The organism is Halorientalis sp. IM1011 (genome assembly GCF_001989615.1).
In the GTDB taxonomy this organism is placed as follows: Archaea; Halobacteriota; Halobacteria; order Halobacteriales; family Haloarculaceae; genus Halorientalis.
In genome coordinates this window covers 1,886,138-2,109,167 of record NZ_CP019067.1, presented here as the reverse complement: position 1 = coordinate 2,109,167, position 223,030 = coordinate 1,886,138, and the positions used below count along the sequence as shown (strand labels likewise).

Annotated in this window: 222 protein-coding genes, 4 tRNA genes, 3 rRNA genes and 1 other RNA gene (2 of these 230 cut by a window edge); 102 read left to right on the top strand and 128 right to left on the bottom strand. The window is 67.0% G+C overall.

Annotated features, from left to right (window positions below; genetic code table 11):
* The 3 genes in view from BV210_RS10680 to BV210_RS10670 are tightly spaced (at most 48 nt apart) and all read left to right on the top strand, a layout consistent with a single transcriptional unit that may run on beyond the window.
* On the top strand, window positions 1-956 hold the 3' portion of the coding sequence (locus BV210_RS10680) for an ABC transporter ATP-binding protein (RefSeq protein WP_077206653.1). 85 nt of this gene lie to the left of the window's left edge; only the last 956 of its 1,041 coding nucleotides appear in the window; the start codon falls outside the window, past its left edge; its stop codon occupies window positions 954-956.
* Window positions 953-1,855 (top strand): ABC transporter permease, encoded by a 903-nt coding sequence (locus BV210_RS10675; protein ID WP_077206652.1) that lies wholly within the window; start codon window positions 953-955, stop codon window positions 1,853-1,855. The genes BV210_RS10680 and BV210_RS10675 overlap by 4 nt, the downstream gene beginning before the upstream one ends.
* 48 nt (window positions 1,856-1,903) lie before the next feature.
* Window positions 1,904-2,923 carry a PrsW family intramembrane metalloprotease gene (locus tag BV210_RS10670; protein WP_077206651.1) on the top strand — a complete coding sequence of 340 codons (1,020 nt, stop codon included), beginning with the start codon at window positions 1,904-1,906 and terminating at the stop codon, window positions 2,921-2,923.
* Here the strand turns inward: BV210_RS10670 and BV210_RS10665 are convergent.
* Together BV210_RS10665 and BV210_RS10660 are read right to left on the bottom strand one after the other, a co-directional pair.
* A complete protein-coding gene (locus BV210_RS10665; RefSeq protein ID WP_077206650.1) occupies window positions 2,920-3,606 on the bottom strand; it encodes a riboflavin synthase in 687 nt (228 codons plus the stop codon). The two genes, BV210_RS10670 and BV210_RS10665, sit on opposite strands and share 4 nt — an antisense overlap.
* Before the next feature lie 34 nt (window positions 3,607-3,640).
* Window positions 3,641-4,024: a hypothetical protein gene (locus BV210_RS10660; protein ID WP_077206649.1), complete on the bottom strand. Its 384-nt coding sequence runs from the start codon at window positions 4,022-4,024 to the stop codon at window positions 3,641-3,643.
* Window positions 4,025-4,109: 85 nt separating this feature from the next.
* Between BV210_RS10660 and BV210_RS10655 the strand changes: the two genes are divergently transcribed.
* Entirely contained in the window at window positions 4,110-4,349 is a 240-nt protein-coding gene (locus tag BV210_RS10655) for a hypothetical protein (protein ID WP_077206648.1), read from the top strand.
* Window position 4,350: 1 nt separating this feature from the next.
* Here the strand turns inward: BV210_RS10655 and BV210_RS10650 are convergent, their stop codons facing one another.
* The 3 genes from BV210_RS10650 to BV210_RS10640 form a co-directional block, all read right to left on the bottom strand.
* Complete coding sequence (locus tag BV210_RS10650; RefSeq protein ID WP_077206647.1) at window positions 4,351-6,192, bottom strand: UvrD-helicase domain-containing protein; 1,842 nt, start codon at window positions 6,190-6,192, stop codon at window positions 4,351-4,353.
* Between the two features lie 84 nt (window positions 6,193-6,276).
* The gene (locus tag BV210_RS10645; protein ID WP_077206646.1) at window positions 6,277-6,579 is read right to left on the bottom strand and encodes a hypothetical protein; all 303 of its coding nucleotides are present in this window, start codon (window positions 6,577-6,579) and stop codon (window positions 6,277-6,279) included.
* An 83-nt stretch (window positions 6,580-6,662) separates the two neighbouring features.
* Window positions 6,663-7,016 carry a helix-turn-helix domain-containing protein gene (locus BV210_RS10640; RefSeq protein ID WP_077206645.1) on the bottom strand — a complete coding sequence of 118 codons (354 nt, stop codon included), beginning with the start codon at window positions 7,014-7,016 and terminating at the stop codon, window positions 6,663-6,665.
* 232 nt (window positions 7,017-7,248) lie between these two features.
* On the opposite strand from BV210_RS10640, the gene BV210_RS10635 reads away from it, so the two are divergent.
* Complete coding sequence (locus BV210_RS10635) at window positions 7,249-7,722, top strand: helix-turn-helix transcriptional regulator (protein WP_216640619.1); 474 nt, start codon at window positions 7,249-7,251, stop codon at window positions 7,720-7,722.
* 110 nt (window positions 7,723-7,832) lie between these two features.
* On the opposite strand, the gene BV210_RS10630 is transcribed toward BV210_RS10635, so the two are convergent.
* Window positions 7,833-8,012, bottom strand: coding sequence for an HVO_0416 family zinc finger protein (locus BV210_RS10630; RefSeq protein ID WP_077206643.1), 180 nt, complete (start codon window positions 8,010-8,012; stop codon window positions 7,833-7,835).
* Window positions 8,013-8,116: 104 nt separating this feature from the next.
* Between BV210_RS10630 and BV210_RS10625 the strand changes: the two genes are divergently transcribed.
* On the top strand, window positions 8,117-8,440 hold the full coding sequence (locus BV210_RS10625; RefSeq protein WP_077206642.1) for a rhodanese-like domain-containing protein: 324 nt from the start codon (window positions 8,117-8,119) through the stop codon (window positions 8,438-8,440).
* On the opposite strand, the gene BV210_RS10620 is transcribed toward BV210_RS10625, so the two are convergent.
* Window positions 8,437-8,733: a hypothetical protein gene (locus BV210_RS10620; RefSeq protein ID WP_077206641.1), complete on the bottom strand. Its 297-nt coding sequence runs from the start codon at window positions 8,731-8,733 to the stop codon at window positions 8,437-8,439. The genes BV210_RS10625 and BV210_RS10620 overlap by 4 nt on opposite strands.
* Window positions 8,734-8,784: 51 nt before the next feature.
* Complete coding sequence (locus BV210_RS10615) at window positions 8,785-9,120, bottom strand: hypothetical protein (protein ID WP_157525965.1); 336 nt, start codon at window positions 9,118-9,120, stop codon at window positions 8,785-8,787.
* A 266-nt stretch (window positions 9,121-9,386) separates the two neighbouring features.
* Here BV210_RS10615 and BV210_RS10610 point away from each other — a divergent pair, with 266 nt between their 5' ends.
* Window positions 9,387-10,307: an oxygenase MpaB family protein gene (locus tag BV210_RS10610; protein ID WP_077206639.1), complete on the top strand. Its 921-nt coding sequence runs from the start codon at window positions 9,387-9,389 to the stop codon at window positions 10,305-10,307.
* Between the two features lie 347 nt (window positions 10,308-10,654).
* Here BV210_RS10610 and BV210_RS10605 read toward each other — a convergent pair.
* The 3 genes from BV210_RS10605 to BV210_RS10595 form a co-directional block, all read right to left on the bottom strand.
* A tRNA-Arg gene (locus BV210_RS10605) sits at window positions 10,655-10,727 on the bottom strand.
* A gap of 51 nt (window positions 10,728-10,778) precedes the next feature.
* Window positions 10,779-11,357 (bottom strand): 2Fe-2S iron-sulfur cluster-binding protein, encoded by a 579-nt coding sequence (locus tag BV210_RS10600; RefSeq protein WP_077206638.1) that lies wholly within the window; start codon window positions 11,355-11,357, stop codon window positions 10,779-10,781.
* Window positions 11,358-11,661: 304 nt separating this feature from the next.
* Entirely contained in the window at window positions 11,662-12,573 is a 912-nt protein-coding gene (locus BV210_RS10595) for a decarboxylating 6-phosphogluconate dehydrogenase (protein ID WP_077206637.1), read from the bottom strand.
* 194 nt (window positions 12,574-12,767) lie between these two features.
* Between BV210_RS10595 and BV210_RS10590 the strand changes: the two genes are divergently transcribed.
* The 4 genes from BV210_RS10590 to BV210_RS10575 all read left to right on the top strand — a co-directional run bounded on the left by BV210_RS10590 (window position 12,768) and on the right by BV210_RS10575 (window position 17,922).
* Window positions 12,768-15,407 (top strand): valine--tRNA ligase, encoded by a 2,640-nt coding sequence (locus BV210_RS10590; protein ID WP_077206636.1) that lies wholly within the window; start codon window positions 12,768-12,770, stop codon window positions 15,405-15,407.
* A gap of 278 nt (window positions 15,408-15,685) precedes the next feature.
* Window positions 15,686-16,303 (top strand): carbonic anhydrase, encoded by a 618-nt coding sequence (locus BV210_RS10585; protein ID WP_077206635.1) that lies wholly within the window; start codon window positions 15,686-15,688, stop codon window positions 16,301-16,303.
* Between the two features lie 58 nt (window positions 16,304-16,361).
* Complete coding sequence (locus BV210_RS10580) at window positions 16,362-16,883, top strand: GNAT family N-acetyltransferase (RefSeq protein ID WP_077206634.1); 522 nt, start codon at window positions 16,362-16,364, stop codon at window positions 16,881-16,883.
* Window positions 16,884-16,944: 61 nt separating this feature from the next.
* Window positions 16,945-17,922, top strand: a complete 978-nt coding sequence (locus tag BV210_RS10575; RefSeq protein ID WP_077206633.1) for an asparaginase — start codon at window positions 16,945-16,947, stop codon at window positions 17,920-17,922.
* A gap of 15 nt (window positions 17,923-17,937) precedes the next feature.
* On the opposite strand, the gene BV210_RS10570 is transcribed toward BV210_RS10575, so the two are convergent.
* On the bottom strand, window positions 17,938-18,837 hold the full coding sequence (locus BV210_RS10570) for a polysaccharide deacetylase (protein ID WP_077206632.1): 900 nt from the start codon (window positions 18,835-18,837) through the stop codon (window positions 17,938-17,940).
* A 108-nt stretch (window positions 18,838-18,945) separates the two neighbouring features.
* Here BV210_RS10570 and BV210_RS10565 point away from each other — a divergent pair, with 108 nt between their 5' ends.
* Window positions 18,946-20,040, top strand: a complete 1,095-nt coding sequence (locus BV210_RS10565; protein WP_077206631.1) for an aminopeptidase — start codon at window positions 18,946-18,948, stop codon at window positions 20,038-20,040.
* A gap of 334 nt (window positions 20,041-20,374) precedes the next feature.
* On the top strand, window positions 20,375-20,929 hold the full coding sequence (locus tag BV210_RS10560; protein ID WP_077206630.1) for a HAMP domain-containing sensor histidine kinase: 555 nt from the start codon (window positions 20,375-20,377) through the stop codon (window positions 20,927-20,929).
* 15 nt (window positions 20,930-20,944) lie between these two features.
* Here the strand turns inward: BV210_RS10560 and BV210_RS10555 are convergent, their stop codons facing one another.
* Both BV210_RS10555 and rnpB read right to left on the bottom strand, forming a co-directional pair.
* On the bottom strand, window positions 20,945-21,937 hold the full coding sequence (locus tag BV210_RS10555; RefSeq protein ID WP_077206629.1) for a hypothetical protein: 993 nt from the start codon (window positions 21,935-21,937) through the stop codon (window positions 20,945-20,947).
* 72 nt (window positions 21,938-22,009) lie between these two features.
* Window positions 22,010-22,468, bottom strand: an RNA gene (rnpB, locus tag BV210_RS10550) — RNase P RNA component.
* A 123-nt stretch (window positions 22,469-22,591) separates the two neighbouring features.
* On the opposite strand from rnpB, the gene BV210_RS10545 reads away from it, so the two are divergent.
* Complete coding sequence (locus tag BV210_RS10545) at window positions 22,592-23,197, top strand: TIGR00296 family protein (protein ID WP_077206628.1); 606 nt, start codon at window positions 22,592-22,594, stop codon at window positions 23,195-23,197.
* A 6-nt stretch (window positions 23,198-23,203) separates the two neighbouring features.
* Here the strand turns inward: BV210_RS10545 and BV210_RS10540 are convergent, their stop codons facing one another.
* Genes BV210_RS10540 through BV210_RS10530 form a run of 3 tightly spaced genes read right to left on the bottom strand, consistent with a single transcriptional unit; the run spans window position 23,204 to window position 27,217 of the window.
* Window positions 23,204-24,352, bottom strand: coding sequence for a nicotinate phosphoribosyltransferase (locus BV210_RS10540; protein WP_077206627.1), 1,149 nt, complete (start codon window positions 24,350-24,352; stop codon window positions 23,204-23,206).
* Window positions 24,353-24,383: 31 nt separating this feature from the next.
* On the bottom strand, window positions 24,384-25,667 hold the full coding sequence (locus BV210_RS10535; RefSeq protein ID WP_077206626.1) for an Hvo_1808 family surface protein: 1,284 nt from the start codon (window positions 25,665-25,667) through the stop codon (window positions 24,384-24,386).
* A gap of 32 nt (window positions 25,668-25,699) precedes the next feature.
* Window positions 25,700-27,217 (bottom strand): Hvo_1808 family surface protein, encoded by a 1,518-nt coding sequence (locus tag BV210_RS10530; RefSeq protein ID WP_077206625.1) that lies wholly within the window; start codon window positions 27,215-27,217, stop codon window positions 25,700-25,702.
* Between the two features lie 92 nt (window positions 27,218-27,309).
* Here BV210_RS10530 and BV210_RS10525 point away from each other — a divergent pair, with 92 nt between their 5' ends.
* Window positions 27,310-27,882: a cysteine hydrolase family protein gene (locus tag BV210_RS10525; protein WP_077206624.1), complete on the top strand. Its 573-nt coding sequence runs from the start codon at window positions 27,310-27,312 to the stop codon at window positions 27,880-27,882.
* Here BV210_RS10525 and BV210_RS10520 read toward each other — a convergent pair.
* Window positions 27,879-28,322, bottom strand: coding sequence for a PaaI family thioesterase (locus tag BV210_RS10520; protein WP_077206623.1), 444 nt, complete (start codon window positions 28,320-28,322; stop codon window positions 27,879-27,881). The genes BV210_RS10525 and BV210_RS10520 overlap by 4 nt on opposite strands.
* A gap of 68 nt (window positions 28,323-28,390) precedes the next feature.
* Window positions 28,391-29,257, bottom strand: a complete 867-nt coding sequence (locus tag BV210_RS10515) for a hypothetical protein (RefSeq protein ID WP_077206622.1) — start codon at window positions 29,255-29,257, stop codon at window positions 28,391-28,393.
* An 82-nt stretch (window positions 29,258-29,339) separates the two neighbouring features.
* On the opposite strand from BV210_RS10515, the gene BV210_RS10510 reads away from it, so the two are divergent.
* Window positions 29,340-30,050 carry a lipoate--protein ligase family protein gene (locus tag BV210_RS10510; RefSeq protein WP_077206621.1) on the top strand — a complete coding sequence of 237 codons (711 nt, stop codon included), beginning with the start codon at window positions 29,340-29,342 and terminating at the stop codon, window positions 30,048-30,050.
* Between the two features lie 21 nt (window positions 30,051-30,071).
* On the opposite strand, the gene BV210_RS10505 is transcribed toward BV210_RS10510, so the two are convergent.
* Entirely contained in the window at window positions 30,072-30,953 is an 882-nt protein-coding gene (locus BV210_RS10505) for a CPBP family intramembrane glutamic endopeptidase (RefSeq protein WP_077206620.1), read from the bottom strand.
* A gap of 261 nt (window positions 30,954-31,214) precedes the next feature.
* Here BV210_RS10505 and BV210_RS10500 point away from each other — a divergent pair, with 261 nt between their 5' ends.
* The 3 genes from BV210_RS10500 to BV210_RS10490 all read left to right on the top strand — a co-directional run bounded on the left by BV210_RS10500 (window position 31,215) and on the right by BV210_RS10490 (window position 34,138).
* Entirely contained in the window at window positions 31,215-31,673 is a 459-nt protein-coding gene (locus BV210_RS10500) for a hypothetical protein (protein ID WP_157525963.1), read from the top strand.
* 69 nt (window positions 31,674-31,742) lie between these two features.
* Window positions 31,743-33,170 (top strand): dihydroorotase, encoded by a 1,428-nt coding sequence (locus tag BV210_RS10495; RefSeq protein ID WP_077206618.1) that lies wholly within the window; start codon window positions 31,743-31,745, stop codon window positions 33,168-33,170.
* Between the two features lie 71 nt (window positions 33,171-33,241).
* Window positions 33,242-34,138 carry an AAC(3) family N-acetyltransferase gene (locus BV210_RS10490; protein ID WP_077206617.1) on the top strand — a complete coding sequence of 299 codons (897 nt, stop codon included), beginning with the start codon at window positions 33,242-33,244 and terminating at the stop codon, window positions 34,136-34,138.
* 4 nt (window positions 34,139-34,142) lie between these two features.
* On the opposite strand, the gene BV210_RS10485 is transcribed toward BV210_RS10490, so the two are convergent.
* On the bottom strand, window positions 34,143-34,991 hold the full coding sequence (locus BV210_RS10485) for a DUF5806 family protein (RefSeq protein WP_253741502.1): 849 nt from the start codon (window positions 34,989-34,991) through the stop codon (window positions 34,143-34,145).
* A gap of 132 nt (window positions 34,992-35,123) precedes the next feature.
* On the opposite strand from BV210_RS10485, the gene BV210_RS10480 reads away from it, so the two are divergent.
* Together BV210_RS10480 and BV210_RS10475 are read left to right on the top strand one after the other, a co-directional pair.
* Window positions 35,124-35,492, top strand: a complete 369-nt coding sequence (locus BV210_RS10480) for a universal stress protein (protein WP_077206616.1) — start codon at window positions 35,124-35,126, stop codon at window positions 35,490-35,492.
* The gene (locus BV210_RS10475; RefSeq protein WP_077206615.1) at window positions 35,489-36,013 is read left to right on the top strand and encodes a GNAT family N-acetyltransferase; all 525 of its coding nucleotides are present in this window, start codon (window positions 35,489-35,491) and stop codon (window positions 36,011-36,013) included. Before BV210_RS10480 ends, BV210_RS10475 begins: the two co-directional genes overlap by 4 nt.
* Here the strand turns inward: BV210_RS10475 and BV210_RS10470 are convergent.
* From BV210_RS10470 to BV210_RS10455, 4 genes are all read right to left on the bottom strand, one after another.
* Window positions 36,005-39,310 (bottom strand): VirB4 family type IV secretion system protein, encoded by a 3,306-nt coding sequence (locus BV210_RS10470; RefSeq protein ID WP_077206614.1) that lies wholly within the window; start codon window positions 39,308-39,310, stop codon window positions 36,005-36,007. The genes BV210_RS10475 and BV210_RS10470 overlap by 9 nt on opposite strands.
* Window positions 39,311-39,316: 6 nt before the next feature.
* Complete coding sequence (locus tag BV210_RS10465; RefSeq protein WP_077206613.1) at window positions 39,317-40,729, bottom strand: hypothetical protein; 1,413 nt, start codon at window positions 40,727-40,729, stop codon at window positions 39,317-39,319.
* A gap of 137 nt (window positions 40,730-40,866) precedes the next feature.
* Entirely contained in the window at window positions 40,867-41,358 is a 492-nt protein-coding gene (locus BV210_RS10460) for a hypothetical protein (protein WP_157525961.1), read from the bottom strand.
* 393 nt (window positions 41,359-41,751) lie between these two features.
* Window positions 41,752-42,201 carry a universal stress protein gene (locus BV210_RS10455; protein WP_077206611.1) on the bottom strand — a complete coding sequence of 150 codons (450 nt, stop codon included), beginning with the start codon at window positions 42,199-42,201 and terminating at the stop codon, window positions 41,752-41,754.
* Between the two features lie 93 nt (window positions 42,202-42,294).
* On the opposite strand from BV210_RS10455, the gene BV210_RS10450 reads away from it, so the two are divergent.
* From BV210_RS10450 to BV210_RS10440, 3 genes are all read left to right on the top strand, one after another.
* Window positions 42,295-42,750, top strand: a complete 456-nt coding sequence (locus BV210_RS10450; RefSeq protein ID WP_077206610.1) for a universal stress protein — start codon at window positions 42,295-42,297, stop codon at window positions 42,748-42,750.
* Between the two features lie 45 nt (window positions 42,751-42,795).
* Entirely contained in the window at window positions 42,796-43,902 is a 1,107-nt protein-coding gene (locus BV210_RS10445; RefSeq protein WP_077206609.1) for a DHH family phosphoesterase, read from the top strand.
* A gap of 89 nt (window positions 43,903-43,991) precedes the next feature.
* Window positions 43,992-44,201, top strand: coding sequence for a hypothetical protein (locus tag BV210_RS10440; protein WP_077206608.1), 210 nt, complete (start codon window positions 43,992-43,994; stop codon window positions 44,199-44,201).
* Window position 44,202: 1 nt separating this feature from the next.
* Here BV210_RS10440 and BV210_RS10435 read toward each other — a convergent pair whose 3' ends face one another.
* From BV210_RS10435 to BV210_RS10350, 18 genes are all read right to left on the bottom strand, one after another.
* Window positions 44,203-44,631 carry a DUF5807 family protein gene (locus BV210_RS10435; RefSeq protein WP_077206607.1) on the bottom strand — a complete coding sequence of 143 codons (429 nt, stop codon included), beginning with the start codon at window positions 44,629-44,631 and terminating at the stop codon, window positions 44,203-44,205.
* Window positions 44,632-45,017: 386 nt separating this feature from the next.
* Window positions 45,018-46,772: an archaellar assembly protein FlaJ gene (gene flaJ / locus BV210_RS10430; RefSeq protein WP_077206606.1), complete on the bottom strand. Its 1,755-nt coding sequence runs from the start codon at window positions 46,770-46,772 to the stop codon at window positions 45,018-45,020.
* A gap of 2 nt (window positions 46,773-46,774) precedes the next feature.
* Window positions 46,775-48,445, bottom strand: coding sequence for a type II/IV secretion system ATPase subunit (locus BV210_RS10425; RefSeq protein ID WP_077206605.1), 1,671 nt, complete (start codon window positions 48,443-48,445; stop codon window positions 46,775-46,777).
* Between the two features lie 2 nt (window positions 48,446-48,447).
* The gene (locus tag BV210_RS10420) at window positions 48,448-49,212 is read right to left on the bottom strand and encodes an ATPase domain-containing protein (protein ID WP_077206604.1); all 765 of its coding nucleotides are present in this window, start codon (window positions 49,210-49,212) and stop codon (window positions 48,448-48,450) included.
* Window positions 49,209-49,670 carry a flagellar protein G gene (locus BV210_RS10415; RefSeq protein WP_077206603.1) on the bottom strand — a complete coding sequence of 154 codons (462 nt, stop codon included), beginning with the start codon at window positions 49,668-49,670 and terminating at the stop codon, window positions 49,209-49,211. The genes BV210_RS10420 and BV210_RS10415 overlap by 4 nt, the downstream gene beginning before the upstream one ends.
* A 16-nt stretch (window positions 49,671-49,686) precedes the next feature.
* Entirely contained in the window at window positions 49,687-50,142 is a 456-nt protein-coding gene (locus tag BV210_RS10410) for a hypothetical protein (protein ID WP_077206602.1), read from the bottom strand.
* 1 nt (window position 50,143) lies between these two features.
* The gene (locus BV210_RS10405; protein WP_077206601.1) at window positions 50,144-50,581 is read right to left on the bottom strand and encodes a hypothetical protein; all 438 of its coding nucleotides are present in this window, start codon (window positions 50,579-50,581) and stop codon (window positions 50,144-50,146) included.
* Window positions 50,565-52,241 (bottom strand): FlaD/FlaE family flagellar protein, encoded by a 1,677-nt coding sequence (locus BV210_RS10400; protein ID WP_077206600.1) that lies wholly within the window; start codon window positions 52,239-52,241, stop codon window positions 50,565-50,567. Before BV210_RS10400 ends, BV210_RS10405 begins: the two co-directional genes overlap by 17 nt.
* Before the next feature lie 208 nt (window positions 52,242-52,449).
* Window positions 52,450-52,968 carry a chemotaxis protein CheD gene (locus tag BV210_RS10395; protein WP_077206599.1) on the bottom strand — a complete coding sequence of 173 codons (519 nt, stop codon included), beginning with the start codon at window positions 52,966-52,968 and terminating at the stop codon, window positions 52,450-52,452.
* On the bottom strand, window positions 52,965-54,170 hold the full coding sequence (locus BV210_RS10390) for a chemotaxis protein CheC (RefSeq protein ID WP_077206598.1): 1,206 nt from the start codon (window positions 54,168-54,170) through the stop codon (window positions 52,965-52,967). Before BV210_RS10390 ends, BV210_RS10395 begins: the two co-directional genes overlap by 4 nt.
* Window positions 54,171-54,173: 3 nt before the next feature.
* Window positions 54,174-54,533, bottom strand: coding sequence for a chemotaxis protein CheY (gene cheY, locus BV210_RS10385; protein ID WP_077206597.1), 360 nt, complete (start codon window positions 54,531-54,533; stop codon window positions 54,174-54,176).
* A gap of 151 nt (window positions 54,534-54,684) precedes the next feature.
* The gene (locus tag BV210_RS10380; RefSeq protein WP_077206596.1) at window positions 54,685-55,194 is read right to left on the bottom strand and encodes a hypothetical protein; all 510 of its coding nucleotides are present in this window, start codon (window positions 55,192-55,194) and stop codon (window positions 54,685-54,687) included.
* A gap of 3 nt (window positions 55,195-55,197) precedes the next feature.
* Complete coding sequence (locus BV210_RS10375) at window positions 55,198-55,839, bottom strand: hypothetical protein (RefSeq protein ID WP_077206595.1); 642 nt, start codon at window positions 55,837-55,839, stop codon at window positions 55,198-55,200.
* A 112-nt stretch (window positions 55,840-55,951) separates the two neighbouring features.
* Window positions 55,952-56,617, bottom strand: a complete 666-nt coding sequence (locus BV210_RS10370; RefSeq protein WP_077206594.1) for an archaellin/type IV pilin N-terminal domain-containing protein — start codon at window positions 56,615-56,617, stop codon at window positions 55,952-55,954.
* 245 nt (window positions 56,618-56,862) lie between these two features.
* Window positions 56,863-57,141: a hypothetical protein gene (locus tag BV210_RS10365; protein WP_077206593.1), complete on the bottom strand. Its 279-nt coding sequence runs from the start codon at window positions 57,139-57,141 to the stop codon at window positions 56,863-56,865.
* 142 nt (window positions 57,142-57,283) lie between these two features.
* Window positions 57,284-57,619, bottom strand: a complete 336-nt coding sequence (locus BV210_RS10360) for a helix-turn-helix domain-containing protein (RefSeq protein WP_077206592.1) — start codon at window positions 57,617-57,619, stop codon at window positions 57,284-57,286.
* Between the two features lie 162 nt (window positions 57,620-57,781).
* Window positions 57,782-58,507 (bottom strand): ATPase domain-containing protein, encoded by a 726-nt coding sequence (locus BV210_RS10355; protein WP_077206591.1) that lies wholly within the window; start codon window positions 58,505-58,507, stop codon window positions 57,782-57,784.
* Window positions 58,508-58,643: 136 nt separating this feature from the next.
* Window positions 58,644-59,099 (bottom strand): chemotaxis protein CheW, encoded by a 456-nt coding sequence (locus tag BV210_RS10350; RefSeq protein WP_077206590.1) that lies wholly within the window; start codon window positions 59,097-59,099, stop codon window positions 58,644-58,646.
* A 142-nt stretch (window positions 59,100-59,241) separates the two neighbouring features.
* On the opposite strand from BV210_RS10350, the gene cheB reads away from it, so the two are divergent.
* From cheB to BV210_RS10325, 5 genes are all read left to right on the top strand, one after another.
* Window positions 59,242-60,363, top strand: coding sequence for a chemotaxis-specific protein-glutamate methyltransferase CheB (gene cheB / locus BV210_RS10345; RefSeq protein WP_077206589.1), 1,122 nt, complete (start codon window positions 59,242-59,244; stop codon window positions 60,361-60,363).
* A gap of 3 nt (window positions 60,364-60,366) precedes the next feature.
* Window positions 60,367-62,355, top strand: coding sequence for a chemotaxis protein CheA (gene cheA / locus BV210_RS10340; protein ID WP_077206588.1), 1,989 nt, complete (start codon window positions 60,367-60,369; stop codon window positions 62,353-62,355).
* Between the two features lies 1 nt (window position 62,356).
* Window positions 62,357-63,175, top strand: coding sequence for a protein-glutamate O-methyltransferase CheR (locus BV210_RS10335; RefSeq protein ID WP_077206587.1), 819 nt, complete (start codon window positions 62,357-62,359; stop codon window positions 63,173-63,175).
* The gene (locus BV210_RS10330) at window positions 63,175-64,422 is read left to right on the top strand and encodes a HEAT repeat domain-containing protein (protein WP_077206586.1); all 1,248 of its coding nucleotides are present in this window, start codon (window positions 63,175-63,177) and stop codon (window positions 64,420-64,422) included. The genes BV210_RS10335 and BV210_RS10330 overlap by 1 nt, the downstream gene beginning before the upstream one ends.
* A gap of 76 nt (window positions 64,423-64,498) precedes the next feature.
* On the top strand, window positions 64,499-65,365 hold the full coding sequence (locus BV210_RS10325) for a CheF family chemotaxis protein (protein ID WP_077206585.1): 867 nt from the start codon (window positions 64,499-64,501) through the stop codon (window positions 65,363-65,365).
* 27 nt (window positions 65,366-65,392) lie between these two features.
* Here the strand turns inward: BV210_RS10325 and BV210_RS10320 are convergent, their stop codons facing one another.
* The 3 genes from BV210_RS10320 to BV210_RS10310 all read right to left on the bottom strand — a co-directional run bounded on the left by BV210_RS10320 (window position 65,393) and on the right by BV210_RS10310 (window position 67,253).
* Window positions 65,393-66,262, bottom strand: a complete 870-nt coding sequence (locus BV210_RS10320) for a CheF family chemotaxis protein (RefSeq protein ID WP_077206584.1) — start codon at window positions 66,260-66,262, stop codon at window positions 65,393-65,395.
* Between the two features lie 159 nt (window positions 66,263-66,421).
* A complete protein-coding gene (locus BV210_RS10315) occupies window positions 66,422-66,856 on the bottom strand; it encodes a hypothetical protein (RefSeq protein WP_077206583.1) in 435 nt (144 codons plus the stop codon).
* Window position 66,857: 1 nt separating this feature from the next.
* Complete coding sequence (locus tag BV210_RS10310) at window positions 66,858-67,253, bottom strand: 30S ribosomal protein S6e (RefSeq protein ID WP_077206582.1); 396 nt, start codon at window positions 67,251-67,253, stop codon at window positions 66,858-66,860.
* Window positions 67,254-67,348: 95 nt separating this feature from the next.
* Between BV210_RS10310 and BV210_RS10305 the strand changes: the two genes are divergently transcribed.
* Entirely contained in the window at window positions 67,349-67,630 is a 282-nt protein-coding gene (locus tag BV210_RS10305) for a hypothetical protein (RefSeq protein ID WP_077206581.1), read from the top strand.
* 290 nt (window positions 67,631-67,920) lie between these two features.
* Entirely contained in the window at window positions 67,921-69,774 is a 1,854-nt protein-coding gene (locus tag BV210_RS10300) for an AarF/ABC1/UbiB kinase family protein (protein WP_084802693.1), read from the top strand.
* Window position 69,775: 1 nt separating this feature from the next.
* Here the strand turns inward: BV210_RS10300 and BV210_RS10295 are convergent, their stop codons facing one another.
* Window positions 69,776-71,008, bottom strand: a complete 1,233-nt coding sequence (locus tag BV210_RS10295) for an MBL fold metallo-hydrolase (RefSeq protein WP_077206580.1) — start codon at window positions 71,006-71,008, stop codon at window positions 69,776-69,778.
* 77 nt (window positions 71,009-71,085) lie between these two features.
* The gene (locus tag BV210_RS10290; RefSeq protein WP_077206579.1) at window positions 71,086-71,313 is read right to left on the bottom strand and encodes a hypothetical protein; all 228 of its coding nucleotides are present in this window, start codon (window positions 71,311-71,313) and stop codon (window positions 71,086-71,088) included.
* A gap of 150 nt (window positions 71,314-71,463) precedes the next feature.
* Between BV210_RS10290 and BV210_RS10285 the strand changes: the two genes are divergently transcribed.
* From BV210_RS10285 to BV210_RS10275, 3 genes are all read left to right on the top strand, one after another.
* Window positions 71,464-72,891: an FAD-dependent oxidoreductase gene (locus BV210_RS10285; RefSeq protein ID WP_077206578.1), complete on the top strand. Its 1,428-nt coding sequence runs from the start codon at window positions 71,464-71,466 to the stop codon at window positions 72,889-72,891.
* A gap of 26 nt (window positions 72,892-72,917) precedes the next feature.
* The gene (locus BV210_RS10280; RefSeq protein WP_077206577.1) at window positions 72,918-73,160 is read left to right on the top strand and encodes a glutaredoxin family protein; all 243 of its coding nucleotides are present in this window, start codon (window positions 72,918-72,920) and stop codon (window positions 73,158-73,160) included.
* 122 nt (window positions 73,161-73,282) lie between these two features.
* Entirely contained in the window at window positions 73,283-73,942 is a 660-nt protein-coding gene (locus tag BV210_RS10275) for a DUF302 domain-containing protein (RefSeq protein ID WP_077206576.1), read from the top strand.
* A gap of 47 nt (window positions 73,943-73,989) precedes the next feature.
* On the opposite strand, the gene BV210_RS10270 is transcribed toward BV210_RS10275, so the two are convergent.
* The 5 genes from BV210_RS10270 to BV210_RS10250 all read right to left on the bottom strand — a co-directional run bounded on the left by BV210_RS10270 (window position 73,990) and on the right by BV210_RS10250 (window position 77,895).
* The gene (locus BV210_RS10270; RefSeq protein ID WP_077206575.1) at window positions 73,990-74,946 is read right to left on the bottom strand and encodes an oxidoreductase; all 957 of its coding nucleotides are present in this window, start codon (window positions 74,944-74,946) and stop codon (window positions 73,990-73,992) included.
* A gap of 30 nt (window positions 74,947-74,976) precedes the next feature.
* Window positions 74,977-75,273 carry a CPCC family cysteine-rich protein gene (locus BV210_RS10265; protein ID WP_077206574.1) on the bottom strand — a complete coding sequence of 99 codons (297 nt, stop codon included), beginning with the start codon at window positions 75,271-75,273 and terminating at the stop codon, window positions 74,977-74,979.
* A gap of 69 nt (window positions 75,274-75,342) precedes the next feature.
* On the bottom strand, window positions 75,343-75,627 hold the full coding sequence (locus BV210_RS10260; protein WP_077206573.1) for a DUF6360 family protein: 285 nt from the start codon (window positions 75,625-75,627) through the stop codon (window positions 75,343-75,345).
* A 75-nt stretch (window positions 75,628-75,702) separates the two neighbouring features.
* A complete protein-coding gene (locus BV210_RS10255; RefSeq protein WP_077206572.1) occupies window positions 75,703-77,469 on the bottom strand; it encodes a nitrite/sulfite reductase in 1,767 nt (588 codons plus the stop codon).
* An 87-nt stretch (window positions 77,470-77,556) separates the two neighbouring features.
* On the bottom strand, window positions 77,557-77,895 hold the full coding sequence (locus BV210_RS10250; protein ID WP_077206571.1) for a hypothetical protein: 339 nt from the start codon (window positions 77,893-77,895) through the stop codon (window positions 77,557-77,559).
* A 332-nt stretch (window positions 77,896-78,227) separates the two neighbouring features.
* Between BV210_RS10250 and BV210_RS20280 the strand changes: the two genes are divergently transcribed.
* The 4 genes from BV210_RS20280 (at window position 78,228) to BV210_RS10235 (ending at window position 79,987) form a co-directional block, all read left to right on the top strand.
* Window positions 78,228-78,365 (top strand): hypothetical protein, encoded by a 138-nt coding sequence (locus tag BV210_RS20280; protein ID WP_172824891.1) that lies wholly within the window; start codon window positions 78,228-78,230, stop codon window positions 78,363-78,365.
* 56 nt (window positions 78,366-78,421) lie between these two features.
* The gene (locus BV210_RS10245) at window positions 78,422-79,090 is read left to right on the top strand and encodes a hypothetical protein (RefSeq protein ID WP_077206570.1); all 669 of its coding nucleotides are present in this window, start codon (window positions 78,422-78,424) and stop codon (window positions 79,088-79,090) included.
* Between the two features lie 46 nt (window positions 79,091-79,136).
* Window positions 79,137-79,248 (top strand) — tRNA-Lys (locus BV210_RS10240).
* Between the two features lie 532 nt (window positions 79,249-79,780).
* Window positions 79,781-79,987, top strand: a complete 207-nt coding sequence (locus tag BV210_RS10235; protein ID WP_077206569.1) for a hypothetical protein — start codon at window positions 79,781-79,783, stop codon at window positions 79,985-79,987.
* 85 nt (window positions 79,988-80,072) lie between these two features.
* On the opposite strand, the gene BV210_RS10230 is transcribed toward BV210_RS10235, so the two are convergent.
* The 7 genes from BV210_RS10230 to BV210_RS10200 all read right to left on the bottom strand — a co-directional run bounded on the left by BV210_RS10230 (window position 80,073) and on the right by BV210_RS10200 (window position 86,308).
* On the bottom strand, window positions 80,073-80,894 hold the full coding sequence (locus BV210_RS10230; protein WP_077206568.1) for a hypothetical protein: 822 nt from the start codon (window positions 80,892-80,894) through the stop codon (window positions 80,073-80,075).
* A gap of 72 nt (window positions 80,895-80,966) precedes the next feature.
* Window positions 80,967-81,206, bottom strand: a complete 240-nt coding sequence (locus tag BV210_RS10225) for a UPF0058 family protein (RefSeq protein WP_077206567.1) — start codon at window positions 81,204-81,206, stop codon at window positions 80,967-80,969.
* Window positions 81,207-81,304: 98 nt separating this feature from the next.
* Window positions 81,305-82,612, bottom strand: coding sequence for a Tat pathway signal protein (locus BV210_RS10220; protein WP_077206566.1), 1,308 nt, complete (start codon window positions 82,610-82,612; stop codon window positions 81,305-81,307).
* The gene (locus tag BV210_RS10215) at window positions 82,612-83,661 is read right to left on the bottom strand and encodes an iron transporter (protein ID WP_077206565.1); all 1,050 of its coding nucleotides are present in this window, start codon (window positions 83,659-83,661) and stop codon (window positions 82,612-82,614) included. Before BV210_RS10215 ends, BV210_RS10220 begins: the two co-directional genes overlap by 1 nt.
* Window positions 83,662-83,716: 55 nt before the next feature.
* Complete coding sequence (locus BV210_RS10210; protein WP_077206564.1) at window positions 83,717-84,643, bottom strand: hypothetical protein; 927 nt, start codon at window positions 84,641-84,643, stop codon at window positions 83,717-83,719.
* 1 nt (window position 84,644) lies between these two features.
* A complete protein-coding gene (locus tag BV210_RS10205) occupies window positions 84,645-85,715 on the bottom strand; it encodes a hypothetical protein (RefSeq protein WP_077206563.1) in 1,071 nt (356 codons plus the stop codon).
* A gap of 50 nt (window positions 85,716-85,765) precedes the next feature.
* Window positions 85,766-86,308, bottom strand: a complete 543-nt coding sequence (locus BV210_RS10200; RefSeq protein ID WP_077206562.1) for a DUF6789 family protein — start codon at window positions 86,306-86,308, stop codon at window positions 85,766-85,768.
* Window positions 86,309-86,551: 243 nt separating this feature from the next.
* Between BV210_RS10200 and BV210_RS10195 the strand changes: the two genes are divergently transcribed.
* Window positions 86,552-88,153, top strand: coding sequence for a hypothetical protein (locus BV210_RS10195; protein WP_077206561.1), 1,602 nt, complete (start codon window positions 86,552-86,554; stop codon window positions 88,151-88,153).
* A gap of 14 nt (window positions 88,154-88,167) precedes the next feature.
* Here the strand turns inward: BV210_RS10195 and BV210_RS10190 are convergent, their stop codons facing one another.
* From BV210_RS10190 to BV210_RS10150, 9 genes are all read right to left on the bottom strand, one after another.
* Window positions 88,168-88,779, bottom strand: a complete 612-nt coding sequence (locus tag BV210_RS10190; RefSeq protein ID WP_077206560.1) for a helix-turn-helix domain-containing protein — start codon at window positions 88,777-88,779, stop codon at window positions 88,168-88,170.
* 63 nt (window positions 88,780-88,842) lie between these two features.
* On the bottom strand, window positions 88,843-90,108 hold the full coding sequence (locus BV210_RS10185) for a S8 family serine peptidase (protein WP_077206559.1): 1,266 nt from the start codon (window positions 90,106-90,108) through the stop codon (window positions 88,843-88,845).
* A gap of 298 nt (window positions 90,109-90,406) precedes the next feature.
* A tRNA-Cys gene (locus tag BV210_RS10180) sits at window positions 90,407-90,482 on the bottom strand.
* Window positions 90,483-90,523: 41 nt separating this feature from the next.
* A complete protein-coding gene (locus BV210_RS10175; RefSeq protein WP_077206558.1) occupies window positions 90,524-91,726 on the bottom strand; it encodes an acyl-CoA dehydrogenase family protein in 1,203 nt (400 codons plus the stop codon).
* Between the two features lie 146 nt (window positions 91,727-91,872).
* Window positions 91,873-91,995, bottom strand: a 5S ribosomal RNA gene (gene rrf / locus BV210_RS10170).
* A gap of 111 nt (window positions 91,996-92,106) precedes the next feature.
* A 23S ribosomal RNA gene (locus BV210_RS10165) occupies window positions 92,107-95,026 on the bottom strand.
* 269 nt (window positions 95,027-95,295) lie between these two features.
* A tRNA-Ala gene (locus BV210_RS10160) sits at window positions 95,296-95,367 on the bottom strand.
* A gap of 111 nt (window positions 95,368-95,478) precedes the next feature.
* Window positions 95,479-96,951: ribosomal RNA gene (locus BV210_RS10155) — 16S ribosomal RNA — on the bottom strand.
* Together the 16S, 23S and 5S rRNA genes with 1 tRNA gene alongside form the textbook arrangement of a ribosomal RNA operon.
* Window positions 96,952-97,708: 757 nt before the next feature.
* Window positions 97,709-98,020 carry a non-histone chromosomal MC1 family protein gene (locus BV210_RS10150; RefSeq protein ID WP_077206557.1) on the bottom strand — a complete coding sequence of 104 codons (312 nt, stop codon included), beginning with the start codon at window positions 98,018-98,020 and terminating at the stop codon, window positions 97,709-97,711.
* 277 nt (window positions 98,021-98,297) lie between these two features.
* Between BV210_RS10150 and BV210_RS10145 the strand changes: the two genes are divergently transcribed.
* The 3 genes from BV210_RS10145 (at window position 98,298) to BV210_RS10135 (ending at window position 101,524) form a co-directional block, all read left to right on the top strand.
* Window positions 98,298-98,495, top strand: coding sequence for a hypothetical protein (locus BV210_RS10145; RefSeq protein ID WP_049995293.1), 198 nt, complete (start codon window positions 98,298-98,300; stop codon window positions 98,493-98,495).
* Window positions 98,496-98,540: 45 nt separating this feature from the next.
* Window positions 98,541-99,593, top strand: coding sequence for a quinone-dependent dihydroorotate dehydrogenase (locus tag BV210_RS10140; RefSeq protein WP_077206556.1), 1,053 nt, complete (start codon window positions 98,541-98,543; stop codon window positions 99,591-99,593).
* 80 nt (window positions 99,594-99,673) lie between these two features.
* Window positions 99,674-101,524 carry a histidine kinase N-terminal 7TM domain-containing protein gene (locus BV210_RS10135; protein ID WP_077206555.1) on the top strand — a complete coding sequence of 617 codons (1,851 nt, stop codon included), beginning with the start codon at window positions 99,674-99,676 and terminating at the stop codon, window positions 101,522-101,524.
* 14 nt (window positions 101,525-101,538) lie between these two features.
* On the opposite strand, the gene pheT is transcribed toward BV210_RS10135, so the two are convergent.
* Together pheT and BV210_RS10125 are read right to left on the bottom strand one after the other, a co-directional pair.
* The gene (pheT, locus tag BV210_RS10130; RefSeq protein WP_077206554.1) at window positions 101,539-103,284 is read right to left on the bottom strand and encodes a phenylalanine--tRNA ligase subunit beta; all 1,746 of its coding nucleotides are present in this window, start codon (window positions 103,282-103,284) and stop codon (window positions 101,539-101,541) included.
* On the bottom strand, window positions 103,284-104,795 hold the full coding sequence (locus BV210_RS10125; RefSeq protein WP_077206553.1) for a phenylalanine--tRNA ligase subunit alpha: 1,512 nt from the start codon (window positions 104,793-104,795) through the stop codon (window positions 103,284-103,286). The genes pheT and BV210_RS10125 overlap by 1 nt, the downstream gene beginning before the upstream one ends.
* A gap of 352 nt (window positions 104,796-105,147) precedes the next feature.
* Between BV210_RS10125 and BV210_RS10120 the strand changes: the two genes are divergently transcribed.
* On the top strand, window positions 105,148-105,573 hold the full coding sequence (locus BV210_RS10120; RefSeq protein ID WP_077206552.1) for a hypothetical protein: 426 nt from the start codon (window positions 105,148-105,150) through the stop codon (window positions 105,571-105,573).
* Here the strand turns inward: BV210_RS10120 and BV210_RS10115 are convergent.
* From BV210_RS10115 to BV210_RS10095, 5 genes are all read right to left on the bottom strand, one after another.
* The gene (locus BV210_RS10115; RefSeq protein ID WP_077206551.1) at window positions 105,570-107,162 is read right to left on the bottom strand and encodes a tryptophan--tRNA ligase; all 1,593 of its coding nucleotides are present in this window, start codon (window positions 107,160-107,162) and stop codon (window positions 105,570-105,572) included. The two genes, BV210_RS10120 and BV210_RS10115, sit on opposite strands and share 4 nt — an antisense overlap.
* Before the next feature lie 190 nt (window positions 107,163-107,352).
* Complete coding sequence (endA, locus tag BV210_RS10110; protein ID WP_077206550.1) at window positions 107,353-108,375, bottom strand: tRNA-intron lyase; 1,023 nt, start codon at window positions 108,373-108,375, stop codon at window positions 107,353-107,355.
* Window positions 108,376-108,426: 51 nt separating this feature from the next.
* On the bottom strand, window positions 108,427-109,170 hold the full coding sequence (locus tag BV210_RS10105) for a topoisomerase DNA-binding C4 zinc finger domain-containing protein (RefSeq protein WP_077206549.1): 744 nt from the start codon (window positions 109,168-109,170) through the stop codon (window positions 108,427-108,429).
* Between the two features lie 269 nt (window positions 109,171-109,439).
* Entirely contained in the window at window positions 109,440-109,682 is a 243-nt protein-coding gene (locus tag BV210_RS10100; RefSeq protein ID WP_077206548.1) for a hypothetical protein, read from the bottom strand.
* Between the two features lie 214 nt (window positions 109,683-109,896).
* Complete coding sequence (locus tag BV210_RS10095; protein WP_077208033.1) at window positions 109,897-112,257, bottom strand: DEAD/DEAH box helicase; 2,361 nt, start codon at window positions 112,255-112,257, stop codon at window positions 109,897-109,899.
* A 140-nt stretch (window positions 112,258-112,397) separates the two neighbouring features.
* On the opposite strand from BV210_RS10095, the gene lipA reads away from it, so the two are divergent.
* Window positions 112,398-113,375 carry a lipoyl synthase gene (lipA, locus tag BV210_RS10090; RefSeq protein ID WP_077206547.1) on the top strand — a complete coding sequence of 326 codons (978 nt, stop codon included), beginning with the start codon at window positions 112,398-112,400 and terminating at the stop codon, window positions 113,373-113,375.
* On the opposite strand, the gene BV210_RS10085 is transcribed toward lipA, so the two are convergent.
* Window positions 113,376-114,500, bottom strand: coding sequence for a hypothetical protein (locus BV210_RS10085; protein ID WP_077206546.1), 1,125 nt, complete (start codon window positions 114,498-114,500; stop codon window positions 113,376-113,378).
* 165 nt (window positions 114,501-114,665) lie between these two features.
* On the opposite strand from BV210_RS10085, the gene BV210_RS10080 reads away from it, so the two are divergent.
* Window positions 114,666-114,977 carry an AbrB/MazE/SpoVT family DNA-binding domain-containing protein gene (locus BV210_RS10080; protein WP_077206545.1) on the top strand — a complete coding sequence of 104 codons (312 nt, stop codon included), beginning with the start codon at window positions 114,666-114,668 and terminating at the stop codon, window positions 114,975-114,977.
* Window positions 114,974-115,396, top strand: a complete 423-nt coding sequence (locus BV210_RS10075) for a PIN domain-containing protein (protein WP_077206544.1) — start codon at window positions 114,974-114,976, stop codon at window positions 115,394-115,396. The genes BV210_RS10080 and BV210_RS10075 overlap by 4 nt, the downstream gene beginning before the upstream one ends.
* 29 nt (window positions 115,397-115,425) lie before the next feature.
* Here BV210_RS10075 and BV210_RS10070 read toward each other — a convergent pair whose 3' ends face one another.
* Window positions 115,426-116,592, bottom strand: a complete 1,167-nt coding sequence (locus BV210_RS10070; protein ID WP_077206543.1) for a hypothetical protein — start codon at window positions 116,590-116,592, stop codon at window positions 115,426-115,428.
* Between the two features lie 267 nt (window positions 116,593-116,859).
* Here BV210_RS10070 and pdhA point away from each other — a divergent pair, with 267 nt between their 5' ends.
* From pdhA to BV210_RS10050, 4 genes are read left to right on the top strand one after another with little or no spacing between them, the layout of a single operon-like run.
* Window positions 116,860-117,966 carry a pyruvate dehydrogenase (acetyl-transferring) E1 component subunit alpha gene (gene pdhA / locus BV210_RS10065; RefSeq protein ID WP_077208032.1) on the top strand — a complete coding sequence of 369 codons (1,107 nt, stop codon included), beginning with the start codon at window positions 116,860-116,862 and terminating at the stop codon, window positions 117,964-117,966.
* Window position 117,967: 1 nt separating this feature from the next.
* Window positions 117,968-118,975 (top strand): alpha-ketoacid dehydrogenase subunit beta, encoded by a 1,008-nt coding sequence (locus tag BV210_RS10060; protein ID WP_077206542.1) that lies wholly within the window; start codon window positions 117,968-117,970, stop codon window positions 118,973-118,975.
* Window position 118,976: 1 nt separating this feature from the next.
* A complete protein-coding gene (locus BV210_RS10055) occupies window positions 118,977-120,680 on the top strand; it encodes a dihydrolipoamide acetyltransferase family protein (RefSeq protein ID WP_077206541.1) in 1,704 nt (567 codons plus the stop codon).
* Between the two features lie 50 nt (window positions 120,681-120,730).
* Window positions 120,731-121,264, top strand: a complete 534-nt coding sequence (locus BV210_RS10050; RefSeq protein WP_077206540.1) for a hypothetical protein — start codon at window positions 120,731-120,733, stop codon at window positions 121,262-121,264.
* Here BV210_RS10050 and BV210_RS10045 read toward each other — a convergent pair.
* The gene (locus tag BV210_RS10045) at window positions 121,261-121,797 is read right to left on the bottom strand and encodes an HVO_2922 family protein (protein ID WP_077206539.1); all 537 of its coding nucleotides are present in this window, start codon (window positions 121,795-121,797) and stop codon (window positions 121,261-121,263) included. The genes BV210_RS10050 and BV210_RS10045 overlap by 4 nt on opposite strands.
* Before the next feature lie 72 nt (window positions 121,798-121,869).
* On the opposite strand from BV210_RS10045, the gene lpdA reads away from it, so the two are divergent.
* Window positions 121,870-123,294, top strand: a complete 1,425-nt coding sequence (gene lpdA / locus BV210_RS10040) for a dihydrolipoyl dehydrogenase (RefSeq protein ID WP_077206538.1) — start codon at window positions 121,870-121,872, stop codon at window positions 123,292-123,294.
* A 99-nt stretch (window positions 123,295-123,393) separates the two neighbouring features.
* Window positions 123,394-124,338, top strand: a complete 945-nt coding sequence (locus tag BV210_RS10035; protein WP_077206537.1) for a hypothetical protein — start codon at window positions 123,394-123,396, stop codon at window positions 124,336-124,338.
* Between the two features lie 113 nt (window positions 124,339-124,451).
* Here the strand turns inward: BV210_RS10035 and BV210_RS10030 are convergent, their stop codons facing one another.
* Window positions 124,452-125,708, bottom strand: a complete 1,257-nt coding sequence (locus BV210_RS10030; RefSeq protein ID WP_157525959.1) for an RNA-guided endonuclease TnpB family protein — start codon at window positions 125,706-125,708, stop codon at window positions 124,452-124,454.
* 260 nt (window positions 125,709-125,968) lie between these two features.
* On the opposite strand from BV210_RS10030, the gene pheA reads away from it, so the two are divergent.
* The 8 genes from pheA to BV210_RS09990 all read left to right on the top strand — a co-directional run bounded on the left by pheA (window position 125,969) and on the right by BV210_RS09990 (window position 134,681).
* On the top strand, window positions 125,969-126,781 hold the full coding sequence (pheA, locus tag BV210_RS10025) for a prephenate dehydratase (protein ID WP_077206536.1): 813 nt from the start codon (window positions 125,969-125,971) through the stop codon (window positions 126,779-126,781).
* 67 nt (window positions 126,782-126,848) lie between these two features.
* The gene (locus BV210_RS10020) at window positions 126,849-128,165 is read left to right on the top strand and encodes a methyl-accepting chemotaxis protein (protein WP_077206535.1); all 1,317 of its coding nucleotides are present in this window, start codon (window positions 126,849-126,851) and stop codon (window positions 128,163-128,165) included.
* Window positions 128,166-128,238: 73 nt separating this feature from the next.
* Window positions 128,239-128,667 carry an Hsp20/alpha crystallin family protein gene (locus BV210_RS10015; protein WP_077206534.1) on the top strand — a complete coding sequence of 143 codons (429 nt, stop codon included), beginning with the start codon at window positions 128,239-128,241 and terminating at the stop codon, window positions 128,665-128,667.
* Between the two features lie 37 nt (window positions 128,668-128,704).
* Window positions 128,705-129,160: a peroxiredoxin gene (locus BV210_RS10010; protein WP_077206533.1), complete on the top strand. Its 456-nt coding sequence runs from the start codon at window positions 128,705-128,707 to the stop codon at window positions 129,158-129,160.
* A 73-nt stretch (window positions 129,161-129,233) separates the two neighbouring features.
* Window positions 129,234-129,644 carry a hypothetical protein gene (locus BV210_RS10005; protein WP_077206532.1) on the top strand — a complete coding sequence of 137 codons (411 nt, stop codon included), beginning with the start codon at window positions 129,234-129,236 and terminating at the stop codon, window positions 129,642-129,644.
* A 48-nt stretch (window positions 129,645-129,692) separates the two neighbouring features.
* The gene (gene leuS / locus BV210_RS10000) at window positions 129,693-132,617 is read left to right on the top strand and encodes a leucine--tRNA ligase (RefSeq protein WP_077206531.1); all 2,925 of its coding nucleotides are present in this window, start codon (window positions 129,693-129,695) and stop codon (window positions 132,615-132,617) included.
* Window positions 132,618-132,886: 269 nt separating this feature from the next.
* On the top strand, window positions 132,887-134,371 hold the full coding sequence (locus tag BV210_RS09995; RefSeq protein ID WP_077206530.1) for a methyl-accepting chemotaxis protein: 1,485 nt from the start codon (window positions 132,887-132,889) through the stop codon (window positions 134,369-134,371).
* Window positions 134,372-134,471: 100 nt separating this feature from the next.
* A complete protein-coding gene (locus BV210_RS09990) occupies window positions 134,472-134,681 on the top strand; it encodes a hypothetical protein (RefSeq protein ID WP_077206529.1) in 210 nt (69 codons plus the stop codon).
* On the opposite strand, the gene BV210_RS09985 is transcribed toward BV210_RS09990, so the two are convergent.
* From BV210_RS09985 to thsA, 4 genes are all read right to left on the bottom strand, one after another.
* Complete coding sequence (locus BV210_RS09985) at window positions 134,678-135,670, bottom strand: ornithine cyclodeaminase family protein (RefSeq protein ID WP_077206528.1); 993 nt, start codon at window positions 135,668-135,670, stop codon at window positions 134,678-134,680. The two genes, BV210_RS09990 and BV210_RS09985, sit on opposite strands and share 4 nt — an antisense overlap.
* A 164-nt stretch (window positions 135,671-135,834) precedes the next feature.
* Window positions 135,835-137,115: a PQQ-binding-like beta-propeller repeat protein gene (locus BV210_RS09980; RefSeq protein WP_077206527.1), complete on the bottom strand. Its 1,281-nt coding sequence runs from the start codon at window positions 137,113-137,115 to the stop codon at window positions 135,835-135,837.
* Window positions 137,108-138,301 carry a PQQ-binding-like beta-propeller repeat protein gene (locus tag BV210_RS09975; protein ID WP_077206526.1) on the bottom strand — a complete coding sequence of 398 codons (1,194 nt, stop codon included), beginning with the start codon at window positions 138,299-138,301 and terminating at the stop codon, window positions 137,108-137,110. The genes BV210_RS09980 and BV210_RS09975 overlap by 8 nt, the downstream gene beginning before the upstream one ends.
* A gap of 292 nt (window positions 138,302-138,593) precedes the next feature.
* On the bottom strand, window positions 138,594-140,276 hold the full coding sequence (gene thsA, locus BV210_RS09970) for a thermosome subunit alpha (RefSeq protein ID WP_077206525.1): 1,683 nt from the start codon (window positions 140,274-140,276) through the stop codon (window positions 138,594-138,596).
* A gap of 209 nt (window positions 140,277-140,485) precedes the next feature.
* Here thsA and BV210_RS09965 point away from each other — a divergent pair, with 209 nt between their 5' ends.
* Together BV210_RS09965 and BV210_RS09960 are read left to right on the top strand one after the other, a co-directional pair.
* A complete protein-coding gene (locus BV210_RS09965; protein ID WP_077206524.1) occupies window positions 140,486-140,971 on the top strand; it encodes a hypothetical protein in 486 nt (161 codons plus the stop codon).
* A 51-nt stretch (window positions 140,972-141,022) separates the two neighbouring features.
* Window positions 141,023-142,576: a uracil-xanthine permease family protein gene (locus tag BV210_RS09960; RefSeq protein ID WP_077206523.1), complete on the top strand. Its 1,554-nt coding sequence runs from the start codon at window positions 141,023-141,025 to the stop codon at window positions 142,574-142,576.
* A gap of 6 nt (window positions 142,577-142,582) precedes the next feature.
* Here the strand turns inward: BV210_RS09960 and BV210_RS09955 are convergent, their stop codons facing one another.
* Window positions 142,583-143,131, bottom strand: coding sequence for a pre-rRNA-processing protein PNO1 (locus BV210_RS09955; protein WP_077206522.1), 549 nt, complete (start codon window positions 143,129-143,131; stop codon window positions 142,583-142,585).
* 193 nt (window positions 143,132-143,324) lie between these two features.
* On the opposite strand from BV210_RS09955, the gene BV210_RS09950 reads away from it, so the two are divergent.
* Entirely contained in the window at window positions 143,325-144,281 is a 957-nt protein-coding gene (locus tag BV210_RS09950) for a TIGR03557 family F420-dependent LLM class oxidoreductase (RefSeq protein ID WP_077206521.1), read from the top strand.
* A 9-nt stretch (window positions 144,282-144,290) separates the two neighbouring features.
* Here BV210_RS09950 and rio1 read toward each other — a convergent pair whose 3' ends face one another.
* Window positions 144,291-145,178: a serine/threonine-protein kinase Rio1 gene (rio1, locus tag BV210_RS09945; protein WP_077206520.1), complete on the bottom strand. Its 888-nt coding sequence runs from the start codon at window positions 145,176-145,178 to the stop codon at window positions 144,291-144,293.
* A gap of 186 nt (window positions 145,179-145,364) precedes the next feature.
* Window positions 145,365-145,652: a translation initiation factor eIF-1A gene (eif1A, locus tag BV210_RS09940; RefSeq protein ID WP_077206519.1), complete on the bottom strand. Its 288-nt coding sequence runs from the start codon at window positions 145,650-145,652 to the stop codon at window positions 145,365-145,367.
* A gap of 204 nt (window positions 145,653-145,856) precedes the next feature.
* On the opposite strand from eif1A, the gene BV210_RS09935 reads away from it, so the two are divergent.
* Together BV210_RS09935 and BV210_RS09930 are read left to right on the top strand one after the other, a co-directional pair.
* On the top strand, window positions 145,857-146,924 hold the full coding sequence (locus BV210_RS09935; RefSeq protein ID WP_077206518.1) for a zinc-dependent alcohol dehydrogenase family protein: 1,068 nt from the start codon (window positions 145,857-145,859) through the stop codon (window positions 146,922-146,924).
* A gap of 85 nt (window positions 146,925-147,009) precedes the next feature.
* Window positions 147,010-147,204, top strand: coding sequence for a hypothetical protein (locus BV210_RS09930; RefSeq protein ID WP_077206517.1), 195 nt, complete (start codon window positions 147,010-147,012; stop codon window positions 147,202-147,204).
* Here BV210_RS09930 and BV210_RS09925 read toward each other — a convergent pair.
* The 3 genes from BV210_RS09925 to rnz are packed head-to-tail and all read right to left on the bottom strand — an operon-like array spanning window position 147,201 to window position 150,613.
* The gene (locus BV210_RS09925; RefSeq protein ID WP_077206516.1) at window positions 147,201-149,177 is read right to left on the bottom strand and encodes a DUF460 domain-containing protein; all 1,977 of its coding nucleotides are present in this window, start codon (window positions 149,175-149,177) and stop codon (window positions 147,201-147,203) included. The genes BV210_RS09930 and BV210_RS09925 overlap by 4 nt on opposite strands.
* 46 nt (window positions 149,178-149,223) lie before the next feature.
* On the bottom strand, window positions 149,224-149,640 hold the full coding sequence (locus BV210_RS09920; RefSeq protein ID WP_077206515.1) for an HIT family protein: 417 nt from the start codon (window positions 149,638-149,640) through the stop codon (window positions 149,224-149,226).
* Between the two features lie 31 nt (window positions 149,641-149,671).
* A complete protein-coding gene (gene rnz / locus BV210_RS09915) occupies window positions 149,672-150,613 on the bottom strand; it encodes a ribonuclease Z (protein ID WP_077206514.1) in 942 nt (313 codons plus the stop codon).
* A 266-nt stretch (window positions 150,614-150,879) separates the two neighbouring features.
* Here rnz and BV210_RS09910 point away from each other — a divergent pair, with 266 nt between their 5' ends.
* From BV210_RS09910 to BV210_RS09900, 3 genes are all read left to right on the top strand, one after another.
* Window positions 150,880-153,264: a CARDB domain-containing protein gene (locus tag BV210_RS09910; protein WP_077206513.1), complete on the top strand. Its 2,385-nt coding sequence runs from the start codon at window positions 150,880-150,882 to the stop codon at window positions 153,262-153,264.
* Between the two features lie 273 nt (window positions 153,265-153,537).
* Window positions 153,538-154,731: a hypothetical protein gene (locus tag BV210_RS20460; RefSeq protein WP_216640618.1), complete on the top strand. Its 1,194-nt coding sequence runs from the start codon at window positions 153,538-153,540 to the stop codon at window positions 154,729-154,731.
* Window positions 154,732-154,813: 82 nt separating this feature from the next.
* Entirely contained in the window at window positions 154,814-155,824 is a 1,011-nt protein-coding gene (locus tag BV210_RS09900; RefSeq protein ID WP_077206511.1) for an AAA family ATPase, read from the top strand.
* Window positions 155,825-155,879: 55 nt separating this feature from the next.
* Here BV210_RS09900 and BV210_RS09895 read toward each other — a convergent pair whose 3' ends face one another.
* Window positions 155,880-156,887 carry a THUMP domain-containing protein gene (locus tag BV210_RS09895; RefSeq protein ID WP_077206510.1) on the bottom strand — a complete coding sequence of 336 codons (1,008 nt, stop codon included), beginning with the start codon at window positions 156,885-156,887 and terminating at the stop codon, window positions 155,880-155,882.
* 163 nt (window positions 156,888-157,050) lie between these two features.
* Between BV210_RS09895 and BV210_RS09890 the strand changes: the two genes are divergently transcribed.
* Together BV210_RS09890 and BV210_RS09885 are read left to right on the top strand one after the other, a co-directional pair.
* A complete protein-coding gene (locus BV210_RS09890) occupies window positions 157,051-157,614 on the top strand; it encodes a TATA-box-binding protein (RefSeq protein WP_077206509.1) in 564 nt (187 codons plus the stop codon).
* A 36-nt stretch (window positions 157,615-157,650) separates the two neighbouring features.
* A complete protein-coding gene (locus BV210_RS09885) occupies window positions 157,651-158,040 on the top strand; it encodes a hypothetical protein (RefSeq protein ID WP_077206508.1) in 390 nt (129 codons plus the stop codon).
* On the opposite strand, the gene hisG is transcribed toward BV210_RS09885, so the two are convergent.
* On the bottom strand, window positions 158,041-158,889 hold the full coding sequence (gene hisG, locus BV210_RS09880) for an ATP phosphoribosyltransferase (protein ID WP_077206507.1): 849 nt from the start codon (window positions 158,887-158,889) through the stop codon (window positions 158,041-158,043). It lies immediately after the preceding gene.
* Window positions 158,890-159,018: 129 nt separating this feature from the next.
* Between hisG and BV210_RS09875 the strand changes: the two genes are divergently transcribed.
* The 5 genes from BV210_RS09875 to BV210_RS09855 all read left to right on the top strand — a co-directional run bounded on the left by BV210_RS09875 (window position 159,019) and on the right by BV210_RS09855 (window position 164,934).
* On the top strand, window positions 159,019-160,602 hold the full coding sequence (locus tag BV210_RS09875; protein WP_077206506.1) for a methyl-accepting chemotaxis protein: 1,584 nt from the start codon (window positions 159,019-159,021) through the stop codon (window positions 160,600-160,602).
* A gap of 48 nt (window positions 160,603-160,650) precedes the next feature.
* Entirely contained in the window at window positions 160,651-161,955 is a 1,305-nt protein-coding gene (locus BV210_RS09870; protein ID WP_077206505.1) for an amidohydrolase, read from the top strand.
* Between the two features lie 132 nt (window positions 161,956-162,087).
* On the top strand, window positions 162,088-162,735 hold the full coding sequence (locus tag BV210_RS09865) for a hypothetical protein (protein WP_077206504.1): 648 nt from the start codon (window positions 162,088-162,090) through the stop codon (window positions 162,733-162,735).
* 90 nt (window positions 162,736-162,825) lie between these two features.
* A complete protein-coding gene (locus BV210_RS09860; protein ID WP_077206503.1) occupies window positions 162,826-164,103 on the top strand; it encodes an adenosylhomocysteinase in 1,278 nt (425 codons plus the stop codon).
* Window positions 164,104-164,145: 42 nt separating this feature from the next.
* The gene (locus tag BV210_RS09855) at window positions 164,146-164,934 is read left to right on the top strand and encodes a methyltransferase domain-containing protein (RefSeq protein ID WP_077206502.1); all 789 of its coding nucleotides are present in this window, start codon (window positions 164,146-164,148) and stop codon (window positions 164,932-164,934) included.
* Here BV210_RS09855 and BV210_RS09850 read toward each other — a convergent pair.
* Entirely contained in the window at window positions 164,926-165,282 is a 357-nt protein-coding gene (locus BV210_RS09850) for a DUF5658 family protein (protein ID WP_077206501.1), read from the bottom strand. The two genes, BV210_RS09855 and BV210_RS09850, sit on opposite strands and share 9 nt — an antisense overlap.
* An 84-nt stretch (window positions 165,283-165,366) precedes the next feature.
* Window positions 165,367-166,263 carry an EamA family transporter gene (locus BV210_RS09845; RefSeq protein WP_077206500.1) on the bottom strand — a complete coding sequence of 299 codons (897 nt, stop codon included), beginning with the start codon at window positions 166,261-166,263 and terminating at the stop codon, window positions 165,367-165,369.
* A 113-nt stretch (window positions 166,264-166,376) separates the two neighbouring features.
* Here BV210_RS09845 and hjc point away from each other — a divergent pair, with 113 nt between their 5' ends.
* Complete coding sequence (gene hjc, locus BV210_RS09840; protein ID WP_077206499.1) at window positions 166,377-166,913, top strand: Holliday junction resolvase Hjc; 537 nt, start codon at window positions 166,377-166,379, stop codon at window positions 166,911-166,913.
* A gap of 62 nt (window positions 166,914-166,975) precedes the next feature.
* On the opposite strand, the gene BV210_RS09835 is transcribed toward hjc, so the two are convergent.
* Window positions 166,976-167,578 (bottom strand): SWIM zinc finger family protein, encoded by a 603-nt coding sequence (locus BV210_RS09835; protein WP_077206498.1) that lies wholly within the window; start codon window positions 167,576-167,578, stop codon window positions 166,976-166,978.
* A 202-nt stretch (window positions 167,579-167,780) separates the two neighbouring features.
* Here BV210_RS09835 and BV210_RS09830 point away from each other — a divergent pair, with 202 nt between their 5' ends.
* Window positions 167,781-167,990 (top strand): hypothetical protein, encoded by a 210-nt coding sequence (locus BV210_RS09830; protein ID WP_077206497.1) that lies wholly within the window; start codon window positions 167,781-167,783, stop codon window positions 167,988-167,990.
* A gap of 78 nt (window positions 167,991-168,068) precedes the next feature.
* Here the strand turns inward: BV210_RS09830 and priL are convergent, their stop codons facing one another.
* The 4 genes from priL to BV210_RS09810 all read right to left on the bottom strand — a co-directional run bounded on the left by priL (window position 168,069) and on the right by BV210_RS09810 (window position 172,518).
* Window positions 168,069-169,160, bottom strand: coding sequence for a DNA primase regulatory subunit PriL (gene priL, locus BV210_RS09825; RefSeq protein WP_077206496.1), 1,092 nt, complete (start codon window positions 169,158-169,160; stop codon window positions 168,069-168,071).
* A 52-nt stretch (window positions 169,161-169,212) separates the two neighbouring features.
* Window positions 169,213-169,821 carry a hypothetical protein gene (locus BV210_RS09820; protein ID WP_077206495.1) on the bottom strand — a complete coding sequence of 203 codons (609 nt, stop codon included), beginning with the start codon at window positions 169,819-169,821 and terminating at the stop codon, window positions 169,213-169,215.
* Between the two features lie 58 nt (window positions 169,822-169,879).
* Entirely contained in the window at window positions 169,880-171,709 is a 1,830-nt protein-coding gene (locus tag BV210_RS09815; RefSeq protein ID WP_077206494.1) for a formate/nitrite transporter family protein, read from the bottom strand.
* A 65-nt stretch (window positions 171,710-171,774) separates the two neighbouring features.
* Entirely contained in the window at window positions 171,775-172,518 is a 744-nt protein-coding gene (locus BV210_RS09810; protein ID WP_077206493.1) for a DNA polymerase sliding clamp, read from the bottom strand.
* Window positions 172,519-172,724: 206 nt separating this feature from the next.
* Between BV210_RS09810 and BV210_RS09805 the strand changes: the two genes are divergently transcribed.
* Together BV210_RS09805 and BV210_RS09800 are read left to right on the top strand one after the other, a co-directional pair.
* Window positions 172,725-173,333, top strand: coding sequence for a hypothetical protein (locus BV210_RS09805; protein ID WP_077206492.1), 609 nt, complete (start codon window positions 172,725-172,727; stop codon window positions 173,331-173,333).
* Window positions 173,334-173,393: 60 nt separating this feature from the next.
* A complete protein-coding gene (locus BV210_RS09800) occupies window positions 173,394-174,152 on the top strand; it encodes a 23S rRNA (uridine(2552)-2'-O)-methyltransferase (RefSeq protein WP_077206491.1) in 759 nt (252 codons plus the stop codon).
* Here BV210_RS09800 and BV210_RS09795 read toward each other — a convergent pair whose 3' ends face one another.
* From BV210_RS09795 to BV210_RS09780, 4 genes are all read right to left on the bottom strand, one after another.
* Entirely contained in the window at window positions 174,153-174,872 is a 720-nt protein-coding gene (locus BV210_RS09795; RefSeq protein ID WP_077206490.1) for a queuosine precursor transporter, read from the bottom strand. It lies immediately after the preceding gene.
* On the bottom strand, window positions 174,865-175,038 hold the full coding sequence (locus BV210_RS09790) for a ribbon-helix-helix domain-containing protein (protein WP_077206489.1): 174 nt from the start codon (window positions 175,036-175,038) through the stop codon (window positions 174,865-174,867). The genes BV210_RS09795 and BV210_RS09790 overlap by 8 nt, the downstream gene beginning before the upstream one ends.
* A 57-nt stretch (window positions 175,039-175,095) precedes the next feature.
* Window positions 175,096-175,434: a HalOD1 output domain-containing protein gene (locus BV210_RS09785; protein WP_157525957.1), complete on the bottom strand. Its 339-nt coding sequence runs from the start codon at window positions 175,432-175,434 to the stop codon at window positions 175,096-175,098.
* Between the two features lie 86 nt (window positions 175,435-175,520).
* Entirely contained in the window at window positions 175,521-177,743 is a 2,223-nt protein-coding gene (locus BV210_RS09780; RefSeq protein ID WP_077206488.1) for a twin-arginine translocase subunit TatC, read from the bottom strand.
* A gap of 109 nt (window positions 177,744-177,852) precedes the next feature.
* Here BV210_RS09780 and BV210_RS20820 point away from each other — a divergent pair, with 109 nt between their 5' ends.
* The 3 genes from BV210_RS20820 (at window position 177,853) to BV210_RS09765 (ending at window position 180,205) form a co-directional block, all read left to right on the top strand.
* Window positions 177,853-179,181, top strand: coding sequence for a twin-arginine translocase subunit TatC (locus tag BV210_RS20820; RefSeq protein ID WP_077206487.1), 1,329 nt, complete (start codon window positions 177,853-177,855; stop codon window positions 179,179-179,181).
* 43 nt (window positions 179,182-179,224) lie between these two features.
* Window positions 179,225-179,863, top strand: coding sequence for a histidine phosphatase family protein (locus tag BV210_RS09770; RefSeq protein ID WP_077206486.1), 639 nt, complete (start codon window positions 179,225-179,227; stop codon window positions 179,861-179,863).
* A 96-nt stretch (window positions 179,864-179,959) separates the two neighbouring features.
* Window positions 179,960-180,205, top strand: coding sequence for a hypothetical protein (locus BV210_RS09765; RefSeq protein WP_077206485.1), 246 nt, complete (start codon window positions 179,960-179,962; stop codon window positions 180,203-180,205).
* Between the two features lie 56 nt (window positions 180,206-180,261).
* Here the strand turns inward: BV210_RS09765 and larE are convergent, their stop codons facing one another.
* A complete protein-coding gene (gene larE / locus BV210_RS09760; protein ID WP_077206484.1) occupies window positions 180,262-181,155 on the bottom strand; it encodes an ATP-dependent sacrificial sulfur transferase LarE in 894 nt (297 codons plus the stop codon).
* A 112-nt stretch (window positions 181,156-181,267) separates the two neighbouring features.
* Between larE and BV210_RS09755 the strand changes: the two genes are divergently transcribed.
* The gene (locus BV210_RS09755; protein WP_077206483.1) at window positions 181,268-183,298 is read left to right on the top strand and encodes a helix-hairpin-helix domain-containing protein; all 2,031 of its coding nucleotides are present in this window, start codon (window positions 181,268-181,270) and stop codon (window positions 183,296-183,298) included.
* A 295-nt stretch (window positions 183,299-183,593) separates the two neighbouring features.
* On the opposite strand, the gene BV210_RS09750 is transcribed toward BV210_RS09755, so the two are convergent.
* Entirely contained in the window at window positions 183,594-184,025 is a 432-nt protein-coding gene (locus tag BV210_RS09750; RefSeq protein WP_077206482.1) for a hypothetical protein, read from the bottom strand.
* Between the two features lie 107 nt (window positions 184,026-184,132).
* Between BV210_RS09750 and BV210_RS19850 the strand changes: the two genes are divergently transcribed.
* The 3 genes from BV210_RS19850 to BV210_RS09740 all read left to right on the top strand — a co-directional run bounded on the left by BV210_RS19850 (window position 184,133) and on the right by BV210_RS09740 (window position 187,084).
* Complete coding sequence (locus tag BV210_RS19850) at window positions 184,133-184,309, top strand: hypothetical protein (protein ID WP_157525955.1); 177 nt, start codon at window positions 184,133-184,135, stop codon at window positions 184,307-184,309.
* A gap of 166 nt (window positions 184,310-184,475) precedes the next feature.
* Window positions 184,476-185,903, top strand: coding sequence for a PAS domain-containing sensor histidine kinase (locus BV210_RS09745; RefSeq protein ID WP_077206481.1), 1,428 nt, complete (start codon window positions 184,476-184,478; stop codon window positions 185,901-185,903).
* Between the two features lie 44 nt (window positions 185,904-185,947).
* Window positions 185,948-187,084, top strand: coding sequence for an ORC1-type DNA replication protein (locus BV210_RS09740; protein WP_077208029.1), 1,137 nt, complete (start codon window positions 185,948-185,950; stop codon window positions 187,082-187,084).
* 19 nt (window positions 187,085-187,103) lie between these two features.
* Here the strand turns inward: BV210_RS09740 and BV210_RS09735 are convergent, their stop codons facing one another.
* Entirely contained in the window at window positions 187,104-188,318 is a 1,215-nt protein-coding gene (locus BV210_RS09735; protein WP_157525953.1) for a hypothetical protein, read from the bottom strand.
* Between the two features lie 211 nt (window positions 188,319-188,529).
* On the opposite strand from BV210_RS09735, the gene BV210_RS09730 reads away from it, so the two are divergent.
* Complete coding sequence (locus BV210_RS09730; protein ID WP_084802611.1) at window positions 188,530-190,149, top strand: hydroxymethylglutaryl-CoA reductase; 1,620 nt, start codon at window positions 188,530-188,532, stop codon at window positions 190,147-190,149.
* A gap of 3 nt (window positions 190,150-190,152) precedes the next feature.
* On the opposite strand, the gene BV210_RS09725 is transcribed toward BV210_RS09730, so the two are convergent.
* Window positions 190,153-190,851 (bottom strand): SDR family NAD(P)-dependent oxidoreductase, encoded by a 699-nt coding sequence (locus tag BV210_RS09725; protein ID WP_077206479.1) that lies wholly within the window; start codon window positions 190,849-190,851, stop codon window positions 190,153-190,155.
* Window positions 190,852-191,305: 454 nt separating this feature from the next.
* Entirely contained in the window at window positions 191,306-192,613 is a 1,308-nt protein-coding gene (gene glmM / locus BV210_RS09720) for a phosphoglucosamine mutase (protein ID WP_077206478.1), read from the bottom strand.
* Between the two features lie 92 nt (window positions 192,614-192,705).
* On the opposite strand from glmM, the gene rpiA reads away from it, so the two are divergent.
* Window positions 192,706-193,386, top strand: a complete 681-nt coding sequence (gene rpiA, locus BV210_RS09715) for a ribose-5-phosphate isomerase RpiA (protein ID WP_077206477.1) — start codon at window positions 192,706-192,708, stop codon at window positions 193,384-193,386.
* A 58-nt stretch (window positions 193,387-193,444) separates the two neighbouring features.
* On the opposite strand, the gene BV210_RS09710 is transcribed toward rpiA, so the two are convergent.
* On the bottom strand, window positions 193,445-193,612 hold the full coding sequence (locus BV210_RS09710; protein WP_011322117.1) for a DNA-binding protein: 168 nt from the start codon (window positions 193,610-193,612) through the stop codon (window positions 193,445-193,447).
* 284 nt (window positions 193,613-193,896) lie between these two features.
* Between BV210_RS09710 and larB the strand changes: the two genes are divergently transcribed.
* The 4 genes from larB (at window position 193,897) to BV210_RS09690 (ending at window position 197,811) form a co-directional block, all read left to right on the top strand.
* The gene (gene larB / locus BV210_RS09705; RefSeq protein WP_077206476.1) at window positions 193,897-194,658 is read left to right on the top strand and encodes a nickel pincer cofactor biosynthesis protein LarB; all 762 of its coding nucleotides are present in this window, start codon (window positions 193,897-193,899) and stop codon (window positions 194,656-194,658) included.
* A 409-nt stretch (window positions 194,659-195,067) separates the two neighbouring features.
* On the top strand, window positions 195,068-195,313 hold the full coding sequence (locus BV210_RS09700) for a GIY-YIG nuclease family protein (RefSeq protein ID WP_077206475.1): 246 nt from the start codon (window positions 195,068-195,070) through the stop codon (window positions 195,311-195,313).
* Between the two features lie 82 nt (window positions 195,314-195,395).
* A complete protein-coding gene (locus BV210_RS09695; RefSeq protein WP_077206474.1) occupies window positions 195,396-196,841 on the top strand; it encodes a phosphoglucomutase/phosphomannomutase family protein in 1,446 nt (481 codons plus the stop codon).
* A 97-nt stretch (window positions 196,842-196,938) separates the two neighbouring features.
* Entirely contained in the window at window positions 196,939-197,811 is an 873-nt protein-coding gene (locus tag BV210_RS09690) for a winged helix-turn-helix domain-containing protein (protein WP_077206473.1), read from the top strand.
* Between the two features lies 1 nt (window position 197,812).
* Here the strand turns inward: BV210_RS09690 and BV210_RS09685 are convergent, their stop codons facing one another.
* Window positions 197,813-198,178 carry a GNAT family N-acetyltransferase gene (locus BV210_RS09685; protein WP_077206472.1) on the bottom strand — a complete coding sequence of 122 codons (366 nt, stop codon included), beginning with the start codon at window positions 198,176-198,178 and terminating at the stop codon, window positions 197,813-197,815.
* Window positions 198,179-198,236: 58 nt separating this feature from the next.
* Window positions 198,237-198,443, bottom strand: coding sequence for a ubiquitin-like small modifier protein 2 (locus tag BV210_RS09680; RefSeq protein WP_077208027.1), 207 nt, complete (start codon window positions 198,441-198,443; stop codon window positions 198,237-198,239).
* Window positions 198,444-198,695: 252 nt separating this feature from the next.
* On the opposite strand from BV210_RS09680, the gene BV210_RS09675 reads away from it, so the two are divergent.
* On the top strand, window positions 198,696-199,673 hold the full coding sequence (locus BV210_RS09675; RefSeq protein ID WP_077206471.1) for a replication factor C small subunit: 978 nt from the start codon (window positions 198,696-198,698) through the stop codon (window positions 199,671-199,673).
* Between the two features lie 6 nt (window positions 199,674-199,679).
* Here the strand turns inward: BV210_RS09675 and BV210_RS09670 are convergent, their stop codons facing one another.
* Window positions 199,680-200,192 (bottom strand): TspO/MBR family protein, encoded by a 513-nt coding sequence (locus BV210_RS09670; protein ID WP_077206470.1) that lies wholly within the window; start codon window positions 200,190-200,192, stop codon window positions 199,680-199,682.
* 137 nt (window positions 200,193-200,329) lie between these two features.
* Here BV210_RS09670 and alaS point away from each other — a divergent pair, with 137 nt between their 5' ends.
* The 5 genes from alaS to BV210_RS09645 all read left to right on the top strand — a co-directional run bounded on the left by alaS (window position 200,330) and on the right by BV210_RS09645 (window position 206,270).
* Window positions 200,330-203,113 (top strand): alanine--tRNA ligase, encoded by a 2,784-nt coding sequence (alaS, locus tag BV210_RS09665; protein WP_077206469.1) that lies wholly within the window; start codon window positions 200,330-200,332, stop codon window positions 203,111-203,113.
* Between the two features lies 1 nt (window position 203,114).
* Complete coding sequence (locus BV210_RS09660) at window positions 203,115-203,903, top strand: alpha/beta fold hydrolase (protein WP_077206468.1); 789 nt, start codon at window positions 203,115-203,117, stop codon at window positions 203,901-203,903.
* Window positions 203,904-203,946: 43 nt separating this feature from the next.
* Complete coding sequence (locus BV210_RS09655; RefSeq protein WP_077206467.1) at window positions 203,947-204,126, top strand: hypothetical protein; 180 nt, start codon at window positions 203,947-203,949, stop codon at window positions 204,124-204,126.
* 84 nt (window positions 204,127-204,210) lie between these two features.
* A complete protein-coding gene (locus tag BV210_RS09650; protein WP_077206466.1) occupies window positions 204,211-204,936 on the top strand; it encodes a type 1 glutamine amidotransferase in 726 nt (241 codons plus the stop codon).
* A 170-nt stretch (window positions 204,937-205,106) separates the two neighbouring features.
* The gene (locus tag BV210_RS09645) at window positions 205,107-206,270 is read left to right on the top strand and encodes an acyl-CoA dehydrogenase family protein (protein ID WP_077206465.1); all 1,164 of its coding nucleotides are present in this window, start codon (window positions 205,107-205,109) and stop codon (window positions 206,268-206,270) included.
* A 96-nt stretch (window positions 206,271-206,366) separates the two neighbouring features.
* Here BV210_RS09645 and BV210_RS09640 read toward each other — a convergent pair whose 3' ends face one another.
* From BV210_RS09640 to BV210_RS09625, 5 genes are all read right to left on the bottom strand, one after another.
* The gene (locus BV210_RS09640) at window positions 206,367-207,689 is read right to left on the bottom strand and encodes a hypothetical protein (protein WP_077206464.1); all 1,323 of its coding nucleotides are present in this window, start codon (window positions 207,687-207,689) and stop codon (window positions 206,367-206,369) included.
* Window positions 207,686-208,354, bottom strand: a complete 669-nt coding sequence (locus tag BV210_RS09635) for a hypothetical protein (protein ID WP_077206463.1) — start codon at window positions 208,352-208,354, stop codon at window positions 207,686-207,688. The genes BV210_RS09640 and BV210_RS09635 overlap by 4 nt, the downstream gene beginning before the upstream one ends.
* Before the next feature lie 53 nt (window positions 208,355-208,407).
* On the bottom strand, window positions 208,408-208,875 hold the full coding sequence (locus tag BV210_RS09630) for a cupin domain-containing protein (protein ID WP_077206462.1): 468 nt from the start codon (window positions 208,873-208,875) through the stop codon (window positions 208,408-208,410).
* 72 nt (window positions 208,876-208,947) lie between these two features.
* On the bottom strand, window positions 208,948-209,112 hold the full coding sequence (locus tag BV210_RS20275) for a DUF6757 family protein (protein ID WP_172824890.1): 165 nt from the start codon (window positions 209,110-209,112) through the stop codon (window positions 208,948-208,950).
* Window positions 209,113-209,173: 61 nt separating this feature from the next.
* On the bottom strand, window positions 209,174-209,950 hold the full coding sequence (locus BV210_RS09625; RefSeq protein ID WP_077206461.1) for a PHP domain-containing protein: 777 nt from the start codon (window positions 209,948-209,950) through the stop codon (window positions 209,174-209,176).
* Between the two features lie 107 nt (window positions 209,951-210,057).
* On the opposite strand from BV210_RS09625, the gene BV210_RS09620 reads away from it, so the two are divergent.
* Both BV210_RS09620 and BV210_RS20270 read left to right on the top strand, forming a co-directional pair.
* Entirely contained in the window at window positions 210,058-210,345 is a 288-nt protein-coding gene (locus BV210_RS09620) for a DUF2795 domain-containing protein (protein WP_077206460.1), read from the top strand.
* 234 nt (window positions 210,346-210,579) lie between these two features.
* Complete coding sequence (locus BV210_RS20270; protein ID WP_172824889.1) at window positions 210,580-210,753, top strand: DUF5786 family protein; 174 nt, start codon at window positions 210,580-210,582, stop codon at window positions 210,751-210,753.
* Here the strand turns inward: BV210_RS20270 and BV210_RS09615 are convergent.
* The 3 genes from BV210_RS09615 to BV210_RS09605 all read right to left on the bottom strand — a co-directional run bounded on the left by BV210_RS09615 (window position 210,731) and on the right by BV210_RS09605 (window position 213,055).
* The gene (locus BV210_RS09615) at window positions 210,731-211,450 is read right to left on the bottom strand and encodes a hypothetical protein (protein ID WP_077206459.1); all 720 of its coding nucleotides are present in this window, start codon (window positions 211,448-211,450) and stop codon (window positions 210,731-210,733) included. The two genes, BV210_RS20270 and BV210_RS09615, sit on opposite strands and share 23 nt — an antisense overlap.
* On the bottom strand, window positions 211,450-212,379 hold the full coding sequence (locus BV210_RS09610; protein WP_077206458.1) for an NAD(P)H-binding protein: 930 nt from the start codon (window positions 212,377-212,379) through the stop codon (window positions 211,450-211,452). The genes BV210_RS09615 and BV210_RS09610 overlap by 1 nt, the downstream gene beginning before the upstream one ends.
* Before the next feature lie 169 nt (window positions 212,380-212,548).
* Window positions 212,549-213,055: a hypothetical protein gene (locus BV210_RS09605; protein WP_077206457.1), complete on the bottom strand. Its 507-nt coding sequence runs from the start codon at window positions 213,053-213,055 to the stop codon at window positions 212,549-212,551.
* A 195-nt stretch (window positions 213,056-213,250) separates the two neighbouring features.
* On the opposite strand from BV210_RS09605, the gene BV210_RS09600 reads away from it, so the two are divergent.
* A complete protein-coding gene (locus BV210_RS09600; RefSeq protein WP_077206456.1) occupies window positions 213,251-214,111 on the top strand; it encodes a transcription initiation factor IIB family protein in 861 nt (286 codons plus the stop codon).
* Window positions 214,112-214,120: 9 nt separating this feature from the next.
* Here BV210_RS09600 and BV210_RS09595 read toward each other — a convergent pair whose 3' ends face one another.
* The 8 genes from BV210_RS09595 to BV210_RS09560 all read right to left on the bottom strand — a co-directional run bounded on the left by BV210_RS09595 (window position 214,121) and on the right by BV210_RS09560 (window position 222,578).
* Entirely contained in the window at window positions 214,121-214,855 is a 735-nt protein-coding gene (locus BV210_RS09595) for a hypothetical protein (protein WP_077206455.1), read from the bottom strand.
* 27 nt (window positions 214,856-214,882) lie between these two features.
* Window positions 214,883-215,566: a P-loop NTPase gene (locus BV210_RS09590; protein ID WP_077206454.1), complete on the bottom strand. Its 684-nt coding sequence runs from the start codon at window positions 215,564-215,566 to the stop codon at window positions 214,883-214,885.
* Complete coding sequence (locus BV210_RS09585) at window positions 215,563-216,363, bottom strand: hypothetical protein (RefSeq protein ID WP_077206453.1); 801 nt, start codon at window positions 216,361-216,363, stop codon at window positions 215,563-215,565. Before BV210_RS09585 ends, BV210_RS09590 begins: the two co-directional genes overlap by 4 nt.
* A gap of 31 nt (window positions 216,364-216,394) precedes the next feature.
* Window positions 216,395-217,210 carry a hypothetical protein gene (locus tag BV210_RS09580; RefSeq protein WP_077206452.1) on the bottom strand — a complete coding sequence of 272 codons (816 nt, stop codon included), beginning with the start codon at window positions 217,208-217,210 and terminating at the stop codon, window positions 216,395-216,397.
* Window positions 217,207-217,545 carry a hypothetical protein gene (locus tag BV210_RS09575; RefSeq protein ID WP_077206451.1) on the bottom strand — a complete coding sequence of 113 codons (339 nt, stop codon included), beginning with the start codon at window positions 217,543-217,545 and terminating at the stop codon, window positions 217,207-217,209. The genes BV210_RS09580 and BV210_RS09575 overlap by 4 nt, the downstream gene beginning before the upstream one ends.
* A gap of 49 nt (window positions 217,546-217,594) precedes the next feature.
* The gene (locus BV210_RS09570; protein WP_077208026.1) at window positions 217,595-218,194 is read right to left on the bottom strand and encodes a hypothetical protein; all 600 of its coding nucleotides are present in this window, start codon (window positions 218,192-218,194) and stop codon (window positions 217,595-217,597) included.
* Between the two features lie 65 nt (window positions 218,195-218,259).
* Window positions 218,260-218,565: a hypothetical protein gene (locus BV210_RS09565; protein ID WP_077206450.1), complete on the bottom strand. Its 306-nt coding sequence runs from the start codon at window positions 218,563-218,565 to the stop codon at window positions 218,260-218,262.
* Complete coding sequence (locus BV210_RS09560) at window positions 218,565-222,578, bottom strand: LAGLIDADG family homing endonuclease (RefSeq protein WP_077206449.1); 4,014 nt, start codon at window positions 222,576-222,578, stop codon at window positions 218,565-218,567. The genes BV210_RS09565 and BV210_RS09560 overlap by 1 nt, the downstream gene beginning before the upstream one ends.
* A 159-nt stretch (window positions 222,579-222,737) precedes the next feature.
* Between BV210_RS09560 and BV210_RS09555 the strand changes: the two genes are divergently transcribed.
* A protein-coding gene (locus tag BV210_RS09555; protein ID WP_077206448.1) for a hypothetical protein crosses the window boundary here: on the top strand, window positions 222,738-223,030 show its 5' portion. It continues 838 nt past the right edge of the window; the window shows 293 of its 1,131 coding nt (coding positions 1-293); its start codon is at window positions 222,738-222,740; its stop codon lies off the right edge, out of view.

Genomic DNA, 223,030 nt, shown 5'->3' with positions numbered 1-223,030 from the left:
TCACCTACGCCGACGGCACCGAGGCCGTCCGCGGCGTCGACCTCGCGGTCGGTGCCGGGGAGTTCTTCGGCTTCCTCGGCCCGAACGGTGCCGGCAAAACGACCACGATCAAGACCCTCGTGACGCTGTTGCACCCGACACGGGGCTCGGTGCGGATCAACGGGTACGACACCACCGAGGAGCCACAGGCCGTCCGCGAGTCCATCGGCTACATGGCTCAGGAGACCAGCGTCGACGAGGAACTGACCGCCCGCGAGAACGTGCGGTACACCTGTGAGGTCTACGGCGTCCCGAAAGCCGAGCGGGACGAGCGAATCGCCGACCTGCTCGAACTCGTCGGGCTGGATGAGGTGGCCGACGAGCGTGCGGAGACGTTCTCCGGCGGGATGCAGAAACGGCTCGACGCCGCGACCGTCCTCGTCCACCGGCCGCCGGTCGTCTTCCTCGACGAACCGACGACTGGCCTCGACCCCGAAGCGCGGCTCCAGTTCTGGGAGTACCTGCAGTCGATTAACGACCGCGGGACGTCGGTGTTCCTGACGACCCAGTACCTCGAAGAGGTGGACCGACTCTGTGACCGACTGGCCTTGCTCCGGGACGGCGTGGTCGTCACCACCGACACACCGGCCGCCCTGAAGTCGGCCGTCGGTGGCGACGTATTCGACGTGACCCTCGTCGACGCCGCCGACAGGGATCGGGCGACACGAGCAGTGTACCGGTCGGGCGTCTTCGAGGACCCGACCGTCGAACCCACTGACGACGGGCTCACAATCACGGCCGAGAACGCCAGAGACGGGATCGGCGGGCTGTTCCGCGCGCTCGATTCGGTGGGGGTCGCCGTCACCGGCTTCGACGTGCGGTCACCGACACTCGACGACGTGTTCCTCCGGCTCACCGACGAGGACCTCGAATCGGTCGAGGACAGTGCGACCCGGGAACTGGAGGTGGCTCGATGAGTCACGCTGACGACGCCGGGAGCGACACCGCCCGGCGGGCTGACGGGAACGGGCCGGTCGGGGACATGCGGATCAGCCTGACCCGCTGGCTCCGGAAGACCTCCCGGAACCCCTACGTCACGTTCAGTTCGCTGGTCCAGCCGGTCGTCTTCTTCGTGTTGATGGCCGAAGTGCTGGGTGCGGTCGCCGGTCCAGCGCTCGCCGCGACCGTCGGCGACGTTCACTACGTCACCTACCTCACGCCAGCCATCGTGATCCAGTCGGCGCTGGCCGCGGCCGCCGTCTCCGGGATCGGGCTGGTCGACGACATGGAGACCGGGATGTTCGAGAAGACGCTCGTCTCCCCGATGCACCGGGGCGCGATGTTTCTGGGCAAGGTCTGCTCGGAGGTCGTCCGCATCGTCGTCCAGACGCTGATAATCCTCTCGCTGGGCTATGCCATGCTGGCGCTCACGACGGATGCCGGGACGGCGGGGTACCTTCGGACGGGCTTGCCGGGACTGGTTGGCATCGTCGCCGTCACGGTGCTTTTCGGCGGCCTGTTTATGGCGTACTCGAACGTCGTCGCGCTGGTAACCCGCGACCGGGAGGCGACGATCATGATCGCGAACCTGCTCACCTTCCCGCTGTTGTTCGTCTCCAGTGCCTTCCTCCCGCTGTCCGTCCTGCCCGGCTGGATTCGGGCGGTCGCCGTCGCCAACCCGATCACCTACGGCGTCGACGGCATCCGGGCGCTCATGCTCGGCCGGGACGTGCTGAGCGTGTTCGACGTGACCGCCTTCGGCGGGCTCTGGAACACCGTCGTCCCCGCCGTGGCCGTTCTGGTGGCCTGTAATCTCGTTCTCGGGGCGGTCGCCCTGCGACTGCTCGGCGACGCCGCGAAAGCGGCGGTCGACTGAGCGAGGCCGGAGCCAAAGCGTTAGGTGTGCGTCGTCCGACCCACGGATATGGACGACCGACGGGACCCGGTGGAGTCGATGGACGACGGGTCGATAGACCTCTACGAGATCTCCGAGTGGGAGGTGCGCTCGGGACTCGACCGGTTCGCCCAGCAACTCTATCACGCCGGTATCGTCGGGCTCCGATGGACCGTCATCGTCGTCGCGGTCCTCATCCTGGGACTCCAGTTTCTGCTCGGTGGGTTCGGGTTGCTGGTCGACCCACGGGTCGGCGTGTTCGTCGCCCTCTCGGTCGTGCCGGCGTTCGTCCTCGCCGCGTACCTCTGGCGAGCCGACGTGACGACGGCCGAGCCGCTCGAAATACTGGTCGTGACCTTCCTGCTTGGGATCCTGTTCGCGAACTTCGCCGGGATCCTCAACGACTCCGTCGGCACCTCCGTCCAGGTTATCGGCTCCGGGTTCGGTCTGGTTCCCATCCTGGGCCTGATCGCGCTCTACTTCCTCGTCGTCGGCCCCGTCGAGGAGGCCGTGAAACTACTCGCCGTCCGGATGTACGCCTACCGCTCGCCGAAGTTCGACGCGGTGATCGACGGCGCGGTCTACGGGGCCGTCGCGGGCCTCGGCTTCGCGACCATCGAGAACGCCCTCTACATCACCAACTCCCTGCAGTCGGTGGCCCCGGGGATGAATCTGATCCAGGCCGGCTCGGACATCGCCACGATCCGGGCGCTTGCCGGCCCCGGTCACGTCATCTACTCGGCCTTCGCCGGCTACTACCTCGGCCTCGCGAAGTTCAACCCCGACGACGCCGGCCCCATCGTCGTGAAGGGGCTGCTCATCGCCGCCATCATCCACGCGACCTACAACGTCTCTGCCTCGGTGCTGGTCCCGGTAGTCGCCGGCGCGACCGCCGTCGACTCGTTCGTCGTCTTCCTGAGCTTCGTCGTCCTCTACGACGGCCTGTTCGTCTACCTGCTGCTCCGGAAGCTCTCGCAGTACAACGACGCCTACCGCCGGGCCGACCGAACCGAGGACGTGTCGGGGCTGGATCGCACGGGCTGGGACTAATCCTCGAACCGCTCGGCGTAGGGCGTCTGACTCGCCGTCAGGTCCGCGTCCGCCGCCAGCAGGCGTTCGACGTATTTGGCCACCACGTCGACCTCCAGGTGGACCGGATCACCCACCGACTTCTCCGAGAGCGTCGTGATCTCGTAGGTCGCCGGGATGACCGCGACGCCGAAATCGTCCTCGGCTGCTCGCGGCTCGCCGTCCTCGCCGCTCGCTCGTTCGGCGTCGCTTCGCGACGCCAGGTCAGCGATAGTCAGGCTGATCCCGTCGACAGTCACCGATCCCTTCTCGACGAGATACCGCTCCAGCTCCTCGGGAATCGAGAACCGGAACTCCCAGTCCTCGTCGATCTGCTCTATAGCTGTCACCTCGGCGGTGCCGTCGACGTGACCCTGCACGACGTGCCCGTCGAACCGGCCGTCGGCAGGCAGCGCCCGCTCGACGTTGACGAGGTCGCCCTCGGTCAGTTCCCCGAGGTACGTCTGGTCGAGCGTCTCCGCGGAGAGAAACAGGGAGAACCAGTCGGAGCCGAACTCCTCGACGGTCAGACAGGCTCCGCTGATGGCGATGCTCTGGCCGTGGTGCAGGTCGTCGAGGTCGGCCGCGACCGTCAGCCGGCGGCCCCCCTCGTCGTCGGTCACGTCGGTGATCTCGCCGGTCCGCTCGACGATGCCGGTGAACATACCCGTCCTACGAGTGGCGGGCCGAAACCCGTTTTCATTCCGCGCTGGCGTCCTCGAACAGCGAAGACTCGTAGTAGCCCTGCACGGCCTCGTAGACGAAGAGGGCGAGCAACAGTCCGGCCCCGATCACCTGCAACGCCGTCCGGCCCGTCGGGTCGAAGCTTGCACCGGCTAGCGTCAGGAGGCCGCCGACTCCGAGGCCGGCCCGGAGGTGCCACGTCCGCATCCCCGGATCGTCCGTCGTCCGGGCGAGATACAGCTGGGGCACGAGCAGGCTTAGCCCGGGGAAGACGATCAGGAACAGGATCGCACTCCCGTACGGGAGCATCGCTTCGAGGTTCAGGGCGAGACTCACCACGAGGACGGCGGCGGCGACCGAGAGGGCAACGAAGGTGACGCGGGTCGTGCGGGAGACCATATCGGACCGACTCACGGCGCGATCAAAAACCTGCCGCGAGTACAACCCACCGCTTTTGTCCGGCGACTGCCAAGGCGGGCACGAGATGGGTCTGGGCATCCTCGACACGATCGGGCTGATGGGAACGGTGATCCTGGCCGCGCCGGTCGCGCTGTTCGGCCTGGACATGTTCGTCAGCGGAAACCGGCTCGTCGGCGGCGGGTTTCTCGCCATCGCCGTGCTGATGGTCGCCGCCGAAGAGTACGTCACGAAACCGACGGACGTGGCAGCCGACGCTGCGCAGGACGTGGCGAGCTCCGTCGTCGAGACCGACGAGGAGGAGTGAGTTACTGGACCGCGACGGCGTTTTTCGCTTCGTCGAGCAGTTGCTCGACGGTCTTGTCGGAGGGTTCGTTCTCCAGCAACACGTCGATGGGCAGCGTCGGCGCGCCGTCGACCAGATTTTCGAGGAGAACCAGCCGTTCGCGCGCGCGGGACATCCCGACGTAGAACACGCGGCGCTCGTTGTCCGTCAGGGTCGGGACCGGATCGGTGTGCTTGGTGAACTCCTCGACGCCCGGGACTTCGCGGCCCTCCTGTTCGACGGTCGCGGCCATCTGCTCGACCACCTTCTCGGTGAGGTCGGTCGCGAGGAACACGTGGTCGGCCTCACGACCCTTCGCGGAGTGGATCGTCCCGACCCGGACCGCGTCGGTCGCCAACCCCTGGTAGTCACCCGAGAAGTAGGCGTCGACCGACCGCTCCTGGAAGTTGGTGACCTTCCGGAGCATGTCGGCCGCGGCCCGGGGATCGGGCATGAACGGGACGAACTCGCGGACGAAGTCGGCCTCGACCGTGATCTCCGCGAGGTCGTCGGTGTCGGCAGCCTCCTGTTCCTCGTCGATGGCGTCGAAGAGGTCGTCACGCTCGCCGGTCCCGAACGCGGAGTCGGCGAGCATGTCCGCCAGCCGTCGGGCCTGCAGGGCCGTGACCGGGTCGTCCTGATCCAGCGCCTCGACTGCACGGACGTACTGGGTCAGCCGGTCGGTCCACATCCTCTGGTCGGTCAGACACTGGAAGGGGATCCCTTCGCCGATGAACTCGTCGATGAACTGGAACATCTGGTAGCGCGCCCGGAAGAGGATCATCGACGTGCTGTCCTCGTCCTCTTCGAGCGTGGCGCGGACGTTCCGGACGAGATCGAGCATCGAGGGCCTCGGCGGGGCCTCGACGCGCCCGCCCTCCTTGCGCGGTTCGAGGTCTTTCTCCTGGCGCTTGTCGATGTGGCTGATCTCCTTGTTGACGACGTTGAGAATCTTCGAGGGAAGCCGGTAGGAGTTCGGGAGGACCTCGTCTTCGGTCACGTCCTCGTCGAGCAGGAGGTCGGGGTCGGCACCCTGCCAGGCGTAGACGACCTGGTCGTCGTCGCCCGCGATCAGGACCCGCTTCATGTGCGGTTTCCACTCCTCGTAGACGTCGTACTGGAGGGTGGTGATGTCCTGAAACTCGTCGATCACCAGATACTCCACGTTCGGGAGCAGCGAGCGCTGCTTGACGCGTTCGAGCATGTCCGCGAAGCCGACGAGGCCGTTCTCGCCCTTGTAGCCGCGCCAGGCGCGGATGGCCTCGGGGACGTCGATCCGGTCGTCGTCGGAGGGCCAGGTCGGCGTGTACTTGTTCCCCGTCTGTGAGTTGGGGTCTTCCTCCGGCGGGAGCCGTACTTTCTCGACGTTCCACTTGAAGGGGACGTCGTACCAGTCGGCCACGTCCCGGCGGGTGCGCTGGAGCCACTGGCTGGTCGCGATGACTTTGTTGCCGATGGTGGTCGAGCGAGCGCTCCGGCGGCGTGCGCCCTTGTTCTCGTCCTCGTACTCGATGCCGTACTCCTCGCAGAAGTCCTCCTTGTCGGACTCGCCCACCACGTCACCCCGCGAGAGGTTGAGGAGTTCGTAGGCCTTCGCGTGCATCGTCGAGACGTTCCCACGGAGGGCACGCGGCGTCATGTCCAGCCGCTCCGCGAGGCGTTCGCGGATCTCGGCGGCCGCCGCACGCGTATAGGAGACGACGAGAATGTCGCGAACGTCTGCCCCCTCCTCTTGTAACTGTTCGACCCGGTCGAGCAATGCCGTGGTCTTCCCGCTCCCCGGCCCCCCGAACAGGCGGACCACTTCGGGCGTCGTGTCGGTCATTAGACCACTAATGGAGCTACTCACTCATAAGCAACGTGGCTTCGATCCGATCCGAACGCGGGCGAATTTTTCCCTCGTCGGCAGTTACCGGTACAGCGAGAGGTAGAGCATGGCGAACCCGATGATGAAGGGGATCGTCTCGGTCATCTGGAGGAAGATGTTGGTCAGCGACGAGGGGTCCCCACCGGCACCCAGTTGCGTGATGACGTTGGTGATCGCGACACCCATACTGATGAACGCGAAACCGATGAACGCCGACTGGAGTTTCTCCGACTGTTTCTTCCGGTAGGCCTGAAAGCTGATCAGCGTGATCCCCAGCGTCAACCCGAACGTGACGAGTCGCAGGAGAATGAGGATCCCGCGGGCGATCGCCACCGTCTCGACCATATCGCCACTGCTCACCCGTCGAACATAAAGGTACGTCGGACGCCGGGGCAGTGTGGGTCCGACTCACTCGCAGTCGACCGCACTCACTCGGGGTTCAGTTCGTCCCAGAGCTGGCTGAACCGGTCGGGGAGGTTCTCCTCACGGTAGATCCGCACCCGGTACTCCCCTTCCTCCTCCAGCGAGATGACGGTACTGTCGAAGTTCGACTCGTAGATCTTGTAGTGGTTGCCGTCGTCGGCCACCAGCGTCCGATCTTTGACGAGATCGTGTTCCTCGAGGATCTCGATGCGCCGGTAGACGGTGGGTAAGGACAGATCACACTCCTCGGCCAGTTCCTTGGCCGAGCGCGGCTCGATACTGATCGCCGCGAGTATCTCGCGTGCGTTTTCGTCCCCGATCGTGTCGAGGACCTCCTCGATACTACGTTCCTCTGCCACTATACCGTGTAGAGTCCACCTGTGTAAAAAGATATTGCGGGACGTATCATAGTTGAGAAAGTCCCCTCGGCAGGTGATCCACCCGGTCCCGAAGGGGGTTCTTTCAGCACGTGAAAATACCTTTATATACCCATTTTCATTCTCGGAAACCGGGGGAGAGGCATTATATATCCGTGGTAGAGAGGAATGGGTGTGGATCGAGTCCAAGTGATTGCCAATGTCCGGAGATAACGTGAGTACGAGTCCGCTGGTGAATACGCTGATACAAGAACTCTCGGCCGGTGACGACCTGGAGGCCGCGTCACCCGAGGCCCCCGGGACCGGTCAGGAAGACGACCCAGAGCAGGTGTTGTCTTCGGTCATGGAACGGCTGGCAGTAGAGGAGTCGTTCGAATTCGACGACGAGATCGTCAAGCAGAACCTGGACGAGATCCTCATCGCGCTAATCGCGTTGCGGGACGGCACCCACGGGAAGGCGCTGATCGACGACCTGTCGCGGCTGTTCGACGCGCAGTTGAGTCCGGGAACGGTGTACCCCCGGCTCCACGACATCGAAGGTGACGACGTGTTGTCGATGCACGAACTGGTCCGAACGAAGGAGTATTCCGTCGCTGACGAGGACGCTGCCCGGTCGCAGATCGAGCAGGCGATGTACCACCATCTGGCGCTGGGCCTGTTCCTGCACGACTCGCTGGACGAGCTGTAGCCGACCGCCGTCTTACCACCCACCCGCGCAGAGCTCCTCACTCCTGCCGGACACTCTCTTTCGAATCCCCAGACGCCAGAAGAATTACTGCACGCCGCCAGTGAGAGCCGTCAGTTACCCGGTCCCCAGCCACACACCGAGCACTCTGTCGCCGCGGTGTCGTGGAGGCCACCGCACTCCGGGCACTGCTTTTTGTTATAACTCTGGTCCCAGCCGACCTGCTCCGTCTCGTGCCCACGCTCCGTGAGGAACTGATCGAAGATCTCGTCGTCGCTCGGTGCTGACGCCATACGTGACATGGTATGACACACCACTACATAGGTCTGTTGGTGGGCACAGATCCTACCGAATCGGGACGATGGGCTTTAGCCTGCGCCGTGGCTACGGGGGACCGATGGTCGAGGAGCTTGCCCCGTCTGAGCTACAGACGAAACTCGAAGACGGCGCGGACGTACAGGTCGTCGACACCCGTTCGCCCCGACAGTACACCGCCGGTCACATCCCCGGTGCGACGAACGTCCCCTACGGGCAGTTGGCGGGCCGGATCGACGAGATCGACTGGGGCGAGGAGGTCGTCCTGGTCTGTCAGGAGGGGATCAGCTCCGTCCAGGCCGGTCGGTTGCTCGAATCCTACGAAGGCATCGACGACGACGCCACCGTCGCCAGCCTCGCGGGCGGGTACGACGCCTGGGAGTTCGACCTCGAAACCGAGGATTAGTCGCCGCGGCGCTCGAAGACCTGCAACTGCAGTTCCAGATCCCGGATCACGTCCTCGGAGACCAGCAGGTCGACCTCCATCCGTTCGCCGACGTGCTCGCTCGCCTCGTCGGTGAACTCCCGGGCCCGCTCGGGTGGCATCGACAGCGGGAGCCGCACGTCACCGCGCATCCCCGCCAGCTGTGCGGTCAACAGCCCGACCACGGCGTCCGAGGAGACGTCCCCCTCCTCGGCGGCCGCGAGCAGCTCCGTCAGCGCCGTCCGGAACGCCTCGACGTCGTCGATAGAATCCATACGCGGACTGGCGTCTCGACCGGCAAAACCGTGCCGCTCCGGGTCAACGGCTCAGCCGCTGTAACCGCTGCCGTCGTCCTCCCCACCGATGAGGAACCCGCCGGTGAGCAAGAATCCGAGAATCGCGATCGTCCCGACCAGGAACCGCCCGCCGGGAAGCGGCCCGACGAGCGCCATCTCGACGACGATTCCGAGAACGAGCAGGGCGATCCCGCCGACGCCGAGCGCGGTCGCCGGCTCCGACGGCGACAGCCCCGCCAGTACCGACGGGAGGAACTCCGGCGTGTCCATCCCCCGCACGTCGACGATCACCTCCACGAGTGACGCCAGAATCAGCGCCACGATGGCCACGTCTAGCAGTACGCGGGCGATGATATTGTTAACCATCCACCTCACCCCGTCGCTTCCCACACGTGACGCCCCCGTTCGTCCGGCTCTCGCTGTAGATGTTTCCTTGCATCGTCGTTCCCCCGGTTTGCTTGGTACGAGTGTTTTACGTAATTATGAATGTTTGGATGGGGGGATCGGACAGGCAATGGACGACACCGCGCGCCCGCGAACCGATCACACCGACGGCATGGCGGATAATTCCGCCCCGTGCCGCGTGACACCAAGGTTAAGTGTGCCGGCGCCGATTCGATGTACGGTACCACATGGCAATCCCGCACCCGCGCGGCCCCACGAGCGACCCGCTCGCCGACTTCGGCATCGAGGTCGACGCCGACGAGATGCCCGATGACATCGCTGATCTCGTCGCCGACGTCGACGATCCGGCGACGGGATTTTTCGGCCCCTGCTCGGTGATGTGGCGTGTCAACCGGGAGAACGCGCTCTTTCTGGTCGGTGTGTCCTCCGTCCTCCTGCAGGTCGGCCATCCGATGGTCTCGGCCGCGGGCATCGAGCACAGCGACTTCGACGAAGACCTGATGGGCCGGTTCGAGCGGACCTTCGACATCGTCGACACCATCGTGTTCGGCGACGTCGAGACCGCCGTCGAGGCCGCGATGATCGTCCGCCGGATGCACGAGTCCGTCGTGGGCGAACTGCCCGGCGACGCCGGCCGGTTCGAGGCCGGCGACGGCTACTACGCCGAGCGGCCGGACCTGATGCTGTGGGTCCACGCGACCCTCATCGACCAGTCGCTCGTCGGCTACGAGACCTACGTCGACGACCTGACCGACGCGGAACGGGAACGCTACTACGAACAGAGTCAGATCTTCGGCCGGTTGATGGGCGTCCCCGCCGAGGCCTACCCCGAGACGCTCGCGGACTTCTACGACTACTACGAGCGCGCCATCGAAACCGACCTCGCCATCGGCGAGGCGGGCGAGGACGTCGTCGAGACACTCTTCGACCAGCTCGGACCGCTGGCCCCGGTCGCGAGAGTGCTCGGTGCCGGCTCGATGCCCGCGGGCGCCCGCGAAGAGTTCGAACAGTTCGGCCTCACCATGACCCCGACCCGGAAGCGCCTGTTCGACGTGTTCACGCGATCGATCCGGGCAGTCCCGCTCTGGGCGCTCCCGGACAGCGTTCGCTACCGAGAGAAGTTCCGCCTCTTCGGACGGCACGAGTAGAGAGCCCTCCGCGAGCGAGCTTCCCGAGCGATTCGAGACGCCCCTTGCTCTCGCAGGTCGTGGTCGACTTCAAATTCACGTGCCGAATTCGTAGCTCGCGGTTTGCGAACGACAGAATACGGGCGGCGAGGGATTTGAACCACGTCCGAGAACCTGCGCTCCGCGCAGAACCTCGGCCTCATTCAAATCCCCCGTACCGATTGCTGTCGCTCACGAATTGTTCGCGACAGCAACGGGCGGCGAGGGATTTGAACCACGCCCACTTCGATCGCTTCGCTCCCTCGTGGTCTACTTCAAATCCACGCCGCAGCGCTATTCGCTCGTCACGTCCGTTCCTCGCAGAATAGCGGGCGGCGAGGGATTTGAACCCCCGACCATCTGGTCCGGAACCAGGCGTTCTGTCCGCTGAACTAGCCGCCCTCGAACACTGCTACAGGAGGCGCCGGTATAACGGTTATGAACCGCAGGAGATCAGGGCTGCTCGCCAGTTTCGAGCGTGAACGAATCCGTCGGGTAGGCCGTACAGGTCAGACAGTAGCCGTTGTCCATCTCCTCTTCGTTGAGCGTATCGTTGTTGCTGTGCTGGATGTACTCCTCGGCCGGACCTTCTTCGATGTGGCCGGCACAGGAGAGACACGAGCCCTCGCGACAGGCGTAGGGCAGGTCCCAGCCCTGGTCCTCGCCCACGTCGAGGATGTTCTCGTTGTTCGCGATCTCGATGGTCTCGCCCTCCTTGGCGAACTCGATCTCGTAGGTCTCGACCTCGTCGTCGGCGATCGCGTCGGGGTCGAAGCCCTCGTCTTCTTCCTCGCCACCTTCGGCGAGTTCACCCTCGGATCCGCCGGCGACCGCACCCGCGGCGACGCCGCCGCCACCGATCGAGCGGTTCATCGGCTCCGGGAACTCCGTCTCGGGGACTGTCTCGGCCCGTTTTTCCAGGACCTCCTGGGAGATATCCTCGTTGGCCTCCCAGCCAGTCCCCTTCGAGTAGTGAAGGGCGACCGCCACGAGCGTCAGAAACGCCCCGGTCAGGATTCCTGCATCTACCATACCGCGGGCTACGGAATACGGGTTTATCTAAGTGACGGACTCCGAGTCGGCCGAAGTCCCGGGCTCGATCCACCCGCGTCGGTCGATTACTCCTCCCGCCGCGCGATCTCGTGCCGGCCGAAGCCCGACCACCTTTTGCCACGTTCGCTCGCGCGGCTCACGGCTTCGCCGCTCGCCATCGAGATACTCACTCCGTTCGTATCTCGCACCGCTCACTCGCAAAAGCTGGACCAAAAGCCTGCGCCCCTCCCAATGGTCGGGGCTCGGCCCGTGAGCGCGTCCGACGCGCTCACGGTACAGTTCGCTACTCCTCGCGCCGCGCGACCTCGTGCCGGCCGAAGCCGTACCGCAGCCGGTTGGCCAGGCGCCGCGAGAACCGTCCCGTCCCATCGCCGGTCGCGCGCGAGTCGAACCGCTCGGCGAGTGCCTGATAGATCAGCGGCACCGACACCTCCTGTTCCAGTGCCTCCTGTACGGTCCACGTGCCAGTCGACCCGCCCGCGACGTGGTCCGCGACCGTCCCGAGGTCGCTGCCCTCCTCGCGGAACGCCTCCTCGCAGAGTTCCAGCAACCACGAGCGGATCACCGCGCCGTTGTTCCACGTGCGCGCGACGGCCTCCAGATCGAGGTCGTACCGCCCGTCGGCCAGCAGCTCGAACCCCTCGCCGTAGGCCTGCATCAGCGCGTACTCCACGCCGTTGTGGACCATCTTGACGTAGTGGCCCGATCCCGCAGGGCCCATCCGGTCGTGACCGTCCGGTCCTGTCGCTACCGCGTCGAAGACCGGTACGAGTTCCTCGTAGGCCCACTCGGGACCGCCGACCATCAGGGAGAAGCCGAGTTCCGCGCCCGCGGGGCCGCCCGAGGTGCCACAGTCGAGGTAGGCCGCGTCGGTCGCCTCCGCCCGGCGCACCGAGTCCTCGAAGTGGGAGTTGCCGCCGTCGACGACCACGTCGTCGCCGTCGAGGTGGGGTGCGAGTTCCTCCAGCGCGGCATCGACCGGATCGCCCGCAGGGACCATCAGCCAGATGCGCTTGTCCGAGCCAAGCTGCTCCGCGAGGTCGGGAATCGACTCCGCGGGGGTCGCGCCCGCGTCGGCCACGTCCGCGACGGCTTCCTCGTCGATGTCGAAGGCAGTCACGTCGTGGCCCGCGTCGAGGACGCGGTCGACGACGATCCGGCCCATCCGTCCGAGTCCGATGACGCCGAGTTCCATACCCCTGCTCTCCCCGCTGGTGAGGTATGGGTTGTGGTTCGCGTGCAGTGACCGGGCGCGCAGGACCGAAAAGTTATACAGTCGACCGGAACAACCGGGAGGTATGGGCCTGATGTCGTCGGTAGTACGTTAGCGAGGACAGCAGTCACACGTATTCTGTACGAGGCTACCGACCCATCAGCGCATTCTCAACTATGAGTGAGTTACCCGACAACTACGACCCGGACCAGGTGGAGCCGAAGTGGCGCGACGAGTGGCAGGAGATGGACGTCTACGAGTACGAAGGGGGGAGCGATACGGACTACGTCGTCGACACACCCCCGCCGTACCCGACCGGCAACCTCCACATCGGGAACGCGCTGGGCTGGTGTTACATGGACTTCGCCGCCCGCTACCATCGACTGGTGGGCGACGACGTGCTCTTCCCGCAGGGGTGGGACTGCCACGGCCTCCCGACCGAGGTGAAAGTCGAGGAGAACCAGGGGATCCACCGGACGGACGTGCCCCGCGACGAGTTCCGCCAGATGTGCATCGAGCACACCGAGGACCAGATCGACGCGATGAAAGAGACGATGCACACGCTCGGCTTCTCTCAGGACTGGACCCACGAGTTCCGGACCATGGACCCCGAGTACTGGGGCACCACCCAGCGGTCCTTCGTCGAGATGGCGGACGACGACCTCGTCTACCGGGACGAACACCCCGTCAACTGGTGTCCCCGGTGTGAGACCGCCATCGCCGACGCGGAGGTCGAGACCGAGGAGGGCGTCGACGGCCAGCTATACTACGTCACCTTCGAGGGGGCCGACGAGGACACCGACGACATCGAGATCGCCACGACCCGCCCCGAACTGCTCGCGGCCTGTGTCTCGATGGCCGTTCACCCCGACGACGAGCGCTACGAGGACCGCATCGGCGACCGCTTCGAGGTCCCCCTGTTCGGCCACGAGGTCGAACTCATCGCCGACGAGGAATCGGACCCCGACTTCGGGACCGGCGCGGTGATGATCTGTACCTTCGGGGACAAACAGGACGTGACCTGGTGGGCCGAACACGACCTCGACCTGCGGATGGTCTTCACCGAGGACGGCCGGCTCAACGACGACGCCGGCGAGTACGCCGGACTGGAGATCGACGAGGCGAAGGAAGAAATCGCCGACGACCTCGACGCCGAAGGGTACCTGAACGACACCGAACCCACCGAGCAGGCCGTCGGGCAGTGCTGGCGGTGTGACACGCCCATCGAGATCCTCTCGAAGGAGCAGTGGTTCGTCGAGGTCGATCAGGACGCCATCCTCGACCGCGCCCAGCAGGTCGACTGGATCCCCGACCACATGTACGACCGGCTGGAGGACTGGACCGAGGGGATGGAGTGGGACTGGGTCATCTCCCGCCAGCGCGTGTTCGCGACCCCGATCCCCGCCTGGTTCTGTGACACCGAGGACTGCGACCACATCCACGTCGCCGGCCCCGACGAACTTCCCGTCGAACCCACCGACGAGGGACCAGCCATCGAGGCGTGTCCCGAGTGTGGCGGCACGGAGTGGACCGGCGAGACCGACGTGATGGACACGTGGATGGACTCCTCGATCACGCCGCTGTACGTCCGCGGCTGGCCTGACGAGGAGTTCGAGCCCACGAGCCTGCGCGAGCAGGGCCACGACATCATCCGCACGTGGGCGTTCTACACCATCCTCCGGACCGACGCCATCGAGGACGAGATCCCGTGGGAGGAGGCCCTCATCAACGGGATGGTCTTCGGCGAGGACGGCAACAAGATGTCCAAGTCCCGCGGCAACTTCGTCCAGCCGGAGGAGGCCGTCGAAGAGTACTCCGCCGACGCCTTCCGACAGGCGATGGCCCTCGGTGGGCAACCCGGCAGCGACATCCAGTTCCAGTGGAAGGAGGTCAAATCGGCCTCGAAGTTCGGCACCAAGATCTGGAACATCACGAAGTTCGCGTCGGGCCACCTGAGCGAGGACGACCTCGAACGCCCCGATCCGGCCTACCGCGACGCCGACAAGTGGATCCTCTCGCGCACTTCCGAGGTCGCCGACAGCGTGGCCGCCCACATGGACGAGTACCGCTTCGACGCCGCCCTGCGGGAACTCCGTGAGTTCGTCTGGCACGATCTGGCCGACGACTACCTCGAACTCATCAAGGGTCGGCTCTACGAGGGCCGCCCCGGCGAGGCAAACGCCGCGAAGCAAGCGCTCGCGACAGCGCTCTCTGCCTCCCTGCGGATGCTCTCGCCCTTCGCCCCGTTCCTGACCGAGGAGGCCTACGACGGCCTGCCCCACACCGAGGGCAGCGTTCACGCGGCCGACTGGCCCGACATCGACATGCACGACGAGGAGGCCGAGATGGCCGGCGAACTCATCGCCGAGGTCGCCGCCACGGTCCGGGGCTGGAAGTCCGACGCCGGCATCGCCTTGAACGCCGACCTCGACAAGATCGAGGTCTACCCCGAGGAGACCCCAGAGCGCGCCGTCGACACCTACGACCTCAGCGAGGCCGTCAACGCCCCCGTCCACGTCCGGGAGGGCGTGCCCGCCATCGAACTCGTCCCCGTCGAGATCGACCCCGACCACAGCGTCATCGGTCCGGAGTTCGGCGACCAGACCGGCCAGATCGTCGGCGCACTGGAGCAGGCCGACCCCGAAGACGTGAAACAGCAGCAACAGCTCGACGGCGAGATCGAACTGGATCTGGGTGACGAGGTCGCCGTCGTCCCCGGCGACGCCGTCGAGATCCACGAGGAACACCGCGCCGAGTCCGGTGAGGAGGTCGAGGTCGTCGAGACCGACCTGGCGACGATCCTGATCTACGACTAAATTTTTACTTCGTCGGGTGGCGGCTTCGCCGCCACCGCTCTCTGCTCACGGGCGGCAAAGCCGCCCGTTCGCATGGTATGCGGGACCTACGGTCCCGCACTACTCGCAAAAATTTAGTATAAAAACTATCCGGACGCTCCCCTCGGTCGCGTCCGGCGAACCGCGCTCGCGGAGCGAGCGCGGATGCTGGCGGCGACCGCACCGCCCGCGTCACAGCTACCGGCCGCGATCTCCGGCACGCTATTCCTTACCACGATTCGGGTAGAAAGGAGTCGGGCATGCCCCACCACGACCACGAGTACGAACACGACCACGACCGGGTTCACGAGGCCGTCGACGAGCGGGTCGAGCGACGCGAGGACTGGGCCAGACGACGACGCGAGGGGATCCCCACGGACGAGAACCTGCTGGTGATCGCGTGCATGGACGAGCGCATCCCCGTCGAGGACGCACTGGGGCTCAGTCTCGGCGACGCACAGATCTTCCGCAACGCCGGTGGGAAGGTCACCGACGACGTGATCCGGTCGGCCGCGCTGACGACCAACTTCTTCGACACCGAGGAGATAATCGTGATCAACCACACCGACTGTGGGATGATGAGTGCGGGCGACGAGGCCGTCGTCTCCGGCCTGCAGGCCAAGGCCGGCGCCCTCGGCGGTGTCGATCTCGATCCCGCCCTCCCGGAGTTGACAATCGGCGGCGCCGGGATCGAGGAATGGGTGAAAATGACCGACGACATCGACGAGGCCTGTGCGACGCAGGTCGAGTACCTCGAAAACTCCGAACTGATCCCCGACGACGTTACGATCACGGGTTACGTCTACGAGGTCGAGAGCGGGGAACTGCGCCGCCCCGGCGACCGCGTCGCGGAGACGGTCAACACCCGGGTGGAGTGAGTGACCGACCGCGGTCGCGTGACGAACGCTTTTCCATCACTCGTCCGAACGGTTCACCATGCCCGGCGCACCGTTCCTCCGCGGCGACCGCGTCGACCTGCGGACGGTCACCCCCGAGGATTACGACTTCCTGCTGGAGCACGGTAACGACCCCGCGATCCGTCACGGCGCGCCCGCGCCGACGCCGGTCACCCGGGAGGACCTCGCCAACTTCGTCGAGGACGACGACGAGTCCGTCCAGTTCCTCGCGTGCCACGGGGAGACACCGGTGGGCTTCGTCTTCCTCTTCGACGTCGACCCGTGGCGGGACCACGCCGAACTGGGCTGCTGGATCGCGCCCAACGAACAGGGCGAGGGGTACGCCACCGAGGCCGCCGCGCTGTGTCTCGACCACGCCTTCGGCGATCGGGGGCTGCACAAGGTCGTTGCCCGCGTGTTCGAGCACAACGACGCCTCGATGGCAGTTCTGGACAAACTGGGCTTCCAGCAGGAAGGGCGACTCCGCGAGCAGGACTACGTTCGAGGACAGCACCACGACACCCTCCTGTTCGGGCTGCTGGCCGAAGAGTTCGAGGTCTGACTGGTCGGACTCCGACCGTCCGCCCCGACGAACTAACTCCGTCCCGGGCGAACGACTACGCGTGCCACCGACTGTCACTGTCCTCGGGACGGGCGGAACCATCGCGAGTACGGCGGAGGGGGGCGGCGCGACGCCGACCCTGTCGACCGACGCGCTGCTGGAGGCCGTCCCGGGCCTGGCAGAGGTCGCCGACGTGCGGACCGAACAGGTCGCCCAGATCCCGAGCTACGAACTGGACTTCGAGACGGCCGCGGAGATCCGGACGACGGCCGCGGACGCCGCCGACTCGTCCGACGGCGTCGTCGTCACTCACGGGACCGACACCATGGCGGAGTCGGCGTACCTCCTCGACCTGACGTTCGCCGCCGACGTACCGGTGGTGTTCACCGGCGCGCAGCGTCGCCCTGACGAACCCAGCCCCGACGGTCCCTCGAATCTCCTGACGGCCGTCCGCGCCGCCGTCCACGACCGACTCGCCGACGTGGGCGGCGTCTACGTCGCCTTCGACGAGCGCCTCCACGCCGCCCGCGACGTGCAGAAAGTCCACACCCGGCGGCTGGACGCGTTCGCCTCGCCCGACGCGGGCCACGTCGCGTCGTTCACTCCCGAGGGCGTCCGGTTCGTTCGCGAGCCCGGCAGCCGAAGCGACCCGTTCCCGGGGACCGCCGTCGACCCGGACCTGTCGGTCCCGATCGTGTCGAGCGGGATCGGCGTCGACGCGACCGCGCTCGAGTGCGCCCGAGAGGCCGGCGCGGACGCGGTCGTCCTCGAGGGGACCGGGCTGGGCAACGCGACGGCACCGCTGGGCGACGCGGTCCGCGAGACGGTCGAGCGGGGCGTCCCGGTCGTCGTGACCACGCGCTGTCGCGCCGGGTCCACCGCTCCGGTGTACGGGGCGTCGGGTGGGGGGCAGACACTCGCCGAGCACGGAGCCGTCTTCGCGGGCCACCTCCCTGCCGAGAAGGCGCGGCTGAAACTCCTCGTCGCGCTCTCGGCCGCGGTGTCCGTCGATGTCGCGACGCTGTTCGAAGACGAGTGACGGCCAGACTGTCGGTCAGACGTACTCGCCTTCGGGTTCGTACACCGACGGGTCCTCGCGGTACGTCTCGGCGATGTCGGCGAGCGTCCTGAACGCGACGCCGTCGTGGCCCTTCACGTACTGAATGAACGACTCCAGATGGGGGATCATGTGGGGTTTGCCGTGGACGTCGGGGTGGATGGTGAGGGTGTAGACGCCGGCACCGCGGCGGTCGTAGAGGTAGTCGAACTGCGCGCGGTACAGTTCCTCGTGGATCATCGCCGGGCTGGCGTAGCCCATGTTGTAGTAGGGATGTTTGATGAACAGCATCGGCGGGATGTCGTCCCGGTACCAGCTGATCGGGATCTCGACGACGTCCAGTTCCTCGCCGTACTCGTACGGTTCCATCCAGCTCTCCGGAGCCTGCTCGTAGTCGATCTTCTCCCAGCTGTCGCCGGCCCTGACCTGCCGGGGCTCGAACTCGCCCTCCATCAGGCTCGAGTCGTACTCGAAGTCGAACTCGGCGAGGAGGTCGGCGGTGTGTTCGCTGAACTCCCACCAGCTCGCGCGGTGGCCCACCGGCCGCGATCCGGTGACGTCCTCGATCAGGTCGATCGAGGCCTCGATGATCGTCGCCTCCTGCTCGCGGCTCAGGTCGGTCGGGTTCTCGTGTGAGTAGCCGTGGATCCCGAGTTCGTGGCCGGCGTCGGCCACCGCCTGGATCTCCTCGCGGAAGGTCTCCAGCGTGTGCCCGGGCACGAACCAGGAGGTGTCGATCCCCTCGCTCTCGAAGACCTGGAGCATCCGCGGGATGCCCTCGGAGCCGGCTGAGAGCCCGCGTGAGAGGTCGGCCCGGGAGTCCTCGCCGCCGTAGGAGCCGAGCCAGCCCGCGACCGCATCCACGTCGATCCCGATGTTGATGTCGATGTCGCCCATGCCGACCCGGATTCCACGGGCCCGGGCGAAAGCGTTGTCACGGCTTGCTCGCCAGGTCCCGGCGGACCGACCACCGGCGTTTTGCCCGTGCCGTGCGACCCTCCGCGTATGGATCAGCGCGTCTACGATCACGCCGAGACGCTGGTGGACTGGAGCGCTCGCATCGAGGCCGGCGACGACGTGGTCCTCCGGGTGTCCGAGGGGGCCCACGACCTCGCGGTCGCCGTCGCGGAGAAACTGGGCGAACGCGGCGCGAACCTGTTGACCGTCTACAGTTCCGACGAGATATCGCGGGCGTACCTCCGCGGCCACGACGGCGAGTTCGACGCCGACCCCGAGTACGAACTTGCCATGTACGAACGAGCCGACAGCGTCCTGTCGCTGGGCGGCGGACGGAACACCACGGCGCTGGCGGACGTGCCCGGCGACCGCCGGCAGGCCGCGGCCCGCGCCCGCGAGGGGATCCGCGAAGCCCGCCTCGACACCGACTGGGTTTCTACTGTGCACCCCACCCGTTCGCTCGCTCAGCAGGCCGGCATGGCCTACGAAGAGTACCGCGAGTTCGTCTACGACGCCGTCCTCCGGGACTGGGAGACACTGGCCGAAGAGATGGCCCAGCTGAAGGACCTGCTCGACGACGGGAGCGAGGTCCGGATCGTCGGTGAAGGGACCGACCTCACCATGTCCGTCGAGAACCGGATCGCGGTCAACAGCGCGGCCTCGGTGGCCTACGACTCCCACAACCTGCCCAGCGGCGAGGTGTTCACCGCACCCGTCGTCGATTCCGTCGAAGGCAAAGTAGTGTTCGACGTGCCCATGACCATCTCCGACCGCCGAGTCCGGGACGTGGAACTGACCTTCGAGGGCGGCGAGGTCGTCGAGTACGCGGCCGCGCAGGGCGAGGAAGCGATCGCCGAGACGCTGGAGACCGACGCGGGCGCGAAGCGGTTGGGCGAACTCGGGATCGGGATGAACCGAGGGATCCACCGGCCGACGGATCGCATCCTCTTCGACGAGAAGATGGGCGGCACCGTCCACATGGCGCTCGGGCGGGCCTACGCCTCGAACTTCCCCGAGGACCGCGCCGAGGAGCGCAACGAGTCGGCGGTCCACGTCGATCTGATCCGGCGGATGGACGAGGGGTCCCGGCTGGAAGTGGACGGCGAAGTCGTGCAGGAAGACGGTGTGTTTCGGTGGGAGTAGCGTGGCTCGACTGCAGGGAGAGCCACGGGAACACGAACGGAGCGAGACCTACGGTCTCGCAGGCAACCGGGCGGCTCCGCCGCCCGGTGACGGCGACCGTAGGGAGCCGTGAGTAGGGAGGTTCGACCAACGGGAGAACCTCCAAAAAACGAGCGGGGAGCGCGAGGTCTCCGACCTCGACTCGAACGGGCGGAGCCCGTGAGAGCGCAGGGAGCCGTGACTGGCCCAGACGGGTCCGGGTCGTAGCTCGGAAGCGCTTCTTTCGAGACCCCGGCTATCGAACGGAAAAACTCGAGTGTGGGGTTTTTCAGCACGATCACCGAACTCGGAAGGGATGGTCACTGACGCCGTGTTCCAGGTCGCACTGCTGGGCAGCGGCGTCCTCGCCGTGCTCGGCGTCTTCGGGCTGTGGCTGTGGGGCCGGTCCGAGCGGACGCAGGTGTCGCTGGTCGAGACGGCGACCGCCGCGTGGGAGGGTACTGCACCCCCGTCGGCCGACCTCGCGGTCGGGGTCGACCCGGATCTGGCGGTGTCGGCCGATCCGGGGAAGTTGCGGGAACTGTTCGCGGCGCTGTTCGAGAACGCAGTTCGGTACGGTGGTCGGGACGTACAGGTCCGACTCGCCAGGACCGACGACGGGTTCGCGGTCGAGGACGACGGCCCCGGTATCCCGCCCGAGAACCGCGATCGGGTCTTCGAACTCGGGTACAGCACCCGGGCAGACCGGCAGGGGCTCGGCCTCGGGATGGTCCGAACGCTCTGTCGCGCCTACGATTGGGATGTCGACATCGAGGAGAGCGACCACGGTGGTGCGCGGATCGTCGTCTCCGGCGTTCGGTTCCACTCGACCTGGGAGACCGACAGCGAGGCCGGGGACGCGAGTGTCTGAGTCTCGGTCGACGAGCTAGCGCCACCAGTCGCTCCGGCGGTCCTCGTAGTCCGCGTCACGGAACGGCGGCGCGAGGTCTGCCGCCTCGTCGGCACCGAAGGCGTCGCCCAGCCAGCGGCCGACGTGCCAGCCGACCGCGTCGGGATCGAGCCCCGTCAGGTAGATCTCGGCGCGGGTGTACCGCTCGCTCGCACCGTCGCCGTCGGGGTCGATCCCGGTGAACTGACGGCAGGATCCACGGGACGGGTCCGTCCCGCGACAGGGAAGCCGGTCGGGGAACGTGATCACCACGTCGGCGGCCTCGCGGTCGTCGACCCGGCTGAAGCTCACGTTCTCCGGGACCGTCCCCGCTGCGCCGTCGGCGTAGTAGGTCAGGGCGTGGCCGACCTGCTCGCGGACCTGCTCGCGGTCGGCGGCCGAGACGTTGCCGTCGTCGAGGTAGACGCTCAGGTTGGAATCGCTCCAGGGGACTGGCCGCTCGGTCGCGTTCGGCCGGGGTTCGGTCGCGAGCGTGCTCTGGGCGACCATGATCTCGGCCGGCCTGTCGTCGTGGCCCTGGCCGAGGATGTGGCCGAACTCGTGTTTGAGGACCTGTCGGGTGGACTCGCGGTCGAAGCCGCGTCTGACCCGCACCGTGACGGGTTTGGGCTGTTCGCGCAGGTCCTCGGCCAGCGGCGCACAGCCGGCCGCGTGGTCCTCGGTCCCGCAGTCGGTCACCTCCGAGACGACCCGGACGACCACGTCCGGATCGGAGGCGTTCGGAGCCACCCGGAAGTCGACGGGGTGGCCGAGGTACTGCTCGGCGTTGTCCTCCCAGAACTCGACGGCTGTCCGAACGTCGGCGGTGTAGGCGGCCTCGGAGTCGCGCGGCCCGGCGTCGACGGCGACCACGAACTCGGTCTCGGACCACGGATCGGTGTCGGTGCCGAGCGTCTCGCCCGGCAGCGAACACCCGGCCAGTACGACGGCGGCGAACACGGCGACGACGGCGACGGCGCGGGGCTGCATCTATCGGGTCGTAGGCCGCGGCCGTCAAGACAATTGTGGGCGATTCGGGAGCCGTGGCTCGCGGTGTCGAGCGGCTGAGGGGAGTAAGCCCCCTTCTGTTCGGTCCGACATTCGGCTGCGCGCCCGCGCCAGGTCGCCGAATCCGGCGGTGTCCGGGCTACCTGACGGCGCGGGCTTGCACCGGTGAGGGTTCGCCGTTCCATCCGTTCTCCGCGGTCAGCGTGCGTGGGCGAGGCCCGCGCACGCGTTCGGCGGCGACTGCGTCGCCGCCCGGCTCACGGCTGCGCCGTTCGCACAGTATGTGGCTGCTTCGCAGCCACACGCTCGGCCGGTTAACTCTCCCTCCCTTACGGTCGGGATTCGCAGGCCTCATCGCTCGCGCGGAGGGGTCTCGTTTCTGTTCCAGAGCCAGCGGTCTCCCGCTCCGGGCTTGCGCCCGGTCACCTGCCCGGACGGTGGGGGGACTTTCCTCATGCCCCTTGCGTGCCCTGCGGGCACGGACTGGGGCACGGTGGTCGGACTCCCTCTGCCACCGGGACGTAGACGACGCCCGGGATTAAGGCGTTCGGTCGGGCGGGACCGCCCGTCGCCACGGGATTTCGCCGTAACGATAATGTAGGAATATTCAAGGAGCCGGTGTCCATACCTAGACCAATGTCAGAGGCAGCGGGCGACCTCACCCAAACGGACGGCGTTCGAGCCGTGGAACTGGCACGAAACGCCGTCGAGTCGTTCGTGGAGAACGGCACACGCGAACAACTCGGGAGCATGCGCGACGCCTTCTACACGCGGACCGGGGCGTTCGTTCGACTCGAAAACACCCGCGGTCGGGGCCGCCTGCGCGGCTGTGCAGGCACCTACGACTGGAACGACCACCTCGGGGAGGCGCTCGTCGACGCGGCCATCGACGCCGCCAGCGAGGACTCCTGTGGCTCGGGCGTCGACACCGCCGAACTCTCCTCGCTCTGTGTCTCGGTCTGTGTCGTCGGCAACGTCGTCCTGACCGACGACCCGCTGGCCGACCTCGACCTCGGCCGCCACGGCGTCGCCGTCGAGCGCGGCGCCGAGGGCGGCTGGCTCTACCCCACCGTCCCCATCGAGAACGACTGGAGCGCCGCCGAGTACCTCGATCGGGCCTGCCGGACCTCCGGCCTCGCTCCCGACGCCTGGGAGGACGAGGACACCATGGTCACGCTGTTCGAAGGCCGGGTCTTCCGCGAGCGCGAGCCCGAGGGGTCGATCCAGGAACTGACGTTCTAACCTAAGCTACCGAGCGCCGAACGCGACCCGTTCGGCGTCAGAAAGCGCCCGTTCTGCGGCCGCATCCACGTCGAACTCGCGGACGATATCGCCGTCCTCGAGCACTGGCTCCAGCAAGGGCTCGCCGTCGGCCGGTCCCTCGCGGTCGGCCAGCCCGACGTGGTGACCGCCGTCCGGCGTCCGGTAGACCTGCTTCGTGCCGGAGAGTTTGCCCCGCTTGGCCGCGAGTTCCCCCTCGACCTCGACGATGTCCAGCGCGAAATCGATCGGGTCGGCGTTGCTGACGTAACTGCCGACGCCGAAGCCGTCGGCCACGTCCCGGAGTTCGCGGATGGCCTCGGGCGTGACCCCGCCGCTGGCGAAGATGTCCACGTCGTCGTGCCCGCGTGCGTCGAGTTCCCAGCGGATCTCCCGGAGGATGTGGCGGAAGTCGCCCCGCCGGGAGCCGGTCGTGTCGATCCGCACGCCGTCGAGATCGGGGATCGTCTCTGCCGCGCGGATCACCTCGTCGACCTCGTCGCTGTAGGTATCACAGAGCGCGATGCGGGGCGTCTCGGCCGGGACCGCCTCGTCGAAGGCCCGCCACGCGTCCTCCTGGTTGCCCTTCCCGAAGGCGATCATCAGCGCGTGGGGCATCGTTCCGCCGGCCTCCCGATCGATCACCTCGCCGCCGGCCACGTTCGAGATGCCGTCCATCCCGCCGATCAGGGCGCTGCGCTCGATCATCGCCGCGATCGAGGGGTGGACGTGTCGGGTCCCGAAACTCAACACCTGCGAGTCGGGCCCGGCCCGTTTGGCCCGGAGGGCGCTCGTCGCGACCGCCGAGGCGTGTGAGAGGAATCCCAGCAGGGCGGTCTCGTAGACGGCGAAGTCCCGGTAGGGGCCCTCGATCCGGCAGACCGGCCCGCCGTCGAACAGCTGGCCTTCCGGGAGCGCGTGTACGTCGACGGGGAGACCCGAGAGCAGGTGGGCGGCGTCTTTCAGTCCCGCGAGAACTTCGAACTCGCCGGTGGGGAACTGGTCGGCGGTGACTTCGGCGACGACGTGGGGATTGCGGCCGGCGTGGTCGAGCGACTCGACGGTCCGGTCGAAGTAGGCGTCGGTCGCCCGGCCCCCGGCGATGGCCTCGGGCGGGACGATGTCGAAGGCGGTCATGGACTGCGATACCGTCGCCCGGACGAAAAACCTACGCTTCCCCGCCGATCCGCTCCAGCGCGCCGACGGTCGGCCCGTTGACGATCCGGACGCGCCGGCCGTCCCTGCGCACCCGGAAGGCGTCGCCGAACTCGTCGGACTCGGGCAGGACGTAGGTGTTCGGCCCGGGTCGTCGGCTCGCCTTCGATTCGAGGATCAGCCGGTATATCTGGGCGAACTCCCGGGCGTCGGCGACCGTATCCCACCGACTCGTCCAGACGTACCCGTCGCGATCACCGTTGCGGTACGGGACGATCCGGTCGCCCGCCCAGCCCGCGGAGTAGCGGCTCTCGTAGTCGTAGACCGCCGATCCCCGTACGTCGATGGCTCCGTTGGCCCACAGCATCGCGTAGATCGCCGCCTCGCCGGCGGTGTCGCCGGGCGGATCCCGGTCGTACCGCTGCCACTCGTCGGTCGACCGATCCGCGACGGTCACCGATTCGGGGGACTCGTCGGGGTAGGCCTCGGGGTGGATCACCTGTTCCGTACTGGCCGGGAACTGCTCGTAGAGGTCGTCGACGGCCGCCCAGCCGCCACGGTCCCGGATCGCCTCGACGAACTCCGGTCCCGTGGCGTAGGGGGCGTAGATCGTCAGGAAGAGTCCGACGTTGAGGTCGGTGGTGCCGCCACCGCCGCCGCTTCCCTGCCGACTCGGGCGGTCGATGCATCGCCAGTCCCGGCCACAGCGGTCGGCGTACATCCCCTGGAGTTCGTTGGCTTCGCCCTCGATCAGGCCGAGCTGGGCGCGGCGGGCGTCCCCCGTCTCGGTCGCGGTGCCGAGCGAGAGTTGCTGGTCCTGCAGCGCGTGAACGAGTTCGTGGACCAGCGTCGCCCGGTCGACGGTCGGGGTGGCCGAGTCGCTGACCAGCACGATCTCGTCGCGCCGGGGCGAGTAGAATCCCTGTACCGAGCTATCCAGCGCCGCCCCGCGATCGTCGGCCGTCGAGGTATCCTCCCCGACCAGCAGGAGCGCCTCGTAGATCTGGTCGCCGAAGCGATCCCGCCCACCGCCACCGCCGGAGCGCTCGCGGTACTCGGCCCGTGAGATCACCTCGACGGGCACCGACTCGCGGAACTCCTTGCCCCGCAGGTGTTCGATCCGGGCCATCGCGCGGGCGACGACGACCTCGCGTTCGCTCTCGTTCAACCCGTCCTCGGCGGTGACGGAGACGGGGTCGTCGTACCAGTGACCGTTCTCCCAGCCGAGTCGGTCGAAGGTCGGATCCGGCCGCCCGTCGCCATCGATCGGGGCGCTACAGCCCGCCAGGGCGAGCATCGCGAACAGAGCTAGCGCGGCAATTCTCCGATTCACGAGCCGTGCACCGCGTCCAGGTCCTCGACTGTCGGCGCGTTCACGACCGTCACGGTGTCGCCGTCACGGGTCACCCGGAAGGCGTCGCCGAAGGTGTCGTTCTGGGGAATCGTCCAGACGTTCTCGCGGCCGTCTACCGGACTGGCTCCCCAGTATCCGAGCAATTGCCGATAGCCCTCGGCGAACTCGCTCGCTTCCGTCGGCGATTCCCAGGCGAGTCGCCAGACGTAGGCGGTCTCGTTCGTGCCTGCCTCTGCGTTCTCGTAGACGTGGAGTCGATCACCCCCCCACCCGTCGGTCATCGCGTAGTCGTAGTTGTACGGATCGGACGGGTCACCGGTCGATATCGAGCGCGGGGGCACCAGCCCCGGTCCGGACCGGTCGAACACGGTGTACGCGAACATCGCCGACAGCCCGGACTGCCCGACTCGGCCGTAGGCAGCACGCTCGGTCCCCGGAACCGACGGCTCGGGTCGGACCCGCGTCCAGCCGTCGGTCGCGGCGTCCGACAGCGAGACCTGTTCGGGCGCGTCGCGGGGGTCCGTGTACTTCTCGGGGTAGATTATCTGCTCGGCGCTCTCCGGTGGATCGTCGTAGGCGGCCTCGACAGCGTCCCAGCCGCCACGCTCGCGGAGGTGGGCGATCAGGCCGGGCCCGTCGCTGTACGGGAAGAAGTTCAGCATGTAGATGCCGGCGTGGATCTCCGACAGTGACGGCGAGTCACTCGGCGCGCTGAGACAGTCCCACTCGCCACCACAGCGCTCCTGATAGGCCAGCCCGACCGTCCGAGCCTCACCCTCGATCAGCGAGGACTGCGCGTTGCTCTCGTCGCGCGTGCCGGCGGTGATCGCGGTGAGGTTGTGGTACTGGTCCTGCAGCGCGTGAACGAGTTCGTGCCCCAGCGTGCGCTCGGCGCTCAATTGTGGTTGGCCGCCGTCGGCGACCAGCTTGATCGTGTCGTTGCGGGGGTCGAAGTAGCCCAGCACGTTCTCGCCCTGGTTGTCACGCTGGACCCCGATCGACGAGCGGTCCTCGCCGACGAAGAACATCGCCTCGAACTTCGCGTTGTCGAAGGTCCGGAGCGAGGAGGTGAGGTCGGGCGTGCTCTCGCTCTGGAACTCCGACCGCGAGATGATCTCGACGGGCACCGACTCGCGGAACTCCCGATCCCGGATGACCTCGACGCGGGCCATCGACCGGGCGACGACGGCGTCGAGTTCGCTCTCGTTCAGCCCGTCGTCGTTCGTCACAGACAGCGACTCGTTGGCCCAGTAGCCGTCCTCCCAGCCGATCCGGTCCGTCGCGGGATCGGCACGGTCGGCCGAGTCACCGGCGTCGGGTTCGGCAGCTGTGCTACCGTCGGTGTCGGGTTCGGCGATCCGGTCCGCGGCACCGTCGTCGGTCGCGGTGTCAGTCACAGTGGTCCCGGGTGCGTCGGTTCCAGTTCCCGGCAGGCCGCTACAGCCCGCGAGGACGACGAGGGCGGCGAGTACCAGTCCGTGCGCGGCTCGCATGCCCTGACCCTGGGACCGGCGCGTCAAAAGTGGTCCGCACTCGGCGACCCCCACAGGAAAGGGATTTTTCCGATCCCGACGTAGGATCCGGTATGAGGTTCGACAGCGACTCGACGGCAGTGGTGGTGGTGGACATGCAGAACGGCTTCTGTCACCCCGACGGGAGCCTCTACGCCCCCGACAGCGAGGCGGCGATCGAGCCCGTCGGCGACCTGATCGGACGAGCCCGCGAGGCCGGCGTGCAGGTGATCTACACCCGGGACGTCCACCCACCGGAGCAGTTCGAGGACGCCCACTACTACGACGAGTTCGAACGCTGGGGTGAACACGTCGTCGAGGGCTCCTGGGAGGCCGAAATCGTCGAGGAACTCGCCGTCGAACCCGAAGATCACGTCGTCGAGAAGCACACCTACGACGCCTTCCACGAGACGGAACTGGACGGGTGGCTCTCGGCCCGAGGGATCGACGACCTGCTCTTCTGTGGGACGCTGGCCAACGTCTGCGTCCTCCACACCGCCGGGAGTGCTGGGCTACGGGACTACCGGCCGGTGCTGGTCGAGGACCCCATCGGATACATCGAGGAGGACCACTACGAGTACGCGGTCGAGCACGCCGACTGGCTGTTCGGCGAGGTCACGACGCTCGATTCGGTCACGTTCGACTAGTCGGTCCGGAAGACGCCCTGGCCGGTGGCGACGGTCACGGGGGTTCCCTGCGGGTCGCGGCTCTCGACGGTCGCCTCGGCGACCGCCGACCCGTCGCCGCTGTCGACGACGGTGGCGGTGGCTTCGAGGTCGTGGGCCGCGTCTTCGAGGAAGTTGACCGTGGTACTCAGCAGGTCGACCCTGTCGTTGACCGGATCGGGCATCGTCGTGCGGATCGCGAGTTCGGTCGTCTGTTCGATCAGCGTCGTGACGATGCCGTCGTGAACCGTCGGCGGCTCGGCCTCCCTGTCGGTGAACCGCTCGTCGAACGGGATCGTCAGCTCGGCGTCGCCGTACGCGATGTCCTCCATCTGGACGCCCAGCCAGGAGAGGTAGCCGTGCTCCCGCTCGACGGACATCCGGAGCATCACCGGCGCGCCTTCCGGAAGGTCGTTGGCCATGTGGACAGTACGTGGACGCCCGCCCATCTTTTACTCACCGGTTCTTTCGACCCGTGAAACCGTGTATCTCAGTCGCGGGCCACCGCCACGTCCACCCCGTCCCCGACAGCGAATCCGTGATCCGGACGGACGAGTTTCACACCCACCGAGTCGCGACCGCAGAACAGCGACAGTCCCGTGATCGGCTCCCCGTTCGCCTGCACCGTCACGTCGTCCCACGCGACCGTCCGCCCGTCGCTCGTCCCGACCCGTTCCCCGAGGAACGCGACCGGTCCCGCGGCCCCGCCGAGGACGCCGCCGCCCTCGTAGTGGGGGAACCCGCCGTCGAGCACACAGGGCCGGCCGTCGACGGTCGCTGCCACGCCCGCGAAGCAGTCCCCCGGGTCAGGGTGGGCGGGTGTGTCCAGCACCGCGTAGGTTCCGCCGGTCTCGACGACGGTTCCGGTCCCATCCCACTGGACGGGGCGCACGTCGACCCCCAGTTCCAGCCGAAGCGACCCCGACGCACGGTAGTGGTTGGCCTCGGACGGGCGAAAGCCCAGATGGACGTGGTCGTCGACCCACGGGGCGAAGAAGCCGGATCGGATCAACCGTCCGAGCGAGTCGCCGGCAGCGACCCGATCCCCGGCCGAGACGGTGGGATCGACGTGGAGGACCCTCGTGACGTGTTCGCCCGTGTCCACGAGGATCAGGTGGTCCTGCTCGACGGCGTAGGGTTTCGACGGCGCGTCGACGGTCCTGGTGTCCAGCACCTCGCCGGCGACCGGCGAGGGCGCAGGACCGCCGTCCGCGGGGTCCCGGTCGTCGTCGCCGTCGATCGCCACCTCGGGGTACAGGTCGATGGCCGCCCCTGCGTCGTGGGCGGCGTAGGGCGAGTTGTAGAGGGAGAAGCGGGGGTACCGATCCAGCAGGGCGGCGTCGAGCGTGACGGCCATCGGCGGAGGGAAGGCCAGGTCGGATTTCAACCCGTCGGAACGAGGCGTCAGGTCCTTATCCGCTGGCCTCTCTCCCTCTACCATGCGAGTGGTCCGGGGACGGGGCGAGGACGCCGACCGCGACCGGGCGGTCACCCAGCAGTTGATCGAACACGCGGGGACCGCCGGCGAGCCGGCCGTCCGCGTCTGGCGACCCCACCGACAGGTCGCCTTCGGCCCCCGGGACACCAACAGCGAGGGGTACGAGGCCGCCGTCGCGGCCGCCCGCGAGCACGGGTTCCCCGCCACCGAGCGCCGGGTCGGGGGGCACCCGGTCGCCTACACCGGCGACACCCTCGCGTTCGCGCGGATCGAACCCGTCGAGAACGAACGGTCGGGGATCGAGGAGCGCTACGCGGCGGTGCGGGTCGACGTACGGGACGCCCTGCGCGAGATCGGCGTCGACGCCGAGCGCGGCGAGCCCGACGACGCCTTCTGCCCGGGGAGTTACTCGCTGCAGGCCGCCGGCGGCAAGCTGGTCGGGATCGCCCAGCGGGTTACGGGCGACGCCGCGCTGGTCGCCGGTATCGTCGTCGTCGACGGCCACGAGGAGATCGCAACGGTGCTGGAACCGGTGTACGACGCCCTCGACGTGGCCTTCGATCCGGACACCGTCGGGAGCGTCGAGCGCGCCGGCGGCGAGGTCGACCCCGTCGCGATCATCATGCGCCTCGAAGACGCCCTCGTGGGCGACCACCTCGGCAGCGTCGAGTGGGTCGACGACCTGCCGGCGGTCGAGTGGGCCGACGAGTAGCGGGCGTCCACTCGATACGTGTCAATCGTCGCCCGGTGTCGCAGTTCTCAGGGACGACCCGTCGCGGTCGGGGAACGTCGCCGCGAGTTCGGGGGTGCCAGTCACGGCGATCGCCAGCGCCGCGAGGCCGAACGCGACGATGCCGGCCGCACCGACCGGGTTGGCGACGAGCTGGTCGAACGCGACATCCTCTGTGGCCGCGTACGCGACGACCAGCCCGGCAGATCCGTTGAACACGCCGTGGAGCAGGGCGGCCGCGATCACCGACTCCGCCCGGACCGTCAGGTAGGTGTACACCGGCGAGAACGCGATGCAGGCCGCGGTCATGACGCCGATCCCCACGAGCGGGAAGTCGGGGAAGTTGTAGCCGGCCGCGATCACCGGCGCGTGCCAGACGCCCCACAGCGCCCCGATAGCCAGTGAGGCCTTCCAGAAGCCGAGCGGCGCGAGTTCCCACAGCAGGTAGCCGCGCCAGCCGAACTCCTCACCGAAGGCGAACACCGCGTTGACGGTCGATCCGAGCGCGACGACGAGCGCGAGCATCGCCGCAAGGCCGAGGAGCCCATCGGGCAGCTCCAGCCCCGGGATCGGGTCGACGCCGGTCGCGAGACCGATCCCGGGCACCGAAAGTGCCAGCCCGAGCGTCAGGCCCACCAGCGCGAGCGAGCAGCCGATGGCCGCTGCGAACCACCGGGGCCGACCGACGCGCAGGCCGACGGTCGACAGGGATACGTCCCGGGTGAGACAGACCACCAGTCCCGCGACCAGCGGGGAGAACATGTACGCCGGCGTGAGCGCGATGGTGCTCACGTCCGCGAGTCGGGCGACGGCGACCAGCGCCACCGCAGCCACGGCCAGAATGCCGACGAACAGCCCGAGCCGGCCGTGGTTCGGTCCCGTCATCGCTGCCACCCCGCGATACGTTCCGAGGTCGTCTGGTTTTCGATGCTACGCGTTAGCTGGAGGGGCACGGACATACACATACGTTGATGGGTTCGGTGAAAAGTGTTCACCGATGAGATCGGATACACGGTCGCAGACATCGGTCTACCGCACTCGTGCGCCGGAACTACCGAAAACAGAAACAGAAACAGAAGTGCGGCGACCGCGAGACGAGAAGTGTTGATCGAAATATAAATACAGATGATCACCGACTGCTCCGACATGGAACCGCAGATGTCGAGACGCGGGTTCATCAGATACGGCGCGGCGGGGCTGAGTCTCACTGCGGCCGGCTGTACCGATCTGCGAGCGCCCGACTCTGACGACGCCGAACCGCTAGAGGTCGCGATCCACAATTACGACACGCACAGACACACCGTCGTCGTGGACGTGTTCGATCCGGACGAGACCGACGACCGGAGTGAGGCGAGAGTCTTCCGTGAGCGAGTCAAGATAGCGGCAAACTCCGGCGAGGACGGTGCCCGAACCAGAACGCTGACGACGGTCGAAAGCCGGGACCCGTATCGAGTGAACGTCACGGTCGATCACACGGCCCAGTCGCATTATCACTACCTCCCTGATTGTCAGGAATCGGATACAGTAGCCGACACGGTGATAGTCAGTTTACGAACCAACGAGGGATCGACAGCGATCTCGTTCGATCAGAACGACTGTTCCTGATCTGCGACCGGTGGAACGTGACGGTGATCCGTCCGCGAGTTTTAGGACCCACCCGCCCCGAGGGTGGGTATGCTCATTCGGAACGCGACGCTCCCGGACGGTCGGGAGCGCGACGTGCTCATCGAGGGGGAGACCGTGGCCGCAGTCGGCGAGGACCTGCCGGTGCCCGACAGCCCCGACGAGCGACTGATCGACGCGAGCGGGAAGCGGCTCACGCCGGGGATGATCGACGCTCACGTCCACTTCCGGGAACCCGGATTCGCCCACAAGGAGACCTGGGAGACCGGGAGTCGATCCGCGGCGGCGGGCGGGGTGACCTGCGTCGTCGACCAGCCCAACACCGACCCGCCGACCATCGACGGCGCCGCCTTCGACGAGAAAGAAGACCTCGCCAGCGAGGGCTCGCTCGTCGACTTCGGGATCAACGGCGGCGTCACCGAACACTGGGTGCCAAGCGCCCTGCTCCAGCGCCCGATGTTCGCCCTCGGGGAGGTCTTCCTCGCGGACTCGACGGGTGACATGGGGATCGACGTGGAACTGTTTGCCAGCGCGGTCAAGACCGCCGCCCGGCAGGACGCCGTCGTCACCGTTCACGCCGAGGACGCCGCGGAGTTCGAACCCGGCGCGCAGGAACGGGACGACGCCGACGCCTGGAGCGCCTACCGCACCGCCCGCGCCGAGGCCGCCGCCGTCCGGGCCGCCGCCGAGGTCGGCGACCGCTTCGACGCCCATCTCCACGTCGCCCACACCTCCACGCCCGAGGGCATCGACGTGGCCGAAGAACACGGCATGACCTGCGAGGTCACGCCCCACCACATGTTCCTCTCCCGAAAGGACAGCCGCGAGCTCGACACGTTCGGCCGGATGAACCCACCGCTGCGTCGCGAGCGTCTCCGCAGCAAGGTCTGGGAGCGCGTCGTCGACGGCACCGTCGACATCGTCGCCACCGACCACGCCCCCCACACCCGCGAGGAGAAGGACGCGAGCATCTGGGACGCCCCCTCGGGCGTGCCGGGCGTCGAGACCGCCCTGCCGCTCCTGCTGGAAGCCGCCCGCGACGACGAGATTTCCTACGAGCGCGTCCGTGACCTCACGTCGACGAACGTCGCGGAGGTGTTCGACCTCCCGACGAAGGGGCGCATCGAGGAAGGGATGGACGCCGACCTCGTCCTGTTCGACCCCGAGAACAGCCGCGAGATCCGCGGCGAGGAGCTCCACTCCAAGGTGGACTGGACGCCGTTCGAGGGGAAACAGGGGGTGTTCCCCGAACTCACGCTGGTCCGGGGCGAGGTCGTCTACGAGCGATTCGGGCCCGATTCCGCGATCGCTGCCGCCGAAACGGGCGAGACCGAGAGCGAACGGTTCGGCGACGCGGTCGGCGTCAACGTCCGCACCATCGACCGCTCGGCCGAGCCGGACGTGGGTGCGACGGAAGTCGCCGTGGAGAGCGACGAGGGTGACGACGCGGCCGACGACCGGGACCGGTCCGAGGACTAAGCCCGGCTTACCGCCGGGCAGTCGGTTGGGTCGCTCCATAACTAACCGGCGGGCGGTGTGTGTCCCGATAGATGGTGCGCCACAGTCCGGAGACGCGATCACTGCGCCGGTCCGACGGACCGACGATCGCAGGACTCCGAGAGACGCTGGCCGAGCGGAGCCCACACGTGCCACCGCTCCCGGTACTCGCGGAGACGTGCTGGAGCAGCGCCAAACACTACGCCGTCCGCCAGCGCGAGACCGCGACCGGCCCCGTCGACGAGGGCGTCTTCGCCGAGATCCTGGACGGCTACGACGAGAGCGAGGTGTTCGTCCACGTCGGCCTCAGTGACGTGAACGCGGCCTTCGACGGCAACCCGTACGAGTTCGTCATCGATCACCTCGACGCCCGGTTCGACTCGATCCTCACCCCTGCGTTCACCCAGTCGTTCCGCGAGACGGGCGAGTTCCATCGGACCGAGACCGACCCCGAACTGGGCGCGTTCGCGAGCCTCTTCTTCGAGGACGCCGAGTACCGGACCGCCGACCCGCTGCACTCGATCCAGGTGCAGGGGGACTACCGCTTCGACGGCTGTGCGGTCAGAGACACGTTCGGTCCCGACGGCTGTTACGCCCAACTCGAACGCGACGACGTGCGCATCCTCGACATCGGGACCAAGTGGCTGATCAGCACCCAACTGCACTACATCGAGCGCGTCACGGACGTGCCCTACAGCGAGACGGTCGAGATCGAGGGGACCGTGGAGTACGACGACGGCCGAACGGAGGAGGTCGCCCAGCGAAACTACAGCAAGAACAACTACCTCTACTTCTGGGACCGGCTGGGCATCCAGCAGGACCTGATCGACGAGGGCGTCCTCGACCACCACGACCTCAACGGCCTGCGCGTCATCTCCGTGACGGCCAGTGACCTGCGTGAGGCGCTGGAATCGCGGATCGCCGAGGACCCGTACTACATGGTCCGGTAGGTCGTCAGTCGTCGGCTTCTGCGGTCGACCCGCTGCCGTCGCTCTCCCCGCCGTCGAGGTCGCCGCCACAGTGGGGACACTCGTCGTGCCGCAGGGCGGCGGAGTGTTCGCGCACGTCCCGCATGACCTCGGAGATGCGGTCCTCGGCTTCGAGTTCCTCCTCGACGGAGAGTTCGACCCCCTCGACTTCGAGCAGGAACTTCGCGACCTCGGTGGCCTCGTACATCACGTCGTCGAGTTCCTCGGCGGTGAAGAAGTCACACATCGCGCCGTAGAGGAAGGTCGCGCCGGCTTTCCGGACCTTCTCCTCGAAGGAGTGGCGGGCCTGGTTGACCGCCTGGGGCGTGTACGTGTCGGTCATGAAGGGGACCAGTTCGGGCAGGTTCTCGCCGATCTTGGTCATCTCCACGCCGGTCTCGGTCCGGAAGTCCGCACAGAGGCGGGCGATGGCCCACTCGCGGGCGGTGATGTAGGTCCGGTCCCGGAGGAACTCGTTGGCCCGGTCGTAGGTGCCGCCCTCGATCTTCTTGAAGCGGTCGTACTTCTGCACATCATCAGGCACGGACGGTTGCGGGGCGGTTTCCGGGGACTCCTCCGATTCGACACCGTCCTCGGGCACCGACGGTTGCGGTGACGGGTCCTCGGGATCGTCGGCCGCCTCAGCCGCGGTCTCGGGTGTTGCCCCGTCGGTTTCGGGGTCGGGTGTCGCCTCCTCGGTCACACTCTCGGGTGTCGACTCGTCGGTCGCAGGATTGGGAGGGGCTTCGCCGGGACGGTCGTCGGTCGGGGACTCCCGGGCGTCGTGGTCGTCGTGGGGGCGGTCGTCGGCGTCGGACTCGGGAGAATCGGGCATATCACGTGTCCGTGTCCCGACCGAAAAAGCGTATCGGCGTCGTCGGCCGTGCGTCAGACACACACGGTTTCGGCCCTGTGGACCGCGGAACCGGGTTGAGGGTTTTTGACCCGTCGGTGCGAGCACACGGATATGAAAGTGCTGCTGGGGATCGGCGGCAGCGACGGATCGTACGAGGCGCTCGCCGACACGGTCACACGGGCCGAGGAAGCCGGCGACGAGGTGACGGTCGCCATCATCGACCGCGAGGACATCGCGCTCACGCCGTCGGAGATCGAGACCGAGGTCCGCGAGCGACTGGCCGAGACCGGACTGGAACCCGACATCAGGCACCTCTCCGGTCATCCCGGCAGTCGACTGGTCGAACTCGCCGAGCAGGAGCAGTTCGACCGACTGGTCGTCGCCGGCGGCGAACGCAGCCCGCTCGGGAAGATCAACTTCGACGAGACACTGGAGTTCGTCCTGCTGAACGCCGAAACGACGGTGACTCTCGTCAGATGACCCGCGAGTATCCCGACGAACCCGCCGGCGAGTTCCCGAGTCCGCCCGACACCGTCACCGACGGCGACGGGCGCGAGATCCAGATCCGCCCGGGCGGGGCCGACGACACGGAAGCGCTCGTCGAGATGTACCTCGACTTCGAGGCCGAGGACCGCGCACAGGGGATCCCTCCGGTCCGCGAGGAGCCGATCCGCGACTGGCTCGACGTGTTGCTCTCCGATGAGTGCCTGAACGTCGTCGCGCTCCACGACGACGAACCGATCGGGCACGCCACGCTCGTCCCCGACGAGGGCGAGAGCTACGAACTGGCGATCTTCGTCCTCCGGAGCTACCAGGGCGCGGGCATCGGCACCCACCTGCTGGAACACCTGCTGGGTCACGCACAGGACGAGGGCGTCCAGTACGTCTGGCTCACCGTCGAGCGCTGGAACGATCCGGCCATCGCGGTCTACAAGAAAGTCGGCTTCGACATGACCAGCACCGAGAGTTTCGAACTGGAGATGGCGATCACCCTAAAATAGGTCGACGTCGTCCGGGTCCGGTTCGTCGTCGTCGGCTTCGAGCCACGGGGGCGTCCCGTTGGGATCGGCCGCGGCCGCCGTCGTCGATCCGTCCGGCCCGTCGTCGAGCCCGGGGTCGAACGGATCGGCCGTCACGTCCTCGGGTTCGGGCGGTTCCAGCGTCGACGCGTTCCCGGGATCCTGTCCCTTGCCGTCGGTGACCGGCGCCGCCTCCGCGGTCCGGGAGTCGGTCAGAGGGACGCTCGGATCGACGGTGATCTCCCCGTCGACGATGATCCCCTCCTCGACGGGTCCCCAGAGGCGCTGGACGTACTCGTGGAAGTTCCCGTGTTCCCGCGGCGTGTAGTTGTAGACCAGATCCTCGAACGGCGACGCCTCGACGTAGGTCGGGAACCAGCCCTCGTAGTCCTCGAAGTACGTAAGACACTCCGAGTAGCCCTGCCCGGCTTTCCCGGGCGTGGCCTCCTCGCGGATCCAGTCGATCTGCTGGCGATTGAGACCGAACTGCGCGAGCGTCTCCGGGGCCACCCGCGGCGTCCGGAAGAAGTTGATCGTCGAACACTGATCGACGATAGTGCGCCGTTCGTTCTCCTGACCCACGTCTCGCTCCGAGGACTGCTGGATGAACTCCCGTGGCGACTGGCTGATGAACCACAGCGCGGCGTCGTAGCGCGCCCACTCGCGGGCGGCCTTCTGGAGCCAACGGGTCATCTCCTCGGAGTGAAAGAGGACGTGGGCCTCGTCGATCATGAACACGAGTTTGCCCCGCGTCCGTTTGGCCTTCTGTGCGACCTGCCCGAGCATGAGCTGGAGCATGATCGACTTCTCGGCGTCGCTTGCGTCCCGGAGTTGCTGGAGGTCCAGATAGGCCATGTCCACGTCGGGGTTCATGATCCCCGCGCCGGTTTCGAGGTGGTGGTACTTCCCGCCCTCCTTGAACCCCGAGAGCTTGTCCAGCAGGTCGCTGACCCGTTCGACCTTCTGGTCGATCTCGGCGGCGTGTTCGGTGTGGGTGTAGGACTCGGGGTTCTCCAGCATGTCCCCGAGCGTGTCGATGAAGTCCTCGATTGTCGGGCTCTCGCGGGCGTGGCTGTCCAGGTCGTCCTGGTAGATGCCCGCGCGGTTGTAGGTGCCCTCCAGCCCCTCCTCGATGGTGGCGACGTAGGGACCGGGGTCGATCCCCTGTGAGCGGAGGATGCCGGCGAAAAACTGCGTGGCCTCCTCGATCTTCATGCGGTAGGGGTCGACGCGGCCGCCCGCGGACTCCCGGATGTGGTCGGGGAGGGGCTGGATGTCCAGCGGATTGATCGTCTGGGTGCCGTCGACGACGATGTGTTCGCCGCCGAGCAGTTTCGTGATGCCGTCGAACCCGCTCTGGGTGTCACAGAGGATCAGCGTGTGGTCCTCGCTCTGGAGGTACCACCGGGCCGCCGCCTTCGTCGAGGCGTAGGTCTTCCCGCTGCGGGACTTCCCGATGGTCAGCAGGTGGGGCGCACTCTCCCGTTCGAAGGGATCGGCCTTGAGCATCGCGCCGTTTTGCTTGTTGCGCCCCCAGTCCATCCCGGTCGGTTCGCGCACGTCGGTCCCGCAGAAGGGGAAGGTCGCGCCGACGGCTCCGCCCGGGACGGAGGTGGTCTTGTCCATCCGGGAGGCCTCGTCGAACGCGTCCCGGCCGGTCGGCGCGCCGGAGCGGAACGCCTCCAGTTGCCGGCTGGTCGGGACGACGGTGAAACAGTCCGCGGGCGAGGATTCGAGCGTGTCCCGGACCGACTCGGTGTCGTCGTCCAGGACCGACCGCTTGGCGAACTCGACCTCGTCGAACTCCTCGATGGCCGACTCGGCGCGTCTGAGCGCGGCCTCGGTGTCGGCCCGGACGGTGACGTACCCGGAGAAGTCCCACGGCTGGGTCCGGGTCGTCCGCAGGAGTTCGCGGTACTTCACGTAGGCGTCCACGTCGCGGTCGATGTCGGCCGCGGACACGTCGGAACTCTCGCGGCGTTCGTGGCCCTCCGATTCGATGTCGGCGATGACCTGTTCGAGTTCCGCGACCTTCGTCCGCTTGTCCGCGGCCCCGACGTGGAAGCATACGTCCACGTCGACGCCCCGGAGGGTGAAGAGATCGCGCAGGAACAGGGATTCGGGCTCGACGGGCCACTCGGCGATCCAGAAGGTCCGGCAGAACTCGTCGCCGACCTGCAGGAAGTCCCCGCTCGCGTCGAGGTCGTCGGGTGCGAACAGTTCGTCCATGCGGGCCTGCTGGGCCTCCGAGAGTTCTTCCTCCTCGATGGCCCGGATCAGGTTCTCGCTGGGCACGGCGTCCTGCCCGGTCCAGTACTCGCTCAGCAGTTCGATGTGTTCCCGCACGCCGATCCGGGACGCGTTCAGGCCGGTGATGCCGCCGACGGCACCCTCCACCGTCGAGAGCCGGTCGAGCAGCGTCGCGTACTGGCGCTCGTCCGCTTTCGCCGGGTCGACGCTCGAAAGCGGGTTCAGCATGTCCCAGACGCTCACGTCCTCGGGCGACTGGACGTCTTCGGGCGGTACCTCGACGACGACGTAGTAGCGCCAGTCGTTGGCCGCCCACTGGGGGCGGTCGGTTTCGCGGTACCAGTCGGCCACATCCTCCAGCAGTTCCCGCTTGTACATCGCGGTCTGGAAGTCCGAATCGAGCGTGTCGGCGCTCGCCGCCCGCCGTTCGTACTGGCCGACGACCGCCTCGGGGTCGTAGTCGCCGGTCGTCGCGAACAGCTTGAAGTCGAAGTCCTTGATCCCCTCGTCGATCACGCTCGACAGCTGTGCCGCGAGGTTGTCGTGTTCCCGCTCGGAACCGAGCGCAGCGTTGGTCGGATCGACGCGGACGACGCCGACGTAGCGCCCGTCGTCCATCTTCGCGGTCCCCTCGGGCTGGAACCCGCGGACCCCGGGCATCGACCGGCCGACGACGTCTTCGTGGTCCCAGGGGAGCGTCCGCGACCGCCACCGGTGGGAGAGCCACGCCTCGACGCGCCCGCGCGGCGAGGAGTACCAGTCGGTCGTGAGCTTGGCCGCTGTCGCGACGAAGGTGAGCGCCCCGGCGGCGATCAGCGCCGGGAAGAAGAGCCACGAATCCGACAGCAGGGCGAACAGGGCGACCAGCGCCCCGATCCCGGCCGGCAGGTAGAGGAGGAGATCCGCGGTGGTCAGCGGGCCGAGGATCTCGATCGACGTGTCGATGTACGGCGGGATCAACTGGCTCGGATCCCGCGTGGTTCGCTGTTCGCGCCTGTCGTCACTCGGTCGTGGAAGATCGTTCGACATCGGTGCTTACCTCCTGTCCTCCGTATCGCCGCCGTCCGTCCGCCGGTTCGGTCCCTCGCCGGCCGAGCCACGCGGGAGGCTGCGCCCGCCGTCCGAGCGACCGGAGTTCAGCCGCCGGGGCTGGCCGTCGGGTAGTTCCGACCGACCACGGCTCGCCGGCCCGACCCGTTCGACGCCGCCGTCGGGACTGCGCCGGAGCGACTGGTTGAACTTCCGGCGGACGTTCCCCAGCCGCTGCTGGTATCGCCTGTCCTCGTGGCCCTTCTCCCGGAGTTCGTGCATGCCGAAGATCAGCAGCGTCCGCGGGATCATCTTCGCCAGCACGGTGTAGGGCAGGAGGACGAACGTGACGGCGATGCCGACCGTCGCCGCGAGTTCGCCGCTGGTCCCCGTCAGCCCCAGCCCGACGAGAAACCGGAAGATGAGTGCCTGCATCATCTTCATGATCAGCAACGCGCCCATGAACGTCAGCCCGATCTTCCCGGCCGATCGGACCATCGTCGACCGATAGGCGTTCAGGACCCACATCGCGGGCCACAGCGCCGCACACACGAACGTCAGGACGAACTGCATGTAGAGGACGCCGAAGGCGGTCATCAGCAGTCCCCCCTTTGTGCCGCTGAGGACCGGGCCGAGTACGGCCAGGTCGCTGTCCTTGCTCGTCTCGAGAACCTCCATGTACGCGGACGGGGCAGGGGCGAGGAGTTGCGTGACCGCGTCCGCGGAGTGATAAATGAACGCGACGACGACCCAGCCCGCCATGATCAACACGAACCCGCGGACGAACCGCCTTGCCGTTCCGCGATTGGGCGACCGGTTCCCCTTCCCCAGCGCGAGCATCAGCGCGGGGAGCAGCCCGGCGAAGCCGAGGAACCCGATCACCCAGTAGTAGGTGTACGTTTGCTGCCATTTCCCGCCGTGATCGCCGGTTTCGGGCCACTCCCCAGGCTGGATCCACGTCGGCGGATCGCCCATCGCGCCCGGTGCCGGGACGCGGAAGATGATTCCCCGGTCCGTGAAGTCCTGTGCGACCGCCGAAGCGTCCTCGCCGAGTCCGTCGAGCAGACTGAGGATCGCCCCCTCGATGGCGTCCTGTGCGATCGAGGTGAAGATACCCGAGTCGTCACCCGAGTCCGAATCCGAGTCCGACCCGAAAAGCGCGCCGATGAAGGCATCCGTGATATCGTCCTCGCTGATATTGCCGTCATCGCCGTCGCCGCTCGCGTTCTGTGTGTCCTCCGAGTCGTTCTGGCTCGTGTTCGTTTCGTTCGCGGTGCCGTCCTGCAGGGCGAACCCGGTATCGACGGTCTGCTGTGTGGCAGGATCATCCGCCGGACCGGCAAGCGTACCGGTCGCGGCCGATGCGGGGCCCGCGAGGACCGTCACGAGTACCAACACGAGCAATATGTGGCGTTTCATGGGTGCGATGCGTCCGAAACTGCAGTCGGTCCTGTCGCTGTTCGACCGTCCGGAGGCGACCCCCCGGGCGCGTGATACCGGCTCGCCGGGATCCGTCGCAGATTCCCGGCCGGGGCGGAGATCACTCCTCGCCGTCCTCAGAACGGCAGGCTCGCCGCCGTCGTGAGGATCGCGCCGTTCCCGATGGCGTCGAGGAGGCAACTCGAGATGCCCAGCCCCAGCACGCTATCGGTGAGCGCCACGAACAGCGGCGGCACGAACGCGCCCGCCGCAGTCTTCCCCGCACCTGCGAGTGCCTGTTTCCCCTCGAACTGTTGCTGTGCGCGTGACGAACCGAGCTTGTTGAACGCCACCGTCCCCTGGATCACCGCTTTGACCAGCAGGAACAGCGAGATGGCCGCCACGCCGAACCCGATGAGCGACGCGATCGGGATACCGCCCCCACACAGCACGTCGTTGACGTCCCCGACCGCGCTCGAGTTGTTCTGTGCGGCCGCCACCGGGATCAGCGTCGTAACCGCGACCCGGACCATTATCACGCCGACGAGTGCCGACGCGGCCACCACGAGGATCGCCAGCAGCCGACTCGCTCGCGGCGAGAGCGCGAACAGCTGGCGATCGAACGTCATCCAGAGATTTACGAACGGCTCACCGAGGCGAGCTCGCACGCCGTCGATGGCCATCTCAGGCACCCCCCAGAGCGCCTGTATTCCATCCGGTAGCTGTACGACTGACTAACGTCTCTACTACGTGTTGCGTTGCTTGCTTCCCCATATGCTAAACCCCCCTTAGCATACCCGGATCGTGTCCGGTATGTATCACATACTTGCTGAGGAGTATGTTAAACGTTTGGGTAATCCTCGCAACCGAATTATAAAGAGTCGCTATAGCGCTCCGGAGTCCGGCCGGAGTCTGTCGGTTTCGTCCGGCGGTCGCTCGGGCTGTCGACGAAAAACACGCGGGTAACCGGTGAATAAACGGGTCAATACGTGTTCGTACACGCCGTCTTCTGTGTCAGCCACTCACACGGAGAGGACGGGCTGGCTGGCGTACTGGAGGACGTACTCGGCGGCCTTGCCGAGGACCTCGTCGGGGTTACCCGAGATCGGTTCCCGGGGGACGACGAGGAAGTCGGCGTCGACCGCCTCGGCGGTGTCGAGGATGACGCTACCGGGGTGGTGGGTGAGCTGTGTCGTGACGAATCCCAGCGCCATCGAGTGGCTGATCGAGACGTCGTGGTCGGCCGCGAGTCGATCGACGGTCTCCATGAGGTCCTCGGTGTCGTCGGCGACGGTGTCGCCTTCGAGTTCACCGGACTCCAGACTGCGGACGACCGATTCCTCGAGGAGGTACAGTGCGTGAACGTCCGCGCCGTACTGCTCGGCGACGGCGACGGCGTACTCGGCGGCCTCCAGTGACTCCTCGCTCCGGTCCAGCGGCGCGAGGACCCGGTCGAACGCGACGGCTGACATGCTCGACCGTCCACCCGGCAGGGGCAAAAAGGCACCGAGCGCACGGATCGGTCGCCGGGTCTTTTATGCCGGCGCGAGCGGTAGCCGCCGGTAATGTTCGACACCGTGGTGATCGCGACGGACGGCTCCGAGAGCGTCGAGCGGGCCGTCACGGTGGCGCTGGACCTGGCGGCGCGGTTCGACGCCGAGGTCCACGCGCTGTACGTGATCGACGACAGCGACGTGGGTGGGTCCCCCGAGCAGGTGCGCGACCAACTCCGCGACGCGCTCGAAGACGCGGGCGAGGAGGCGCTCGAAACCGTCGTCGACCACGCCGACCGCGCGGTCGACACCGCGGTCCGGGAGGGAAAACCGGTCCGTGAAATCTGCCAGTACGCCGAGGACTTCGACGCGGACGTGATCGCGATGGGGACCCGCGGTCGCCACGGCGAGCACTCGTTTTTGCTGGGGAGCGTCGCCGAAGGCATCGTCCGGCGCTGTCCCACGCCGGTGTTGACCGTCCGCCAGCTCGACGCCGACGAGGAAGCCACGGCCGACATGCGCGCCTGACGCCCGGACCGTGCCCTTCTTGGCCGGGGCCGCGCAGGGAGTGGTATGGACGACTGGCTCATCGACGACGATAGACTCTCTCTCGGCCGGAAGTCGCTGCTCCCCGGTGAGGGGTTTTTCCACCCCGATTCGGTCGCCGAAGCCGAGAAAGAACGGGAAGCCCGCGACGCCCTCGCCGACGCCCCCGCCGTGGTCGTGGCCGACCCCGACGCCGACGGCCTGGCCTGTGTGGCCCTGATCCGCGAACTCGTCGCCGACGCCGCGCTGCTGCCGGCCGGCCCACGGGACATCGCGACCGCACTGGAGTTCGTCGCCGAGTACGGAGAGCCCGACATCCCCGTGTTCGTCTGTGACCTCTGTCCCGACTCCGAGTCGGATCTGGAACACCTCGAACTCGTCGCCGACCGCGCGGGCGAACTCCACTGGTTCGATCACCACCAGTGGGACGACGACCTGGGCGCGCTCGTGGACGACCACGTCACCCGGCGCGTCGTCGGCGAGTCCGACGAGGAGTGTACCGCCGACGTGGTCGCTCGCTCGCTCGACGCCGACGTGCCCGAGTACCTCGAAGAACTCGCGGCCGTCACTCGGGATCACGACCTCTGGCTCCGGGAGGACCCCCGCAGCGACGACCTCGCCGATTACGCCTACTGGGCCGACCCCGAGGAGTACATCGAGGTCGTCCGCGAACACGGCGCGGACCTGCCCGACGAAGTCGAGGAGTTCCTCGCCGAACAGCGCGTCGAGAAGGAGGCGCTCGTGGAGAAGGCCGTCGACCGCGCGGAGCTCCACGAGATCGGCGACTGGACCGTCGGCGTCACCTACGGCCGCTGCTCCCAGAACGAGGTCGCCGAGGCCCTCCGCGAGCAGGGCACCGACGCCGCCGTCATCGTCAAGCCCGCCGGCAGCGCGAGCATCCGCGGCACCGACGCGTTCGAGCGCGCCCACGAGGTCGCCGCGAAGGTCAACGGCGGCGGCCACCCCAAGGCCGCCGGCTGTAAGCCCGACATCTACGACGACATGCTCGACTACGCCCACCACTGGACCACGCAGGGCGCGGTCGCCCAGCAGGTCATCATCGAGGCCTTCCACGACGTCAAGCGGGAAGCGGAGGCCGAAGACGAGGAGGACGAAGGCGTCGAGACCGAGTAGTCGCGCACTACTTGCCGATCTATATCAGCTTTCCCTCGTGCGATTTCGGTCCCGAAACCGATTTTACCACCAGGCAGACAGAGGTAGGCATGGCTTTCCCCTCCATTACTCGCGTCGCGTCGAAGAACCCGAAGCTGTTTCTCGCGCTGATCGCCGTCGTGGGCGTCTGTAGTGCGGCGATCCTCGCGTTGCAGGAGACAGCCCCCGACAGCGGTGCGGCGCGGACGGGACTCGTCGTCGTGATGTTCGTCGTCGCCGCGATCTACGTCGGCCTGACCCACGAAGAACCGGACGAGTAGGTCAGTCCTCGGCGACCCACTTCTCGGAGTAGGTCGTGCCGCAGTCACACCGGGCGTAGGCGTGGATTACGTCGCCCTCTGCGTAGAGCCCGCCCACGTCCTCGTTCTGTTCCTCGGCGAAGGCGAAGACGAAGCGGGCGAAGTGGTCGCCCTCCTGTTCCCGATCGGGGCAGCTCCCGCCGGTACAGCCGTCGTCGATCTCACTTTCGTTGCCCATCGCCGACTGGGCCAACGTCATCGGGTCGACGCCGACGGCGCGCTGGAAGGCAGAGCGGCCCTCCTCGCCGGGGAGCACCAGCACGATGCCGCCTTCAACGCTCTCGCCGACCTTCGCGAGGCGGTCCATCCCCTCGACGGCGCGCTCGTCGAAATAGAGGAGTACGTCGTCGGGGCGCTCGCCCGCGAGGAACTGCTCGCGTTTCTCGTCCATGCCCGCTCTCGCGCCCGTGGACACAAAAGCGACGCGAAGGGAGCCGATAGTGGTCGACGTACGAATCGTCCTGCGGTGGCGCGCGCCGTCGAGCGGCCGAGCGATCGCGAGGGATGAGCGAGGGCGGATGCCCGAGCGAATCGGTTGGGGAGGGTGTGGTACCGGTACTTGCGTGGCGTAGTAGAGTCAACACCAGCATCCGGCGGCTTCGCCGCCGGTTCACTCGGCGCGAAGCCGAAGGCTGAGCGCCGAGGGAGTTTTTCCCCAAGTTTTTGGAATAGTGAGGGAGCGAAGCTCCCTCATACCATGCGAACGGGCGGCTTCGCCGCCCGTGAGCAGACGGGGGGTTCGCCGCAGGCGAATCCCCCCGTTGTAAAAAGTGGGTTCTAGATGGTGAGAAAGCTGCTCACCATCGACTTCGTGAAGATGGCGATGACGGCGCCGAGCCACGTCAGAATCACGAAGTGCATGTAGGCGTTGAGCTTGTGGCCGCCGTCGGTCTCGCGGATCATCAGCGAGGACAGCAGGGCGTTGAACACGATGACGACGATCAGCAGGAACTCGATGAGTGGGATGTTGTAGACGCCGGTGTTGATGATCGAGTTGACGTTGAACTCGGCGGAGGTCGTCAGGTCCAGATCCATGTTGGCGAGGATGTTGACGACCTGCAGGCCGATGAAGAAGGCGAAGGTCGCGGCCGCCGAGATCCCGTACAGCAGGCCGATCAGGGTCGTCGCGGCCTGGGACCGGCGCTGGCGCAACTGGAGGACGACGTTCATGTTCTCGGAGATGAGTTCACCCAGCTGTTTGGGCGAGCCACCCATCTCCCGGCCGATGAGGTACATCTCGGAGAACTTCTGGATCAGGTAGGAGCGACAGTCGGCGGTGAAGTACCGCCAGGCCGAGGAGGGTTCGATCCGCATGTTCAGCCGCTTGTAGAGGTCGTCGATGTTGCCGGTGAGGTCACCGAAGTCCTTCTTCCGGAGCGTCGACAGGACCATCGAGGTCGTGGACTGCTTGGCTCCTTCGGCGGCACCGAGGGCGCGGATGAACGAGGGGAACTCGTCGTCGCGGGCGGCGATCCCTTTCTCGACCCGGCGGACGTAGATTCCGGGGATCAAAAGCGGCGTGAACGGGACGGCCACGTAGAGGGGCAGCGGGATCGACGACATGGGCAGGAGCATCTCGAGCGTGATCGGGCTGATACCGAGGAGCCCGCCCAGCGAGACGAACGCCAGCACGAGCGTCAGCGAGACGCCGGTGGCGAAGACGGCGATCAGTTTCGTGTCGAGATCGGTCATGATCTCATCGGGCTGGTACCACAGCGGGTCGTGGGGCGCCATCGTCCGGATCGTGAGGTAAAACCCCGACTGGACGAAGATGAACATGAGGATGACGGCGCTGACGGTCGCGGTCGGGTCCGTCCCGGTCAGGATCGGGAGGACGACGGCGAACACCAGCGCGAACGTCATCGAGAGGATCATCGACATGTAGAGGTCCTTCATGACCTCCAGATTCTCCAGCGAGCCGGTGTAGACGGTCTCGTAGTTCTGCATCACCTGCTCCTGCTCCGAGAGGAGGAAATCCTCGAGGGGCTGGCCGGCCCCGAGAGTGTAGGCAAGGCGGTCGAAAAAGTCCGCGAGGGCGTCGCTCGGCACCTGCCGGGCGCGGCGCCGGAGCGCGTCGTCGAGGCTCTGGTTCCAGGTGTCGACCAGCTGGACCACCCGGCGCATCTCCTCGGCCAGTGCCCCGTACTCCTCTTCCTGGGCCAGCGCCCGGAACACCTCCATGCGGTCGATCCGGGTGGTCGACAGCACGGTCATGTGCGTGATCACGAGGTGGAGTCGGTTGTTCAGCGCCTTCTTCTCCTGTGAGAGGAGGATCTTCGGGTAGAAGACGGCGGCACCGAACGCCAGCAGTCCGAGCAGGGGGACCGGGACCCGGACGAACATCGGCGCGGGGACGAGAAGTGCACCGAGGACGGTCACCAGCATGAAGCCGGTCGCCGGGAGCAGGATCGTCAGCACGTACTGCCGCATCGGGACGTGCATCTGCTGGTAGGAGTCCAGCAGGTCGTCGGCGACACTGGCGAGCGAGAGCCTGATTTCGTCGACAGTGCTGGTCGATTCCTTCGATGCCATCGTCAGGTCTCCCGGTGGATGTCGAAGGGGAGGCCCTCGATCCCGTCGCGCTGGAAGTCGGCGATCAGTTCGTTGACCTCGTGGTAGCCGACGATGTCCTCCTGGATGGCGCGTTCGATGATCTTCGCGCGGAAATCCAGGTCGTCGTAGATCATCCGGGTGTCCTCGTAGCCCAGCAGGGTCGCGATCTGCTCTTCGAGGACGTAGGAGTTGTTCATCCCCTGGAAGACGATCTCGTCTTCGACCGGGTCCCAGTAGAACGCCTGCCGGGTGACGACCCCGTCCATCTCCTTGGAGTAGCCCTCGATCTCCTGGACGGAGGTCACCCGGCGGAGCACCTCGTCACCCTGCTTGACCCGGTTCTGGAAGAGTGCGACGTCGGCCACGTCCATGAACGTCTCGGGGACGTTGATCGGATCGCTGGTGAACCGCTGGATCATACTAACGATGTCGCTCGCGTGGAAGGTCAGCATGACCGGGTGCCCCGTCTGGGCCGCCTGGAACGCCATCCGACCCTCCGCCCCACGGACCTCGCCGAGGATGATGTAGTCGGGACGGGAACGCAGGGCGGCCGCCACCAGATCGAACATGTCGACCCCCGTGCCTTCCTCCTCGCCCTCGCGGGTCAGGAGTTGCTGCCAGGTGTCGTGGGGCGGGATGACCTCGGCGGTGTCCTCCGCGGTGTAGATCTTGGCGTCCCGGGGGATGAAGGCGAAGGCGGCGTTCAGCGTCGTCGTCTTCCCCGACGCCGTCTCCCCGACGACGAAGACCGTCTGTTCGTTCTCCAGACAGAGCCAGAGATACGCGGCCAGTCGCGGGCTCAGGGTGCCCCACTTCGTGATCTGGAACATCGACAGCGGCGTCTCGTCGCCCTGCCGGATCGTCAGCGAGGGGCCCTTGAGGCTCACGTCGTCGGAGTAGATGAGGTTGAGACGCGACCCGTCGGGTAGCGTGGAGTCGACGATGGGATCGGAGTCGGAGACGGGGTCGCCGATCCGTTCACCCATGTTGCGCAGCCACTGGTCGAACTCCTCGGGTTCGCCGAAGTCGACCGTCGTCTCCAGCATGCTGTAGACGCTGTGGTCGACGTAGGTCTCGTGGGGGCCGATGACGTGGATGTCCTCGTTGGCCGGGTCGCGCATGATCGGTTCCAGCGGCCCCAGCCCGACGATGTCCCGGTTGAGGATGTACCGGATGTCCTCGTAGGTCTCCCGGGACACCTCGACTTTCCCCATGTCGAGAATCGAGGGGAGTCTGCTAAACAGGCCGGTGTCCTCGCTGTCTTTGATCCGGGTGGTCTCCTGGAGCAGTTCCTCGATGCGGTCGTCGTACTCGGCCTCGTCGGTCGGGGCCGGTTTCGTCACCGACTTCTGGAGGAGTTTGTCCCGGACCTTCTGGTAGACGGTCGCCTCCGTCTGGTCGAGTTCCGGCTCGATGGCGTAGTACTTCGTGTCCTGGCCCACGTCGCCGTAGATGTGGACGAAGATGGGGCCACCGACCGGGTAGAGGACGTTCGGCCGCGGTGACTCGTACTCGGTGCTGGCCTCGTCGATGAGCAGCGGGAACTCGCCCGTGATCTGCTTGAACTTCTTCAGGTGGTCCTGCAGGTGGCGACGCCTCGCGGCGTACTGCCTGAGTTCGTCCGACGGCTGGGCGGTCCCGTGCTCGGTCATGGTTATGCGACGCTCCGGCTCTCGATCACGATGCCCGTCCCCGAGCGGACGGAGTACCCGATTGAGTCACCGACCTGTTCACCCATCCCGGCGAACCGCTTCACCGAGATCTGACGGCGCACGTCGTTGCCGACCTCGACCATCTCCAGTTCGAGGAAGACGTCGGCGATCGAACGGAACGGGCCGATGGCCTCCTCCTCCAGCGTCGAGGGGTCCACAGTGAGGACGATCACCTTCCCCCGGGAGATCACGTCCCGGAAGAAGCCGATGATCTCCAGTGCGGCCTGGCGTTCCTCGTTCTGACGGACCAGCGCCTCGAACTTCGGATCGTTCCGGAGGATCGAATCGAACGTGTCGATGATGATCACGTCGGATCCCCACATCACTTCGGCCTCCATCAGGCGCTTGAGCAGTTCCTTGCGGTCTCCCTCCGCCTCGTCGCCACCGGTCAGCGTGTTCGTGTCGCCGATGTCGGCGTGGAGGAACAGGCATCTCTCCTGGAGCAGGTGATCGACCATGTCGTAGGACAGCGAGTGCATCTGGTCGAGGAAACTCCCAACCGTGAGTTCGGTCGAGAGCATCGTCACCGTGTGCCCCTCCTCACAGAGTCCGTAGGTGAACCGCTGGCTCATGGCGCTTTTCCCGGCCCCGTAGTCGCCCTCGACGAGGACGATGCTCCCGGGGGGAATACCGCCGCCCAGTTCCTTGTTCAGTCGGTCGTGATCGCCCAGTCCGAGCGAGTAGAGATCTTGTGTTGCGATACTCATATGCGGAATCTAAACACCTCCTCGTCGTCGTTGACGATGACCTTCACGCGATGGTCACCGGCCTGGAGCCCGCCACCGTCGTTCGGACTGATATCCAGTCGAACCACGTCGCCGGGCCCCCAGCCGTCGGCCCCGTCGAGTACCGTCACCGTCACGTCGGTCTCGTACCGCCCGTCGACCAGCACGTCGATGGCCGCGGACTCGGATCGTAACTCCCGTGATCCGGTGTTCTTGACGTAGATGGTGACGTTCTCGGTCGTCTCGTCGTAGACGGCGGCCGACCCGCTGTCGCTTATCACCTCGATGTCCGTCCGGACGTTCTCGCTGACCGATAGCCCGCGGTCGTCGATGGCCTGGCTCACCTGGCTGATGCTGTCGGTGAACACGCCCGCGACGCTCGCGGCGATCACGATGGAGGCGATAAACAGGATCATGTGGGAGACGGAGACGCTCGCCATCAGTCACGCACCTCCGTCAGCATGCCGAACCACCCGTGATCGGTCTCGTCGCCGCCACGCCGGAGCCCGTGACGACCTTGACGCGCTCGGGCGTCCCGTCGACGGTGACGTTCAGGCTCAGCCGCTCGGCCGGGAACCAGTCGCTGGTGTTCCGGTCGCCCTCGACGCGCGTGTCCGCGGCCCAGTCCGTCGCGTAGACGCCGTCGACCAGTACGTCCGTGTCCGGGAGCGCGAGTGCGGTCTCCCCGTCGTTGGTGGCGTTCACCCGGACCGTGCAGGGCGTCGAGTCGATCACCTCGGCCGCCGTGACGGTGATGCGGGTATTCTGGACGCGGTCGAACCGGTCATTTTGCCCCTGATTGGCCTCCTGAACGCGCTCGAAGGAGTTTGCCGAGGCGCTGTAGAACACGCCGAAGGCGACGAGCGCGCCGACGACGATCACGGCGAACGAGGAGCTCACGCTGACGCCCATCTCAGTTCACCTCCGTCGTCCGGGTGACGCCGTTGCCGGTGACGACCGTCACCCGCGCCGGCACGTCACTCGTCCGGATCGTGACGTTGAGCTGTTCGCCCGGCAACCACAGCCACGTGTCGTCCTGTCCGTCGACGGTCGCCGACCCTCGCCAGTCGGTCACGTAGTCGTTCTCGACCAGGAAGTCGGTCGTGTTGAGCCCGATCGACGTCGAACCGGTGTTTTCCACCAGCACGGTGAGTCGGTCGGTGGTACCGACGTACTCGGTCGACGTGACGTTGATCGCGGTGTTTTCGGTGTCGAGGGCGTCGTCGGTCTGGGCGTCCTGTGCGTCCGAGACGCGTTCGAAGCCGTCGGAGACGGCGCCAAAGAGGATGCCGAAGCCGATGAACAGCCCGACGAAGAGAATCGCCGCCGAGCCGCTAACGCTGAAGCCCATCACCACCACCTCCACGGGCCAACAGTTGCATGGCCGCCCCGTCGCCGGCGTCCTGGTCGAGTTGGCTGATGTACCGAAGACTCCGGGTGTGGTGATCGATCGTCAGCGATCCACCCGACCCGCCGTCGAACCCAGACAGGAACGACCGCAACTCTCCGGCGACCGGCTCGCTGACCCAGTCGATCCGCTCGTAGTACTGGATCGCTTCGGCCGTCTCGCGCACGTCCGACTCCTCGACGAGGAACTCCAGCCACTCCATGACGATCAGATCGGCCGCGTACCCGTCCGGAAGCGTCCGCAGGTACGGCTTCCCCGGCCCGTCGGCCGCCGAATCCCCGTCCGTGTCGGTCGCGCCAGCCTGTTCCGTTCCCGCGGGCGCGGCCGTCGTGGCCTCGGGTTCCGACTCCGACTCGAGTTCCGACTCCGACTCGAGTTCCGACTCCGCCGCCAGTTCGGGGTCGGACTCGATCTCTTCGTCGGGCTCGACGGCTGCTGTCCCGCCCGCGTCGACTGCCTCGTCGTCCTCCTCGTCGTCACCGGCCGACGGGAGCACGTCGTCGACGTCGGTTGACTCGACCACGTCGCCGTCCATCTCGTCGTCGAGGTCGTCCAGGTCGTCACCGGCGTCGGCGTCCTCGTCGACGAGTTCGTCGTCGGAATCGTCCGCGAGTTCGTCGCCCTCGCCGTCGGGCTCTTCGCCTTCGGCCCAGTCGGCGTCGCCGGACTCGTACTCCTGTTTGAGTTCCTGGAAGGACTTTCCGCCGTCTCCGCCGTCGTCGCCGTCGTCGCCGTCGTCGAGGTCGCCGAAATCGTCACCGTCGTCGTCGAGGTCGTCCATATCGTCGAACTCGTCGCCGCCATCGTCGAAGTCGTCGAAGTCGTCCTCGAACTCGCCCATGTCGTCGTCCGCACCGTCGTCGTCCACGACGTCGCTGACGCTGCCGAAGTCGTCGCCCACGTCTTCGACGTCGTCTTCTCCGTCTTCGACGAGGTCTTCGTCGAAAAAGCCCTCGGCGTCGGCGTTGGCGATCTCGTCGTCGATCTCCTCGTCGTCCTCGCCGTCGTCGTCGTCGCTGAACAGGCCGAAGCTTCCCTCCTCGATCCCGCCACCGCCGGCACCCGCCTGAATGTCGTCGGCGAAGGGATTGACGCCGCGCGTGACCATCTCGTAGATGTCGAGCAGTTTCCGGATGTTCTCGTCCAGGTCCTGAACCTGCTCGCCGATCTGCTCGTTCTCGTTGCGGACGGTGTTGACCGTCGACTGGAGACTGCCGACCTCGTTTTCGAGTTCGTCCAGCCGGTTCTCCAGCTCGTCGGTGGCCGGACCGCCACCGCCGCCGTCCATGTCGCCGAACCCGTCACCGTCGTCGTCGAATCCGCCCAGATCGTCGTCGCCGCCGAGACCGCCCAGATCGTCGAGGTCGTCGTCACCGCCCTCGGCCATCAGGCCGCCGTCGCTGCTCATATCCTCGCCCATATCGCCGCCGATATCACCGTCCTCGTCCTCGTCGGAGAGGATCGAATCGAAGACGTTCTTGATACTCATGCCGACGACGCCGCTGGCCACGAGCGCCACCAGGGGAGCCAGCCCCTCGGGTACCTGACCCCCTGTTCCAGTGGCGATCGCGAACCCGACCGGGCCCGCGGCGAGACTACTCATTACTGTCGCTATTCTCCCCTTACGACCTTCAACCTGTCGGCTATGGTATCATGAGTGATATTCGTCAGACGCTTCGACTGGAGATTTCGGTCGAATTGGCCGATATCGTCACCTAGCACCCCATGCATCCGTTCCTGCAGAAGTACCGATATAGACGGTTCTGTTATCACCGATAGAAACAGCGGCTGTTTACGTATCCCCGAACGGCTCAGAGCGTCTTCCGGCCGTCGTTGGCGCTTTTGACCGTGAGGTCGCCGGAGGCACCGTCGAGGCGGAGCGAGCGGCCGTGGTCGCCGCCGACGTCCTGGCTGACGAGGGGGACGCCGAACTCCTCGAGCGTCGCCTCGACCTGCTGCATGTTCCGGACGCCGATGCCCGACCCGTTCTCCGAGAAGTCGAGCATGTCGCTCCCGCCGGCGACTTTCGCGCGGACGCGGTCCCGATCCGCGCCGACGCGCTCCATCTCCAGGAGCAGCGTCTCGATTCCGGTGTCGGCGTACTTGGCGACGTTTGGGTCCTCGACGCCGTCGGCGGAGGGGAGCATCACGTGGACGAGTCCGGCGACGCCGGCCTCGGGGTCGTACAGCGCGACGCCGAGACAGGACCCGAGGCCGCTGGTCGTCAGCGTCGCGTCCTCGGTCGTCACCTCGTACTCGGCGATACCGACCTTGAGCCGTTCCTGTTCGGGACTGCTCGCCGTCCTCGTGGTACTGTCGTATACTTTCATTCGAAGATCCGTTCCACGTCGGGTTCGGTCTCCTCACTCCGCTCGACGTCCAGTTCCGCGAGCGCCTGACGCAGCTCCGCGTCGTCGGGGAGGGCGTGAATCTCACAGCCGAACTCCAGATCCTCGGTCTGCATGCGGGACTCGATGATGAACGCGTGTTCCTGGTGCTGGCCGACCTGGGCCGCCAGCGGGTCGATGATCGCCCGACCCATGTCGTGGACGACGCGGGGCGGCGTGTGGTCGATGGACGTCTGGAGGACGTTCGCCCAGCCGTCGATGAACCCGCTGGTCATGATGTTGCCCATCTCCTCGATGGCGCTCTCGTGCATGTCGGTGAAGCCCTCGCCGTCGGGTTCCATCGGCATCAGCGCCTCCGCGACGGCCGTCGCCGACTCCTCGTCGAAGAGCACCATCAGGTAGCCACTCGGCGTCCCGGAGAACTCGACGGCCGTCCCGACGCAGGGCCTGTTGTCGACCTGTTTGGGGACGTCTTCGACCGGCGCGAAACTGATCTGGGTCACCTCCGCGCGGGTCTCGATGCCGGTCATCTCGGTGACGTTCCGGGCGGCTTTGCGGGTGCCCTCCCGGGTCATGTCGTTGAACACCGATAGCTTGTCGACCGGGATGGCGTCACCACCGGTCCCGAGGTCACTCATCAGTTCGGTCAGCCGGTCGGAAGCCGGCAGCATGTAGATGTAGAAACTGAGATCCTCACCCGGCCACTCGATGTGGTTTTTGAACACGAACACCTGTTCGGCCGGATCCTCGGCGGCCGGGAGCACGTCCGCGCCCGTCGCCTCGACGTACCGCGGCGGCGAGTGTTCGATCGTCGTCCCGAGGAAGTCGGCCCACCCGTCGATGAAACCGCTCATCATGATGTTGCCGATCTCCTCGACGCTCGACTCGATCATCCCGTCGCCGGCCCCATCGCCCGGGAGCGCCTCGACGATGGGGCCGGTACAGGCCGCCTCGAACACGAGCGTCGTATCGCCGACCAGCCCGCCCTCCAGATCGAAGTCGATCCCGACCAGTTCATGGCCGGTGAGTTCCTCGCCGATGTCCGCCCGGTCCGTGAGGGAGATCTTGGTCACCTCCACGTCGGCCTGGATACCCGTCATCTGGGCCAGCATGGCCGTCGCTCGCTGGGCCCCCTCGGATGCGAGCTGGTTGACCGTCTCGAGCGACTGGATATCGACTTCCATCGCCTACGCCCCGACCGCGTCCTCGATCGCCTCGATCACGCTCGGCTTCTGGAAGGGCTTCGTGATGTACCCGTCAGCGCCGGCCTTGACCGCCTCCTTCATCTTCTCTTCCTGCCCGACGCTGGTACACATGATGACCGTCGCCTCCGGATCACCGTTCTTGATCTCGTCTGTCGCCTCGATCCCGTCCCGGATCGGCATCACGATGTCCATCATCACCAGATCCGGCCGCTCCTCCTTGTAGACCTCCACGGCCTCGACGCCGTTCTCCACCTCCCCGACGATCTGGTGGTCCTCCTCCAGAATCTCCCGCAGCAGGTTCCGCATGAACTCCGAATCGTCCGCGATCAGTACTTCTGACATTGTTACCGGTTGGTACTGCGAATATCGGGATAAACCCTTCCGTCAGATTATCGCGTTTGAATACGTCCCGGACAGCGGCTCCGAACACGCACACGGCTGGCCGACGTTCGGTCTCCGACGGGCGGGCCGTTATCAGCGGTTTCGTCCGCGATCACCGGCGGACCGGCACGGTCGCGTTGCGCCGGTAGATCGTCCGGGTCCCGTCGAAGCTCTGGACCCGGACGATGACGGTCGCCCGGTAGCTGTCCGTTCGGATCACCCGGTTCGGGAACGCACGGTCGTCCATGCGGAGCGTGACGCGCCCGTCGACGCTCTCGTCCAGAGGGTGTGTCACCGACCGTTCGAAGTCGAGTTGCGGGACGCGAACGACGTAGAGCAGTCGCGGGCGCTGCTCGACGCGGTCGACGTCGACACTCGCCGGCGGGATCCGGAGGTAGGAGACGTTCGTCCCGAACCGGCCGGACGTGATCGCGAGCTCGGCGGTCGGATCGCCGACCACGGTAGCGTTGGCGGTGCCAGCCCCGAGTTCAGCGGCGCCCCGGGACTCGGGTGTAAGGTCGACGATACCGACGAGCGGGCCCGATAACAGCAGGACGGCGAGGACGACGGCAGCGGTGCCGAACTGGAGTCGCCGGACCGACGGGATCGAGCGGTCGCCCATCCGTCAGAGCTGGAACCCGTCGTCCTCGCGGATCTCGGAGAGCAGATCGGCGATGGAGTCCTCGGGCGAGAGGTCCGTCGATTCGAGCGTCCGGACGATGGCGTCGGGCGGGTACCGGACCGGCACCGACGCCTCCATCAGGAGGATGCCGAGCACCTCCTCGACGGGCGTGTTCCGGTCGATCTGCTGGGCGTACCACATGACGAGGTTCTCGAAGATGGTGACCACGTCGTTCGAGACCATCCGTTGCTGGGAGACCCCACTGTCGAACGCCGCGGTGATGTCGAAGCCGTACCGGGAGTTCGACGCGTCGAGATCCTTCGTGAGCCACTCGTGAACCTGGTCGGCCGTCAGTTCCGGTTCCGGGCCCGGTTCGGTTTCGTGCGGTGCAGTGGCCGACGGCACACCGGTCGGGTCGGGATCGGTGTCGGGTTCCGGCGGCACGGGTCGGTCGTCGGTCGTCCTGCCGTCGATCCGCCCGGCCGGTTTGGAGTCGGCGATGGGTTCGTTCGGCGAGACCACGTAGCGCCCGTCGTCGAGTTCCCTGACGTGTTCGTCCTCGCCGATGTCGAGTTCCTCCGGCGAGAGGACGGGCCCCTCTTCGGGGTCGCCACCGGTCGGCTCCTCGTCTGGGCCCGGGGACATGCTAGGGTCTGCCGTGACCGAGGGCAATAATTCCGTCGGTGGTATCGATGTAGTTGGCAAGCATCGAGATGTCTCTGATCGGCGTGAAGAAAACGAAAAGTGCGCGACCGGATTAGAGCGTGGCGGCGGACTTGCCACTCAGCGATTCGGGGACGACCAGACGGACGGTCGAGACGGACCCGGACTGGGTGGTAATACGGAGCGTCACCGTGTCACCCTCCTGGAGGCCCGTAGTGTCGCTGCGGATCGCGTCCGACGGGAAGGCGCTATCCTGGGTGTACTCGTCACCGATGCTGATCACCAGCTTCGCCCGGTCGTCGGGACTGTTGATGACCGGGACGTCCCCGCCGAGCGAGTTGTCCTGGTCCTTGATTCCGACGTGGTCGAACGCCCCGTCGGCGTTGTTCCCCTCGGCGTCGATCACGTCAGCGTGGACGAGGTCGTACGTCCCGGAGTCGTCGACCCACTGGATCGACACTCCCGTGAGGTCGATGTCCTCCGCACCGGGGGCCTTGGTGGCGATCATCTCGACGCCGCCCACGGTCAGGGCGCCGCCGTTATCCTCGACCAGTCCGCTCGACTGCTGGACCTGCAGCCGGTTGGTGACCTGTTGACTGCTCTGTTCACCGGTCTCTTCTGACTGACTCTGCAGGAAGCCGGCCGTGTTGATCAGGACGCCCGCCGCGATCGCCGCGACGAGGACCATCGCGATGAACACGATGAGGGTCCCGATACCGACCTGACCCTTGTCTTCGTCTTCTCTGAATATCTCGAACATGGTTTGTTACCTGTGCCCGAGCGACCGTCACGGCCGACCCGGACTCTACACTGACAGAACGAAGTCTTGGTAATAAACCTGACCTGCCAATTATCTCGTCTGAAAACAACCAATTAGCTCTCGATTATAGCGATTTGTAACCGCTGTTTCGCGAATTTGGATGTGATAATCGAGTGTAGGCCACGATTTCGCCGATGATAACACTCCGTGCAAGCCGTGGTTCACCCAACGGCTGGCGGCGGGAGTTACTCGTAGGTGACGAGGCTGTACATCACGAACAGGTAGCCGAAGGTCGTCAACCCGCTGTTGACCAGCAACAGCCACCGGGTGCCCGAGAAGTCGTTGATGAACGCACTGATCATCGTCGCGGCGGCTCCAGCGACGGCCAGCGAGAACCCCAGCGAGAGATGTAACATCGCCTGTCGTGACGTTTGTACGTACGCGCGTATGGCCATGCCGACCATCGTCAACCCGGCCACGACGAAGACCAAGGTGGAGGCGGCATAGAGGATTTCTACTGTCATCACAGTGCTCTAAGACCACCCACGGCAGAACCTACCTTAAATCCATGCTTGAAAATATCTATGCTGATAACTACCCGTTACAGACGGCGAAAAACCGCAGGACGTCGTCGGTCTCCCGTTCCCCCAGTGCCCAGTACTGAAATTAGCTCTCCGAGAGCGTCCGCCAGGCCTCGTCGAGTTTGTTGGTCACTTCCGACCGCTCTTCGACGGCCACCGAGAGTTCCCCCGAGAAGTCGACGGTGATCTCGTCGACGTTGCGCCGGTAGACCTTGATCCGACGCCGGTCGTCCGAGAGGATGTTGTCGTGGAGTTCGAGCAGATCGTGCTCGGTCAACTCGTCGATCCGGCGGTAGCAGGTGGCGATGGGTATGTCGAGTTCCTCGCTCAACCCCTGTGCCGACTGGGGCTCGTCCGTGGCCTCCAGAATCTCGGCACTGTACTTGTTTCCAAGCGTTCGTAGAATCTCAGCAGGTGGCATTGATTATCAGATAATGAATTTACCCAATTATAAAATTGACGGGTCAAACGAATCATTGAAGCGATCCACGACCTGTGCCGTCGCGTGCGGTTTCGTCCGGTCGCGCTCGGATTTCGGTCGTTGATACCCGTTATCGTCGTCTATAACGTCGGGGAGAGCGCCTCAGATCGGCGATTCGTCCTCACTCATCATCGAGAACGCGCTGGCGTTCTGGTGGACGGTGATCCCGCCGTGTTCGATCTCCATGGGGAAGATGTCGGTCTCGATGTTCTGTTTGCGCATCTTCGCCACCCAGACGTAGCGGTTGACGCCGGACTCCGTGGGGGTCTGGATCAGGTAGATGTTCCCGTCGGTGAGGTAGTTCTCGAGGCCGATGTCGGTGTCGGGGAAGACGGCTCCCTGTTCGTTGGTCATCAGCGTCGTCAGTTCGTTCTGCCGGAGGATGTCGGTGAACTTCAGCAGGTAGGTTCGTTTCTCCTGTTCGTTCTCGAAGAAGAGCTGGAACATCGTCAGCGAATCGAGTACCATCCGCTGGTAGTCCTCGTCCTGGATGTCGTCGAGCAACAGGTCCAGCGAAGAAGTAAAGTCGTTCTCCCGGAGCAGCACCTGCTTGTCGAACACCTTGATGTCGCCGCTCTCGACGTGGTCGGCCCAGTTCTCGAAGCCGATGGATTCCGCGGCTTCACGGATGTCCTGTTCGTTCTCCTCGAAGGACAGGTAGATCCCCTTCTCGTCGAACATCTCGACGCCGTTGTAGATGTACTGGAGTCCCAGGATGGACTTGCCCGCCCCCGGATTCCCGCTGACCAGCGTCGTCGAGTTCGTGACGATCCCACCGTTGAGGATCTGGTCGAGTCCGTCGATCCCCGTCTTCGTTAGCTCGATCATGTTCTCTTGGAGAGGCGTACACGCCGCGAATTAAAAAAGGGTCCGTCGTCCGAGTAGAAAAATCTTGTTCCCCAACTGATCGTAAGTGCCGCCCAGGCGGGGGCTTGAGTCCCGAGATGCCCGTTCGCCCGAACGCTCACCGGTGGACGGCCTGGGGATCGACCCAGATCACGAACCCCCTGTCGTCGTCCTCGTGGTTGATAACGCCCCGAACCGCCTCGCGGCCGCCGTCGGGTGCGGCCTCGATGGTGTCGGAATCGAGTTTGACGACCTGGCGGACTTCGTCGACGAGCCACCCCGCAGCCTTGCGGTCGCCGATGATCTCCGGATCGAACACGATGATCCGCTGGCCGTCGGCGTCGGTCCCGTCGATGTCGAAGATCGACTTCGGGTCGACGATGGCCGTCGTCCGCCCGCGCAGGTCCATCACGCCTCGCACGTAGTCGGGCGCGTTCGGCAGCCCCGTCAACTCGCCGACGTCGACGATCTCGGTCACGTAGTCGATGTCGACGCAGTACGTCTCCGGCCCCAGTTCGAACTCCAGGACCTGTCCGGTCGCCTCGACGGTGTCCGTCGGTGTCGCCTGTGACATAGTGGGTTCGACCGCAGTGGTCGGTCTGTCTCCAACTGAGGCCGGATCCGGACTTAAGACTGCCCCCCGGGCTATCACATTTGATTACGGGGGCGGTGTCTTTATTGGTCGCTCGCGGATACCACCGTGACAGAACTCACGGATGCCGAAACGCCCGACACGGGCCGTCGTCACGGACGATTCGCACTTCATGCGCAGCGTCATCTCCGACATGCTCGAGGAGAGCGGCGTCGAGGTCGTCGCCGAGGCGCGGAACGGCCACGAGGCCGTCCGGGCCGTCCGCGAACACGAACCCGACGTCGTGACCATGGACGTGGAGATGCCCGAGATGAACGGCATCGAGGCCGTCGAGGAGATCATGGCCGAAAACCCCACACCGGTGCTCATGTTGTCGGCCCATACCGACGAGAACGCCGACGTGACCTTCGAGGCCCTGGAGAAGGGCGCAGTCGACTTCTTCACCAAGCCCGGCGGCGAGGTCTCGATGGAGATGTCGCGTCTGGCGGACCAGCTGACGGAGATGGTCCAGTCGGTCGCCGACGTCGACGTGAGCGTCGGGCCTGGCACCGACGCGACCACGCCCCAGGAAGCCTACACCGAGGCCGTCGAAGCGGCCGAGACGGCGACACCCGCGAGCGCGACAGGGGAGGCCAGCAGCGTCACGAAACCGGACGCGTCGTACGTCGATCGTCCGACGCTGTTGCTGGGCTCCTCGACGGGCGGACCGACCGTGGTCGAGCAGATCATGGCCGAGCTCCCCCTGGAGGCGGATCTGCGCGTGTTGATCGTCCAGCACATGCCCGACGGCTTCACGAGCCGGTTCGCAGAACGGCTCGACGGCCGTAGCGACTACGACGTGCGCGAGGCGACCGACGGGGCACGCATCGGCGGCGGCGAGGCGCTCGTGGCGGCTGGCGGCAAACACATGGACGTCACCAACTACGCCCGCGGGCGACTCCGCGTGGCGTGTACGGAGACAGCGCCGGAGAACAGCGTTCGCCCGGCCGTCGACGTGACGATGCGGAGCGCCGCCGACTGCATCACCGACCCGATGGTCGCCGTCATCCTGACCGGCATGGGGACCGACGGTGCCGAGGGCGTCCGGGCTGTCGCGCAGGCGGGCGGTCACGTGATCGCCCAGGACGAGGCGAGTTCCGCGGTGTACGGCATGCCGAAACGAGCCGTCGAGACAGGCGTCGTCGACGACGAACTCGCGCTGGAGTCGATCACCGACGCCGTACTCGAGGCGATTACGGAGGCCTAACTTATGGAGGACCAGTATCTCGACGCGTTCATCCGCGAAAGCGAGGAAGCGATCACCGAACTGAACAACTCCCTGCTCGCCCTGGAGTCCGACCCGGAAGACGAGCAGGCGATGGAGTCGATCTTCCGAAAGGCCCACACGCTGAAGGGCAACTTCGGCGCGATGGGCTTCGAGGACGCGAGCGACCTCGCCCACGCCATCGAGGACCTCTTAGACGAGATGCGCGAGGGGGAGATGGAGGTCACCCCCGAGCGGATGGACATGATCTTCGCCGGCGTCGACCAGATCGAGGTCATCGTCGGAGAGATCGAAGCCGACGGAGAATCGTCGACCGACACCTCCGAGATGGTCGCCGAGATCCGGGGGGTTCTGGAGGACGGCTCCGAAGCCGCCGAAGACGACGGGACCGAGGAGGCCGACGACGAGCAAGCGGCCGGCAGCGACGCCGACGACGCGGCGGAGGTGAGCGACGACCCCGACGGTGACGGGAGCGTCGAAGTCGACACCGCGATGTTCGCCGACGCGAGCGTCGACGCCGACGAGGCCTACCAGATCCGTGTCGAGATCGGCGACAGCAACATGAAAGGCGTCGACGGCATGCTCGCGGTCGAGGCAGTCGCCGACACCTTCGGACTCCTGGCGGCCGAACCCGCCCGGGCCGAGATCGAGGACGGCGAGTACGAGGCCGGGTTCGATCTGCTGGTGGACGCCCCCGACGTCGACGTGTTGCGGGGAAGCCTCGAACGGGTCTCCAAGATCGACGCCTACGCGGTCGAGGTGGTCGACGGGTTCGCCGACGGCGAGGACGACGGCGACGACGGCGGTGCCACGGCGGCCTCGACGGACTCCTCCGTCGACGAGATCAAGTCCGTCCGGGTGGACGTGGACCGACTGGACGAACTCCACGGGCAGGTCGAACAGCTCGTGACCAGCCGGATCAAGCTCCGCCGGGCCGTCGACGACGGCGACACGGACGCCGCCAGCGAGAACCTCAACGAACTGGACAAGATCAGCGCCAACCTCCAGAACACCGTCATGGACATGCGCCTGATCCCGCTGAAGAAGGTCGTGGGCAAGTTCCCGCGACTCGTCCGGGACCTGGCGCGAGAACTCGACAAGGAGGTGAACTTCGAGATCGAGGGCGAGGACATCGAACTCGACCGGACGATCCTCACCGAAATCTCGGACCCCCTGATGCACATCCTGCGGAACTCCGTCGACCACGGGATCGAACCCCCCGAGGAACGCGAACGGACGGGCAAACCCCGCGAGGGGACCGTCGAGTTGCGGGCAACCCGTGAACGGGATCACGTCATCATCGAGGTCGAGGACGACGGCGCGGGGCTTGCCGTCGAGGACATCCGCCAGCAGGCGCTGGAACACGGCGTCCGGAGCGAGGAGGAACTCGATCGGATGGAGGACGGCGAGATCTACGACCTGGCTTTCCACCCCGGCCTCTCGACGAAGGAGGAGGTCACCGACACCAGTGGGCGCGGCGTCGGGATGGACGTGGTCCACGACACCGTCACGCAACTGGACGGGTCGGTCTCGGTCGACTCCGAGCCCGGCGAGGGGACGACCGTCTCGCTTCGCCTGCCCGTGACGATGGCCATCGTCAAGGTCCTGTTCGTGCAGGTCGGCGACGAGCAGTACGGCGTCCCGATCAAGAACATCGACGAGATCAGCCAGAAGAACGGGACGAAGGTGATCAACGGCGAGGAAGTCGTCGAACACGACGGCGACATCTACCCGATCGTCGACATCGCCGAGGCGTTCGACGTGCCCGACGCGAAGGAAAACGGCGACGGCATGCTCGTCCGCATCCGGGAGTCCGAACGGCAGGTCGCACTGAAGTGTGACGCCGTCACCCAGCAGGAGGAAGTCGTCGTCAAACCCCTGGAGGGCATCCTCAGCGGGACGCCCGGCCTCTCGGGAACTGCCGTCCTCGGAGACGGCAACATCGTCCACATCCTCGACGTGGTGACTCTCTGAGATGACCGACAGCAGGCAGGAGTCCCGCGAGGCCTTCGACGACCTCCTCGGGTACATCCAGCGCGACGTGGGATTCGAGACCGGCTTCTACAACGACGCCTATCTCGACCGGCGGATCACCGCCCGGATGCGCCGGACCGGTGCCGACAGCTACGAGGAGTATCAGCGCCAACTGATCGACGACGGCGGCGAGCAGGCCCAGTTGCTCGACTCGCTGTCGATCAACGTCACCGGCTTCTTCCGCAACCCCGAGGCCTGGAGCGGCATCCGGGACGTGCTGCGGCGGTTGACCGACGAGCGCCGGACGGTCCGGGCCTGGAGCGCCCCCTGTGCCGACGGCCGGGAACCGTACTCGCTCGCGATGCTCGCGCTCGACGACCCGGAGATCGACGAACGCCGCCTCTCGGTCCTGGGCACCGACATCAGCGACGACTCCCTGAACGTCGCTCGCGAGGGCGTCTACGAGACCTCCCAGACGACCGACATCGGCGACGAACTCGCCCCGCTGGCCGACTCGACGGGCTACGTGGAACAGGACGGCGACCGGTTCCAGGTGAAAGACCGGGTGAAAGACCTCGTCGAGTTCGAGAACCACGACCTCATCCGGGGCGATCCCAAGCACGACTTCGACCTGGTGCTCTGTCGGAACCTGCTGATCTACATCGATTCGGAGTACAAGGTGCCCATCTTCGAGACCATCGAGGGATCGTTGCGTGGTGACGGCTTCCTCGTCATCGGGATGACCGAGACGCTCCCCTACGAGTGCCGGGACACCTTCGAACCGTTCGACAAGCGCAACCGCATCTACCGCAAGGCATAATGTCACTCTATCAGCTCGAGCGCGACGGCGAGGTCGAGGGGCTGAAGTCGGTGCTCCGGACCAGCGAGAACCCCGAGGTCCGGGCACGGGCCGCCGAGATCCTCGGTGACTTCGACGCGGAGACGCTGGAGGGTCACGACGCGGTGACCCCGCTGGTGGACCTGGCCCAGTCGGCCGAGAGCGACCGCGTGACTGCCGCCGCCATCGACGCCCTGAATCAACTGGGGACCGACGCGATGGAAGCGTTGATCGCCGAGATGGCCGGCCTGAATCTGAACGAGGACCAGCAGGCCGACTGGGCGAAGGCCAAGGCCTTCGCGAAGGCGCTGTCGTCCGACGTGCCCGAGTTGCGGATGGCCGCCGCCAACGCGCTGGGCGAACTCGGGAAGACCGACGTGTTGCCCACGTTGCTGGAGTCGCTGGACGATCCCGACCCCCGCGTCCGGGCGCGTGTCGCCCGCGCCTGCGGCCGGCTGGAGGACGCCCGCGCGACCGACGCCCTGATCGAGCGCCTGTCGGACCCGAAAGCCGAGGTGCGCCGGGAGGCCGCCGAAGCGCTCGGGGCGATCGGCAACCGGCAGGCCCTGACGGCGCTTCTGGACATGTTCGACGACGAGCGCGGACCGATCCGGCGCATCGCCGTCGGCGCGATGGGGAACTTCGGGGACGCCCGTCCCGTGGAGGGATTGGTCTCGGCGCTGTCGGACGACGACGCGTCGGTGCGCCGGGCCGCGGTGTACTCGATCATCGAGCTCCTCTCGAACGTGCCGACCGACCAGAGCCACGAGATCCGCGAAACCGTCGTCGAACAGCTCAACCGGACCGACGACCGGAGCGTCCTCGTCCCGATGATCGACATCCTCGAAGAGAGCACCCAGAACCGTCAGCGGCGCAACACCGCGTGGCTGCTGGGGCGGGTCGCGGACGAGGACAGCGCGGGCTACGGCCGGATCGTCGAGGCGCTGGTCGAGACCCTGGAGGACGACGACCAGATGACCGCGCAGTTCGCCGCGACGAGTCTCGCCGAAATCGGCGGTACACGGGTCGAGACTCGCCTGCTCGACGTGGTCGACGACACCAGCTACGCCGAGAGCGTTCGGGCACAGGCGGTGTTCACACTCGGAAAGGTCGGCGGCGAGCGCTCGCGCAAGCGACTCGACGACCTCATCGACACGACCGAGAGCGAACAGCTCAGGAAGAAGGCCTTCTCGGCCATCTCGAAACTCGGCGGGAGGGGTGTCCAGTGACTCGCGTTTCGGCAGTTCGTACGGCGGGAAGGTTAATACGGCCACGGAGTGAACTTCCGGGGAGATACGACTGCCCATGAGCGAGGGTGAACAGAAACTCGCCGACGACCAGGGGAAGTTCGCGCAGGTCGTCAAGGACGGGCGCAAGCTCAACGACATCGAGTGGGAGAGCGGCCGCATCATCCTCTCGAACAAACGGATCGTCCTCGTCAGCAACGACGGCAAGCGGACCATCCCCCTCTCGGACGTCGACGGCCTCAAGGGCCGAATCGACGTCAATCAGGCCATCGCCCGCGTGTCGGGATACATCTCCCTGCAGGTCGGCAAGGACGTGACGCTGGTCGCCCCCAACGACACGGAGTCGTTCAAGAACAAACTCTACGGCGCCCTCCTCAACCAGCAGGTGATCCTCGCGAAACACCCCGCCGTCGAGGGCGGTGTCGTCCAGGACACCGAGTGGAAGAAAGGCCGACTCAAGATCGGGGACGAACGGGTCGAACTCGCCGTCTCCGACGGTCAGTTCGTCGAGATCCCTCTCGACGACATCGGCGGCGTCGACGAGGGGAATCGGACGGTCATGGGCGACGAACGCCTCGTGCTCGAGGTCGAACACACCGAAGACGGCGACACGAGCGTCCAGACCCACATCTCCGGGACGCGTCGCCACTGTGCCTTCCTCCGGAGCCTCCTGCGGGAGGGCGAACAGCGCGCGGAAGTCAACGCCGACCTCTCGGAACGGGAACACGAGGTGTTGATGGCGCTGTACTCGGGCGTCTCGCCGTTCGAGATTCCCAACTTCGTGGGGATGGACGTCGAGAAGGTCGAGGAGGTGTACGACCGGCTGATCGAACTCGAAATTCTGGAGGAGGTCCGGGTTCGCAAGGAAGTTCGACTGAAAGCCCGCGGCCGACACATCGCAAGCGACGTGATGGACGACCGGTAGGCCGACGCCACCGGACGGGGCGCGTCCTCACTGGTTGACGTCTTCGAGTTTGTCGCTGACGACGATCCGTCCTTTCGCCGTGAGTTCCGTCTCCTCCTGTCCGTCGGCGATCAGACCCTCGCTCCGGAGGTCACCCAGCAGCAACTCGACCTGACTGGGTTCCACGTCGACGACGTTGGCCAGCGAGACGCCGGGGCCGGTCGAGTAGACCGCGACGAGCAGTTCCGTCTCCGCCTCGGACAGCGAGATGTCCTCGAGGTCGGCGACGATGTCGCTGTACTCTAGCCGGAGGTACCGGCCGAGGATGCTCATCTTCCGGCCGGAATCGACGGCGGCCAGCGAGGTCATCGCCTGGCCGTCCTGCATGTGCCGGACCGACAGCACCTCCCGCCGTTTGCCGTCGATCTCACGCTGGCTGCGTTCGAACTCCGTCACCGTCGAGAGGTCGACGGTGAACGTCGAGTCTGGACCCTTGAACCGGACCATCTGCGGTTTGAGGTAGAGTTTCGCGGGGTGGAAGGCGGCGTCGGTGACGCGGCCCCCGAGCCGCGCCGGGTGTTTGACGGTCATCGTCGTCCCGTTGAGCAGGGCCTTGAACAGGACGGTCGAGAACTTCTCGATCTTGTCGTCGTCGGCCTCGACGGCCGCGACGTGTCGGTGGTCGCCCTTCCGGAACGCGATGGTCACCGTCGAGTCGAAGAACTTCCCCAGGTCCTGGGGCACGTGGCCGACGGCCACGTCGAAGATCGCGGACAGCGGGATCGTGGTCTTGCCGGCGTCGGCGGCCAGCACCAGCCGTTTCTGGCTGAGGAGAATCCGGCCGGTCGCCGGCTGCCCGCGCTCGGAGGCGCTGGCGTTGAATTTGCCCACGAAGTCCGCGATCACTGATTCCGACATATCAAACTGGCGTCGGTAGGTGTGGCCGACTCTTGAGCGTTTCGCGCACGGGTCCCCGTACACTTGCCAGTACGTAGACAGTCAAAACGTTTGTGCGCGTATCGAATCCGGAGCCATCTGGCGAGTCGAGTCGGGACCGAGCGGGGACGCGACCGCCGATCAGTCCTCGCCGAGGTCCTCGGCGATGGCCGAGAGCCCGTCGTCGGGTTTCTCGGTCGCCTCGTAGACGGTTCGCTCGCCGGGCGCGCGCAGTCCGTATTTGAACCCCTCGGTGACCTCGTCCAGCAGGACCGAGCCGCCGACGGTCACGTTGGCGTCTGCGACCCACTCGTCGAGGCGGTTCTCCCCCTCGCTGGGGTCACGGGCCAGCGTCGGCGTGTCGTAGGCACCCGTGATCTCGGGGTCGCCCTGCAGGCTCGTCTCGATTCGTGTGTGACAGGTTCGGCCGTCGACGACGAGTCGGACCACCTCGTCGGTCGGGACCGACGCGTCGTCGGGGACGACGACTTTCGGGCGGTCGGTCCGGCCGACGCGTTCGAGGGAGGCTCGATGTGTCTCGACGGCGTCGTGATCGCTCGGGAGGCGGTCGGACACGTTACTCGTCGTCCTCGCCCTCGCCCAGCAGGTCGGCGACGTCCTCGGAGCCGCGCTCGGTGATCTTGGCGTTGATCTGCCGGACCTCCTCGCTGACCTCGCGACCGCGAACGGTCACGCGCTTGCGCTCGCCGTTGCGGGTCGGCTCGAAGCCGGTGCCGCCGTCCGAGAGCAGGGACGTGAGGGCCGGCCCGCGCACGTCGGACCGCATCGGTCGGCCCGCGTTGTCCGAGCCGCCGGTGAGTTCGAGTGTGTACCCGTCGAGGCCGACGGCGGAGCCGTCGACCTCGTCGCCGAGTTCGCGGCCGATGAAGCGGTTCGCGTCCTGTCCGTCCACGTCGAGCTGGTAGGTGTCGCCGCTCTCGGGGTCCGCGACGACGACGGTGAAATCTGCCATTGGTCGATTCAGACCACGCCGAATAAAAAGCCCGTCGGAACGGACCCGCGAATTCGCTTCGAGAACGTCAAGTAGGTCCGGGCCGCAGCGGGCGTGTGGACAGAGATTCGTTGGAACGCGAACTGGGTGCGGCCTTCGGGGGGACCGAGCGGGCGCGCCGCGTGGTGGCGCGGCAGGCCCGCGATCTGGCCGACGCCGGGAAGATCGAGGCCGAGCTGGGCTTCGAGCTGACCGTCGACGCAGTGGTGGAGAACCTCGAAGACGCCCCGGACGACTACGATCTGGCCGAGCGGTGGAACTGGTGGCTCGACTCGCTCGAACTCTCTCACGGCGGGTACAACCGGTTTCGGGTTCGTCCCGATGCCGTAGGGGAGTAGGGAGGCTCGAGCGTGGCGAGGACGACCGGAGGGAGTCCTCGAACGGTCGAGCGGTGAAACCGCGAGACAGGGAGAACCTCCAGAACGCGAACGGGCGCGAAGCGCCCGTGAGTCTGTCGAGCGGTGACGAAGGAACCGCGAGCAACGCGAGACTCGACTGGAAGGAGAGTCTCGAAACGCGAACGGGCGAAGCCCGTGAGCAGGGAGACGCGACCAGCGGGAGCGTCTCCGAACGGGGGAACGAACCCGACCACCACGGCCTTCAGTGGTGCACCCCAAGCACGGGCAGGATGGCCGACTCCGAGGCGGGGACGAGCGCGGGTGTCTCGGACCGATCCCGAGCAGCGACGGGACCCGGCGGGTCCGCGGCCGGGAGCGGCCAGTCGGAACGGACGGACGACGACCCGGACGACATCGAACAGGGCGACCGCTGGCTCCGACTCCGCGTCGCCTGGCGGCTGGTCGTCGTCACCTGGGAGTTCCTCCCGCTCGTGCTGGCCTACGCCCGTGACCGACGGCGCTTCCTCCTGTTCGGGCGCGGGCGTCAGGTCGACCCCGAGACGCAGGTCGCCCGCGCCGAGTCGTTACTGGAGACGCTGGTGACGCTCGGCCCGACGTTCATCAAGGTGGGCCAGATCCTCTCGACGCGACCCGACGTGCTCCCCGGCCCCTACATCACCGTCCTCAAGCGGCTGCAGGACCGCGTCCCGCCGGCCGAGTGGGCCGAGATCGAACCCATCGTCGAGGCCGAGGTCGGCCCCGTCGCGGAGGCCTTCGAGACCTTCGACACCGAGCCGATCAGCGGCGCGAGCCTCGGGCAGGTGTACACCGCCCGGCTGGACGGCCAGCGGGTCGCGGTGAAGGTCCTGCGGCCGAACATCCGCCGGCGCGTCGCGGCCGATCTCAGGGTTATCGAGACGCTGACGCCCCTGTTGATCCGCGGTGCCGAACCCGGGCAGGCGTTCACCCTCGAAAATCTCGCCGACGAGTTCTCCGCGACTATCCGCGAGGAGATGGACTACGGCCACGAAGCGCGGATGCTCGAAACCGTGCGTGAGAACTTCGCCGACGACGACGGTGTGCGGGTGCCCGAACCCATCGACACCCACTCCGGGCCGCGCGTGCTGACGATGGAGTACGTCGAGGGGACGAAGATCACCGACGTGGAGCGACTGGACGAGATGGGGGTCGACCGGGAGGCGCTGGTCGATCGCCTCTTTTCGGCCTACATCGAGATGGTGCTGGAACAGGGCGTGTTCCACGCCGACCCCCATCCGGGGAACCTCGCGGTGCAGGCCGACGGCACGATCGTCTTCTACGACTTCGGGATCACCGGCACGGTCTCCGATCGCCTGCAAGAGCAGATCTTCGAGATGTACGTGTCCATCGCGCGCAACGACGTGGACGGGATCGTCGACTCCTTCGTCGCGATGGGGGCGCTCGATCCGACAGCAGACCGCCGGCTCATACGCGAGATGTTCGAGATCGTCATCGAGAGCTTCCGGGGACGGAACGTCGACCAGTACCGCGTCCAGCAACTCGTCGCGGAGTTCCAGGCCGAACTGTACGAGTTCCCCCTCCGCCTGCCACAGGAACTGGCGCTGATCGTCCGGGTCACCACAGTTCTGGAAGGAGTCTGTCGGACGCTCGACCCCGAGTTCGACCTGATCGCACTCGTCACCGAGTACGTCCGCGAGGAGGGGTACGCGAGCCGCGGCGTCCGGGAACTGCTCGACCGCGCGAGCGACGAGGTGCAGGTCACAGGCCGGGCGCTGCTGGTGACCGGTCCGAAACTGGAGCACACGCTCGACCGGGCGGCCCGGGACGATATCACCGTGCGGACGGCGCTTGGCGACGAGGAAGGACTGTTCGACCGACTCGCGAAGCAGGTCGTCCTCGGGTTCGTGTTCGCCGGCTCGGTAGTCGCCGCGCTGCTCCTGTTCGTCGCCGGCGACGAGACGGCCGCCGCCGTCGCCGCGCTAGGTGCAGCGCTTGCCTTCGTGGGTATCTATCGCTCGCTCCGTCGTCGGTCGGGGATACAGACCGAACCGCAGTTCACTCGGCAGAATCTCCGGGAACGGGAGCACGGGGACGACGGCGGGTACGGACAGGCACACGGCGATATCGAGGAGGGGCGGGAGTAGCTCAGATCGACACCTGCTCCCCGATTTCCGGCGCACTGGCGTCGAACCCGTCGGCTGAGAGTTCGTCGGCGAACGCCGCACACCGGTCGCCGTGATTGACGATGACGGGCGTGTCGCGGTAGGACTCGAGCAGGTTGAAAAGCCCGTCGCGGTCGGCGTGGGCCGAGAAGTCGTACTGTTCGACCTGTGCGGCGACGGGCATGACACGGCCGTCGATCTCGGCGCTGCCCGTCTCCAGTAACTCGCGGCCGGGCGTCCCCTCCACCTGATAGCCCGTCATGGCGATCTTGTTGACGGGCCGGTCTCTGATTTCGGGGATGTAGGTCATCGCCGGGCCGCCCGAGAGCATCCCGCTCGTGGTGACGATAGCGGTGTTCTGCTCGGCGATCCGCTTTCGTTGACCGTCCCGCCCCGTGACGAAACGGGCGTGGCTCGTCGCCCGCTGGAGGGCGTCGGCGTCGCGGACGAACTCGGGATGGCGGCGCACCATCTCGGTCACCTCGGTGCCCATCCCGTCGACGTAACAGGGGATGTCGTGAGCCTCGCAGATCATGAGCATCTCCTGAGTCCGCCCGATGGCGAAGGCGGGGACGACGACGGTCCCACCCTCCCAGATGGTGGTCTTGACGCTCTCGGCGAAGCGCTCCTCGACGGCGCTCCGGGGGTCGTGTTCCACGTCGGAGTAGGTACTCTCACAGATCACGGCGTCGGCCTCGGGGCGGGCTGTGGTGCCGGCCACGAGTCGCTGTGAATCGACGTGGAAATCGCCCGTGTAGAACAGCCGCGTCTCGCCGTCGTCGATCAGGACGTGCGCACTCCCGGGGATGTGGCCCGCGTCGTAGAAGGTGACCTCGTAGCCGGCGGCCTCGAACGGCTCGCGATAGCCGTGGGTCTCGGAGACCTGCGTGACCCGGCGGACCTCCTCCTCGGTGAACGGACAGTCGTATGTCCCGCCGTGGAGTTTGAGCGTATCACGTGCCAGCGTCAGCGTCAACTCCCGCGTGGGCGGCGTCCAGTGGATCGGCGGGCGGCGGTCACCGGAGAGCAGTGAGGGGATCGACCCGACGTGGTCGAGGTGGCCGTGGGAGACCACGACGGCGTCGGGGTCGGGTGTCTCGACGGGAAACTGGGGTGGGTCGGCGGTCTTCGTCCCGAAATCCACCAGGAGGGAGTCGTCGATCAGGATGGCGCTGCGGCCGACCTCGCCCGCACCGCCCAGAAAACGTACGTCCATTGCCGTCCGGTTCCCGGGGAGGACGGATGGGTTCGTCGGTCTGGACCCGGGGCCGGTACCGCTCAGAAGGGTACCGCTCAGAAGGGGAACGAACGCGACCCCGAGCGGTGGCGTCGCCACGACCGGCAGAACTCCGCGGTCGGGTCGCTGTCGGTGTCCCCGTCCTCGCCGTCCCTCCCCTCGTCCGCTGATTCGGTCTCGATGGTCCGAACGGTCGGGATTCCAGACTGGCCGCCGGCCACCAGGTGGTCGGGCAGGTACGTCGTCGTCGGCACAGTTTCGCGCGTGGTGTCTGACTCGCTCATACACCGACCCAGCCGCCACGTCTCAATAAACCCGCCCGCGTATTTTCTCCGCGTGAGAGGAGGTATATATAGGCTCTTTCAGTGGGTGAAAAACGCCCCCGGTCGGGGCCGTGACCCGAAGCCTTTGTGTTGGCCGTCGAATGTGGGACCATGTCGGATCCATTCGTCGTGATCGGCGGGGACGCCGCGGGACTGAGCGCAGCCAGCAAGTGCAAACGCGAAGCGCCCGACCGCGAGGTGATCGTCTTCGAGAAAGGGCGGTGGGTCTCCTACGCTCACTGCGGTGAACCCTACTTCGTGAAGGGCGAGGTCGAGAAACTGGAGAACCTGCTCTCGCTCACGCCCGAGGACGTGGCCGAGCGCGACATCGACCTCCGGCGCGAGCACGAGGTGACCGCCGTCGATCCCGACGCCGAGACCGTCACCGTCGAGGGGCCGGACGGCGAGGTCGACCAACCCTACGGCGACCTGCTGGTCGCGACCGGCGCACGGGCGGTGACCGGGCCCATCGAGGGGACCGATCTCGACGGAGCCTTCCCGCTGCACGGACTGGACGACGCGGCCGCGATCAGAGCCTTCCTGCTCGATCCCAGCGAGGACGCGCTGGCGGACGTGGGCGGTCAGGACTTCGTCGACCGCGAGCGCGTCGAGCGGTTCGGGGCGATGATGCCGCCGGAGACGGCTGCCATCGTCGGCGGTGGCTACGTCGGCGTCGAGATGGCCGAGGCCCTGTCGGCCCACGGTCTCGACGTGCACGTCTTCCAGCGCTCGGGCCACCTCATCTCGCCGTTCGGCGAGGCCGTCGGCGAAGCCGTCGCCGAGGAACTCCGCGAGCAGGGCGTCACCCTCCACCTCGGCGAGGAGGTCGACCGACTCGCCGGCGACGGCCGCGTCGAGCGCCTGGAGTGTGCGGGCGGCACGGCTCTCGACGTAGATCTCGCGGTCGTCGGCGTCGGCGTCGCACCCAACACGGGCCTGCTCGAGGGTACCGGGATCGAACTGGGCGAGGACGGCGCGGTGGCGGTCGACGAGTACGGCGAAACCGCCAGGGATGGGATCTACGCCGCCGGCGACTGCGCCGAGGACGACCACACCGTCACGGGCGAACCGGCGTGGGTCCCGCTGGGTCTCACGGCCAACCGGGCGGGCCGGGCCGTCGGCGCGACCGTCGCCGGCGACCCGACGCCGGTCGGCGAGGTCGCGGGGACGGCCGTCGTCAAGGCCTTCGAGCAGGAGTGCGGCCGGGTCGGCCTGCTCGAAGACGGAGCCGAAGACGCCGGTTTCGATCCCGTCACCGAGACGATCACCGCCGGCTCGCGGTCGGGCTACTACCCCGGCGCGGTCGAGACGACGGTGACGCTCGTCGCCGACCGCGATAGCGAGCGACTGCTCGGGGGGACCATCGTCGGCACCGACCGCGCGGCCGTGCGGATCGACACCGTCGCCACGGCACTGGAAGCGGACATGACCGTCGGCGAACTCGAACGCACCGACCTGGCCTACGCCCCGCCCTTCAGCCCCGTCTGGGACCCGATCCTCGTCGCCGCCAAGGTCCTGAACGGGAAGCTGAAAGATTGATCCCCACGGCGGTCCCAGCCTCGGGTATGCCCGAGGTCACCGTCTACTCCCGGGAGAACTGTCACCTCTGTGAGGAGGCCAAAGCGACCGTCGAGGCGGTGGCGAGTGAGGTCGACGCCGCGGTCACCGTCGAGGAGGTGGACGTGGACGAGGACCCCGAGCTCCGCGAGGAGTACGGGGAACGCGTCCCCTACGTCCTCGTCGACGGGACGCCCAAGTTCAAATACCGCGTCGACGCCGACGACCTCCGCCGTGCGCTGGAGTCGTGACCCCGGCGACCCGTCGACCGCTGTTCCCGCACTACCCCGTCGCGGAAGCCGCTGTATTCCGCCGACCTACACCCGAGTAGCTGTCGAGTAACTAACTTCTCGGCCGGGGAACCGGCGACCGAATGGACCGACGAACACTGCTCCGTCTCCTCGGCGTCGGTGCGGCCGCCGGCCTCGCCGGCTGTGGCGGCCCGGGAGAGGAGTCGTCACCGACAGGCACACCTACTGAGACACAGATGACACAGGCAGATACCACCACGACCGACGGGGAACAGACGACCGACGAACCGACCGGCGAAGGAGCGATGGACGACGGGCTCGTGACAGTCACCGTCGATCGGAGCGTCGACGCGACCGTCCAGCGGATCGAGAGCGACGTGGAGGCGAGTCCACTGACACTCCTTGCCACCGTCGATCACGCCGAGAACGCCGCCTCGGTCGACCAGGACCTCCCGCCGACCCGACTCCTCCTCGTCGGCAACCCCGATGTGGGAACCCCGTTGATGCAGGACGCCAGATCCGTCGCCATCGACCTCCCCCAGAAACTGCTCGTCTGGGACGACGGCGGCCAGACGATGGTGACCTACAACGACCCGCAGTACCTGGCCCGCCGCCACGGTATCGAGGGCCAGACCGACCGCCTGAATCAGATCGGATCCGTCCTGAACGACCTCGCGACCGGGAGCGGGGAGTTCGGCGGACCCGAGGGCGGAACGCCGACCGGGACCGCCACCGAGACACCGGACGGCACGCCCACCGAAACGCAAAGCCCGGGGTCGTGACGGAAAGCGGTGGAGAGTGCAGAGTGGCGCCCGACCCGAAACGGGAGTCAGTCGGCCGTTACGGCCGCCTCGGGTAGATCGTAGGTCACGCCGGTCAGGTCCTCGGAGACCTCCCAGAGCCGGCGGGCGCGTTCGGGGTCACGGGCTTCCCGGGACGGCGTGTCCTCGGCCGGCGGGCCGCGCATGTTCATGAACCCGCTGGGGCCGACGTACTCCCCGCCAGAGAGGTCCGGGGCGGTCGCGGCGTATAGCATCGGGAGTGCCCCCGTCGCGGCGTCCTGTGCGAGAACGGCGTTGGCGACTTTCATCATCGCCAGCCGGATGGTCGACCCGGCCTGTTCCGGGCCGCGGCGCTGGAGATTCGTGTCGGCGTAGCCCGGGTGACAGCCCAGACTCGTGATGCCCTCGATCCCGGCCGCGTCGAGCCGGCGGTCCAGTTCGAAAGCGAAGAGCAGGTTCGCGAGTTTGCTCTGGCCGTAGGCGCCCCACTCGTCGTAGTCGCGCTCGCCCTGCAGGTCGTCGAACCGCATCTCCCCGTTCTCGTGAAGGCCGCTGGACTGGGTGACCACCCGACTCTCGCCGTCGGTCTCGCGGAGGGTATCCAGCAGGTGCCCCGTCAGCGCGAAGTGGCCGAGGTGGTTGACGCCGAACTGCGTCTCGAAGCCGTCCGCGGTCTCGCTCCGGGGGATCGCCATCACGCCGGCGTTGTTACAGAGGACCCGCAGGTCGTCGTAGGCGTCGCTGAACGACTCGGCGAACGTCTCGACGCTGTCGAGGTCCCCGAGGTCCAGTTCCATCACGTCGAGGTCGGCGGCGGGCACCTCGGTCCGGATCTCGTCGGCCGCCGACTCGCCGCGATCGACGCTCCGGCAGGCCAGCACGACCGTCGCGCCCGCCTCGGCGAAGGCCCGTGTCCCCTCGAACCCGAGGCCGCTGTTCGCGCCGGTGACGATCACTGTGTCGCCCGACAGGTCTGGCATGTCGGCCGTCGTCCACTCGGACATACCCCTCCTTGGAGCGCCAGCGACAGAAAACTACCCCTCGTATGGCCAGTTCGGGTCCCGGCGCTCGTCCTCGCGGGGGTCCCGGGTGTCCGACGCGGCCTCCGGCGTGCAGGCCCCGTGTTCCCCGAAGTTCTCGCGGGCCTCGGCCAGCGAGACGTGGTTCGTGTCCCCCACGTAGGCGGGGTTGTGGAACTGGACAGGGTCGTCCATCCAGTCACAGACGGGACACACTTCGTAGGACCCCGGCTGGTCCTCCGGGAGCGACTGGTAGCCACAGCAGGGGCAGAAACCGAGTTCGCGCGAGGCCGGGTTCCCGTCTGGTTCCATCGACGGTGTGGGGTTCGACCCCGTCCCACATAGTAGTGCGGTACGGGCCCAACGAGTGGCCTGCCTCCGCTACTCCGACTGTGCGGCCTCGACCTTCCCGGCGTACTCCTCCAGTTCGGCCGCGAGTTCCCGGGCCTCCGGCGCCGAGAGCGTGACGTGGTCGGCGTGGGGATCCACCGCGTCGAGTTGCGTGTTGTCCATCTCCAGCTGGAGTTTCACGTGATCGGGGTCGTTGCGCGGCGCGGTGACGTTCAGGACGGCCAGGGCTTCCTCCTCGAACCCGTGGCCCTCGACGCGCCCGTCCAGCAGGTCGAACGTGGTATAGGCGTTGACTTTCAGGATGCGGTCTGCCATAGCGGCGGTTGGGTCGGCCGATACTTAACCTCGGTCACACGGGGAAAAAGATAGAGACGGGTGTTCCGGAGACCTCTAATCGTCCGAGGTGGCCAGCGGCTGGCCGGCGCCGTCCGTCGGAGCGGGCGAGGCGTTCATGTCGTCCTCGTCGGCGTAGGGGTACCACGTCATCTTCGTGTTGTGCATGTAGGGGTCGTCGTAGCTCGTCTCCTCGGCGTCGGCGACCTCCTGCAGTTCCTCTTCGTCGCGGGCGGCGACGAACTCGCGGAAGGTCTCGCCCTCGGCGCGCTGGTCTTCGTAGGTCGCCAGCAGGTTCTCGATGTAGCCGGGCACTTCGTCGGCGGCGACGCGCATCTCGACCCAGTCGGCGAACTGCGGGTCCTCGCCGAGCCCACCGCCGAGGCCGATGTCGTAGGCTTCGACCGGTTCGCCGTCCTTGCGGGTCTTCATGCCCCGCAGGGACACGTCGGCGATCTGGGGCTGGGCACAGGAGGCCGTACAGCCCGACAGGTGGATGTGGAACTCCTCGACGCCCTCGGGCAGGTCGACGTTGTCCTTGAGCCAGCGGGCGTAGCGGACCTGCCGGTTCTTCGTCTCGGTGATCGAGAGCGAACAGAACTCCGTGCCCGTGCAGGCGATGGAGCCCCGCATGAACGGGTGTGGGTCGGGCGAGTAGTCCTCGAGCAGCGGTTCGTCGAGGAAGGCGTCGAGGTCCGCCTCGGGCACGTCCGTGACGATGACGTTCTGGCGCTGGGTCAGCCGGACTTCGCCGGAGCCGTACTCCTCGGCGAGTTCCGCGAGTTCCAGCGTGTCGTCGACGCCCATCCGGCCGACGAGGACGTTCAGGCCGACGTAGTAGTTGCCGTCGGGCTGTTCGTGGACACCCACGTGGTCGCCGTGGCCGTCGTCGTGGCCCGCGTTGTAGGTGTACTGGTCGCGCATGTCCTCGCCCGCGGTGGGGAGCTCGAAGTCGACGAACTCCTCCTGCAGGACGCGGCGCATCTTCTCGGGGCCCCACTCGTCGACGAGAAACTTGATGCGGGCGTTGAAGCGGTCCTCGCGGTCGCCGTACTCCCGAAAGAGCGCGGACAGACCGCCCGCCACGTCGCTGACCTTCTCCGTGGGCACCCACACGTCGATATCGCGGGCGAAGCGGGGCTCCTTCCGGGCGAGGCCGCCGCCGACCCGGACGTTGAAGCCGAGTTCGCCGTCCTTCTCGGCGGGTTCGAAGGCCAGATCGTTGATGTCGCCCTGGCCACAGCCCTGGTCACACCCGGTGACGGAGACCTTCCACTTCCGGGGGAGGTTGACGTGGTCCTCGTTGCCCTTGAACGTCTCGTGGAGGTCCTCCGCGATGGGCCACGCGTCGATGTGTTCGTGCTTGTCCTTGCCGGCGACCGGACAGCCGACGATGTTGCGCCAGGAGTCACCACAGGCCTGCTGCGTAGAGAGACCGACGGATTCCAGCTTCTCGAAGATTTCCGGGATGTCCTCCAGTTTGATCCAGTGGAGCTGGATCGACTGACGGGTCGTCCAGTCACAGTAGGCCTCGCCGAACTCGGGGTTCTCGGCGGGGCCGGTCGCGTACTCCTTGGCGACCTCACCGATGACCTCGAGCTGACCGGGCTCGATCACGCCGTTCGGTGTCCCGATACGCATCATGAAGTAGCTCTCCTGTCCGGAGCGCTGGTGGTACAGCCCCCACCACTTGAACCGCTCGAACCACTCGTCGTGCTCGTCGTCGGGGATCGACTCCCACCCCTCCTCCGCGAATTCCATGAGGTGCTCACGGATCTCCGATCCGTACACCTCCGATTTCCAGTTCTCGACCTTGCTCGGCATATCTACGGGTCTAGCCCCCCACTCATATACCCTTCTTCCCACCGACAAACCTCCCCACCTCTCCCCACTACAGGAAATTGTTGCCGACTACTCCGGCTGGGCCAGCCGCGTGCGTTTCCGCGGCACGTGGACGCTCTCGGGGACGACGCCGTAGAACTCCCCCTCGTCGGGGTCGATGACGCGGCCGACGGTGAGCCAGTCGGTGATCCCCTCCGCTCCACACTGGATGCACCGGCCGGCGAAGCGGGTCTCGATGTCGGGGTGATCGACGCCGACCTCGACGACGCCTTCGGCCAGGAAGTCCGCCATCTCGCAGTCACAGAACTCGTGGCGGGCCAGCAGCCACAGATTCGAGACGTTCACTTCCCGAGAGTCGTTGACGCTGATCCAGGCACCGTCGTCGAGCTGGTGAACGTCGGTGGGCATTCGCTCGTCCTTGTCACCGGAGCCACCTGAGTGGTCCGGCGCGGACAATACTCGCCGGGGCTGGGCCAGCCACGGGGGACTGACCGGCCTCGTGACCGCGCCCCAGTGACCGTGAGGGGCGATACCAGACACCGTAGTCAGAGAAAGCCCACGTGTCTTGCCTGTATTCGGGAGTACGGGTGAGGATTACGGTTGCGAGAGGCCTTATGATGGTCGGACAGGTATAGAGGAGTGATGACTGACAGTGACGGTGCGACCGACGCCGTGGACGAGCACGCCCCAGCCGACGTTGCGCCGGAGCTGTACGAACCAGATCAGGAGCTGGATTATCGATGACCGAACAAGCGACAGACACCGACACCGAGGAAGAGGACGTGCCAACTGATCATCTCGACGACCTGGACGACGGCTGTGGCTGTGCCGAAGTCTGGGAGCACACCAGCGAGCGCCGCGAGGCCGCTGACGACTGACGAATGCCCGGCGACCTACGGGACCCTTTTATCATTCGTCGCCCTACCACGCAACGATGACCGACGGGCCCGCAGAGGGACCGCCCACGGATCGAGAGTCGCCGGTCGGCCGTCCCGTCATCAGGGGCGATCCGAGCCTCACCGGCGAGCACGCCGAGCGTGCCGTGGCGTTCGATCCGGACGACCCCGAGAGCCTCGCGGAGGCCGCCGAGACCGTCCGCCAGTTCTCCCAGAACACCGCCGGCGACCCAGACAACGTCTACATGCTCCGGGGAGCGGCCGCCTGTGCCGCCCTCGTGCGTGGCGAAGGCTCCTACAAGGCCGCGGCCGAGCGCGCCGGCGGTGACGCGACCGTGGCCTTCATCCGGAAGTGGTCGCGGGTCCACGATCTCCCCCGCTCGATCCGCCGCCACGTCGCGAAAGGCGAGATCGCGCCCACCGCCGCCAAACACATCGCCCGCGTGGCCGGCGAGGCCCGCCTGTTGGTCGCCTGGGCCGCCCTGGACCACGATCTGACCGTCCGCCAGATCCGGTCGGTCGCCAGCACCGTCAACGACGGCCACACCGTCGAGGAAGCGCTGGCCGCCGAGGGCCTCAGGCTGGGAGAGATGTCGGTGGAGTTGTCCCGGGACGCCTACAGCGAACTCCGCCGACAGGCGGCGCTGGAGGACGTCGCGCCCGGCGACCTCGTCGGCGAGGCACTGGAGGCGTATCTGGACGACTGACCCGGATCGAAACTGTTTACCAACCCACCGTCCCATGTTTCGATGAGGGCCGGTAGCTCAGTTAGGCAGAGCGTCTGGCTTTTAACGAGTCCGCGCGTTCGATTCGGGCGGGTTCGGAAGTGACCAGATGGTCGGGGGTTCAACTCCCTCCCGGCCCGCTATTGCTGTCGCGAACATCTCGTGAGCGACAGCATTGCGAACGGGAGGGATTGAACCCTGCCAGTGGCAGCCCGCGCAGGAGCGAAGCGACGAGCAGGACCCTCTGGCTCCGGTTCAACTCCCTCCCGGCCCGTGTGGTTCGAGAGAGCGTAGCTCTCTCGTCATCCCGAAAATCGGAGATTTTCGGAGAAATCCTGCGGCTCGCAACCCGCGAGCCGCTGGTGAACGCTGCCGGAGGGTGTTGAACTAGAGCAGTCGCGCCAGCGTGGCGAGCACGTCTGCGCGTGGTTCAACTCCCTCCCGGCCCGTGCAACGAGACGGTGAGCGGCGCATGCCGCGATCCGTCGAGTGAACCGGCAGGAAGGGATTGAACCCTGCCAGTGGCAGCCCGCGCAGGAGCGAAGCGACGAGCAGGACCCTCTGGCTCCGGTTCAACTCTCCCGGCCTGCTTCTGTGACTCGCGAGCGGCGTTCCGAAACCGGGGCGAGCGAGACCGGGGACTTTACGGAGGTCACCGAGAAGGTGGAGCATATGTTAGGATTCAGTGACAGACTGGAACTGCTGGGACTGCTGACGGGGGCGTTCCTGGTTCTCGTGGGGATCGGAACGATCGCGGGGACGCCCTGGACGACGCTCGGCGGGCCGGCCGGCGGGCTGAAGGTCGTCGGCGGGGTGCTGGCCATCGGCGTCGGTGGGGGGCTGGGCTGGCTCTCCCGGACGGACGCGGATCCCGCGTAGTCGAGCCACGACGAGGACAGACGTCTAGAGTCGAAATTTCACAGCGGAAAAACGCTTCTCGGAAGGCGACGGCGACGAGTCGCGGTTAGTCCTTGACGGGGAGGTACGCGGCACCGAGCAGCACGATGGCGGAGAGGAAGCTGACGATGAACACGCCCCAGATCCCGCTCTTGCGTTCGCTGAAGTACTCCTGACGCGCGCTGTCTTCGAGGTAGCCATCCACGTCCTGCGAGAGGATGGCGGTGCTGTTGTCCGGGAAGTGGACGATGTACTGGGTGTCGTCGATAGTGACGTTCCCGCCCTCAGAGAGCGAGATGGTGTTCTCCTCCGAGGTTTCCCAGGTGAGTTCGACCGCGGACGTGGTCACGTTCGCGACGGTCGTGTCGACCTGCTCGTCCTCCTCGGTCACGTAGGGGAAGGTGTCGCCTTCGGCGACCGTCTGGGTTTCGGGCTCCGGGAGGTACGCCGCGAGCGGTTCGAGGCTCTCGTTCTCGCGGTAGACGACCTGTCGCTCGCCCTGGTACGTGACCGTCTCGTTTTCGACGGCGCTATCGGCGGCCAGGATGGCGCTGACGTTGAACTGCTCGCGGAGGGTGAACTCCGAGACGTCGCTACGGTTCTCGATGACGACCGTCCACGACTGGTTGTTGTAGGCGGTCGTGGAGTTGTTCTCTAGCGACGCGCTGGCCCGTGCGGACTGGTTGGTCCAGGCGAGTTCGCCGCTACCCTCCGAGACGGAGGCCACGTAGACCCGGTCGCCGATCCTGGGGGTGTCACCGTCGGAGATCTCCTGGCCCTGCACGTCGATCTCCGGGCGCTGGGCGTCGACGACGGTGATGTAGCCGACCGACCCCGCCGCGATGGCGAGGAAGAAAGCGAAGTATACCGCCGCGGCTCGTCGTTGCATACTTCGAGGCTGGGGAGGACAGCCTTTAATCGTTACTTTTCGCCAGCGATTCCGCTCCCAGCCAGTTCTCGGTCACTGTGACGCCTGTCGCGCCCGGTCACGCTCGGTCCGCTCCGCGTCCGCCTCGGTCGCCGCCGCCAGCCCCGCCGCGAGCGCAGTTACGGCCCGCTGGTGGTCCGCCTTCGACGCGTGGGCTGCCATCGGCGAAACTGTCTCCGCGGCCGCCTCGGCGTCGCTCACGCCCCGCGCTGCCAGCGTCCGCTGTGTCACGGCGAGCAGCTGGTGGAGGTACAGAAACTCGTCTTTCCGCATCGGTATCCGGTTGGGGCTGGACGACCCTAAACCGCACGACGGCAGTGCTATCACATCGCACAGACCCGGTACGCGAATCGGACCAGATGACGAGCGAGTCAGGCCGGCCGGGGGGTCGGCAGCGCGCGGTGGCGACGCGGCGGCACCAGGAAGTTCCCGCGGTGCTGGACGAAGATGTACTCGAGGATGCCGTTGTTGACCCGCTGGCGGATCGCCGGGTTGTCGGTGAGGTCGTCGCCGTTCATCGCCTCTCTGACTTCCTCGAAGGTCGAGATCCGACGCTGGAGCGAGGGGAAGTGGAGGCTGGCCACGTCGTCGTCGGTCGACTCGACGTGTCGCCTGAGGATGCGGACGTTGCCCGCCTCGTCGCGGTTCGCGCGCGCGGCCTTCTGGGCGTGACCGACCCGGCCGTGTTCCGCGATCGACTGCCGGATGGTCTCGGGGTCGAGGAACTCGTCGACGCCGCTGTCGGCCCCCAGATTCGCCCCGACGCCCTCGACCAGTCCCTGCTCGGCGTGGCTCGGGCTGAACATCTCCATGACCCGTTCCTCGAAGCTCTGCTCGTCGTACCAGTCGCCCAGCCGCTGGCGGAGGTTCGCGACGTGTTTGGTCGTCCCGTCGGCGAAGGGGCCCTCCCGGATCGTGACGTAGTCCTCGGTGGCCTGGTTGCCAGCGAAGCCAGCCTCGAATCCCATGAACAGCGGCGACCCCCCGGGGACCGGCAGCGAGTCCGGGATGCCGCTGATCGGTTCGCCGCCCTGGGACTGGCGCTCGGCCGGCATGCCCGGACCGATGAAGGCCGTCCGGCGGTCGTCGACGGTCAGGGCGTCGCCAAGCCTGTCCCTGACGGCGATCCCGTTAGCCTCGCTCCGATCGCCGAACATCGCCTCCTCGGCCTCCAGCACCACGTCGCCGCGGTCGCTGGCCAGGTGCAGGAGGGCGTCCTGCGTGTCGAAGGTCGGGTTCTCGAACCCCGAGAGCCGCCGGGGTTCGGGGAGGTCGATGCTGTCCGGGAGGTCGGCGTCGAACCGGTCGAAGTACGACGGGGAGTAGGCGATGGAGTAGACCAGTCCCTCGTTGCTGCGCTCGTAGGCCCGATCCAGCGTCCGGAGTGCCGCCGCGACGGTCTCGCGGGCGTCCTCACCGGGCGGCCCGCTCCCGTCGAGTGTCAGGTAGAGGAAGGTCTGGTGGCGGGGCAACTGGACGTTCCCGTCCGCGTCCGCGCGCACGCGGTCGTTCCACGCGTGCTGGCGCTGGGGGAGTTCCGAGGGGTCCGAGACGCCCTCGGGGACGGGGTCGCCGGCCCGCGGTGCCCGTCCGAGACAGGCGCTCAGCGCGCTCGCGCCCCCGGCCGCGACGGCGGCTTTCATAAATTCGCGGCGGGGGAGCGACTCGTCCAGTTCCATCAGAGTGTGACCTCCACGTCGGACATCTCCAGGAAGGCGGTCTCGTACCCCTCGTGGCGGGAGAGCTGAGGCGGCGTCTCGACCGTGATCGAGAGGGAGTCACCCGACGACACATCGGGGACGGCCGCGCCGTAGTGATACCCCAGGTCCGGGTCCAGCGTCGGTTCGAGCGCGACCGAGTCGCCGGCGAGTGCCCCCGACAGCTGCATCGAGGGCAGAACCATCCGGTTGTACGGCGTGTGGGCGAACACGGCGAGGTAGCGGCCGTCGCCCTCGACACCTTCGGGCGGGGCGTCCTGCGCGGTGACGACGAATTTCGCGTCGCCGCTCGTGGCTGTCCCGCGGACCTCGCCCGGGAGGTCGGCCTCGGGCGGAACAGTCGCGCTCGGGGCCATCGAGTCCATCGGGCCCAGCGCCTCGCGCTCGCCCGCGGCGTCGTCGTACTCGGTGTAGGGCAGGTCGTCGCGGGTGCTCTGGCTGTAGTCGAACTCGATCTCGGTACTCACGGGTTCGGTGAACCGACCCTGGAAATCGCCGGTCCGGCGGACGCGGTCCTCGGGCACCGACCCGACGTCGATGGTGGCGGTGTAGGTGCCGTCGCCGTCGCCGTCGACGTTGTTCCCGTAGTGCAGCCCCATCGGCTGGGAGAGCATCGCGTACATGTTGCTCTGGTCGATCAGTGACCCGTCCTTCGTGAGTTCCATCGACAGGCCGGCGTTGGGGAGGACCGTCTCCGTCTCGGGGTCCCAGATCACGGCCATGAAGTGCATCGCGTGGCTCTCCGCGATCTCCTTCTTGTTGGTGTCCGAACCCGTGATCTCCCAGAAGCGGTGGGGGTAGCTGTACATGGCGGCGAGTTCGTACTCGCCGACGGTCGTCGATCCGACCATCTCCATCCCCTCGGAGTGCGTCGGGTAGTAGACCGCGTCGGGGCGATCCTCGACCAGCGGCGGCGAGCGAACCGATCGCGACTCCGTCTGTAAACAGCCACCGACGATGCCCGCACCGACCAGTCCGGCCCCCACCCGGAGGACAGCACGTCTGTTCATCGCGCGGTGGTACGAATCCGATACAAAAGCCCGTTCCGATTCGCGTCAGCCGTTCTCACACGCCCCTGCGGTGCACCAGCCACACCGCGACGAGCGCGACCGCGGCGACCGCGACCGGCACGCCCGGCCCCGCACCGTCCGCCACGGTTTCCGTGGGCGCGTCGGTCCCACGAGTTCGATCCGCCGTCCCCTCGCCACCCGGCGCGGGCGACGGCGTGTTCACGCGGATCGGATCGTGCCCGCCGGGAACCCGCTCGTACCGGCTCGCGACGGGATCGTCCCCCGCCTCGACGACCGGATCGGCCGCGGGCTCGAACCGCCCATTCCCGTCGTCGGTGTGGACCGCGACCGCGAGGACCGCCCGCTCGTCGAGCCCCGTCGTGTTCACGGGCACGCGAACGTCCGTGTGTCGCCCGGCGGCCAGCGATCGCGATCCGAGCGGTCGACCGAGCGTCCCGTTCCCGGTCGCGTGCGCGACGAGGTGTCCCCGTTCGGGGAGCGTCGCCGAGACGACCGACACGGAGTCGTTCTCGAGCGAACCGGCGCCCCGGGTGACCACCGACGCGGGGCGGTCACCGCGAGCGACCGGAACGCGCTGGCGGATCGGCCGGCCGAAAAACTGGAGTCGCCGGTCCGTCGACGGGTCGAAGTCGTCCCCCAGCTCTGCGTCCTCGTGGAGGGTCGCCCGGAGCGTCGCGTTGCCGCTCACTGTGGCCCAGAACCTCGGATCGAGCCGAACCCTGACACCGACGTGTCGCCCACGGTCGAGTTCCAGGACGCCGACGACCCGTCCGGGATCGCCGCCGTCGTCGGCGTAGAGGACGAGGTACCCGTTCGTCGAGAGGAAGGCTTCCTCGACGACGACGGTGCCGTTCGCCGACACCTGCGGGCTCGCGGTCGCGTGGTTGCCGTGAGCGAGGGCGACGCCGGCGAACGAGACCGCGACGACCGCCAGCCCGGCGAGTGCGAGCGCGGCGCGCATCTCAGATCGACAGCTCCGTGGGCGGCATCTCGACGAACGCACGTTCGTACCCCTCGTGGCGACCGATGTGTGGCGGCGTCTCGACGGTCAGGTTGAGCCGGTCGGCCTCGTCCAGGTCGGACACCGCCGTCCCGTAGTGATACCCCAGGTCCGGGTCGAGCGTCCGGACGAGGTCGCCCTCGAACTCGCCGACGGTGGCCGAGAGTCTCATCGCCGGCAGAACGAACCCGTTGTACCGCGTCCGGGCCGACACCGCCAGATAGGGGCCCGACCCGTCGACGCCTGCGGGCGGGTCGGTCAGCCGAAAGACCTCGAAGATCGCATCGCCGCTCCGCGCAGTCCCGAGGCGCGTCCCGGGGAGGGCGTCGGGATCTGGGGCCCGGCCGAGCGGAACCTCGGTCGCCATCGGCGCGACTGCTCCGGGGTCACCGGCTTCGGGGATCTCCCGGGTGCCGACCCGGCGGCTGTCTGCGGCGGTGAACCGGAAGGGGATCTCGGCGCTCGCGCTCTCGCCGAACCGGTCCCGGAACGCGCCGGTCCGACGGATCGAGAGTCCACCCACCTCGATCCCGGCACGGTAGTCGCCATCCGCCGGGAGCGTGAAATTGCCCCCGTAGTGGACGCCCATCCGCTGGGAGAGCATCGGGTAGATCACCGCCTCGGAGACCAGCCGGTCTCCCTGTTCGAGTTCGAGTGTGAGTCCGGTCTCGGGGACGGCGAGCCCCGATTCGGGATCCCAGACGACTGCCATCAGGTGGACGCGGTAGCCGTCGTCGCCGCCGCCTTTCGGGACCACCGACCGCTCTCCGTTCGTCACCGTCCAGAACCGGTGGGGGACGGTGTAGAACAGCGCCACGTCGTAGGGGCCGGCGGTCGTCGATCCCAGACGTTCCATCGACTCGACGAACGGCTGGACGTACACGCCGCCCTCGCCCGATCCGGTCGAGTCGGCCGTCCCGGTTCCCGGGTCGGTCGAGGTCGGGGAGGGAGCGGCGGTGTCGGGGCGGTTACAGCCCGCGAGGCCGACGGTGCCGGCGCCGGCGAGGAAGGCGAGCAGGCGTCGTCGCTGCATTCGACACCGGGTTGGGACGGCGACGGGTTAGGGGTTCCGCTGGCCCGCGGTCACACCAGCGTCTCGGGGCGGTCCGAGAAGTAGTCGAAGACGGCCCCGAGGGTGAACCCGTAGGCGAGGTGGCTCACGAGCGTCAGCACCGCGTAGAGTGCGAGCGTGACGGTGCCGCCGGCGATCCCCTGGGAGAAGGCGAGCACGAACCCGGTCCAGAGGACGAACCCGTAGGGCAGTCCCTTGATGGCGAACGTTTTTCCGGGGAGGTACGCCGCGGTCGCGGCGAACAGCAGCGGCCAGGTGACCATCCCGCCACCCAGAAAGACCAGGAACCCGAGCGCGACCGCGTTGGTCGGGAAGAGCACGTCGAGTCCCGTCAGGTCCGCGAGGATGCCGAACGAGGCCATGTCGAACGCGTCCAGTGACGACGCCACGAACAGCCCGATACTCATCGCGGCCGTCCCGACCAGGCCACCGAGGGCCCCGATCAACCCGTCCGTCAGGATGCCCGTGAGGTGATCGAAATCCGGCTGTGCGACCTCCCCCTCGACGGCCGGATCGAACTCCTCGGAACCCGAGTGCGTGTCACTGTCACTCATAGTACGTACCGAGGGTCCCGAGCGACAAAAGCGATGCGCACACGTTCGTCTGTGTGTTCATGTCGGACCCACAGGCACTGAAATCGGAGTTTCAGTTTACGTGATAGCTTTTTGGGACTGGGGCGAACGAACGCCCGCAATGGGAGTGCGACGACCCGACGGTCGGCAGTCGGTCTGCCGGCCGAAACGGCCCTCCAGCGAGCGTATCGCGTTACGAACGACCGGCCCCGCGGAGGTGGTAGGATGAGACGTATCGGCATCGGCCTCCTGGCGGCGTGCCTGCTCGCGAGCGTCGCGGCAGTCGGCGTCGCCGGGGCAGTCGGTTCCGCCGACTCGGTGACGACCGACCACGATACGGGACCGACGGCCACAGCCCAGTCCGACGAGGAGGTGTGGCTCCCCGAGCGGAAAGTCGACGTCGTCCACGGGAACACCACCCAATTCGACGTGACCGTTCCCGAGTCAGCCGACGGCCCGGTGACCGTCGAGATCGGCGGGGAGTCCCACGAGTACCGCCTCGTCGCGACGTTGCGGGACGCGAACGACGACGGGATCATCGCCCTCGAGTACAGCGCCGGCGTCGAGGGGCCCGAGACCAGTTCGCTCACCGCTGTCGACGGAGACGAGGTGACCGTCACGGACAAGACCGCGCTGAAGCGGGAAGGGATGACCGCCAGATCCTACGAGTTCCGCCTCGCGAACGGCACCTCGCCGGACGGTGAGACGCTCGACACCGGAGCGTTCGGCGTCGTCTTCGACGCGACCCACATCGACACGAGCGACGACCCCCGCGACGACGAGTCGACCACCGAGAACCGAAGTGACGGGGACCGCGACCGGTCCGAAACCGGCGACGACTGGTTCTCGACCCGGACGCCCACCGCCGACGTGGACGAAATCGCCCACGTCGATGTGACCCTCCAGCCGGACGCCAACGGCTCGGTCACGCTCAATATCGGCGACGGCGCAGGATACAGCCTCGTCGCCACGCTCCGTGATGAGAACGACGACGGCGTGATCCGGACCGACTTCGACGTGTCGGCCGCGGGCACCGACCAGAACCCGCTCAGCGTCGACGGGATCGACGAGGTGACCCTCCATCGACAGACGGACCTCCCCGACGGGGGACTCGCGCCGGGCAACTACGAGACGAACCTGACGCTGGGCCGACCGCCAGCGGGCGAGGAGGTCGCCATCGGCACGCTCGTCGTGAACTCGCGCGACAACGACCCCGACGGGACGGAGGCCACAGCGAAACCGGGGGAAACCGGTGGAGAGTGGAACTGGAGCGACCGCCGCGATAGCGTCATCCCGAACGGCGGTATCGTCCCCGTCCGCCAGGAAGCGGTCGCCCACGTCCCCGTCCAGGTCAGGCCCGGAACGGCGGTGACGCTTCGCATCCGGCGACCCGGCACGCCCGACGATTACGTCGTCGCAGTCGAGGACACGGACGGGAGCGGCCGCGTCCCCCTCCTGTTCAGGACCGGCGCGGTCGACGCCGGCAGCCACCGCGTCGCGACCAGCGGTGACAACGACGTCCGACTGCTGGAGGGGGCGAGCGACACCGACGCGATCGCCGAGGGACTCCTCAGCATCGACGTCTACAACGGGAGCGGCCTCCGCTACGACGACGACGGGATCCGCAACGAACACCTCGGCGTCGGCACGCTCCAGCTCCTCGAAGCGAACGGGACGGATACCGACCCCACCGAGACCCAGACGACGGGACCGAGCATCGGTGACGACGACGACGGCGAGAATCTGAACGGACTCGCCGCCATCGGCGTCGGTGGCCTTCTGGCAGTCGTCGGCGTGGCGATCCTGTTCGGCGTCCGCCGGCAGTAACGCTCACCCCCTTTTCACTGCCGTACGACCAGCACGAGCACGGCGATCAGCACCAGCGATCCGAAGAAGAAGATCAGTCCGGGTTCCAGCACCTGGAAGACGAGCCAGGCGAGCGGGTCCTGCTCGCCACCCGTCGGCGTCGGCGAGGTGGGCCCGACGGCCGACGATCCCGATCGCTCCGGGCCGGCCAGCCGCTCGGCACCCCACTGGACCAGCAGGCTCGCCAGTCCGAGCAGTCCGAGGCCCGCCAGCACGTCCGTCAGCGATCGCTCGATACCCGGGCGCAAGTCGCGGTTGCCGACCAGCACCAGCGGATCCGTCGCCGGCCCGTACACGGTCATCTCGTTGCCCTTCTCCGAGTAGCGCGTCCCGATCGCCTCGACGAGGTCCGCCTCCTCCAGATTCCGCAGGTGATAGATGACGTTCTGTACGGACGTGTCGATCCGCTCCGCGATCTCCGAGGGCGAGGCCGGCTCCTCGAACAGCGCCCGATACAGCTCCCGGGCCGTCTCCGAGGACAGCGCGTCGAGCACCTCGTCGGTCGCCGCGTCGTCCACGTCGAGCACTCGAAGCCGCTCGTCGGCCTCGGCCGTCGACCCCTGCATCCGGTCGATGAGTCCAGACATACCGAAAGTACCCCGAAGTTGTTTCCGGGATTACATAGCCCTGTTCGTAGCTACAAAACTCGTTTAACCCGACGCGTTCCGGGCCGCCTGGACCGCGGCCCACGGGTCGACGCGCCCGTCTCCTGCAGCGAACGGCGACCCGTCCACCTCGGTCGCCGTCCGTTCGAGGACCCCCTCCACCGCCGCCGGCCCGAGATCCGGGTTCGCCGCCCGGACGAGCGCCGCGGTCGCGCCCGCGTACGGCACCGCCGCCGACGACCCGGTGAACCCGTCGGGCACGTCCGCGACACCGGTGTCCGGCGCGACGACGTCGATCCCGATCCGCCCGTCCGCCGTCGGCCCGCGCGAACTGTAGGGTCGAACGCGTCCCCGCTCGCGGTCGAACGCCCCCACGGTGAGCACGCCTCTGGCCGTCCCCGGTGCCACGAGGCTCCCGCCACCCCGGGCGCGCTGGAGTTCGTGTGTCTGGGAGACGAGTTCGAGTCGCTCTCCCGTCGGCTCGGCCGGGCCCTCGACCGTGACGAAGTACGTCCCCTCCGGGACAGTCACGTCGATCCGCTCGTTGGGGGCGTCGTCGTGTCTGTACGGCTGCGACCTGGCCACGAGCTCCGACCCGCTCTCGTCGAGTCGGTAGAGCGCCAGCGTGTAGTTCGCGATTACCCCCTCGGGTCCGGCCTCGGTCCGGGAGAGCCACAGGCTCACGCGCCGACCCCCGTTTTGCAGGAAGTTCCGCGTTCGATCCCCGAACACCAGTCGCCCGTTCCGGACCTCGTCGTACCGTCCGACCCAGTGACTCTCCGCCGTGTTCCCCGCCGGAGCGACGAACACGACACCTTGCCGGGCGGCCCGCGTTGCGAGCCGTTCGACCGCCGCGGTCCCGTCCCCGGGCTTCCCGTAGAAGCCCACCGGCGCGACGATCACGTCGACATCTCGGTCCAGCAACCACTCGACCGCCGCCCGATACCCCGACGGCGAGTCGGCCGTCGCCAGCGACAGGTTCGCCCCCGGAACGGCGCGCGCGACCACCCGCGCCGCCGCCGTCCCGTGTTCGTCCTCGCCGCCGCTGGTGACCGACTCCCCGCCGCCGAACGCCCGCGTCGCGACGACCTGATCCGCCACCCCCGTCGCGTCCGCGTCGAAGCCCGTCACGTCCACGATCCCGACGCTCACGCCGGCACCCGTATACCCGGCCGCGTGTGCCCGTGCGAACCGCTCGTCCGCGACCCGTCGGTCGGCCGACCCGCCCTCCTGCAGGGCGAACAGGCCGATCCCCGCGGTCAGCGCGAGCACCCCCACCGCCGCGATCAGCACCACTCGTCGGTCGCTCATTCGTCCGCAATGTCATATCGATACCGCCTATATCCTCCGGCTTTCACTGGCGTCGACAGCGCCGCCGCTCACGAGTTGGTCACAGAAGCCAAGGGCCGGATTTGAACCACGGTCGCGGCAAAGCCGCTCCCTGATTCAAATCACGACCGATGGTTCTGGTCGCTCACGGGTTGTTCGCGACATAGAAGCCAAGGGCCGGATTTGAACCGGAGGAAGACGTGCTCGCTCGCGCTGCGCGCGCCTTCCAGGGTTCAAACCGGTCCAGTTCCTGCTGCTCACGGACTGTTCGCGACATAGAAGCCAAGGGCCGGATTTGAACCGGCGGCGATCCGCTCTGCAGGCGGACGCGTTATACCAGACTCTGCCACCTTGGCGCAGTCGATACTAATCGAGAACCGCGTTTAAGCGTAGCGGTCTAATACGAGCGGGGCAGCCCCAGCGTGTGCTCGGCGATGTGATTCAACATCATCTGTGACGACCCCGGCGCGACCGTCCCCAGACGACTCCCCTTCCACATCTCGACGATCATGTAATCCCGGCTGAATCCGTTCCCCCCGTGGGTCTGGAGCGCCACGTCCGTCGCCTCGTGCCCCGCCTCCGAGGCCCGCAACTTCGCCATGTTCGAGACCTCCGCCGTCTTCTTCATGTCCTCCGTCCCCTCCGTCTCGTCCATCAACCACGAGGCCTTCTGCACCAGCAACTTCGCCGCCTGTACCTTCGAGTACACGTCCGCCAGCGGGTGCTGGATCGCCTGATGCGCCCCGATAGGCTCGTCGAACACGACCCGATCGTTCGCGTACTCGACCGCGCGCTCGATGGCGTTCCGCCCGACACCGATCGCTCCCGCAGCTCCGACCAACCGTTCGGGATTGACAGTGTCGAACAACTGGTACAGCCCCATGTCTCTCGTCCCGATGATGTCGTCCGCGCTCGCCACGTAGCCGTCCAGCGAGAGCTCGAACTGCTTCTCCGGCGTCGGAATCCCCACGTCCAGCTCTCTGCGTTCGATATTCTCGTCCTGAGGATCCGCCAGGAACAGCGTGATCCCCTGGGTCCGTTTGGCCACCTCGTCTTTCGGCGTCGTGCGCGCGACCAGCAACATCTTGTCGGCCACGTCGACCCCACTGATCCACTGTTTGCTCCCGTCGATCACGAACGACCCATCCTCGCGCTCCTCGGCGAACGTGTCCAGATTCGGCGCGTTGTGCCCCGCGTTCGGTTCGGTTAGCGCCATACAGAAGTTCAGCTCCCCGTTCACTAGCGGTTCGAGCAGTTCCTCCTTCTGTTCCTCCGTCCCGTGATTCGTCAGCGTCACCGCCCCGAAGACGACGTTCACCACGAACAGCATCTCCGCCCCCATGCTCCCGTTGGCCACCAGTTCCTCGACGATCGTCGTCAGCTCCGAGATTCCCATCCCTTCGCCGCCGTACTCCTCCGGCACCGTGACCCCGAGAAAGCCAGCATCGGCACAGTCCTGCCAGAACTCCGTCGGCGCCATCCCCGCCGAGACGTCTCTCCAGTAGTCGTCGCCGTACCCACTCGCCACCTCTCGCGCTGTCTCCCGCATCATCCGATGGGTCTCCGGCTCCGCAAATCCGGGTTCGTCAGTGAATGACATGCACTCTACGAGGGGCTACCGGCAAATAAAGGTATGAACTATGAACGGTCGGACGGTTGCTGGCCGTTCGAAGGCAGCGGTCGCTGGTCGGGTTCGAAATGAAAAGACCCCCGCAGGGCGTGGTGCCCTGCAGGGGTCGAAATGAGTGGAGGCGGCGAACCGGGTCTCCCAGAGGCTCGCGCACTCGAGTAGGCCCCGGAACGCAGGCGGGCTTAACTTCCGTGTTCGGGATGGGTACGGGTGGAAACCCCGCCGCTGTGGCCGCCTTAACGCCGACTCGCGGAATCGAACCGCGATGATCCAATGTCGGTGGTACGGACTGTGTGATACGTGCGATCCAGATAGCGCCTGGACTCGTGTGGAATCGAGTCTCAATGCGGTATGATTGGTGGCTTCGATCAGTTAGTGCTCGCGGGCTAAACGCCTCGTCACCTCGGCGCGTACACCCCGAGTCTATCGATCTCGTCTTCTACGAGTGATCTCGGCGGTATCTCTTTTCCAGGTGGGTTTCGAGCTTAGATGCGTTCAGCTCTTACCCCGTGTCGCGTGGCTGCCCGGCACGTGCCCTCTCGGACAACCGGTACACCAGTGGCGACCATCCGTAGTTCCTCTCGTACTATACGGACGTTCCCGTCAGATACCATGACACCCCCAATAGATAGCAGCCGACCTGTCTCACGACGGTCTAAACCCAGCTCACGACCTCCTTTAATAGGCGAACAACCTCACCCTTGCCCGCTGCTGCACGGGCAGGATGGAGGGAACCGACATCGAGGTAGCAAGCCACTCGGTCGATATGTGCTCTTGCGAGTGACGACTCTGTTATCCCTAGGGTAGCTTTTCTGTCATCAATGGCCCGCATCGGGCGGGCGCATTGGTTCGCTAGACCACGCTTTCGCGTCAGCGTCCCTCGTTGGGCAGGACACTGTCAAGCCATCTTATGCTCTTGCGCTCTTCGCCGCGTCTCCGACACGGCTGAGATGGCCTTAGGGCGCGCTCGATATTCTTTCAAGCGCGTACCGCCCCAGTCAAACTGCCCGGCTATTGGTGTCCTCCTCCCGGAGTGAGGGTCACAGTCACTAACGGGTAGTGTTTCATGTGTGCCTGGGTGGCCCGCTAGCGCGGGTACCTCTGTAACGGCTCCTACCTACTCTGCACATTAGCGACCATGTCCCAGCAACAGCCTGCAGTAAAGCTCCATAGGGTCTTCGCTTCCCCTTGGGGGTCTCCAGACTCCGCACTGGAACGTACAGTTCACCGGGCCCAACGTTGGGACAGTGGCGCTCTCGTTAATCCATTCATGCAAGCCGCTACTGAAGCGGCAAGGTACTACGCTACCTTAAGAGGGTCATAGTTACCCCCGCCGTTGACGGGTCCTTCGTCCTATTGTACTAGGTGTTCAGATACCCGCACTGGGCAGGATTCAGTGACCGTACGAGTCCTTGCGGATTTGCGGTCACCTATGTTGTTACTAGACAGTCGGAGCGCCCGAGTCACTGAGACCTGCCCCTTTCCGGGGCAGGCATCCCTTATCGCGAACTTACGGGACTAACTTGCCGAATTCCCTAACGTCGGTTGTCCCCGACAGGCCTTGGCTTTCGCCGCCACGAGCACCTGTGTCGGATCTCGGTACGGATTCTCTGCTCCCTTTTCACGGGCCCCAGGTTGAACCAGCTTGCGGTATCCCGCCGTTCGTCCGCTTCGTGCCATTACGGCTTCCACGGATTTGGACGGTTCCACCGGGCGAAGGCCCGGTCTGGTCGACCCCGAGGCGTCGGTTTCACTGCAGAGAAGCACTGGAATATTAACCAGTTTCCCTTTTGTCCGTCGCGAGTTACGAACGGACTTAGGACCGGCTAACCCTCGGTTGACGAACAGTGCCGAGGAACCCTTGCTCGTAAGGCCGTCGGGATTCTTACCCGACTATCGCTGCTACTATGGCCAGGATTTTCGTCACTGATCGGTCCACAGGAGTTCTCACCCCTGCTTCCACCCAATCAGAGCGCCGACCTACGCGGTCGCCCGGTAAAGGGCGCGGCCAGGTCTCGGTGGTGGATTTGAGCCCCGATCATTTTGGGCGCCTCAAACCTCGGCCGGTAAGCTGTTACGCTTTTCTTAGAGGGTAGCTGCTTCTAAGCTCACCTCCCGGCTGTTTAGGGCTTGAGACCACCTTCGATCGCACTTAATCCACACTTTGGGACCTTAACCCAGCTCTGGGTTGTCTCCCTCACGGTACACAGGCTTACCCCGCATACCGGACTCCCCGCGTCGACAGCGTCCGTAGGTTTGGAGTTTGACAGTGGAGCCGACTCCTCTCGGAGGCGGACACCACAATCGGTCGCTCTACCCCACGGACTACCTCGGCGGAGGTCATGCTTCGACATGTTTCGGTCGGAACCAGCTGTTTCCGGGTTCGATGGGCCTTTCACCCCTACACGTAGGTCACGGGAGGGTATTGTAGGACACCATCCCTAACAGACTTCCACGTGCCTTTCGGCACGCTTCATCTTGCCCACGCGTAGATCACCCGGTTTCGGGTCGTACCCGTTTGACTCCCCGCGCTTGAACACGGCGGCCCTCGTGCAAAGCACTGCGGCCATGTCGGTTTCCCTGTGCCTTCCCCGATGAACGGGTTAGACTCGCCAAACAAGTACACTCCCTGGCTCGTTTTTCAAAACGTACGACGGAACACCGGCTTCCTGTGGGTCCTACTGGAGGATCGCTCCTCGGTCGTTTGCCACAGGACCTTTCGAGCCCCGTCGCTCCATCGCCAACTGATTTCAAGCCCTATTGCACCTCCCTTCTGAGGGTGCTTTGCAGCGTTCGCTCACGCTACTTTTTCACTATCGGTCTCAGGTAGTATTTAGCCTTGGCAGTCGATGCCTGCCGTGTTCACGAGGGATTTCCAACCCCCGATACTCTGGAACTGACGCACACCGTACTGGTCTTCACTACGGGGTTGTCACCCTGTTTCACGCTCCGTTCCAGGAGACTTCGTGAAGACGATCCGGTGATGAGAGTCAGCCCTAACACCACATTGCCCGAAGGCTTCGGTTTGGGCTAGGTCGCGTTCACTCGCGGTTACTAACGACATCACATTCGTTTTCTCTTCCTGCCGGTACTGAGATGTTTCAATTCCCGGCGTTCCCCATTGCGCGAAGCAATTGCAGTGAGGATTCCTATTCGGAGATCTCCAGTTCTTCCCCTCCGTGCGGGTCCCTGGAGCTTATCGCAGCTTGGCACGTCCTTCGTCGGCACCTGAGCCGAGCTATCCACCAGCTGGCATAGTAGCCAATCGCTGATGATGATCTGGAGGAATCCAGATCACGTTGGTAGTGACTCGGATATGATTCCGAGTCGCGTCGCTGAAGACTCGATGTACTGCACACGAGTCCAGTGGACGCCTGGATCGCACGTACACACAGTCTCATCTGCAACGCCCGGTGGTTGCCGGTGCGTGCATCAACCCTTCCCACCCGCGTTCACACGGAGTGGTGCATCGGTCTTCCGTACCCGGATCGAGTGGAGTGCCCCACTTAAGGGACACGGTTCGACTCGGGCACGGGATATGGACCCACTGGGATTTGAACCCAGGGCCTCCGCCTTGCAAAGGCGGCGCTCTGCCGCTGAGCTATGGGCCCTTCCCTGCGGACGAATGTCAGCCCTGGCAGTTCATAGGTGCTCGATCGGTTCGTGGCTCGAACGTGATCCTCCAAAGGTGGGCTGGGCGCGTCGGCCCAGTCCCGTGTTGTAGGAGGTGATCCAGGCCCAGATTCCCCTAGGCCTACCTTGTTACGACTTAAGCCCCCTTGCGAAGCCCAGATTCGACCACCGCATGGTGGCCTCATCCGGACCTCACTCGGGTGCTTTGACGGGCGGTGTGTGCAAGGAGCAGGGACGTATTCGCCGCGCGCTTCTGACACGCGACTACTACCGAATCCAGCTTCATGCGGGCGGGTTTCAGCCCGCAATCCGAACTACGACCGGGTTTAGGAGATTAGCTCTCCCTCTCGGGGTCGCGTCCCACTGTCCCGGCCATTGTAGCCCGCGTGTTGCCCAGCACATTCGGGGCATACTGACCTACCGTTGCCCGTTCCTTCCTCCGCTTTAGCAGCGGCAGTCTCCCTAGTGTACCCAGCCAACGCAAGGTTGCTGCTGGCAACTAGGGATGCGGGTCTCGCTCGTTGCCTGACTTAACAGGACGCCTCACGGTACGAGCTGACGGCGGCCATGCACCTCCTCTCAGTGGCTCCGATAAGGTCATCAACCTGATCTTCACTGCACACTGTCGGTGCTGGTGAGATGTCCGGCGTTGAGTCCAATTAAACCGCAGGCTCCTCCGGTTGTAGTGCTCCCCCGCCAATTCCTTTAAGTTTCATCCTTGCAGACGTACTTCCCAGGCGGCTCGCTTCACGGCTTCCCTACGGCACAGCGCAGGCTCGTAGCCTGCGCCACACCTAGCGAGCATCGTTTACGGCTAGGACTACCCGGGTATCTAATCCGGTTCGAGACCCTAGCTTTCGTCCCTCACCGTCGGGTCCGTTTTTCCAAGGTGCTTTCGCCATCGGTGGTCCGTCCAGGATTACGGGATTTCACTCCTACCCCGGACGTACCCCTTGGATCTCCCGGCCCCAAGCCGAACAGTTTTCGCCGGACGCCTGCCCGTTAAGCGGGCAGATTTCCCAACGAACTTGCTCGGCCGGCTACGGACGCTTTAGGCCCAATAAGAGCGGCCATCACTCGTGCTGCCGGTATTACCGCGGCGGCTGGCACCGGTCTTGCCCAGCACTTGTTCCTGTACCACCTTACGGTACAGAAAAGCGAGGACTGTATGCCCTCGCACTCGGAGTCCCCTTATCGCACTGTCGTGCAGTGTAAAGGTTTCGCGCCTGCTGCGCCCCGTAGGGCCCGGAATCTTGTCTCAGATTCCGTCTCCGGGCTCTTGCTCTCACAACCCGTACCGATTATCGGCACGGTGGGCCGTTACCCCACCGTCTACCTAATCGGCCGCAGCCACATCCTATGGCGCCGTAGCGTTTCCAGCTCTCTGCACTCCAACATGGGAGCTGTATTGGAGATTAGCCTCAGTTTCCCGAGGTTGTCTCCATCCATAGGGCAGTTTGGCCACGTGTTACTGAGCTATCTGCCACGAGCCTGAACTCGTGCGACTAGCATGGCTAAATCGGACTCCGATAGCAATGGCCTCCGGCAGGATCAACCGGAATGTCTCCTGGCCGAAGCCAGGAGGGTTAGGCGGGACACACTCACGAAGAGTGTGTTCTATCGAAGGTATAACACGTTCGACGACACACGGACCGACCGAGTGTCACCGAACTGCCAGGGCTAACATCAGATCCCATCTATACGGCGGACCGCAGGGGTGGAATCCTCATTCATCGCGGACCTAATTGTACACCGGGACGCCGTATAAGGGCTTCGGTGTTCGTTCGGACCGCCGCCGGGCGATGTCGGCCCCGGACCGGCCGTGTCTGCATTCCATCCGAATGCCCTGTTACACTTAAGGGCATCGGATCGGGTCGTCCGGAAATCCGCATCCGGGACGACCGTGCGTGTTTGCCAGAATCCCCTTCGTAGACTTAAGGGGATCGATGCAGACTGCCGGGCAGTGGGACCATCCCACCGCCCCGCCTTCGTATTTCACTCGATGGGGGTGATTTACTTAAGCCCGTCGAACCGGAACCGCTACGGCAGGCGATTCCATGGGAATCGACCTCGCGCGCGGTCGGCTCGACCGGCGGCTCGAATGTATGTCTGGATTCTAGTATATCGACGCTGACCCACCCGGTGAGAACTGTCGCGTGGGCGGAGGCCGGCCGGTCATCCCGCGCGTGGTGCGTTCGGTCTGGCCGGGTGTTTCCACGCCGTCGAGAGTTACAGCGAGAACGAGTTAGGTCTGTGGGTACGCGGCCGTGCGCGTGGCTGCAGACGCAGTATCAAAGAAACCTCCTCGAAGCCGCGTATTCAGATCTCTTCGAGGTGTTCGACACCTTGTTTCTCGACGTTGCCTTTGGTGATCTCGGTGGGCATCCAGTCCGGTTTGTCGTCGGGAGCCTCTTCCTCCCAGGCCCACCCTTCGTAGATGTGGACCTTGTGCGTGCCTTTCTCCCGGAGTCGGAGCTCCGTTCGGTCGGCGGCGGACTCGCTGCTCGCCGGATCGAGCCGCCGGGCCGCTTTCAGTGCCGCCTGCCGAGGTGTGCCACCGGAGAAGACGCTCGACTCCTCTCCGTTCGTTTCTCGAAGCGCGAAGTTGCGCTTATCTTGGTCACGTGCCATGGTTTTGGCCTCTCCGTGTCAACCCAGCACATGACCCACCATAAATATACCCCCGTATCCCCCCGCCGTCCGGCGGTGAATTTATATACTATCCGATAAACCGCTCGGCGGTTTTGGTGTGAATCCGCCAGTATCGGGCGGATTTCATCTGCTCCAGCGCGCGGGCGCGGTGACGGGTCCCCGTCCTCGACGGCAGCGACGGACCGACGGTGGAGACGAACGCTCGCACGGTAAGCTTAAGTAACTCCTCCGGCGAACGACGACGTACGATAGCGCGATGGTGCGAAAAAAGAAGCTGAGTCCGAGTGGCGCGAAGGACGAAGATGGCGAGTACCACAACGTCCACATCAACCTGCACGAGGACGAGTTGGCGGTCGCCGGTATGGAGATCGGCGACGAGGTGTTCGTCCGGGTACGGGACAACAAGATCATCATCCAGAAGGCCGACCCGGAGGACGTCGAACACGAGTTCTAACGCCCGATCGTACCGAGCCATCGCACAAAGACACGAGGAGAGAGTGTGATCTACGAACTCGCGAAACCACTGTTGTTCAGACTCCCGGCCGAGACCGCACACAGATGCGTCCACCGACTGCTCGGTGTCGTCGACGGCACGCCCGTCACCGACGCCATGGCCCGGTACTACACCGTCGATGACGACCGGCTGGCCGTCGAGGCGTTCGGCCAGCAGTTCCAGAATCCCGTCGGTGTCGCAGCCGGGTTCGACAAGAACGCCGAGATTCCCGGCGCGCTCGCCGCGCTGGGCTTTGGCTTCGTCGAAGTCGGCGGTGTCACGGCCGTCCCACAGGAGGGGAACCCCCGTCCGCGGATGTTCCGCCTCCGCGAGGACGAGGGCCTGATCAACCGGATGGGACTCAACAATCACGGCGCGTCCGTCGTCGGCGAACGCCTCGCGGCCACAGACGCCCCAGTTCCCGTCGGTGTCAACGTCGCAAAGTCCGAACACGTGGCCCCCGAGGACGCTCCAGCCGACTACCGCGAGACCTACGAGGCGGTCGCCGAGGGAGGGGATTTCTTCGTCGTCAACGTCTCCTGCCCCAACTCCCAGGGATTCGCCGAACTCCAGAACCGCGACTCGATGGCGGCGATCCTCGGCGGGTTGCAGGACGCGGGCGCATCGCCCTTGCTGGTCAAACTCTCGCCGGACCTGCCCGACCCGGCCGTCGAGGACGCCCTGGATCTGGTCGGCGAACTCGACCTCGACGGCGTCGTCGCCACGAACACGACGACCGAGCGACCCGCGTCGCTACGTAGCCCCAACCGGGCCGAGACGGGCGGTCTCTCCGGGAAGCCCATCGAGCGCCGGGCGACGGAGATGGTCCGATTCGTGGCGGAGCGGACGGACGTGCCCGTCGTCGGCGTCGGCGGCGTCGCGACCGCCGAGGACGCATACAGGAAGATACGCGCGGGCGCGAGTGTGGTCCAGTTGTACACCGGCCTGGTCTACCGCGGGCCGGGGATCGCCCGCGACATCAACCGCGGCCTGCTCGACTTGCTCGAACGGGACGGGTTCGAATCCGTGAGCGAGGCCGTCGGCGCGGATCTGGACTGAACCCGATGTTCGGTGTAGATATCAGCCAGCGTAACCGGTCGAGACGTTTTAACGAGCGAGTGTAATGCACGAACGATCGGATGATCTGGCAGGTCACCGGGTTGACGCTCCCGCTCGCCGTCTCGGGAGCGCTGGGGCTGGTCGTCGCGGCGGCCGTCTGGCGGGAGCGACCGAAGACGGGGTCGACCTGGCTGTCCGTCGCGGCCCTCGCCGTCGCCGCCTGGGCGTTCGGCCAGGTGATCGTCGTCTCGAACGGGTCGGACTCGCTCCGGCTGTTCGGGAGCGGCCTCACCGTCGCGGGGATGGTGTTCACTCCGCCGCTGTGGCTGCTGTTCTCGCTTTCGTACACCGGCCACGGCGACCGGGTGAGTCGGCCGCTGCTCGCCGTCCTGTTGCTTGAGCCGACGATCCTCGGCGCGCTGGCGCTGTCGGGGAGTGACCTCATGTTCGCGGAGGGGACCCTCGCGGCCGGCGCGGCGGGCGCGACGCTGTTCGTGAAGTACGGCCCGTTGCTGGTGGTCCAGCACGCCTACGGCTACGCCCTGCTGTTCGTCAGCGAGTTCCTCCTGTTCCGGATGTTTCTGGGTTCGCGTAACGTCTTCCGGAAGCGAACTTTCTTCCTGCTCGTCCTGATCGTCTTTCTCCACGCCTGCCAGTTCCTGAGCGTCGCGGGCCTGAGCCCGACCCCCTACCAGACGCTCACGCCGCTTGGCTTCCTGCTGTTCGGGACCCTCTCGCTGCTGGTGATCGTGAGTTTCCGGAGTCTGGAGTTCCTCCCGCTCCAGCGCGTCATGACGCTGCTCGGTCGCCACTCGAAGAACCTCACACCCATCGCTCGCGAGCGCGCCATCGAGGAGATGGCCACCGGCTTCATGGTGCTCGATCACGCTGGCCGGATCGTCGACATCAACCCGATGGGCAAGCGCATCCTCGCACGGGAGGGTGAACGCGTCGTCGGCAAGCGGGTCCAGTCGGTGATCCCGCCGGACATCTTCGTCGACGGCACGCCGTCGTTTTTCGACACCGACGGCGGGGCCACGGGCGGCCGATTCACCGGGATCTGGATCGAGACGCCGGAGGGCGACCAGCGCTGTTTCGACGTGCTCGTCACGAGTCTCGGCGACGACGAGGCAGCGGGGCTGGTCGCGCTGATCCACGACGTGACCGAGCGAGAGCAACGGAAGCGCAAACTCCGCGACCAGAACCGCGAGCTCAAACGGCAGAACGAACAGCTGGAGGACTTCGCCGGTATCGTCTCCCACGACCTCCGAAACCCGTTGACCGTCGCCGACGGCCACCTCGAACTAATCGAGCGCGAAACCGACAGCGACCACGTCGATCCCGCCCGGGACGCCCTCGACCGGATGCGGGAGATCGTCGACGACGTGTTGACGCTCGCCCGCAGCGGCCAGTCGGTGAGCGACACCGAGCGCGTCCGACTCTCCGAGGTCGCGACCGAAGCCTGGGACACCGTCGACACGAAAGACGCGACCCTCCACACCGAGTGTGACACCGTAATCGAGGGCGACCGCACCCGCCTGCGCCAGATGTTCGAGAACCTCTTTCGCAACGCCGTCGAACACGGCGGCCCAGCCGTGACCGTCACCGTCGGCGGCCTCCCGAACGGTTTCTTCGTCGAAGACGACGGCCCCGGCATCCCCGAGGGCCAGCGCGCCGACGTGTTCGCCGAGGGGTTCACGACCGACGAGGACGGCACCGGGTTCGGCCTCGCCATCATCCGGACCATCGTCGAGGCCCACGGCTGGGAAATTACGGCGAGTGACAGCGAGGACGGCGTCCCCGCGAGCGAAGTGAGCGGGGGCTCGGAAGACGAACGACGTTCGTCTTCCGGCGGCGCACGCTTCGAGATCGTCGGTGAGGACCTCGGTTCCGAACGGGGCGTCCCGAAGTCGCGGACTGAAATCAGCTAAAAAGAGGGGCGCTCTTACTGCAACGCGTCCAGATCGAACTCGAAGGCTGCCACAGGCAACTCCAGGTCGTGTTCCACGACGACTTCGGGGTGGACCTCACCGACGATACCCGCTTCTTCCCCGTCGATCACGACGCTGGCCGTGCGACCGGAGATGAAGGTCGGGTGCTCCGTAGCTGGCGTCTCCAGATCGGCGTCGAAGCCGTCCACGAGAGCCTGAAGGGCGGCCTTGGCGTCCTCGTAGGACGCGCCGGCGTGACACAGCGCCGCGGCGACGGTCCGCCGTTCGGCGACGTTCGTGTTCTCACGCTCGTCGACGTGTGCCGAGAAGCCAACCTCAGCGAGGTCCTGCGGGTACGCGCGGTGCGTGTTGTTTTCCAGCACCATCATGATCGAGGGCAGCGCCCACGAGCGGACCATCGTGAAGTCCTCGCTGTAGGGCTGTTCGATGGTGACGGCCTCGCCGCCGCCGAAGGCGTCGCTGCCCTGGGGAACGTTCAGCCGCTCGTAGTTCTGCTCCTCGTCGATCAGGTGGAAGTTGAGCAGGTCCTCGAAGCCCTGCCCGACCAGTCGGTCGCGGACGGCGTCCTCCAGCCGCGAGCGCTCGTGACGCCCGCCGACCGTCGACACGTCCGGGTAGCGCGGTTCGAGTTCGTTGAACCCGTAGGCCCGCCCCACGTCGTCGATCAGATCGACTGGATGGAGTACGTCCGTCCGGTAGGGTGGCACCTCGACCCGATAGGCCGCCGCGCCGTCGTCGGTCTCGGTCCGCTCGGCGTCCATCCCGGCGCGTTCGATCAGGTCGACCACGTCCCGTTCGTCGAGGTCGACGCCGAGCATCGTCTCGATGTCGTCGTGTGCGACGGTCTTTCGCTTGGTCACCAGGTCCGGCCGGACGAGTTCGCTCCCGGCCTCGGGCGTGGCGGGCGCGTCGTCGGTGTACTCGACGTTGACTTCCTCGACCTGCCCGCCCCGGGCGTCCAGCGCGTAGCAGACGATGTTCAGCATCTTGTCGACCGTCCACTGGTCCGTGCCGGTCATCTCGACGAACAGGTCCCGGGAGCCCTCGTCGACCTCGGTCCGGCGGCCGTTGACCACCGGCGGGAACGAGAACAGTCCGACCTCGTCGTAGATGGCCGGCATCGACTCGTAGTCGGCGACGAGGTCGGCGTACTCCTGCCCGATGTGGTGGACGTCGAGCACTTCCCGCAACGTCAACTCCTGGTCGCCCTCAAGGGGCACCATCGTCTCCTCGTCCGGGTCGACGCCGGTGTAGGTGATCGATTTCGCCCGGTCGTCGTCCGCTTTCAGGGTCTCGCCCTTCAGCATCGTCAGGTCGTGGACGCCGATGGCCCCCTTCGCGCGCTGGCGACCCATCGTCGCGTGGAGTTTCTCCTGGACCTGAATCAGCGATTCGAGGGCTGCGTCGTCCATGTCCAGTCCCCGGACGATCGCACCGGTCACGTAGGGACGTTCCTCGGGCACGTCCTCGACGCGGATCGTCCACTCGGCGTCGTTCGTGCTCGGGACGTACACCCCGCGGTCGTCGCCGTAGTGATAGCGCAGCGAGCGGGCGACGCCCTCGACGGAGAGTCGGTCGAGTCGGTCCGGCGCGAACTCCAGTTCGAACTCGCCGTCGTCGGTCTCACCCTCGAATTCGAGGCCAAGGCCGAACAGGTCCTCTTTGAGTTGCTCGTCGTCTTTCTCGTCGTGGCCGGTCAGGGTTCGCAGTTCGTCGGGGTCGACAGTCACAGTGGGCATCAGTAGGTCACCTCCTCTTCCCGCAGGAACTCCAGATCGACCAGCGTCCCGTGCACGTCGCGGATGTCTTCGGCTCCGGTCGCGAGCATGAACAGGCGTTCGAGGGCAAGGCCCCACGCCATCACGTCGCAGTCGACGCCGAGCGGCTCCAGCATTTCGGGGCGGAAGATGCCCGAGTTGCCGATCTCGATCATCTCGCCCGTCTCTGGATGACGGCCGAACAGCTCGAAACTCGGCTCCGTGTAGGGGTTGTAGTGGGGCTTGAACTCGATGTCCGTGATCCCGAACTGTTCGTAGAACTCGGTGAACGTGCCCATCAGGTCACGCACAGACAGATCCTCGGCCATCACCCAGCCCTCGATCTGGAAGAACTCGAGCAGGTGGGTCGCGTCCAGCGTGTCGTTCCGATACGCCTTCTCGATGGAGAAGAACCGCTGTGGCGGCTCAAGCTCTCCCATCGCCTCCCCGGAGAGGTGACGGGCGGTCAGGGAGGTGGTATGACCCCGGAGCGCCAGCGCCTTGGCGAAGTCAAGATCCCACGGCGAGTGATACCCCTCACCGTCCGGCCCGACGCCCTCGCGGTGGGCGCTCTCGACCCGCTCCACGAGATCGTCGGGCAACTCGTCGATCGCCGCCGGATCGTCCAGCGCGAACCGGTCCCAGTGGTTGCGCGCCGGGTGGTCCTGGGGCATGAACAGGCAGTCGTTGATCCAGAAGTCGGCGTCGACGTGTGGGCCCTGCATCTCCTGGAAACCCATGCCGACGAGTACGTCCTTCACGCGTTCGGCCATCTCCCGGAGCGCGTGCTTGCGACCGGGGACGACCCGTTCGGCGTCGGCCTCGACGTTGTACTCGGCGAATTCCACGTCCTCCCACTCGCCGCTGGTGAGCATCTCGGAGGTGACCTGCCCCACCGTCTCGGCAGTCTCGATCCCCTCCATCAGCGCGGTGACGCCCGCCTCGGAGAGGGTCACCGAGCGGATCACCGTCTCGGTCTGCTCGATCAACCCGCGGTTGTCCAGGTCTTCGAGGGCCGTCTCGCGGGCGTACGCGCCAGCGCCCTCCGCGAGCGCGGACAGCGTCGACGCCTCGTCGTCGGCGTCGGGGTCGGCATCGGGATCGGCCGTGATCTCGCCGCTGTCGATCTCGCCGTACCCCTTCCGGGCGTAGTTCGACAGCGCGATGTCGACGGCGTCGCCCTCCAACCCCGACGCGCCGATAACCTGTCCCATCTGGACGGGGTCCTCGTCGGCCCCCGCTTCGACGGCAGCCTCGTAGAGGCGGAGTTCGGGCAGGCCCTCCTCGACGTAGCGTTCGGCCTCCGCGGTCAGTTCCACGTCGCTGGTGGTGCGTTCGGTGACATCGAGCAGGCCCTCGTCGTCGAGTTCGAAGGCCGCTCGCGTGGCGGTCTCGGGTTTGAGGTCGGCCTCCTCGGCGATGCGGTCGATGGTTCGTTGCTCGTCTGCACTCGCGGCCTCCAGCACCGCGAGCTGTGCCTGTGGCAGTTTCATGCGTGGGTACTCGTTGTTACGTACCGCGCGGGTCGGTCAGTTAACGGTTCTCACTCGCGGCGTCGGGGTCGCCGCTCGTCTCGTCGAACGCGCGTGGTCTCGAGGGCTCACGTCGGTCGCCCTCGCACGACCGGTTTCGTCCGACCGGCGGATCTCGCCGCCGTCCGAACTCCGCCGGCCGACTCACGCGGCGAAAAAGGAGCCGAACCCCGGTCTCGGGACTCCCTGGCGCGCGACCGTCCGGCAGTGGGGTTCGGATGCCATGTGCGACCGATTGGAGTGGTGGGCCAAAAACGTACCGCTGTGGACAGGAGCGCAAGAACTATGGGATAATCTGTAGCCACAGTCACACATGACCGACCGAGATTCGAGGGATCGGAACCGCGACACCGTCTTCGATACGCTGACCGAGACGATGTTCGTCGCCGACCCGACGCCGCTCTCCGACGCGGCAATAGAGTTGCGGGACGGCCTCGACCAACTGGGACTGGGACCGTCTGCCATCGAGACGGCACTCGACGGTGCCACGGCCCCGGAACTCGGCGAACTCGATGTCGAGACGGTCGTCAAACCGGCCGCGGAGATCGGCGACGACCGGGCCGACGCCATCGTCGACACTGGGGAGCAGACGGTCGAGATGATGATCGAGGGCAGCGGCGAGGCCGCCTCGGTCCTGGTCGACACCGGGAGCGAAGTCGTCGAGGTCACGACCGACGGCGGCGAGGCCGCGGCCGAGGCGACCGCGGAACTGCTCGTCACCGCCCTCGACGGGCTCTAGTCGCCGCTCGTCCGCTTGCGCGGCGAGTCGAACTCGAAGTCGAGGTCGTCCAGTTTCTCCTCCCACTCCTCGCGTTTCTCCTGATGGTCTTCGAGGAACTCCTCCATCAACTCGGCGGCCTGTTCCTTACAGCCGCCACAGAGCCGCTCGCCGCCGACACACTCGTCGTAGACCTCCTTGGCGAACTCGTCGTCGTCGCCGGCGAGCAGGTAGGCGTACAGTTCGTAGACCGGGCACTCGTCGGCCTTTCCGCCTTTCTCGCGCTGTTCCTCGGCGGTCTCCCGGCCGCCGGTCGTCGCAGACCGGACCTTGTCGTACCCCTCCTCGGGGTCGTCGAGCAGGCTGATGTGACTCGCCGGGATCGAGGAGGACATCTTCCCGCCGGTGAGGCCGGTCATGAACCGGTGGTAGATCGAGGACGGCGGCTGGAACCCGTAGCCACCGTGATCGACCTCGATCTCGCGGGCGAGTTCCTCGGCCTCGGCGTGGTCCAGATCGAACGCGTCGACGTGGGCCTCGTACCGGCGTTTCTCCCCGTCGATGGCCTCGACTAACGCCTCGAAGGCCTCGTCTGTGGCGTTGCGGTCGAGGACGCGGACCCGGGGTCGGATCGGCTCCTTGCCGGCGTTCTCGAGTTTCGCGACCGCCGACTCGCGTGCGTCCTCGGCGCTCGTCTCGTAGTCGGCCAACCACTCGCCGGCCTCGCCACACCGGGGCCGGTCGGGCTCCTCGGCGTACTCCTCGCGGTGGTCGTAGGCGACGGCGACCAGTTCTCGCTCGGTGTCGGTCAACTCGAAACTGGCGAACGCATCGGTCACCTTGAAGAAGCGCATCCGGGTCGCCAGGTCACGCGCGAACCGCATGTGCGGGTCCTGGTCCGGTCCGACCGGGATCACGGTAGGTTTGGGCTCGTCCAGCTGGGGATACAGGATGTCGGCCATCTGGGTGACGACGGACTCCATGTGGGACACGTCGGTCTCGCCGTCGAAGCCGTAGATCGCCTGGAACTCCGAGAAGTTCGCCTCGATCCCGAGTTCGAAGGCCAGGTCCTGCACCTCGCGGTTGGTCGACTGGCGGTAGAGGTCGCTTTCCTCTGGGTCGAAGCCCAGCGCGAGCAGGCTCAGGACGTAGTTGCGGGTGTGCTCGTCGATCTCGTCCCAGGATAGCCCGCGGGCGCTGTGGGCCTCCAGGTCCGCGATCAGGGCGTAGGCGTCCCCGCCCTGTTGCTGGTGCCAGATGATCTCGTCGAAGACCATCTTGTGCCCGATGTGGGGATCGCCGGTCGGCATGAACCCCGAGAGGGCGGCCCAGGGCTCGTCGTTCCGCATGGCGCGGGCGACGGCGCGGTAGTCGCGGTGGCCGAAGATCACGCCCCGGCGCATCAGGTAGTGGGGGTCGGGTACCTCGTCGAGTACCTCGTCGAACTGCTCGATGCCGAACTCCTCGAACAGCTTGCGGTAGTCCGAGACCGTCGAGGAACCCCACGGGTCGAGCGCCACGTCGTCGGCGCCCGCGGCACCGCCATCCGCGCGGACGGTGCTGTCGTCTACGGTCGGTTCGTCGGCGTCGGTGTCTGATTCGTGTGTCATCTGTAGGGATCTCGTGTCTGTCTGCCGGGCCATCGAGAAGCGGAGTGAGCAACCCGAGCGCGCCCGCGGTCACCGCGCGGCCGGGCTCGCGAGACTGTCCGCTTCCGGGAACTGCCAGCGCCAGCGCCATCCGTCGGAAGCGGACATCTTGCGTGAACGTAACCGCGAGCAGGTCTTTAATCGTTTCCAATCAGGGCGTCAGCCGATCGGCCGAGAGCCATGCGATCGCCTCGCCGACCAGCGCGAACACCATCCGCTTGCGGACGCCACCGGCCAGTCGCACGTCCAGCGCCAGATCCCGTGGTGCGAACGTATAGTCCTCCGGGACCACCCGAATCAGCAACTCGGAGTGGCTCAATTCCGATACGGACTCCACGTCCGCGTAGGTCCGGAAGTCCGCACCGAACTTGTAGCCCGTCTTGGGCACGACCCCGGCCTCCCGGAGCGCCGTGTAGACCCGGAGTCGACGGTCGAACCGGTCGCCCTCCACGGTCCGCCCCCGCTCCAGCACCGCCCGCTCGTCGTCCCCGTCGGCCCCGAGCGAAAGGGCACCCTCCCGGACGAGGTAGGCGGCCTCTACCAGCGAGAGCTGGAGGGTCTCGACCACCTCGCCGTCCCGGTCCAGCGGCTGGCCATAGAAGCCCCGTTCGTAGATGTCCGCGGGCGGGTCCCAGATCAGCACGCGGTCGTCCAGAAGGGAGCCCGGTACGTCCGCTGGCGGATCGTACTCCGTCGACCCCGACACGTCGGGTCGGTCGGTCTCCAGATAGGTGATCTCGCTCTCCTCGTCGACGACTGCGAGCACCACGTCGCCCAGGTCGCTCGCGGGGACCGTCGCGCGCTCGCTGACGACCCGCACGCGGTAGGCGACCTCGTCGTCCCAGGGCCCCTTCCCGCGTGGGTAGACCACAAGATCCGCCGTCCCGTGGTCCGCGACCCAGTCGGCGGCGGTCGGTGAGAGGTAGAAGCCCCGGTCCCGGAGGTCCTTGTAGACCAGAAAGTGCAGGTCCGGACAGGCCGCCGAGGCCAGGAACTCCCGGAAACCCATCCCGTCGACCGCGTCCAGATCGCCGCGATAGAGCAGGTGGGCTGCCTCGACCGGCGCGAGACGTACTCCGTCGCCGTCGGGATCGCCGTAGCCGCGGGCGTCGTGGAACTGCTCGCGAGCCTGGCGACCGGCCCGGACCACGCCCGAAGACAGCGTCGCGTCCATACTGGTCCTCGCCCACGCGCCGACAAAGCACCCACGGTCTCGACGGCGCGATCACGACGGACGAGCGGGCTCCGGCGCGGCGCGATCACAGCCGCTGTCCAGACACCGTCGGCCGTTCGCGGTCTCGAACACCGGCAGCCCGCAGTCACACTCCTCGGCCACCGTCCCGGTCGGGATCCCCCAGCCCGTGTCGCAGTCGGGGTAGTGCTCACAGCCGGCGAGCAGGCCGCCCCGTCGGAGGACACGGAGGTCGCCGCCGCAGTTCGGACAGTCCCACTCGCGGTCGAAGGCCGTCTGTACCGCTTCGTCCAGCGACTCGCAGTCCCGGTCGAGGCAGACTTCGAACGCGCGCCCGCGCTCGACGCGCATCCGCGGGCACCCACACGCGCAGTCCTCGGCCTCGGTCAGGACGGTCGCGTCCCGCGGGAGACCGTACGTCGTCCGGCAGTCCAGACAGGTCACCGCGCCGTCGTCCCGGACGAGCCGACCGTCGCAGTCGGGGCAATCGCCGACCGGGGTGCCGACGGCTGAGACGGGATGGCTCGTCCGGTCGTACTCCTCGTGGACCTCGACGCGGACGAACTGGTCACCGTCGGTGGCGGTGAGGACGCCGTCGGCGAACGTCACGGTCTCGGCACGGGTGAGCCAGGCCGTCGGCTGGTAGCCGTCGGCGTCGTGGACCAGCACGGTGTCGTCGGGTTTGCAGACGACGACCACCTCGCCCCGGCGTGTTCCGGGATCGTTCGAGTCGCGAATCGTACACTCGCCGGCCAGCACGCGCGTTTCCTCGTGCATAGCCCGGGCTGGTCCTGGTTTAGTATATAAATATCCGGTCGGTAGTCTCGAAACGTGGTGGAGAACTGACAGGAGAGGGGAAAGGCGTCGGTGGGGAGGAACGGTGGAGGTCGATGGATCGGAGCGGGAGCAGTCCGATCCGGGGTGGGGGAGTAGTGGGGGTCGGTGGGGAGGGCAGTGGAGGGGTCGGGGGCCGTGTGGAGACGGGCGGAGGGCAGTGGAGTCGGGTGGGGACCGATCGGGCAGGCGAGCCCACCGCGTCCACGTCGTCAGTCGCGGTTGTAGTCCCGACCGAGGACCGCGCCGGCGAGGTTCGCGACGACCAGCGCCCCGAACAGCGGGAGGTACTCCCCGGCCAGCCCCGCCGCCATCATCGGGACCAGCACGAGCGGGAGCACGACCGCGCTCCAGAAGCCGAGACATCGCACCGGGGCCAGGAGCTTGCTGCCGGCTTCTTTGCGGGCGGTCCAGTCTGCGAGGTCGTCGAGCGTGGAGGTCGATTGCGTGGACATGGTGGGTCTCCCTGCACTCACCCCTTGGACGGATACCCCCATATAAGGGGCCGACGGTTGCCGAAAATTCACCTCGTTTTCGTGAGTTCACCGTTCTTTAGCCACGTTTTAGCATCCAGATAGAGACGGCCTTCCGACAGGCAGACGTTTCAAGACGTGTCGAGAGACGTTTAGAAAATTTATCGGCGCTTCTGAGCGAGTTTCGGGTTTCGAGTCACTCGACGCGTACTGTCCGGGAGTCCGAGACGGGTTCGAGCGGTAGATCCGGGAAGTAGACCTCGGTGGTGAAGGTCAACGTCTCGGCGTCGCCGCCGAAGACGCCGACCGGGAGCGACGCCGTGCCGAGGTAGCCGTCGCTCGTGGTCATCTCGTGACCGTTGACCGTGACGCGCACGCCCGCGCGAGCACCGTCGCCCGCGTTCGTGACCGTCACCTCACACATCTCGTTGCCGCCGCTGGCGATCGCGTCGGGAAACGCGCCCCAGTCGAACCGGAGGTCCGGCAGGGAGCGGGCGCTGTCGTGAACCTGTGTCGCGACGCCTTCCGCGAGGCCAGCGTCCACGAGGCCGGACACGCCAGCCTCGCGCACGTCCGCCGGCGAGCCGAGGCCCTTCGTGGCGAGCCTGGAGGCTCGCCCGGAGCCGACCCCGTCCAGCGCGGTCAGCCCCACGGCGTCTTCGCTGACGCCGTGTTCGATACGGGCCTCGACGCGTGCGGCGAGGTTGGCCGCCGCGGCCGTCCCGAGGTGATCGAGGAAGGCCCGGAGCGCGGCGAGCAGGCGGAGGGCGTTCTGGCGGATCACCCACGCGTCGCTCCGGAGTTCCGTGGGGGTGGCCGAGTCCATACTGGAGTCGAGGATCGCGAGCACCTTCCGCGGCCCCGGATCGAGATCGCGGGCGCGATCGCCCAGCACGGCACGCACGGCGTCGCGTTCGTCCTTGCGGGCGCTCGCGCTGTCGAACTCCGCGGCCGTCGCGACGGCCCGCAACACGTCGTCGGTCGTGAGTTCCGTCGCGGTCCCGTCGCCCCCCTCGGCCCGGCGCGCCAGATCCGCGAACTCCCGGGCAGTGTCAAGCCGGAGGTAGAACTTCGAGGCCAGCCTGCCGAGTCGCGTCGGCGAGAGCGACAGGCCGTCGCGCTCGACGAATCCCTGATCGACCAGTTTCTCTAGCGTGTCACTAACGCGGTCGCGTAGCTGTCCGTCCGAGTCGTACTGGTCGGGGGCCGACCGCGCCCGCACCGCGTAGAAGGTGGTCTCGATCCAGTCCAGCACGTCGTCGATATCTCGTACCGTGCCGAGGACGATCTCGGCGTTGAGGTGGGCGTCCAGATCGGTCGCCAGTCGCGACTCGATCTCCTTGCCGTCCCGGAGCAGCTGGCGGTACTTGTCGGCGTCCGAGCCGTCACAGACGACCCAGGCATAGCCCTGATCGTCGTAGCCCGGTCGCCCCGCACGCCCGAGCATCTGGAGCACGTCCAGCGGGCTCATGTCCACCTCCCCTTCGAGGGGGTCGTGGAGCTTCGTGTCCCGGATGACGACACAGCGGGCGGGGAGGTTGACACCCCACGCCAGCGTCGAGGTCGAGAAGAGGAGTCCCAGCGTGCCCTCCCGGAACCACTTCTCGACCAGGTTCTTGTCGTCCTTCGAGAGGCCCGCGTGGTGAAATCCCACGCCGTCGAGCACGGACTTCCGGAGCGTCTCGTTCTGGAGCTGTTCGGCTTCCTGATGGAAGTCGTAGTCGCCGCGGGCGCCCATCGGCACGTCCCGCTCGGCGAGTTCGTCCCGAGTCTTCTTGGCGGCCTGCACGGTGTCCTGCCGGGAGGAGACGAACACGAGTCCCTGGCCGTCCTCGCGGAGGTGGGGTTCCACCAGATCCAGCGCCCGGTAGAGCCGGCGGTACTTGTCGGCGAAGGCGTTCTCGCCGTGCGTGTAGGTCTTGACGCCGGCCTCCAGCGGGACTGGTCGGTACGTCTCGCCGAAGGCGAAGGTGGTCTCGGCCGGGGCGTCGAGCCACTCGGCCACGTCGTCGACGTTGGGCATCGTCGCCGAGAGCGCGACGATCCGGGGGTCACAGAGCCGCCGGAGCCGCGAGATGGTGACTTCGAGTACAGACCCCCTGCGGTCGGAATCGAGCAGGTGGACCTCGTCGATGATACAGCAGTCCACGTCGGTGACGAAGCCGTAGCGCGGCGAGTCGTGTTTGCGCGTGGCCGAGTCGGCCTTCTCCGGCGTCATCACGAGTATGTCGGCCCGCTCGGCACGTCTGGGGTTGAGGTCGCGTTCGCCGGTGACGACGTACACCGAGTAGCCCAGATCCTCGAAGCGCTCCCACTCGCTTTCCTTCTCGTTGGTGAGCGCACGGAGGGGCGCGAGAAAGAGGGCGGTGCCGCCGGCCTGTAACACCTTGCAGATGGCGACCTCGGCGAGGGCGGTCTTGCCGCTGGCGGTCGGTGCGCTGACGACGACGTTGTCGTCGCCCTCCAGGAGTGCCGGTAGCGCCTCCGACTGCATCCGGTTGAACGACTCGAACGGGAAGGCGTCGGCGTACTCGGGGAGGACCTCGTCGATGGCCACCTGCGGCTCGTGATCTACGCTACCTGCCACGACCAGAACCGAGAGGGCCGACAGTATAGGCGTTTCCGTCGCGGAGCGAAAGTGGAATCGGCCCCCGAGGAACCCAACGTCTTTTGCGCGACCGCGCCAACTGTCGGGCAATGAGTCGCGCCCGCAAGCCCGACTGGCTCAAGATGGCCCCGCCGTCGGGCGAGCGCTTCACCGACATCAAGGAGACCCTGCGGGACCACGACCTCCACACCGTCTGCGAGGAAGCCAACTGTCCGAATCTCGGGGAGTGTTGGTCGGGAGCCGCGAATGCGGCTCCGGATGCCGAGGCGGCGGATGCCGCCGAGGGGGGCCGGGACGGCCCCGGCACCGCGACGTTCATGCTCATGGGTGAACGCTGTTCGCGAGGCTGTAACTTCTGTGACGTCGAGACCGGCGGGATGGAGCCGCTGGATCCCGACGAACCCCAGCAGGTCGCCGACGCCGTCGCCGAAATAGGATTAGACTACGTCGTCCTCACCTCCGTCGACCGCGACGACCTGGCCGACCAGGGCGCGGGCCACTTCGCCGAGACGATCCGCGCGATCAAGGAGCGCCACCCCGGCATTCTGGTGGAGTGTCTGATCCCAGATTTCCAGGGCGACCCCGACCTCGTGGGGAAGATCGTCGACGCAGAACCAGACGTGATCGCCCACAACATCGAGACCGTCGACCGCCTGCAGTGGCCCGTCCGGGACCGCCGGGCCGGCTACGAGCAGTCCCTCTCCGTCCTCCGGCAGGTCGATCGGGAGAGCGACATCTACACCAAGACCAGCCTGATGCTGGGCGTCGGCGAGTACGACCACGAGATCTATCAGACCCTCCGAGATCTCAAGACGGTCGGCGTCGACGTGGTGACGCTCGGGCAGTACCTCCAGCCCTCGCGCTCGCATCTGGAAGTGAGCGACTACGTTCACCCCGACGCCTTCGACACCTGGCAGCGGGTGGCCGAGGAGGAACTGGGCTTTCTCTACTGCGCGTCGGGGCCGATGGTCCGGTCCTCCTACCGCGCCGGTGAACTGTTCGTCGAGGCCGTGCTGGACGGTGAGGACCCGGCCGTAGCCCGCGAGCGGGCGCGAGCGAGCGAGTGATCAGTTTTCGTCGGCGGGAACCAGTACCAGCGCCGGCCCGTCGGTGGTCTCGGGACAGCTATTAGCCCGTCGGACCGGAACGGTCCCCCAGTTACGGATTTCGTCGTTCGAGCGCTCGTCGAACCCATCGAGAAAGACGACGACGCTGAACCGTCGACTCCCGTCGTCGACGAGTCGTACCTCCTCGACGGCGCTGACCCACCCGTCGGTCTCGACGACCGGTGCGGCGACTCGGTCCGGGGCCGGACGCGTCCCGTTCGGTCCGTAGAGACACGCCGCGTACGCCGGGAGGGCGGCGGTTCGCCCGAAGTCGAACTCGTTGCGAGCCGTGACCGTCCCGACGCGGACCATCGACCGGTTCTGCCCGGTATCGCTCCAGGAGTAAAACCGCTCCTCGGGGGTCGAGAGGTTCACCGTCGGGTCGGTATGGAGTTCGACGGTCGGCTGCGGGCCGGACAGGTCGTGAGCCATCACGCCGCCGGCGACGAGTGCGAAGACGAGCGCGACCGCGACCGAGATGCGGCGATCGATCGGCATCCCGCCGCGCACCCAGCGACGAGCCACGAGGAAGGACGCGGCTCCGACCACCGCAGCAATCATGAGGCCGGCGAGGTCGAACACCGGATACAGCGCCGCTGGGACCACGAACAGATAGATCGTCCCGCCGGCGCTCCGCAACGCCGTGTCGAGACCGCGAATCGGCACCGCGTCGCCGGCGAGGACGAACGCGACGGCCGCCGCGAACAGCGCGACGAGCGGTAGCGTCGTGGAAAGCCAGTCCGGGACGCCGAACACCAGCCTCCCACCGACGGCGGATCCGACGGCAGTCCCCGCCAGCGCGGTCGCAACGCGCCCCCACTCAGTTTCGGAGTCGGCGACGTCGCGGCCGCGCTCCTCAGTGGTTTCCCCCGATATCTGCGACGCCGCCATCGCACCGAAGGTGAAGAGAAAACCGGTCATGACGTAGAAAGTCAGCATGAGCGGGACGATCATCGCCTCCAGCCCCTCGATCCGAACCAGGGGCGCGAGCGAACCGCCGAGGAGGCCACCGGCAGCGGCGACCAACAGCGCCGTCCCGGCGACGGGCACCTGCAGGGCCAGCCGGAACGGATCGTCGTTTGACACGTTTCGAGCGACCCCGACTGACAGAATAAGCCTTGTGTCGCCGACCGCGTGACGTGAGCAGACGCAAGCGGACCGGTGAGGTACAATCAGTTACGAGGGCGACGGCCCGGCGGCGTCAGCAACAACGTTTAGTATGAATCTCTCGAAGTAATGGATAGAGAGAATATGAGTGGAACAGAATCAGAGAAAGTGGTCTCGGTGTCGTCGCGGGGGCAGGCGACGATTCCCAAGGAGTTCCGGGAGGAGTTGGGAATCGACACGCCGGGACGGGTGAAGTTCGTGCGGACGGAAGATGGCGAAATCGCCGTGCGGCCGATTCGCTCGGCGACCGATCTCCGGGGCATACTGGCAGGGAAAACCGACGACGATGGGCGGACGGCTACCGAACGGCTCCGTGAGAGTCGAGAGCGTGACACCGCCAGGGAGACGGAGTTGCGCGACCGCGAGCGCGACGAAACCGATGGGACGGACGAATGAGAGACAAGCTGCCCGAGACGGTCGTCTTCGACGCCGAACCGCTCATCGCGTACTTCCGTGACGAACCTGGGAGTGACGTCGTCGAGCGATACATCGGCGGCGTGGAGGGATCTGTGGCGGGATACATCTCGGCAGTCAACCTCGCTGAAGTCCACTACGTCGTGCGAGGGCTCGACAGCGAAGAACGCGCCGAGATGATCGTCGACGTACTCGAAGAGAGCGGGATCGAACGGATCGACACGGCAGAGACGTGGCGACTCGCCTCGGAGTTCAAGTCCCGCCACGCACCCGCACTCGGAGACGCGTTCGCACTCGCGACGGCGACCCACGTCGACGGCACGCTGCTCGTCGGTGCCGACGACGATTACGACAGTATCTCGGACGTTCCGATCACGCGGTTCCGCGACGACCCGGCATGATCGTGACCGTCCGTTACAGTGAGTGACGATTATCGTCGGCCACGTCCGTCGTCAGGAACCAACACCAGCGTCGGCCCGTCGGTGGTCTCGGGACAACTCTCGGCTCGACGGACCGGGACGGGTCCGAGGTCGCGGATTTCGGCCGGGACGCGGGACACGCGATCCTCGAAGAGGACGAAGACGGGGTAGCGGTGGCGGCTTTCCCCGGGGAGACGGACCTCGTCCTCGCTCTGGATCCAGTCGTCACCCTCGGCGACCGACGCCAGGCCGAACGTGGTTTTGAGTTCGGTCCCGTCCGCCCCGTACAGACACACGTCGTAGGACGGCAGGTCGGTCGTCCGCGCGAAGTCGAACTCGTTGCGGACTGTGAGGGCTCCGACCGAGATCGTCGCGCGTTGCTCGCCGACGTCGCTATACGAGTACGTTCGCATCGTCACCTCGGAGAGGTTCACCGTCGAGTCGTGGTCCAGCGAGACGGTCGGCTGCGGGCCGGACAGGTCGTGAGCCATCGCGCCGCCGGCGAAGAGGGCGAAGACGAGCGCGACCGCGACCGCGAAGCGACCGTCGATCGGTGGATTCCTGCGCACCGAGCCACGGACAAAGACCAGCGCCGGAAGCGCAACGACGGCCGCGAGGACGAGTCCGAAAAATTCCAGCACCGGGTAGGTGACGATTGGGAACAGCAACAGGAAAACGGTCCCACCGGCAGTCAGCAACACCGTACCGACGGTTCTCTCAGGTAGGGCAAGGCCAGCGAAGGCGAGCGAGACGGCCGCGGCCGACAGCGCGACGACCGGGAGCACCGTCGAGAGCCAGTCGGGCACCGCGACGATCAGTCCGGCACCGACGACGGCACCGACGGTCGTGGCGAACACGGTAAGGAAGGTGACCCGGTCGAAGGCCGAGCGGGTCCTGTCACTTCCGGCTGTCCCTGGCCCGGAACTGTCCTCGGGGACGTTCGTCCCCGGTCGAAAAACACCGGCGATCACCACGATGGCGAACGCGACGACGAGATACATCATCCACTGGATCGGGACGATGATCGCCTCGAATCCCTGAAACCGGATCAGCGGCTCCAGCGACCCAGGCAAGACGCCGACCCGGCCCGCCAAGAGAATCGCCGTGGTGGCGACGAGATACTGCACGAGGAACCGGAACGAATCCCCGTGCTCGATCCCGTAGTAACGTTTTGACACGTTTCTGGAAAAAGCGATTTGGATGATAAGTCTTCTGTGAACGGAGCTCTGCCCGTCGAGAGTCGGCGGAAATCAGCGAGCGCAGGCAAGCGAATTTAATACTCATTTAGTATCCACCCGCCGAATCCGACGATTGCAGATTTCTAGGCTGGGTCGCCTGCGTTCACCACGCTTCGACACGCAAGATTCCGTGGTAACGAAATCTATTTGCCAAAAGCATATTAGCGAGCGACGCGACGTGTATGGTATGTGTTGTCGGAGGTCAGTATGAGTACCCTACAGCGTGACCCGGGCGAGCGGGTCGAGATCTTAGACGAAGACGGCCAGGTCCGGGAGGGCGCGACGGTCCCGGACCTCGGTGACGACGAGCTCGTCGACATGTATCGGGAGATTACACTGGCCCGCCACTTCGACCGGCGGGCCGTGAGCCTCCAGCGACAGGGCCGGATGGGCACCTATCCTCCCCTTTCCGGCCAGGAGGCATCACAGATCGGGAGCGCGCACGCGCTGGACGCCGAGGACTGGCTGTTCCCGAGCTATCGGGAGGCCGGCGCGGCGGTCGTCCGCGGGGTCCCCCTGAAACAGGTCCTGCTGTTCTGGATGGGCCACGAGGGCGGCAACGCCGTTCCCGAGGACGTCAACATGTTCACGATGGCGGTCCCCATCGCCACGCAGATTCCCCACGCGACCGGGGCGGCCTGGGCCTCGAAGCTGAAAGGCGAACGCAAGGCCTTCCTCTGTTACTTCGGGGACGGCGCGACCAGCGAGGGCGACTTCCACGAGGGCATGAACTTCGCAGGCGTGTTCGACACTCCGACCGTGTTCTTCTGTAACAACAACCAGTGGGCCATCTCGGTCCCGCGGGAGCGCCAGACCGCGAGCGCGACGCTGGCACAGAAGGCTCACGCCTACGGCTTCGAGGGCGTCCAGGTCGACGGGATGGACCCCCTCGCCGTGTACAAGGTCACCCGCGAGGCCGTGGAGAAGGCCAAAGATCCGGGTGAAGACGAGTTACGGCCGACGATGATCGAGGCCGTCCAGTACCGATTCGGCGCGCACACGACCGCCGACGACCCCTCGGTCTACCGCGACGACGCCGAGGTCGAGGAGTGGAAGCGCAAGGATCCCATCCCGCGGCTCGAGGCCTTTCTCCGGGAGCGGGGGCTGCTCGACGACGAGGCAGTCGACGCCATCGAGCAGGAAAACTCCGATCGGGTGGCCGAGGCCATCGACGCCGCGGAGGCGGTCGAACGCCCCGAACCGGAAGAGATGTTCGCACACGTCTACGCGGATATGCCCCAACGCTTACAGCAACAGGTAGAGTACTTCGAGCGCGTCAGAGAGGCACACGGCGACGACGCCCTCCTCGAATAACATGAGTCAGGCAACCGACACCGAGACCGGCGCGCAGGACCTCACGCTCGTACAGGCCGTCCGGGACGGCCTCTACGGCGAGATGCAACGTGACGAGGACGTCCTCGTGATGGGCGAGGACGTGGGCGAGAACGGCGGCGTCTTCCGGGCCACCCAGGGCCTCATCGAGGAGTTCGGCGACGACCGGGTGATCGACACGCCGCTCGCGGAGTCGGGCATCGTCGGCACCGCCGTCGGCATGGCCGCTTACGGCCTCCGCCCGGTCACGGAGATCCAGTTCATGGGGTTCATCTACCCCGCCTTCGACCAGATCGTCTCCCACGCCGCCCGCCTGCGCACCCGTAGCCGCGGCCGCTTCACCTGCCCGCTCGTCGTCCGGGCCCCCTACGGCGGCGGCATCCGAGCCCCGGAACACCACTCCGAGTCCAAGGAGGCCTTCTTCGTCCACGAGGCCGGCCTGAAGGTGGTCATCCCGTCGACTCCCTACGACACGAAGGGCCTGCTCGCGAGCGCCATCCGCGATCCGGACCCGGTGATCTTCCTCGAACCCAAACTCATCTACCGGGCGTTCCGTGAGGAGGTCCCTGACGAGTCTTACACCGTCCCGCTCGGTGAGGCCGCGGTCCGCCGTGAGGGGACCGACGTGTCCGTGTTCACCTGGGGCGCGATGACCCGCCCGACGATGGAGGCCGCCGAGAACCTCGCCGAGGAGGGGATCGACTGCGAGGTGGTCGACCTCCGGACGCTCTCGCCGATGGACGAGGAAGCCATCAAGGAGTCGTTCAAGAAGACCGGGCGCGCGGTCGTCGTTCACGAGGCCCCCAAGACCGGGGGGCTGGCCTGCGAGATCATCGCCACGATCCAGGAGGACGTCCTGCTCTACCAGGAGGCCCCCATCAACCGGGTGACGGGCTTCGACACGCCCTACCCGCTGTACGCGCTGGAGGACTACTACCTGCCGGAGGCCGCACGGATCGAGGACGGCATTCGCGAGACCGTGGAGTTCTAAGATGGTCCGTGAGTTCAAACTCCCCGACGTGGGCGAGGGCGTCGCCGAGGGCGAGATCGTCCAGTGGCTCGTGGAACCGGGCGACACCGTCTCGGAAGACCAGCCCGTCGCCGAGGTCGAGACCGACAAGGCCGTCGTCGAGGTCCCCTCGCCGGTGAACGGCACGGTCAAAGAACTGCGCGCCGAAGCCGGCGAGGTCGTCCCCGTCGGCGAGGTCATCATCGTCTTCGAGGTGGAGGGTGAGGAGGCCGAGGAAGCGACCGCGGGCGACGAAGGAGCGACGGCGACCGAGGCCGGCGACGACGAGGGCGAGCCGGCCGACGAGCCCGCCGGACCGAGCACCAACGGCGAGTCCGGCGGCCGGGTGTTCGCCGCGCCCAGCGCCCGCCGACTGGCCCGCGAACTCGGCGTCGACCTCACCGCAGTCGACGGCTCGGGGCCGGGCGGGCGCATCACGGAGATGGACGTTCACACCGCGGCCGAGACGGACGAATCCCCGGCAGACACGACCGAGACGGCCGAGTCCGCCGAGTCCGACACCGCGGAAATCGACGGGGACGCGGCCGAAGAAGCCATCGCCGAGGCAGAGGAGCCCCTAGGCGGGGCCCAGCCCACCGTCGTCGAGGGCGAACAGCCGACGACCGAGGGGGCGAGATCCGCTTCTGCGGAGGCGGAACCAGCCGACCGCGACCGAACCCTGGCGACCCCGGCGACCCGCGGCGTCGCGAAGGATCTGGACGTGGACATCGACGCGGTGCCCGCGACCGAGGAGCGCGACGGCGAGGCCGTCGTGACGACCGAGGCGGTCCGGGAGTACGCCGAGCGCCAGCGCGAGGCGCAGGCGGCCGACGCCGAAGCAGTCGCGGCCGGCGGCGACGGGCAGGGCGGCGAGCACGTCGACCGCGAAGTCGCCGCCGGCTCGGAGGAGCGGATCCCCTACCGCGGGGTCCGGCGGACCATCGGCCAACAGATGGAGCGGTCGAAATTCACCGCTCCGCACGTCACCCACCACGACCGGGTGGACGTGACCGAACTGGTCGAGGCCCGCGAGGCTCTCACGGAGCGAACCGAAAAACGGGGCAGCAAGCTCACCTACCTGCCCTTCGTCGTGAAGGCCGTCGTCGCCGCGCTCCGGGAGTACCCCATCCTCAACTCCCAGCTGGACGAGGAGAGCGAGGAGATCGTCACACGCGGCGACTACAATATCGGCATCGCGACCGCCACCGACGCCGGGCTGATGGTACCGGTCGTTCGGGACGCCGGAAAGAAATCCCTGCTCGAAATCGCCGACGAGGCCGACGAGCTGGTCGGGAAGGCCCGCGATCGATCGATCAGCCGCGAGGAGATGCAGGGCGGCACGTTCACCATCACCAACTTCGGAGCCATCGGCGGGGAGTACGCCACGCCGATCATCAACTACCCCGAGACCGCGATTCTCGGCTTGGGGGCGATAAAGAAACGGCCGTGGGTAGTGGAGCGCGAGGCGCGAAGCGCCTCGGAACGCGCGAACGGTGGAACCGTGAGCGGCGACGAGGAGGGGATGTTCCCGAGCGAACAGTCGGTCGGCGGCGAGGTCGTCCCCCGCCACGTCATGACCCTCTCGCTGTCCATCGACCACCGCGTGATCGACGGCGCGGAGGCCGCCCGGTTCACGAACACCCTCAAGGAGTACCTGCGGGACCCGACGTTGCTCCTGCTGGAGTAACACCGGCGAAGAATCGGCGCACTTTTTGACTCGCATTGACATCTTCCTCCGTGCCCTCCACACTCGATCCGAAACGACTGTTCGTCGAGACCGTCGCCGTGGCCGAGATCCTGTTGCTGTGGAGTTTCGTCGCCGTTCTCGCGGAGACCATGATGCGCGGTTACCGAGCGGCCGGGACCGTGGCGCTCGGTCTTCGGGTGGCCGGAATCGTGATGGCGTTCGTATACGTCGCCGCACGTGCGGACGCGCTCGCGGGGTCCCGACCGTGGGCCGACTGGCCGGGAACGGGCAGCGGACAGGTCCGCGAGAACTGGCGGGTTCTGCTGGCGGCCGCGCCCTGGGTCCTGGCCGCGGTGGCGACGCGGTTTCTCCCACCGCTGACCCAGTTCGGCGTGCCGCCGCTGTATCGAGCGGTCCTCGACCCGGTGGCGTTCGCGCTCACGGGGGCCGCAGCTGCGCCCGCGGTACTGTACGCGGTCGCGTTCGGAATCGCGTGGATACGACAGGGTCGACGAGATCGGAACGAGAGTTCCAGCGACGCCGACCGCTCGTCCGACGGAAGTAGCGCTGCGGCCGGCGACTAGTCCTCTAGCTCTACGTCCGCGCCCGGTGCGTTGCGCTGGACGCTCTCCAGCCCGTTCATCGCGCCGCGCTTGCGGTTGTACCCCTCACCGCTGTCGGCGACGATGTTGCCGTTCTGGTGGCGGAGCCGCCAGCGCCACTCGTCGGCCTTGTCCCGGAACACCTCGAAGGCGGCCTGCGAGTCGACCCGGCCGACCTCGCCCGGGGCGTTCGTGGGACTGGCCGTCGTGTCTGCCGCGTCCGTCGTCGGCGGGCCGTCGGTCCCGGCCGATTCGGTCTCCTCGGCCGCTCGCTCGTCGGCCGGATCCCACGTCAGTTCCACCCCCAGTTCGCGTTCCTCCGTCCCGTCGTCGGGCGTCCGCTGGCCCACCAGGAACTCGACGTCCATCTCGGTCGGGATGCCGACGTCGACGTCCTCCCCGGCCAGGGCGTCGAATCCGATGCCGGCTTCGAGGTCGTCCGCGAGCGAGCGCAGCAGGGCCGCGGTCGCCGCGGCGTCGCGGCGGTCGGTCCGCGAGAACAGTTGGTCGTCCATGGACGAAGGACGGGGCGACGACGGATAAAAGCCAACCCGCACACTCAAAGTCCGGGGGTGCGTTGCCGGCGTATGGTCGTCGGCGACATCGCGACTGGCACCGACGTACTGGTAATCGGCGCGGGCCCCGGCGGGTACGTGGCGGCGATCCGGGCCGCCCAGCTCGACCTGGACGTGACCCTCGTCGAAAAGGACGCCTACGGCGGGACCTGCCTCAACCACGGCTGCATTCCTTCGAAGGCACTCGTCTCCGCGACGGACGTGGCCCACGAGGCACGCACGGCCGAACACATGGGCGTCCACGCCGACCCCGCCATCGACATGGCCGGCATGATGGGCTGGAAGGACGAGGTGGTCGACCAGCTCACGACCGGCGTCGAGCGGCTCTGCAAGGGCAACGGCGTCAACCTCATCGAGGGGACCGCCGAGTTCACCGACGAGAACACGGCGCGGATCGCCCACGGCGGCGAGGGCCAGGGCTCGGAGTCGGTGGAGTTCGAGCACGCGATCGTCGCGACGGGGAGTCGACCGATCGAACTCCCCGACCTGCCATTCGACGGCGAGCGGATCCTCTCCTCGCGGCACGCCCTGGCGCTTGAGACGGTGCCCGACGAGTTGCTCGTCGTCGGGGCCGGCTACATCGGCATGGAACTGGCGACGGTGTTCGCCAAGGCCGGCAGCGACGTGACGGTCGTCGAAGCACTCGATCAGGCGCTCCCGATGTACGAGGCCGACGTGACCCGCGTGGTCACCCAGCGCGCGAAGTCACTGGGTATCGACTTTCACTTCGGGGAGGCCGCCGCCGACTGGAGCGAGCGAGAGGACGGACTGACGGTCGTCACCGAGGGCGAGGACGGAACCGTCTCGGAGTACGACGCGACGAAGGCGCTGGTGGCGGTCGGCCGTCAGCCGGTGACCGACACCGTGAACCTGGAGGCAGCGGGCGTCGAAACCGACGAAGACGGGTTCGTCCCGACGAACGACCGGGCACGCACGAACGTCGAGCACGTCTTCGCGGTCGGCGACGTGGCCGGTGAGCCGATGCTCGCCCACGAAGGCATGAAGGCGGGCGAGGTCGCAGCGGAAGTGATCGCGGGCGAACCGGCCGCGATGGACCAGCAGGCGATCCCCGCGGCGGTGTTCACCGACCCCGAGATCGGGACCGTGGGGCTGACCGAACGTGAGGCCGAGGAGGCTGGTTTCGATCCGGTCGTCGGGGAGTTGCCCCTGCGCGCGTCCGGGCGGGCGCTCACCCACGACGACACCGACGGGTTCGTCCGGATCGTCGCCGACGGGGCCGACGGGTTCGTCCTCGGCGCCCAGATCGTGAGTCCCGAGGCCTCCGAACTGATCGCCGAGGTCGGCCTGGCCATCGAGATGGGGGCGACGCTGGAGGATCTGGTGGCGACGGTCCACACCCACCCGACGCTCTCGGAGGCGGTGATGGAGGCAGCCGCCAACGCGATGGGGGCGGCCATCCACACGCTGAATCGCTGAGCTGTCGGCCGCTGACAGTCGGCCTGCGGGTGTGTTCCGCGGTCACAGCCCGTCACAATCATCGAATATATTTTATGTTGTAGCGTACACGAACGGTACATGGAACAGACACGTCGGCGGTTTCTCACCGCCAGTGCTGTGGTGGGTACAGGTGCGCTCGCAGGGTGTAACGCGGTCACGGACGCCATCCCGTTCGTCGGCGGCGGTGGACTGGGCGACTACCAGCAGTGGGCCTATCCGGCCGACCAGTTCAATCAGGACGCCGACGGGATGAGCGTCAACGTGACGAATCAGCAGGCCATCTACGAGAACCGGAAGTCGTTCTACCCGAACACGTACAGAGCGCTCAGGGGGACCTACAGTACGGTCGGCCTGATCGGACGGGACGTGAGCATGGATCTCAGGCTCCCCCAGGGGCGCGTCCTCAAGGGATCCTACGATACGAGCGAGGTGGTCGCCGAACTCGAAGACGACACGAACACCGAGTTCGAGAGCGACGGGAACTACAGCGGCTACGAGGTGTACGTGCCGTCGGACGCGGACACGGTCAGACAGGCAGTGGCCGTCGCCGACAGCGCCATCGTCTTCGGACAGCGCGTCGAACCGCCGTTTGGCTCCGACTGGGACGCTGTGTCGGCCACGGACGTCGTCGAGGGAATCATCGACACCAAGGGCGGCAACGGGACACGCGCCACGAGCAACAACGACGATTTCTCGACGCTCGTGAACACGCTCGACAGTGGAACCAGTATTAGCGCCGAGACCCGGAGCGACGAGGTCAGTTCCGACCAGGCCGACGCCGAGTCGGGCATCTTCGAGGGGCAGGTGGCGAACGGCGAGTCCCTGTCGGTCAACGGCGACACGACGAAACGCCAGTGGGTGTTCGTCTTCAGCGGCGAGGGCGACGTGAACACGAGCGACCTCAACGACTGGATCGAGGCCAACGACAACAGCGGTACGTTCGCCCGGGCCCGGAACGTGAAGGTGGAACAGAACGGCCGCGCAGGCGTCGTCACTGCCAAGTTCGACACGTACAGCCTGTGACCTCCTCCTCGCCGTAAACGGAGAGGGAGCGAAGCTCCCTCAAGCAGTCGGGCGTAGCCCGACGACGGCGAGGCTTCCCGAACCGCACCGCAAGCGTTGGGATATTTGCCGGTCTACGGGTAGACCTGTTCTTGAGGGGCTACTCTCCCCGTCGATGTATCGAACAGGCGCACCGAAGGCTGGGCCAGACAGCCGTTACTCCTATCCTCAGCAGGACTCGGAGTTACCGTCGCCCGCATATTCTCCGCCGCATTCAGGTCGCTATTAGCGACCAGTTTGCAGTTCTCACACACGTACAAGCCACGCTCGACACGGTTCGAATCGGCTTTCATCCCGCACGCACAGCAGGTTATCGACGTGGCTAACTCGTACTCGTCAACACGCTCTACCTCGATACCACGTTCTTCAGCCTTGTACTCGATGTGACTCAGCACCGTTTCAAACGCCCAATCGTGCAGACGCTTGTTCCCGTGACGACCCCAGTCTTCATTCGCACGAATGTCCTTCGGATGTCCAACCGCTATCGTCTCCACGCCACGGTCTGCACATTGCTCTACGATGTCTTTCGAGAGTGCGTGCAGGAAGTGGGTCTGCCGCCGTGATTTCTTCTGGCGTGCCCACTCAGCATGGGTGCTGGGACCGTTTTCTCCTTCCGTATCGTATTCTTCCTGGCGGAAGTAGTGGGCGTCCTCCTTCAAAGCGTTCCCCGGATACAACAGCGTCTCGTCACCAACAGAGACAGCCGCCGTGTTGCAGATACCGAGGTCAACACCAGCCGTCTTCTCGCCAGACAAGTCAGTGGCGTCAATGGCAACTTTACAGACAAAGTGCAGTTCCCACTGCTCACCGGTCCAGACGATGCGGACCTGTTGCACGTCTTCGACGGCAGTCAGGTCTGCGTCTGGACCGGTATCGTATTCGCAGAGGATGAAGTCACTCCAGCCGTCTTTCAGGTTTTGCCCTTTCGATAGTCGGACCTGCTCGTGTTTGGTGTCGAGTTTGAAGCCGTCTTCTTTGAACGTGATTGTTGAGCGTGGTCGTTGGTCGCCGTGTTTGCGGTAGCCCGGTGGGTTGGCGTCTGGGTTGTCTTGTTCGAACCAGGACTGGAAAGCGCCAGCCAATTCTTCGATGATTGCCTGGCTTGATTGGGCGTTCAAATCTTTCCAGCACGGTTGGTTCTTCATGTAGGACTTAAGCGGTCCTTCATCGGGTATCTCACCGGTTTCGTCCCAGATGCGGCCAGCAGTCCACCGAGCGACGTTCCAGATTTTACTGCCGGAACGAGCGAGTGAATCAAGGTCACACACGACACTCTCACGGTCGTTGGTGAGTGCAGCTGTAATGGTGCGGGTCGTGACCAGATTCACCATACATAGCCTATGACAGCACAATGACTTAATCTTTCGGTCGGCGTGGAATATCCTGCTGGGAGGAACAATGTCGGCTGGGTATCGAAGGTTACGCGATTCACTCCCGCCCTGTTCGGTCCTCGGTTCCGACTAAGCGTCGGAACACTCGTCCCTCACGGGAAGGGCGGGATTCTCTCGCTGAATCAAGATATCGTCGAGCGGCCTCGACGAGCCGGGTGACACCACGACGCTTTTTACCGCTAGCAGCGAAGCCGTCGCCGATGAAGGCACTCACGCTCGGTCCGGCGGGGACCTACTCACACCGGGCCGCGACGGCCGTCGCCGACGAGGTCGCCTTTTCCGAGTCGGTGACCGCCATCGTCGAGTCCGTCGCAGCGGGCGAGTACGACCGCGGGGTCGTCCCGGTCGAGAACAGCATCGAGGGCAGCGTCACCGAGTCGCTCGACGCCTTCGCCGAACACGACGTGGCGGTCGTCAGGGAACTGATCACGCCCATCCGCCACGCCCTGCTCGCCCAGGGACCGGAGTTCGAACTGGTCGCCAGCCACGCCCAGGCGCTGGCCCAGTGCCGGGACTACCTCGACGCCGAGTACCCCGACGCCGCTCTCGAAGCCGTCGCCTCGACCGCCCGTGGCGTCGAGCGCGCCCGCGAGGACCCGTCTGTCGCGGCCATCGGCCACCCCGAGAACGCGACCAACGGCACCGATCTGGAGGTGCTGGCCGAGGATATCCAGGACCAGTCCTCGAACGCGACCCGTTTTCTCGTCGTCGCGCCCGAGAGCGAGCGCTCCGAGGGCGGCGGCAAGACCTCGCTGATCGTCTACCCCAACGTCGACTACCCCGGCCTCCTGCTGGAGATGCTCGAACCGTTCGCCGAACGGGACATCAACATGACTCGCGTCGAATCCCGTCCCAGCGGCGAGCGGCTGGGCGACTACGTCTTCCACATCGACATCGCGGCCGGCCTCTACGAGGACCGCACGCAGGCAGCCCTCGACGAGATCGATGCGATCGCCGAGGACGGGTGGGTCCGCCGGCTCGGATCCTACGACACCGAACACGTGGTCGAGTAACCGCGTTATCGCGATCGATAACCTCGCCGAAACGTTCAGGCACGGGGTGTGAGAACGTCCGGCAGAGATGTCAGAGCAACAGCGGCGCGGGGAGGCAGCGGGCATCTACGCCGACTTCGACGACGCCGAGATGAAGTGGGTCCGTGCGTTGCAGGACCTGCCCGTTCCGATCGTCGTCACGGACGCCGAGTCGAATATTCTCCTTTTCAACCCGGCGATGCAGAATCTGATGGCGCTCGATCCCGAACGCGTCCCGGAGATGGAGGGCCACGAGGTGTTCCGTACCGAGGAGACCCACGGGACGAAGACGACGACCGCCCAGCGGACGATGGAAAACGAGACCCAGATCAGAGGGGTCGAGTCCACACTGTTGAACCACGACGACGAGGAACGCCTGGTCCAGATCACGAGCACGCCGATGTACGACGCCGACGGCGAGCTCGCGGGCTCCGTGACGGCACTGCAGGACGTGACGGAGCTGCGCGAGACGGAGCGCCGCCTCCAGGAGAGCCAGGAACAGGTCGCCGAGCGGCTGACCGGCGTAATCTCCCGGCTGGAGACGGTCGCGGGAGACGTGGCCGACAACGCGGCCGACATCGAGGACCGGGCGATCGAACAGGACGACCGACTCGACGAGATCAGCGCGGAGATGGAGTCGCTCAGCGCCAACATGGAGGAGATCGCGGCGACGACCGACGAGGTGGCCGAGACGGCCGCGAGCGCACGCGAGGCCGCCCGCCGCGGGCAGGAAGCGGGTGCGGAGGCCGAGGCGGCGGCCGACGACATCCTCGCGACCAGCGAGAGTCTGGAGGCGACGGTCGGCCGGCTGGCCGAGCGGATGGACGACATCGAGGCGGTCGCGGAGATCATCGCCGACATCGCCGAGCAGACGAACATCCTCGCGCTGAACGCCAACATCGAGGCGGCGCGGGCCGGCGAATCGGGCGAGGGGTTCGCCGTCGTCGCCGACGAGGTGAAAGACCTCGCGGACCAGACCCGCGAGCACACCGAGGAGATCGGCGACGAGATCGAGGCGATCACCGGCGAGACCGACCGGACGGTCGAGGAGGTCGAGCGCGCACACGACCGCGCCGTCGAGGTCAGTGATCGCGTCAGCGAGACGCTGGGTGCCCTCGAGGAGATCGTCGAACACGTCGCCGACGCCGCCGACGGGGCCGAGGAGATCGCGACGGCCAACGACGACCAGGCGGCCCACATCGAGGAGGTGACGGCGTCGGTCGAACAGAGCGCCACGGCGGCGACCGAGATCCACGAGACCGCCACCGAGACCGCCGACCTGACCGAGCGCCAGCACGACATCGTCGAGGAGGTGCGCGCGGCCGTCGACGACCTCTCGGAGGACCTCGCCGAGGGAAGCGAGTGACCGGCGGGTGGCGACCCTGCGGTCGCCGACAGACAATTTTAGCAGGCCGTCGTACTCCCGGTGGGGTGAGCCCATGAATCGACAGAACCCATTCGAGGAGATCGACCGCCTGTTCGACCGGATCAGCAGCGAATTCGGTGACTTCGAGCCCGGAGCGGGACTGGGTGGGAGCGTCGCCGTCGACGTCGCCGACACCGGGGAGACCTTCGAGGCCACGGCCGACGTCCCCGGCTACTCCAGCGACGACATCGACGTGACGCTGCCGGATCCGCGGACCGTGCGGATCGCCGCCAGCCAGGAGACGACCAGCGAGGAGGGAGGCGAAAGCGAAGACCAGCAGTTCATCCGCCAGGAGCGGACCCGTCGCACGATGAGTCGGACCGTACCGCTGCCCGACCGCGTCCGGACGGAGGACGCCGAGGCGAGTTACGACAACGGCGTCCTGACCATCACGCTCCCGAAACAGGAGGCCGGTAGCGGGACGGACATCCCGGTGAACTAGCACAACGAACTTCCCGCCGGCCGTCGAACCGCCGGGTATGCTCGAATCGGGCGATCCGGCACCCGACGTGACGGCGCGGAACCAGCACGGCGAGACCGTCTCGCCGACGTTTTCGGACCCGACGGTCGTCTACTTCTATCCCGAGGACGGGACGCCGGGGTGTACCACCGAGGCCGAACAGTTCGCACGGGAGCGCGAGAGCTACGACGACGCGGGCGTCACCGTCTACGGCGTCTCGACGGACGACGTCGAGTCCCACCGCGCGTTCGCCGACGAGACCGGCGTCGAGTTCGACCTGCTGGCCGACCCCGACGGCGAGGTGGCGGCGGCCTTCGGCGTCCCCCGGGACGCGCCCGGCCAGTCGACGCCGCGAACGACGTTCGTGCTCGTCGACGGGACCGTCGAGCGCGTCCTGACCGGCGTGAACCCCGACGGCCACGCCCGCGATCTCCTGCTCGAACTGCTCGACGATGGCGTCGTCACGCTCGATTGAGGGGGTCGGCGACAACAGAAGTAGGTTCGCTGGAAGTTTTTTTACGATAGGACATCGAAACGGAAGGTAATGGGTGACGACCAGCGAGGGAGAGACGATGCGTGACGAGGAGCCCCCCGGGGAGCGAAGCGGGAGTCGGGTCGGGTCGCCGCGTGCGGACGGCATCCGGAACGAGGTGTTCAGGGCGCTGGCCCACACTCGTCGCCGCCGCGTGCTGGCGTACCTCCGCGACGAGCGGCGCGCGGTCCCGGTCGAACACGTGGCGACCTACGTCGCCACGGCCGAAACGACGGGCGATGCGGACGCCGCCTACACCGAAGTCGAGACCTCGCTGTACCACGTCCATCTGCCGAAACTGATCGACGCGGGACTCCTCACGTGGGTCGAACCCGACCGGCGGACCGCCGTCGAGTTGACGACCCTCGGCGCGGAGTTGCCACCCGAACTCGAGTGGGTTCCCGCCGACCTGCCGGGCGAGGACTGACTCGGCAGATAGGGAGTTCTTTTAGGCTGGCAGGGGGAACCGACACGTATGGATTACGAGCCTCAACGACTGGAGGCGGAGTGGCGCGAGCGCTGGGCCGAGGCGGGGCGGTACGAGGCCGACCCCGGTGAGGACACCGAGCCCACCTTCATCACCGTCCCCTACCCCTATCCGAGCGGCGGGATGCACATCGGCCACTGCCGGACCTACACCGTCCCCGACGTGTACGCCCGCTATCGCCGGCTCCAGGGCGACGACGTCCTCTTTCCCATCGCCTGGCACGTCACCGGCACGCCGATCATCGGTGCCGTCGAGCGCCTGAAGAAAGGCGAGGAAGATCAGCTGTCGGTCCTGCGAGATACCTACGACGTCCCCGAGGACACCCTCGAGGACCTCGAAACCCCGATGGGCTACGCCCGCTACTTCATCGAGAACCACTACAAATCGGGGATGAAACAGCTGGGGCTCTCCATCGACTGGCGGCGGGAGTTCACCACCAACGACGAGCGCTACTCGAAGTTCATCACCTGGCAGTACGAGCGGCTCAAAGAGCAGGGGCTGCTGGAGAAGGGGCTCCACCCCGTCAAGTACTGCACCGACGAGGAAAATCCCGTCACGACACACGACCTCCTGGAAGGCGAGACCGCCGAGTTTCAGGAGTACACTCTGGTCAAGTTCGAGGGCGACATCGGTGGCGACTCCGTGATCGCCCCGATGGCCACCCTCCGCCCTGAAACCGTGCGCGGTGTCACGAACGCCTACGCCCACCCCGACGGCGAGTACGTGCGGGCCGACGTGGATGGCGAAGCGTGGATCGTCTCCCGTGAGGCCGTCGAGAAACTCGAACTGCAGGAACGCGAGATCGAGATACAGGACGAACTCACCGGCGAGGACCTGATCGGCGAGACCGTCACCAACCCCATCACGGGTGAGGAGGTCCTGATCCTGCCGGCGACCTTCGTCGACACCGACAACGCCACCGGCGTCGTCATGTCGGTCCCGGCCCACTCGCCGGACGACTACCTCGCGCTGCAGGAGGCAAAGGCCGACGACGAGCGGATGCGCGAGTACGGGATCGACCCCGCCGACGTGGCCGCCATCGAGCCGATCCCGATCCTCGACATCGAGGAGTACGGCGAGATCCCCGCCCGGACGGCGGTCGAGGCGGCCGGCATCGAGTCCTCCGAGGACCCCGAACTGGAGGACGTGACGGCCGACCTCTACCAGGCCGAGTTCCACCAGGGGATCATGCACGAGGACTACGGCGAGTTCGCGGGCATGACCGTCGAGAACGTCCGCGAGGAGTTCCGCGATCACTACCAGGACGAAGGCGCGTTCGACGAGATGTACGAGTTCACCGAGGACGTGGTCTGTCGCTGTGGCGGCGACGTCGAGGTCGCCAAACAGGACACCTGGTTCCTGCGCTACAACGACGCCGAGTGGAAGCAGAAGGCCCACCGGGTGCTTTCCGGCCTCGAGACCATCCCGGAGAACACCCGCGACCAGTACGACCACACCATCGACTGGCTCAACGAGTGGCCCTGCATCCGCAACTACGGGCTGGGCACCCGCCTGCCGTGGGACGACGAGTTCGTCATCGAACCCCTCTCGGACTCGACGATCTACATGTCCTACTACACCGTCGCCCACCGGATCGAGGACGTCCCGCCCGAGGACCTCGACCCCGACTTCTTCGACGCGCTGTTCTACGGCGAGGACGCCGTCGACGACCCCGACGAGCGCGCCCTCGACCTCCACGAGGAGTTCGACCACTGGTACCCCGTCGACTGGCGCTGCTCGGGTAACGACCTCATCAACAACCACCTGACCTTCTTCCAGTTCCACCACGGCGAACTGTTCTCCGAGGACAACTGGCCCCAGGGCATCACCATCATGGGCATGGGTCTGCTCGAAGGGGAAGCGATGTCCTCCTCGAAGGGCCACGTCGTGTTGCCCTCGAAGGCAATCGACGAGTACGGGGCCGACACCGTCCGCTTTTTCCTGCTCAACTCCGCGGAGCCGTGGCAGGACTACGACTGGCGGGACGACCTCGTGGGGAGTACGCGCGATCAGCTCGAACGGTTCTGGTCGCGAGCCGAGGAGGTCATCGACTACGACGTCGAGGAGATGGTGGAGATCACCCTCGAAGTCGACGGCGAGGAGACGACCGACGTGGCCATCGACGAGGAGGCACGGCCCGAACTCGAACACGTCGACCGCTGGCTGCTCTCGAAACTGCAGGGCACGATCCGGGAGGCCACCGAGGCGATGGACGGCTTCGAGACCCGGACGGCGAGTCAGGCCATCTTCTACAGCTTCGAGGAACACCTGAAGTGGTACCGGCGACGGGCGGACCTCGACCGGCCGGGCGCGAAGTGGACGCTCCGAGAGGTGCTCCGGACGCGACTGCGCCTGCTCGCGCCCTTCGTGCCGTTCATGGCGAACGAACTCCACGAGCGGTTGACCGGCGAACCCGCCGAGGACGCCGACTGGCCCGAGCCCGACCCCGAGTTCGACGACGAGGGCGTCGAGCGCCGGGAACAGTTGGTCGAGTCTGTCACCGACGACATCCACGACATCGTGGACGTGACCGGAACGGACCCCGACACGGTCCGGGTGTACGTCGCCGCCGACTGGAAACGCGACGTGTTCGAGACCGTTCGGGAGACCGGCACCGACGTGGGCGCGGTCATGGGCCAGGTCATGGAGGACCCGGACCTCCGTGAGAGAGGCGACGCGGTCAACGACCTGGTGCAGGACCTCGTGGAACTGGTCCGCGAGCGCGACGACGAGGAACTCGCCGCGATGGCCGACGTCGACGAGGGGGCCGTCTACGCGGACGCCGTGGCCTTCCTCGAATCCGAGTTCGACGCGACCGTCGAGGTCTACGCGGAGGACGACCCCGACGCGGTCGATCCCGACGGGAAAGCCGACAGCGCCGTCCCGTTCCGGCCGGCGATCCACCTGGAGTAGGTCTCGTACCACGAGCCCCGCTCGCCCGTGGTCACGGTCGCGGTCGCCGAGTCCGGCCACCACATTGGCCCGCCCGACAGCGGCCACCACCCCACAGCGTGTCGTGCAGTGGTCGGCGCACTTGCAGAGAACCCGTGGAGAGTTTCTCCCACAGAATAGTCGGGATATGGTGGCAGGGTATATGTCCTGAAACGTTAATTCGTGGCAGATTTATCAGAAACTACCCAATAGATTATTACGAGGGACTCGGAAACCCCTCACCCAGAACCATGGCGTCACAAAACCGGTCCGAAACAGAGTCGTCGGTGCCGGATGCAGAGCCGAGTCCGGACAGCGGGCAGTTCCCGCTGTCGTTCGGCCCGATACTGGATCACCTCGACGCGTCGATTTTCGTCCTGGACGCGGACCACGAGATCGTCACCTGGAACGAGGGGCTCAGGCAGTTGACGGGCCACTCCGAGGCGGATGCACAGGCCATGGAGATGGCCAGCCAGGCGTTCTACCACGACGGCCGGCGTTCGAAGACGCTGGCCGACAAGGTTCTCGAAGCGCCCGAGTCGGCCGACGAGGAGTTCGGTGTTCCCCGGATCGACGACGTGGGCTACACGCTGTACGGCGACACGAGCACGATGGTCGCGGCGGACGGGACCGAGCGGGAGATCGAGTTCAGCGCCGCGCCGCTGTACGAGGGTGACGAGTTGGTCGGTGCCGTCGAGATGGTGAAAGACCAGACGGCGGAGGTACGCCGGCGCGAGCAGTTACACGGGCTGGTCGAGGAAGTGTCGGGCACGCTCACGTCGATCGCCGACGGCGACCTCGACGCGCGGGCCTCCTTCGACTCGGATCGCCTCGACGACGAGATTCTGGCGGTCGTCGACGCCGTCAACCGGATGGCCGAACAGCTGTCGGACCTCGTCGCGGACGTGGGCCGGCGGACCGCGGAGCTGGAGCGGTCGGCCGGGGCCGTCGCGGAGAGCGCCAGCGAGATCAGCGACCTCGCCGACGAGCAGTCCCAGGACGTCGAAACCGTCGCCTCGGAGGTGTCCCAGTTGAGCGCGACCGTCGAGGAGATCGCGTCGACCTCCGACGAAGTGGCGACGACGAGCCAGGAGGCGGCGGACCTCGCCGACGAGGGGCGGACGGCCGGCCAAGAGGCGATCGACGTGATGGACGACGTGAACGACTCGACGGAGTCGGTGACCGACTCCGTCGACGACCTGCGGGACCGCGTCGACGAGATCGACGAGATCGTCGAGGTGATCAACGACATCGCCGACCAGACGAACATCCTCGCGCTGAACGCCTCCATCGAGGCGGCGCGGGCCGGCGAGGCGGGGTCGGGCTTCGCCGTCGTCGCCGACGAGGTCAAGGAACTCGCCGGGGAGTCACAGGACCGGGCCGGCGAGATCGAAGCCCGGGTTCGGGCGATCCAGAACGACACCGAGCGGACCGTCGAGAGCCTCGAACGGATGACCGAGCAGGTCGAGACGGGGATGGAACAGGTCGAGACGGCGATGGAGCGCTTAGAGGAGATCGCCGAGGTGGCCCGGGAGGCCGCCGACGGCGTCCGACAGGTCTCGGACGCGACCGACGATCAGGCCGCCTCGACCGAGGAGATCGCCAGCATGATCGACGGCGTCGTCGACAAAGCCGAGCAGGTCTCCGCGGAGATCGAGGACGTGGCCGCCGCCAACGAGGAACAGACCGCCACCGTCAACGAGATCAACGAATCGCTCCAGCGGCTGACCGAGTGACCGCAACTCCGGAGCGGTAAGGGCGCCTTATTTTCCCGCACCCGACTGTCCCGCGAGAACGGTCACGTCGTTTTATCCGTCGCTCCGTGGAGCGGCCGGTATGAGCGAGCGAGACGCCGACTCCTCACTGCCCGAGCCACTCCGGACCGTGACCGAACCGTACACGAGTCGCCCGGATATGGAGATGGACGTGATCGGCTGGCTCATCGCGCTCGTGTTGGTCGTTGTCGTCCTGCCGCTGGTCCCCTTCCTGCTCCTGTTCTGGCTCGCCTCCAAGACGGTCGAGTTCGTCGGCCGACAGACCAGCTAGAGGTCGGTCCCGACCAGTTCCATCGCCGTCCCCACGTCGTGTTCGCTGGCGTACTCGTAGACGACGTGGGCGCTGGCCACGTCCTGAATGGCCAGCCCCGTCGAGTCGAAGACAGTGATGCCGTCCGCCTCGGTCCGACCACTGGCCTCACCGATAACGACCGCGCCGAGTTCGGCGTGGATGTCCTCGTCGCCGAGCGTCCCCGCAGCGTAGGGGACGTTGATCTCCCCGGAGTGGGTACACTGGGCGTGGTCGTCGATGACCAGTTTCGCGTCCAGCAGGATCCCGTCTGCGAGTTCGTGTTTCCCCTCGGCGTCGGCCCCCATCGCGTTGATGTGCGTGTTATCGCCGACGGCCTCGCGGGGGACGATTGGCTCTCTGACCGGCGTCGTCGTCGACACCACGTCACAGCCGACGGCGTCGGCGATCGAGCCCGCCCGCACGTCGTAGCTGTCCGCCACGGCCGCCCGGAAGTCCGCGACGGCGTCCGGGTCCTTGTCGGCGACGACGACGGTCTCGATGTCCCGAACCGTGGCGATGGCCGCTAGCTGGGCGCGAGCCTGCACGCCGGCACCGACGAGGCCGAGCGAGGTTGCGTCCTCGACGGCGAGGTGGTCGGTGGCGACGGCGGCGGCCGCGCCGGTCCGCTTGCGGGTCAGCGTCGTCCCGTCCATGATCGCGAGCGGAACGGCCGTCTCGGGATCGGAGTAGATCATCGTCCCCATCACCGTCGGGAGGCCGTGGTCCTCGGGATTGCCGGGGTGGGAGTTGACCCACTTGATGCCAGCGCCGTCCCACTCGTCGGTGGCGAGGTAGGCGGGCATCGACCGGAAGTCCCCGTCGTACTGCGGCAGGTCGATGTAGGACTTGGCGGGCATCTGCGCGTCGCCGCCCGCGTAGGCGGCGAACGCCGCCTCGACGGCCTCGACGACCGCCGGTAGCTGGGCACTCTCCTCGACGGCGTCGGGGTCCAGCAGCAGCGTCTCCATACCCGCATCTGGTCGGCCGCGGGACTTAGTTCCAACCCCGGGACAGACGGGCCCCCGAGAGTTAGGCCGGAACAGCTCGGTGCTGTTGCAGGTCGAGACCGGCGAAGGGGTAACGGCGGACCTCGACTACGGCGCGGTCCGGTTCGGGCGCGACCGACGGAGACTCACAGCGAGAGGCGAACGAGTTCGCCGGTGTCGACGTGGCTGACGAACGCGGCGTCGGCCGTCGCTGCGAAGGCGATCTGACGGCTCTCCTCGGACTCGTACCGCCACCGCGTCTCGCCGGTCTCGATGGCCAGCGCGGTGAGACTGTGCTCGTCGCTCGCGAGCACCGTCGATCCGACGACGGCGGTCCGCTCCGCTTTGGCGGCGTCGAGCACGGTCGTCCATCGCTGGCTCCCGTCGGCACCGTAGGCCTGGAGCTGGATCCGGCTCTCGTCGTCGCGCTGGACGCGTCTGGCGACGACGGTCGTTTCGGGACCCGCCGCCAGGTCCCTGATCTGGCCCTCGGGCGACTGTCGCCACGCGACGGCACCACTCTCGCGGTCGACCCCGACGGCCGCCCCACCGTCGTCCCCGTCCGTCGCGACTATCACGTGTGGCCCGAGGGCCAGATCACTGACGAGGGCTAGCGATCGTTCGATGGGCGTCCACCACCGTCGCCTCCCGTCGGCCGGGTCGTAACCGGCGACGCCGAACTCGCCTTCGGTCCGGCCGAGGAGGGCGACCAGGTCGGCGTCGGCGGCGACAGCCGGCGGGGCCTCGTACGTCGCCGACCAGGCGGTCGATCCGGTGGCCGTGTCGAGCGCGACCGCACGGGTCGAGTCGTTCGATTCGACGGTGTCGGCGGCCGCGACCGGGACGACCGTTCGCGATCCGGCACCGGTCGGGATTCGGTAGGTCGCGATCACCCGCTCCCAGAGCGGGGTCCCGTCGCTCGCCCCGACGGCCCGCAGCGTGTAGCCGTCCCCGTTCCGCCGATCCGTGAGCGATAGCAGCGCCGGCCCGCGTCTCTCGATGTCGGCGTCGACCGCTTCCCCTTCGACCGTCCACTGGATCCCGTCGTCGAGGTGGGCGCCGTAGCAGTCCCCGTCGGTGCTGTGGACGTGGACGAACTCGCCCTCGTCGGGGACGGCCGGCCGGGACTCGATCGGCCCGCCGGTCTCGACGCGGAGGCGGCGCTCGCCGTTCTCGGTCCCGACCGCGTACAGGGCCTTGTCCTGTGCCCCCACGACGACGGTATCGTCGGTCACGGCCGGCGGGCCCGCCCTGGCGGCCTCGTCGAGGTCCGCGGTCCAGTCCGGGGAGACGCCGAGCAGGGACGAACACCCGGCGAGCGAGAGGGTACCCGCGACCCCGACCGATCGAAGCAGCGTCCGGCGGGTCGTGGGCAGTCGGGACCCGTCCGCTCGCGCACCATCGCCGTCCGGCGGGTCGCTACGCATCGAGCACACCCCCGTCGAGTCGCAGCAGTTGCCGTTCCTGTCCGACGTACACGTGGTCGCCGACGGCGGCCACCCACCACAGATCGCCCTCGCTCTGATACCCCTCCGTGATGAACCGCTCGCGCCGAGATCCATCGTCGGCCCCGAGAACGTGGAGCGACGGCGAGACGCCGAGAGGGACGTGCTGTCCTCGCGCCCGTTCCTCGAAGGGGCCGCCCGCGATCGCGACGAGCGCGTCGCCGGTGTGTGCCGGGCCGCTCGTGACCGCCGCCCGCGTCTCGGTCCGCCACCGCCGGGTCCCACTCGCGGCGTCGACCGCGTACACGTAGTGGTCCCCAGCACCGACGTAGACCGTCCCCGAACCCGACCCGTCCGCGCCGTCGAGGACCGGTGGCGTCGTGACGGCGTTGTCCGTCGGCGACTGCCACCGTCGCTCCCCCGACTCGACGTCGAGCGCTTCGATCCGCTCCGCGACGTTACCCACGTAGGCAACCCCGTTTTCGGCCGTCACACCGGTGTAGGGAGTCGGCTTCGAGATCGACCAGCGTCGGTCGCCGGACAGGTCGACCGCCTCGACGACGCCGTCGGTCTGGGGGAGAACGACGGCCCCGTCGGTCACGTCGGGTCGGCCCGAGAGGGAGGCGGCGAGGGGGTAGGACCACCGCTGCCCGCCGTCGTCCGCGTCCAGCGCGACGATCCGATCGGCCACGTCGTCTTCCCGTCCGGAGACGGGGACGAGTATCAGGTCGTCGACCGGCATCGGCGCGAACGCGGCGACCCCGGGGTCGGGTTCGGGGAGGCCGGAGATGGAGACCCGCCAGCGGTAGTCGCCGGACGCGGCGTCCAGCGCGCGGACGGTGCCGGTCGTCGAGAAGGTGTAGGCGACGCCGTCGGCACCGCTGACCGGTGAGCCCCGTTCGTCCTCGTGGAGCCGTTCGACCGACCACTGGGTCTCCCCGGTGGCCGGGTCGAGTCCGGCGACGAGGGGTTCGCGGTCCGAGTAGTACGCCGAGCCGATCAGGAGGGGGCCGTCTCCGAACTGGACGCCCGGGAGCGGTGACGCTATGTCGGTCGTCCAGGCGGCTGGAACGGGCGGTTCGTCGTCGTCGGAGAGACTACAGCCGGCGAGACCGGCGGCGATGGCGGGAACGGCACCGAGGACCGCCCGCCGAGTGGGAGGGCACATGGCAGTGTGGGGAACCCCCAGCGTGAAATGTCTTCTACATGTTCGGGCGCCGTCGCTGGCGAGCGGTCACGAAAGAAACGGAATTGCGTTCGACCGAGCGGTGCGGGTGCAGTGCGGCGGGCAGCGAGGCGTTGCACCGCACGCGAGCGGGGCGAAGCCCCGCGAGCGCGCGGAACCTCGGCGAGCGACTACGGGCGCGCCGTGCGCGCCCACTGGAGCGAGCCGAGATTTTTCCCCACGTTTTTGCCCGAACGAGGGCGCGAGGCGCCCGAGTGAGGTGCAAAAAGTGGGTTTACATCATGCCGCCCATGCCGCCGCCCATGCCGCCCATGCCGCCGCCCATACCGCCGGGCGCGCCGCCGGGGCCGCCGGCAGGTGGTCCTTCGTCACCGTCGTCGTCGCTCTGGCCACCCTTGAGGTCGCCGGCAGCGATGACGTCGTCGATGCGCAGGATCATCACGGCGGCCTCGGTGGCGCTCTCGACGGCCTGGGTCTTGACGCGGAGGGGTTCGACGACGCCGTCGTCCTCCATGTCGATGACCTCGCCGGTGTAGGCGTCGAGACCGGACGTGGTGTTGCCGTCGGCGTGCTTGCTGCGCAGGTCGACCAGCGAGTCGATCGGGTCGAGACCGGCGTTCTCGGCGAGCGTGCGCGGGACGACGTCGATGGCGTCCGCGAAGGCCTCGACGGCCAGCTGCTCGCGGCCACCCACGGAGTCGGCGTAGTCACGGAGACCGAGCGCGAGCTGGGTCTCGGGTGCGCCGCCGCCGGGGAGGACCTGCCCGTCTTCGAGGGTGACGGAGACCACACCGAGGGAGTCCTCGATGGCGCGTTCGACCTCGTCGACGACGTGGTCGGTGCCGCCGCGCAGGATCATCGTGACGGCCTTGGCGTCCTCGACGTCCTCGACGAAGATGCGCTGGTCGCCGCCGATGTCCTTCTCGGCGACGGAGCCGGCGAATCCGAGGTCGTCCTCGGTGACGTCGTCGATGTTGGAGACGACGCGAGCGCCCGTCGAGCGGGCGAGGGCCTTGATGTCGGACTTCTTGGCGCGGCGCACAGCCAGAATACCCTCCTGGGCGAGGTAGTGCTGGGCCATGTCGTCGATGCCCTTCTGGCAGAAGACGACGTCTGCGCCGGCCTCTTTGAGGTTGTCGACCATCTCCTTGAGCTGTTTTTCCTCCTGATCGAGGAACTGCTGGAGCTGGTCGGGGTCGGTGACGTTGACCTCGGTGTCGAGTTCGGTCTCGGGGACCTCGATGGCCGTGTCCAGCAGGGCCACGTCGGCGTCCTCGACGGCGTAGGGCATGTTGTCGTGGACGCGCTCCTTGTCGACGATGACGCCCTCGACGAGTTCGGACTCGTCGATGGAGCCGCCGACGACCTTCTCGACTTTGATGTTGTCCGTGTCGATGCCCTCGTCGTCTGCGACGGCACGGACGGAGTCGACGACGAGCGAGGCCAGGGTGTCCTTGGCGTTCTCGGCGCCCTTGCCGGTCATCGCGGTCGCGGCGATCTGTTCGAGGATGTCGGTGTCGTCCTCGCTGACCTCGATGGCCATGTCCTCGAGGATCTCCTTTGCCTTCTCGGCGGCCTGTCGGTACCCCTGGGCCAGGATCGTGGCGTGGATGTCCTGGTCCAGCAGGTCCTCGGCCTTCGCGAGGAGTTCACCGGAGATGACGACCGCGGTCGTCGTCCCGTCGCCGACCTCGTCCTCCTGGGTCTGGGCGACCTCGACGATCATGTTGGCCGCGGGGTGCTCGATGTCCATCTCGTCGAGGATGGTGACGCCGTCGTTCGTGACGACGACGCTGCCCGTGTCGCCCACGAGCATCTTGTCCATCCCTTTCGGACCGAGCGTGGTCCGAACGGACTCGGCGACGGCCTTCCCGGCCGTGATGTTCATCGACTGTGCGTCCTTCCCCGATGTCCGCTGACTGTCCTCGGAGAGTACGATGAGGGGCTGGTTACCCATCTGCTGAGCCATAGTCACGGAAAAGTTGTATTGCCATTCTATATAAGCGTTGTGTTACCCGCAGGGGAAACCGCCAACCGGCGGCGCCGCTGGCTGGCGTGGTACCGTGTGGCAAGCCGGCGTTTAAACACCGGGACGGCGGGCGGGGCGGTGACGATGGGGCGTATCGGCACCCACATTTACGGTAGCGGTTCACATATGTTCGGTCGATGGAGATTCGCCTACGTCTGGACGACGATCTGGTCGCCGAGTTGGACGAGGAGGCCCAGCTCCAAGGGTTCGACGACCGGGGTGCGTACCTCCGGTGGATCGTCGCCAACCGGCCGATGTCGGATCTGGCGAGCACGCAGGCCCCGGCCGTCGCCAGCCGGGTCTCGGAACTGGAAGAGCGCGTGAAACTGCTCGAACGCCAGCTCGACCTGGACGAGCCGACCAACCCCGACGCCGACCTCGGACAGTCCGGCGGGGCCGCGAGCACGAACGCGGACGCTGGCGGTGCCGGTCTGGGATCCAGCGACACGGAACCGGATCTGGGCGGCGGGGACGGCGGCGAGCCCGCGAGTCTGGACGACGATATCGAACCCGAGCAGGAGGCGATGGACCTCGACGAGGGCGAGACCGAGGAGGAGGCCGCGGCCGACGACGACATCGCCGAGGCCATCGGCGACGTGTCGCTGGAAGACGACGAGGAGTGAGCGTCGGCCGAGACCGACGGAGTTTTGCCCGCCAGGTCACAGCCCCTACCGATGGGTACTGAGGCCGAGGATGGTGCGGAGGCGTCGTTCGTTGAGTACGGAGTCGACGACTGGCCGGGGCTGGGGGCGTCGATACTGCTCGGCCTCCAGCACTACCTCACGATGGTCGGGGCCAACGTCGCGGTCCCGCTGATCCTCGCGGGCGCGCTCGAGATGCCCACCGACGTGACCGCGCGGTTCGTCGGCACGTTCTTCGTCGTCTCCGGTATCGCGACGCTCGCCCAGACCACGATCGGGAACCGCTACCCGATCGTTCAGGGCGCGCCATTCTCGATGCTCGCGCCGGCGATCGCCATCGTGACGACCGCGACCGCCACGGGCGGGCTCCCGGGCTGGCAGGCCAAACTCCAGGTACTGCAGGGTGCGATCATCGTCGCCGCGCTGGCGGAGGTCGCCATCGGCTATCTGGGCATCGTCGGGAAGCTCAGAGCCTTCCTCTCGCCGGTCGTCGTCGCCCCCACGATCACCCTCATCGGACTGGCGCTGTTCAACACGCCCCAGATCACCGCCGCCACCACCGACTGGTGGCTGCTGGGGCTCACACTGGGCCTGATCGTCCTGTTCTCGCAGTACCTCGACCGCCGCCACCGCGCGTTCAGCCTGTTTCCCGTCCTGCTGGGCGTGGTGATCGCCTGGACCGTCGCGGCCATCCTCTCCGCAACGGGCGTGTATACACCGGGGGCCGCCGGCTACGTCGACTTCGGCGCGGTCACCGAGGCCCGGCCGGTGTTCCCGATCACCCCACTCCAGTGGGGGATGCCCCGCTTCGAGCTGGCCTTCGCCATCGGCATGTTCGCCGGCGTGCTGGCCTCCATCGTCGAGAGCTTCGGGGACTACCACGCCGTCGCGCGCCTGACCGGGAACGGCATGCCCAGCGAGCGCCGCATCAACCACGGCATCGGCATGGAGGGACTTACCAACGTCTTCTCCGGGATCATGGGGACGGCCGGCGCGACCTCCTACTCCGAGAACATCGGGGCCATCGGCCTGACCGGCGTGGCCTCGCGTGCGGTCGTCCAGGTCGGCGCGCTCGTGATGTTGGTCGTCGGGTTCGTCGGCTACTTCGGCCAGCTGGTCGCGACCGTGCCCGACCCCATCGTCGGCGGCCTGTTCGTCGCCATGTTCGGCCAGATCGTCGCCGTCGGCCTCTCGAACCTGAAGTACGTCGATCTGGACTCCTCGCGGAACGTGTTCGTCCTCGGCATCTCCCTTTTCGTCGGCCTCGCCATCCCCGAGTACATGGCCAACGTCGGCGACGTGGCCACCTTCCAGGCGGGACTGGCCGGGATCCCCCTCGCCGGCTCGGTTCTGGGCACGGAGGCGGTCGCCAACACGGTCTACGTCGTCGGCACGACCGGCATGGCGGTCGGCGGCCTCACGGCGCTCGTGTTCGACAACACGATCCCCGGGAGCGACGAGGAGCGCGGGCTCACCGACTGGGACCGCATCTCCGAGGGCGAGGACGCGTTCCGGCCGCTGTGGGCCGACTGGTTCGGGAAAGAGACGACGGCGTCGAATACCGGGGAGACGAAAGAAGAGCGGTAGACGGCTCTAGCCGGTGAACTGGTGGTACTCCATGCCCTCGCGTTTCATCTCGTTGTGGCGGCGCTCGAGGAACGAGTAGACCGAGCCGTGGGGTGCGCCCTCCAGGATCATCTCGGTGGCCTCGCGGACGGTGTCGACCTGTTCGGGCTGGCCGATGATCGACAGCGTCGAGCCGTAGATGACGACGGCCGCGCCGGAGAGGTCCTCCATCAGTTCGCGGGTCCGGCCGTCCTCGCCGATGAGGCGGCCCTTCTTCCGGCGCATGTCCTTCTTGTTCCGGGAGGCGGCCTTCAGATCGACCTCCTCGAACATCATCAGGTCGTCGGCGAGCAGTTCCAGGGCGTCCTCCGGGGCGAACCCGCGGCCGATGGCCTTCACGATGTCCGGGCCGTTCAGCCCCACGATGGGGTCACCTACCTTCTCGATGCGGACGGACCCGCTCTCGGAGTCGATGTCGAGGCGAACCTCCGCGCGCTCTTCGATCTCGCGCATCGTCTCGCCGCCCTCACCGATGAGTACGCCGATGCGGTCCTGCGGTATCTTCACGTGCTGCATAATATGCTCGCAACTACGATACCACGCGGTTTCAAGGCTTCGCACGGTGGCCGCCGCCGAGCCGCGGGTCGCGGACGCTCCGTTTGCCGTCGCCGTCGGGCGATGACACGCCGACCGACCGCCGGGTTGCACGTGCCGGGCCCGAGGTTATGGCCGCCGCGACCGACGGTGGGCCCATGCGTGGTGACCCACCGTGACCGAGGTCGGCTTCGCACTGTCGAGCGAGCTCTTCGGCCCGAGCGAACTGGTCGACCAGGCGGCCCGCGCCGAGCGGGCCGGCTTCGACTTCGTCGCCGTCTCCGATCACTTCCACCCCTGGATCCCCGAGCAGGGCGAGAGCCCCTTCGCCTGGACGACGCTCGGGGGGATCGCCGAAGCAACCGACGACATCACCGTCGGGACGGGCGTGACCGCGCTCAACCAGCGCTACCACCCGGCCATCCTCGCGCAGGCGACCGCGACCGCCGCCGCGGCGCTCGACGGGCGCTTCTTCTTCGGCGTCGGCACGGGCGAACGGCTCAACGAACACGTCGTCGGCGACTACTGGCCGCCCAGTTCCGTCCGCCGGGAGATGCTGGAGGAGGCCCTCGGTGTGATCCGCGCGCTCTGGCGCGGCGCGGAGATCACCCATCACGGCACCCACTACACCGTCGAGAACGCCCGCCTGTTCACCCTGCCCGAGGAGCCGCCGCCGATCTACGTCTCCGCGTACGGCCCGAAGGCGGCCGAACTCGCCGCCGACATCGGCGACGGTCTCTACACCGTCGGCCCGCAGGAGTCGGTTCGGGAACGGTTCGAGGACGAAGGCGGGTCGGGCCCGGCCTACGCCCAGCTGACGATCTCCTACGCCGAGACCGAGGACGAGGCCGTCGACTCCGCGTACGAACGCTGGCCCAACAGCGCACTCCCGGGCGATCTCTCCTCGGAACTGGCGACGCCGGTCCACTTCGAGCAGGCCAGCCAGTCCGTCGAGAAGGAAGATATCGCGGCTGGAAGTACCGTCACCGACCCCGACCCGGCTGCCCACGTGGGAAACATCGAGGAGTTCGCCGATTCGGGGTTCGATCACGTCGTCGTCCACCAGGTCGGCGCGGACGTGGACGGGTTCTTCGAGACCTACGAAGACGAGGTGCTTCCGGAAATCGAGTGAGAGAGGGGCTCAGTCGCCCCCGTCTTCGTCGTCGGTCACGAACGCGAGCAGGTCGTCGTCCTCGATTTCGAGGCCTTGCCGGCGGAAAAAGGAGGCGACGTTGTGACAGTCCCGTTCGAGGAACTCGCGGCTGTTCTGGTGGTGGACGGTGACCGCCTGGCCGAGGTCGATGACGACCAGTTCCTCGCCGTGGAGGACGACGTTGTACTCCGAGAGGTCGCCGTGGACGAGGCCGGCGTCGTAGAGCCGGCGCATGTACTCCCGGACCACTTCCAAGGCGGTCTCGGGGTTCTCGACGTGGACTTCCGAGAGCCGTTTCGCCCGCCCCTCGTCGATCCCGAGCAGTTCCATCACGAGGACGTTGCGCTCGACGGCGATCGGTTCCGGGACCCTGACACCGGCCTGCCGGGCGCGTTCGAGGTTGGCGTACTCCTTGCGGACCCACGCCTTCACCACGTCGCTCTTGTTCGAGCCGATGCCCTCGAACCGGGGGTCACCGTCGAGATAGCCACGCATGTCCCGGAAGTCGGATGCGTTGATCCGGTAGACCTTGACGGCGACCTCGGGCGAGTCCGGGGTGTCCAGCACGTCGGCGGCCGCCCGGCCGCCCAGCGCCGAGTAGACGTTGGCTTCCTTGCCCGTCGAGATCGGGCCGCCGAACGCCTCGATGTGACCGTCCTGGACGAGCTTGTAGAGGGCGCCGTACGTGGCGTCGTCGAACACCGAGGCCTCGACCTTGAACTGGTCTGCGTCCTTGATCCGCTCGCGGAACTGGCTGAACTCCCGGTCGCGGCTGCGGGCGATACGGTCGGCTTCCGTGTCTGAAACGTCGATCTCCTCCCACTCGTCGCCGGGCGAGTCGACGTCGTCGGTGTCGACGAGGTCGAACTCAGCCACCGTTTTGCACCTCCCTCGTTCGCATCCGCTCACTCGGTCGGGCGAAAATCCGGGCCGAAAATCGCGGGTCGGTCCAGTCGCGCTCCCTGCGGTCTCGCGTCGCCTCCCCGCGGCGCTCGTTCACTCCGTTCGCTCGCGTTACGTTCCCGACGAGGCCCCCGCGGGCCGGAGACACGAACATCAGCGCTACTCCTGGATGTGGCCCTCCTGTCTGAGCTGGTCGGCCTCCTGTTTCTCGTAGCGCCAGGTGATGTCTGCCTTCTCGTCCTGCCAGTCCCACGGTTCCACAAGGACCACGTCGTCTTCCCGGATCCAGATTCGTTTCTGCATCTTCCCGGGGATGCGGGCTGTGCGTTCGACACCGTCCATGCACCTGACGCGTACCCGGTTCGCACCGAGCATGTCCATGACGACAGCAAAGACCTCGTCGTCGTCGGGCATCCGGAGGTCTTTGCGCCCCTCGTTGTCGCTCATAGTCGCCAGTTGGACGGGCAGACGGTTTAAGTTTTTCAACACTGCGGAACGGCCACGACTCCACAGCCCTACCGATTCTGTCATCTCACGCGAGATACCACATCCCAAAAAGAACTACCCCATATAACCGGCCGACCCTGAGAAATCTGGGGTATGAAAAGGCCTACCAATGTTTTATTAGGGTCCCTCTATAGTTGGGGGTGTATGAAAGCAGCAGTCTTTCAGGGGGTCGAAGAACCGCTGGAGATCCAGGACGTGGAGGAGCCGACTGCGGACGAAGATCAGGTGGTCGTCGAGACCGAGGCCTGTGGGATCTGCCGGAGCGACTGGCACGCCTGGAAGGGCGACTGGGGACACATCGGCGTGGTCCCGACAGAGGGACTGATCTTCGGCCACGAACCGGCCGGCCGCGTCGTCGAGGTGGGGGACAACGTCGAGCGGTTCCGCGAGGGTGACATGGTGACCGTACCCTTCAACCTCTCCGACGGCACCTGTCAGCACTGCCGGGACGGCCGCGGGAACATCTGTGACCGGATGGTCCCCCTCGGCTTCCTGCAGATGGCCCCCGGGGCCTTCGCCGAGCGGTTCCCCGTGCGCCAGGCCGACCACAACGTCGTGAAACTGCCCGACGACGTGGACCCCGTCAGCGTCGCCGGCCTCGGCTGTCGGTTCGCCACGGCCTTCCACGGGCTGGTCAGCCGCGTCGACATCACGCCCGGCGACTGGGTGGCCATCCACGGCTGTGGCGGCGTCGGCCTCTCCGCCGTCCACATCGCCGACGCGCTCGGTGCCAACGTGATCGCCGTCGACATCAAGGACGAACAGCTCTGGGCCGCGGAAGGACTCGGCGCCGACGAGATCATCAACGCAACCGAGGTCAAGGACGCCGCGCAGGCGGTCAAGGCACACGTCGACGGCACGGGCGGCGTCGACGTGGCCGTGGACGCGCTGGGCGTCGCCGAGACCTGCAAGGCCGCCGTCAACTCCCTCGGAAAGGGCGGTCAGCACCTCCAGATCGGCCTCACGACCGGCGAGGACGAGGGGCAGGTCAAGATGCCCATCGACAACATGGTCATGGACGAACGCGAGTTCTACGGTTCGTTCGGGATGCCGCCGAACGAGTACGACCAGATCTTCCGCATGATGGCCCGCGACAAGATCGACCCCGGACAGATCGTCACCGAGACCGTCGCCCTCGACGACGTCCCGGACGTGATCGCCAACATGGGCAACTACGAGACCGTCGGCATCCCCGTCTGCAACGAGTTCTGACGCCGACTTCGAGGGGGTTCGTCGCCGGCCGCCGACCGCGTACCGAGTCACCGTTTTTAAGCTACCCGAGACGGGAGAGACGGGTATGCTGGACAAGATCGGGACGGCAGGTGTTCTGGGGCTGGTGCTCCTGCTCGGCGGGATCGGTGTCGTCGCGCTGGAGAGCGTCTACGTGGCAGCTGGGCTCTGCTTCGTGATCGCGGGTCTGCTGCTCGTCGCCTACGGGTTCGTGACGACGATTCTGGGTGCGCTCGGAATGGGGGTCGGTGACATGACCTAGCTCTCCGGGCGGTCGGCCCGGTGTTCGCTGATCAGTCTGTCGACCATCCGCTCGTTGTTCTGTTTCTCGCGTTCGTCGGCACGGTCCTCCCAGTCCTCGATGACGGTTTCGACCTCGCTCTCGCGAGCGACCGCGAGTTCGTCGACCTCCTGGATCCCCACGTCGTCGGCGGGACCGACTGGGATCTCGTGTTCGAAGAGCAGGTCGTCGGCGGCCTCAGAGAGCGACCCGCCCGACCGCAGGACCACCCGGGGGTTCACGTCGGCGAGGCGCTGGGCCGTCGACCGCCCCGCGCCGCTGCCGTCCCGCAGGTAGATCACGTCGCCCTCGGCGAGCCCGTAGGCCTCGTCGGCGTGTTCGATGGCATCCCGCGTGAACTCCTCGATCACCTTCACCGGGACGAGGTCGGCCTGTTTCTCCGAGACGTCCGCGAAGTCCGAGTGGTCGAGTTTCCACAGCGCCTTCAGCCGGTCGAGTTTGCTCTCCAGTTTCTCGACCCGCTCGCGTTCCTCGTCGAGTTCGCGCTCTAACCGCTCGTTCTCCCGCTCCAGCCGGGTGATCTCGCGGCGCTCGCGGGCCTCCCGGCGCTCCTCGCGACGGGCCTCCGAGAGCTCCTGCTCGTACTCCTCGATCCGGTCGTCCTTGCGCGCGATGGTCTCTTTCAGGTCCTCGTTGTGGTCTTCCAGCCTGTCGACCCGCGCTTCGAGGCGCTTGATCTTCTTCTCCTCGGCGGTGAGTTCCCGGACCGTGTGTTCGGTCGTCTCCTCCTCGTCGTCTGGATCGCGTTCCAGATCCGAGAGCACCGCCTCGACTGACTCCTCGCCGGCGACGACGCGGGCCAGCACCTCACCCAGGTCGTGCTGTGGCGGGACCTTCTCGGCGACGCGCTCGAACTGGTCCTCGTGAGCGTCGAAGGCCGACAGCGCCGCCGCCAGCGCGTCGCGCTGGTGGTCGTCGTCGTATCCTTCCTCTCGGGTGCGGTGTTTCTTCTCGTCGACCGGCAGGTCGCTGGTGGGGATCCACGCGGCGGCCTCGAAGCTCCGCCGGATCTTCTCGACGGTCTCGGGCATCGGCTCCACGTCCGCAGCGACGACGATCGGCCGCCCGCGCTCGATGATCCACTCGATCACCGCCGCCGTGTCCGCAGTACGCGTACTGAACACGTCCAGAACCTCGCCGTGGACGTCGACGACGGCGGCGGCGGTCGTCGTCCCCGGGTCGATGCCGACGATGACGTGATCGCGGCGCTTGGCCAGCGGCCGGAACTCGATGCCGTCGCGGCGCTCGCGCTCGATCTCGACCCGCACGTCACCCGAGCGGTGTGCGGATACGGGAACGTCGGCGGGTCGGCCCTCCACCTCGAAGATCGCGTTCGAGAAGCCGCCGTATTTCTCGGTCACGTCACGTTCGTAGTCGAGGCCGGCGTCGTCGAGTTCCGACTCGACCTCACGGGCGCGTTTCTTGACCGCGCCGTGGATCCGGCGGGTGTAGCGATCCTCCGACCAGCCGCCTTTGCCGGTCGAGCGCCCGCGAGCGACCTTCACCTGCGTGGTGTTCGTGAAGGCGGAGACTTCCTGGCCGACGTTCTGGGCCGCCAGCCGCGCCGCCGCCTCGGCCTCTTTCATCGGGTCCTTGCCGTAGGGGACGTTGTGGCGGCCGGCGACCCGGGAGAGCGGTTCCGGCCGCTCCGCGCCGGTCACCTGAACGAGTTTCGTCTCGTCGGGCAACTCGCCGAGGAAGTGGATCAGGGCGTCCTTGTCCGCGGCGAGTTCGTACATGTTGTCCGTGGCGACGATGGCGGGCTCTTCGTCCTCGATCAGCCGGCGGAGCTTCCGCCGGGAGACGACGTCGCGGTCGACGGAGTCGCCGTCGAAGGCAACGAGGGCGTACGAGGGTGCGTCACCCCTCACGTCTCCGCTCTGGACGTCGACCCCGAAGACGACTGCATCGAGCGCGCTCGTGCGGGCGTTCACGACTATCACGGACTAGGGACCTGCGGGCCATAAACTTCGTGCCGGGTCACAGTTCCGACGCCACCGCGTCGGCGAGGTCGTCCAGTCGCTCGCGTTCGGGGTCGGATCGCTCGAACCCGAGCACCACGTCGTCGTCTCCCGTCCGGGGAATCACGTGCAAGTGGACGTGAAAGACCTCCTGACCCGCGACCGCGCCGTCGGCCAGAAAGAGGTTGATGCCCTCGGTCGGCACGTCCGAGGCTCGCAACGCCGCGGCGATCTCCTGGCCCACCCGAAACAGTCGCCCGCCGGTGTCGGGGTCCAGCCCGTCCAGTCCCGCCGAGTGAGCTTTCGGGATCACCAGCGCGTGGCCCTCGGTGACGGGCGCGATGTCCATGAACGCGAGCGTGTCGTCGGTCTCGTGGACGACGCTGGCCGGCGCGTCGCCCCCGACGATGGCACAGAACGGGCAGTCGTCGGTCATACCGGCATCTGGACGGCCGACGGGAAAAAGTTCAGTCCCGGTCGTCCGCGTCGGCGTCAGGGAACGGCACGTCGAGTTCGTCCCCGTCGTCGGGGAGGAAGGCCTCGCCATCGAACACCTCGCGGGCCTCGTCTTCCAGTCGCCCGGACTGGCCGGCGTAGCGGGTCGAGACGTGGGTGAGCGCCAGCCGTTTCGCGCCCGCCCGGTTGCCGATCTCGGCGGCCTGCTTCGCCGTGGCGTGCCCGGTCTGACCCGCACGCTCGCGGCGGTCCTCCGCGAAGGTCGCGTCGTGAATCAGCAGGTCCGCGTCCGCGGCCGCTTCGACGACGCTCTCGGCGGGCCGGGTGTCACCGGTGTAGACCACACGTCGGCCGGGTCGTGGCGGCCCGACGACCTGGTCGGGCTGGACGACGGTGCCGTCGTCGAGTTCGACCGGCTCGCCGTTGTGGAGTTTGCTGTACTTCGGACCGGGGTCGATGCCGAGGTCGTGCTGGGCTTTCTCGCGGTCGAACCGTCCCTTGCGGTCGTCTTCGACGATGGCGTAGCCGACGGATGTGGCCCGGTGGTCGGTCTCGAACGCCCGGACCTCGAAGCTCTCGCCGGAAAGCGCCACGTCGCCGGGTGAGACCTCGTCGACGCGGACGGGAAAGGAGGGTTCGTTGCCGGTCACCGTGATCAGCTCCCGGATCCGGCGGCGGGTGCCCGCGGGCGTGTGGATGGCGACGGGGTCCTCGCGGTCGTTGAAGTCCCAGGTCTGGATCAACCCGGGGAGACCGAGGACGTGGTCGCCGTGGAGGTGGGAGACGAAGACGTGGGAGACGGCAAAGCCGGTCGAAAAGCGCATCATCTGGCGCTGTGTCCCCTCGCCAGCGTCGAAGAGGTAGCGTTCCCCTTCCCGTCGGACCATCACCGCGCTCGGGTTGCGCATCGTCGTCGGGACGGCCCCGCTGGTCCCGAGAAAGGTCACGTGCATGTCCGACGGGAGGTCCGGCCACGGTAAACCCGCTTCGAAACGGCCCCATGCTGGCGGACTCCGGGCCTCTTCCGAACGTTTCACGGCCCGAAACGCCGGATTTCCCGCTCGAAAGACGGGCCTATTCGGTTCCACGGCGTCCGGGACGGAACAATCCCGTCTTAGACACGTTGGGGTCAGCGTACGTTCATAATTCTACGGTGAAACGTCTTGAAGTAACTGTCCAGTTTATCCTCCTAAATCCCTACTCGTTCCGTCGCAGGACGATGAATACACGACAGTACGCAGTCTTGATCGCCGGCATCGTCGCGCTCTCGGCAGGGGCAGCGGCAGTCCTCCCAGCGGGGGCGCTCGGCAGTCAGACACAGGACGCGGCCACCGTATCGTTCGCAGATCAGAGCGTAGACGACGACACCGTCACGGTCGAGTCGGCCGACCTCCCCGAGGGCGGGTTCGTGGTGATCCACGAATCCGACGACGGCGAGGCGGGTGACGTCGTCGGCGTCTCCGAGTACCTCGACTCGGGTGAATCGGAAGATATCGAGGTCGAACTCGACGACGATATCGAGGACGAGGAGGAGTTCGTCGCGATGGCACACCTCGACTCCGACGACGACGAGGCCTTCGACTTCGTCGAGACCGACGGGGAGGAGGACGGCCCGTACACGGCCGACGGTGAGGCCGTGGTCGACAGCGCCACCGTCACCGCCGAAGACGAGGAGGACGAAGGTGGCACACCCGAGGAGGCCGGCCCTCCGGAGGACGCCGGTCCGCCTGAGGATGCTGGCCCGCCCGAGGACGCCGGCCCACCTGACGAGGACGACGAGGACGAAGCCGACGAGGACGACGAAGACGAAACTGAGGAGGCAGACGAGGGCAACGAGACCGACGAGGCAGCGGTCGACGGCCTCGCGGTGACCGAACTCGACGCACCCGAGAACGCGACCGTCGGTGAGACCCTGAACGTCACCGCCACGGTCGAGAACCAGGGCGACTCGGAGACGACGGAGCGAGTCGAGTTCCGCGTCGACGGGCAACTGATCGCCAATCAGGAGGTGACCGTCGAGGCCGACGAGGAAGCGACCGTCAGCTTCGCGGTCGACAGCGGCCTCCAGAACCTCAGCGAGGGCGAGTTCCAGCACGGCGTGTTCACCGAGAACGACTGGCAACTGGGCACGATCGGCCTCGAACAGTCCTTCGAGCTGGTCGACCTGGAAGCCCCCGAGAACGCGACCGTCGGTGAGACCGTGACGGCCAACGCGACCGTCCGGAACCCCAACGACGCAGAGGCGACCCAGACCGTCGCGTTCCGCTTCGACGGTGCGGTCGCGGATAGCACCGAAGTCACGCTCGACGGCGGCGCGGAGGAGACCGTCTCGCTCGAGGTGAACGCAAGCGGCGTCGAACCCGGGAACTACACCCACGGCGTCTTCACGGTGACCGACGGTGACTTCGCCGAGATCGAGCTCGTGCCGGCACCGCCCGAGGCCTCGATCGCCTTCGAGAACCAGACCGTCGACAACGACACCGTCACGATCGAGTCGGTGTCCGTCGACGACGGCGGCTTCGTCGCGATCCACGACGCCTCGCTGCTCGACGGGGACGCGGTCGGGAGCGTGATCGGTGTCTCCGAGTACCTCGAACCCGGGGAGTACGAGGACGTCGAGGTCGACCTCTTCGACGTACCCGGGGCCGACCTCGAGAACGAGACGCTCGAGGAGAATCAGACGCTGATCGCGATGCCCCACCTCGACACGAACGACAACGAGACCTACGACTTCGTCGCCACTGAGGGCCAAGCGGACGGCCCCTACACCGACGAGGACGGGGACGCGACGCTCGACGACGCGGCCGTGACCGTCGAGCAACCGGATAGCGAAGCGGAACCTGAAACGCCAGCCACCGAAGAAGAGACCGAAGAGCCACCCACCGAGGAGGAAACTGAAGAACCCACTACCGAGGAGGCAGCTGAAGAGCCAGTTACCGAAGAACCGGTTACCGAAGACGAAACTGCAGAGGAAACCGAGGAGCCGGTCCCCGTTGCGCCGACTACCGAGGATACTGCAACCGAAGACGAAACTGCAGAGGAAACTGAGGAACCGGCCACCGAAGAACCCGTCACCGAGGAGTCGACTCCCGAACAGCCAGTTCCCGAAGACACCGAAACCGAGGACGGGACGGCTGAGCCGGGCACCGAGGAGAACGAAACTGCGGACGACGGGACCGAGACGCCGGAAGACGACGAGGAGCCGACCCCGACCGCGACCGTCGACCTGGCGGATCAGGCGACCAACGGGACGACCGTCACCGTCGATAGCGTCAACGTCTCCGAGGGCGGCTTCGTGGTCGTCCACAACGTGTCGCTGCTCGACGGAGACGCGGTCGGGAGCGTGATCGGCGTCTCCGAGTACCTCGAACCCGGGGAGTACGAGGACCTGGAGATCGTGCTCTTCGACGTGCCCGGCGTCGAGTACGAGCGCGATCAGCTAGCAGTCGGGCAGACGGTCTTCGCGATGCCGCACCTCGACACCGACGGCAACGAAGAGTACGACTTCGCCGCGACCAACGGCTCCGCCGACGGCCCCTACACCGACGCCGACGGCGATGCGGTCGTCGACGACGGCAACCTCGTGATCGAGAGCGACGAGTGACGCCGTCGTGACCGTCTCGACCGCCGACCACCGCCGTCGGTCCCGGACAGGGTGACCCGGTGTCCGGGTCCCACTGGCGGTCCCGTGCCTTTTATCGGTCGGACCGGGCGTTGCCGCCAGCGGAGGGGCGGCCCCACAGTTTCGTCGGTCACCTGCTGGAGAAACGCTGTCTTACCGTGCGAGTAAGACCGGGTTCCAGTTGCTGGCGGTCGTCGACCCACCTGCAACGGTTGGCGCGATTTAATCACGTCTCCGTTGACCGGGCCGTCGAACATGAGACAGCCAACGGAGCGCACAGTGGCGACAGCCGTCGCGGTCGTCGTCGTGCTGGGTCTCGGCGTGGCCGGCGCGATGGCGGTCAACGCCGGCACCGGCGGCCCGACGGCCCAGAACACACAGCTCGCACAGCAGGATACGCCGGACGACGCGTCCGTCACCTTCGACAACCAGGAGACCGATGGCAGCACAGTCACGGTCGACCAGGTGCGCCTCCCCGACGGTGGCTACGTGGTGATCCACGACGGGAGCCTGCTCGACGGGGAGGCCGTCGGGAGCACGATCGGCGCCTCCGAGTACCTCGAACCCGGCACGCACGAGAACGTGACGGTGGACCTGTACGACGTCGCAGGTGCGGAGTTCGACGACGACGAACTGGAAGCGGACTCGCTGTTGATCGCGATGGCCCACGAGGACTCGAACGACAACGAGACGTTCGACTTCGTGACCAGCGACGGCGAGGACGACCCGCCCTACACCACCGACGCCGGGTGGCCGATCATGGACGGCGCACTCGTCACCGTCGACGATTCTGACGACGAAGCCGATGGGGACGGTGACGATGGTGACGACGGGGACGACAGGGACGTGCTGGACATCGTCATCCAGCCACCCGACGACGATGACGACGAGGACGACGACGAGGACGACGACGACGGCACCCCGACGACGGACACTACCACGACCACTACGACTACCACGACTGACAACAACACGACGACAACGGACAACAACACCACGACGGTCCCTAACAACGAGACGACGACACTACCGATCGAGGACGGCACCGATACGCCGGAGACTCTTGAGCCAGATACGCCCGAAACGGACACGCCGGAACCAGGCACGCCTGAACCCGACACGCCCGAGGAAGACGACGAGACGCCCGATATCGACATCGGAACGCCGGATGACGGACAGGACGACGACGGCGAGGACCAGGACGGTGCTGACGAGGACGGCCAGGAGGCCAACGATGACGAAAACGGCGCGGACGGAGACGACGAGAACGGGGCCGACGAAGCGAACGGCGACGAAGAAGACGATGCGGACGAGGAAGATGGCGGAGACGCGGAAGACGACGGGAACGATGACGACGGCGGTGATGCGGAAGATGGCGGTGACGGGGACGACGGTGGAGACGGTGAGAACGGCGACGGAGGAGACGGAGAGAACGGCGGCGAGTCCTGAGCGGTCGGTTCGATCACGACGGGCGGTCGCGGTCGGTCCGCGACCGACCGATTCTTACCGTCGGTTCCCGTAGCCGCCGTCAATGGACGCCCCCCTGTGGACCGAGGGACACGCGCCGGAGATCGACGATCTCCCACAGTCCGGGGTCCGCGAGTCGCTGTGGCGGGCGGTGGACGAACCCCTCAACCTCGTCGTCCACGGCCCGAAAGGGAGCGGCAAGACCGCCGCCGTGCGGGCGCTGGCCCGCGAGACACACGCCGACCCCGACAACGACTTCGTCGTCATCAACGTCGACGACTTCTTCGGGATGACGAAAAAGGAGTTGAGCGAGGACCCCCGATTCTCCTCGTTCATCACCTCGAAGCGCCGCCGCGAATCCTCGAAGGCCGACCTCATCAACCACGTCCTCAAGGAGTCGGCCAGCTACGAACCGGTCTCGGGCGAGTACAAGACGATCCTGCTGGACAACGCCGAGTCGATCCGTGAGGACTTCCAGCAGGCCCTGCGCCGCGTGATGGAGAAGTACTACGAGACCACCCAGTTCGTCATCGCGACCCGCCAGCCCTCGGCGCTGATCCCGCCGATCCGCTCGCGGTGTTTCCCCGTCCCGGTGCGCGCGCCGACCCACGACGAGACCGTCTCGGTCCTCCGGTCGGTCGTCGAAGCGGAGGACGCCGACTACGACGACGACGGCCTGGAGTACGTCGCCGGCTACGCCGACGGCGACCTCCGGAAGGCCCTGCTCGGTGCCCAGACCACCGCCGAGACCGAAGGCGAGATCACAATGGAGACCGCCTATCAGGCGCTGGGCGAGGTCGGCACCGACGACCGGATCGAGGAGATGCTCGACGACGCCGAGGCCGGCGAGTTCACCGACGCCCGGAAGACGCTCGACGACCTGCTCGTCGAGGAGGGCTACAGCGGCGAGGAAGTCGTGGATGACCTGCTCCGGGTCGCACGCTCCCGGTACGAGGCCGACCGGCTGGCGCGGCTCCACCGACTGGCCGGCGAGATCGATCTGGACCTGAAAGAAGGGACCAACGAGCGACTCCACGTCTCCCACATGCTGTCGAAACTCGCCGGGGAAGCCTGATAGCGGGGACTCGTGACTGTTCGGTGGCAGCGTTCTGGGATAGCCGGTGTGCAGTTCAGGAGTCGCCGCGTTCGAGGACGAGAACGTGCCGGGTCAGCGAGCGGTGAACGCGGCGCTCGAACCGCTCAGTAATGTTCCAGCCGGCGTCACGGGCGGCGTCGGCCCACGATCTGTCGGCGACGACGACGGCGCGGGGCGCGACCCGGCGGGCCTCGTCGAGCGCACCCACCACGAGGTCGGCCAGCGGCTGGTTCGCGATCTTGGACTGACGGCCGTAGGGTGCGTCGAAGACGACGCCGTCGACCGCGTCCTCGGGGAGCGGGAGCGCCGTCGCGTCCCCCCGGAGCGTGTGCCAGTCACCCGGGTCCGGGAGTCCGGGGAGCGACCGGTCGGGAGCGAGGAAGTGGTCGAGGTTCTCGGCCGCGCCGCGGACCATCTTCGACTGGGCGTCGACGCCGAGCACGTCGGCCCCCACCAGTCCGGCCTCGATCAGCCCTCCACCGGTGCCACACATCGGATCGAGGATCGTCGCGTCCGGGCCAGCGCCGGCCACGTTCGCCAGGGCACGGGCCAACAGGGGATCCATGCTCCCGGGCTGGAAGAACGGACGGTCGGTCGGCCGGCGGTCGCCGAAGTCCCGGACGCTCTCGTGGGCGAGCCAGCCGAGGGCGCACACGTCCTCGGTGAACACCGCCCGGAGTTCGTGATCCGGGTCGTCGAGGTCGACTTCGAAACCACGATCCACGAGGACCCCGCCGAGTTCCCGCTCTGCCTCCTGGGTGTCGATATCGGACAGTCCGCGCACGTCGCGGGCACGGACCGCGACCGTCCCGGAACGCTCGATCGAGGCCGCCTCCAGCAACGCACGGGCGCTCTCGACGGTGGGATCGGTCCGGCCGACGAAATCGCTGGCGCGATGGGTGTAAGCGAGTCCGCGGACGCGCCGGTCGACGCCGCGGGCGGTCGCCAGGCCCGGGGCCAGCCGGGTCACGTCCGTCGCGACGGCGGCCGCCTCACGGGCGGCGAAGGCGTCGTCCTCGCCGGCCAGTTCCAGCAGGTACACGCCCGCAGATGGCGTCCTGTGGCCTATACACCTTCCGGTCGGGCGCGCTCACACCGGGTGACCCGCCCACCGCGACGCGCCCGCGGACACTGGTAATCCGAGAGACCTATCAGTCACAGGTACCAAGCTTTATAAACCTTAAATACGTGTTTTAAGTCGAGACATGGTTGACCCCAAGGAAACAATCAATATCGAGAACGTCGTCGCCTCGACGGGCATCGGGCAGGAGCTGGACCTCCAGAGCGTCGCGATGGACCTCGAGGGCGCGGATTACGACCCCGAGCAGTTCCCCGGCCTCGTCTACCGGACCCAGGAGCCCAAGTCGGCGGCGCTCATCTTCCGGTCGGGCAAGATCGTCTGTACGGGTGCGAAGAGTACGGACGACGTCCACGAGAGCCTGCGGATCGTCTTCGACAAGCTTCGCGATCTGAACATCCAGGTCGACGACGATCCCGAAATCGTGGTCCAGAACATCGTCACCTCCGCCGATCTCGGCCGGAACCTCAACCTCAACGCCATCGCCATCGGCCTCGGTCTGGAGAACATCGAGTACGAGCCCGAGCAGTTCCCCGGCCTCGTCTACCGGCTGGACGACCCCGACGTGGTCGCCCTGCTGTTCGGGTCGGGCAAGCTCGTCATCACGGGCGGGAAACAGCCCGAGGACGCCGAGGAAGCCGTCGACCGGATCGTCTCCCGGCTCGAGGAACTCGGCCTGCTAGACGGATAGCACAGGCTACATACCCACGCCACATCTAGTGCGGGTATGCTTCCGCTACAGGTCGACGCGACGGGTGGTGGGCCGCTGGCGATCGTCGTCACCTTCCTGCTCGTCGCCGCCTTCTACGCCGTCACGCTCCACCTGGCGGCGACCTTCTTCATCGGCGACGTGCAGAGCCAGCGCGCCGCCTACGTCGCTCCCGCACCCGCACTCGCCTCTCTGTTGCTCCAGCAGTGGGGACTCCGGGGGTTCGGCCCGCTCTCACCGAGTCTCGCGGCCGGCGTCTCCATCCTCGCGATTCTGGCCGCCGACGCCATCGCCATCAGCTACGTCTACCGACTCAAGTGGTCCTCTGCGATCCCGCTCACCCTGCTTCACTTCGGGTTCGCCGCCATCCTCGGCGTGGCCCTGAACAACATCTTCGGCCTGCTCTAACTACTCCACCAGCCGCTCGATCTCGGTCACCAGCACGTCCGTGGCCCCCTCGGCCTTGAGGTCGGTGATCGTCTCGAACACGGACTGCTCGTCGACGACCGCGTGGACCGCGACCAGCTCCTCGCCCGCGATGTCCATCACCGTCGGGCCCCCCATCCCGGGAATCACGTCCTTCACCGCGTCGAGGTTCTCCTCGGGAACGTTCATCATCAGATAACGCTTGTCCTCGGCGGTCTTGACCGAGGACAGCGCCGTCCGCACCTGCTCGACTTTCGGATCGTCGACCACGTCTTCGCGGGCGAACAGCCGGACCGAACTCTCCAGCACGTCGTCGATCACTTCCAGCCGGTTCATCCGGAGGGTCGTGCCCGTACTCGTGATGTCGACGATGGCGTCGGCGATGTCGACGTGAGGGGTGAGTTCGGTCGCGCCCGACACCTCCGCGATGTCGGCGTCGACCCCCTGCTCGTCGAGGTAGGCGCGGGTGACGTTGGGGAACTCCGTGGCGACGGTACCACCCTCCAGATCGGTCACCGACTCGACGGATCCCTCTTCGGGAGCCGCAAGCACGAGGCGACAGGCCCCGAACTCCAGATCGAGCAGGTCGACCAGCTCGTCCGTCTCGGACTCTCTGACCTGATCCAGACCTGTGATTCCCACGTCGGCAGCGCCGTCGCTGACGTACTCGGGGATATCGGCGGCCCGGGCGTAGAGGATGGTGACCTCGGGGTCGACGGTGTCGGCGTAGAGTTTCCGGTCGGCCCCGTCGACGACGTGGAGGCCGGCCCGTTCGAGCAGATCGACCGACGGATCGTGCAGACGCCCCTTGTTGGGCACGGCGATGCGCATACCGACACTTCCGGACCCGCGGGCAATTGCTTTTCGCACGCCGACTCGACCGCTCGGGGCCCACAGATCGTTATCAGCCGCGATACTGTTGGAGAAACAGACTTATATCGAGATTGGGCACGAGAACGTATGGCAAACGCACTGGACAGGCTCTTTCTCTCGCTTCCCGATTCGGTTCGGGGGCGTCTGTGGGGGAAGTTCGCGTTCGCGCTCGGGACGGTGGCCGTGCTCTCGGTGGTGTTGACGGCGGCGCTGGTCGTGCTGTTCGACGCGCCGTGGGTACCCATGCTGTTGCAGTGGGCGATCTTGATCGGGTTGTCTTCGGGGACGAGCTACTACGTCGGCGCGGACTTCATCGGCCAGATGCAACGCGTCGAGCGCAAGGCCAAGGCCATCGGTCAGGGGGAGTTCGACACCCGTGTGACGACCCGCCGAGAGGACGAGGTGGGGGAGGTGTTCGACGCGCTGGCGACGATGCGTGACAAGCTCCAAGAGCGCATCGAGGCGGCCGAGCAGGCCGAGGAAGCCGCCCGGCGCGAGCGGGAGAAAGCCCAAGAGCTGAGCGCGGCGACCGAGGAGCTGAACGACCACCTCGAACGGACGGCGAGCGAGTTCGGCGAGACCATGGCGGCCTGTGCCGACGGCGACCTGACCCGGCGGCTCGACGCCGACGGCGAGAGTGAGGCGCTGGCCCGGATCGCCGCGGAGTTCAACGAGATGATGGACGAGATCGAGGCGACGATCCTCGATCTCCGGGCGTTCACCGACGACGTGGCGGCCGCGAGCGACGAGGCCACCGCGGGAACCGCCGCGGCCCGGGAGGCCGGGTCGGAGGTCAGGGGACACATCACCGACATCGCCGACGGCGCGAGCGAACAGGACCGGATGCTCCAGTCGGCGACCGACGAGATGAACCAGCTCTCGGCCACGGTCGAGGAGATCGCCGCCACCGCCGACGAGGTGGCCGAGGTGTCCGATCGCGCCGCCGAGGCGGGTGACGGGGCCCGCGAGGCAGCCGAGGCGGCCGTCGGCGAGATGGACCGCATCAGCACACAGACCACGGAGACCGTGGGCGAAGTCGAACAGCTCGACGACGAGATGGACGAGATCGACGAGGTGGTCGGCATCATCGAGGACATCGCCGAGCAGACCTCCGTGCTGGCGCTGAACGCCTCCATCGAGGCCGCGCGGGCGGGCGAGGCTGGCTCGGGCTTCGCCGTCGTCGCCGACGAGGTCAAGGAACTCGCCGAGGAGACCCAGGCGGCCACCACCAGAATCGCCGACCGCGTCGACCGGATCCAGCGGCGGACGGAATCGGCCGTCGACGGCATGCACGAGACCAGCGAGCGGGTGGAGGACGGCATGGCGACAATCGCCGAGGAACTGGAGTCCCTCGAGCGGGTGGCGGAGCTGGTCGCCGAGGCCAATCAGGGCGTCCAGGAGATCGACGCGACCACCGACGAGCAGGCCGCCCGCACGCAGGAGATCGTCGCGACCGTCGAGGAGGTCGCCGACATCAGCCACCGGACCCGCGAGGAGGGGGAAGCCGCAGCGGAGGCCGTCGACCGCCAGCAGGAGACGCTTTCCGACGCGACCGACACGGTGGAGGGCGTCGCCGACCGGACCGACGAGTTGCGCGACGTGGCCGACTACTTCGCGGTCGACGCCGACACGGATCGGGCGACGCTGGCGGCGGACGGGCGCGGCGATTGACCGGCCCGAGACCCCGTCTTTATGCCGTCCGGCCGCGGACGCCCGGACATGACGACACTTCGAATTCGGAACGGGCAGGTCCTCCGCCCCGACCACACGGTCGAGCGGGCGGACGTGCTCGTCGACAGCGACGCCGGCGAGATTCTGGCGGTCGAGCCCGAGGGCGAGCGGACCGACAGCGCCGACGACACGCTCGACGCCGACGGCGGCCTCGTGATTCCGGGACTGGTCAACGCCCACTGCCACGTCGCGATGACGCTGTTGCGGGGCTACGCCGACGACAAACCGCTCGACGCGTGGCTCCAGGAAGACATCTGGCCGGTCGAGGCCGAACTCACCGCCGAGGACGTTCGTGCGGGGGCCCGACTCGGTATTCTGGAGATGATCCGCTCGGGCACCACCGCCTTCGCCGACATGTACTTCTTCATGCCCGAGGTCGTCGCCGCCGTCGAGGAGTCGGGGCTGCGAGCAAAGCTAGGCTACGGCTCGATCACCGTCCAGAAGGACGACGAGGCCGCTCGTCAGGAGATGGCGGACGGCCTCGACTTCGCCGAGGGGTACGAGGGCGCGGCCGACGGCCGGGTCTCGACGGCGTTCATGCCCCACAGCCTCACCACCGTCGGCGAGGACTACCTCCGGGAGTACGTGCCCGAGGCCCGCGAGGCCGGGATCCCGATCCACTTCCACGCCAACGAGACCGCGGGCGAGGTCGATCCCATCGTCGACGAGCGGGGCGAACGCCCCATCGAATACGCCGACGACGCAGGGATGCTCGCCGACTCGTCGTTCCTGGCCCACGGCGTCCACACCGACCGGACCGAACACGAGTTGCTGGCCGACCGCGGCACCGCCGTGATCCACTGCCCGGCCTCGAACATGAAACTCGCGAGCGGGATGGCTCCGGTTCAGGCGATGCGGGATCTGGGCGTGACCGTCGGTCTCGGGACCGACGGCGCGGCCTCGAACAACGACCTCTCCCTGTTCGACGAGATGCGCGACGCCGCCATGCTGGGGAAACTCGCGGCCGACGACGCGAGCGCGGTCGCCGCCGACGCGGTCGTCGAGATGGCCACGCAGGGCGGGGCCGAAGCGCTGGGGATGGCCTCGGGCCGGATCGAAGCGGGCGCGAACGCCGACCTCGCCGTGCTGGACCTCGAGCGGCCCCACCTGACGCCGGCCCACGACCTCGTGAGTCACCTCGCCTACGCCGCCAGCGGGTCGGACGTGCGCCACACGGTCTGTGACGGGCAGGTCCTCATGCGGGACCGCGACGTGCAGACGCTGGACGAGCGCGCGGTGCTCGCTGACGCCCGCGAGCGAGCGACGGCCCTGATCGACCGCGCGGAATCGTAGTTCGGTGAGAGAATTAAACTCCGAGATTCGTTTTTGAACGTTCTAACGATTTCTGAGGGCGTATTGGATCGCAGTGAATTACCTGAACGGCAGTCCGGGTTTATGCAGTACTCTATCCAGGATACAGGTGAGATGCAATCGAGAAGCAAACTGTTCGCACTCGTGTCCGTAGTACTGCTCGTCGGGGCGGCGCTGGGGCCGGCCGTGGTCGCCGGCGCACCCGCCGTGGCGGCTAACGACTCGACGGAGGACGAGTTGGATGGCAACGAGACCGACCTGAACGAGACGGACGGCAACGAAACGGAGCTCGACGGTAACGAGAGCGAGACCAACGAGACGGACGGTAACGAGACAGAGTCCGTGTTCGGCCAGCTCGTCTCCGCGTTCGTCGAGGAGACGCAGACCGAGAGGAACAGCACGAACACCACGAACAGCACGAACACCAGCGACAGGCCCCTCGGGCTGTTGATCGCGGCGTTCGTGACCCAGAACAACCCCGGGAACGCCCCCGACCACGCCGGCCCGCCCGCACACGCAGGCCCCGGCGGTGACGACAACGAGACCGAACGCGGCCCGCCCGAAGACCGTGGCCCCAGCGCGGACCAGCGCGGCCCGCCTGCGGACCGCGGTCCCGACCGTAACGACGAGAACGAGACAGAAGTCGACACCCAGAGCAATGACGGGAACGACGGCGGTCCGTCCGCGAGCGGCGGTGGCAACGGTAACGCCGGCGGCAACGGCGGCGGTGGCGGTCCGCCCGCACACGCCGGCGGCCGGTAAGCCCACGGAGTAGCCTATTTTTCGTCGACCGCTGTTCGGACAGCGCCCCGCTTCGGCAGCGTTTTGAGGGTGCTGTCCGACTCTCGGACAATGACTGCACCGATCAGCGAGCGGCTCGACGACCTCGAGACCGCACGCGCGGAAGGCCGCCGGAAGATGGACTGGGCGCGCGAACACATGCCGATCCTCGCCTCCCTCCGCGAGGACTTCGAGGACAGCCAGCCCTTCGCGGGCGAGGTCATCGGGATGGCGATGCACGTCGAGGCCAAGACGGCCGTGCTGGCCGAACTGCTCGCCGAGGGCGGTGCCGAAGTCGCCATCACCGGCTGTAACCCGCTCAGCACTCACGACGACGTGTCCGCGGCGCTGGATTCCCACGAGAACGTCACCTCCTACGCCGAGCGCGGCGTCGACGACGACGCCTACTACGCCGCCATGGAGGCCGTCATCGCCCACGAGCCGACCATCACCGTCGACGACGGGATGGATCTCATCGCCGCCATCCACGAGGACCATCCCCACCTCATCGACACCATCGTCGGCGGCTGTGAGGAGACCACCACCGGCGTCCACCGCCTGCGCGCGATGGACGACGACGGCGCGCTCGAATATCCGGTGTTCGCCGTCAACGACACGCCCATGAAGCGGCTGTTCGACAACGTCCACGGCACCGGCGAGTCCGCGCTGGCCAGCATCGCCATGACGACGAACCTCTCCTACGCCGGCAAGACCGTCGTCGTCGGCGGCTACGGCGACTGCGGCCGCGGCGTCGCCAAGAAGGCCGCCGGCCAGAACGCCCGCGTGATCGTCACCGAGGTCGACGCCCGCCGCGCGCTGGAAGCCCACATGGAGGGTTACGAGGTCATGCCCATGGCCGAGGCCGCGAAGGAAGGCGACGTGTTCGTCACGACGACGGGCAACCGCGACGTGATCACCCGCGAGGACTTCGAGAACATGCAGGACGGCGTGTTGCTCGCCAACGCCGGCCACTTCGACGTGGAGATCGACCTCGTCGCGCTGGAGGAGATGGCCGAGGAGGTCACCGAACCCCGCGAGGGCATCGAGGCCTACGTCATGCCCGACGGGCGCGAACTGAACGTGCTGGCGGAGGGTCGGCTGGTGAACCTCGCGACACCCGTGGCGCTCGGCCACCCCGTCGAGGTCATGGACCAGAGCTTCGGCGTGCAGGCGGTCTGTGTGCGCGAACTCGTCGAGTCCGGCGACGAGTACGAGGCAGGTGTCCACGACGTGCCCGACGATCTGGATCGGGAGGTCGCCGAGATCAAGCTCGACGCCGAAGGTGTGGCCTTCGACGACCTGAGCGAGGCCCAGGCGGAGTACATGGGCTCGTGGCAGCACGGGACGTAGACGGCCGGTCGGTTTTTCCTGTCGCGCTGTGAACCACGGCGCATGGCCGAGGACGACGGTGCCCGGAACCGCTGGAACCCGGACGACTACGACGACGACCACGGCTACGTCGCCGCGTACGGCGAGAGCGTAGTCGACCTGCTCGACCCGAAACCGGGGGAGCGCGTCCTCGATCTCGGCTGCGGGACGGGCCACCTGACCGCCGAAATCGCGGAGGCCGTCGGCCCGTCCGGCGAGGTCGTCGGCATCGACCGATCGGCGGAGATGGTCCGGGAGGCCCGCGAGAACTACCCCGATCTGTCTTTTCAGCGCGCCGACGCCCGGTCGTTTCACGCCCGTGAGCCGTTCGACGCCGTCTTCTCGAACGCCGCGCTCCACTGGATCTCCGAGATGGACCAGAACCGGGTGCTCGCGGGCGTGGCCGACGCGCTCGACCCGGGCGGCCGGTTCGTCGCAGAGATGGGCGGGACGGGCAACGTCCACCGGATCGTCACCGCGACCCTCGCAGAACTCGACGAGCGCGGCCACGACGCGACCCACCCGTGGTACTTCCCGAGCGTCGGCGAGTACGCCCCGCGGCTGGAAACCCACGGCTTCGAGGTCCGCCACGTGCGGCTGTTCGACCGCCCGACCGAACTGGACGGCGGTGCCGAGGGACTCGCCGACTGGCTCTCGATGTTCGGGGACAGCCTCTTCGCGGAGGTGTCCGACGACGAGCGCGAGGCCGTCGTCGCGGCGGTCGAAGACCGACTCCGACCCGACCTGTTCGACGGCGAGACGTGGACGGCCGACTACCGACGGCTACGCTTTCTCGCAGTTCGATCAGAGTGAGAGCAGCGTGAGCGCGTTGAGCGCGACGGTGAGCACCGAGAGCGTGGCGAAGCCGGTCAGGACCAGCTCTGCCGGCCGATCCGGGAGGGCGTGCCAGGTGATCACGAGGACGACCAGGGCGACGAACTTCAGCAGGCCGATCCCGACCTCGCCGTAGGTCGCCAGAAACGCGCGGGCGATCTGGTTCCCCTCCTCGAACCCGGCCGCGAGGCCGACCAGCGTCGTCACCACGTCGAAGGCCGCCGCGACGATGACGACCGTCCACAGCACGGCGTGGGACTCGGGCAGAGTCCGCTCGAACCGTGCGAGCGCCTCCCGACCGTCGTTCCCCGACGAGTCCGATCCCATCCTACCGACGGAGAGCCGGGGCGACCACATAACGGTCGGCGCGATGTCGGCGACCGAACCGCTCGCGCCGTCGATCCGGGTGTCTCACACCGTCACGAGCACGGCTCCGACGACGACCAGCAGCGCGCCGACGACCACGCCACGGGTCACGCGCTCCACGTCCCGCAGGAGCACGGCGGCGAAGACGGTGGTGAACAGGGGTGCCGTCGCGGCCAGCGAGTCGACGATAGCGACCCGGCCCGCCTCCATCGAGAGCGCCGTGAAGAAAGAGAGCAGGGCGACCGCCGTGACGAGGCCGCTGCCCGTGAAGTACGCGTAGGACTCGCGGGGCGTGTCGAGGGCATCGGTGCCGGTCGTGGCGAGAGCGTAGGCCGCGAGCGCCACGAGTGCCGCGGTCTCGTTGATCGTGACGGCCTGCAGGGGGGTCGCGGCAGTGTCCCCGAAGCCGTAGCGCCGCAGGACGTTCCCCGCCCCGAACACCGCCGCCGCGCTCACCGGGAACAGCACGTCCCGGGGCCGCCAGCCGGATACGTCGCCGCCCTTCGAGTAGGTCAGGACGACCAGCCCACCGACGAGGACGACGATCCCGACCCCAGTGAGCGGGCCGAGGGGTTCACCGAGGAAGCCCAGCGCGAGCAGGGTCGCAAAGAGCGGGCGCGTGCTGATCCCGGCGCTGTTGATGCTCGCGCCGACCCGCGCGACGCCCGCGAACACGAGGATCCGCCCCATCGCGGTCCCGAACAGGCCTGCGACGGCGAAGACCGCGACGAGATCGAGCGTCAGCCCAGAGAGCGGGTCGGGCCAGGACGTCACCAGCAGCGCCAGCCAGTACAGGACGGTGTCGACGACCACGACGACGATGGCGGCCTGGATCGCCGTCCCGCCGGCGTCCATCCCGCGCTTGTCGAAGATGGGGCCAAAGCCCCAGAGGAGCGCGGGCAACAGCGCCAGCGCGTACACGGCGAGCGGCGTTCCCGTCACCGACGGCTCACTCCGGTCACGCCGACCACTCGGAGCGGCCGCCTCAAGTGGCTTCCGTTCAGTTCCACCCCGCTCCCGTGGTGCTTTTACCCCCACCCGGCCAAGCCGGTAGCATGTCCTCGAATCGGAAAGGCGACCGCCGTGAGCGCGAACTCGTCAACGCCCTCGACGAGTCCGGGTTCGCGGTGATGCGCGCCCCCGCCAGCGGGAGCGCCACCGAGCGAGAGCTCCCGGACGTGCTCGCGGGTGACGGCGAGGCCTTCTACGCCATCGAGGCCAAATCCTCCTCGGGCGACCCCATCTACCTCGACGGCGAAGAGATCGAAGCCCTGCTCTACTTCGCCCAGAACTTCGGCGCGAAACCGCGCGTCGGCGTCCGCTTCGACCGTGAAGACTGGTACTTCTTCCACCCCGGCGACCTCTACACGACCGACGGCGGCAACTATCGGGTCAAGAAAGACAAGGCGCTCGCCGACGGCACCGACTTCGCGGAATTCGTCGGCGACACGCAGAAGGTCACGCTCGAAGAGGCCGCACGGGCGGCCGACGACGAGAGCGAGGACGAACCGGACGACGAGGCCGTCCGAGATATCCTGACGGCGTTCGATCGGGGCGACATCTCGGTCGAGGACGCCGTCGAGATGCTCTAATCGACGAGTTCTGCGTCCTTGGGAGCGGAGCGACCGAGGGCTCGATTGACGAGTCCGACGAGTCAATCGGCGTCCTCGACCTGCCGGAGCCGCGAGTAGGGGAACGCGTACACCCGGGGGTCGTCGTTTCGCAGCTGGTCGCCCAGATAGACCGCCTCGACCACGACGTCGTCGGCGGGATACCCCTCGTTGGTGTCGTGTGCGGCCACGCTCGCCCCGGTTGCCTCGATCACGTACTCGTCCGCGCGGTCGGGGTGGACCCGGCGGACGACGAGTGTATCGGCGGTCTCGCGGTCGACGGCCACGTCGCCGTCGTCGAGCCGGCAGTCGTCACACAGCGGGACCGCGTCGGTCTCGGGGACGAACGACTCGTGGCCGCAGACGGCGCAGTCGGCCCGTCGCTGGCCCGGCGCGGGGAGCCGGCCCTGCGTGATCTCGATGGCGACTCGGCGGCGGTGTTTGCAGTTCGTCCCCCGGAAGTGGTAGTCGGGGCAGGTACAGCGGTGGCCGGGCACGTCGACGGTGTAGGTGTCGTGGTCGGTGTCGACGCGGTAACAGCCGCCGCCGAGCGGTGTGACGGCCATCGGTTCGGTCCAGGCGCGAACGGTCCGCTCGTCACAGTCCCGGAGGTCGGGCGCGAGCGGGGTCTTGGAAGCTCGTGACATCGGCGATCGAAGACGCTGCTGGGTTCCACTGCGTCCGTTCGAAGGGAGGGGCCCGAGCTACCTAAGTCGCACGGCCGGAACGACCCGAACACCGGACTCACAGGCCCCAGAGACACTGTCTTCGGGAGTTTGGAGAGGGACCAATTCGGCCGTCGCCGGCCGCATCGAAGCCCTTTTGCTCGGGCCGATGAAAGCCGCGCATATGAATATCGAGCGGGAGACGGTCGTCGAAGCGGGCGTCTCGTTCGCAGCGGTACTCGTCTTCATCGCGACCGTCGTCGCCGTCGGCATGACGTACGGAACCGACGGTGGGAATCTCTCCGGAACCGGTGGCCTCGCCGTACTCGGCGCTGTCGGGTTGTTCATCGTCGTCATGACACTGGTCGGCTACTGGCTCTCCTTCAGGGAGTAACTCGGCGTCTGAACGGCTCGGCCGAACGCGATCACGCCGTTTCTTCGCCTTCGTTCTCGCCTTTCGGAGACGACTCCGTCACTCCGCTTCCTCGCCCTCGCCTTCCCTCCAGTCCACCAGTTCATCCTCGTCGGCCTCCTCGAGCCGGTGTTCGTAGTAGTTCAGCGGGTGTGACTCGTTGATCACGTCCTCGCAGATGTCGTCTTTGTTGACGCAGTCGCCGTAGGACTGCATCGTCGCACACGCCGGCGCGGAGTACTCCGTCGGGCTGGTGTCCCCGCGGATGTGGTCGACCTGATAGCGCGTCGCCTCCTCGCCGAAGCCGGGGTTGACCTGGAACAGGTCGACGATCTCGTCGGTGGTCATCCCGATGCTCGTCAGGAAGGCGGCGATGGCGAAGCGGGAGTGGTGTTCGAGATGCTCGCCCTTCTGCACCTTGTCGAGCAGGTGGCGCATACAGGGCGGGAACAGGTCCGGGACGACCGTGTCGATGTCCCGGGTGAGGTCCAGATCGGCCAGCACCTCCCGGACGCGCTCGGCTTCCTCTTCCAGTTCCGTCCCGATAGCGTCGGGCACGGAGAGGGGGAGACCGTCCTCGACGCGACGGCGGACGGCCTGCCGGACGATCAACAGGAGTTCGTCCTCGTCGACCGGGACCCGGCCGTCCGCGAGCGGGCGGTTGACCAGTCGCCACTCGTCACCCCACTGGCCGGCCGTGTGTTCGAGGTACGCGCCGACGTCGACGTGATACTCGCCGTCTCCCTCCCCGCCGATCTCGTGGACGCTCCCCGCGAGGTCGAACTCGGCGAGCAGGTCGTCCAGATCCAGTCGCTCGGTGCGGGTGCTCTGGAACTCCGCCGTCGCGGTCAGTTCCTCGGAGAAGCGGTCGTACGCCGTGGCCGCCTCCGCCTGCGCGTAGCGGCGCAACAGGATGTGTTCGTCGACCAGCGAGACCAGTACTCTGGCGACTGGATAGGAGAGTAACTCGACGCGGGTGCGCCGGTGTGGCTCGCCGACGGTCCCCTCGGTGATGGCCCACTCGACGCGCTCCAGACCGCGCTCGACCGCCGCGGAGTCGCTGGCCACGAGTTCGGCCAGATCGACGCCGGCGGTCTCGACCGCCTCGCGGGCGGCCGCCAGGAACGGGTAGCGGGCGTGGAGCGCCTTCATCGACACTTCGGTTGCCACCGGGTCCGAATAAACCCGACGGTCCGATCAGCGGCTACCGCTCGTGCCGGCGCTCGATTTCCGTGACGACGTCTTCCGCCCCGCCGTCCGCCATCTTCGAGCGGTACTCCTGCAGTTCGGCGGGCGTCACCTCGACGCGGCGGGTCTCCCCGCCCTTCTCGATTTCGAGCGTGACGGTGCCGTGGGGGTCGTTGCGCCGCCGGAAGTTCGCGACGGCGACGAAGACGTACCAGAGGGCGACGAACGCGCCGAGGAAGTAGACGACGGCCGTCTCGAAGACCAGCGGATCGGCGGCGTAGAACCAGCGTGCCGGGTACGCGACCGAGAACAGGTAGACGCCCGCGACGGCGACGAGCGAACCAGCGACCACGCCGAGTTGCTGGCGACGCTTCGACGGCAACACGGCGACGACCCCGAGCAGGACGGCCGGCCCGCCCAGTCCGGCGAGCACGCCACCCATGTGTTTGGCGGCGATGCCGTCGGTAGCCCCGAGGAGGTCCCCCAGTGGGGTCGTCACGACGAGGAGAGCGGCGACGAGCGCGAGTGCGCCCGACAGCGACACCGCCGCGCCCAGCGCGATCCGGCGCGGATCACGCTTCCCGCGGTCCCGTCGGTCGGTGTAGGCCTCCGAGAGGCTCGGCATACCACAGTATGGTCGCTCCTCCTACAAAACGATGCGTCAGACGCGCGTGTGACGGGCGTTATCGGCGGCCGAACAGCCGGTTGAGGAGCCCGCCGCCCTTGCGCTCGGTCAGCAGCACCGACACGTCCACGTCGTCGACCACGTCCATGTGCAGCGCGTCCGCGACGAGTCGCGTGAGGATGCCGCGTTCGGTCGCACCCATGATCACGAGCGACGAGTCGGCGGCCGCGTTCTCGATGGCCGTCTCCACGTCGCCGGAGTCGTCGACGGTCATCGTCGCGTCGGCGAGGTCCTGCTCGGCGGCCCAGTCGGCGAGGAACTCCTCGCCGGCCTCGCGCTCTTCGGGCCCGTCGACGACGTGGAGTAACTCCACCGACGCCCCCGAGACGTTCTGGAGGATCCTGGCAACCGAGGCGCTCAACTCACAGTTCGGCCCGCCGTCGGTCGGCAGGAGGACCTTCGAGACGTCGAGCCCGCGGTCCTTGAGGATGAGGAAGTCGCTGGGGAGCCGGCGGGTGAGGTCGTTCAGCGACCGGTCCGAGCGGGCCGCCGTCCAGAGACGGTCGTCGCTCCAGCCCATCACCACGGTGTCGGCGTTCTTGCGCCGGACGATGTCGAAGATCTCCTCGAACGAGCGGTGGGAGACGACCGTCGAGGTCTCGAACCCCACGTCGTAGCCCGCCGCAGTGTCGTGAAGGGGTTCGAGGAGGGCCTCGGACTCGTCGATGATCCGCCGCCGGTTCGACCCGGCGTACCCCCGCGTCGGGCGATCAGGTTTCTGGATGACGTGGACGGCGTGGACCGTCGCAGTCTCGTGGTCACGGGCGAGCATGCAGGCCAGTTCCACGAGGTGGGTCTCGGTCCGCGGGTTGGCGATGGGGACGATCACGCGGTGGTGGTCGCCGTTCCCGGCGGCGTGTTCGGCCGTGTCGATCAGCGGGACGTACGAGCGGCCGACGAAGCCGCCGAACAGCCACTCCCGGATCGAGAGCTGACGGGTCGCGCCCTCGAACCGGGCCGACTCAAGTCGCGTCTCGGTCGTCTGGAAGTAGTTGACGATCGTCACCAGCACGACGCCGCCGACGGTGTTGCCCAGCAGGACCGGGAGGACGAACTCGACCATCCCGGTCAAGAAGGCGAGTTCGCCGAGCAAGACGAGATACACCATCTCGGTAAAGGAGACCACGGAGTGATAGAGGCCACCCAGCGGGATGGCGAGGAAGGCCAGGTAGATGACCACGAGTCGCGAGATGGTGTCGCGGGCGGCGTACTCCACCCAGACGACGCCGGCGACGATGAGGCCCGCGAACGCGGCCTTGGAGAACAGCGACCACCACGCCGTCGCGAGCCCCTTCTCGGCGAGGTAGGTCGCCGCCGTCGCCGCCTCGGGCGAGAGGACGCCGCCGAACACCAGCGCGACAGCCCCCAGCGCGCCCCCGGCGAAGTTGCCCGCCAGCACGACGGTCCAGTTGCGCAGGAGCGCGGGGATCGACGCCAGTCGCTCCAGCGTCAGCGCCACCGGCGGCAGCGTGTTCTCGGTGTATAGCTGATAGCCGCCGATGATGATGTAGATGAACCCGAGCGGGTAGAGCATCACGCTCAACACCGTGTCCCCGCCGGTCGAGGCCGTCAGGGAGGCATAGAGGAGGAACGTGATGGTGATGGCGAACCCGCCGGCCAGCGCGCTGAAGAACAGTTCGCGGCTCCCGGCGGTGATCTCCTCGTCGGCCGCCGCGATGATGCGCTGGAACACCTCGTCCGTCGAGAAGCGGTCGCGGACGACCCGGCCGACCGCCGGCGCGCCGCTCCGGGACCGCTCGACGGCCTCACGGACCGATTCCTCGGGGTCGGGGTCGGGCGCTTGCGGCCCGTCGTCGGGTTCAGCCATGACAGGTCAGTACTCGGAAAGAAGGCGGGCCAACGTGACCAAAAGAACTGTGGTAGACGGTGGGGTCAATCGCTCTGGATGCGCGGCGCGAGCATGTAGGTCACTTTGCCGTCACCCTCCGCGAAGTCGAAGTGCATCTTGACCGGGAACTCCTCGCCGAGTTCCATCTCGATCTCGGCGTCTTTCGGGATCGCCTTGTTCATGTCCTTGAGGTAATCGAGCGAGAACAGCGAACGGGCGTCGCCGGCGACGAGGTCGATGAGGTCGTCCCGACCGAGTTCGAAGTGAACGTCGTCGGTGTCACCCTCGGCGTCGACGTAGAACACCTCGTCGTCCGCGTTGACCCCGAGCGCGATGTGATCGCTCACCATGTCGGCGGCGGTGACCGCGCGGTCGATGTCGTTCCCTTCGAGGACGACCGTCGCGGGCAGGTCCAGGTCGGGGAGGTCGGGTTCCTGTCGGATCGAGTCGGGATCGATCAGCGCCAGGGTCCCCTCCAGTCCGTCGATCTGGACGTGGAGTTTCCGGGTCTCCTCGTCGAGTTCCAGGTGGATGAGCTGGCCCGAATCGGCCATGCCGGCGAACTCCTCGAGTCGCGAGAGGTTGACACCGATGATCCCGCCGTCGGTCTCGTAGGACTCGAAGGCCGCGGCGTCGAGTCGCAGGTCGACCATCCCGACGTTGGCCGGATCGACCGCCCGGATCTCGATGCCTTCGTCCGTGAGGTGGATCTTGCACTCGTCCACCAGGACGCTCACGGAGTCGAGCGTCGCCCGGAGCGTGTCCGCACTCACGATGGCGTTGAACATCTTGACCCGGGCTACGCCCCCATCTCTTAAAAAGTCCCGTCTTTCCGTTCCCCGCGACCGGTTCGAGCGGGAACGGGGCGGACGGTGGCCGATCGGGTGAGGATCTTGGCCACTCGGTGCGGACTGGCTGTCGATCGGCGACGGTCGCCGGCCGACTACTCGTGCAGAAACGAAGGCTTAGGCCTCGCAGTGGCGGAACGGAGACGATGGCACGACACACGGAACCCGACTCGGCGGTCGCACGTCGGACCGTCCTCGCGGGACTGGGATCGGCGGTGGGGACGCTCGCGGCGACCGATCCAGTCGTCGGCCAGCAGGACGGCATCACCGCACGTGCGCTCGTCCCGTCCGTCGAGGGAATCCAGGCCGAGAACCTGCCGGGGTATTTCGTCCACGTCGATCCGGACCCGAACCCGGTCGAGGCTTCGTTCGGTGACGAGTGTGCGTTCGCGGACTGGCCGGCCGACGAGACCGTGGGCTACCAGATCCTGCTGATCGACCGCAAAGACGACGACCACTACTCGATGGAGATGCGGCTGTACGTCCCGGACGACCGCTCGGTTCCCGGCGGTACCCTGTACGTCGTCAACGGCGTCACCCAGTGTGCAGGGGAGTACGTCGGGGTCGAACTCGAACGGATGGCCGCCGACACCTCCGTCCTCGGCGAGGTCGCGGGCGGAGGGGGGGTCGATACCCCCGACGATCAGGGAGAGACGACACAGACCGCGGCCGACGGCGGTGGCTTCGGTACCCTCGCGGCGCTGGCGGGACTCGCGGGCGCTGGCGCGCTCGCCCGCTGGCGCGACGGGGAGTGACCGAACGGCTCGCCGGAACGACACCCGTAAACCCCTCCGTGGGCTATCCTCGACAATCAGATGACACGCAAAGACGAGTACTACAACCGGGCCAAACAGGAGGGGTACCGCTCCCGGTCGGCCTACAAGCTGAAACAGATCGACCGGACGGCGAACCTCCTCCACGAGGGCGCGACCGTCGTGGACCTCGGGGCCGCCCCCGGCGGCTGGCTCCAGGTCGCCACACAGGAAGTCGGCGACGCCGGGACCGTGGTCGGCGTCGACCGCCAGCGGATCGACTCCCTCGACGGCGTCGAGACAGTGCGGGGCGACATGACCGAGGAGTCGACGAAAGACGAGGTTCGCGAGATCGTCGGGGAGGCGGACGTGGTCGTCTCGGACATGGCTCCGAACATGACCGGCGAGTACGACCTCGATCACGCCCGCTCGGTCCACCTCGTCCGACAGGCGCTGGAGGTGGCCCTGGATCTGCTCGGTCCGGGCGGTGACTTCGTCGCCAAGGTGTTCGACGGCCAGGACCTCGACGACCTGAAAGCCGACATCGAGCCCGAGTTCGAGTACGTCCGCGAGGTCCGCCCGGATGCATCCCGGGAGTCGTCGTCGGAACTGTTCCTGGTCGCGAAAGGGCGACTCACCGCCCCAGTATCGGAGGGGGAGACGGTGACCGTCGAGATCGTCGACACGGGTCACGAGGGTGACGGCATCGCCAAGGTCGAGGGGTACACGCTGTTCGTCTCGGGAGCCGAGGAGGGCGAGGAACTGGACGTGCGGGTCGACGAGGTCAAACCGAAGTACGCCTTCGCCCAGCCGGCGGAGTAATTACTGGGGCTCGCGCTCGGTCGTCGGGATCGTCGCGTCGCGCGACCGGACGAACCCGACGACGGCGTAGACGAATGGCGTATCGACCAGCGCGATCAGGAGTTTGAGGAGGTACTGGCCGACGATCAGACTGGCGATCACCGGGAGGGGCGGTGCGACGCCGACGCCCAGCAGTTCGGGGATGACGAGAAAGCCCAGCGTGACGAAGATCAGCGTGTCGATCAGCTGGCTGGAGGCCGTCGAGGCGACGTTGCGGAGCCAGAGCGCGTCGCCGTCGGTCGCCTCCCGGAGCCGGTGGAAGACGATCACGTCCCAGTTCTGACTCACGAGGTAGGCCGCGAGACTCGCGATCACGATGTTCGTGCTCGCGCCGAGCACCTGCCGGAACTGCGTGGGGTCGATGCTGGTCGCCGCGGCCGGTGCGAGGATCGTGCTCCAGATCAGTACTAGGAGGACGCCGTTCATCAGGAAGGCCACGTTGACCATCACCTGCGCGGCCCGTTTGCCGTACAGTTCGGCGTAACAGTCCGAGGCGAAGAAGGTGAGGGCGTAGGCCAGCGCCGCACCGGGCAGGATCAGCGTGGCGCCCGTCACCGGCAGCGAGACCGGGATCGAGAAGGCCAGGATCTTCGCGGCCGTCACCTGCGCGGTCACCAGCGCCGTGACGAACAGCGCGATCAGGGCGACCTGGGCGGCCGCCAGCGGTGTGCGCTCACTCATCGTCGAGTCGGCCCTGGCGCTGATCGATCTCGTCCAGCATGTCGAGCGTCTTCCGGATCGAGGCCCGGATCGCCTCACTCCGGTTGACGAACTTCCCGTTCTCGCCGACGTGATCGTCCAGATCCGTCAGCAACTCCTCGGGCACCTCGACGCTTATCTTGGGCATACCGGGATAATACCGGAAGCGTGGCTTACCGGTTTCGGTCGCTCACTCGGATGGCGGTCAGTCCGACGGGAGGCCGTCGGCGATCTTGATGAGCGAGACGTTGCCGTCCTGGTCGAGCGTGATGCGGTAGCCGGCGTAGGAGAACTTCAACTGGGCCTGGGCTTCGGCGGAGGGCGGGTCCTCGTACATCCGTGTGACGAGGTGGTCGATCCGGTCGTAGATCGGTGGGAGTTCGGTCACGTCGATTCCCTCCACCTCGGCGATCAACTGGAGGAGCCGGTAGTCGGCGTCGGCGGGATCGGGTTCGATCCGGCGGTGAACGATCCGGTCGTCGCGGTCGTCTACCTCGGCGCGTTCCGATCGGTCGTCACTGTCGGCCGGGTCGTCGATTACCATGCGACGGAGTTCGTCACGACGCCAAAAGTGTCAATTGTCGTGGTAGTTTCAAACTGGATGCCTGATGCTGGAAGACTACTTGCGGGTTACTCCACGCTGGGCTCCTGTGGCTGTGGGCGGCCCCGGCGGCCACCGAGGGTGATCAGCCAGAGCAGTCCCAGGCCGGCGAGGTACGCCACTGCGGCCGGGATGGCTATCAACAGCATGGTGAACACGCCGCGGGGCGAGACGAACGCTGCGACGGCGAACATCCCGACGACGACCTCCCGCCAGTACTTGCGCTGGGTGTGGTAGGAGGCGACCCCGCCGACGTGGAACAGCGCCATCGAGACGGGCACCTCCATCAGGAGACCGATCCCGACGGTCGTGTAGATGACCAGCCAGCCGAAGTTGTTGATCCGGTAGGCGATCACCATGTTGGCGTTGATGGCGTCGGCGGCCAGCCAGGAGATGATCGACGGCGCGATATAGAGGAAGCCGAGGACGCTCCCGACGATCAGGCCGACGATCAGCGACCCGCCCCAGACCAGCATCACGCGGGCGTCGCCACGGACCCACCCGCGCGCCTTCATCGACGGCCAGGCGTAGTATAGCAAGAGCGGGAGCGTCGTCACGATGGCCAGCAGCGTGGAGAACTTGATCTGGAAGATGAGCGCCTCGACGGGATGGAGGGTGACGATGTCGATGCTCCCGCCGACGCCGGCGGGCACCTGGCCGAAAAAGAGGTTCTTGACCCGTCGGATACCGCCCTGGTAGAGCCAGACGAACGAGCCGCCCATCACGATCATGAACAGGCCGACCAGCCGGAAGGCCTTGGAGGTCAAAGACTCCAGGATGAAGGCGATGTCGTAGTAGTAGCCGCCGATGTCTTCCTCGGTCGTCTCGTCCTCGGTGAAGGCGTCGACCATGCCCGCGGCGGTCGCCGTTGCCGTGCCGGCGTCCGCATCCTCGGCCTCGGCGTCGGTCTCACCCTCGGCCGCCTGCTCGCGGGCTTCGAGCTGTTCTTGCACCTCGTCGTACCGGTCGAGGATCGCTTCGGCCTTCTCCGGCTGGTCGGCGTCCATGGCGGCGCGGGCCTTCGCGACGGCCTCGTCCTCCGAGAGGTCGGCGAAGACCTCCGGGGGAGCCGCTCGCACCCCGCCCGCGTCGAGGGGATCGAGGCTGATCTCCGAGGGGGCGCCGGCGCTGGCCGGTGCCGGGCCGGTGGGCCGCGCCCGGTCGGCCGCACCGAGGGCTCGCGAGAGGGCGAGCAGCAGCGCGACCCCGGTCGCGAAGGCGGCGACGACGACGGCGAGCAGTGCCGCCGCGGCCGTTTCGGGCAGGCCGAGTAGCTGGCCGGCCCCGGCGACCCGGAAGGAGGTCTCGAACGGCATGGCAGCGATGACGCGGTTGGCCGCCGAGACGCCGCCGCGGGTGAAGAAGGCGTAGACGGCGGCCCCGGCGAGGAGGGCCACGCCGGCCAGCACGTTCCAGCGGTCGCGGGCGACGCCCGGCACGTCCACCTCGCTCCCGCTCCGCTTGGCGATGGCGACGATCTTCGTCAGCTGGAGGGAAAAGCCATAGAGGATCAGCAGTGGGATCGCCCACATGATCTGGGTGAACGGTTCGGGCGGGGAGAACAGCGCCCCGAAGACGAAGATGGCCACGACGGCGTGACGCCACTTGTCCCGGAAGGTCTCGTAGGGAACGATGCCCGAGTAGGTCAGCGCGCTCATCACGAGGGGCAACTGGGCCGCTAGCCCGAAGGAGATAGTCAGCAAAAAGACGAACTCGGCCCACTTGACGATGGAGTAGGTCGGCTGGAACCCGACGTTGTAGGCGTTGGTCGCCAGGAAGTCGAACATGATGGGGAAGAAGACGTAGTACCCGTAGGCGACGCCGACGCCGAGCAGGCCGAGCGACATGAGCGCGAGGACGGCGACCTTCCAGCGGGCGACGCGCTCGCCGGGCCAGAGGCCGCGTTCCCGGAGGCCGTCCCGCGAGTACCAGAGAAAGACCGGGAGCGCGAGCAGGATACCGACCACGAGGCCGATCTTCACCTGCAACAGGATGACGTCGAATGGGGTTCGAGCGACGATCTTGGTCGACTCGAACGCCTCGGGATTTTCGGCGGCCAGCCGGGCGAACAGGTCCTCTTTCAGGATCGCCCAGCCGAACTCCCGGAGAGCGTATATCGTCCCCATGAGGCCGAGGACGGCGACGACGAACACCTTCTGGAGGTGTGACTGTGCGGCCGACAGCATCGCACCGATCGTCTGCCGGCCGCTGTCGACGGCTCGGCGGGTGTCCTCGTCGATCGCCCCGGACATTATCGTGCGGTGGTTGCCGACACCCGGTTATCAACCTTTTCGATGCGCGTGGCCGCGTCGGGGCCGGGAAAAGAAAGTTTACAACACCCCACCGGCTAATCCGCCTCACATGAGCGACGGCGAAACGGGGCTCTACTCCGAGATGGACATCGAGAGCCCCGACCGCCCGGAGCCCGATCCGACCCCGGGCGGCGAGCCGCCCGATCACGGGGCCGGAACGGGAACCCCGGGGGCCCCCGACGACGAGGAGATGCCCCTCACCGAGCACATCGAGGAGATGGTTCGCCGACTGGGCATCGTCGTCCTGGCGATGGCCGCCGTCGCCGGCGTCGCCTTCCCCTTCGCCGACCGCCTGATCACCTTCCTGTGGTTCTCCTTCCTCCCGGGCGTGGCCTCCCAGTGCCCGCCACCGGCCGGCGCGACCGCCTCGTCCTGTCCCCGGGTCTACCACCCGCTCTCCCTGATGATCGCCCGGCTGAAGGTGTCGTCGCTGGCCGGGTTCATCGTCGCGCTTCCGGTGTTCGTCTACCAGACGTACCTGTTCATGCGCCCCGGGCTCTACCCCCGCGAACGGAAGTACTACCTCGCGGCGGTCCCGACCAGCCTCGTCCTCGCCGGCGTCGGCGTCGCCTTCGCCTTCTTCCTCGTCCTGCCGGCAATCTTCACCTACTTCCTCTACTACTCTGAGGAGGCGGCAGTCATCGCCTTCGGCCTCTCGGAGACGTTCAACCTGATGGTGATGATGCTCGGTCTGTTCGCCTTCATCTTCCAGATTCCGCTGTTCGTCATGCTCGCGATCATGATGGGCATCACCACCCGCCGGTGGCTCGAAGCCCGCCGGCTCTACTTCTGGGGTGGCTTCCTCACCCTCGCCTTCTTCTTCAGCCCCGACCCGACCGGGATGGCCCCCATTCTGGTCGCGTCGACGATGGTCGTCCTGTTCGAGGGGACGCTGGGCCTGCTCCGCTGGACCGGGACCGACGCCCACACCTCGGCCGTCGAGCAGGTCGCGATGTTGCGCCCGCTCGTCTACACCCTCACCGCGGCCGTCGCCTACGTCGTCAGCCCGGCCCCGATGCCGGCTGGCTACTACGACCGGCTCCCGACCGTCGTGATCGACGGGCTCGCCTCCCTCGGGCTGACCTCGGCCACGCCGATCGTCGTCGGCATCGCCATCATCGCCATCTTCGAGGGTCTCAACCGCCTCGTCCGCCGGGTCACTGCCGACTACCGGGTCCGGAAACTACTGGCGCGTGTCCGGGTCCCGGTCTGGCTCGGTGCGGTCGCCGCCGGCTACCTCGCCAGCCCGGACCCCACGCTGCTCCGGAATCTGGACGTGACCTACCTCTCGACGGTCGAGACGGCCGTCGCCGTCGGCGCGGTCCTGGTCGTCTACGAGGGCGGCCTCGCGCTGTGGCGCTGGCGACGCAGTCGGTAGCGAACCTGCACACTCTTTTCGACCCCCGTCGAACCGCCACGTGATGACGACGGTCGTCGTACTCCGGCACGGCGAGACCGAGTGGAACCGCGAGGGGCGAATCCAGGGGTGGGCCGCGTCGCCGCTGAACGATCGCGGCCGCCAGCAGGCCCGCGCCGCCGGCCGCCACCTCGCGGAGTCGTACGACCTCGACCGAATCGTCGCCTCCGACCTCCGGCGAACCCGCGAGACCACGGCCATGGTTCGCGAGGGCGGCGACTTCCCCGACCCCGAGTTCACGAAAGGCTGGCGCGAGCGCTCCTTCGGCGAGTTTCAGGGACTGACCTACGAACAGGTGTTCGGCGAGTTCCCCGAACACCGCGGCTCGGTCGGGATGCTCGGCCTGGAGAGTCGCCCCGCTGGCGGCGAGAGCCTCCTCGGAGCGCGCGAGCGCGTCCTCGTCGCGTGGGAGGACCTGCTGGAGCAGGCCGGCCCGGACGAGGAGGTGCTGGTGGTGACCCACGGCGGCCCGATCTACGTCCTGCTCGCGCACGTCCGGGGGACCGACCTCCCGACGGCGATCACGACGCTCTCACAGCGCAACTGCGCGGTGAACGAACTCCGGTACGATCACGAGGCCGGCGAGACCGAAGTTTTGCGGGAGAACGAGACCGGGTATCGGGACGTCGAGGCGTTGGAGTGAGTGACGGAGCCGGGTCGGAGCGACAGGTCGGTGATCGAACGGCCGGTTTCCGAGCCGAAGAAGTAAGTGAGACGCTGATCGATTCGGCTACCAACGATGTCCAGTCACGACGAGGAATCCGATCTGTCCAGCGGTATCAGTTCGGAGTCGTTCGCGAGGCTCTTGCTTGCACTGTTTCTCGGGTCGTTAATTCTCGGGTCTGCGTTCGTGTCGGTCGAGTTCACAGTTGCGGCCATCGTCATCGCTCTCCTCGTCGTGATCGCCTTTCAGTTGTGGAACCTGTCTCGGTCAGTGGCGGAACTGAACCGGACGCTCCAATCCAGTGAGGAACGAGGCGAGTAGTTCGGGCAACCCGGGAATTGACGATCGCCTCGTCGTCTGTCCAGTTTCGCCGACGGTCACTCCCCGGTCGGGTAGTCGGCGTCGAACACGTCCTCGACGAGCGGTTCGTCGTCCTCCTCGTCGGGACTCACGCTCCCAGTTTGATACCCGTGCAGGTCCAGCGTCACGTGGTCGAAGCCGAGGTCGCCGATGTGGTCGCGGGCGGCCCGCACGAAGTCGGGGTCGAGGGCCACGTCGAGTTCGTCCTCGGCGATCTCGATGCGGGCGAGGTCGTCGTGGTCGCGCACGCGGAACTGCTCGAAGCCCCACGTCCGCAGCAGGCGCTCGGCCTTCTCGATGCGGGAGAGGCGATCCTCGGTGACTTCGAGTCCCGTGGGGATCCGCGAGGAGAGACAGGCCATCGAGGGTTTGTCGGCGACCGAGAGATCGTACCGGCGGGCGATCTCGCGGACCTCGGGCTTGGTGATGCCGTGTTCGAGCAGGGGCGAGTAGGCGTCGAGTTCCTCGACGGCCCGGAGGCCCGGCCGATGCCCCTCGCCGGTGTCGGAGACGTTGGTGCCGTCACAGACCACGTCGATGTCGAGTTCGAGGGCGTGGTCGTACATCGCCGAGAGGCGCATCGACCGGCAGTGATAGCATCGGTCCTCGCCGTTGGCGACGAACTCGTCGCTGGCGAGTTCCGAGAATTCGACGATGTCGTGGCGGATACCGATCTCGTCGGTCACCCGGTTGGCGTCCTCCAGTTCCTCGGCGGGGAGGGTCTCGCTTTTGGCGGTGCAGGCGACGGCGTCCTCGCCCAGGGCGTCGTGGGCGAGGGCGGCGACGACGCTTGAGTCGACGCCGCCGGAGAAGGCGATCAACACGCCGTCCATCTCGGCCAGGTCGTCGCGGACGGCCGCGATCTTGTCCGAAACCGCGTCCGCGTCGACACTGGTGTCCTCGGCTGCCATGGCCCCGACTTGGCCGTCACGGCGCAAAAGCCCGTTGTCTCGGCTCCGCGGGCGGGGAGTCACCCACGCGACCCGGGAACGCTTTTGGCCCCGGGTTCGGTAGGAGGGGGCGATGGACCTGGAAGCGATTCCCGGGGTCGGCGCGAAGACGGCCGAGCGACTGGCCGAACTCGACGATCCCGAGCGCGCGCTCCGGGAGGGCGACGTGGCCGCCATCGCCCGCGCGCCCGGCATCAGCGCGGGCCGGGCGGCCCGCATCGCTCGCGGTGCGATCCGGCGCGACCACGACGACCCAGGCGGCTTTCTCGGAACCGATCGCGCCCGCGAACTCTACCGCGACGCACTCGGCCTGCTCCAGGAACGGACGGTCACCGACTACGCCGCCCGGCGACTGGAGACGATCTATCCCAGCGCTACCGAATCTCGAATCGAGGAGGTCCGCGCGTTCGCCAGTACGGCGACCGAGCGCGACCCCGATCCCGCGGTGCTGGACGCACTCGCCGACGTAGAGCCACTCGACGAACCCGGCGACGTCCGGATCCGCGACCGCTGTCTGGCGACCGGCGACGCCGAGACCTACGCCCGCGCACAGGAGGCGATCCCGGAGGTCAGCGTCGAACTCGTCGACGACGCCCGCAAGCTCTCGGAACTGGCGCGGGGGTACGCGACCGTGATTGCGCTCGACGAGACGTTCGCGGGCGTCGAACTCGACGGCGACGTGCGCGTCGAACCGGCGGCGTTAGAGAACCCGGCGGAGGTCGTCCCCGAGCGCGTACTGACCTTCTTTGCGCGCAACCGCGACAGCCTGCGGGCGGCGGCCGAGGTCGCCCAGCTGGCAGACATCGACGTGGACTGCGATCTCGACGCGCTGGAGTCGGGCCTCGAACAGCTCGACGACGACGGGGCGGTCCGGGGCGACGAGGAACTCGACCGGCTCTCGACGGCCGTCGACGATCTGGACGCCGCGGTCTCGACCGCCGAGTCCGTCGCCAACGACCGCCTCCGCGAGGCCATCGAGGAGCGGGACGTGACCATCGAGGGCGCGGACCTCCTGACGCTGGTCGAGCGCGGCGCGGGCGTCGACTCACTGTTGAGTCGGGAACTGGCCGACGAGTACGCCGACGCCGTCGCGGCCGCCCGCGACCACCTCGTGGACGCGTTGCAGTTGCGCGACACCGAGAGCATCGCCCGGCAGGCCTTCCCGGACGACCCCACGTTTCCCGTCGAGCGCGACGAGAACGTCGTCGCCCGCCTCCGAGAAGAGTTGACCGCGGCCCGCGACCGGCGGGCGACCCGGCGCAAGCGGGAACTCGCGGGCGAACTGGCCGACGCGCGGCCGGCCGCCGAGGAACTGGTCGACGCCGCGCTGGATCTGGACGTGGAACTCGCTATCGCACGCTTCGCCCGGGAGTTCGACTGCACGATGCCGACCCTCTCCGACGAGGCGGGCTTTCGGATCGAGGGCGGGCGCTCACCGCTGCTGGACGTGCCCTTCGAGGCCGTCGAACCCGTCGAGTACGGCGTCGACGGCGTGACGCTTCTGTCGGGCGTCAACAGCGGTGGGAAGACCTCGACGCTGGATCTGGTGGCACTCGTCGTGATCCTCGCGCACATGGGGTTACCGGTGCCCGCCGAGGAGGCCCGCGTCGGCCGACTGGCCGAGTTGCACTACCACGCCAAGACGCAGGGGACGCTGGACGCGGGGGCCTTCGAGTCCACGCTCCGGGAGTTCGGCGGGCTGGTGACCGGCGTCGGTGACGAGCGGAGCGACGGGGGAGACGGCGACGAGTCGCCCGCACCGGCCCGCAAGCTCGTGCTCGTGGACGAACTGGAGTCGATCACGGAGCCGGGCGCGAGCGCGAAGATCATGGCCGGAATTCTGGAGGCGCTGGACGAGCGGGGCGCGACGGCCGTGTTCGTCTCTCACCTCGCGCGGGAGATCCGGGCGGCCGCCGACTTCGACGTGCAGGTCGACGGGATTCAGGCCGTCGGGCTGGAGGACGGGGAGCTTCGGGTGAACCGGTCGCCGGTCAAGGGTGAGCTGGCGCGGTCGACGCCGGAGTTGATCGTCGAGAAACTGGCCGAGGACGGGGAGGAGCGGTCGAAAGCGTTCTATCGGCGGTTGTTGGCGAAGTTCGAATAGGGAGGCGCGACCGCAGGGAGCGCCTCCAAAATGCGAACGGCGACCGCAGGGAGCCGTGAGCAGGGCGGTTCGACCGGCGAGGGATCGAAGATCCCTCGTGCAGCCGGCGCTACGCGCCGGCGACGCAGGGAGGACCGCCGAACGTGCGAGCGGGGAACGGAGTGACCCGCGAGCAGCGAGGGCGACCGCAGGGAGCGCCTCCAAAATGCGAACGGCGACCGCGAGACTCGACTGGAAGGAGAGTCTCGACACGCGAACGGCCGAAGCCCGTGAGCGGAGTGGAGCGGCCCGTAGCTCAGATCAGGTGGATACACGCGCCGAGTTCGAAGTCCAGGACGACGGTGAAGATGGCGCCGACGAGGACGGGGAAAAAGGCGCCGGCGGTCACCTGGAGCGCGCCGATCATGGCGCGTCGGCCCTGTCGCTGACGGTCGGCGCGGGTCGAGCCGAGATGGTCGAACGCCGACGTCGCCTTGATCGCCCCCGCCACGACGTGGAACACAGCGAGGGCGGCGATGGCGAAGGTGACGAGGTCGCCGATACCGAGCTGGCACGCGACCGTTCCGACCTGACCGGCAGCGCTCGCACTCGCGGTCCCGGTGAGCACAGGTATCGCACTCGCGATCGAGATCGGCCGCGCGGCCGCGGTCGCCCGACAGCGATCGACGACCGCCGCGGTGACGACCGCGAGAGCCGACCCGAGAGACAGTGCCGCGAGCCAGTACATCCAGATTCCCCCACGTCCCCCCGGACGTGTTGGCAGGTGCTTCCGACCTCGTCGTGTTAACTCTTTTTCAATCCCGGCGTGGCCGCGAGTTGTTTCCGTGCCCGTCCGTGGACTGGCTGTACACCTTCGAGCGGGAGGGTGTCCACGACTTCACGTGCCCGCCACACGAGACCTACGGCATGGTCGATCGGATCGTCGTCGGTTCGGCGAACCGGCCGGGCGCGAACCCCGTGGGCGAGCCACCGGGCGGCCAACGTGCGCGGTCGCCGCCGCGACAGTGCTGAGCGCCGACGTGATGGGCCCCGAGAACGTCGTCGAGCAAGAGAGCGTCGCCTGGAGCGAGATTCCGGACGAAGCCAAACAGCTGCAGGGCCGAGTCGACTCGAAGCGGAGGGTCGGGAGCCGACCTGTCCCAAAACGTCATGTGTTGGATCTCCATAGTACGTGGGAATGGCTGGGCAGGTCGACTACCGCGCACTCTTCGAGAACGCGGTCGACGCTCTCGTGGTCTTCGACCCCGACACGGGGGGCATCGTCGACGCGAACGAGCGGTACTGTGAACTGGTGGGCTACGACGAGACGGAACTGGACGAAGTGACGCTGTCGGACGTGACGGCTGACGGCTGGGAGTGGCCTGCGGATCGGGAAACGCTCGTCGAACGGGCACGCGAAGACGGATCGACGACGGTCGAGTGGCGAAAACGGCACAGCGACGGGACCCACTTCTGGACCGAGGTGGCGCTGTCGATCGTCGACACGGCCGATGGCGAGATCGGGCTCGCCCGGACCCGCGACATCTCGGATCTCAAGGACTCGAAACGGGAAGCCACGCTCTACGAGACCATCGTCGAGAACGTCAGCGACGGCGTGTACGTCTTCGACACCGACGGGACCATCGAGTACGTCAACCCGCGGATCACCGAGGTGACCGGAATCGACCGAGAGCGCTGGCTCGGGAACACAGCGCGGGTCTTCGCCGAGGAGAGCGTGTCCGGCCCGGAGCCGGTCGAACAGTTCGAGCGGGCCTTCGAGGCGTTCGTCGAGAGTGGCGACGACCGGACGCAACTCGATCTGGAGTCGCCGAACGGAATCTTCGGCGTGATCGAGGTCCGGCTGTCGGCGGTCCGGTTCGACGGCGAGTTGCGGAAGGTGATCGGGACGGTCCGGGACATCTCCGAGCGGGTCGAACACCAGCGACAGCTGGCCGAGCGGACCGAACAGCTGGAGGTCCTCAACCGCGTCGTGCGCCACGACATCCGCAACGACATGACCGTCGTGCTGGCGTGGCTGGAGGCGCTCGAAGCCCACGTCGGCGAGGACGGTCGGGACGCACTGGAGCGGATCGCGCGAGCCAGCGAGCACGTCGTCGAACTCACCGAGATTGCGCGCGATCACGTCGACGTGGTCGTCGGCGACGGCGAGATCGAACCCGAGCCGACCGACCTCGCCGACACCCTCGGGACGGAGATCGAGAAGCACCGCGAGTCCTATCCGCACGCGACCGTCGAGATCGAGGGCGAGTTGCCCGACACCCGGGTCGCTGCCGACGGCATGCTCCCCTCGGTGTTCCGGAATTTGCTGAACAACGCGGTCCAGCACAACGACGGCCAGTCGCCGACCGTCACTGTCTCGGCCGAGCGCGACGCCGAGGTGGTCCGTGTCCGCGTGGCCGACGACGGCCCCGGCGTCCCCGACGGGCAGAAAGAGACGATCTTCGGGAAAGACGAGAAGGGGCTGGAGAGTCCGGGGTCGGGGATCGGCCTCTATCTCGTCTACAGTCTCGTCGACAGCTACGGCGGATCGGTGTGGGTCGAGGACCGGGCCGACGACGAGTCCGGGGCCGTGTTCGTCGTCGAGTTGCCCGTAACTGGGACGTGAGTGCTGGCGAAACACTAAGTGCGACGGGGAGCGTGGTGAAACTGATGACCGACGACCCCGAGGAGGGGATGCTCTCGTGGGACGAGTCGGTGTTTCGAGACGAGCACGTCTTCGAGATCGACTACCTGCCCGAGACGTTCCACCACCGCGACTCGCAGATGGAGAGCCTGAAGTACGCCCTCCGGCCGGCGGTCCGGGGCTCGCGGCCGCTGAACGTCGTCGCCCGCGGCCCGCCCGGGACCGGGAAGACGACGGCGATCCAGAAACTGTTCACCGAACTCCGGGCCGAGACCACCGACGTGCGAGCGGTCCGGGTCAACTGCCAGGTCAACGGCACCCGCTACTCCGTCTTCTCCAGACTGTTCGAGGGGATCTTCGACTACGAACCGCCCTCCTCGGGCATCTCCTTCAAGCGGCTGTTCGAGCAGGTGACCGACCGCCTGGTCGACGACGAGGAGGTCCTCGTGGTGGCCCTAGACGACGTGAACTACCTCTTCTACGAGAACGAGGCCTCCGATACGCTGTACTCGCTTCTGCGCGCCCACGAGGAACACGCCGGCGCGAAGATCGGCGTCATCTGTATCTCCTCGGATCTGGATCTGGACGTGATCGAGGAACTCGACGGGCGCGTCCAGTCGGTGTTCCGCCCCGAGGAGGTCTACTTCCCCAAATACGACGAGAGCGAGATCGTCGACATCCTGAACGAACGCGTCGACCGCGGCTTCCACGACGGCGTGATCTCGCCCAGAGAACTCGACCGGGTGGCCGAACTCACCGCCGAGTCCAACGGTGACCTGCGGGTCGGGATCGATCTGCTCCGCCGGGCTGGGCTGAACGCCGAGATGCGCGCCTCGACGGAGGTCAGCGTCGAGGACGTCGAAGAGGCCTACGACAAATCGAAGTTCGTCCACCTCTCGCGGGCGCTACAGGGGCTCTCGGACAGCGAGGCCGCCCTCGTCGCGGTGATCGCCGAACACTCCGGCGAACAGGCCGGCGACGTCTACGACACCTTCAACGACCGGACCGATCTGGGCTACACCCGGTACTCGGAGATCATCAACAAACTCGATCGGTTGGGGATCATCGACGCCACCTACACCGACGTGGACGGCCGGGGTCGCTCGCGGGAGCTGACGCTGAACTACGACGCCGACGCCGTGCTCGACCGACTGGAAACGTAGCCGGCTCGGCCGGCGGGGGCTAGTCGCCCGTGCGGAGCCGGCGGGTGAGGAAGGTCGACACGCCGTCGAAGTACCGGGTGCCCCAGAGCGCGACCGCCAGTCCGCCGAGGCCGTCGAACAGCAGGTCGAGCACCACGTCCGAGAGGCCGTACTGGGCCAGCACCGGTTCGCCGCCCAGCAGCGTGGAGAGTCCGCCCGTCGCGAACTCCATGACCTCCCAGAGGACGCCGAAGGCGAGGACGATCAGCACGGTACAGAGGACCCGGAACTCCGAGGGGAAGGCGACGGACGTGGAGTAGCGATCCAGCGCCTCGACGGTGGCGTAGCCGAGACCGGCGACCAGCGCGGCCGAGAGGACGTGGGTCACCTGGTCGTACCAGCCGAACATCTCGTAGGGGCCGAGCGACCCGACGGCGTGGAGGAAGGCGGCGGTCGTGAGCCAGAAGGTCAGCCCGGCCGCGAGCGGGCGGTCGTACCGCCAGCGGACCGCGGCCGGGGCCAGCGTCACGGCGAGCGCCATGGCCGTGTTGAACACGAGGGCGAACCGTCCGGTGACCAGTCCGCCCGCGACGATCAGCAGGAGGACGGCCCGCATGCCGTGGACGGGATAGCGGAGCCGCGACTCCGAGACCGGAACCACGTCGCGGTCCGGCGGTCGCCGACGGTCGCCGTCGGGGCCGTCCAGACCGTCGTGGTACCGGTGGATGTACGCCCAGAAGACCAGCCCTCCGACGACACCCACGGCCGTCGCGAGGACCAGATCCCACATCAGGTCGGCCGTATCGGCCAGCATCGACGTGCCGAGAAACAGGTCCGACGTATACTCCAGAATCCCCCAGACGGCGGCCAGCGCTGCGGTCGTGATCGCGACGAAGGGGACGGAGAACCAGCCGGTCAACTCGACGCGGGTGAACACGTCGATCTCGACGGCGATGACGAGCGCGAGCGCCGCCGTCGCCCCGTATCCGGCGAACGCCTCTGTCACACCGACGACGCGGAGGACGACGAGCGCGGCCAGCACCGCCAGCACCTCCGCGGGCAGCATCCGGAGCGGATCGCGTCCCCAGACCGCCGGCAACACCGTGACGGTAGCGCTCGACAGCCCGAACACGGCCCAGAGAACGTCGCCCTGGGCGAGACTCCAGCCGGCAGTGGCGGCGAGGGCGGCGACAGCCGTCCAGCCCAGCGCGGCGTTGACGCGTTCGTCACGGACGAGCGTCTGGAGCGTCGTCACTCCCGAACCTTCGGTCGCCGGACGGATAGCCGTCGTGACGGGACGGTTGCCGGTTGCCTCCGGGTCGGTCCGGAGCCTCGCTGGTTCGGTCCCCACGACTTCCCCACCCGGATGCGTTCGGGGTATTTTACGTGTCAGTGCGTAAATCTTCGGTCATTCATTAGGTGTTTGGAAAATTTTAATCCCGACATTTCTGGAATAATTGAGCACCATGGTCGTCCCGAAGCCCGACAGCGGCATACTGAACAGGCTCTACGCGAACCTCGTCGGCGGAAACGGCGTCGTTTCGCTCGACGTACCCGAGAAGGTGTTGAAGCGGCTCTACACCTACGGGAGTCTCACGAACACCGACGAGGGGGTGCGCTTCGAGGTGAAAAACAGGCTGCAGGACGCCGAGTTCGGCGGCGTCGAGCGCCTGACGATCAACGGGGACGAGGTACTCCCCGGTGACGTGACCCTCGAAACCTCGGAGGGGGAGACCTACGCGCTGACGGAGGTCGACGAGGACAGTTCCATCGGGTTCCCGGTCGGGCGCACGGTGTACGTCACCGTCGCGGACCTGGAGTTGCCGACCGGCGACCACGAAATCGAGATCGACTTCGTGGCCCATCCGTTCGGCTCGCTGTCGCTGTCGGTCACGGATACCATCCGCGACGAGGAGACGATTCCGAGCGTCCCCCGTGACGAGACCGACAACTACAGCGAGGACGCCATCGCCGAGCGCCACGAGTACGTCGCCGAGCAGACCGACACCGACCTCGACCACATCGCGGAGTACTCCGTCGATCCGGGGGAACTGGAGGGCAACATCGAGAACTTCGTCGGCGTGGCCCAGATGCCGATGGGACTGGCCGGCCCGCTCAAGGTCGAGGGCGAACACGCCGAGGGCGAGTACCCGATCCCACTGGCGACCACCGAGGGCACCCTCGTGGCCTCCTACAGTCGCGGGATGAAGGCGCTGAACCTCGCGGGCGGCGTGAAGACCACCGTCGTCGACGACCGGATGAACCGCGCGCCCGTCTTCGTCTTCGAGGACGCCCGTACCGCCCGTGACTTCCGGGACTGGGTGTTCGATCACTACGACACGGTCAAGGCGAAAGCCGAAGAGACCTCCAGCGTCGCCGAACTGGTCGAGATCGAAGATTACCTCACCAACAACCTCGCCTTCCTCCGGTTCGACTTCAAGACCGGGGACGCCGCCGGGCAGAACATGGTCGGGAAGGCCACCTTCGCGGCCTGTAACTGGATCCTCAGCGAGTTCCCCGGCTACGTCGAGAACTTCTATCTGGAGGGGAACTTCGCGACGGACAAGAAACACTCGCAGGTCAACGACATGATGACCCGCGGCAAGCGGGTGACGGCGGAGGCCACCATCCCCGAGGAGGTGTTCACCCACCATCTCGGGGCCGACCCGGAGAGTCTGGTCCATCACGGAGAGGTCGCCAACCTCGGGTCGATGCTGGCCGGGGCGAACACGAACGGCGCGCACCCGGCCAACGGGCTGGCGGCGCTGTACATCGCCACGGGACAGGACGAGGCCAACGTCGCCGAATCGTCCGCCGCGCTGGTCAACGCGACCCTGCTGGAGGACGACTCGGTCCACGTCTCGGTCACCATCCCGTCGCTCATCGTCGCGACCTACGGCGGCGGGACGGGCCTGCCGACCCAGAAGGAAGCCCTGGGGATGCTGGACTGTGACGGTGCGGGCAACGTCAACAAGTTCGCCGAGATCGCCGCCGGCGTCGTGCTGGCTGGGGAACTGTCACTGGCCTCGGCCATCTCGGCCTCGGACTGGGTGACCAGTCACGAGGAACTCGGCCGGAACCGGTAACTCTCAGAAATCTTCCGTGTGGGGGCGCAGGTCGAGTTCCAGCGTCCACGCCGACTCGTCCTGTTCGACGAGGTGCCAGTAGCTGTCGGCGATGGCGTCGGGATCGAGGTAGTCCTCGTCGTTCTCGACATCGCGGTCGGGCGGCAGGATCCCGCCGTCGAGGACGACGTGAGCGACGTGGATCCCCTCGGGACCGAGTTCGCGGGCCATCGATTCGGCCAGCCCCCGGTTGGCGAACTTCGCGGCGGAGAACCCGACCGCGCCCTCCCGGCCGCGGACAGAGGTCGTCGCACCGGTGAAGATGACGGTCCCGCCTCCAGTTTCTCGCATATCCCCGACGGCTTCCTGCGAGCAGTGGAGCGCAGCCTTCGGGCCGACCGCGAGCGCGCGGTCGAACGACTCGGTCGAGATATCCGTGAGGCCGTCCCACGACGCGGCGCTGGCGTGGTTGACGAGGACGTCGACGGGACCGAACGCGTCGCGGACGCCCTCGAACCCGGCGGCGATCTCGTCGGGGTCGGTCAGATCGGTCGGGACCGCCAGTCCCGCACCGGCGGTCCCATCGAGGTCGGCGGCGAGGTCGTCGAGGTACGACGCAGAGCGGGCGAACAGGCCGACCCGGCAACCTTCGGCGGCGAACCGACGGGCGATCGACTCGCCGAGACCGGGGCCGACGCCGGCTATCACGACAGTACATGCCATGCCACGGTGTACGACCGGGGCCGGAAAAAGGCTGTGTCGGCCGTGCCCGTCCCCGATCGTGACAGTCGAGCGAGAGGCCGCGCGCGAGGAGCGGTGACCGTGAGTCGACACGTCGCGGACGCGACGAATCGGCAAACCGTTCCGGTTTCGTCGGGATCGACTGTACGTGGCGGTGTCCGAGCGGTTTCTCGGCGCGGGAGAGTGTCACAATCACCACCCAAAGTTAAGACAACACCATCCTACGTACCGGGTGTATGCCGGAATGTCAGAACTGCGGCGCTTTTGTCACTGCCGCGTATGCACGTGTCTTTACACCGAACGGCATCCAAGCACCACGGGTCTGTCCGCAGTGTGAGGACAAGATCCGCGACGGTGCGGACGTCCGACAGGCACGGTCGACGCGGCGCGGATAACCCACCCCCGGCGGGACGGCCCCGTCGTCAGGAACCACCCCTCAACTTCTCGCGGTCTCCAGCAGGTCCCGAGCGTCGGCAGCGATGGTCTCGGCCCGCCCAGCATCGCGTGCCTCCGCGGTGATCCGGACCAGGGGCTGGGTCCCGCTGGCGCGCAGCAGGAACCAGCCGTCGCCCAGATCCACGCGCACCCCGTCCAGCGTCTCGACCGCGTCGTAGCGGTCGGCGACGAGGTCCTGCACCCGCTCCATGACGGCGGCCTTCTCCGCGACTTCGACGCTGTCGCGGTGGATCGGGTAGGTGTCGATCTCGGCGGCACGCGCCGCGAGCGGGCGCTCGGCGGCGAGTTCGACCAGCCGACACGCTGCCAGTGGGCCGTCGGGACACAGCGTCGCGTCGGGCCAGATCCACGCGCCACTGGGCTCGCCGCCGAAGGCCACGCCGTCGTCGGCGACCCGATCCGCCACGTACACGTCGCCGACCTTCGTCCGCTCGACGGTCACGTCGATCTCGGCGAGGTGGTCGGCGACCGCGAGACTCGTGTCGACGGGCGCGGCGACGCGCTGGCCGGTGTCGGCGGCCGCACGGGCGAACAGCGCGAGGGTCACGTCGCCCGAGAGGTAGGTACCGTCCCCCGCGACGGCGCGCATCCGGTCGGCGTCGCCGTCGTGGGCGATCCCGAGGTCGGCGTCCGTCTCGGCCACGAGCGTCGCTAGCGACTCGCAGTTCTCGGCGGTCGGCTCGCTGGGTCGGCCCGGGAACGCGCCGTCGGGCTGGGCGTTCAGCGTTTCCACCGAACAGCCCAGTTCCTGGAGGGCGTCGACGGTGAGGCCGCCTGCGCCGTTGCCCACGTCGACGATGACCGACGGCGGATCCGCTATGTCGACGGCGTCGACCAGCGCCTCCAGGTGGCGCTCCCGGGCGTCGGCGTCCCGGCGGGTCCCGAGGTCGTCCCATGCCCGCAGGTCGGCGGCGTCCTCCCGGACGCGCTCGCTGATGGTCTCCCGGCGCTCGGCGTCGAAGGCCTGCCCGCTCGCCTGCCAGAGTTTGATCCCGTTGTCCTCGGGCGGGTTGTGCGAGGCGGTGATCGAGACGCCTGCGTCGGCGTCCTCCCACGCCACGGCGCGGGCGACGGTCGGTGTGGCCGCGAGGCCGAGATCCAGCACGTGGGTTCCCGACTCTCGCAGCCCGGCCGACAGGGCGTCGGTGAGCAGTTCGCCGCTCTCGCGGGGGTCGCGACCGACGACGACTCGCTCGGCCTCGACGCCGAGGGCCCGGCCGACAGAGAGCGCCAGGTCTGCGGTCACGGTCTCGCCCACCGGTCCCCTGATGCCGCTGGTTCCGAACATACCCGAGGCGACGGGTGTATCCCTCAAAAATATCCACCTCCTAGGCCCGGCGATCCCACGTCTTTTTGTCCGCGGGTGCGGTTCCCCCGGGCATGAAACGCGGCGGGAGCGACGAGCAGAAGCGACGGGCCGGCGAGGCCGCCGCCGACGCTGTCGACGACGGACAGGTCGTGGGACTGGGCACCGGCAGCACCGCGGCCCACGCCATCCGGGCGCTCGGCCGGGCGGTCGACTCCGGCCTCGACATCGAGGGCGTCCCCACCTCCTACCAGTCGCGGGAACTCGCCCGCGATGCCGGGATTCCCCTGACGACGCTGGACGAAGCGACCCCCGATATCGCCATCGACGGGGCCGACCAGGTGGCCGACGGCGACCTGATCAAGGGCGGCGGGGCGGCCCACGCACGCGAGAAACTGGTCGACGCCGCCGCCGACCGCCTCCTCGTGGTCGCCGACGACTCCAAGCTCGCCGACCGGCTGTCGGTCCCCGTTCCAGTGGAAGTCATGCCCGACGCCCGCGAACCGGTCGCCGCCCGGGTTCGCGAGCTAGAAGGCGACCCCGAACTGCGGGCCGCCGAACGGAAGGACGGGCCGGTCGTCACCGACAACGGGAACCTCGTGCTGGACTGCGATTTCGGCGAGGTCGACGATCCCGGAAGGCTCGCTGCCGATCTCTCGGCGATCCCGGGCGTCCTCGAACACGGACTGTTCGTCGATCTGGCCGACGCGATCTACGTCGGGACCGACGAGGACGTGACGGTCCGAGAACCGTAGCCGATAGCTGTGGCTGGCGGTCGTTGCGCCCGGTAAAAAACGGAATCGGAGTCCCAGCCTACAGGTCGCGCGGCTGGACGGTCTTGCGGTCGTTCTCCTCGGCACGACGCGCTGCGTCCTCGAGCAGTTCTTCGACTTCGTCGTCGAGTGCGTCGTAGAAGTCAGATGCGACGTTCATGTCATCGAGCGCTTCCTTCACGGCGGCTTTGACGATCAGGTCTGCCATACACGCGGCCTTTCCAGAGGGTGGTTTAAATACTTTCCCGTTTGTGCAGTTTCTCGCCGGTACTCACGGGGGTCTGAGCCGGTTTCGCGGAGTTCCCCTTATAAAGGCACTGGCCGGTATTTAACCGTCACCCCACGTCGACCCCCTCGAATCGGTGAACTGGTCGTGTACACCCGTCAGCCGGGCGCTCGCGCGCGCTTTGGTTTGGAAGCATATGTGTCATCAATCCTTCTTTTCTGTGGCCGAGTCGATGGGTAGGAGTGAGTCGAGCGTGGAGGGGGCGTATGCGCGAGTTGCTCGAAGCGGTCGCGGCGGGCGAGACGAGCCCCGCCGAGGCCGAGGCGGAACTTGCAGGCTACGCGACCGGCGACGCCGGGCGGTTCGACGCCGCACGGGTGACGCGGTCGGGCGTCCCCGAGGCGATTCTGGCCGACGGGAAGACGCCGTCAGAGGTGGCCGATCTGGCGGCCACATCCATCGAGACGACCGGGCGAGCCATCGTGACCCGACTGGACGCCGACGCACTGGCCACAGTCAGAGAGCGGCTGAGAAGCCACGACGCCGAGGACACGTACCACGAACGGGCCCGCGTGCTGGTGGCTCACACAGACGAGTTCGAGCGTCCGGAACTCGACGCGACTGTCGGCGTCGTCACCGCCGGCACGTCCGACGCCGAACCCGCAGGGGAGGCGGCGGTCATCGCCCGGGAGATGGGCGCAGAGATCGAACGCGTCGACGACGTGGGCGTGGCCAGCATCGCCCGCCTGCTCGACCAGCTCTCCCACCTCCGGGAACTCGACGTGTTGATCGTCGCCGCCGGTCGCGAGGGCGCACTCCCGACCGTCGTCGCCGGCCTCGTCGACACGCCGGTCATCGGGCTCCCCGTCTCGACGGGCTACGGCCACGCCGGGGCGGGCGAAGCCGCGCTGGACGGCATGCTCCAGTCCTGTACCGCCCTGACCGCGGTCAACGTCGACGCCGGCTTCACCGCGGGCGCACAGGCCGCGCTGATCGCCCGCACCATCGACGCCGCACGGCCGGAGTAGCGGAAACCCACCCGAGAGCGGGCCGTCGCCGGGGATGCCTTACTGGTTCGGTATGGAGGATATGTACACACGACCCCTAGGAGGGATGTCGGCAGTCGGTCGCTGCCGGCAGTGACGAATGCCAGACTGTAATCACTGTGGTGCACACGTGTCGGACCAGTTCGCTCGGGTCTTTGCGGACGAGTACGGCGAAGTCCACGCCTGCCCGAGTTGCTCGGCGAACGCTGGCATCGCCGAGGTGGCACGCGAGCGCGCCCACAAAGCGTGAGAACCGTCGCATAGCTACCACGCGAAGCCCATCTCTGCGGCACTGCGCCGGCAGCGCGCCGGACGACACTGCCCTTCTCCAGACGACTCAACCGCGCCAGCGAACGCAACGCTCACCGTCCCCCACGCGCTCCGTCCGGACGTGTCGGACCACTACGTCTACGTGTTGCGCTGTGCCGACGACACCCTCTATACGGGCTACACGACCGACGTGGACCGGCGAGTCGCCGAACACGACGCTGGCGAGGGTGCCAAGTACACCCGCGGGCGCACGCCGGTCGACCTCGTCCACGTCGAGTCCTTCGACTCGAAATCGGCGGCCATGAGCCGCGAACACGAGATCAAACAGTACTCCCGGGCCGAGAAGGAGCGGCTGATCGAGGAGTGACCGCTATCGGGGACCGATCCCGGAACCCCCGCTGGATTGTCAAAAACCGTGACTTTTTGCAGGGCCACGAGGGAGAGGGCGTATGGACGAGATTTCGTTCGGTACCGACGGCTGGCGGGCCACCCTTGAGACGTTCACCGACCGCCGCGTCCGGATGGTCGGACAGGGCGTCGCCACCGTACTGCGGGAGGACGACCGACGGGAGTCCTCCAAACGAACGAGCGGGGAGGACGGACCCGCGAGCGAGGACGACCGACGGGAGACAGACGCCGCTGGGACCGTCGCCATCGGCTACGACGCCCGCGAACACTCGCGGGGCTTCGCGGAGGAACTCGCCCGGGTCCTCTGTGCCAACGGGTTCGACGTACTGCTCCCGGCTCGGGACTGCCCGACGCCGGTCACGGCCTGGACCGTCCGGGACCGGGGCCTGGCCGGCGCGCTCGTGGTGACCGCCTCACACAACCCGCCGGAGTACAACGGCGTGAAGTTCGTCCCCGCCGACGGATCGCCGGCCCCGGCGGCCGTGACCGACCGAATCGAGGCGAACCTGGCCGAACCCGATCCCCTGCCCGAGTCCGAACACGGCCGCGTCGAGGAGACCGACTTCGTCGGCCCGTACCTCGACCACGCGCTTGACTTCGTCGACGCCGATCTGGACGGGCTGACGGTCGCCTACGACGCGATGCACGGGAGCGGCCGCGACGTGACCGACCGCCTGCTGGAAGCCGCGGGCGCGGACGTGCTCCGCCTGCGCTGTGAGACCGACCCCGAGTTCGGCGGGGAATCGCCCGAACCCAGCGCCGAGAAACTCGACGCGTTGATCGAGCGGGTCGAGAGCGGCGACGCCGATCTGGGGATCGCCAACGACGGGGACGCCGACCGGATCGGCGTCGTCACGCCCGAGCGAGGGATGCTGGACCCCTCCCTGTTCTTCGCCGCCGTCTACGACCACCTGCTCGAATCCGAGTCGGGGTCGGCGGTCCGGACGGTCTCGACCAGCGCCATCGTCGACCGGGTGGCCCAGGCCCACGGCGAGACCGTCGCCGAGACGCCCGTCGGGTTCAAGCACGTCGCCGAGGCGATGAAAGAGACCGACGCACTGATGGGCGGCGAGGAGAGCGGCGGGTTCGGCGTGCGCGGGCACCTCCGGAACAAGGACGGCGTGACGCTCGCCCTGTTGACCGCCGCGGCGGCCGTCGAGCGACCGCTGGACGAGCGCGTCTCGGCGCTAGAGGACGCCCACGGCGAGGTCCACCAGGACCGGATCAGCGTCGACTGTCCCGACGACCGGAAGGCGGCGGTCGTCGCGGATCTCGACGGCGCGCTACCCGAGGAGATCGCCGGGGCCGCCGTCGAGCGCGTCAACGACGTAGACGGGTTCAAGATCTTCCTCGCGGACGGGTCCTGGCTGCTGGTCCGGCCCAGCGGCACCGAGCCGAAACTCCGGGTGTACGCCGAGGCGACGGACGACGAACGTGTCCGGGAGTTGCTCACGGCCGGCCGCGACCTGGTCGAACCTCTCGTGTGAGTGTGGTATCGAAGCCGTAAATTTCTGCAGTAAGAGAGTCATATACCCGAGTTTTCTCCCCAAGGCATAAGGAAACGACCGGGTAATACTACTCGCTATGGCGGCACAACGAGCCGCGAACGGACACCTCGAACACCTCCTCGATCTCTCGACGATCGTGTTCGAACCGGAGAGGGCGTTCGCCGAGCGCCTGGCCGCGGCGCTGGAGCTCGAGAGCCAGCACCTGGACCTCCCGTACGGCTTTCTCTCGTACATCGACCGGGAGGCGGGGCGACAGGAGATCGTCCTCACGACCGGCATGGAGACGGTCGTCGAGGAGGGCGAGACGATCCCGCTCTCGGAGACGTACTGCCGGAAGACGATCGCGACCGAGGAGGGGCGACTGGCGGTCGACGCTGCTGGCGAGGAAGGCTGGGCAGGAGACCCCGCCTACGAGCGATTCGGGCTGGAGAGTTACGTCGGGTCGGCGGTCGAGTTCGACGGCGATCGGCGGGGGACCGTCTGTCTCGCGGGCGAAGAGGCCCGCGACGAGCCCCTCGGCGAGTTCGAGGTCGAACTCGTCGGACTGCTGGCGCGCTGGGCGAGCTACGAACTGGCACACCGGACCGGCCGAACGGAGTCCGAATCGGACCGCACCCAGTTAGCGACGTTCACCGAACCGGTCGACGCGACCAAGGTCGACACGGCGCTGGACTTGCTCGCCGACCGGACCCGCCGGGAACTGCTCCCGTATCTCGCGACCGTCGACGGTCCCATCAGCGTGACCGAAGCCGCGGCCTACCTCGCGAACACGAGCGGCGTCCCCGGACAGAAACCCGAGCGCGTCGAGATCGCCCTGGTCCACTCACACGTCCCGAAACTGGTCAGCGCCGGCGTCGTCGACTACGACGAGTCCGACCGGAAACTCGACTACCGGGCGAGCGACGGGCTCGAACGGCTCCTCAACCGCGTTCGCACCCTGGAGGGGTGACTCACTCCCGTGTACCGCGGTAGCGCTCCGACTCGGCGGCCGGTTCGATCTCGAAACCGAGCGACGCCCAGAACGGCCGCACGCGCGGGTCGAACTCGGCGACGAGGCGCTCCCGGCGGTCGGCGGCGGCCTCGACCAGCGCCCGGCCGATCCCCTGATCCCGCCGCGCGCGCCGGACCGCGACCGCCTCGATCTCCTCGCCGGCGAGGAGACAGGCCCCGAGGACGCGCCCCTCGGCCGCGGCCACCAGCAGCTCACCGCGGTCGATGGACGCCCGGACGGCGTCCGCCCCAGTCGCCAGCATGGCCCCGTCGAAGACTGTCATCACCGTCGGAAGCTCCTCGACGGTCGCCTCGCGGACCTCCATTGGCCCAGTGTAAGTACTCGTAGGTGAAGAACCCGCGGGAGTGGACACATCTGGCAGGCTACCCGCCCTTGATCAGTCGCAGGACGCGAACGTGATCGGCGTCGATCGGTCGGTCCTCGGGTACCGGCTGGTCGTCGACCAGCACGGACACCTCGTGGGGGCTGTAGTCGACGGCCTGCACCAGATCCGCGTAGGTCGGGTCGGCCCCGAGAGTCGCGGGGTCGATTTCGTGAGTTCCCTCGCCGACTACCTCCACCGTGACCATGTTCGAGGGAGGGGCCTGACCGGATTTGAGCGTGTCGTTCACGGGTCGGAGCGGCGATTCCGGATGACGCTCGCGAGGACCCAGACCGAGAGCGCGAACCCGACCGCTGTGACGAAGGCGAAGTCCAGTTTGCGATCCATACCGGTCCCCGGGTTCGCAGGGTAGTAGTTACCGTGGGCTTACCGGCGTCGGTCGGCGCGAGTCCGGAGCGGTCCCGGTCAGTTTATTGCGCGGCCACTCGTTGCCCGGACCATGAGCGAGGCCGACACCGAGTCGCGGGCCGGGCGGGACGAGATCTGGATCGAGAAGTACCGCCCGCAGACGCTCGCGGACATCGTCGGGCAGGATACCATCGTCGAGCGCCTCGAGAGCTACGTCTCCCGGGACGACCTCCCCCACCTCATGTTCTCCGGCGAGGCCGGCATCGGCAAGAGCACCGCCGCGCTGGCCATCGCCCGCGAACTGTACGGCGAGGACTGGGAGGAGCACTTCCTCGAACTCAACGCCTCCGACCAGCGCGGGATCGACGTGGTCCGCGAACGGATCAAGAACTTCGCCCGTTCGTCCTTCGGCGGCGCGAACTACCGCATCATCTTCCTCGACGAGGCCGACTCCCTCACGAGTGACGCGCAGGCGGCGCTCCGCCGTACCATGGAGGAGTTCTCGAACAACGTCCGCTTCATCCTCTCCTGTAACTACTCCAGCCAGATCATCGACCCGATCCAGTCCCGCTGTGCCGTCTTCCGTTTCAACCCGCTTTCCGACGAGGCCGTCGCCGAGCAGGTCCGCCTGATCGCCGAGGAGGAGGACATCGAGGTCACCGACGACGGGGTCGAGGCGCTGGTCTACGCCGCCGACGGCGACATGCGCCGAGCGATCAACGGCCTGCAGGCCGCCGCGGTCACCGGCGACGTGGTCGACGAGGAAGCCGTCTACGAGATCACCGCCACCGCCCGACCCGAGGAGATCCACGAGATGGTCACCCAGGCGCTGGACGGCGACTTTCTGGCCGCCCGATCGACGCTGGACGACCTGCTCACCAACGAGGGGATCGCCGGCGGCGACGTGATCGACCAGCTCCACCGCTCGGTCTGGGAGTTCGATCTGGACGACGAGGCCGCCGTCACTCTCCTGGATCGTATCGGCGAGGCCGACTACCGGATCACCGAGGGCGCCAACGAGCGCATCCAGCTAGAGGCACTGCTGGCCTCGCTGGCGCTCGACGACTGACTCGCCTCAGTTCAATCGCCAGAGTTCGAAGTTCAGCAGTGTGGCGAAGCTCACCCACAACAGATACGGGACCAGCAGTAGCGCCGCCCGGCGGTCCACCCGGTCGAAGGCCCAGACGGTCGCGACGATGGCGAGCCACAGCGCGACGATGACGACGAGTCCGGCCAGCGGCGAGCGCAGGCCGAAGAAGGCCCCGGACCACGCGACGTTGAAGGCGAACTGGACGCCGAAGAGCGCGAGCGCCACCCGCACTGCCCGCTGGTCGAGCCCGGCCCGCCACACCAGCCACGCGGCCGCACCCATGAGGGCGAAGAGGGTGATCCAGACCGGGCCGAACACCCAGCCCGGCGGGTTGAAGGCCGGTGTCGTCAGCGTGGGGTACCACGTCGTGACGCCGGAGAGCGAGAGGAGGTTGCCGAGACTGCCGACCAGTTCCGAGGCGAGGACGGCGAGGACGAGCGAGGTTATCGGGCGGCGCTCGGGGAGTCGCGACGCCGTGCTGACTGGGTTCTCGGCCATACCTGATACAGGCCGGCGAGGGGCAAAAGGAACGGGGGCGGGCGGCCGGCCGCGGAATCGGACCCCCCAGACCGCGGCGAATCTCGCCGGCTGTTCGGAACTGTTTTACCGCCCGGTTTGCCACATTAGAGCAACGAATGAGTGAGCTCGAAGAGGAGTACCAGCTCCAGTACTTCGAAGACGAGGGGTTTCATCGCCTGGAGTGTTCGGAGTGTGGGGACCACTTCTGGACCCGGGACGGCGGTCGGGAGACGTGTGGCGAACCGCCGTGTGCGGAGTACAGTTTCATCGACGATCCGGGGTTCGACGAGGCGCTGTCGCTGTCGGAGATGCGCGAGCGGTTTCTCTCCTTTTTCGAGGGTCACGACCACGAACGGATCGACCCCTATCCCGTGGCGGCCAACCGCTGGCGCGACGACGTCCTCCTGACGCAGGCGTCGATCTACGACTTCCAGCCGCTCGTCACCTCCGGGGAGACGCCGCCGCCGGCCAACCCTCTGACTATCAGCCAGCCCTGCATCCGGATGCAGGACATCGACAACGTGGGCAAGACCGGCCGGCACACGATGGCCTTCGAGATGATGGCCCACCACGCGTTCAACGCCCGCGAGGACATCGAGGACCCCGACCGGTACGCCTACGAGGGCGAAGTCTACTGGAAGGACAAAACTGTGCAGCTCTGTGACGAACTGTTCGAGGAGCTGGGCGCGAATCTGGACGAGATCACCTACATCGAGGACCCGTGGGTGGGCGGGGGCAACGCCGGCCCGGCAATCGAGGTCATCTACCGCGGCGCCGAACTCGCCACGCTCGTCTTCATGTCCTTAGAGCAGGATCCCGACGGCGAGTACGAGATGAAAGACGGCAACCGCTACAGCCCGATGGACACCTACGTCGTCGACACCGGCTACGGGCTGGAGCGCTGGACGTGGATGAGTCAGGGCACGCCCACCGTCTACGAGGCCATCTACCCGGACATGATCGACTTTTTGAAGGACAACGCCGGGGTCGACCTCACCGACGAGGAGGCGGCCATCGTCCACGACGCCGCGCGGCTCTCGGGGAGTCTGGACATCGACGACGTGGACGACGTGGAGGCCGCCCGCGCGGACATCGCGGCCGAACTCGGGGTCGACGTGGACCACCTGCGCGACCTCGTCGAGCCCCTGGAAGACATCTACGCCATCTCGGACCACTGCCGGACGCTGGCGTACATGCTCGGGGACGGGATCGTGCCCAGCAACGTCGGCACGGGTTATCTCGCGCGGATGGTCCTCCGTCGGACCAAGCGGCTCTGTGACAACGTCGGCGTGGACGCGCCGCTGGACGAACTCGTCGACATGCAGGCCGAACGGCTGGACTACGAGAACCGCGACACCATCCGAGACATCGTCCGCACCGAGGTCGAGAAGTACCGGGAGACGCTGGACCGTGGCGGCCGGAAGGTCCGTCAGCTCGCGGAGGAGTACGCCGAGCGTGACGAGCCGATCCCGACCGAGGAACTGATCGAGCTGTACGACTCCCACGGCATCCAGCCGGACATGGTCGAGGAGATCGCCGCGGAGAAGGGGGTCGACGTGGACGTGCCGGACGACTTCTACGCGCTGGTCGCCAACCGGCACGACGCGGCGGAAGCCGCCGCCGAAGTCGGGGAGTCGGGACACCGCGAGCGGCAGGCCGACCTGCCCGAGACCGACCGGCTCTACTACGAGGATCAGGAGCGCATGGAGTTCGAGGCCATGGTGCTGGACGTGTTCGAGCGTGAGGACGGCGACTACGACGTGGTGCTGGACCAGACGATGTTCTACCCGGAAGGCGGTGGGCAGCCCGCCGACCACGGGACGATCACAGCCGACGACGTGACCGCCGAGGTCGAGGACGTCCAGATCGTCGACGGGGTCGTCCTGCACCGGGCCGACGAGGACCCGGGCAAAGGCGAGTTCGTCCGCGGCCAGATCGATGCCGACCGGCGACGCCGGCTGATGGCCCACCACACCGCCACCCACATCGTGGGCTACGCCGCCCGGCAGGTACTGGGCGAGCACATCCGGCAGGCCGGCGCGCAGAAACACGTCGACAGCGCCCGGCTGGACGTGCGCCACTACGAGCCGATCACCCGCGAGCAGGTCCGGGAGATCGAGCGGATCGCCAACGAGATCGTGCGGGACAACACGTCGGTCAGTCAGGAGTGGCCCGACCGCCACGAAGCGGAGGCCGAACACGGCTTCGACCTCTACCAGGGCGGCATCCCGGCCGGCGAGCAGATCCGGCTGATCCACGTCGACGAGGACGTACAGGCCTGCGGTGGGACACACGTCTCACGAACGGGCGACGTGGGCGCGATCAAGCTCCTGAACACCGAGCGCATCCAGGACGGCGTCGAGCGGCTCACGTTCGCGGCCGGGGCGGCGGCCATCGAGGCGACACAGGAGACCGAGGACGCCCTCTACGGCGCCGCCGACACCCTCGACGTGAGCCCGCAGGACGTGCCCGAGACCGCCGAGCGGTTCTTCGAGGAGTGGAAGGCCCGCGGCAAGCAGATCGAACAGCTCAAAGAGGAACTCGCGGAGGTCCGGGCGGCCGCCGACGACGGTGAGGAAGTCGACGTGGGCGGGACACCCGCGGTGATCCAGCGGCTCGACGCCGATATGGACGAACTCCGGGCGACCGCGAACGCGCTGGTCGAGGAGGGCAAGATCGCCGTCATCGGCAGCGGCCGGGATGGCGCGCAGTTCGTCGTCGCCGTCCCCGACGACGCGGGGGTCGACGCCGGCGAGGTCGTCGGCGAACTCGCGAGCAAGGTCGGCGGCGGTGGCGGCGGCCCGCCCGATTTCGCCCAGGGCGGCGGCCCCGACGGCGACGCACTGGACGACGCCCTCGACGACGCGCCGGACGTGCTCAAACAGGTCCAGAACGCCTGAGATGCCGACCGCGACCAACGACGGCGTCGAGCTGTTCTACGAGACCGCCGGCGACGGACCGACGGTCGCGTTCGTGAATCCGGCGGGCTACGGCGCGTGGTGCTGGTCGTGGCTCGTCGAGGAACTCGCCGGCCCCGTGGAGACGCTGGTCTGGGACCTCCGGGGGACCGGCCGCTCGGACGCACCCCCGGGCCCCTACGACGTGGCGACGCTCGCTGCCGACTTCGAGGCCGTCCTGTCCGATCACGGCGCTCGAACCACCCACCTCGTCGGCGCGGGGCTCGGCGGAATGGTCGCGCTGGAGTATGCTCGCAAGCACGGCCGGGCGGCCTCACTCGCACTGCTCGGAACCACTGCCGACGGGAGCCGCGTCGACGCCGACGCCCTCGCGGCCCTGCAGGCTCCGCGGGACGACCCCGAGGCGCTGCGGGCGTCGCTGCGCGGGGCGTTCTCGTCCGGTGTCGTCGAGAACCACCCCGAGGCCGTCGACCGGATCGTCGAGTGGCGGGCCGAGGACGACGCCGACGCCGCGGAGTGGGACGCTCAGCGGGCGGCGATGACCGAGTTCGAGGCTGACGCCCTCTACGAGGTGACGACGCCCGCACTCGTGGTCCACGGCCGCGAAGACGCCGTGGTCCCGGTCGCGGCGGGGCGGGATCTCGCCGACGACCTTCCCCGAGGTACCTTCGAGGGTATCGACGCCGGGAACCTCGTCGCCGCCGAGGAACCAGCCGTCGTCGCGGACCTGCTGGCCGGCCATCTGGACGAGTATGTGGACAGCGAGTACTGAGCGAGACCGTACCAGTTATCAGCCAGTAGTGTGTGTTTCGCACATGGCTGTCGTGCTTCAGATGCTCGGCGGATACGGTCTCGGTCGGCTGGTCCTCCTGCTCGTCGTTCCGGTCCTCGTCGTCGCCTTCGGGTCCTACGTCGGCGTCCTCGTGGCGCTCCAGTCGTTTTTCGGCGCGTCGTCGTGGGAGGAGGTCGTCGACAGCGAAAGCGACGAATCGTAAGCGGGGCGATCGAAGACGGACGCGGGGCGGCAAGACGTGTCGAAACGGACGGGCATTTGAGGCTGGAGCCGTTGCTAGCCAGTGATGACGCGGCCACGCATCGCCCTGCTGAACGCGGCCCACGACGGCGCAGACACCCGACGGAACTTCCGTCGCGAACTCGACGCGGACCTCGTCGAGTTCCACTGTCCGGAGGGCGAATTGCCCGAGGGCTTCCGCTACGACGGGTTCGTCGTCACGGGCTCGCGCGCCTCGGTCTACTGGGAGCGGGAGTGGATCGGCCAGCTGAAGGCCTGGGTCGGCGACGCGATCGAAGCGGGGCTCCCCGCGCTGGGCGTGTGTTACGGCCACCAGTTGCTCGGGGACGTGCTGGGCGGGCGCGTCGAGGACATGGACGAGTACGAGATCGGCTACCGCACCGTCGAACAGGACGGCGAGAACCGCCTGCTCGACGGCGTCGACACCGATTTCACCGTCTTCACCACCCACTCCGACCGCGTGGTCGAGGCCCCGCCGGGCGCGACCGTCTTCGCGGAGAACGACTACGGCATCCACGGCTTCCGGAAGGGGCGCGTGTTCTCCGTCCAGTTCCACCCCGAGTACGACATGGAGACGGCCGAATCGGTCACGAAGGGCAAGGACGACCAGTTGAGCGACGAGCGGATCCAGCAGGTACTCGACGGCATCCACGCCGACAACTACGACGCCGCCTGCGAGGCCAAGCGCCTGTTCGACAACTTCACCGCCTTCGTCCGCGAGGTACAGGCCGATCGGTCCGGCGACCCGGCGACGGGTGCCGCGGACGACTGACGCGAGGGCGAGCACAGCGGCGTCTCCGACCGTGCAGGAAGCCGGCGTCTCACACCGGCGACGGAGCGAGACCCCGGTCGTCCGAGCGGTGGGATTGTTAACCTACCGCAAGGTTAACAACAGCGATTCAGTTGAGTAGTGTTTTTACCACTGGAAACCTAGCCTGGAGTATGCTCGATTACTTCGGTCTGGAAGCGGACCTGTCGGAAGAAGAGCGGATGATTCAGGAGTCGGCCCGGGAGTTCGTCGACGAGAAAGTGCGACCCGATATCGGCGAGCACTGGATCGAGGGCACGTTCCCGACGGACCTGATCCCCGAGATGGGCGAGATGGGGTTTTACGCGCCGAATCTGGAGGGCTACGGCTCGCCGAACGTCAGCGAGACGGCCTACGGCCTCCTGATGCAGGAACTGGAAGCCTGCGATTCCGGCCTGCGCTCGATGGCCAGCGTCCAGGGCGCGCTCGTCATGTACCCGATCCACGCCTACGGCAGCGAGGAGCAGAAAGAGGAGTGGCTGCCCAAACTCGGCTCGGGTGAAGCGGTCGGCTGTTTCGGCCTGACCGAACCCGAACACGGCTCGAACCCGACGGCGATGGAGACCCGCGCCGAGGAGGCCGACGGCGGCTACCGACTCAACGGGTCGAAGACGTGGATCACGAACTCACCGATCGCGGACGTGGCGATCGTCTGGGCACGAGACCGCACGGATCCGGAAACACCGGTTCGCGGCTTCCTCGTCGAGACCGACCGCGATGGCGTCTCCACCAACAAGATCACCGAGAAGCTCTCGCTACGTGCGTCCATCACAGGCGAAATCGGTCTCAACGACGTGTTCGTCCCCGAGGAGAACATCCTCCCCGGCGTCGAGGGGATGGGCGGTCCGCTGGGCTGTCTCACGCAGGCCCGCTACGGTATCGCGTGGGGCGCGATCGGTGCGGCCCGTGACGCCTTCGAGACCGCGCGGCAGTACGCCACCGACCGCGACCAGTTCGGGGGTCCCATCGCCCGCTTCCAGCTCCAGCAGGACAAGCTGGCGGAGATGGCCACCCAGATCACGCTCGCGCAACTGCTCGCCCACCGCCTCGCCGACCTCAAGGAACGCGGCGACATGCGTCCCCAGCACGTCTCGATGGCCAAGCGCAACAACGTCCGGATGGCGCGCAATCAGTCTCGGATCGCCCGCGAGATGCTCGGCGGCAACGGAATTACGGCGGACTACTCGCCGATGCGCCACATGGCCAATCTGGAGACCGTCTATACCTACGAAGGCACCCACGACATCCACACCCTGATTCTCGGTGAGGACCTGACCGGCTTCGCGGCCTACGAGTGACGCCGCAGGCGGGGCGAGATCGGTGCGAACCCGGGCAGTGACCGGGTTCGAGGCATACAGTTGAATCGGGCCGGAAACAGTCGATACCGGACCGTTTCAGGCCGACTGGAGTTCTGCCGCGACCGTCTCACTCGTGTCCGCCACGACCTTCGACATCTCCCGGGCGCGGACATATCTGGCCAGATCGTACCTCAAGGAGTCCAGCGAGACGCCGTCGTCGTCCGTCTCGCCCTCCTCGCGGAGCTTCTCGTCGGTGTACTCGATCCACCCCGCGGCCGAGTTCAGCACCTGTCGCGTCAGGTGCCGCCTGGGACCGCCGTCGGCCGCCCGGATCGCTTCGATCGCAGTCGTCCTGAGTTGCCGTACGTCCTCGATATCGGTCGGCGTCGCGTACTCGTCGGCTCCGATTCGCAGATCGAGCCGCTCGACCGCACCGATCTCCGTCAGCATCCGGTGGGCCTCGAGGACTGGCGTGGCAATCTGATCGAGACCCTTATACGACCCGAAGTTCCGCGATCGGATCCCGTCGGCGAGTTCGGCGAGCGCGGTGCCGGCGGGCGACTCGGCGGCGTCCGCACCGATGGCGGTCCGCGGCTGGTCGAGCACGTTCGCTGGCAGGTTTCCTTCCCGATGCTCGACCGTCTCGGTCAGCCGGTCGGTCGCGTCGACGAACCGCTCCCGGAACGACCGTTCTTCGGGAAGGGTCTCGCGGTGACGGTCGAAGAGATAGCGGAGGTTTCTAGAGTGGGTGCGAGCACGTTCGACGGTGCCGGCGAATTCACCGAGCCACAACGCGCCGGTCGCCCCGTCCGGCGTGTAGAGGGCGTCGATAGCGTCCTCGTGCCACCCCTCCAGAACGCCGAAGGTGACGACGGCGTCCACGGGGTCGGTGCCCACGTAGCGAAACCGGTCCTGGAACGCGTCGAGATCCGCACGGATCGCCGTCATCTCTTCACGAACGTCGGCGGCGGCAACGTTGCCACCCACCGCGGCCCACGAAACCGCCACCGTCCGTGCAAGACCGCGCACGCGAGCGAACTCGTCGACCGTCTCGGCGACCGGTTCGTCCACCCTCACCGTATCGAGAGCCTTCCGTGCCTCTTCGTACCGATGGGCGATACCCTCGCGGACCGCGCCGTTGGGAACGTCCGTCTCGTCAAGCGGGACCGGGACCGACGACAGGAGCGACTCGGCGCGGTCGCGATGCGTCGCCGCAAACGAGCGTTCGATACCGACCGGGACCGTCTCCCCGACGCCGAGGTCGTCTTCCGAAACCACGTCGACGAGCTCCCCGCCATCGACTGTCGGGTCGCCACCGAGGAGATCGTCGAGCGTCCCACATCCAGCGACCGCCGCGGCGCCAGTGACGCCGGCAGCCGCGAGTAGTTCGCGGCGGGTCCGGTCGACGGAATCGGTCATCGTTCCCCCGCGTCATCCCGGGCGCCGTCGGTCGTCGTTCCGCTGGCTGTCGTCGTGTCGGTCGCAGTCGCCGTTCCCGGACCGGTCGGCGAGTCGTCGGGTTCGGTGCGGGGACTACATCGACCCGGGCGGGTACTGCCACCGCTCAGGGACACAGTCTCGGGATCCAGTACGACGGGAACACGGACGAGCGTCGTCGCCGATACCCACGCGTCGGCACGGCATGGAACGTCGGCGTCCCGGAGCACGCGACCGTAGTTCGTGTGAACGCCCTCGCGTGACCACGAGACCGAACAGAGTTCGATCCGGTAACACTCCTCTACCGGGGCCTGGTCGACGACGATCGACGCCGTCTCGAAGTCCGTGTCGGCGACGAACGCCCCCGCCGCGTCGGCGTTCACGTCGTCGGCGTATTCGAGGCGCTCGGCCCGGTCCGCCGAGGCGACGATTCCGGACCTATTCGTCGTCTCACCCGACGGGAGCCTGACCGGTGGGTCCGATCCGGGCCGGCGCAGACGAAGGTGTTCGGGGTGACGTACCGACCCCGACTCGACGTCGTCTGTTTCTTCTGTCGGCGTCTTCCGAAACCGGGCCCCACAGCCCGCGAGGGTCGCGATGAGGGCGGTCGAGCACCCGAGGAGGGCGCGTCGCGTTCGGGCGACCATAGACCTGACAAGCGAGCAAACAGTGATAAAGACGGCGGCGAGGAGCGGACGCGTCAGTCGAAGCGGCCGGTCTCGGCACCGCACTCCACACAGATCGTCAGAATCGCGTCGCGGTCGTCGGTGAGTTCCAGATCCTGTTCGGTCCGGCCGCCACAGTCCTCGCAGTGGCGGAGCATCTCCGTCTCGCCCATCTCTTTCGGTGCGCCCATGGCGAGCGCGACGACCCGATCCGTCCCCTCGTTGGTGCCGAGTTGCCACTCGCCCGGTTCGAAGCGGACGCACTCGCCGGCGGTCGCCTCGATCTCGCCGTCTTCGGTCTCGAACGTGACGGTGCCCTCGGCGATGTAGAACACTTCCTCCTGGTCGCTGTGGCGGTGGTAGCCGAAGCCGAAGCTGTCGCCGGGTTCGAGTTCGTAGTAGTTCAGCGCCATGTCGGTCGCACCGATTGCGTCGCCGACTTTGCGCTTCGTGTCGGCCGGGCTCATCCGGTCGTCCACGTCGTCGACGGTGGTTCGATCCATAGGTCCGCTTGTGGTGCCGGCGGGAAAAGTCTACGCGGTCGGTGTGGTCGGCAGCCGGGCGGGCGCGAGGACTTACTCGTGGCCGTCGATGTCGAGTTCCTCTTCGAGGTTGGCGAGGGCGTCGCTGTCCGCGAGTTCTTCCATCTGTTCGCGGAAGTGCGTCTCACACACGCCGACCTTGACGCCGTCTTTCTCGACCGCGATGTCCGCCTCGCGGTCGCAGTAGTGACACCGCATACTCTCACTAGAACGTGCGCGGCTTTGAACCCTGCGAACTCGTCAGCCGGCCGTCTGACGATCACCCGAGCGCGGCGAGAAATCCGTCGGTCCCTGCCCGGTCCAGCCCCGCCCGCCCCAGCACCTCGTCGTGGGCGTCGCTGCCCCCGGTCGCGAGCAGGTCGTGGGTCTCGATGGCTCGCTCAACTGGCTCCGGATCGACATCGTGGTCGTAGGGGTAGTACCGCTCGACGGTGTCGAGGTCGGCCGTCAGTTCGAGGGCGGCCACGGGGTCGTCGTAGCGGAGCGGGTGGGCCAGTCCGACCACGCCGCAGGTCTCGGCCAGCACCTCGCGGCCGCGCTCGAAGGAAGGGATGTCGCGGGCGACGTAGCAGGGGCAATCGTCGCCGATGAGGTGGTCGAACGCACCCTGATAGTCGTACTCCGCTGGACTCTCCGCGATAGCTCGCGCGATGTGCGGGCGACCCAGTCCCGGCCGAGGTTCGACGCCGAGGGAAACACCGAGTCGGTCTTCGACGCACTCGACGATGGCACGGCCGCGCTCGGCCCGATTCAGCTGAATTTCCTCGACCAGAGTCGTGAGAGCGGGCGTCGGTACGACACCGTAGCCCAGCAGATCGACCCGCTGGCTCCCGGCGTCGACCCGGAGTTCGATCCCGTGGACCAGTGTGATCCCGTCGCGCTCGGTGACCGGTCCGTCGAGCGCGGGCTGGAGCCGGTCGTGATCGGTCACCGCCACGACCTCGACACCCGCCGAACGGGCCGCGTCCGGCACTGCATCGAGCGTCAGTGTCCCGTCCGAACGCGTCGTGTGCACGTGTAGATCCGCGACGACCATGCCGGGGCTGGCACCGCCGCCCCCATCGCGCTTGCGGTCGTGGTCCTTAATCGCACTAGAAGACTGGATGGCGAACGTTTATGAACGACCCTGAAGGATCTGATTGTATGCGACTACTGAGTGGGCTGAACGAACGGATCGGTGCGCAGGCGTACCCGGCGACGACCGAGGAGGTCATCGAGGAGTACGGGGACCTCGAACTCGAACTCCCCAACGGCGACGAACAGCTGGGGGACGTGCTGGGGCGACTCGAGGGCGAGACCTTCGAGACGGCCGAGGACCTGCGGCTGGCGACGCTGTCGGCCGTGAGCAGCAACGCCATCGGCCGGAAGGGCTACAGCGACCGCGACCCCTCTGCCATCGGCGAGGACGGCCACGACCAGGTCTCGTTCTGAGGCGACCCGAGCGGCCGTTCGAGTCGTCGATCCACCCGTTTTTCTACCTCGAAGAGCGGTCACGCGGATGGAACCGCTTGCCGAAGGGGCGACGACAGCGAACCACCGGCAGCGCGACGACCGTACAGTCCGAGCGGGAGTCGACAGCCACTGCGCCCCCACTACCTGTCAATAGTACTATTAGTTACCGTTACATTCATAGTCAGCTATCACCAAGCGTGAGTGTGAGTAACAATGTCGATGGGTGCCTACGACGAGGAAGAGCACGAGCGGCGTGAGCGGAAAAACAGCGAGGTCGACGCCGACTTCGACGACGAGCGGACGAACTACCACGGGAAGGTCGAGTACGACAGCGGCGAGTCCGCCGAGGACCTGCTCGACCAGTTCAAGGAGATGAACTCCGAGTAGCTGTTTCTGTCCTGATCCACAGGAGGAGCACCGACGCCCCAGTCACGACAGTGACGGCCACGACGTGCCCGACGACCGCCGTCCGGAGGACCGGCGACGACGAGAGGAACGGGACCAGCGCTAGCTGCAAGATGCCAAAGCCCATCGTCTCCAGATCCGCCCGCTGGAGTGTCCGGGCCGTCGCCGGATCGAACCGATAGCGGGCCGACCGCCACAGCGCCACGACGCTGGCCCACCAGCCCGTGCCGATGCGGTAACACACGTCCCACAGCACCAGCAAGACGAGATAGACCACCAGGATCGGCGGCTCCGGACCGAACAGCGCAGCCAGAAGCGGCGCCCCCGAGCGTGGCGCGTACACGAACAGGTGCGTGATCAGCGCCACGTACGCCAGTACCGAGAGGACGACTTCGACGCTCGACCCGAAGAGGAGGCGCCGGTAGCTCTCCGGAACCGCTTCCCCACGGACCAGCTGGCTGATCCGGAGCATCTCGACGCTACCGACGGTCGCGACGACGACCGCGGCGGTGCCAGCGAGGGCCGCCGCCCAGAGGTCGTAGATCGCCGCCAGGGCCAGTATCGCGGCCTCGAAGACGAGAAACTGGATCGCGACGGCCGCCCGCGTCGAGACGTCGATGCCCGGGAGCGCCCCGACGATACTCTCGTAGGTCCAGGTCTCCCCGTACTCGACCTCCATCACCGCTCCTCCGGGGCGGCGGAGTTCGACGCGACGGTGTCCGTCCCGCCGTCGACCGCCCGCCGGACCGCCGTCTCGAACGGCGTCAGCTCGATGGAGAGGTGCTCCCGGCCGCTGTCGTCCTGCACCACGGCCGCGTTTTTCAGCCCCAGGATCAGCGGGTGGGCCACCGACCGTGGTACGTCCGTCACGAGGTTCACCCAGTAGGCCGAGAGCTTCGGCGTCAGTACGGGAACCGGAACGATCACGGGCCGACGTCCAGTGACGATCTCGGCCGTCCGGGCCATCACCTCCCTGTAGCTCATCACCTCTGGCCCGCCGATCTCGACGGTCCGCCCGGCGAGTTCCGGTACATCGAGGACGCCCACCAGATACGCCACCACGTCGTCGATGGCGATGGGCTGACAGGGCGTGTCGACCCACTGTGGTGTGATCATCACCGGTAACCGGACCGCGAGCTGGCGAACCATCTCGAAGCTGGCGCTCCCGTCGCCGACGATGATCGCCGCCCGCAGGCTCGTCAACTGGAAGTCCGCGTCCTCGAGGATGTGTTCGACCTCGCGTCTCGACCGGAGGTGCTCCGAGAGCGTGTCGCGTTCCTCGCCGAGGCCGCCGAGATAGACGACGTGTTCGACGCCGGCGTCCTCGGCCGCGGCGACGAAGGTACGGGCCGCCCGCCGATCACGGTCGGCGTAGTCCGCGCCGGCCCGCATCGAGTGGACCAGATAGTACGCCGCCTCGATATCTTCGAGGGCGTCGTCGAAACTCCCGGGTTCGAGCAGGTCACCCTCGAATACCGCGACCTCGTCGGGGCCGTCGTAGCCGTCCCGATCCCGGACCAGCACCGACACCTCGTGGTCGGCCGCCAGCAGCGCCGGGACGAGGTGGCCGCCGACGAACCCCGTCGCACCGGTCACCAGCACGCGCATACCCCATGCAAGGCCCGATGTCCCTTAATTGGTCCCCAGAATTCGGTCGTCTACGACTCGCGAAGGTCGGCGACATCACTCACTCGTGATGTTGCTGTCTATCGCTCGTCTACGACTCGCGAAGGTCAGCAACATCACTCACTCGCAGTGTGAGCGACGAGCGCTTCACCTACGGCTCGCGCAGGTCGCTCACGCTGCTCATCGCCTCCGCCAACGGCTCCTCTCCACCGAGTCCCGTCGAGAACGTCGCAGCGACGGCCTCCTGGGCCTCCGGAATCGGCTCGTGGGATTCGACGTACGCCGCCAGGTCGAACGCCCGCTCGCTCGCGCCCGTCAGTTCCATCGCCTCCGTGCGGGACAGTTCCGCGTTGAGCCAGTCTCTGACGATCTCGCGGCCAGTCCGGCCGAGCGGTGACACCTGTTCGCCGAGCAGGTGCAGCGTCTTTGCAGCCGTCATCGGCGCGACTTCAGCGACGCTGGCCGCGGTGTCGACGGCGCGACCCTCGGCGTACACCTCGACGACTGTCGCCGCCACAGCCGGCTCGCAGGGGAGCGCGTCGGCGTGCTCTTCCAGTCGCTCGGCGAGGTCCGCGTCGGTCTCGTCGACGGTCGCGACACCGCGGTCGCGCTGCTCCGTCGTCACCTCCACCCCCGCGGCGATGTCCGACAACCCCATACGCGGCGGTTCTGCCATCTCCTAAATAAATGTTCGTGAACGCGAACGAACCCGGCCGGCAACGTTGCCGGTTCCCGCGGGACGCCACGCAGAAACGTACCGGTTACCGGTACGTTGTACCGGGCGGTTCCGGACTTCTCCGGGCGGTTCGAGCGTTCTTTAAATAGTGATCGCGGGCCAACCTTCGACTGTAAGATGGCTACGTCAACGCAGTGCTGTCCGGAATGTGAGGGGAGACTCCGCGAGAGCGAGAGCGAAACGGTCTGTGGGGAGTGCGGCCTCGTCGTCGCCGAGGACGCCATCGACCACGGGCCCGAGTGGCGCAGTTTCGCGGACGACGAGACCGAGAAGGAACGGACCGGCGCGCCGCTGACGCGGTCGCGCCACGACCGCGGGCTCACCACCGAGATCGGGCGCTCGACCCGGCTCAAGGGGCGCAAGCGCCGCCGGTTCGCTCGGATGCGCCGCCAGCACAACCGCGCCCGCATCAAGTCCAAGGCCGAGCGCAACCGGGTGTACGCCTTCGGCGAGATCCGCCGGCTGGTCAGCGCACTCGACCTGACCGATCACGTCCGCGATCAGGCGTGTGTCCTCTTCGAGTCCGCACAGTCCGAGGATCTGCTCCGGGGCCGCTCCATCGAGGGGTTCACCGCGGCCGTCGTCTACGCGACCTGCCGGACCGCCTCGGTCTCGCGGACGCTCGACGAAGTCGTCGACGCCGCCCGCGCTTCCGAGGGCGAGCTCACGGCCGCCTACGACGCCCTCAACCGCGAGCTGGGGCTCTCGACCGGCCCCATCGACCCCGCGGAGTACCTGCCCCGCTTCGCCAGCCGGCTGGATCTCCCGCAGGCCGTCGAGCGCCGCGCCGACGCGCTCGTCGACGCCGCCCGGGAGCGCGGGCTGGTCTCCGGTCGGGACCCCTCGGGCGTCGCCGCCGGCTGTCTCTATCTCGCCGCGCGGGAACTGGAGTGTGATCTCACACAGGCCGAGGCGGCCGAGACCGCCGACGTGACGCCGGTGACGCTCCGATCCACCTATCAGGACCTGCGGGAGTGACCGATCCGATCACTCCGGATCGGCCCAGTCGTCGAGCGAGCGCTGGTTCGCATCCGTCGGCGTGTCCCGCGAGGTGTCTCCGAACTGCTCGAAGGAGACCTCGTACTCCCGGGGCAGGCCGGAGACGTCGACGCGAGCGTAGATCACCGGCGTCTCCCGGGCCGCATACTCGATCAGTTCCCGCTGGGAGCGTTCGAGCGAGCCACCACCCGTCTTGATCTCACAGCGGTACCGCGCCACCGTTCGCCCAGCGATCGCCACCGACAGCGCGCAGTCGGGTTGCCAGCGCCCGGGTGTCCCGGGGCGGGTTACGGCCGGTGGTGACTCGTCCACGTCGATCGCCAGCGACGTGTCCGGGTCCACGTCCAGATCGTGGCGGACGTACAGTGCCAGCGGCCGGGTCGTCCCATCGCCCGCCGTGAGCAAAGTTTCCCCCAGCGCACCGTACTGGCTCGCATCGACGCCGAACTGCCAGCCGTCGTCCGGTTCGGCCGCCGGGATGGTCGCCCGGGTCGCGCTCGCCCCGACCAGATACGCGTCGGCGTCGGTGTCGTCCTGCGGTGCCACCGACTGAATCCGCACCGGGCTCTCGCCGCGTCGCGTCAGCTCGGCGGCGTCCGCCCGAGCGTCCCCCTCGGCGTCGTAGGAGAGCCGGTCGCCCGCCGACGCGACCAGCTCCGCGACCGCGGAGTTCCGGTCGATCGCCGACGCTTTCACCTCGACCCGGAACTCGTCATCGGCCATGCGTGTGGCCGACACAGGGGTCCCGAATTAACCTCCCGGATTCGTCGCCGACCCGACGGTCGACTCGACGGCCGTGGCCAGCTCCGCGACGCGTGTCGCCGCAGTACTCTCCGGCGCGACTGCGGTGACCGGCTCGCCCCGGTCTTGCGCGTCGGCCAGAGTTGCGGATTCCGGGATGGTCGTCACCGGCGCGCCGAGTTCGCGGGCCAGCGCGTCGGCAGTCCCCCCGTCCGTGGCCCGGTTCAGGACGATCCGCGCCAGCCCGGCGTCGAGTTCCCGCGCCAGCGCCCGGGCCCGGACCGCGTCGGCGACCGCCGGCTCGGCCGGCGTCGTCACCAGCACGCAGGCCTCGGCGACGCAGAGCCCAAGTCCAACGTCACCGCCCAGCCCGGCCGGGCAGTCGACGACCACCCGGCCGTACTCCGCGGCGACCGATTCCACGGCCGACACCAGCCGCGTCGGTTCGGCCGCCCGCGCCCCCGCCAGCGACCGGCCACAGGGCAAGATGGCGACGGGGTTCCCCTCCCGGACCGCTTCGACCGGGTCGGCCCGCCCGGCGAGCACGTCGTGGAGGTCCGGCCCGCGCGCGGCCGGCAGGTCCGCCATCCCCAGATCGGCGTCGACGACCACGGCGTCGAGCGCGGCGGCCAGATTGTACGCCACCGTCGACTTCCCGACGCCGCCCTTGCCACCGGTGACCGCGAGGATCATCGCACCCGGTCCAGCCGCTCGACCGGCACCCTCGCCGCCTCGGCGCGATCGGCCAGGTCCGACGCCCGGGCCGCCAGCCGCGACAGCCGCTCGGCGTCCCGGGACAGCTGTGCCTCCAGATCGCGAACGCCCGCGACGCCACCGACCTCCCGGAGCGTCTCGGTCGCCGCCGGGACCCGCGTCGTCGCCGAGAGCCGGTCGGCCGCCTCGATCCGGTCCGCTACGGCGTCCAGTTCCGCGTCGACCGTCGCAGCCCCGGGTTTCAGGCTCGTACCGGAGCGGCATACGCCACCCTCGTCGCCGCCGGGGTCCGCGACGGCCGCCGAGCGCTCGGCGTCGCAAGACCCGGACGAGTGGGGTTCGGTCTCTCGGGAACCGGACGACTGCGCGCCGCTGTCGACATCGGGTGTCGGTACGGCGTCCCGCGGCGGGCGGGGCACACCGAGCGTGCGGACGACGCCGTCGGCCGTCGCGTCTACGGTCGGCACGGCGACCCGTGGCTCGACGCCGTCGTCGTCGGCGTCGACGGGTTCGGTCTCCGCGACGGCCAGGGGCGGGTCGGCCGGCGGTGCCGGGCTCGCGACACCCACCGGCCGGACCTCCTCGGCCGCCAGAACGCACTCGAACCCGTCGTCGTCCCAGCCGTCGGCGGGTACGCCCTGTCGACGCGGCGGCCAGAGCGGGCCGTCGAGACGACTCGTCAGTCGGACGCGGCAGGCGTCGCCCGTGTTCTCGACGCGACCGGTCACGAGCGTCACGCCGTTCTCGCGCGACGCTGTACAGGAAAGCGTCACCATGAGACGACCTGGTCTCGGCTTCGGATTTAAACTACAGGCGAAGTACCGCTGCTTCGAGCCAGTCCGCAGCCGTCGCCGGGTCGGCGAACCGATCACAGGACAGCACCACCGGCGCACGTAGATCGGCGATCCGGGCCGCCGCCAGCGCCGTCGTCACGTCCCCGGCCTCGAACGGGTCGGTCGGCGTGGTCCACGGCGCGGCCGCGACCGCGTCCCGGTACGCGTCGGCGACCGCGTCCGCGAGCGACGCGCGGGCCGCCCGCCGGAGGTTCGCCAGCCTGTCTTCCAGTTCCATCCGGCGCTCGCGGGCGTCCCGTGCAGTCCGGGCAGCCTCGGTCGCAGCCTCGTGGGCCTCGCGAGCGGCGATCAGGTCGGTCCGTACGTCGGTGAGGTCCCGCATAGCCGCCGCCAGTTCGGCCTCAACGTCGGCCGTCTCGGCGTCCCGCTCGCGGAGCACCTGGACCCGCCCCCGCAACTCCGCCACCCGCTCGTCGAGTCGCTCGACCTCCTCCGCCTGCTCGGCGACGGCTTCCCGTGCCGACCGCGTCGACGCCGCCGGCACGGTCAGTTCGGCCAGCTTCGACTCCACCTCGGCGATCCGGTCGTCCTCCGGTGCCGTCTGCCCCCGCGAGCGCGCCGCTACAGCGAGCACAGCCCGAGTCGAGACGGCCATCTCCGGGTGAACGTCGCCGACCCGCTCGTGAGCCAGGCCGGGGTCAGGACAGTCGACAGTGACGGGCGCGGCGTCCCCCCGGACTGCCGCCACGGCGTCGGCCCGCGACACGTCCAGATCGCGAGCGTCGACGACCCGGCCCGTCCGAACCACACCCCCGCACTCGACCCTCATAGCTCGCGGTCTTTCATCGCCGCCGGGTCCGGATGCGCCTCGCCGCTCGCGAACTTCGCGTACGGCGTGCTGGCGTGCTCCCGATCGGCGTAGGCCTTCGCGGCCTCCCGAACCGTCTCGGGTACCGCCTCGAACTCGTTGAGCGGTTCCGTCCGCTCGACCTGCACGTCGACGCCGTACTCCGCCCGGAGCCTGAGCGCGAGGAAGGCTCCGAACTCGGACTCCTCGAGCAGCGCCGCGCGACCGAATCGCCGGACGACCGTCTCCTCGTGGGCCCCACAGGCGTTCCGGAGCGTCTGCCGAGCCGCCCGGGAGTAGGTGACCACCAGCAGCACATCGGAACCGCCAGCCCAACACGTCAAAAAAGTATCCAAACCGGTCGCGCTATCCGACGAGGTTGCGGGTGCGCACATCGGCCCCGCCGTCCTCGCGGAGTCGGACCTCGGCGTCGAACAGCGACAGCAGCGTGTCGATGGTCTGCTGGTCGTGAGCGTTCGGGTCGATGTGGAAGTGCGAGACTGCGCCGACCGAGTACAGCTGGCCGGTCAGCGCGTGGAGAAACTCGTAGGCGGTTTCCAGATCCACGTACTGCAAGAGGGCGGTCACCGAGTCAAAACAGACCGCGATCCGCTCGTCACGCCCCGAGATGAACTCCCCCACCTTGATTCCGATACCAGTGAGATCGCTGGCGTTCGAGACGGTCTGGACAGCGTTCGGGTCGATATCGGCGTTCCCGCCGCCACCGCCGACGGTCTCGCCGACGGCGATCACGCCGAAATCGGACGGGTCCGTGCCGTGAACCGACCGCCACCGGTCGAGACAGGCCCCTGCCGGCTTGGTGAACGACACCCAGAGTACGCTCACGTCGCCGGGAGCGTCCTGTGTGAGCAGGTCGACGCAGGCCCCGTCGGCCCCCCCACTCATCGACGGCGCGCCGAACAGGATCGTCGTCGCGTCCCCGATTCGCTCGTTGATATCAGACATTTCGGCTGTCACCGGCGCTCTGTCTGCCTATTTGGGAGACCCCGCTAAAACCCTTCGGGTGTTGTCTAGTCGCTGGACCCGCCCACTCCCCCGTCAGCGACCCGCTCGACGCCGACCGCCCCGTCGGACACGCCGTCGAACAGCGACCGAACCCGCTCGCGGGCGTCCTGCTCACCGGTCGCCATCACGACCGCCCCCGACACCCGGTCGGGTCCACTGACCCGATAGGCCGCCAGGTCACCCTCGAACTCCGTCGCGTACGTCCGCAAGATACCGCGAACGTCCCGCTCCAGCCCGTCGAGATCCGTCTCACCGTCCTCGAACGCCGCCAGCGCGTCCTCGAGGTTCCGAAGGGCCGAGATCCGGTCCATTATGTCGTCCTGAGGTGGTCGTTGCGAGGCTCGTACACCTCACCTTGCTGTTTGAGCTTGTCGATCTCGTGTTCGGCCTTCGAACGCTCCATGCCCGCCTCCTCGGCGCGTTCGAGCACGCGCTCGACCGGTGCCCCCTCGTCGTACTCCTCTTCGATCTCCCCGATCAACGTCTTCAGGTTCTTGATCCGGTCGCGCTGACTCTTCGAGGTTCCCGTCTCGATCACGTCCGCGTCGAGCTCGCCCGTCTCCGGGTCCATCCCGATGTCTTCGAGGGTTCGCTGGACGATCTCGATCACCCGTCGGGCGTCGTCGACTTCCACGGTATCGGACAGGCGAATGCGAGCACTCGCCTCCGCCAGCCGCACCAGCGCCTCCAGTTTCCGGGCCGTCACCGGCACCGGCGCGTCCTCGTCGGACCCCTGGGAGCGCAGGTCGACGTAGAACTCCCGGATCTCGGCTTTGGCCTCCTCGGTCATCGTCGGGAAGACGTTCCGTTTCGCGTAGGCCACGTACTTCCTGAGGAGTTCCGCGTCGATCTCCGGCGCGACCTCGTCCGTGACCCGCTCGACCTCCTCCTCCGTGTAATCGGAAGCGCTCGTTTCCGTGCGGTGGGTGTTCAACTCCCCGGCGTAATTGGTCGTCAGGATGTGTTCCGCGAGGTTGCGGTCCTCCTCCTCGTCGGGCTTGTCCGTCACCGTGAAGATCAGGTCGAACCGGGAGATGAGGGCGGGTTCGAGGTCGATCTGCTCGGCTATGGGTTCGTACTGGTCGAAGCGACCGTACTTGGGGTTGGCCGCGCCCAGGAGTGAACAGCGACTTTTCAATGTGGCGTTAATACCAGCCTTAGAAACCGAAATCGACTGCTGCTCTAGCGCCTCATGCATTGCTGATCGGTCTTCTGAGTTGTGAATGACCATCCCGTTGGCAACGAAATTATGTGTACCTTCGACAGTCAAATCGTACACTTTCGGTTCTTGATGGTATTCTATGGAGTCGAGTAATTCGGTCGCTTCCTCTCGGATCTGGGCGGTTCGATCCTCGACAGCCTGACGAACGTCATCGATCCGGTCCGTTTCGACGACATCATTGAACCAGCGAGAAACGGTCGACCCTGCGACACCTAGATCGTTTGCGATATCCTGATACGAAATACCGTACGTATCGAGTGTCGAATCCAAATCGTCCCACGTGTCAGTAGCCGGGTCGGCGGACAGTAGCTGACGAGCGCGCTGTTCAGCAACGTCGGTGTCACAGCCCAGTAGATCTGCGAGTTGCTGTTTCTGAAGAAGAATCTGGTCCTCGTTAACTTTCGTAGACGAAACAGTCTCGGCCGTCTGGACTTTTCGCCATTTCACGTCGCCATAAACAAGGGATTGCAGTCCGCTCAAATCAGTCTCTGCGACGGCAGTGACAAACTTCGAGAGGCGCTCGCGGACACATTCCCGGAGTGCCTCATCGACCCCCCACAGTCGCGACACCTGCTGCTGGCTGTATCGTGTTCCGTCTGCGATCTGTCGCTGAGAGACGTGATACCGTTCTCGCAACTCAACAAGCCGTGACCAGTCGGCGTTTTCGATGCGTTGTCTATCGGCTTGTCCCTCCTGCTTGCGCTCTTTGAACGTCTCCAGTACTGTCCGGGCTGCACGGAGTGAAATATTGGCATCGCCGTTCTCGAAGTTGCAGTAGGTCGCATCGTCGATTCCACACTCCGACTGATAGAGGCAAAGGGATTCTCGTATCTCTCGGAGTGTCTCCCCGACATCAGGAACGACATCAAGGATCGTCCGGTCGCCGGAGACGGCCTCGACAACGTCTTCGAGGGCCTGTTGTTTCCTGTCTAGCGTAAATCCGACGTACCGATCGAACGCGGCCAACGACTCGGCGTCAGTGATCGCCAGCACGTAGAGGTCACGACGATCGTCCCGTTCGCGTGTCTGAATCTGGCTGGAAATTCCGAACTCCAAGAGGAGATGCTTGGTCCCCAGGAGGAGTTCGTAACTGGCCGAGTGCAACTTCACGTTCCTGTCGTCGACCGTGCCCTCGCTATCGGCGAACGCACGGATGAATGCAGCCTTCGCAGCCCCTCCGGCCGTGGAAACGCCCGCAGGGAGACGCTTCCCGTCGTACGTTTCGAGATTCATGCCGGCGTCGAGTACCGCATCGGCGTACTCTTTGCCGGACACACGAACCGTCTCGACGCCGTCCGCACGCTGCTCACTTACCGGTCGAATCGGCTGCGTGTCGAAGGCGTCGCGACAGGCTCGTTCGAAGTCCGTCAGCAGTTCTTCTTCGGCGTTCGTAAACCGAATTCCGTAGACCCCCTCACTCCGATCGTAGTATACGTTTCCGTCCCCGGAGAGGTAACCGAGAACGGCAGCCAGTGACGGGGAAAGTTGTGACTTCGTATCCACTGCCAGATCCGAAGCCGTCGCGACGCCACCGTCCGCTGCCGGTTCGGATAACCGACGTGGCACGTAAACCCAATCGTCGGATTTGAGTTCTCCCGCTGGTTTCTCGACGCGCTCTCCGTCCTCGAACACGAAGAACGGATGGTCCTCAGTCGCCGTCAGTCGCTCGCCGCTCTGGAGCGTCACTCGCGTCAGTCCCTCGGGCGCGTCATATTCGTGGATCGCCGTCACCGGTCGACGGACCAACTGCCCGTCGTCCGTCATCGTCCAAGCCTCGATATCGAGATCTCGGATCGTCTGGCCGTTGGGCAGTTGTTCTATCTGTCCGTTTTCGTATTTTTCTTTTGCCAATTCTCCGATACGGCAAATTCGCCCGTCCCCGAGATGAACCAGTGTGTCGCCCGTCACACAGCGCATCTTGTCAAGTTCGTCGACGGCTGCGATTCCCTGGTCAGCGAGGACGAGCGCTCCAGCTTCCAGTGTCCACTGCTGGCCGTCGCCGAAGTCGTCCCTCACAGCTGCAGCAGTCAACCCCGCGCTGGAGCTACCTTTCCCAGACGTGTAAACAGACCGAGGTGCAATCTCTCGGATATATTGTAACATCTGGCTCTTCCCCGTACCCGGATCCCCGATCAGCAGCATGTGGAGGTCGCCGCGAATCCTCGATTCGTCGGGGAGGTGTTTGGTGACGCCGGAAAAGAGCTGGAGGATCATCGCCAGTTTGGCCTGGCGGTAGCCGTAGATGGAGGGGGCGATGGAGTCGACCATCGTCTCGTAGATGTCCTCCTCCTCCGAGAGGGAGACGATCTCTTTTTTGTCCTCGTCGGTGATGTCCATGTCCTCGAACTGCTCGTCCTCGATGGTGACCGCGGAGCCGTCCATGTAGACGTCGAACATGGGCGATTTCTCCTGTTGGCCACCCTGTTGATCGAGGTTGAGTTCGCCGCTGACCCGGACGTGGTCGCCGGCGGTCACCTCCCCCGTGATATCGTCCTCGATGTTCACGTCGATGCTCTGGGGCGTCTCGCCGCCCCGAAGACCTTCGGGACTCTCCTGGACCCGGAGTTTCTGGGCGTCGACGAACTCCGACTGGTCGTAGTTGATGCGGAAGGGACCCTGGCGTTCACACCCCTGGCACTCGTGGGGTTCCTGGAAGTCGCCGGCGGTCTGGGGGATGCGGGTGAGCGTGCCACAGCGCTGGCACTCGAAGGCGGCGGTGGTCACCTTGGGGCGGACGTCCGTGGCCTTGCGGACGATTCCCGTCACGGCGATCAACTTGCCGCGGTGGTCGGCGCGGATGTCGCGGATTCCCGTGGTCTCGGGCAGGTTCTGGACGCGGACGTGGGCCTGGCCGAGTTTCACGTCCACGGGGAGATCGTAGAGTCGCAGGGCCTCCTCGGCGTAGTCCTGGAACTGGCCGGGGTGGTTGCGGTAGTCGTCGGCCAGGTCCGGGTCGAACCGGTAGAGGTCCTGCCAGTCGATGTAGAGGGACTTCTGTTCGTTGGGGTATTTCTGGGCGAGTTCACCGATCTCGTTGCGGTAGTAGTTGCGATAGAACTCCTCGAAGAGATCGATGACCTCCGTATCCTCCGCGCGCGCCATCTGTCGTCACCGGGTTGTGCCCACTCGCCTAAGAAGGTTCGCAACGCGGGGTGGAAGTGAACGCTGCCCGGGACGGTCGGATCAAGGGCCGACCGCGTGCCGGCCGTCGGATCGGTCGGATGGACAGAGTTAACACGACATCCACACGTTCTCGAACCCATGCGCCGCCGTACCCTCCTCGCGACCGTCGGTGCCGGACTCGCGGCCGGCTGTTCGGAGTCGATTCCGCTGCTCGGCGACGAGACCCCCGCGAACACCGAGTCCACGCCACAGGATAGCGAGTCGCCCTCCGAATCACCGCCGACCGAGACAGCCGAGTCGACCGCGACTGACGCCGAGCCCACCGAGGAACCCACCGAGACCGAGACGCCGAACCGGGCCGAGCGCCGCGGTGCCGAAGTCGTCGGGAACGCCCGCGAACAGCTCGGCAAGGCATACGACGCGTACGTCGC

Excerpts from the sequence above, each read along its gene's own strand:
- BV210_RS10675 (WP_077206652.1), top strand. The coding sequence starts at position 953 with ATGAGTCACGCTGACGACGCCGGGAGCGACACCGCCCGGCGGGCTGAC.
- BV210_RS10670 (WP_077206651.1), top strand. The coding sequence starts at position 1,904 with ATGGACGACCGACGGGACCCGGTGGAGTCGATGGACGACGGGTCGATA.
- BV210_RS10665 (WP_077206650.1), bottom strand. The coding sequence starts at position 3,606 with ATGTTCACCGGCATCGTCGAGCGGACCGGCGAGATCACCGACGTGACC.
- BV210_RS10660 (WP_077206649.1), bottom strand. The coding sequence starts at position 4,024 with ATGGTCTCCCGCACGACCCGCGTCACCTTCGTTGCCCTCTCGGTCGCC.
- BV210_RS10655 (WP_077206648.1), top strand. The coding sequence starts at position 4,110 with ATGGGTCTGGGCATCCTCGACACGATCGGGCTGATGGGAACGGTGATC.
- BV210_RS10650 (WP_077206647.1), bottom strand. The coding sequence starts at position 6,192 with ATGACCGACACGACGCCCGAAGTGGTCCGCCTGTTCGGGGGGCCGGGG.
- BV210_RS10645 (WP_077206646.1), bottom strand. The coding sequence starts at position 6,579 with ATGGTCGAGACGGTGGCGATCGCCCGCGGGATCCTCATTCTCCTGCGA.
- BV210_RS10630 (WP_077206643.1), bottom strand. The coding sequence starts at position 8,012 with ATGGCGTCAGCACCGAGCGACGACGAGATCTTCGATCAGTTCCTCACG.
- BV210_RS10625 (WP_077206642.1), top strand. The coding sequence starts at position 8,117 with ATGGTCGAGGAGCTTGCCCCGTCTGAGCTACAGACGAAACTCGAAGAC.
- BV210_RS10620 (WP_077206641.1), bottom strand. The coding sequence starts at position 8,733 with ATGGATTCTATCGACGACGTCGAGGCGTTCCGGACGGCGCTGACGGAG.
- BV210_RS10615 (WP_157525965.1), bottom strand. The coding sequence starts at position 9,120 with ATGGTTAACAATATCATCGCCCGCGTACTGCTAGACGTGGCCATCGTG.
- BV210_RS10610 (WP_077206639.1), top strand. The coding sequence starts at position 9,387 with ATGGCAATCCCGCACCCGCGCGGCCCCACGAGCGACCCGCTCGCCGAC.
- BV210_RS10600 (WP_077206638.1), bottom strand. The coding sequence starts at position 11,357 with ATGGTAGATGCAGGAATCCTGACCGGGGCGTTTCTGACGCTCGTGGCG.
- BV210_RS10595 (WP_077206637.1), bottom strand. The coding sequence starts at position 12,573 with ATGGAACTCGGCGTCATCGGACTCGGACGGATGGGCCGGATCGTCGTC.
- BV210_RS10590 (WP_077206636.1), top strand. The coding sequence starts at position 12,768 with ATGAGTGAGTTACCCGACAACTACGACCCGGACCAGGTGGAGCCGAAG.
- BV210_RS10585 (WP_077206635.1), top strand. The coding sequence starts at position 15,686 with ATGCCCCACCACGACCACGAGTACGAACACGACCACGACCGGGTTCAC.
- BV210_RS10580 (WP_077206634.1), top strand. The coding sequence starts at position 16,362 with ATGCCCGGCGCACCGTTCCTCCGCGGCGACCGCGTCGACCTGCGGACG.
- BV210_RS10570 (WP_077206632.1), bottom strand. The coding sequence starts at position 18,837 with ATGGGCGACATCGACATCAACATCGGGATCGACGTGGATGCGGTCGCG.
- BV210_RS10565 (WP_077206631.1), top strand. The coding sequence starts at position 18,946 with ATGGATCAGCGCGTCTACGATCACGCCGAGACGCTGGTGGACTGGAGC.
- BV210_RS10560 (WP_077206630.1), top strand. The coding sequence starts at position 20,375 with ATGGTCACTGACGCCGTGTTCCAGGTCGCACTGCTGGGCAGCGGCGTC.
- BV210_RS10555 (WP_077206629.1), bottom strand. The coding sequence starts at position 21,937 with ATGCAGCCCCGCGCCGTCGCCGTCGTCGCCGTGTTCGCCGCCGTCGTA.
- BV210_RS10545 (WP_077206628.1), top strand. The coding sequence starts at position 22,592 with ATGTCAGAGGCAGCGGGCGACCTCACCCAAACGGACGGCGTTCGAGCC.
- BV210_RS10540 (WP_077206627.1), bottom strand. The coding sequence starts at position 24,352 with ATGACCGCCTTCGACATCGTCCCGCCCGAGGCCATCGCCGGGGGCCGG.
- BV210_RS10535 (WP_077206626.1), bottom strand. The coding sequence starts at position 25,667 with ATGCTCGCCCTGGCGGGCTGTAGCGCCCCGATCGATGGCGACGGGCGG.
- BV210_RS10530 (WP_077206625.1), bottom strand. The coding sequence starts at position 27,217 with ATGCGAGCCGCGCACGGACTGGTACTCGCCGCCCTCGTCGTCCTCGCG.
- BV210_RS10525 (WP_077206624.1), top strand. The coding sequence starts at position 27,310 with ATGAGGTTCGACAGCGACTCGACGGCAGTGGTGGTGGTGGACATGCAG.
- BV210_RS10520 (WP_077206623.1), bottom strand. The coding sequence starts at position 28,322 with ATGGCCAACGACCTTCCGGAAGGCGCGCCGGTGATGCTCCGGATGTCC.
- BV210_RS10515 (WP_077206622.1), bottom strand. The coding sequence starts at position 29,257 with ATGGCCGTCACGCTCGACGCCGCCCTGCTGGATCGGTACCCCCGCTTC.
- BV210_RS10510 (WP_077206621.1), top strand. The coding sequence starts at position 29,340 with ATGCGAGTGGTCCGGGGACGGGGCGAGGACGCCGACCGCGACCGGGCG.
- BV210_RS10505 (WP_077206620.1), bottom strand. The coding sequence starts at position 30,953 with ATGACGGGACCGAACCACGGCCGGCTCGGGCTGTTCGTCGGCATTCTG.
- BV210_RS10500 (WP_157525963.1), top strand. The coding sequence starts at position 31,215 with ATGGAACCGCAGATGTCGAGACGCGGGTTCATCAGATACGGCGCGGCG.
- BV210_RS10495 (WP_077206618.1), top strand. The coding sequence starts at position 31,743 with ATGCTCATTCGGAACGCGACGCTCCCGGACGGTCGGGAGCGCGACGTG.
- BV210_RS10490 (WP_077206617.1), top strand. The coding sequence starts at position 33,242 with ATGGTGCGCCACAGTCCGGAGACGCGATCACTGCGCCGGTCCGACGGA.
- BV210_RS10485 (WP_253741502.1), bottom strand. The coding sequence starts at position 34,991 with ATGCCCGATTCTCCCGAGTCCGACGCCGACGACCGCCCCCACGACGAC.
- BV210_RS10480 (WP_077206616.1), top strand. The coding sequence starts at position 35,124 with ATGAAAGTGCTGCTGGGGATCGGCGGCAGCGACGGATCGTACGAGGCG.
- BV210_RS10475 (WP_077206615.1), top strand. The coding sequence starts at position 35,489 with ATGACCCGCGAGTATCCCGACGAACCCGCCGGCGAGTTCCCGAGTCCG.
- BV210_RS10470 (WP_077206614.1), bottom strand. The coding sequence starts at position 39,310 with ATGTCGAACGATCTTCCACGACCGAGTGACGACAGGCGCGAACAGCGA.
- BV210_RS10465 (WP_077206613.1), bottom strand. The coding sequence starts at position 40,729 with ATGAAACGCCACATATTGCTCGTGTTGGTACTCGTGACGGTCCTCGCG.
- BV210_RS10460 (WP_157525961.1), bottom strand. The coding sequence starts at position 41,358 with ATGACGTTCGATCGCCAGCTGTTCGCGCTCTCGCCGCGAGCGAGTCGG.
- BV210_RS10455 (WP_077206611.1), bottom strand. The coding sequence starts at position 42,201 with ATGTCAGCCGTCGCGTTCGACCGGGTCCTCGCGCCGCTGGACCGGAGC.
- BV210_RS10450 (WP_077206610.1), top strand. The coding sequence starts at position 42,295 with ATGTTCGACACCGTGGTGATCGCGACGGACGGCTCCGAGAGCGTCGAG.
- BV210_RS10445 (WP_077206609.1), top strand. The coding sequence starts at position 42,796 with ATGGACGACTGGCTCATCGACGACGATAGACTCTCTCTCGGCCGGAAG.
- BV210_RS10440 (WP_077206608.1), top strand. The coding sequence starts at position 43,992 with ATGGCTTTCCCCTCCATTACTCGCGTCGCGTCGAAGAACCCGAAGCTG.
- BV210_RS10435 (WP_077206607.1), bottom strand. The coding sequence starts at position 44,631 with ATGGACGAGAAACGCGAGCAGTTCCTCGCGGGCGAGCGCCCCGACGAC.
- flaJ (WP_077206606.1), bottom strand. The coding sequence starts at position 46,772 with ATGGCATCGAAGGAATCGACCAGCACTGTCGACGAAATCAGGCTCTCG.
- BV210_RS10425 (WP_077206605.1), bottom strand. The coding sequence starts at position 48,445 with ATGACCGAGCACGGGACCGCCCAGCCGTCGGACGAACTCAGGCAGTAC.
- BV210_RS10420 (WP_077206604.1), bottom strand. The coding sequence starts at position 49,212 with ATGAGTATCGCAACACAAGATCTCTACTCGCTCGGACTGGGCGATCAC.
- BV210_RS10415 (WP_077206603.1), bottom strand. The coding sequence starts at position 49,670 with ATGGCGAGCGTCTCCGTCTCCCACATGATCCTGTTTATCGCCTCCATC.
- BV210_RS10410 (WP_077206602.1), bottom strand. The coding sequence starts at position 50,142 with ATGGGCGTCAGCGTGAGCTCCTCGTTCGCCGTGATCGTCGTCGGCGCG.
- BV210_RS10405 (WP_077206601.1), bottom strand. The coding sequence starts at position 50,581 with ATGGGCTTCAGCGTTAGCGGCTCGGCGGCGATTCTCTTCGTCGGGCTG.
- BV210_RS10400 (WP_077206600.1), bottom strand. The coding sequence starts at position 52,241 with ATGAGTAGTCTCGCCGCGGGCCCGGTCGGGTTCGCGATCGCCACTGGA.
- BV210_RS10395 (WP_077206599.1), bottom strand. The coding sequence starts at position 52,968 with ATGAAAGTATACGACAGTACCACGAGGACGGCGAGCAGTCCCGAACAG.
- BV210_RS10390 (WP_077206598.1), bottom strand. The coding sequence starts at position 54,170 with ATGGAAGTCGATATCCAGTCGCTCGAGACGGTCAACCAGCTCGCATCC.
- cheY (WP_077206597.1), bottom strand. The coding sequence starts at position 54,533 with ATGTCAGAAGTACTGATCGCGGACGATTCGGAGTTCATGCGGAACCTG.
- BV210_RS10380 (WP_077206596.1), bottom strand. The coding sequence starts at position 55,194 with ATGGGCGACCGCTCGATCCCGTCGGTCCGGCGACTCCAGTTCGGCACC.
- BV210_RS10375 (WP_077206595.1), bottom strand. The coding sequence starts at position 55,839 with ATGTCCCCGGGCCCAGACGAGGAGCCGACCGGTGGCGACCCCGAAGAG.
- BV210_RS10370 (WP_077206594.1), bottom strand. The coding sequence starts at position 56,617 with ATGTTCGAGATATTCAGAGAAGACGAAGACAAGGGTCAGGTCGGTATC.
- BV210_RS10365 (WP_077206593.1), bottom strand. The coding sequence starts at position 57,141 with ATGACAGTAGAAATCCTCTATGCCGCCTCCACCTTGGTCTTCGTCGTG.
- BV210_RS10360 (WP_077206592.1), bottom strand. The coding sequence starts at position 57,619 with ATGCCACCTGCTGAGATTCTACGAACGCTTGGAAACAAGTACAGTGCC.
- BV210_RS10355 (WP_077206591.1), bottom strand. The coding sequence starts at position 58,507 with ATGATCGAGCTAACGAAGACGGGGATCGACGGACTCGACCAGATCCTC.
- BV210_RS10350 (WP_077206590.1), bottom strand. The coding sequence starts at position 59,099 with ATGTCACAGGCGACACCGACGGACACCGTCGAGGCGACCGGACAGGTC.
- cheB (WP_077206589.1), top strand. The coding sequence starts at position 59,242 with ATGCCGAAACGCCCGACACGGGCCGTCGTCACGGACGATTCGCACTTC.
- cheA (WP_077206588.1), top strand. The coding sequence starts at position 60,367 with ATGGAGGACCAGTATCTCGACGCGTTCATCCGCGAAAGCGAGGAAGCG.
- BV210_RS10335 (WP_077206587.1), top strand. The coding sequence starts at position 62,357 with ATGACCGACAGCAGGCAGGAGTCCCGCGAGGCCTTCGACGACCTCCTC.
- BV210_RS10330 (WP_077206586.1), top strand. The coding sequence starts at position 63,175 with ATGTCACTCTATCAGCTCGAGCGCGACGGCGAGGTCGAGGGGCTGAAG.
- BV210_RS10325 (WP_077206585.1), top strand. The coding sequence starts at position 64,499 with ATGAGCGAGGGTGAACAGAAACTCGCCGACGACCAGGGGAAGTTCGCG.
- BV210_RS10320 (WP_077206584.1), bottom strand. The coding sequence starts at position 66,262 with ATGTCGGAATCAGTGATCGCGGACTTCGTGGGCAAATTCAACGCCAGC.
- BV210_RS10310 (WP_077206582.1), bottom strand. The coding sequence starts at position 67,253 with ATGGCAGATTTCACCGTCGTCGTCGCGGACCCCGAGAGCGGCGACACC.
- BV210_RS10300 (WP_084802693.1), top strand. The coding sequence starts at position 67,921 with ATGGCCGACTCCGAGGCGGGGACGAGCGCGGGTGTCTCGGACCGATCC.
- BV210_RS10295 (WP_077206580.1), bottom strand. The coding sequence starts at position 71,008 with ATGGACGTACGTTTTCTGGGCGGTGCGGGCGAGGTCGGCCGCAGCGCC.
- BV210_RS10290 (WP_077206579.1), bottom strand. The coding sequence starts at position 71,313 with ATGAGCGAGTCAGACACCACGCGCGAAACTGTGCCGACGACGACGTAC.
- BV210_RS10285 (WP_077206578.1), top strand. The coding sequence starts at position 71,464 with ATGTCGGATCCATTCGTCGTGATCGGCGGGGACGCCGCGGGACTGAGC.
- BV210_RS10280 (WP_077206577.1), top strand. The coding sequence starts at position 72,918 with ATGCCCGAGGTCACCGTCTACTCCCGGGAGAACTGTCACCTCTGTGAG.
- BV210_RS10275 (WP_077206576.1), top strand. The coding sequence starts at position 73,283 with ATGGACCGACGAACACTGCTCCGTCTCCTCGGCGTCGGTGCGGCCGCC.
- BV210_RS10270 (WP_077206575.1), bottom strand. The coding sequence starts at position 74,946 with ATGTCCGAGTGGACGACGGCCGACATGCCAGACCTGTCGGGCGACACA.
- BV210_RS10265 (WP_077206574.1), bottom strand. The coding sequence starts at position 75,273 with ATGGAACCAGACGGGAACCCGGCCTCGCGCGAACTCGGTTTCTGCCCC.
- BV210_RS10260 (WP_077206573.1), bottom strand. The coding sequence starts at position 75,627 with ATGGCAGACCGCATCCTGAAAGTCAACGCCTATACCACGTTCGACCTG.
- BV210_RS10255 (WP_077206572.1), bottom strand. The coding sequence starts at position 77,469 with ATGCCGAGCAAGGTCGAGAACTGGAAATCGGAGGTGTACGGATCGGAG.
- BV210_RS10250 (WP_077206571.1), bottom strand. The coding sequence starts at position 77,895 with ATGCCCACCGACGTTCACCAGCTCGACGACGGTGCCTGGATCAGCGTC.
- BV210_RS20280 (WP_172824891.1), top strand. The coding sequence starts at position 78,228 with ATGACCGAACAAGCGACAGACACCGACACCGAGGAAGAGGACGTGCCA.
- BV210_RS10245 (WP_077206570.1), top strand. The coding sequence starts at position 78,422 with ATGACCGACGGGCCCGCAGAGGGACCGCCCACGGATCGAGAGTCGCCG.
- BV210_RS10235 (WP_077206569.1), top strand. The coding sequence starts at position 79,781 with ATGTTAGGATTCAGTGACAGACTGGAACTGCTGGGACTGCTGACGGGG.
- BV210_RS10230 (WP_077206568.1), bottom strand. The coding sequence starts at position 80,894 with ATGCAACGACGAGCCGCGGCGGTATACTTCGCTTTCTTCCTCGCCATC.
- BV210_RS10225 (WP_077206567.1), bottom strand. The coding sequence starts at position 81,206 with ATGCGGAAAGACGAGTTTCTGTACCTCCACCAGCTGCTCGCCGTGACA.
- BV210_RS10220 (WP_077206566.1), bottom strand. The coding sequence starts at position 82,612 with ATGGAACTGGACGAGTCGCTCCCCCGCCGCGAATTTATGAAAGCCGCC.
- BV210_RS10215 (WP_077206565.1), bottom strand. The coding sequence starts at position 83,661 with ATGAACAGACGTGCTGTCCTCCGGGTGGGGGCCGGACTGGTCGGTGCG.
- BV210_RS10210 (WP_077206564.1), bottom strand. The coding sequence starts at position 84,643 with ATGCGCGCCGCGCTCGCACTCGCCGGGCTGGCGGTCGTCGCGGTCTCG.
- BV210_RS10205 (WP_077206563.1), bottom strand. The coding sequence starts at position 85,715 with ATGCAGCGACGACGCCTGCTCGCCTTCCTCGCCGGCGCCGGCACCGTC.
- BV210_RS10200 (WP_077206562.1), bottom strand. The coding sequence starts at position 86,308 with ATGAGTGACAGTGACACGCACTCGGGTTCCGAGGAGTTCGATCCGGCC.
- BV210_RS10195 (WP_077206561.1), top strand. The coding sequence starts at position 86,552 with ATGAGACGTATCGGCATCGGCCTCCTGGCGGCGTGCCTGCTCGCGAGC.
- BV210_RS10190 (WP_077206560.1), bottom strand. The coding sequence starts at position 88,779 with ATGTCTGGACTCATCGACCGGATGCAGGGGTCGACGGCCGAGGCCGAC.
- BV210_RS10185 (WP_077206559.1), bottom strand. The coding sequence starts at position 90,108 with ATGAGCGACCGACGAGTGGTGCTGATCGCGGCGGTGGGGGTGCTCGCG.
- BV210_RS10175 (WP_077206558.1), bottom strand. The coding sequence starts at position 91,726 with ATGTCATTCACTGACGAACCCGGATTTGCGGAGCCGGAGACCCATCGG.
- BV210_RS10150 (WP_077206557.1), bottom strand. The coding sequence starts at position 98,020 with ATGGCACGTGACCAAGATAAGCGCAACTTCGCGCTTCGAGAAACGAAC.
- BV210_RS10145 (WP_049995293.1), top strand. The coding sequence starts at position 98,298 with ATGGTGCGAAAAAAGAAGCTGAGTCCGAGTGGCGCGAAGGACGAAGAT.
- BV210_RS10135 (WP_077206555.1), top strand. The coding sequence starts at position 99,674 with ATGATCTGGCAGGTCACCGGGTTGACGCTCCCGCTCGCCGTCTCGGGA.
- pheT (WP_077206554.1), bottom strand. The coding sequence starts at position 103,284 with ATGCCCACTGTGACTGTCGACCCCGACGAACTGCGAACCCTGACCGGC.
- BV210_RS10125 (WP_077206553.1), bottom strand. The coding sequence starts at position 104,795 with ATGAAACTGCCACAGGCACAGCTCGCGGTGCTGGAGGCCGCGAGTGCA.
- BV210_RS10120 (WP_077206552.1), top strand. The coding sequence starts at position 105,148 with ATGACCGACCGAGATTCGAGGGATCGGAACCGCGACACCGTCTTCGAT.
- BV210_RS10115 (WP_077206551.1), bottom strand. The coding sequence starts at position 107,162 with ATGACACACGAATCAGACACCGACGCCGACGAACCGACCGTAGACGAC.
- endA (WP_077206550.1), bottom strand. The coding sequence starts at position 108,375 with ATGGACGCGACGCTGTCTTCGGGCGTGGTCCGGGCCGGTCGCCAGGCT.
- BV210_RS10105 (WP_077206549.1), bottom strand. The coding sequence starts at position 109,170 with ATGCACGAGGAAACGCGCGTGCTGGCCGGCGAGTGTACGATTCGCGAC.
- BV210_RS10100 (WP_077206548.1), bottom strand. The coding sequence starts at position 109,682 with ATGTCCACGCAATCGACCTCCACGCTCGACGACCTCGCAGACTGGACC.
- lipA (WP_077206547.1), top strand. The coding sequence starts at position 112,398 with ATGAGTCGCGCCCGCAAGCCCGACTGGCTCAAGATGGCCCCGCCGTCG.
- BV210_RS10080 (WP_077206545.1), top strand. The coding sequence starts at position 114,666 with ATGAGTGGAACAGAATCAGAGAAAGTGGTCTCGGTGTCGTCGCGGGGG.
- BV210_RS10075 (WP_077206544.1), top strand. The coding sequence starts at position 114,974 with ATGAGAGACAAGCTGCCCGAGACGGTCGTCTTCGACGCCGAACCGCTC.
- pdhA (WP_077208032.1), top strand. The coding sequence starts at position 116,860 with ATGAGTACCCTACAGCGTGACCCGGGCGAGCGGGTCGAGATCTTAGAC.
- BV210_RS10060 (WP_077206542.1), top strand. The coding sequence starts at position 117,968 with ATGAGTCAGGCAACCGACACCGAGACCGGCGCGCAGGACCTCACGCTC.
- BV210_RS10055 (WP_077206541.1), top strand. The coding sequence starts at position 118,977 with ATGGTCCGTGAGTTCAAACTCCCCGACGTGGGCGAGGGCGTCGCCGAG.
- BV210_RS10045 (WP_077206539.1), bottom strand. The coding sequence starts at position 121,797 with ATGGACGACCAACTGTTCTCGCGGACCGACCGCCGCGACGCCGCGGCG.
- lpdA (WP_077206538.1), top strand. The coding sequence starts at position 121,870 with ATGGTCGTCGGCGACATCGCGACTGGCACCGACGTACTGGTAATCGGC.
- BV210_RS10035 (WP_077206537.1), top strand. The coding sequence starts at position 123,394 with ATGGAACAGACACGTCGGCGGTTTCTCACCGCCAGTGCTGTGGTGGGT.
- BV210_RS10030 (WP_157525959.1), bottom strand. The coding sequence starts at position 125,708 with ATGGTGAATCTGGTCACGACCCGCACCATTACAGCTGCACTCACCAAC.
- pheA (WP_077206536.1), top strand. The coding sequence starts at position 125,969 with ATGAAGGCACTCACGCTCGGTCCGGCGGGGACCTACTCACACCGGGCC.
- BV210_RS10020 (WP_077206535.1), top strand. The coding sequence starts at position 126,849 with ATGTCAGAGCAACAGCGGCGCGGGGAGGCAGCGGGCATCTACGCCGAC.
- BV210_RS10015 (WP_077206534.1), top strand. The coding sequence starts at position 128,239 with ATGAATCGACAGAACCCATTCGAGGAGATCGACCGCCTGTTCGACCGG.
- BV210_RS10010 (WP_077206533.1), top strand. The coding sequence starts at position 128,705 with ATGCTCGAATCGGGCGATCCGGCACCCGACGTGACGGCGCGGAACCAG.
- leuS (WP_077206531.1), top strand. The coding sequence starts at position 129,693 with ATGGATTACGAGCCTCAACGACTGGAGGCGGAGTGGCGCGAGCGCTGG.
- BV210_RS09995 (WP_077206530.1), top strand. The coding sequence starts at position 132,887 with ATGGCGTCACAAAACCGGTCCGAAACAGAGTCGTCGGTGCCGGATGCA.
- BV210_RS09990 (WP_077206529.1), top strand. The coding sequence starts at position 134,472 with ATGAGCGAGCGAGACGCCGACTCCTCACTGCCCGAGCCACTCCGGACC.
- BV210_RS09985 (WP_077206528.1), bottom strand. The coding sequence starts at position 135,670 with ATGGAGACGCTGCTGCTGGACCCCGACGCCGTCGAGGAGAGTGCCCAG.
- BV210_RS09980 (WP_077206527.1), bottom strand. The coding sequence starts at position 137,115 with ATGCGTAGCGACCCGCCGGACGGCGATGGTGCGCGAGCGGACGGGTCC.
- BV210_RS09975 (WP_077206526.1), bottom strand. The coding sequence starts at position 138,301 with ATGTGCCCTCCCACTCGGCGGGCGGTCCTCGGTGCCGTTCCCGCCATC.
- thsA (WP_077206525.1), bottom strand. The coding sequence starts at position 140,276 with ATGGGTAACCAGCCCCTCATCGTACTCTCCGAGGACAGTCAGCGGACA.
- BV210_RS09965 (WP_077206524.1), top strand. The coding sequence starts at position 140,486 with ATGGAGATTCGCCTACGTCTGGACGACGATCTGGTCGCCGAGTTGGAC.
- BV210_RS09960 (WP_077206523.1), top strand. The coding sequence starts at position 141,023 with ATGGGTACTGAGGCCGAGGATGGTGCGGAGGCGTCGTTCGTTGAGTAC.
- BV210_RS09955 (WP_077206522.1), bottom strand. The coding sequence starts at position 143,131 with ATGCAGCACGTGAAGATACCGCAGGACCGCATCGGCGTACTCATCGGT.
- eif1A (WP_077206519.1), bottom strand. The coding sequence starts at position 145,652 with ATGAGCGACAACGAGGGGCGCAAAGACCTCCGGATGCCCGACGACGAC.
- BV210_RS09935 (WP_077206518.1), top strand. The coding sequence starts at position 145,857 with ATGAAAGCAGCAGTCTTTCAGGGGGTCGAAGAACCGCTGGAGATCCAG.
- BV210_RS09930 (WP_077206517.1), top strand. The coding sequence starts at position 147,010 with ATGCTGGACAAGATCGGGACGGCAGGTGTTCTGGGGCTGGTGCTCCTG.
- BV210_RS09920 (WP_077206515.1), bottom strand. The coding sequence starts at position 149,640 with ATGACCGACGACTGCCCGTTCTGTGCCATCGTCGGGGGCGACGCGCCG.
- rnz (WP_077206514.1), bottom strand. The coding sequence starts at position 150,613 with ATGCACGTGACCTTTCTCGGGACCAGCGGGGCCGTCCCGACGACGATG.
- BV210_RS09910 (WP_077206513.1), top strand. The coding sequence starts at position 150,880 with ATGAATACACGACAGTACGCAGTCTTGATCGCCGGCATCGTCGCGCTC.
- BV210_RS20460 (WP_216640618.1), top strand. The coding sequence starts at position 153,538 with ATGAGACAGCCAACGGAGCGCACAGTGGCGACAGCCGTCGCGGTCGTC.
- BV210_RS09900 (WP_077206511.1), top strand. The coding sequence starts at position 154,814 with ATGGACGCCCCCCTGTGGACCGAGGGACACGCGCCGGAGATCGACGAT.
- BV210_RS09890 (WP_077206509.1), top strand. The coding sequence starts at position 157,051 with ATGGTTGACCCCAAGGAAACAATCAATATCGAGAACGTCGTCGCCTCG.
- BV210_RS09885 (WP_077206508.1), top strand. The coding sequence starts at position 157,651 with ATGCTTCCGCTACAGGTCGACGCGACGGGTGGTGGGCCGCTGGCGATC.
- hisG (WP_077206507.1), bottom strand. The coding sequence starts at position 158,889 with ATGCGCATCGCCGTGCCCAACAAGGGGCGTCTGCACGATCCGTCGGTC.
- BV210_RS09875 (WP_077206506.1), top strand. The coding sequence starts at position 159,019 with ATGGCAAACGCACTGGACAGGCTCTTTCTCTCGCTTCCCGATTCGGTT.
- BV210_RS09870 (WP_077206505.1), top strand. The coding sequence starts at position 160,651 with ATGACGACACTTCGAATTCGGAACGGGCAGGTCCTCCGCCCCGACCAC.
- BV210_RS09865 (WP_077206504.1), top strand. The coding sequence starts at position 162,088 with ATGCAATCGAGAAGCAAACTGTTCGCACTCGTGTCCGTAGTACTGCTC.
- BV210_RS09860 (WP_077206503.1), top strand. The coding sequence starts at position 162,826 with ATGACTGCACCGATCAGCGAGCGGCTCGACGACCTCGAGACCGCACGC.
- BV210_RS09855 (WP_077206502.1), top strand. The coding sequence starts at position 164,146 with ATGGCCGAGGACGACGGTGCCCGGAACCGCTGGAACCCGGACGACTAC.
- BV210_RS09850 (WP_077206501.1), bottom strand. The coding sequence starts at position 165,282 with ATGGGATCGGACTCGTCGGGGAACGACGGTCGGGAGGCGCTCGCACGG.
- hjc (WP_077206499.1), top strand. The coding sequence starts at position 166,377 with ATGTCCTCGAATCGGAAAGGCGACCGCCGTGAGCGCGAACTCGTCAAC.
- BV210_RS09835 (WP_077206498.1), bottom strand. The coding sequence starts at position 167,578 with ATGTCACGAGCTTCCAAGACCCCGCTCGCGCCCGACCTCCGGGACTGT.
- BV210_RS09830 (WP_077206497.1), top strand. The coding sequence starts at position 167,781 with ATGAATATCGAGCGGGAGACGGTCGTCGAAGCGGGCGTCTCGTTCGCA.
- priL (WP_077206496.1), bottom strand. The coding sequence starts at position 169,160 with ATGAAGGCGCTCCACGCCCGCTACCCGTTCCTGGCGGCCGCCCGCGAG.
- BV210_RS09820 (WP_077206495.1), bottom strand. The coding sequence starts at position 169,821 with ATGCCGAGCCTCTCGGAGGCCTACACCGACCGACGGGACCGCGGGAAG.
- BV210_RS09815 (WP_077206494.1), bottom strand. The coding sequence starts at position 171,709 with ATGGCTGAACCCGACGACGGGCCGCAAGCGCCCGACCCCGACCCCGAG.
- BV210_RS09810 (WP_077206493.1), bottom strand. The coding sequence starts at position 172,518 with ATGTTCAACGCCATCGTGAGTGCGGACACGCTCCGGGCGACGCTCGAC.
- BV210_RS09805 (WP_077206492.1), top strand. The coding sequence starts at position 172,725 with ATGGCACGACACACGGAACCCGACTCGGCGGTCGCACGTCGGACCGTC.
- BV210_RS09800 (WP_077206491.1), top strand. The coding sequence starts at position 173,394 with ATGACACGCAAAGACGAGTACTACAACCGGGCCAAACAGGAGGGGTAC.
- BV210_RS09795 (WP_077206490.1), bottom strand. The coding sequence starts at position 174,872 with ATGAGTGAGCGCACACCGCTGGCGGCCGCCCAGGTCGCCCTGATCGCG.
- BV210_RS09790 (WP_077206489.1), bottom strand. The coding sequence starts at position 175,038 with ATGCCCAAGATAAGCGTCGAGGTGCCCGAGGAGTTGCTGACGGATCTG.
- BV210_RS09785 (WP_157525957.1), bottom strand. The coding sequence starts at position 175,434 with ATGGTAATCGACGACCCGGCCGACAGTGACGACCGATCGGAACGCGCC.
- BV210_RS09780 (WP_077206488.1), bottom strand. The coding sequence starts at position 177,743 with ATGTCCGGGGCGATCGACGAGGACACCCGCCGAGCCGTCGACAGCGGC.
- BV210_RS20820 (WP_077206487.1), top strand. The coding sequence starts at position 177,853 with ATGAGCGACGGCGAAACGGGGCTCTACTCCGAGATGGACATCGAGAGC.
- BV210_RS09770 (WP_077206486.1), top strand. The coding sequence starts at position 179,225 with ATGACGACGGTCGTCGTACTCCGGCACGGCGAGACCGAGTGGAACCGC.
- BV210_RS09765 (WP_077206485.1), top strand. The coding sequence starts at position 179,960 with ATGTCCAGTCACGACGAGGAATCCGATCTGTCCAGCGGTATCAGTTCG.
- larE (WP_077206484.1), bottom strand. The coding sequence starts at position 181,155 with ATGGCAGCCGAGGACACCAGTGTCGACGCGGACGCGGTTTCGGACAAG.
- BV210_RS09755 (WP_077206483.1), top strand. The coding sequence starts at position 181,268 with ATGGACCTGGAAGCGATTCCCGGGGTCGGCGCGAAGACGGCCGAGCGA.
- BV210_RS09750 (WP_077206482.1), bottom strand. The coding sequence starts at position 184,025 with ATGTACTGGCTCGCGGCACTGTCTCTCGGGTCGGCTCTCGCGGTCGTC.
- BV210_RS09745 (WP_077206481.1), top strand. The coding sequence starts at position 184,476 with ATGGCTGGGCAGGTCGACTACCGCGCACTCTTCGAGAACGCGGTCGAC.
- BV210_RS09740 (WP_077208029.1), top strand. The coding sequence starts at position 185,948 with ATGACCGACGACCCCGAGGAGGGGATGCTCTCGTGGGACGAGTCGGTG.
- BV210_RS09730 (WP_084802611.1), top strand. The coding sequence starts at position 188,530 with ATGGTCGTCCCGAAGCCCGACAGCGGCATACTGAACAGGCTCTACGCG.
- BV210_RS09725 (WP_077206479.1), bottom strand. The coding sequence starts at position 190,851 with ATGGCATGTACTGTCGTGATAGCCGGCGTCGGCCCCGGTCTCGGCGAG.
- glmM (WP_077206478.1), bottom strand. The coding sequence starts at position 192,613 with ATGTTCGGAACCAGCGGCATCAGGGGACCGGTGGGCGAGACCGTGACC.
- rpiA (WP_077206477.1), top strand. The coding sequence starts at position 192,706 with ATGAAACGCGGCGGGAGCGACGAGCAGAAGCGACGGGCCGGCGAGGCC.
- BV210_RS09710 (WP_011322117.1), bottom strand. The coding sequence starts at position 193,612 with ATGGCAGACCTGATCGTCAAAGCCGCCGTGAAGGAAGCGCTCGATGAC.
- larB (WP_077206476.1), top strand. The coding sequence starts at position 193,897 with ATGCGCGAGTTGCTCGAAGCGGTCGCGGCGGGCGAGACGAGCCCCGCC.
- BV210_RS09695 (WP_077206474.1), top strand. The coding sequence starts at position 195,396 with ATGGACGAGATTTCGTTCGGTACCGACGGCTGGCGGGCCACCCTTGAG.
- BV210_RS09690 (WP_077206473.1), top strand. The coding sequence starts at position 196,939 with ATGGCGGCACAACGAGCCGCGAACGGACACCTCGAACACCTCCTCGAT.
- BV210_RS09685 (WP_077206472.1), bottom strand. The coding sequence starts at position 198,178 with ATGGAGGTCCGCGAGGCGACCGTCGAGGAGCTTCCGACGGTGATGACA.
- BV210_RS09680 (WP_077208027.1), bottom strand. The coding sequence starts at position 198,443 with ATGGTCACGGTGGAGGTAGTCGGCGAGGGAACTCACGAAATCGACCCC.
- BV210_RS09675 (WP_077206471.1), top strand. The coding sequence starts at position 198,696 with ATGAGCGAGGCCGACACCGAGTCGCGGGCCGGGCGGGACGAGATCTGG.
- BV210_RS09670 (WP_077206470.1), bottom strand. The coding sequence starts at position 200,192 with ATGGCCGAGAACCCAGTCAGCACGGCGTCGCGACTCCCCGAGCGCCGC.
- alaS (WP_077206469.1), top strand. The coding sequence starts at position 200,330 with ATGAGTGAGCTCGAAGAGGAGTACCAGCTCCAGTACTTCGAAGACGAG.
- BV210_RS09660 (WP_077206468.1), top strand. The coding sequence starts at position 203,115 with ATGCCGACCGCGACCAACGACGGCGTCGAGCTGTTCTACGAGACCGCC.
- BV210_RS09655 (WP_077206467.1), top strand. The coding sequence starts at position 203,947 with ATGGCTGTCGTGCTTCAGATGCTCGGCGGATACGGTCTCGGTCGGCTG.
- BV210_RS09650 (WP_077206466.1), top strand. The coding sequence starts at position 204,211 with ATGACGCGGCCACGCATCGCCCTGCTGAACGCGGCCCACGACGGCGCA.
- BV210_RS09645 (WP_077206465.1), top strand. The coding sequence starts at position 205,107 with ATGCTCGATTACTTCGGTCTGGAAGCGGACCTGTCGGAAGAAGAGCGG.
- BV210_RS09640 (WP_077206464.1), bottom strand. The coding sequence starts at position 207,689 with ATGACCGATTCCGTCGACCGGACCCGCCGCGAACTACTCGCGGCTGCC.
- BV210_RS09635 (WP_077206463.1), bottom strand. The coding sequence starts at position 208,354 with ATGGTCGCCCGAACGCGACGCGCCCTCCTCGGGTGCTCGACCGCCCTC.
- BV210_RS09630 (WP_077206462.1), bottom strand. The coding sequence starts at position 208,875 with ATGGATCGAACCACCGTCGACGACGTGGACGACCGGATGAGCCCGGCC.
- BV210_RS20275 (WP_172824890.1), bottom strand. The coding sequence starts at position 209,112 with ATGCGGTGTCACTACTGCGACCGCGAGGCGGACATCGCGGTCGAGAAA.
- BV210_RS09625 (WP_077206461.1), bottom strand. The coding sequence starts at position 209,950 with ATGGTCGTCGCGGATCTACACGTGCACACGACGCGTTCGGACGGGACA.
- BV210_RS09620 (WP_077206460.1), top strand. The coding sequence starts at position 210,058 with ATGCGACTACTGAGTGGGCTGAACGAACGGATCGGTGCGCAGGCGTAC.
- BV210_RS20270 (WP_172824889.1), top strand. The coding sequence starts at position 210,580 with ATGTCGATGGGTGCCTACGACGAGGAAGAGCACGAGCGGCGTGAGCGG.
- BV210_RS09615 (WP_077206459.1), bottom strand. The coding sequence starts at position 211,450 with ATGGAGGTCGAGTACGGGGAGACCTGGACCTACGAGAGTATCGTCGGG.
- BV210_RS09610 (WP_077206458.1), bottom strand. The coding sequence starts at position 212,379 with ATGCGCGTGCTGGTGACCGGTGCGACGGGGTTCGTCGGCGGCCACCTC.
- BV210_RS09605 (WP_077206457.1), bottom strand. The coding sequence starts at position 213,055 with ATGGGGTTGTCGGACATCGCCGCGGGGGTGGAGGTGACGACGGAGCAG.
- BV210_RS09600 (WP_077206456.1), top strand. The coding sequence starts at position 213,251 with ATGGCTACGTCAACGCAGTGCTGTCCGGAATGTGAGGGGAGACTCCGC.
- BV210_RS09595 (WP_077206455.1), bottom strand. The coding sequence starts at position 214,855 with ATGGCCGATGACGAGTTCCGGGTCGAGGTGAAAGCGTCGGCGATCGAC.
- BV210_RS09590 (WP_077206454.1), bottom strand. The coding sequence starts at position 215,566 with ATGATCCTCGCGGTCACCGGTGGCAAGGGCGGCGTCGGGAAGTCGACG.
- BV210_RS09585 (WP_077206453.1), bottom strand. The coding sequence starts at position 216,363 with ATGGTGACGCTTTCCTGTACAGCGTCGCGCGAGAACGGCGTGACGCTC.
- BV210_RS09580 (WP_077206452.1), bottom strand. The coding sequence starts at position 217,210 with ATGAGGGTCGAGTGCGGGGGTGTGGTTCGGACGGGCCGGGTCGTCGAC.
- BV210_RS09570 (WP_077208026.1), bottom strand. The coding sequence starts at position 218,194 with ATGTCTGATATCAACGAGCGAATCGGGGACGCGACGACGATCCTGTTC.
- BV210_RS09565 (WP_077206450.1), bottom strand. The coding sequence starts at position 218,565 with ATGGACCGGATCTCGGCCCTTCGGAACCTCGAGGACGCGCTGGCGGCG.
- BV210_RS09560 (WP_077206449.1), bottom strand. The coding sequence starts at position 222,578 with ATGGCGCGCGCGGAGGATACGGAGGTCATCGATCTCTTCGAGGAGTTC.